Origin of the sequence: Bacillus sp. PDNC022, from assembly GCF_016919285.1 — a bacterium.
GTDB classification, from domain to species: Bacteria; Bacillota; Bacilli; order Bacillales; family Bacillaceae; genus Bacillus; species Bacillus safensis.
In genome coordinates this window covers 2,415,750-2,646,435 of the sequence record NZ_CP070345.1, presented here as the reverse complement: position 1 = coordinate 2,646,435, position 230,686 = coordinate 2,415,750, and the positions used below count along the sequence as shown (strand labels likewise).

The following is a 230,686-nucleotide window of genomic DNA, read 5'->3' as shown; positions in this document are numbered from 1 at the left end:
CTTTATAATAATTGTTTTGTTATTTATTTCAGCTTTAATAGAATGGTATATAACACCAAGAATTTTTTGAGGTGAACATATGAAGAATCGTTTATTAACCATACTAACAAATATACTGCTTGTTTTAGCTGTCATTTTATTGTTGAGTTTAGAAAAAAAAGTGATTGGGATCATACCATTACTAATAGCAATCTTCATTTTTTCTTTTCAATTTTTATTAACTATTAAAAATAAAATGATAAGAATAGCTTTTATTTCGTTTCAAAGCATACTCTTAGTAATACTAATTTATTTTGTAGTTAAACAAATGTTATAGGAGTAATAACTATGAATTTAACAAAAAAAACTGTGGTATATTTACTAGGTATAATGATAAGTTATGTTTTGTTTTATTCCAGCGTTTTTCATAATCTTGATAATATTCTAAATTCAATTTTAGAAACACAGGGAGTTTCCAGTGGAATTGTGATAGCTGTAGGTGTTTTTAATTTATTTACAATTTATATTGGGATTCTTATTTATTCACTTATTGGTTATGTATTCGGTAGGATAAGTTATTTAGATTTAACTAAAAAAGAGTTTCTTTATATTTTTACTGTGACTATGTTTTTGAACACTTTAGTTCATGTACCGTTGGCTATCGCTAATTTCTTTTCAGAAGGAAGTACAATTATTCTCAGTAACCAAAATTATTGGTTCATTGTCTTCAATCCTTTTCTTCTCTTAGCTACAATCGCATTATTTAAAATGTTAAAGAAAAGAAAGGCATCTTTTTCGAAAGCGATAGGATTTTGTGGAGCCTATTGGATTATTCAAATTACAGGCGCTATTATTTCTAAAATGATGTTGAGTATTTAATAGTGTTTTTATTTAAAAATACGTATTTAGTACATTATCTCTAATGGATTAAATACGTATTTTTGTGATTTAGAACTTTCTAGAGTCTTAACTTAAAATTAAGAAAGGTTTGAAGGATTAAGCAAACGAATTCAAAATGTATAAGTTTGCTAGTGGACCTGTCACAAGAATATTTTTATATAAAAATAGAAGAATATCCCGTTAATAGTGTTTTCCTCAAAAAAACAATTGTTTTTTAAGGGTAGATTTATTATGATAATATACATCGAAAGATTGATGTTTCTCAATCAGAATGTAAATTCTGATTTTTATTTTTTATGTTGTTTGTTGATGAGGGGGAAGAAAAGTGGCTCAAAAGGAATTAAAGAGAGGGTTAAGTGCCCGCCATATTCAAATGATCGCTCTTGGCGGCACAATCGGTGTTGGCTTATTTATGGGGTCAGCGAAGGCCATTCAGTGGACAGGTCCATCGGTTCTTCTAGCGTACGCAGTGTGTGGTATTTTTATCTTTTTTATTATGCGTGCGATGGGAGAAATGTTATATCTTGAGCCGAGTACAGGGTCGTTTGCTACATTCGGGCATCAATATATTCATCCGCTTGCAGGGTATATGACGGCTTGGAGTAACTGGTTCCAGTGGGTCATTGTCGGAATGTCTGAAATTATTGCTGTTGGGGCTTATATGAAATATTGGTTCCCAGAGCTGCCTGCATGGATTCCAGGGTTAATTGCGATGATCATTTTAGGAGCAGCCAATTTGATTTCGGTTAAGTCGTTCGGTGAATTTGAATTTTGGTTTGCGATGATCAAAATTGTGACGATTATCTTGATGATTATTGCAGGTCTAGGCATTATTTTCTTTGGATTTGGAAATGGCGGGACGCCTATTGGTTTGTCTAATCTGTGGGCGCACGGCGGGTTCTTTACAGGTGGATTTACCGGGTTCTTGTTTGCATTGTCGCTCGTCATTGCTGCCTACCAGGGTGTTGAGCTGATTGGGATTACAGCAGGTGAAGCACAAAATCCAGAAAAGACGCTGACCAATGCCATCAAAAGTATCATCTGGCGTATTTTGATTTTCTATATCGGTGCGATCTTTGTCATTGTGACTGTGTATCCTTGGGATCAGCTGAATACCCTTGGCAGTCCATTTGTGGCGACGTTTGCGAAGATCGGGATTACAGCAGCGGCTGGTATTATTAACTTTGTTGTCATTACAGCAGCGATGTCCGGCTGTAATAGTGGTATTTTCAGTGCGGGCCGTATGCTTTATACATTAGGTGTGAATGGTCAGGCGCCTGCTTTCTTTACAAAAATTTCGAAAAATGGTGTACCGTATTTTGGGACATTCGCTGTGCTGATTGGTTTAGCGATAGGAGTGGTCCTGAATTATGTTTCACCGCCAAACATTTTCGTCTATGTGTATAGTGCGAGTGTCCTTCCTGGGATGGTGCCTTGGTTTGTCATTTTGATTAGTCATATTGGCTTCAGAAAGGCGAAGGGGGCAGCGCTTGATCAGCATCCGTTCAAGATGCCGCTAGCACCGTTTTCTAACTATCTTACAATCGGATTTTTATTAATGGTTCTTGTGTTTATGCTCATTAATCAGGATACGCGTATTTCTCTTATTGTAGCAATTGGGTTCTTGATTTTAGTGGCACTTAGCTTTTTTGTATTTGGAATTGGAAAACGAAAACCGATTGAAACAGCTTCTTCTGATCAAACGGTGAAATAATCAAAAGCCTTGCGGGATGGGGGACTGACCCCATAAAGCGAGACAAATAAAAACACCTTTAAGTTGAAAATCGGGTATAGCATACCTGAAAACAATTTGGAGGTGTTTTTGTATGGGAAAAAGAGTTAGTTATCCAATTAGCATAAAAGAAGAGGCCGTTCAAATGAGATTAGCAGGGATCCCGACAAAAGAAATCATGGACAAGCTAGGAATTAAGAATAGGACACAAGTAAAAACGTGGATGAAATGGTATCGTGAGGGTGAAAACCATCGGTTTCATCAACCAGTTGGGAAGCAGTATTCATACGGGAAAGGACCTGAATATCAAGATGAGCACGAGAAGTTAAAAACAGAAAATCGTTTTCTAAAACAACAAATTGACATATTAAAAAAGTATATAGAATGGGAAAGGAAGTGAAAAAAGAAGCGTTAGTGTCGATTTACGAGACCGTAAAAAATCAAGTAAGTATAAGCGCATTTTGTCAGATGTTTGAGCTTGCAAGATCCTCATTTTATCGATGGAAAAAACAAAACCATCAGCCAAAAAAACAGAAACTAATCGAGTTGATTTCATCACTTTGTGAATCATATCAATATACGTACGGTTATCGTAAAATCACAGCTCTCTTGCAGAAAGAAATGAAAATGAATCATAAGACGGTACAACGTATTATGCAAACCTACGGTTTACAGTGTCGTGTGAAAATGAAAAAGCGTAAACAGACCGGTCAACCCTATTACATTGCAGAAAATCACTTAAAACAAGATTTTTCTGCCACGAAGCCATTTGAAAAACTGGTGACAGATATAACGTATCTGCCATTTGGGCAAAAAACACTTTATCTATCCAGCATAAAAGATTTATATACTAGTGAGATTGTGGCTTATACGATTGGTGATAAACAGGATGTATCTCTTGTTTTAGAAACATTGAACCAGTTACAGACACTGCCTAAAGGCTGCGTACTTCATAGTGATCAAGGTTCAGTCTACACGTCATATGCTTATCAAAAGGCGATAAAAGAAAAAGGCATTACAATGAGCATGTCCCGTAAGGGAATGCCCGCTGATAATGCCCCCATCGAATCCTTCCACTCCAGTTTAAAATCAGAAGGATTCTATCTCCACCACCTGACAAAGACTACAACAGCCATTGTAGAAAAAACAGTCAGAGAGTATATTGATTATTATAACAATATCCGAATTCAATTGAAATTAAACAACCAGTCACCAAAAGAGTTTCGGCAACTGGCTGTTTCATAAAGGTGTTTTGATCCCTGTCTCAAAATCGGGGGTCAGTCCCATGGACCGCAAGGCTTTTTTTATTTAGAGTGAAGCTTTTACACGGTTAAAGACATCTGGATAGTTGGTGAAAAGACCGGTGACGCCGTATTGCAGAAGACGTGTCATGTCTGCTTCGCTGTTGACCGTATATGGATGAAGGAGGAGTCCGTGGCTTCTGACCTGCTGGACGTTTTCAGGTGTTAATGCTCTAAAATTCGGTCCGACCCCTACAGCGTACGTTTTGATGAAGTTGAGCTGATCGTCTGTGATCGATGCCATTTGTGCTCTGTCTAATAGTTGTACTTTTGGCAGGCGTGGAGCTAATTTCTGCAGCTTTAGCAGGCTGTCTTCACTAAAGGATTGAATGATGACCTGGCCTTTTCTTGTGTGTTTCCCAAGAAGGTGATGTTTCTTTAAGGCGGCCAATAGTTTTTCTTCCATTTGCGGATAAAGGTCTGGTTTTTTTGTTTCAATATAATAATTCTCTCGTTTGCCGAAATAGCGCAGCACCTCATCTAATGTAAGGACTCTCTGTCCGATATAGTTGGCATTTTGTCTGTCGGGATTTGCTTCGTTAAACCATGTACCAGCATCAAGCTGTTTGATTTCAGCAAGTGTGAGGTCTTTGACCCAGCCTGTTCCGTTAGTGGTTCGGTCAACGGTTTCATCATGCATCACGATGAGATGTCCATCCTTTGTCATTTGAAGGTCGAGTTCGAGGTAATCTGCATTCATCTTTGTGGCGAGCTTGTAGGAAGCCAGGGTATGCTCTGGTGCATACCCTGATGCTCCGCGGTGTGCAACGGTTAAGATGCGATCTGGAGATAAAAGATGTTCATGTGCCGATACGGTGGCCGGCATCCACGCAAAAGACAGTAAAGCAAAAGAGAGCAACACGAAAGCAAGTAATCTACTTTTCTTCATATTTTAACCTCCTTTTACGGTAACTGCCTCCATCATAAGAAATAGATGTAAAGAGCATGTTGGGCGGATATGAATCTTTTATGTGATTTTCATTAAGCTTGCTCTACGCGCTTTCCTGTATTCCATGTCATGGCGAGGAAAATAATCGCAAGCACACAAGAACCAACCAGTAAAATGAAGCCTCCTGTCCAGTCATAGTGATCTACGACGACACCCATCATGGCATTGGCAAAGGCAGAGCCGCCAATGTAGCCGAAGAAGCCTGTCAGTCCGGCAGCAGTGCCAGCCGCTTTTTTCGGAGCGAGATCAATGGCTTGAAGCCCAATGAGCATAACAGGTCCGTAAATCAAAAAGCCGATGCTGATAAGGGCAATGTTATCGACCATTGGATTGCCTGCAGGGTTTAGCCAGTAAACAAGAACGGCAATTAACACCCCGGCCATAAAGATGACGCCAGCTGGTGCGCGGCGGCTTCTAAAGAAGCGGTCACTGATCCAGCCGCACAATAATGTACCGGGAATGCCTGCATATTCATAAAGAAAATAAGACCAGCGTGAATGCTCTGGTGAAAAGCCCTTTGCTTCTGTTAAGTAGGTCGGCGCCCAGTCAACGACACCGTAACGAACAAAGTACACAAACACGTTGGCAATGGCGATATACCATAGGAATTTATTGTTGAGTACATATTTAAATAAAATCTCTTTCACTGTTAATTCTTTTTCTTGATCCTCATAGTTTTGTGCCGGATAGTCATTTCGATATTCCTCGATTGGCGGAAGACCAGTGGATTGTGGGGTATCCCGTACGAGAAGAATGATCACGAAGGAGACGATAATGGCAATGATGGCTGGGAAGAAAAAGATACTTTTCCACGTCGCAAACAGCACAATTCCTAATGTGATAAGCGGTGCAAGAATCCCTCCGCCGATATTGTGAGCGACGTTCCAAATGGACATTTTCGTACCACGTTCACTAACCGAAAACCAGTGCGCCATCGTACGTCCGCATGGCGGCCACCCCATTCCTTGAAACCAGCCGTTTAAGAACATGAATAAAAACATGATCCATACACTGGATGTCACCCATGGAAATGAGACAAATAGAATATTGATAAGAGCTGATAGAAAGAGTCCAGCGGCTAAAAAGTATCTTGGGTTACAGCGGTCTGAGATCATCCCCATAATGAATTTACTAAAGCCATAAGCGATTGAAACAGCCGCCAGTACAAAGCCTAATTCACTTTTTGTGAACCCCTCTTCCTGTAAATAAGGGATGGCAAATGCGAAATTTTTGCGCAGCAAATAGTAGCCCGCATACCCGATGAAGATGCCTAGAAAGACTTGCAGCCGCAGCCGCTTATACGTCTCATCTGTTTTGGCATCATCAAGCCTGTCGATATGTGGAGCAGGTTTAAACCATTTGAACATAAAGATCCTCCTTTTTTAGATGTCCGATTGACTGAAGCAAAAGTACGAGAATGGCTTTTGATCCTGTACCCTTTCAGAGACAAAAGAATTGTTAGCGCTTTCTTTTGTACTCCCATCATATCGGATGGAGGAGACGTTTATGATGAGGCTTTTGTCATAAATTTGGAAAAATGGTTCGTGGAGTAACAAAAAAATCCGCACAATGGCGGATTTTTCTTAGCTGCGGTTATAGAGACACATTAATTTTCGCAGATTTCTTTAGTTTTTCAATTTCTTTTTGTACTTCTTTCTGCTTTTCTTGAGATTCTAGCTGTTTTTTAATTTGTGATTTAACCTCTTTGTATTCTGGTACTTTTTGCTTTTGTTTTTTCATTTGGTCTGCGTATTGGTCATAGTACGCTTTGACATCTTTCTCAGAAACGGAGGCTGATTTAATTTCTTTGTCGACATATTGGCTGTATTTGATGCTGTCGGCAATGTCGCTTTTCAGCTGATCTAATGTGAGTCCGCTCTTTTTAAGTGCTTCTTCGAATTGAGCGTTGTCTTTAAACTGTTTCTTTTCTTCCTTTAGCTGCTTATCTACCTCTTTGTCAGAGGCTTTGAAGCCCTTCTTCTCGGCATCTTGCAGGATGAGCTCTTGGCCTACGAGCGCATCAATGGTTTGTTTCTTGACTGCTTTCTCGCCTTCTTTAGAAGTTGGGTCTTGTCCGGACTGCTGAAGCTGGCCTTGAATGGTAGATAAGGCGCTATTGTATTCACTGCCTGTGATTTTGTCTTTGTTGACGGTCGCAACGACCTTTTGATCATCGATTTTTTGTGCGTCTAATTTCTTTTGCATTTCTTCCATTTGCTTTTGCTGCTCTTTTTGATCAGCCTGTGTTGTTTCCTTGTTTTTGGCTGAATCGTTTTGCTTATCTTGTTTGGCATCGTTTGACGAGCAGGCTGCAAGTCCAACAGATAACAAACAAGCGATGAGTGTGTATGATACCTTTTTCATCATTTTCTCTCCCTTCGGTATGAGAACGTCTAGTGCGCATTCTAACCGTTTTTTAGGAAAAATAAAACCGTACAGACAATTTGTTAGCGGATTGACATGTTTTTTATCTGTTTGTCCTCATTTTGTCTTCTCATAGTCATCTTATGACAAACTCAATTGTGGAATAATTGTTCCATCGCTTCGTCGATATCGGTGATTGGCTGGCGGCAGCTGTAGTTTTCACAAATATACACGGTGGTTTTTCCATCAATTGTTTTGTAATCTTTTGTAAAGGGCGCGAGCTTCGCTAATTCTTCCCCTGTTTCGGCAGTCAATATGATATCAAATGGCACGAAGCGTTTTTGAAGCGCCTGTAAAAGCTGTTCTTTTTGAGGGTCGCCGTTTTTTCCGAGAATGATGATTTCTCTTTTCGTTGCATATTGACTTAAGAGCCCTTGCAGAAACGCTGTATGACCGCTTGGATAGGACGAGACATCGACATAAAAGGCTTGGAACATCTGATCTAATGTGTCTAGCCAATCCTGACGTCCGGTCAGTCTGCTTAGCATGAGAAGGTGCTTGAGTGCAGTGCTGTTGCCAGAAGGCATAGCACCGTCGTACACTTCTTTTTCTCGAACGAGGAGCGATTCCGCATCTGATCCCGAGAAGAAAAAGCCCCCTTTTTCCTTGTCCCAAAACAGCTCAAACATGTTCTCAGCAATGGCTGAGGCTTTTTCCAGCCAATCTAATTCAAAGGTCGCTTCGTATAAAGACATATAGGCTTTTAGCATATGTGCATAATCCTCGATAAAGCCGAGATGCTTCACGTCACCTTCTCTGTAGCGGACCATGAGCCGCTCATGTTGAACAAGATGTGTTTCTAGAAAAGACATCGCCTGCTTCGCCATATGGATCGCTTCCTCTGCATCAAAGACCTTTCCTGCTTTGGCGAGAGCTGCGATCATCAGCGCATTCCAAGATGTGAGCACCTTGTCATCGACAAGCGGCGCGGGTCGCTGCTGTCTGACTGATTGTAAAATATGCCGGGCTTCTTGCAGCTTGGACTGAAGGGTTTTATCGTCGATCGAAAAAGAGGCCTTGATGTCCTCAAAAGAGGTGGAAATGGTATGAGGAATGTTTTCCCCTTCAAAGTTCCCCTCTTCTGTGATGTGATAGACTTCGCAAAATAAAGCGCCAAGCTCCTCTCCTAAATGGGTGATGATCTCATCTTTTGCCCAGATGTAATATTGTCCTTCTTTCCCTTCAGAATCTGCATCTATCGCTGAATAAAAGAAGCCGCCTGGATTCATCATATCTTGTTTAATAAATTGGATCAGGCGTTGGACAAGTTTTTCATATTCAGGTTTTGAGGTGAGCTGATACGCTTCTGTGTAAGCTTCCATCAACAGGGCATTATCATACAGCATTTTTTCAAAATGCGGCACAAGCCATTTTTCATCCGTCGAATAACGAGAAAAGCCCGACCCAATATGGTCGTATATACCGCCATTTGCCATTCCATCTAACGTTTTCGTGACTGCATACAGCGCATTCTCCTGCCCAGTCCATTCGTAATAGCGCATCAGAAATGAGAGCATATGAGGTGCAGGAAATTTTGGCGCGGAACCGAATCCGCCATACAGCGTATCAAAGCTGCTCATGAGCTGATAATAGGCTTTGTGAACTGCCTCTTGAGACAGTGTGTTTTCTGTCTGCCCTGCTGCTTTAATCCGCAGATTATTTGTCGCTTTCTCAGCCAATGATTCAATATGATCTCGGTCGTTATGGTACGCATCCAGCAATTGTGTCAGTGCCTCGATGAAGCCAGGACGCCCGTATGCACTTCTTTTTGGAAAATATGTCCCCGCATAAAAAGGCTTTTGATCCGGCGTGACAAACACATTTAACGGCCAGCCGCCTTGCCCCGTCATCATCTGACAAACAGACATATACATCGAGTCTATGTCTGGACGCTCCTCACGATCGACTTTAATCGAAATAAAATGCTCATTTAAGATGTCAGCGACTTGTTGATCTTCAAAGCTTTCGTGTGCCATGACGTGGCACCAGTGGCAAGTTCCTTTGGCTAACCATACCCAATCGATACGAAAACAGGTTTGTTTTCGCGTTTCGCTTTTTTGAATGCTTCGTCTGACCATGTGTACCAGTTGACTGGGTTATAGGCGTGTTGGAGAAGGTATGGCGACTTTTCAGCGATTAATCGGTTGGGTTTATTGTTAGTGGGCATGGGATCACCTTCTTTCGATAAAGTTTCTTATCAGTATGGTCTTTCCAATATCTAATATACCAAATATCAAAAAAGAAGAGGTCTTTTAAGGTTAGCCTCTTCTTTTCTTTTTATAAGGTGATTCCAGACCTCAATTGGATAAAAGGCGACGTTCAACAATAGACATAAAAAAGTGAAGGATCATGCCTCCTAAACACACAGTTAAAATGGTTCCGATACCGATAGGACCTTTACATATATAAGCCAAAAATAAGAAAAAAGCATACAATACTGTTCTTGAAAATAGGAGGGTTCTTTTTGAAATATCTCGAATAATGAGTGTTAAATGATCGATAGGCGTTGATGCAAATTTTGTTTGAAGATAGATGGCTGTTCCAAGACCAATGAATACCAAACCAACTCCGAAACACGTCAGTTTGCTAAACCACATGCTTGTGTAGATGACATGTTTTATGAGGAACAACCACAGATCAATGCCTATTCCAGTCACGAATGCTGTAATCAAACCTAATAAAACAGGTTTTTTTCTTGTTAATATAGAGTTACAGAGTAAGATAATGACAGAGATAAGGACCTCCCAGCTTCCTACGGTAAGACCGACTTCTTTGGAAAGGCCAACCAAAAGGGCATCGAATGGGGAAGTACCTAGTCCTGATTGTATTGTTAAAGAAATGCCTAAACTTAATACGAATATACCTAGTCCGTAATAAACATACTTCTTTTTATTAGACATGATTTGTATTTCAAGATATTTCTTTTGTCATTAAGATGTGTGGAATTCCGTCTTCCATAAATTCATCTGAAGTAGTTTGATAGCCCAGTTTTTTATAAAAGCCTTCTGCATGTGTTTGCCCATGCAGCTTAATCTTAGAAATGCCTTTTTCTTGCATGATTTTTTCCAGCTCTCCAATGATGATTTTGCCTAAACCATACTTACGATAAGGTTTTAGGATACAGATTCTTTCCAGTTTACCTGTATGATCAACGATGCGCACACGGCCTGTGCCGACAGGCTGATTCTCATGATATACCAAGACATGCTGGCATTGTTCATTGAGTGTATCGAATTGATCGAACTCATCGAACTCATCGGATTCAGGTACTTGCTGTTCTTCAATGAATACCGATTTTCTAATATCTTGAGCAACATGTAAATCATTTTCATTTGTTATTCTTTTTATAATCATTATTTACCAATCCTTTTCTGATATTAGTCTGGACTCTATAGCACGCGTGTGTTCTTATAAAAGTAAGGTTAAATTATTTTCGTTGTAATTGCAACAAAAAATAGGTGTAATTGCAACAAAAAACATGTGAGGAGTTTTGGGTGTGAACGACATTTTACGAGAGATCGGCATGATAGCAAGAGCTTTAGATTCCATAAGCAATATTGAATTTAAAGATTTGGACTTAACGAGAGGGCAGTATCTCTATCTTGTACGTATATACGAAAACCCCGGTGTTATACAAGATAAATTGGCTGAAATGATAAAAGTTGACCGAACAACGGCTGCGCGGGCAATCAAGAAATTGGAAATACAGGGATTGATTGAAAAACAGCCGGACAGACAGAATAAAAAAATAAAAAAGCTGTTCACGACTGAGAAAGGGAAAAAAGTTTATCCTTTTTTAAAAAAAGAAGAAGAACATTCTACGAAAGTGGCCTGTTCTGATTTTTCACCTGAGGAAAAGGAAACCATTTTTAAACTTCTTCACAGAGTCAGGAAAAATGTAGAACGGGATTGGGAAAATGTGAAGAAGGGAAACAAAAGGGACTACTAAAGTACAAATTTAAACTTTAAAAGTTTTAGAGCACATTATGTGGTATAGTCCCTTCCATAAAAATATGTAATGGCATCAGGGGCAAGTGGCGTAACCAATGCTGACAAGCACTGGTTTATTTTCACGCTTGGCTTTGTCAAAGGCTTCTTGCCCCCACGGGTACCAGTGAACTGGGTTATGGGCGTGCTGAAGGAGATACGGTGATTTTTCATGGATGAGTGGGTTGGGTGTTTCGTTGTTTGGCATGGGTCACCTTCTTTCTAAAATGTTTTTTAAGTATTCTCTGTTCTCCATTTAATATATCAGATTGCTGAGGCCCATCATAATTTGTCTGTGAGGTATTCCCAAAATGAAAAAAATCAAGGGCTATAAACCCTTGATAGATTCATTATTTCATCTTTTAACTACATCAATCGTAATGTTTTAACAAGATGGCTGAATTATGTCCTCCAAAACCAAAAGAATTGGATAGCCCATATTTCAATGGAAGCTGTCTTGCTTCTAATACAACATCTAAATTGCAATCTGGATCTCGATTCTCTACATTAATAGTTGGCGGAATTACTCCTCGTCTCAAACTTTCCACTAAAGCAATGGCTTCTACTCCGCCGGCAGCACCAAACATGTGCCCCGTCATTGATTTGTTTGCTGTTGTTGGAATTTCACTTGAACGTTCACCAAATAATTTCTTAATAGCTAAAACTTCTGAACGATCACCTACTTGTGTACTTGTTGCATGAGCACTAATAACATCGATGTCATCTGTTGATATGTTTGCACTTTTCAATGCCTTTTTCATGGCTAAGTAGGCACCTTTACCTTCTGGGTGGGATGCTACCATATGATGAGCATCTGAACTAGCTCCGTATCCCACTACTTCACATAATATCGGTGCATCTCTAAGAATCGCGTTTTCTAATGATTCTAATACTAAGATACCTGCGCCTTCACTCATCACAAATCCATCTCTATCTGTATCGAATGGACGGCTGGCCCGGCTTGGGTCTTGGTTTCTAGTAGATAGTGCATGTGCATTTCCAAAACTAGCCAAGGATATCTGTGAGACGGCAGCTTCAGTTCCTCCGGCAAATATAATATCTGCATCATCATTTCGGATCGCATTGAAAGCTTCACCAATAGCGGTGTTCCCAATAGAACAAGCTGTGACTGGTGACAATGATGGTCCTTGTGCTCCTAATTTTATGCTGATTTGGGCCGCAGCTGCATTTGAAATCATCATGGGTACAAGGCTGGGGCTTACTCTTGAGGGACCTCGTTTATCTAATACATTCACATGATCGACAAGCGATTGGATGCCTCCGATTCCTGAACCAACATAAACGCCTAAACGTTCAAGATCAACTTGATCTAACTGTAATTGTGAATTTTCTAATGCTTGTTCGGCTGCTGCTAAGGCAAACTGACTAAAACGATCTAATCGTTTTGCTTCTTTTCTTCCTAATATTTTATCTGCATCGAAATCACGAACGATTCCCGCTATTTTTGTTTTATAATCAGTCGTATCAAAAGAATCAATGAGAGATATTCCCGATTGTCCTTTCATTAGCTGATTCCAAAAGCTATTTACATCATTTCCTAGTGGAGAAATAACTCCCATTCCAGTAATGACAACTCTTTTCATGATCATTCCCTCCTTGTTTTTATTAACTTTAGCCATTGTGTTATCCTATTACAAGTTGTTGTTTATCCTAGTATAATTAATACTCTTTTAAAGGGAGATCTGAATGAAACCTGAAACTAGACTTCAAGCATTATCAGAATTTCTAAAGAATCAACGTTCGAAAATTACGCCTCAAATGGTTGGTCTACCTGTAGGCACCCGCAGAAGAACACCAGGACTAAGAAGAGAAGAAGTGGCTCAACTAGCCGGTGTGAGTCTTACTTGGTATACATGGTTAGAGCAAGGAAGAGATATAAAGGTATCGACTTCGGTATTAGATGCGATTTCTCGTGCATTACAATTAAATAACGATGAAAGGAGATATTTGTACGCTTTAGCGTTAGAGGAAGGAGTAAAAAAATCCTTTATCATTGAGAATGAGAAGGAAATCAGTCCGGCTTTAGTGAAAATTTTGCAGGAACTTCGTTATTGCCCAACGATTGTATCTGACAGAAGAAGTCAGATTGTTGGGTGGAATCAAGCAGCAGCTAACGTATTTTTGGACTTTGAACAAATCATCCCGGCAGAAAGGAATATCATACGCTTGCTATTCGCAAGAAAGGAATTTAAAAGTTTAGCGGTGAATTGGGAGCATTTTGTTAGAGGATATATCGCCATATTTAGAACGTATTATGGACAGTATGTAGCTGATGACTGGTATGAGCAATTTATAGAAGAAATGGAGCAGGCATATCCTGAGTTTCGTAAAATTTGGAATGAAAATGAGATCAGCTATGCGCCTGAAGTATTAATTGAATTTCGTCATGCTAAGGCAGGTAAAATGTTGTTTAACCTAACTTCATTACAAGTGTATGGGGATACTGATTTAAGATGCAGCGTCTATACTCCAGTTGAGGATACTGAAACGGAGCTTAAGTTAAAACGTTTAATTGAAGGCTAGCTATTGTTTGGAGAGTAGAAATGATTTGAGGAATACTTTAGACTTTAAATAAAACATTGAGACAGATATCATCTATTAGGTTCAGTTGGCATCATATAAAGTAATTATGGTAGAAATTATCTTTATACGTTTTTAAACTTGCTCACGACATTAACTTCTTTAGGTATCACAGATTGAGACGTGACTTCTATTCGCTTATTTAATACAAAATAATAAGAATGGAGAGATAAAATGGATTATGTTTATCAGAAAAAGGAAAAGAAAAACGGTAATTGTGTTATATCCGTTAGAGATAGATGGGAGAATTCAATTATTGAATTTGAAAAAAAGCAACATCATATCGATATAGTGGTTAATTACCGTAATGATAAGACAACGAAATATTCAATACCAATAGAGATTTTTGAAAAAGTTTACGATGATCTGCAGAGAGGTAATTGAGGGGATTTTTTGGTTCCTTCAACTACCTCCGTGTTGTTAAATTTATATGCGCTTTTCTATTAATAACTTCAATTGATCTTTGCTTAACCAAGGTCTTCTTCTATGTAACATTCGATGGCAGTTTGAACAAACAATCGCAATATCCTCTACCTTAGTCGAATGTCCTTCATCCATTTCTGACAAAGGAATGGTGTGGTGCCCTTCTATAAAATCTTCCCCGATTTCACCGTATGTTTCATAAAAATCAAACCCGCAAATTTCACAAAACAAACGATTATCATGTTGTTTTTTAAATGTTTCCTTTGCCTGCTTGATGACTAATGGATTGCGTTCTCTTATAATATGCTGCCTTAATTTCTTTTTACCTTCAACAAATCCTATATCATCTTCAGTTAATTCAAGTTGATTTCTACTAGGTATAAATTGTCTTAAGCCCCAATATCCTTTTCCTTTTCCATCAATGGAATAAAACTTATCAGATAGATCATTAGGTGTTCCTTTGAAAATGTCTGTATCGCTCGAATGAAGGTAAATACGTTTCCTTACTTGAGCTTTCCAATCGGTATATTGAGTAAGATCTATGTTTTGACGATATTCAACTTCATCATAGATATCACTTAATGAGGCTTGTCCCCCTAAACTTTTCAACGCTTCAACAATTTCTAATAAAAAGGCATTTTGAAGTTCCATGTCGACTCTCCTCTATTTCTTCACCAACACATATTGTAAGTTTTCTAATTCAAACATATCAATCAGTTCATCGATCTCTTTAAAATCGATATGTTTTCCAAATCGTTTTTTGCTTAGGTCAATTTCTACATCCAATTGATCGTCCTTTTCTTTCGTTTCGAGTTCATCTAGACAAGAATAGATTTCGATGGTTTCTCCTTTTGACAGCTCTTTTTCAATGAATTTAAAAAGTGCACGAAGAGAATGAATGATGTCTAATTCATAAACGAAAGGATGCGTGAATTTGTTTCTTACCGCTTCATAGAAGGGATCTAGATAATCAATGTGAATGCCTTCGAAATCCTCTTCTGTTTCAAATACTTCTATCAAAAGTTCTTCTTTTTGATAGGTTTTTGGCTTTTTTTGTTTTTTATCAAACATGTTGATATTGAGTTCAGAGAATGGTTTATAGGTAGGATTTTGACCAATGGTACCAAGCGGCAGTTCTTTGTTTGATCCAATATAATGATGTAAAGTCATGGGCTGTCCTCTTTTCTTCAATGATTTCTCGTTCGTTGAATATTTTCTTTTTATCAATAAATGGTGGAATGTGCAATTATTTTCACATACGTTCTCTACAAAAGAGAAGGGCAAGTCGTTTGACTAAATACCTCTTAGGGTATACTATCTGTTCATAGAAAGAATAGAAAGGAGTGCTTGTGCATGGAATATAATCAACAGATGAAGAACCGTCTTCGCCGGATTGAGGGGCAGATTAAAGGGGTTCTTGCGATGATGGAGCAGGGAAAGGATTGCCGCGAGGTAGTAACGCAGCTGTCTGCATCACGCAATGCCATTGATCGGGCGATGGGTGTGATTGTGAGTACAAATCTTGAGCAATGTGTCCGTGAAAGTCTTGAACAAGGCAAGGATACGGAAGGTCTTGTGAAAGAAGCGGTTGAGCTATTGGTGAAAAGCCGGTAAGAAATTCTTCAGCCTTTGAAGGTTGACGGATTTTTTTACTTGTTATAATATACCCTTACCGGTATGTGTATATATTTTTTATTTTCTATATACCCCCATGGGTAATTGTGAAGGAGGAGCAAGATGGCAGAACAGAAAAAACGCACGACGATTGTGCTATTCAGTGGAGATTATGATAAAGCAATGGCGGCTTACATTATTGCCAATGGTGCAGCGGCCTATGATCATGAGGTGACGATTTTTCATACCTTTTGGGGGCTGAATGCCTTGCGCAAGGATGAAATGGTGCCAATGAAAAAAGGTTTTTTAGAAAAAATGTTTGGCAAGATGATGCCGCGCGGGGCTGATCGAATGGGCATTTCAAAGATGAATTTTGCTGGAATGGGCCCCAAAATGATTAAGCACGTGATCAAAAAGCACAATGCCATGACCTTGCCGCAGCTCATTGATATGGCGAAGGAACAGGAGATTAATCTCGTAGCATGTACAATGACGATGGACCTTTTAGGGCTGCAGGAGAAAGAATTATTAGATGACATTCAATATGCTGGTGTCGCCGCTTATTTAGCAGAGGCTGAAATCGGGAATGTGAATTTATTTATTTAGTGAGGTGATGAAATGATTCAAACGATTTTGTTCATCCTGGTGATTGGCTTACTCGTGAGCCGGTTCCTACCAGTACGAGGTGTAAACCAAATAGATGCAGCCGATATGAAGAAAAGGCTGAAAAACAAAGGTCAACAACTCATTGACGTACGATCAGCAGTAGAATTTCAAACAAACCATATAAAAGGATTTCGAAACATTCCTTTACCCCAGTTAAAAGAACGAGCTTCTCAGCTTGAGAAGAATGAAGAAATCTACGTGATATGCCAAAGCGGAATGAGAAGTATGCAGGCAGCGAAAATATTGAAGAAACAGGGATTTACTCATATTACAAACATCAAGGGTGGTATGAATGCTTGGCATTAAGCACGCATAAAAAGATACCCCCACCCCTATATAAAGGAGGACATCATATGCAGCAACCAACAGTCATTTTAGATGCAAAAGGATTGGCATGCCCGATGCCGATTGTGAAAACAAAAAAACAAATGAATGAGCTTTTGCCAGGAGATGTGCTTGAAGTGCAAGCTACCGATAAAGGATCAGCAGCGGATTTAGCGGCTTGGTCAAAAAGTGCCGGCCATGAGTTTTTAGGAACAAAAATAGAAGGACAGGTGCTTCATCATTTGATTCGTAAGGGCGGAGCGCAAGAGAAAGAAGGGGAGTCAATGATTTCAGAAATGCCTTTGAATACGTTCCAACAGAAGGTAAAAGAAGATCAATCTTTGTTTATTTTAGATGTACGGGAGCTAGATGAATACGAGGCGGGGCATATTCCAGGAGCTGTTCACTTCCCTCTTGGAGAAGTCGAACACCGTGCAGAAGAATTGAGCCAGGATACGCTCATTTACCTCATCTGTCATTCAGGCAGAAGAAGTGAATTAGCCGCGCAAAAGTTAAAAGAAAAAGGATTTCATCAATTAATCAATGTGGTGCCAGGCATGAATAGCTGGACAGGAGCCATTGAAAAATAGGAGCTGAATAAAACATGACGGTAAAAGCCATGACTGCAGAGCAGTTAACAAAAAAGATCGTGGGCAAAGAGCCGCTCTTTTTGCTAGATGTGCGAAATCAAGCAGATGTGCAGGACTGGAAGATTGAAGGGGAAGCAATCGTTGATATGAATGTGCCTTATTTTGATCTGCTTGACGGAGTAGAGGACCTTTTACAGCATATTCCTAGTGACCAAGAAGTGTTGGTGGTTTGTGCCAAGGAAGGTTCCTCTATCCTGGTGGCGGAGATGCTATCAGAGGCTGGCGTGCCTGTTCACTATTTGCAGGGAGGCATGAAGGCATGGAGTGAGCATCTAGAACCAGTGAAAATAGGTAATTTAAGCGGCGGCGGAGAGCTGTATCAATTTGTACGGATGGGCAAAGGGTGTCTGTCCTATATGATCATGTCCAATGGAGAAGCCGCGGTGGTGGATGCAGCTCGAATGACGGAGGTCTATATCGATTTTGCGAAAAAGCATGATGTCTCTGTGACGCATGTGATGGATACTCACCTTCATGCAGATCATATTTCTGGTGGGAAAAAGCTGGCTGAACTAACTGGTGCCACCTACTGGCTGCCGCCAAAAGATGCCGAAGAGGTAACCTTTGAATATGAACGTCTTGAAGAAGGACAGCGGATCTCGATTGGAACAGCTTCTATTGACATTCATCCCATTTATTCCCCGGGACATACGATCGGCTCAACATCTTTTATCGTAGATAATCAATATCTTCTTTCAGGTGATATTTTGTTCATTGATTCGATTGGAAGACCTGATCTTGCTGGAATGGCGAAGGACTGGGTAGATGATTTGAGAGAGACGCTTTATGAACGGTATATGGCGCTTTCAAAGGAATACATCGTCCTGCCTGCGCACTTCATGACTATAGTAGAAATGAATGAAGACGGCAGTGTTTGGAAGGAGCTCGGCTCACTTTTGAAAGAAAATCATGGGCTTCATATTGAAGATCAACATGTGTTTAGACAGATGGTGACGGAGGGATTACCTGCACAGCCGCATGCTTTTCAAGAGATTCGTCAAGCCAATATGGGGAAGCTGAACCCAGATGTGGAAGCGCAGCGTGAAATGGAAATTGGTCCAAACCGTTGTGCGATTCGATAATGTCCAATAAAATAAGAAAAGAGGAACGATTAAATGACATCTGATCAACTATTAGACGTAACAGGGCTCGCATGCCCAATGCCGATTATTCGAACGAAGAAAAAAATGAACGACTTGGCGGAAGGTCAAGTTTTAGAAATACATGCAACAGATAAAGGGGCTAAAGCTGACTTGACCGCATGGGCGAAGTCAAGCGGACATGAATTGATCATGCAGACAGAAGAAGGTCACGTGCTGAAGTTCTGGATGAGAAAAGGATCCTAAAGGATGTAGGGGTATCTGCTGAAGATCCCCTTTTCCTTTTGCAAAGGAGGAGACCAGCGTGGATTTTGCATTTTTGATTACTCTTTTTATCATCGGATGTATTGGTTCCTTCTTATCAGGAATGGTGGGGATCGGCGGATCTGTGATCAACTATCCCATGCTTCTTTATATCCCGCCTCTTTTCGGTGTGATGGCACTATCAGCACACGAGGTATCAGGGATTGGCGCCATTCAAGTGCTTTTTTCGACGCTGGGTGGAGTGCTCGCTTATCGGAAAAGCGGATATTTACATCGCTCGCTGATTTTATATATGGGAAGCAGTATATTGGCGGGCAGCTTATTAGGCAGTTATGTATCACATTTTATGCCGGAGAAAGGGATGAACCTCGTTTATGGATTACTCGCCATTGTGGCGGTTATTCTCATGCTGATTCCGAAAAAAGGACAGCGTGCAGACGAAGAGGGAGAAGTCACTTTTCATAAAGGACTGGCATCAGGTATTGCCTTTGTGATTGGCAGTGTTTCCGGGGTATTAGGTGCAGGCGGAGCCTTTATTTTAGTGCCTGTGATGCTGTCTATTTTAAAAATTCCTGTACGGATGACGATTGCGTCGTCACTTGCGATTACGTTTCTTTCTGCGATAGGCGCATCGACTGGAAAGGTATTGACGGGTCAGGTCATGCTTCTTCCTGCTGTTGTGCTGATGGCGGCTAGTTTAATGGCAGCTCCGATTGGTGCGAAGGTCGGTCAGAAAATCAACGCCGTCTACTTGCAATGGGCACTTGCTGTGATGATTACGGCGACAGCGGTCAAAATTTGGCTGGATATTTTATAAAGAAAAGACCAACAAAGCAAACGTGTTGGTCTTTTTTATTTGACGTCATCGTGCTCGATATACGTTTCTAGTGCTGGGTGGTACTCTTTTTGATAATGAAGGTTGGGACATGTTTTCACGACTTTGCCTTGCAGGGCATTGGACTTTGAGACTTCTAATGCTGATTTACATTTAGGACAGCGTTCGGCAAAGAATGAGGGCCAGCGTTTCATGTATCACCACTCCAGTTAAAGTCTTAAAAACCGATTATATTAATATGAATTATAGGGGATCGTGCAGATGAGGTCAATGGGTGTTTGGGTCTTTTTAACAAAAAAAGAAGCATCGTGAGAGATGCTTCTTTATCGTTCATATTCTTAATAGGCTTTCGCCCAGAACACCATATCAGATGCAGGCTTTCCGCAGCAGACACATGTGTCAGAAATGGTTTCCTGTTCGAATGGGATACAGCGTGAGGTCGCGCCTGTTCTTTCTTTAATGTCGTTTTCACAGGCTTCGTCACCGCACCACATGGCTTTAATCAATCGGTTTTCTTCCGCAAGAAGTTGCTCGATGTCTTCGATTGTGTGGGCGTGTGATGTTTTTTCATGTAATCGTTTCTTTGCCTTTTTGTACATGGTCCGTTGGATGTCTTCAAGCGTTGCTGTAATGGTTTGTTCAAGTGCATCTAACGTGACAGCTTGCTTTTCACCAGTGTCTCGTCTTGCAAGCATCACCTGTCCTTTTTCGATGTCCTTTGGTCCTACTTCTACACGTAGCGGAATACCCTGCATTTCACACTCGTTGAATTTCCAGCCTGGCTGTTTATCGCTTGCGTCGATGTCAGCACGTGCGATGCGGGCGAGTCGATCCTTCAATTCGTAGGCATGATCCAGCACACCTTCTTTATGAGAAGCGATTGGCACGATACGCACTTGGGTTGGCGCAATATTTGGCGGGAGGACGAGCCCTCTGTCATCGCCATGAACCATGATCATAGCGCCGATGATTCTTGTTGTGAAACCCCAAGAGGTTTGCTGGACATGCTCTAGTTTTCCTTCACGGTTTAAGAATTCGATGCCAAATGCTTTGGCAAATCCGTTCCCGAAGAAATGAGAAGTGGCAGTTTGAAGCGCTTTTCCATCATGCATCAAGCTTTCAACCGTATAGGTGAAGCGAGCGCCGGCGAATTTTTCCTTCTCTGTTTTTCTCCCTTTAATGACAGGAATGGCAAGGAGATCTTCGCAAAGAGAAGCGTAAGTGTGAAGCATTCTTTCTGTTTCTTCAATCGCTTCTTGCTCAGTCTCATGGCACGTGTGCCCTTCCTGCCATAGGAATTCAAGGGTTCTGAGGAAGGGACGTGTTGTCTTTTCCCAGCGGACGACATTGGCCCATTGGTTATATAGCTTCGGTAAATCACGGTAGGAATGAATAATGTTTTTGTAATGCTCAGCGAACAGCACTTCAGAGGTTGGTCTGACGCAGAGCCTTTCTTGTAATTCGGATTCACCGCCATGTGTCACCCACGCCACTTCAGGAGCAAAGCCTTCGATATGATCTTTTTCCTGCTGCAGCAGGCTTTCTGGGATAAAAAGCGGCATATAGACATTCTCATGACCCGTTTCTTTAATCTGGCGGTCAAGTTCGTCGCGAATATTCTCCCAAATTTTAAAGCCGTACGGCTGAATGATCATACTGCCTCTCACGCTTGAATAGTCGACGAGCCGCGCCTTTGTGACAACATCTGTATACCACTGGGCAAAGTCGTCTTCCATGCTTGTAATTTTCTCAACAAATTGTTTCTTTGACATTGCAGGTTCCTCCTTTTTTAAAACAAAAAAGCTGTACTTTAAGTTAGGGACCATTCCTGGTGGTACCACCCTAATTTAAAGCACAGCTTTACACTCAATCATGATAACGGTATGAACCGCTGTATGAAACAGAACTAAATCGGCAGGTTCACTTGAAGATGGCAGTAGGAACTTCTCAGCACCGTTCCCTCTCTGTTAAAGATCGATTCAAGCTACTATTCCAGATCTACGTTGATCCTTGTTCGTTGATTTTTCATCAGTTTACCTGTAAATGGGGGAGAAAGCAAGTTGTTCTGATTCCTTTTACGGAGCCTTTTGTGTAGGTAACGGAATGGCAGTATTTTTCTATTTTTACAGCTTGCGAGTTATGTAAGGCTATGCTAATATATTTGAAGAAAAAAATAGACTTGTATAACCTCAATAATATGGTTTGAGGGTTTCTACCAGGATCCGATAAATCCTGATTACAAAAGCGCGCTTTCCTTTTTTGTAATCAGGGTTTTTTTGTTTGTCTGCACCCTGTATCAAAAGTGAAAGCGATGATATACAGAAGGGATGTTAGACATGAACTGGAGAGTATATTTATTAGCCGTTTCTACTTTTGCGGTTGGATTAGTTGAGCTTGTGGTCGGTGGCATTCTGCCAAGTCTTGCAGAGGATTTGAATGTGTCTCTTGCAACAGCCGGACAACTCATTACGGTATTTGCGATTGTGTATGCCATTTCAGCACCCGTGCTGCTGACCGCTACAGCCAAAATCGAACGAAAGCGCCTTTATTTAATTGCGTTATTGGTGTTTACATTAGGAAATGTGTTCACTTATTTTAGTTCGACCTTTGCCCTTGTTATGATATCAAGGGTGTTGATTGCGATGAGTACAGCGCTTGTGGTGGTGTTATCTTTGACGATCACCGCCAAATTAGTGGAACCAGCGCATCGTGCAAAAGCATTAGGGCTGATTTTTATTGGTATTAGCTCCTCACTTGTTCTCGGTGTACCGATCGGTATTTTTATTACAGAGAGCTTTGGCTGGAGAGTGATGTTTTTAGGAATCAGTATTCTTTCTGCCATATCGATGGTGCTGATCTATTTTCTATTGGAAAAAATGCCTGTTGAAAAAGTGACGCCTCTTAGAGAGCAGATTCGTTCTTTAGGACATCCGAAAATTTTTAGTGCACACCTGATCAGTTTGTTTATGCTTGCTGGCCATTATATGCTTTATTCTTATTTCACTCCATTTCTGATGGAAGTTCTGCATATGACCCCGTTTTGGATTAGTATTTGTTATTTAATCTTTGGGCTTGCGTCGATAGGCGGGAATGGATTTGGCGGCTGGCTGAGTGACAAGCTAGGTTCAGGGAAAGCCATTTTGCTGGTGACAATCGCGTTTGCCGTTGTGATGTTTATCATTCCTTATACAGCGGGTGTGTTTGTTCTCTTTATGATCATGGTTGTCCTATGGGGAGCGCTTAGCTGGGCATTAACGCCTGCCTTGCAGAGTTATTTGATTCAAACCGATCCTGTCACGTCTGATATTCAGCAAAGCTTAAATACATCGGCCTTGCAAATTGGTATCTCGATTGGATCAGCGGTTGGTGGTGTCCTATTTACGATGACCGGTTCATCTGTTGATCTGGCGAAATTCGGTGCAGTGTTTGTGCTGATTGCCTTTAGCTGTGCGGTGATTTCGCTTAAGAGACCGCCGCTTTATATGGATCGTCAGCATCATGCTGAATAGCTGCCTAAAGATAGGCAGCTTTTTTATGTTCATTTCAAATTCACACGAAAAGTACTTTCTATTCAAAGACCGCCATTTCCCCGATTGGTTGAAAGCCGGCACGCTGGTAAATATTTTTGCCGTCCGCTGATGCTTGTAAGATGACACACTTTTGTTTATTCTCTGTCTGGGTCAGAAGATAATGGAACATTTCACTGCCAAGTCCCTTTCCGCGGTGCTCTGCCCTTGTCATGACATCATAAATACCGTAGCTGTCGTTTGCCTCGAATAATAAGCCTGTTGTGACCGGCTTTTGGTGTTCATACCCCACGAACATGCGAGCTTTTGAGTGCAATGCTTCAATCGAAAAACGCTGGAAATAGTCTTCTAAGGCGGCGGCCTCAGTCGACCCTTTGAATAGTTCAATAAAAATATTTTTGTAATCAAAGAGCCTCTGCTCATCAAGTACTTCCTTGATTGTAAGTGATGAGGATGTGACTGGATCAATGTCACCTGTATGCTCAAGCATCATGATGGTATTGCGTTCGACCTCTTGAAGCTGATATTCCTTTAATAAATCAGCCCAATCAGAATGGAGTAAACGGTGATCGACCCATGTGCTGAAGATGAGTTTCTGTGACCGCATATGTTCAATGGCTGCTTTCACTTTTTTCGGATATTGGATTTGAGCTGATGTTGGTAAGAGCAAATTGAACGTGTCAGTCGATATATGAGTATTTGATAGAACGAAATCGTCCGATGCAAGAAAGGTTCCGTTCACAGCAGAGGAAAACAGGTGTATCTTTTCTTCTAACTGGTGAATGGCCATTTGTTGTTCAGGTTTCATTTAGATCACCTTTTCATTATGATAAATTGGATGACATCCCCATGATTATAGCATGTGACAGGATGAGGGAAATCTAGTATAAAAGTGCATATGCGATTTTCAGGTCTGATGTCCTATTATTTTACTCACACCGACATTTCTTTTGACTCCATTCTTCATTATTAGTACCATTTTATTAACCAGTTAAGAGTGGAGGTTCAGATGGAAACAAAAGAGCAGATTGTATTAAAAGCGATTCAAGATCTGATTATGCATAGGGAAAAGAGACGGAATGATCCAACAGATCCACTGATTACCACGACTGATACACTCAAACAAGAATGGACACTCACACAGCTTCACATTTTATCGATGATTCAAGCCAATCCAAACGAATCAAATAATACATTTCTATCTCAACAACTAAAACTATCAAAGCCAGCTATTACAAAGGCTGTGAAAAAACTAATTGAAAAAGGCATGGTGGATTATTGCCACCGGCAAGGTGATAAGAAATCTGTCTATTATTCATTGACAGAGGAAGGCAGGCAACTGGCGGCGCTGCATGATGAGTTACATGAAAATGCCGTCACGTCCTATTTAGAATTTCTTCAGCAGTTTCACGAAGATGAATTACAAGTGATTGAGCGTTTCTTAAAGGCTTGGAAAGAAAAGATATAGATAAAAAATTGAAACCATCGTACAAAAGGAGATGATTTCGGTTTTTTTATGGTAAAATTAACATATATTGACGTTATTCATGACCATGATGAAAGGGAGGGAGCTCATTGGAGAAAGAAATGATAGAAAATTATAAAAAATACGTATTCATCATGCCATTCGTAGGTTTGTTTGTCAGCTTGCTATTATTTGTTTATTTTTTTGGTATTGCAGGAGCTGGAGAACCGATTTGGGCTGCTGCTTTGTATTGTGCTCTGCCCTTTTTGGTGAATACGATATGTTTCTTGCCTGTATGTATTTATTTTAAAGTCAGCAAAAAAAATGAGGAACATGCGTGATTGTCGTCAGTGCTTGTCTTGCTGGGTTGAAGGTTCGTTATAATGGCAGTCATCGATTAGATCAGCGAATTGAAGAGCTTGTTCGGGAGGGAAAAGCAGTCACAGTTTGTCCTGAGCTCCTTGGCGGCTTCTCCACGCCAAGACCTCCCGCAGAAATCATTGGCGGAGACGGACATGATGTATTACAGGGCCTCGCCTCCGTGATTGATGTACACGGAAATGATGTCACGGAGATGTATGTAAAAGGCGCGAAGGCCGCGCTGGAACAGGTTCAGTCTCTGAAAGCGACGGCAGTTGTGTTAAAAGAGTACAGCCCCTCCTGCGGCAGCCGGATGATTTATCGCGGAGATTTTAACGGCAGAACAAAAGCTGGAGATGGTGTGACATCCGCCTTGCTCAAACAGCACGGAATTCAGGTATTCTCTGAGGAGGATGATTGGACTTCGTTGTTTTTATAGGTGTGGTGTGAATAGTAGGAGGAGTTAGGTTGAAAAAGTGGATGATTGGTTTAGTTGTCATTATTTTATTAGGAATTGGTATTTATTTTATAATCAATGCAAAAACATACTCTTTTGATGAAGTGGCCTCAATTGATCAAAACAAGGTGACTTCGATTCAAATTGAGCATGATAATGAGCGTGTTATGGTGGAAAAGAAAGAGGATATTCAAAAGTTACTCAAGGAATTTTCGGGTATGAAATTAAAGAAAACGAATGAAACTAAAAAAACTTCAAAAGAGTCTTATTGGATCAGAGTGTATGAGAATGAGAAGGAAACTTATGGTCTGACTTTTTACGATCAAACATTTTTAGAAACATATGATTTTTCTAAAACAAAAGATCAAACCAGCGAATATCAAATCGTTGACACCAATCAAGTTGATATAGGAAAATATATCAAATAACTCAGCCAGAATGTCATGCATGATTAATAGAAAATTAGGGTATAGTGCTTGGTAGTTAAAAATGAAGCGGAGGTTTGTTTGGATGAGTGGATTAACAGATACAGTCACATTAGCAAACGGAGTAAAAATGCCGAAGCTAGGCTTTGGTGTATGGCAGGTAAAAGATGGGGATGAGGCGGTAAATGCAGTCAAAGACGCTCTTGAAGCGGGCTACCGCAGCATTGATACAGCCGCAGCCTATCAAAATGAAGAAGGGGTAGGCAAAGCCATTCAGCAATCAGGTATCTCTCGCGATGATCTATTCATTACGACAAAGGTCTGGAATAATGATCAAGGCTATGAATCAACACTCGAAGCCTTTGAAACAAGTATGAACAAGCTGGGGCTAGATGTATTAGACCTTTATTTAATTCATTGGCCAGTTGAAGGCAAATATAAAGAAACATGGAAAGCGCTAGAGAAACTATATAAGGATGGACGCGTTCGAGCGATCGGAGTGTGTAATTTCCATCAGCATCATTTAGAGGATTTATTGGAAGAGGCAGAAGTTGTGCCAATGGTGAATCAAATCGAGCTTCATCCGAAGCTGACGCAGGAGCCTTTACGAGACTACTGCAAGTCGAAAGGAATTCATGTAGAGGCGTGGTCGCCATTAGGCAGCGGGAAGCTTCTGAACCATCCTGTTCTCCAGGATATCGCGAAAAAACATGACAAGTCAGTAGCGCAAGTGATTCTTCGCTGGGACTTGCAGCATGGCATTATCACCATCCCAAAATCAGTGACGAAGAGCCGAATCATCGAAAACACACAAGTCTTCGATTTCGAGCTGTCCACACGTGAGATGGGTGTCATTGATCAGCTCAATGAAGATGAGCGCACAGGTCCAGATCCAGATAACTTTAATTTTTAATCGAAAGAAAAGCACAGGTGCGATGCCTGTGCTTTTTTTATTTAACAATTTTTTGAGGCTGATACGTTTTCAATGATTTGAATGGCGTCGACAATTTGCTCTATGGAATACTCTCCAATCAGGCAAAAGGTTTCGTCTGCTCGTGCAGCATGGCTTGCCACTGTTTTTGCGGCTTCTTCCAGCTGAGCTGTGATGCCAAGCTCACTCATATTTCTAGGTAATCCGAGTGTTTCATAAAGTTCAAGTAACTCTTCTACTTCACTCATTCGATTTTCCGCGGCAAGCTGGACAAGGATGCCATAAGCCACTTTTTGTCCATGTAACACATGATGCGTTTCTTCAATAAATGTCAATCCATTATGAACGGCATGGGCTCCTGCCATTCTTCCATAACGTCCCCCATAGCCTCCGACTGTTCCGGCTAACGTAATAATCGTATCTGTTACATCTGCAAATGCTTGTGAAAGCTGACCTGTTTTTAAGCTGTTAACCGCTTCTTCACTATGAGAAAGAAGAATGTCTCGAACATATACTGCCTGCTTTAATGCAGCATGCACCATGAGCGGCAAGGCGCCTTTTGTGTTACGAATAATCGCTTCCGCTTCATACCATTTTGCCAGCGTATCACCAATGCCGCTTTGAAGGTAGGAAAGAGGAGAGGAAAGCAAAAAAGTATGATCAATTACAGTGAGGTAGCTGGATCGTTTATGATAATCGACTCTCATGAAATTGCCCTTTTCATCATAAATGACGCTGAGTGGTGTAGAGGCAGCACAGGTGCCGGGAATCGTTGGTACCATGATAACTTCGATTTGAAGAGCGTCTGCAACTGATTTGGCGGCATCTAAAATCGTTCCGCCTCCGATGCCGATAATCACATCTGACCCGTTAAGCTCTTCTGCGATCCGTGTGACCGCATTGGGTGAACTGTATCCTTTGTGCTGAATGACAGGCCACTCAGTCGGCAGCTTTGTGTATTGTGAAAAAGCTTGGTATGAATCATATCCTGTCACCACAGCAGGTGACTGAAAAGCAGATACAAGGGAATCTAGTTCACGATATATTCCCTTTTGAGAAATAAATTGGTTAGGACCGCTTCTGACAATATCTTCTGGCTGGATCATGGATCATCATTGCTCCTTTACTACATCATATTATTCATAAATCATCTCATTTTACAGAAAGTTCTGTCAAATAAATATGAGAAGAAAGACCCTTCCGTTTTATGGAATTGAGCCGCCGACATTGCCTTTAGGTATGTATTTCCTGTATGATAAAGAACGGTATGTTTTGATTAAATTTAAGAGGTGTTTATATAGATGGAAAAACAATATCGCGTTTTACTTTACTATCAATATGTCCCCATTGAGGACCCAGAGACGTTTACAGCAGAGCATTTAGCATTCTGTAAGGAGCTTGGTTTGTTAGGCCGTATCCTCGTATCAGCAGAAGGCTTGAACGGAACTGTTTCTGGAACCATTGAGCAAACGGACAAGTACATGCAAGCGTTAAAAGAAGATCCACGCTTTGCGTCTATGCCAATTAAAATTGACGAAGCAGATGGTCATGCGTTTAAAAAAATGCACGTCCGTCATCGGAATGAACTAGTGAACCTTAGCCTTGAGGATGATGTGAATCCGTTAGAATTAACGGGGAAACATCTTAGCCCGGTTGAATTTTACGAGCAAATGCAATCACCTGATACGGTTGTGATTGATGCACGTAATGATTACGAGTTTGATGTTGGTCATTTCAGAGGGGCAGTCCGTCCTGATATTGAGACATTCCGTGAATTACCTGAGTGGATTCGTGACAATAAAGAGATTCTTGAAGGCAAAAAAATCCTGACGTATTGCACAGGCGGCGTACGCTGTGAGAAATTTTCAGGCTGGTTAAAGCGTGAAGGGTTTGAAGATGTCTCTCAGCTCGATGGCGGAATTGTCACTTACGGAAAAGACCCAGAAGTACAAGGGAAGCTTTGGGATGGTCAATGCTATGTGTTTGATAATCGCTTAACAGTACCAGTGAATCAAACAGAGCATGTGGTTGTCGGAAAAGATTTCTTCACGGGTGAACCTTGCGAGCGTTATGTGAACTGTGCGAACCCTGCATGTAATCGCAAGATGATTGCCACTGAAGAGAGTGAGCATAAGTATATGCGCAGCTGCAGTCATGAATGCCGCACAAGCGAACGTAACCTGTACGTGAAACAGCACAATTTATCTGAAGAAGAAGTTCAAGAAAGACTAGCTGTCATTGAAAAAGAACAAGCGATTTCACAAGGATAGAGGGAACCCCCTTTATCCTTTTTTTCTGTGCATGGCGCAGGTTAGAAGGGAGAGGAAGTCATTTCCTCTATCTTTCTTGTTTTGTTTTTTTCAAAATAAGGGTAAAGGTAGTTATTCAGTCTAATAGATTGAACAGGTGAAAAAGCGCTTTCTTTTGAAATAAGCATGTTCGACTATTTCAGAAAATGGAGAATTGAGAGATAATATAACAGGCGAAAAAATGAACAAGGGTAAAGGTTCATTAGAAGAAATATTTGCCAGTAAAATGAAAGTGAGCTGCATTGAAAGAAAGACGCTTGCTTGACACATGCTCTGTATTTTAATCGAAAGGTGTTATGAACATGAATCATTTGCATCGTAGGATGGGAACTTTCGCTTTAATGATGGTAGGTCTTGGCTCAATCATTGGTTCAGGATGGCTCTTCGGTGCTTGGCGTGCGGCTCAAATCGCCGGCCCTGCTGCTATTTTGTCCTGGTTGATTGGGATGGTTGTGATTTTATTTATCGCTTTGTCTTATAGTGAACTCGGATCGATGTTTCCAGAGGCAGGCGGAATGGTGAAATATACGCAATATTCACACGGATCTTTTATTGGGTTTATTGCAGCTTGGGCGAACTGGATCGCCATTGTTTCTGTCATTCCTGTTGAGGCGGTTGCTTCCGTCCAGTACATGAGCTCATGGCCTTGGGAGTGGGCAAAGTGGACAACCCATTTGGTCACAAAAGGAGTGTTGACGACAGAAGGTCTTATGGTCGCCAGTGTGCTGCTTGTGATTTACTTTCTGCTTAATTATTGGACAGTTGGGTTATTTTCAAAAGCGAATACATTCATTACTGTGTTTAAAATTGTCATTCCAGGATTAACAATTGGTGCGCTCTTATTCGTAGGTTTTCATAATGAGAATTTTACTTCTGGAACAAGTATTGCCCCTAACGGCTGGGCGAGTGTGCTGACAGCTGTTGCGACATCAGGGATTGTGTTTGCCTTTAATGGCTTTCAAAGCCCGATTAATATGGCCGGTGAGGCAAAGAATCCAGGCCGGTCGATTCCAATTGCCATTGTCGGATCGATTTTCATTGCGACTGTGATTTATGTTCTTTTACAAGTCGCCTTTATCGGTGCTGTTGATCCATCTATGATTGTGAATGGATGGAGCCATTTGAATTTTAATTCGCCATTTGCTGACCTTGCCATTGCGCTTGGGATTAACTGGCTTGTTCTGATTTTATATGCGGATGCGTTTGTGTCACCTTCTGGTACAGGAATTACGTATACCGCAACAACATCTCGTATGATTTATGGAATGGAAAAAAATAAATACATGCCAAGTGTGCTTGGCCGTCTGCACCCTATTTACGGCGTGCCTCGTCCAGCAATGTTTTTTAACTTAGCCGTATCGTTTATCTTTCTGTTTTTATTTAGAGGCTGGGGCGTACTTGCTGAAATTATCTCTGTTGCAACGCTCATTTCTTATTTGACTGGACCAGTGACCGTCATGACGCTGAGAAAGACAGGGACAGATTTATATCGACCACTTCGAATAAAAGGACTCAGCATCATTGCGCCTCTCGGCTTTGTCTTCGCCTCATTGACGCTGTATTGGGCGAGATGGCCGTTAACAGGTCAGGTGCTGTTCATTATTCTCATCGGTCTTCCTATCTATTTTTACTATCAAGCAAAAGCGAAGTGGAAAGGCTTCGGCCGCAACTTTAAAGCGGGTGCTTGGATGGTTGTGTACCTGCTTGTGATGATGACAATTTCCTGCCTTGGAAGTGACAAATTCGGTGGTTATAACATCATTCATTATGGCTGGGACATGGCACTTATTACAGTGGTTGCTCTGCTATTTTATATGTGGGCACTCAAAAGTGGATATGAAACAGAGTTTTTAGAGGATGCGAAAAAAATCAATAATGAGCTGCGTGCTTCTTCGCAAGAAGCCGCATCTTCTAAAGAATAAAGGAACGGCTGCCTGAACATTCCGGGCAGCCGTTTTTATTTGGATGAATGGTGCATCACATGCCGCTTCAGCCAAGTGGTGACGCCGCGCAAAATGGCCGCTGTGACAAGTGAAATGAGCACATATCTCCAAAGCTGACCTAAGCCTTGTCCACTCAGCCAGAACACGATGCCTAGAATGATGAGGGTGAACATGAGCAAGAATAAAAATGATGCAGAACAGAAAAAAGCCTTCACAGAAGGTCACCTCCTCGGAGTATTGTATGCAGGCAATTGAAGGATCAGACCAGCTATGAAAGGGTAGAATCATGGTGAAATCTATTGCAAAAGTCAGATAAAAACGCCAAGTGATTTGACAGTTGTGTTAAGATGAGAGCATATTTTGTAAAGTTGTTGGTCATAGACGGAGGTGTTTGGAAATGCAGATACAAAAGGTTCTAAACAATAATGTCATTAGTGTCATAGATGAACAAGGAAAAGAAATCGTCGTCATGGGGAGAGGCATTGCGTTCCAGCGGCGTCCGGGGGACCCGGTGGACGAAGCGTTAATTGATAAAGTCTTTCGCCTAGAGGATCATTCTGTTCACGAGCGGATGAAAATGCTGCTTCAAGAGGTTCCGTATGATGTGGTCAAGGTAACGGAGGAAATGATCCAATATGCACATACAAAGCTGAACCGAAGATTAAACGAAAGTCTGCATGTATCGCTCGCAGACCATATTCATTACGCCATCGAACGGTTGAAGAAAAATCATCTGATTGAGAATTCGCTTATTTGGGAGATTAAACGCTTATACAAAGATGAATTTCTTGTGGCAAAGGACTGTCTTGAGATGATTGAAGAGCGTCTTCATATTGAACTGCCGGAGGATGAAGCAGGCTTTATTGCCATGCATATCATTAACGCAGAGCTCAATGAGGATATGAATACGACGGTCAATATCACAAAGGAAGTCAATGCTATTCTCACCATTGTGAAATATCATCTCAACATGGAATTTGATGAAGACTCACTCAACTTTTATCGTTTTCTCACGCATTTGCGCTTTTTCGTCCAGCGTCTGATCAATGAAACACTGCTTGTCAGCGAAGATCAGGACTTATATCAGCTGATTAAAGTGAAATATCCGAAAGCATACGATTGCGCAAAGAAAATCGCAGAATATGTCTATCAAACCTATCACCGAGATCTCACATCAGAGGAGATGCTGTATCTATCAATTCACTTGAATCGACTGATCAAACGAGAAAAATAAAGATAGATTTTAAAAGAAAGCGTTGACATGAGAAAAGGTGAGTGGTACTATTTGCTCATAAACATAAAAGAATACGGTTTCACAATGATCGTCTTAGAGGATTGTGACTGTTCGGCAGGCAAAACCTAAACGTTCACTGAAAAAGCGCAACAGCAAGCTGCGACTATTTTTGGTGCCCGTTTAGGTTTTTATTTTGCCCAAAAACGTATTTTTTTGAAAAAAAGGGGGTTTTTGTATGAGTTATCGTCAATTAGCAGAAGACATTATCAAACACATTGGCACAGAGAAAAACGTTCATTCATTGGTTCATTGTGCCACAAGGCTTCGCTTCACATTAAATGACAGATCAAAAGCAGATAAAGCGGCCATTGAAAAATTAAATGGTGTCGTCACAGTTATGGAAAGCGGCGGCCAATTTCAAGTGGTCATTGGAAATACCGTACCAGAGGTTTATCGAGAAATTGGAGAGTTTACGAATCTATTAGAGGATTCCGCTGCTTCATCTGCAAAATCAGGTGATGAGAGCACAAGCCTTTTCGGGAAATTCGTCGACATTGTATCGGGGATTTTCACACCACTTCTTGGTGTCATGGCGGGTGCAGGTATTTTAAAAGGTCTATTAGGCATCTGTATCAACGCGAAATGGTTATCTCCTGAAGATACGTCGTATCAAATTCTATTTGCTGCGTCAGACAGCTTGTTCTACTTCCTGCCATTATTGCTCGCATTCACTTCTGCTAGGAAGTTTAAAGCGAATCCGTTTGTCGCTGTGACGATAGCGGGTGCACTGATTTACCCAACCATTCAAGAATTGTCAAAAGGCGGCGGAGATGTGACATTCTTCGGGATTCCAGTCGTCTTAATGTCTTATACATCTACGGTCATCCCAATCATTTTGGCAGTGTTTGTCATGGGATATATCGAACGTTTCTTTAACAAAGTCATTCATGAAAGTGTCAAAAATTTTATTACTCCACTGATTTTGCTTGTCACGGTTGTTCCGCTGACACTCATCGTATTTGGACCATTTGGTGTGTATGCAGGGAATGGCATTGCAGCTGTTTTGCTGAAAGTATTCTCCTTTAGTCCTACACTTGCAGGTGCTTTAATTGCGATGGCTTGGCAGATTCTTGTCATCTTCGGTATTCATTGGGGACTTGTGCCAGTGATTTTAAATAATATCGCAGTCCATGGGAAAGATCATATCAAGCCGGCCACTGCGCCAGCTGTATTCTCACAAGCCGGTGCTTCTATTGGTGTTATGCTGAAAACAAAGAATAAAAAACTGAAATCATTGGCTGGATCGACAGCAGTTTCTGCTGTGTTTGGGATCACAGAGCCAGCTGTATACGGGGTCACGCTTCGTTTGAAAAAACCATTCATTGCAGCCGTTATCTCTGCTGGAGTCGGCGGTGCGATCATCGGTTATTCACAAAGTATTGCGATTGCGTCAGGTCTTCCAAGTTTACTGACACTGCCGATTTTCTACGGTCAAGGATTTACAGGATTCATCATCGGAATCTCGGTGTCGTTCGTCCTTTCGATCATCTTAACCTATTTGATTGGATTTAAAGATCCAGTAGACGAAGATGAAACGCCGGCAGCCGCTTCTGCACCGGCAATTGAAAACGAACATGGGGTCAAAGCCGCTCATGTGAAAAGTCCTTTAAAGGGCGAGGTCATCAAGCTGGAGGAAGTGCAAGATAAGGCATTCTCATCAGGTGCACTAGGAAAGGGCGCAGCCATCATTCCATCAGAAGGAAAGCTGTTTGCACCAGTCTCAGGAGTTGTGACAACGGTGTTCCCAACTGGCCATGCGTATGGTCTAACCTCTGAAAGCGGAGCAGAAGTACTCATTCACATTGGACTGGATACCGTGCAATTAGGCGGAAAGCATTTTACCCCGAAGGTTGCTCAGGGGCAAACGATTACAGAAGGCGAACTGCTTGCTGAGTTTGATATTGAAGCTATCCAAGCAGCCGGCTTGTCCGTCACAACACCAGTGATTATTACCAATTCAGGTGAGTTTAGCGATATCATAGAAACAGAAGAGAAACAAATCACGCCAGGACAATCATTTTTACATCTAGTTTAATCAAGAGGAGGAAGAAATCATGAGATATTCAACACTAGCATCATTTCCAAAAGACTTTTTCTGGGGCGGATCTACTTCCGCCTATCAGGTAGAGGGTGCATGGAACGAGGATGGCAAGGGGCCTTCTGTCATTGACATGAGAGAAAGTTATCCTGAAGGGACAACGGATTTTAAAGTCGCAAGCGATCACTATCACCGCTATAAAGAGGATGTGAAGATGTTTGCGGAGATGGGTTTGAAGGCTTATCGCTTTTCCATTGCGTGGACACGGATCATTCCAGATGGAGATGGGGAGATCAATCAAAAGGGGATTGAATTTTATCATTCTCTCATCGATGAATTGCGCCGCTATGACATTGAACCTATCGTGACAATGTATCATTTTGACCTGCCTCATGCACTTCAAGTAAAGGGCGGGTGGTCTAACCGCGGGACAGTGGATGCGTTTGAGCGCTATGCTGAGGTTCTATTTCAGGAGTATGGTCAGAAGGTGAAATATTGGCTGACCATTAATGAACAAAACATGATGATCTTGCATGGATCAGCGCTCGGTACACTTGATCCAAACTTAGAAAATCCGAAAAAAGAACTGTATCAGCAAAATCATCATATGCTCGTTGCACAAGCAAAAGCCATGACGCTCTGTCATCAAATGCTGCCTGAAGCGAAAATTGGACCGGCGCCAAACATCGCGCTCATTTATCCGGCTTCTCCAAAGCCTGAAGATGTGCTTGCTGCGGCGAATTACAATGCGATCCGCAACTGGCTTTATCTTGATATGGCGGTGTTCGGCCGTTATAACAACCTTGCTTGGGCGTACATGAAAGAAAAAGACATTCTTCCTGTCATCGAAGAGGGAGATATGGATATTTTGAAAAGCGCAAAGCCAGATTTCATTGCCTTTAACTACTACACCTCACAAACGGTTGAAGCGAGTAAAGGAGATGGCAACGACGAATTTGCACGCGGTGGAGATCAGCATTTGAAATCAGGTGAAGATGGCGTCTACAAAGGCGGCAACAACCCATTCTTAAGTAAAAATGCGTTTGGCTGGGAGATTGACCCTGTCGGCTTCCGTTCAACGATGCGGGAGATTTATGACCGCTATCAGCTGCCGCTTATTATCACAGAAAACGGATTGGGTGCTTTCGACAAGTTAGAAGAAGATGGATCAATTCAGGATGACTATCGAATTGATTATTTAGAAAAACATATCGAACAAATCAAATGGGCGATCACAGACGGCGTTGAGGTATTCGGATACTGCCCGTGGTCAGCGATCGACTTAATCAGCACACACCAAGGATGCTCCAAGCGCTACGGGTTCATCTACGTCAATCGCGACGAATTTGACCTAAAAGACCTCAAAAGAATTCGCAAAAAGAGCTCTTACTGGTATGAAACTTTGATTCAGCAAAATGGAGACAACATCGGGAAGTAACATATGAAAAAGCCAATCACCTCATGAGCGGGTGGTTGGCTTTTTTTCGTTCACTTTATTGGCAAGATCATATTGTTCGAGTTGTTCTAAAATGATAGCTAGATTTTAACAGCCTAATAAACTGTTTTCTTTTATAATCCGAAGAATATCACAATCCATTTCGCTGTTTAGAATGCTACATCAGTTGGTAGACCCAGGCAGCTTGTATTTTTAGTTTGGGCTTCTTTAGATTGTGGTGGGAATATCTTGCCCCATTGTTTAGGATTATGCATTTCGGCTTGTGTCATTTGTCTACCACACAAATTTTCACCAAAACGAAGTTCTAAAAAATAGAAAAATGATTGCGGACACCGCAACCAAAAAAGGAATTTTCTTAAATCTATCTTAAATCCATTGATACACTCATTTTAATTTGATAACCTTTATTTTGGAATTTAATACAAAAGGAGGAAATATAAATAAAATGTTCAAAAAAACACTTTTAATCCTAATTACCCTAGCTCTTGTCTTGTCAATATGGACTCCATTTTCATCAGAAGCATCAGCAGAAACACACTTTATCAATTCACAAGAATTAGAAGCGTTAGTAACACCAACAGTTCTACAGAATGAACAAGCTACCAAAGAATTAGACGAACTTGAAATGAAAATGGGAGAATACATAGAAAACCTTCCATTTACAGAAAAAGAATTCGAAAACATGTCAGAGTCAGAACAAAATAAATTGATAGATCAATATTTCAACAATGAAGAATTTTTATCTTTAGAAAACCGAATGAAACAACTTGACTCCAAAAGTAATCAGAGTGAAATCACAACACAAGCACTACCAGTATTCTTCATACCTATCGCAATGACTGTTGGTCGAGTTGCTTTATGGGCTATTAGATCAAAAGGCGCAAAAGTTGCCGTAAAGTATTTGAAAAACAGAATAAAAGGTTTTGGTAAAAACTATGAAATTGGTTGGAACTACACAAATAAATATGGAAAAGTAACAAGCCTTGTTAAGGTATTCCATAAAAAGGGTAAAAAGAAAACACGAGTATTTGCAGTTGATAATGGAAAAGTCCCATTAAAACCGGGTTCAACCAAATGGTACTGGCATTTTCACGTAGCTCCAAACATCCATATACACCATGCACTTAGAGCATCAATACCAAGCAAACACAAAGCTAAAAAAGGTGAAACTATACTCCACTAGAAAAAAAGAAAAACCCTATTATAAGGGTTTTTCTTTTTTGGAATCGTATTCTTTAATAATATCAATTGGATCAATCGCATCATCATCTTGTGTGTATTCCTCTACATAAGGAGTAATCAATTTCTTAAACCGCTTTTCATCATCCACTAAAGCAATACAAGTTTCATAACCCTCAAAATCAGATGGATATAAATGTGCAACAGAACTACCAGTTTCTAAAGCCTTATCAATTGCATTTCTTAATTCTAACAAACCTTTTCGATTCCCCAAAATCAATGCTTCCATGTGATGAGTTTCTTGAGCATATATATTACACATCTCTAAAATATCATCATCATCCACTTGAATAGACATACAAAAAGCACCTCCAAAGTAAAATTTAGTCAATTATATAATTATTGATGCCAACATGCCAAGACCTCAAACGTCTCATTGGCTACTTTATCCTCATCTTCTTTAATCCTGATCAGATCTTCTTTATGGCTTCTAACAGCTTTTTATCTCTTTCAAGAAGGCTGCTTTGTAAGTATTCTTGCTGTTTTTCAACTTGCTGGAGTTTACAAATAACATCTAACTCTCTACTATCATTATACCCCGAATTTATTGAAATTTATAGACTGTTTCTTGCCGATAACTAGCCGTATACTGTTATACGCAAGTCAAAAACGATAAGGGGTGTGGCTGTATGAATGACAAGCAAAAGGTGTTAGATCCTGGGCCATTTTTTCATGGTACAAAAGCGGAGTTGAAGATTGGAGATCTGCTTGAACCGCTGCATTTATCCAATTATCAGGATAAAAAATCGAACCATATCTATTTCACCGGAACACTAAACGCGGCCAAATGGGGTGCTGAATTAGCTAGGTCTGATGCGAAAGAAAGAATTTATATTGTAGAACCGTTAGGCGAGTTTGAAAATGATCCAAATGTGACTGACAAAAGATTCCCTGGCAACCCAACACGTTCTTATCGATCGAAATCTCCGTTGAAAATAGTCGCAGAATTAGGCTCATGGGAAAGACATTCCGATGAAGAAATCAATCATATGCTGAGCTCCTTAAAAAAATTAAGTGAAGAAGGAAAAAATGTCATATACGATTGATGATACGTATATCTAAATAACACGATGGCCGCCTCATGAACTGGGCGGCCTTTTTTTGATCTTATTGAAACAACGCATCCATCAGCTCATTAAATGTTTTGGCTTGCTTGAGGGAGTGAATGCGGTCTGGATTGTCCAGTAAATCGACAGCCTTTTCAAAGAATTGGTTCATACAGGCAGCGTCATCCTTATGAATCGCTAATAAAAAGACAAGTGATACTTGGTCTCCCTGCCAGTCAATCGGCTGTTTTAAGCGTGCGATGGCTACAGAAGAGGTGCCTTCATTTGTGATGAGCGGGTGCGGCATTGCAATACCGCTGCCAAGATAGGTAGACGACATTTGCTCCCGCTCAAGCACCGAGGACCGAAAAGAAGACGATACTAGCTGATGCGCCTCTAAACGGCTGCATAATGTGTCTAATACCTCATCTTTGCTGCTTAGATCAGCATTCATTAAAGTCAACCGCTCTTGAAAAAACGCCATCAGTTCTTTTAAGGGTGCCCCGTGTCCATTTAATAAATGAATAACTTCATTCACACGCTGTATATCGTGTTGTTCAAAAAAGGCGCTGACCTGAATGACTGGTTTCCCCTTTGGTGTGAGTGGAACGGTTGTGATGATGACGTCACACGGCAAAGAGGTGCTCATGAGATAATCCTGATAGGAATAGAGCTCAACAATGTCAAGCTCGTGCTGAAAGGCTGACTTCAATTTAATTTCAAGGAGCCTTGCCGTCCCTAGTCCAGATCCGCACACGATAATGGCTTTCTTTTTTTGCGAGGTATCGAGCTGACTTCTTTCAAATGAAGCAGCGATATGCAAGGCAACATATGCGGCCTCGTCTTCATTTGGTGTACGCACCAGCTGTAAGGCATTTAGTCCGCTGACAGCCAAATCAAACGGGTAAGGATAGGACGCTTTGATTTCATGTAAAAGCGGATTTTGTAATGATACGCCATATTGAATTCGATTTAATAGCGGCTTCATATGAAGCATCAAATCTTGCTGCAGGATGTTGTCCTCAGCAAAACGATGGCCGCTTGTTTTCTCAATGTGCTGTAGAAAGACTGTAACCGCCTGCTGAACTTCTACTGTCGTCTGATGCTGGGCGGCTTCTTTCCACGTTTGATTCGCCAGCAGATGCATGACTAAGTAATCTGTTTCATCCTCTGATAAGGTCACATAAAAAGTGTCACTCACCTGATGGATGATTTTTTGGGCAATTCTCATCAAAACTGGTGATCTTTGTGTGCGGGCGGTACTGGCGGATATCCGCTGGTTTTTCCGTGTTTGCTGAATCGCAATGGCTAAGTGAATGACTAAATTTTTTAAGGCAATATCTTTAATGAGCAATGACTCTTGATGCAGGTTCGTCAGGACAATCGATCGAATGGTTTCAAGAGAAATATCAGGAAAATGGAGTTGCTCCCGCTCGGTGATATGAGAGAGTGCAGGCTCTTCCTCAAGGAGTAAGTCTGCATAGCACGTTCTTTTTTGCAGCTCATCCCCTTCAATCTTTAAGCCAAATCCAGGCTTTGATACAAGGGTCATACCGTAACGGGCTAACAGCTCTCGTCCTTTTTTTAAATCACTGCTGACCGTCATGCGGCTGATAAACAGTTCTTCAGCCAGCTGGTCAATTTTTAAGTAATCTGATTGAAGCAAAAGCTTTCTCATCATAAATCGTACACGCTCTTCTGGCATGATGGGGACAAGAGAGCGGGCAGGAAGCTTTTGCTGATGAAGCCAAAGTAAGAAAGCGTCTTGGTCACTCGTTAAAAGAGTATAACCCTTTCCTCGAATCGTTTTAATCATGGCTCCAGCTTCCTTTAAATACTCATTTGCCTCCTTGATTAAATTGCGAATAGAGCGGTCAGATAAGCGAAAAGAGGCAGTGAGCTCCTCCAGCTTTACGAACCCCTTTGTTTCAAATAGCCGCTGAATCAGCTGATAGGTTCGAGGATCTGCCGTCATCATCATTGCGCGGCTCCTTGCGCCTGTAAGGCATCAGTTCCAAGAGCAATGGCGCCCATTAAACCAGATAATCCATCAAAGGATGGTTTTGTGATAATTTCATGTAAAGGCTTTGGCAGCTGCAAATAGCCGTGAAGCCGTTTGTCTGTTTCATCAAGGATAAGCGGCAGCATAGCCGGCTGTTTCATCACACCGCCACCTAGAATGATGCGCTCTGGTGAAAGGGTGAGCAGCAGGTTAGCAGTCATTTGACCGAGATAATAAGCATGAAGTGACCAAGCAGGATGATCCTCTGGTAGCATTGGTGCCAATGTATGATATCGTCCTTCTATGGCAGGTCCAGATGCCAGTCCCTCTAAACAGTCATGATGTATAGGGCAGCAGCCTCCGTAGGTGTCATGAGGATGCCGCTGAACGGTGATATGACCCATTTCTGGATGCAGCAATCCGTGAATAAGGCGATGTTCAATATAGGCACCGCCGCCTATTCCAGTCCCAACGGTGATGTAGACCAGAGAAGCAGGCTTTTCTGCTTCAGTTGAAAAACGGGCTTCTCCGAGTGCTGCACAGTTTACATCGGTATCAAGCTTCATCGGGAGCCCGAGGGCTTGTTTTAAGGTAGAGAGGAAAGGGAATTGGCGCCAGGCTGTTTTTGGTGTATCTAAAATCGTCCCGTAGCTTGGGCTTTGCTCTTTCACATCGACAGGCCCGAATGCCCCAATTCCAATTGCGTCGACACGATGCTTTGTAAAGTAATCGATCACTTGCCGGCATGTTTCATCTGGATTCCCTGTTGCAAAGGAAGTCATGTGTTCAATCGTTCCGTCTGTTGTTCCGTAGCCGCAGACAAATTTCGTTCCGCCTGCTTCAATGCCTCCAATTCGCATGATCAATGCCCTCCATTAAAGAGGGGCGGAATCCATTGGATCCCGCCCCTACATGTTCATTTTTTCTTTACAATGTAGGTTTGTACCTGACAAGGTGTGAGCGGTTCAATGTGTAATGATCCATGTTGTGCTTTGAGTATATGGCCTTCAGGTGTTTCTCCTAAATTCGCTGTTTCTCCGTGTTGTAGAGATGAACTATTGATTGAAGCGGCTGTTTGACGCGTTAAATATGGATTGAAGAGACGAATGACAATGCCTGTTCCGTGCTCTTCTTTCTTTAGAGCGCTTAGAATGGCTCCGTCTGTCTCGATGTCAAGCAGGCTATAAGTAGATTGTAAGTCTTCTTTTTCATCTCGGAAAGAGAAAATTAAACGACCGTTTAAAAAGTCTGCCCGCTCGTAGCATTGAACAGGGGTGGTATACCGTTTGGCAAGCTGCGCTAAGTGTCCCTCGCTGACTGCGTCCTTGCTATAGTGCATTCCAAATGAGAATGACAGTGCACCTTGCAGCTGAGCGTCAGGTGTCTCCACAATTTTTTCACCAGATGCGCGGCCTGGACGGTAAAGAAGATTTTCTTTCCCCATTTTTCCGAAGCAGCGGAAAAGCGTATATGCAATCGTTGTATAGCCTTCTCCTGTGATCTGATATTCTCTCACGCAGTCGGTCAACAGAGCGGCACCATATGCTTCATCACGAAGTGCAGCAAAGGATTGCATCGGTTCAATGGTGATCGGTTTTTCTTCCCAATGTTCATTGTTCCACCATTCAAGCTCTTGCGTCAGCTCTGTTGGGCGTTCGATTGTGCCAAACTGCTGATCGCTCAGTGATACGTTTGATGCGATACCTGTATCAAAGAGAACGCGCAGGCGATGATCTAACGCATGGTTGTCCACATCTACATGAAAACGGATGACAGCATCGTCTTTGTTTAATGTCACCTTCGCTGTGATTGGAAGTGAAGTCGCAGCCGATTGCTGAGAGCGCTCCTCTAGGTCATAGGGGACAGTGAGCTGAAGCTGGATAGTCAGCTCTTGCTGCAGGTCGCTTTTAGCCACTGAGATGTTCGCTGATGAAAGATCTTTTGATGACACATACAGATCCTCACGCGGGGGTGAATAGTTGTAAGAATCCCCATCGTCTCCGTTGTCTTCAAAGATCATTTGCTCAGAGAATGTCCGGCCCGTTTGTTTGTCTGTGATGTCCAGTGATCCGTTGTCATTTGCCGCAATGCGGTAATACGTATTTTCAATCACGCGTCCTTCAGTTTGTTCCCATAGAGATTCGCTTGATTCATCGAAGACCATGCTGACCTGTGTATATCCAACTGACGGTAAACTGGTGGCTTCAATCAGCAGAACGGCTTTCCATACTTGCTTTGGCATATACACTTCTTTACTTGGGTTAAGAGAAATTTGCTGTGCCAGCACATAATCTGTGACATCGGTTTTGCTTTTCACTGTGTACTGAAGCGTTCGTCCATTTGCATCCTTTAGCGTAAATGGACGTTCCGTGATAAAGGTTTCGACTGCAATGACTTCAGAACGTTTTGAAGGCAGTGTATTGAACAACGTGAATGTGATTTCTTGCTCTGTTTGCAGTCGAATAGTGATGAGACGCATGTGCAAGTCCACAAGATTCTCAGCGATTTCCTTTGCCTGCTTGTAGCGGAAGAAGACATCTTGGTTTGTCGTGTCACTATTACAGCCGCCAATGCTGTCATGCGCTGCATTTTCAAACATGAGGTACCAAATATCACGAACCGTATCATGCGGATAGTCATGTCCAAGCGAATAGCTGATCGTTAGGATGGGCTCCATCACATTCACGAGATAGTTTTCAATTTGATTGTTTAAGATTTTTAAATCCGCTCGTGTTGAAAAGATCGATTTATGAATCCGCATATGCTTCGCATGAATGAGCTCTCCGTGTAATGTCTCGAAAGATGTCCGCTCTTTTTTCACTGCTGCAATATAATCTTCTAAACTGCTGATTTGATAGTGATGCTCGTCAAGTTCATTGGCTTTTTCTAATAAGTCAGGAAGGTTTTTGCGAATCGGTGCTTGGTCAAAACCGTTCGGGAAATAGACATTCTTTGTGGTTGCCTTTGCTTGCAGCGCACCAATTTTTTCAGTTAAAAAGGCTTGTAAGTCCTCATCCTTCTCAGGGATATTTCCACCGTAGTAGTAGCCAAATGGCAGATTCACAGCAAATACTTCACTGCCGTCAGCGCCGCGCCAATTGAATTCAGTATGATTCGTCATATGGTCAGAAACGCCGCGCCAAAATGCCGTATCGACAATGCCGAATCCACGATAAATTTGAGGCATTTGTGCGGATTGACCGAAGGAATCAGGGACATAGCCGACTTTCATCACGTGGCCGAACTGCTGACAGCGTTCAATTCCATATTGCAGGTTCCGCACAATCGATTCACCTGAAATGACGAGCTGGTCGGTTTGGGTATACCATGGGCCAATGATGAGACGTTTCGCTGTGACAAGCTTCTTGATTCGATTCTCATCCTCTGGACGCCATTTCAAATAATCATCTAATAAGGATGCCTGGGCATCGAGCATGAAGTAATGGAATCTTTCATCTGTTTCAAGGGTATCTAAGATGTCCATTACGCTTTTCATTAAGTAGATACGGGAGCGGGAGGTGGTGAAATACCATTCCCGGTCCCAGTGAGTATGTGGAATCACATGTACATTGACAGTCATTGATCAACGACACCTTTCTTCGTTCAAATTATCCTTCTAGCACAAGGTCAAAATCGTCTTCTTCTTTCTGCTTTTGATCATGTTCCGGCGTTTTTGGCTCTTTTTTCTCAGAGAAATTCACAAGCAGGTTGGCGCCAATACCGATGACGAGTGCGCCAGTAAGGGCTCCGATTAAATAAGCCCACCAGTTTCCGACTGAGAAGAAGCCGTATAGCCCGCCAATTGGCGGCATGATGTCATGAACTCCTAATAATGCAGCGACACCGCTTCCTACAGCACATGCGACAACATTGAGCGGAATCAATTTTAAAGGATTGACGAGAGTAAAAGGGATTGCCCCTTCCGTAATACCGATAATACCCATGACAAGTCCGCCTCGTCCGGCTTCTCTAAAGGTTGGGGAGAAGTTGCGTTTTCGAATCAATGTCGCAAGCCCGTATCCAAGCGGCGGAATGACAATGGCAATATTGACGAGAATGGCAGGGAGATAGACACCTGATAGGAAGAGTGCGTTACCAGCCATCCAAGCGGATTTATTCACCGGTCCGCCAAGATCGAAGCCAATCATCGCACCTAAAATCAGAGCGAGTGCGAGAGTGCTTGTTCCATCAGCGACCATGCCTTTGATCCATTCAATTAATGCCGTGTTCAAAGCGCCTAATGGTCCGCCCAGCAGAACTGACATAAGAAGCCCTGTTAAGCCAACGGTAATGAGCGGCAGGATGAGCAGAGGGACGAGCCCGGCTGCAGAGCCTTGAATTTGAATTTTTCGTTTTACAAAAAGAGCAACATATCCTGCGAAGAAGCCTGCGATGACGGCACCAATAAATCCGGCATTGGTTGAGCTGGCGAGAGCACCGCCGATAAAGCCGGCTGCAAGACCTGATTTATCCGCAATCGAATAGGCGATAAATCCAGCGAGCAGGACGTTCATTAAGCCAATACCTGTCCAGCCAACCTGCTCCATTAAATAAGCACCGTGCAGTATGCCGCCAGCATCTTTATAGGTGTTTAAATCTGAAACACCAAACCCTAATCCGACCAGTTTTGCTAAACCAACGATAAGTGAGGCGCCGATGATTACAGGAAGAATATAAGAAATACCGGTCATGAGATGGCCTTCAATGACTTTTAATTTTGCTTTCATTTTCTTTGCTCCTTTCTATATGGCATTGCTCATGTTTATTGAGATTCAGACTTTTTCTTTTCTACAAGTGCTACAGCTTTGGTGATGATTTGTTCGGCATTTTTTAAGGCTCGTCCGATTTCGACACGTACAGTGGGAATGCCTGAGAAGCGTTCCGCATCGTTAATATGCTGATTTGAGGCAAAGATGCAGAGGTCTGCCTGCTGTGCTTCCTCTGCTGTAATGCCGTTCACCTGTCCCATAATCCCTTGCTGTTCGATTTTGATCTCGTGTCCGAGCTGTTTACCTGCATTTTCTAACGCTTTGGCTGCCATTGGTGTGTGAGCTAACCCTGCTGGACATGAAGTGACACCGACAATTTTCATTGTGTAATCCCCTCTTTCAATTGTTGTTCAATGACTTCGTAATAGTAATCAGCTGTTTGACCTGGTTGAATCTTTTCGATAAAAGCAGGTTCCATTAGGCTGGTCGCAATACCTGACAGTAATTTCAGGTGTGTGATATTTGCTTCCTCTAGTGGAACGAGCAGTGTAAATAAATAGCTTGTTGGCAAATCGTCGAAGCTTCCCCATTCAATGGGTTGTTCAAGTTCTAAAAAAAGAAGTGAAGCCGTTTGTACAGCGGAGCTTTTTGTATGTGGAATGGCGAAGCCTTGCTGAAGTCCTGTTGAGACTTCGTCTTCGCGTGTCAACAAATCTGCTAATAGCCCCGCCTGATCGTTTGTAATCTGAAGGTCTTCAGCTTTCTCGGAAATGTATTGTAAAATCTCATTCTTTGATCGTCCGTTTACTTGTGTGAAAACATGATCTTTTTGGAACAAGCTGATCCCTTCTCTCTCGTTTGTTAAGCGCTTACAAGTTGATTGTAATGTACTTTTCGTCATGGTTAAATAGCATCATTTTCCGTTTGAAATGGCAAAAAGTTTATGAAGCTATCTGTCTTGCTGACTGAATATCTCAAATCCTAGCTTAAAACGAGTTTAATTATGTCATAAACAGATTCTACTAAATGTCTTTCTGTGATATTCTTCCAAGGTATCATAAAAGATAAGGGGGTCTTTTCATGTTCAAAAAGCAGGTCAAATCCTGTGTGGCCGTACTCATGGCCATCATTCTATGTATGGCAGCATTACCTGAATACGAGGCAGCAGCTGCCAGTCATGGAACAAGTGTCAATGAAGCCATTGGGTTAAAAAATGGAGAAGTCATCTCAGGTACATTACAGAATGAAAAGGAAGAGTCGTGGTATCAAATCACGCCATCTGCACAAGAGGTGGCAAAACATACACATATGCAAATTTCTGTAAAAAGTAAACAAGTGCTGTCCGTATCAGTCTATCCAAGTAAGGACAGAGCGATGAAGGATGACACATATTCAAGATATCGCGTGGACACATCTAGCGGAGAAACAGAGATCAACTTCCCGCATGCATGGTCAGGTCCCTATTATGTCAAAGTGCTCTATTTAGGGTCGGAGGAAGACAGCCGTGATGAGGAAGAGGATGCGGTATTCACAATTGGATATAAAGGAGCTAACCTCCCGCCTTCTGAACCCGTTTTCCCTGAAGACGATGAGCCTGAAATCATCATTATAGAGAAAAAGTACGGGCGTGAAATTCTTCAATCGATTCGTACAATCGAAGATAAACGATTCAATGAAACGGCAGAAGGTCGGAAGCTTTCGCGTCTGCTCCAAAAGACAAAGCCGTTTCTCAAATCGAAGCTCATTAAACATCAAAAAGAGCAGCAAAAGGTATACAACCATCTGCTCACATTAAAAACACTGCTAAGTGACGTAGAGAAAAATGGTGCATTTAGTGGTCATATCGTAACAGAAAAAGAACAACAGGCGATTAGGTCCCTTTTTGATATGCTCAAAGATGCAAGTCCGGCTTATTTAAAAAAGGAATTAGAAGCCGTCAGTCAAAAAATTGGCATCAATCAGCTTGAAGGAAAATCAGCCGGTTATGTATTAGAGAAACAAAAGCTTGTAAAAGAAGAGAAGGTTAAAACGAATAAGATCATTTTTAAATTAAAGGATGGTCAAACGCTTCAATCTGCGAAAAAGAAGATGAAAAGCTACGGCATCCAAGAAAACCGTGTGACATCACAGTCAGTCAGTCCTTTATTCAAAGGAATGTATGTCTATGATGTGCCAGCAGGGCAAGAATCAGCTGGAAAGACACTAAAAGCAGGCAAAGCGGTCATCAAAAGCACGGCAAGAAAGCTCTCCAGCATGCCGAATGTTGAATTTGCAGAGCCTGTTCAAACCTATCGTGCGCTAAGCCACGACGCGCAGTATGGTTATCAGTGGCCGCTAAAAAACAGTGCGCAAAACAGCGGAAAAAAAGGCGCGGACGTCAAATTTGAACAAATGAATACACTGATTGGCACAAGCAAAATGAAGCAAACATTAATTGCTGTTGTGGATACAGGTGTAGACAGCCGTTTGACAGATTTAAGCGGGACTGTTCGTACAGACTTAGGTGCGAATCTCATTGGACGAAACAAAGATGCGATTGATGACAATGGACACGGTACGCATGTGGCAGGCATCATTGCCGCAAAATCCGATAATCATTACTCAATGGCAGGTCTCAACCAACATGCGGGCATCATTCCAGTGAAGGTGCTGGATGCCTATGGATTTGGAGATACAGAGCATATTGCACTTGGAATCAAGCATGCAGTAGACAAAGGCGCAAAGGTCATTAACATGAGCCTTGGCGGCTATTACAGCAGAGTGATTGAATATGCAATGAATTACGCTGCTCAAAGAAATGTACTAGTCGTCGTGGCGAGTGGAAATGATGGCGTACCAGAAATGGGCTACCCTGCGACATCAAAATACGCAATGGCGGTTGGCGCAAGCAACCGTATGGATATTGCCGCTGAGTTCTCAAGCTATGGCAAAGGACTGAGCATGTCAGCACCAGGGTCGGATATTCCGAGCTTAATGCCTGATGGGAATGTCTCATACCTTAGCGGGACATCAATGGCGACACCATATGTGGCAGCAGCAGCAGGATTACTGCTTTCTAAAAATCCATCCTTGAAGCCAAATCAAGTGAGAAATCTTTTACAAAGTACATCAGATGACATCTCATTTAAATCTGTTGATGGAAAAGACGACGTTTTCTATGATGAAAATGAGGAGCCAATTGTCGATCCGAAAATCCCGGGTATCGATTGGATGACAGGACATGGGAGATTGAATGCATTTGCTGCATTAAGCGCTGTTGAACTGAATGCATCTGTGAGCAAAGTGGAGGATCAGCACCAAAAGGTGACAGGTAAAGCAAAAGCCGGCGCTGCAATTTCTGTGTATAGAGGCAAAACCCTGCTTGGAAAAGGCACAGCAGGCAAAAAAGGAACCTTTAGTGTGAAGATTAAGCATCAGAACAAAAACAAGGTCCTTCACATTAAAATTTCAAAAGGAAAGGCCGCTACGACGCTCAAAACCGTTGTGAAAAAAGGCAAAGCACCAGCTAAGCCGAAAGTGAGCAAAGTAACCGTCAAAAGTAAAGCGGTCAAAGGGACTGCGGGTGCAGGCTTGACCATTAAAGTGAAAAACAAATCAAAGAAAGTCATCAAAACAGTCAAGACCAATAGCAAGGGTGCATTTACTGCCCAAATAAAACCTCAGAAAGCCAAAACGGTTTTGTATGTGACCGCTTCAGATGTGAGAAAAAGAGAAAGCAAAGCGGTAAAAGTGGTTGTGAAAAAATAAAAAAAGACCTCCCTTTCTAATAAAGGGGAGGTTTTTTGTTTTTAACTGGAAAAATACCAATTCCTGTCGATAGTAATATAGTAGGAAAAAAAAGGAGGATATATCGATGAAAAAAATCATGTTTGCTTTCTTTCTATCATTGCTTCTCGTATTCCCAAGCTTTGCACATGCTGAAGAAACAGGTGCAGTACCAGCATCTGTACAAGTAACAAGTGTCACAGCAGCCGATAGTGGAATAGTGAATTACGGCTATGGCAGTAAATATCGCGTGGGTTCTTATTATCCAGCTACGTTTAAAGGAACACTAAAAGATGCAAGCGGAAATCTCATGCCTAATCAGCCGATCAAGCTTTATTTTGAAGCAGCGATCAAATCATATGCTCAAACAGCGACAGGCACAACAGACGAGTATGGGCAATTTTCACTGACGTTTCAAGTTCCTGCAGGTGCAGGCTACCAATCATACAATAATGCAGGCTGGTCAACACATTACTACGATATCGTTCCAGTGACGTTCACGTCAAACGACATCAAACTATCTTCAAATGTCACAAGTGTATACCATTTGGCGTATACATCACGTTACTAATCTCATAGAAAAAAGGATGTCACCAATCTGAAACTTCCCTTTCTAAAAAAAGGGGAGTTTTTTGTTTTTTACTGGAAAAATACCAATTTATGCCGATGGTAATATTGTAGGAAAAAAAGGAGGATATATCGATGAAAAAAATGTTGTTTGCTTTCTTTCTATCATTGCTTCTCGTATTCCCAGCCTTTGCACATGCAGAGGAAACTGGAGCAGTACCAGCATCTGTAGAAGTAACGAGTGTCACAGCAAAAGACGGAGGTATAGTCGATTACGGGTCTGGCAGTAAATATCGAGTAGGTTCGTATTATTCAGCTACGTTTAAAGGATCATTAGTGGATACAAGTGGAAAAGCGATGCCTAATTCGCCAATTCAGCTTTATTTTGAAGCAGCGATCAAACCATATGCTGAGAGAGCGACAGGCACAACAGACGAGAACGGACGATTTTCACTAACATTTCAAGTTCCTGCAGGTGCAGGCTATCGTACTTTTTATAATGCAGGCTGGTCTAAACATTATTACGATATCGTTCCAATCACGTTCACTTCAAACGACATCAAGCTATCTTCAAATGTCACAAGTGTGTACCATTTGGCGTATACACTACGTAACTAATCTACTGGAAGAGGCTGCTTGGCGAAAGCCATGTTGTTTTCATAGAAAAAGGATGTCATCATGTGACATCCTTTTCTTTTTGTTAGCAAACCTGCTGGGCGGCAACCGAAAGAGTCGATAAACAAACACTCATCAGCCGTTATTCCCAGATTCGATCGAGCGTTTAACTTTTAATCTTGAGCTTTGATGGATAAGAAATTTCACACTTGAACTTTGATCCTTGAACGTTCAGCTTTGAGCTTTTATCAAGGATCATCCTAAGATGATCATCAGATGAGGAGGGAATGACCTTTCCCTCGGAGGTGTTTAGTTCTATCGATTTTCGGCTCACTAACAAAATCAATTAATCAATCTGTATTTTCGTCAGTGTATTGCTTTCAGATAAGGAAAAATCAACTTCCATTTGAAAATCTTCAATTTCTTTCGAAAGCTGTTCAATTTTCACTCGAAGGCGAAGCGGATCGATGATCACCGCCTCATTTTCAGCTAGAAAAGACTTCACAATCTCTTGGTTAGCAGCCGCTTGTGTCTTTCCATCTTTTCCAAACAAGGTCTCTAAATGCTGATCAAGTCTCTTTTTCACATCTTCATTCGTTTGTTCAGCTTTGTCGACCAGCTCTTTGTACACCTGTTTCATTTTCCGTAAATAACGAATATCGTAGTCTATCGACGTCTTACGTTCAATCGCTTCTGCCACCGTCATACGGACACCCGCCACATCAATCATTGTGGTCGCATTCGATACAACGATGGCCGATTTGATGGCATTTCGGCGTTTGATTAAAGCTTGAATCGATTGGTCATCAGCCTTCGCCTTTTTTTCAACTTCTTCTTGATTCTGAAATCCATGCTGTATATGTTTCCCGATCATCAATCCACCAAGTACGGCTTCATCAACAGTTCGGTTGATTCTCTTATCTAACATTTTCAGTTCACTTAATGCTCTTGTAATGGTCATTTCCATATTCACGACAACTCCCTTGGTTCATCCTGAAAATCATAGATTCCTATCATATACCAAAGTGTGCTTCTTTTACTAGTGATATCCTTTTTTGTCAGACTATTTTCATAGAAAAAACCTGGCGTTATACACCATGTTTTTCTCGTTTTTTCTGAATCCAAGCTGTCACGTAATAGGCAGCATAGCAGAGCGCAATGAAAGGAATGCCGCAGATGAGGGCAATCCGCTGATTTGGATCAAAGGCAATGCCGATGACAGATGCAAGACATAGAAGGAAGGCTGCAATCGGAACTACTGGATAGAGCGGTGTTCGAAAGGATAAATCATGAAGCTGTCCGCCTTCCTGTAAAAATCTTTTCCGAAACATAAACTGTGAGGCAGCAATCCCCATCCATACGACCACAACGGCCAGTCCAGAGATTGACACAAGGACAAGGTATACCGTTTCTGGTGCGATCACACTCGATAGCAAAGAAAGAATACCACCGATCATACTTAAAATGAGTGCATTCAAAGGAATTCCTTTTGACGTCAGCTTCGCTAGTTTTTTAGGAAGTGTTCGTTCCTCAGAAAGTGACCAAAGCATACGAGATGATGCGTATAATCCTGAGTTTGCGGCAGATAAGATCGCGGTCAGGATGACAAAATTCATGAAATCTGCGGCATAAGGAATCCCGATACGATCAAATACCACGACAAATGGGCTTTTGATCACCCCGGCTTCTTCTACTGGAATCAAGCCAGCTAAAACAACGATCGTTCCAACGAAAAACAGGACGAGACGCAGGACGGTTGTGCGAATTGCTCTTGGAATGGTCTCGTCAGGATTGACGCTTTCACCCGCAGCAATCCCAATCAACTCCGTACCTGAAAAAGCAAAATTGACCGCAAGCATCGTCATTAAAATCGGTAAAAAACCGTTTGGTAAAAGTCCGCCTTCACCAGTGAAATTAGAAAAGAACGGAGCGGCCTCACCGCCCTTTAATGGAATCAAACCAAACATTGCAGCTCCGCCAAGAATAATAAAGAGAATAATAGCCATTACTTTAATACTGGAAAACCAAAACTCTGATTCTGCAAAAAACTTGACTGTAAATGCGTTCAGTAAAAAGATGAGAAGAGCAAAAACACCACTCCACATCCAAACCGAAGTGTCTGGAAACCAGCGCTGCATTAATAGTCCTGCCGCTGTAAATTCCGAACCGAGTGCCACTGTCCACGTCAGCCAGTATAGCCAAGCGACCGTATAGCCTGTACCAGGTCCAATGTATTTTGTTGCATACGTATGAAAAGCCCCTGTGACCGGCATTGCGACAGACAGCTCACCTAAACAAAGCATCACGAGGTAGACAATTAATGCCCCCACAAGATAGGCAAGAATGGTTCCCGCAGGTCCGGCCTGATTGATGGTATAGCCAGAGCTTAAAAAGAGCCCTGTTCCAATGACGCCGCCTAGAGAAAGCATGAACAGGTGCCGGCTCGTCATTTTTCGTTGGTATTGTTGTGACTGATCTTTTGCTTGTTCCATGTCTTCCCGCCCTTTTGCTTAGAAGTATGTGTGATGATTCATGATGCTATGATGTGGTTCGTTTTAAGATGTCATTAATATCTTCTGGGGTCGTCCGGCAGCAGCCGCCGATGATATGAGCGCCGTCTTTGTACCATTGATACGCACATTCGCCAAAAGTAAGATGTGACGTATCTCCGCTCCATACCTTTTCTTCAGGATCATATACTTCACCTGAGTTTGGATACACCACAATCGGTTTGCTCGTTCCTTTTTTCATCTCTTGAATGAGAGAAGTGATAAATTGCGGCGGCGTGCAGTTCACGCCGACAGCAGCGATTTGTTCATAAGGCTCAAGTGCCTGTACACATTCTCGTATGAAATCACCTTCACTAATGTGCAGGCCATCCTTTGCGCTGAATGTAATCCAAGCTGATACCCCGCTGAATTCATCCTGCAGCAGCTTTGCAATGGCAGTTGCTTCAATCAGACAAGGAATCGTTTCGCAAGCAAGAATATCTGCACCCGCTTCTACTAATGCCTGAATTCTTGGTCTGTGAAAATCAATGAGAGCCTGCTCAGTAAGTCCGTAATTTCCCTTATATTCAGAACCGTCAGACAAATAAGCCCCGAATGGCCCCACAGATCCAGCGACAAATGGTTTTGTCCGCCCTTCACGACGCGCTTCATCCTGCCAAAAAAGATCGCGTGCTTCTTTCGCTAAAGAGACAGAGCGTTTCATGAGGTCAATCGCTTCTTCTTTTGTATAGCCTTTTTCAGCAAAGCCTTCAATCGTTGTTTGGTAGCTGGCGGTTGTTGCGCAGTCAGCACCTGCTAGGAAGTAGTCCAAGTGTACTTGCTGAATCAATTGTGGCTGTTCAATGAGTATTTTGGCTGACCATAAACGATCGTTTAAGTTACAGCCCTTTCGTTCAAGCTCTGTTGCTAATGCACCGTCTAAAATCAAAGGTGCGTGAGCCTGTAAACGACTTTGAATAGGATTCATCGGAATCAAACAGCCTCCTTTTTAGATCGGATTTGATGGGTATGATATGAGGCAGTAGTTTAAATGACTAAAGCGTTTTTGTCAAGGAGAGGAAAAAGCATATTAGGGCGCGAAAACCCTGAAAACATGCGGGTTTTGATGCATAAAAATGCAGTCAAAATAATAGAAAACCAAGTCATTGACAGCCTCTAAAAAGAGATATATATTATGGAAAGATTGATTTCAGAAAGCTTCATCAAAAGGCGCCGTCTTTTGATTTTTATGTTGTCCAACGACTGTCTTCTTTCGTGCAGAAAGAGGGTTTTTTATATGCTTAAAAAAGGAGGAAAGAAGAAATTGAAAAAATGTGTAAAAGATATAGCGATGATTCTGGTTGGTTCTTTTTTATTTGCCGCAGCAGTGAATATGTTTGTCATTCCGCTTGAATTTGGTGAAGGCGGCGTAACGGGGCTGTCCATCATTTTTTATTATTTGTTTGAAATAGCACCGTGGCTGACGAACCTCGTGTTCAATGCCATCTTACTGCTTGTCGGGTATAAGTACTTAGACAAGAAAACCACAATTTACACCGTGGTTGCCGTCGCAAGTAACTCCCTATTTTTACATCTGACCACAACATGGGTCGTGAATGTACATGAAATGATTATTGGAGCAATTTTCGCAGGAATCATCATCGGAATTGGGATTGGTCTTGTGCTCAGAGCCGGTGGAACAACGGCGGGTTCTGCCATTCTCGGAAGAATTGCCAACAAGTATTTAGACTGGAACGTGAGCTATGCCATCTTGTTCTTTGATTTGATCGTTGTATTTGCTTCCTACTTTATTATTGGTGCGGAAAAATTAATGTTTACCATTGTGATGCTGTACGTGGGGACAAAGGTGATGGACTTCGTGATAGAAGGACTTAACACGAAAAAAGCAGTGACGATTATTTCTTCGTGCAAAGATGATATTGCCGAAGAAATCAATCACACCTTAGATCGAGGCGTCACGATTTTAAACGGACGCGGTCATTATTCAAAGGAATCGAAGGAAATTCTTTACGCAGTCATTCAAAAGCAAGAGCTCATGCGTCTCAAGAAAATTATTAAGAAAATTGATCGAGACGCATTCGTGGTTGTCCATGACGTACGCGATGTGTTCGGAGAAGGATTTGTGAATATATAAAAATGAAAAGAAGACAAAGAGCTAAAAGACCCTAAAATGGGTCTTTTTTTATTCTCTATACCTCTTGTCACACAATACTATGTAATGTATAGTATAAAGAGTTAGGAGTTGTAAACATGAATGCACAATTAAAAAAAGGGTTACTGGAATTTTGTGTACTGGCGGTATTAAAGAAAGGCGATTCCTATGGTTATCAAATCATTAAAGATATGTCCCATTGTATTGAGATTTCAGAATCGACATTATATCCAATTTTAAAGCGTTTAGAGCAAAACAATTATGTGGAGACCTATTCCCAGGAACATAACAGTCGATTAAGAAAATACTACCGCATGACAGAAAGCGGGCGGGAGCATATGGCGCAGTTTTTAGAGGAATGGGATCAGGTGATGGCGATTTACGACTTTATTTCTGGAGGACAGGGCAATGAATAAAAAAGAATTTTTGAGCAGCCTAAAGAAGCATCTGCATCTTCTAGGCGAAAAAGACAGTGATCGGTTTATCGAATACTACGATGAAATGATTGAGGATTATCAGGAAGATGGCTACAGTGAACAGGAAGCGGTTCATCAAGTCGGTCAGCCTGCTATGATCGCTGAAGGGATTTTGAAGGAACAAGGAATAAAAACCGTTCAGGTGCCGACGTTTGGAGAAAAAGCCACAAGACTCTCCATTCTCATTTTAGGCTTTCCGTTATGGGGCAGTATTCTAGCAACAGTCTTCCTGCTGATTCTTTCTGTATATATGGTGATTTGGTGCATTCCGCTCGTGACAGGAACAGTGACGCTGGTTGGTCTGCTCGGCGGTTTTTGGAGCATCATAGGTTCTCCATTTATTTTTCAGGACGGTTTGCATGTGGTGGTGACGCAGATTGGCGTTGGTATTCTTCTATTAGGTATCGGATTATTAAGCGGCATAGCCACGGCGTATTTGACTAAGCTATTTGTGCAAATGACTATTCAAACCACTAAGGCATTCATAGGAATGTTTAAAAAGAAGGTCGTGAGAGTATGAACGTGAATGATTTAAAAAAGCAATGTATCAAATGGGGGATCATCTTCACCGTTGCCGGAGGAATTGTCATGGCAATTGGTTTTGGAATATCAGGCTTTGATTTAGATGCATATCACAACAATGACCAGAGCAACGTGTTCCGCACCATCAATTGGAGCAAGCCATAATAAATGAAAAACCCGCTTATGCGGGTCTTTTTTTCGCTCGGGCCACAAAGAAGAAATAGCAGCAAAGTGCGCCTAGATCACAAAGCATAATGATCAGACCCATTGGAAAGGCTGTTTGGCTTCCGGCAAGTCCGACAAGAGGTGTCATGCAAGCGCCTAGCAGCATTTGCGCAACACCGATCAGTGCAGCTGCACTTCCTGCATGCGCTCCGTGCTGCTGCATCGCAAGAGACGGCGCAGAGGTGCCGACAATTCCAACACTTGAGACAACAAAAAACAGCGGAATCAGAATACCGTACAATCCTGCATCAATCGAGATCATGAAAAATAAAGTGACTCCGCCTAATGCAGCTGTCAGCAATCCAATGCGAAGGACTTTCTCTTCACCGATTTTCGCAGCGACTCGAGCAAATACTTGTCCAGCCGTGATGATTCCAAGACTATTTATCGCAAAGGCCGCACTAAATCCTTGTGGAGAAAGGTTGAAAATATCTTGAAGCACAAACGGTGAACCAGAAATATAGGCAAACATCGCTGCAAATACAAGACCTTGCGAAAGGGCATACCCAACAAAGAGACGATCACTGGCTAAAATTTTCATTGCACCTGCAATCTGTTGAAAGCCCCCGGTCTGTCTACGCTCCGCGGGTAAGCTTTCTTGCAGTGAAAAAATCGATCTCAGCAGCATCAATGCCCCGAGGATTCCTAGTAGTACAAATACACCCTGCCATGTTGTGAATCGTAAAATCTGTCCGCCTGCAATAGGTGCTGCTGCCGGTGCAACCCCGTTGACTAACATCAGCAGTGCAAAAAATTTCGTCATTTCTGATCCTTCATAATGATCTCGGACAATGGCTCGTGCAATGACAATGCCTGCTGAACCAGCAAGTCCTTGAATCAATCTAAGAAGAATGAACGTCCAAATCGATGTGACCACTGTACAAAGAAGTGATGCCGCAATAAAGATGGTCAAGCCAATCATCAGCGGTTTTCTTCTGCCAATCGTATCGCTGATCGGACCTGCAATCAGCTGGCCGAGCGCCAGTCCAATGAGACAAGCCATCAGACTTAATTGGGACAACGCCGTGCTTGCCTCAAAATCACGAGCAATATGAGGCAAAGCAGGTAAATACATATCCATTGCCAGCGGAGCAAGAGCTGTTAAAGATCCGAGCAATGCGGCAAGGAGAAATCGATTTTTTTTCGATTCTTGGGGATAAGATAAAGAACTCATATGATGACAACACTCCTCGTATACTTCCTCAACACAGCATAATGAATCAAGCGTTCCTTTTCAATGAAAAATTTTCAAAGATGATTCCGTGCAAAATGATTGATCTTTCGCATGAGACTCTTTACATTGAATGAGTAGAGAAAAGAGTAAAGGCTATTGCATGCAGTGATTGCATGATATGTATACCCACTAATAGAGAGCAGGAGGTGCTGACATGAAGCAGCAAGAGCTAATCATTCGTCAAGCAGTCAAAGAAGATCATGAGGCCATCACGCACGTGCTGATCAAATCCTATGCACAGTATGAGCCTCAATTTACAGAGGAAGGCTGGCAAAATTATTCTGCCGCGCTTGCAGCAGCTGTAGATAATCCGAACATGGAGCTTATGCTTGTGGCGGAACTTGACGGCAAGGTCGTGGGGACGCTCCAAATGTTCCGTTCATCAGAGCAAGCATATGACAAACCCGAAATGGGCATTACATCAGCCATCGTCCGGTTTTTAGGAGTAGATCCCGATGTGAGGGGAAAAGGCATTGCAGAGTCATTGCTGCGTAAAAGTATTGAACTGACGCAATCATGGGGCGAAAATGTTCTGTATCTTCATACATCTGATAAAATGCAGGCCGCCATTCGCCTATATGAAAGAATGGGCTTTGAGCGTGCGCTTGATAAAGAATTTGTGAACCAAAATGGGACGCATGTCAAGAGCTATCAATATGTGATCAAGAAAGAACAGCCGGCAGGTTCATAATATAACGTGCAGCAAAAGGAAGAGCTTACCTCCATGGACAGCTCTTCCTTTTTTCAATTTACGCCCACAGTACCAGCGCCCAATATGATACCCCCCACGAGATGAAACCGAACATGACAAAGAATTTTAACATGCGCTCATAAGGAGACAGCTTTCGTTCTCTCTTCGTTTTCACCAGCTGCCAATAAAGGACATAGCCGCAAATCATGAGGATGATTTGTCCAAGCTGTGTAAAGTTTTCAAGAATCGTGATTCCGTTCATTTATTTCACCTCATCATAGGTCTTCCATAAGTAAATGAGGCAATCCTTTATTTCTTCAAAAAAAACCGGTGTATACTGGAAAGAAACGAGATGTTTAGAGGGAGTTGTGACATGTTATTTTCGCTGCATGCGGATCGTTGGGATGAAGTCATCGAGAGAAAAATCAAATACGATCAGAAAGTTGTGGAACATATCTGTCAGCTGTTAGACGCACAGGGACAGCAGGCTGTGCTGTTTCACAAGATTGAAGAACCGTTTACGATGAGGGCAGGTGAGGGTGCTCTAACCATTCCAAAAGGGAGCTATACGACCGCTTATTATTGGAAGGATCGTCCTTATAACATATATTTCTGGAGAGATGATCAAGGAAAGGAACTAGGATCTTATTTTAATATTGTGGGAGATACACAGTTCAACGGGCAGCTGGTCATGTTTGAAGACCTCATTGTTGATCTTCTCGTTCTTCCAAATGGTGATTTCTTTGTATTGGATGAAGATGAGTTGCCAGAGAGTTTAGCGGATTTTGAACAAGGTTCGGTGCGCCGAGCATTAGAGGGTGTGATGGCTTCGTTAGAAAGCATACTGGATCAAGTGAGGGCAGATGCCGAAGGGAAATATCATCACAGCTTGTTTGAGCCGATGTTGAGATAGAAAAAAACGATTCCTCGCTGAAAGGAATCGTTTTTTCTGTTAAACCTTAATACGGTTTAAACGTTTTTGTAAATTGGTTTTTGTTTTGGAGGCTTTTAGCTGTTTGACAGCGCTTTGAGCTACTGCTTTTGTTTTCTTTGTTCGTTTGGCTTCCGCTTTTTTGACCTTTTGTTTAGCGTCTGTCACTTTCTTTTGATAAGCGACTTGTTTTTTGACTTTGTCGAGCCGGTTTTGCAGGCTTGTTTTTTCTTTGCCTTTGTTTAGTTTTTTGATGGCCGTTTGAGCACTTTTAATAGCGCCCTGTGTTTTGTTCTTTTCGGCTGTTTTGACCTTTGCACGTGCCGAGCGGATATCAATGGCTGCTTGGACTTTCTTCACCCGTTCTGTGAGTGCTGTTTTTTGCTTGCTTGCAGTGAGCCGGCCAATTCTCGTTTTGGCTTGATTGACATCTGCCTGCTTTTTAGATGTTTCGGCTGTTTTGATAGCACTGGCCGCAGCCTTTAAAAAGGTGGATTGCGGCACATATTGCACACGGCCATAGCCGAATTGTGGATCCTTCCCTTTTGCACCAAGATCCACAGTATAGCTGCGCAATAAAGTGCGAAGCTGTGCATTTGTTTTCTTCGGATGAAGCTGCTTTAACAGTGCCAGCATTCCTGTGACATGCGGTGCAGCTTGTGATGTACCCGTTGCATACCAATACTCATTTTTCAAATAGGTACTGATGACGTTCTCGCCAGGAGCAGAAAATTCAATCCCTTTCCCTGTATTCGAGATAGACGAAAGTTTGTCTTTGTCAGTCGTTGCAGAAACGGCAATGACGCTATTGTAGGCGGCTGGGTAGCTAATATGATTCTTTTTCCCATCATTTCCGCTTGCAGCAACCACGAGCAGTCCTTTTTTATATGCTTCATCCACTGCTGAACGCAAGATTGGGATATTGTCTTCAAAGCCTAAACTTAAATTAATAATGTCCATCTTATTGCTAATCGCCCAATCGATGCCTCGAAGCAGACTATATAGGTCGCCTTCTCCCTTTTTATCTAACACTTTCACAGCATACAGCTTCACACCAGAAGCGACGCCAACTGTTCCATAATCGTTATTAAGCGCACCAATCGTGCCGGCGACATGTGTGCCATGTCCTTCATCATCTTTATAAGAGGATGTGTAGTTCACGAATGATTTACCGCCGGATACCTTTAAATCCTCGTGTGGGAAAATACCAGTATCTAATACGGCTACTTTTACATTTTTACCAGTCACGCCTTCTTTTATTGCTTGCTTTATATTTAGTTTTTGTAGATTGTAAGATTTTTGTACCAATACATCCTGATTAGTTGCAGCGGCTGTTTTCTTCACAGTTGAAGCCGCGAGTTTGACCTTTACGTTTTTTGAGACGTAAGCGATGTTTGGGTCTTTTTTGAGTGAGGTGACCGCTTGTTCATCTGCTGTCACAGCGACAGCGGGAAGATGTATGTACTGTGCGTTCACTTTCTCACTTTCCTCAATAGCTGTTTGTTTTCCTTTTTGATTTTTATAGACGATGATGACATCTGTTTCTTTTGGCGGTGCAGCTGCCTGCGAATGGAAAGGCAAAGCAGTTGTCAACGCAAGAAGAAACGCAATGACGATAAGTAATTTCTTTTTCAATGCGTGGCTCCCCTCATCCGATGACCTCGGTCTTTTTTTCTCTATTATATCGGAGAAAGCAGATGGATGGGATAGTAGAATTGTCGTCTTGTTCAGAAAGTTATTTTTACAAGTAACCTGAAATTGAAATTCATAGAATTCTAGTAGACAATAGAGACATCATGATAAGAGAAAGAAGGACATGCTGATGAACGTAAAAGAGTATATGACGTATGATGCGACTGGCTTAGCAGCACTTGTGCGGAATAAGCAGGTAACGCCTGAGGAGCTTATGCAGGCGGCATTTGATAGATTGAATGAGGTCAATCCAGAACTAAACGCTGTGATACGGACGAGACAAGATCAAGTTTTAAAAGACATCAAGGAGTTACATGAGTATCAGCCATTTGCGGGCGTTCCGTTTGTGCTAAAAAATATATCGCAAGGGATTAAAAATGAACCGCTGACAGCAGGAGCGTTGCTGTTAAAGGATGTAAAAGCAAATTCGGATTCGCACTTTGTTGATCGGTTGAAGCAGGCTGGTTTTCTCATGATTGGACATACAAATACACCGGAATTCGGTTTAAGAAATGTGACGGAACCTGCTTTACATGGTCCAACGAGAAATCCTTGGAATACGGACTATTCTTCGGGTGGCTCAAGCGGCGGGACAGCAGCAGCTGTTGCGAGCGGTATTGTACCTGCTGGCGGAGCAAGTGATGGCGGTGGTTCTATTCGCATTCCAGCATCCTTTACCGGTTTGTTCGGTCTTAAGCCCACGAGGGGAAGAACGCCGGTAGGCCCAGGCGCAGGAAGGCAGTGGCAAGGGGCTTCCATCGACTTTACACTCACAAAAACAGTCCGGGACAGTGCAGCCCTTCTGGATCTTCTTCAAGTCATTCAGCCTGAAGCTGCTTTCCAAACCCCATTATACGATGGCAGTTATCAAGAGGATCTGGTGAAACGTACATCTTCTATGCGAATTGCTTACAGCGTAGAATCTCCAGTTGGCACGAAGGTCAGTGAGGAGGCGAAGCAGGCGGTTCAGCAAACAGTGAAATGGCTCAGTGAGCAAGGCCATCAAGTAGAAGAAACCAAGCCGGAAATTGATGGGGTTCATCTCATGCAGCAATATTACGTGATGAACAGCGGAGAAATGTCTGCGTTATTCACTTCCTTGGCTCGTTCGTTAGGGCGTCCAGTAAAGCCGGAGGAAACCGACATCGTGGCATGGGTGCTGGCGGAGGCTGGCAAGAATGTGACCGCTGCTGCTTATACAGAAAGTCTTGATGCGTGGGATCGGGCTGCTGCACAAATGGCGTCATTTCATCAAACCTACGATCTCTATGTGACACCAGCTACTGCCTATTCAGCTCCAAAGGTTGGTGAACTTATGCATTCAGATCAGGAAACAGCCGCACTTTTACGTGTGTCATCTCTTTCCATGCAAGCACAGCAGGATCTTATTTATGACATGTTTCTCAAGAGCCTGACCTACACCCCATTTACACAGCTTGCCAACTTAACAGGTCAGCCATCAATGAGTGTTCCTCTTCATCTCACTAGCGCGGGTATGCCTTTAGGGGTACAGGTGACAGCGCCTAAAGGAAAAGAGGACTGGCTGCTCAGGCTTGCGGCGGAAATGGAGACATCCTCGATTTGGAAAGGAACTAGTCAATTAAATCGATAACGCATGATAAGAGACTTTGGTCTATGGAGGGAAAAGAGTGTCACACGTGAGTACGAAGGACAAAATCATTCAAACGGCAGCACTTCTTTTACGTAAACAGGGATACCATGCGACAGGATTGAATCAAATTATCAGAGAGAGCGGCACACCTAAAGGCTCTCTTTATTATTACTTTCCAAATGGAAAAGAAGAGCTGGCCATTGCATCTGTTGAATACATTAGTCAAAAGGTCATCAATCAAATTGAAGAAGGCTTTGCCTATTCGGATGACCCATATATCGCCATCGATCGTTTTATGACAAAGATCATTCGAGGATTTATGGAGAAAGAAAGTGAAAGAGGGATTCCAATTGTCTTGCTTGCGGCAGAGTCCAAACCCGAAAACACACAGCTCCATGCTGCATGCAAACATGAAATGATCCGCTGGCAGGAGCTTGTAAAAGAAAAGCTAATGAACAGCGGGTATGAAGAAAACAAAGCGGATGAGCTGGCTTCTCTCCTACACTCAATGGTGATCGGGGGGCTATCGATGACCACTGCACTCAAGCAAACGACCCCTTTAGAACACGTAAAAAGTTACCTTAGACACTTATTTATGCGAGAAGAGTAAAATCTCTCGCATATTGTCTATCTATTATATCAATTGGTCTATATAATATAGATAGTTAATTAGTCATGAGGAGTGATGGGATGTCGGAGCAACCGCAATCGATCAAGCAATCCGAAGGTACCCCTTTTTATACCGTGTCTGGTTCCGGAAAGCTGTATGGGCTGGAGAATCAGCTTGTTCATATGCTGGCAGAAGCAAATCAAACGAATCAGCTGTTTGAGCTGGCCTTAATCACAGGTGGGAAAGGAGCTTATTTTCCTCTGCACTGTCATGAGCACTTATTTGAAACCATTTTTGTGCTGGAAGGAAAGCTTGAAGTGATGCTGGACGGTAAAAAATATATGGTAACAGCCTTTGATTATATTCATATCCCGCCCAAAACGATTCATGGCTACAGAATGCATAGTCACAAAACTAGGTTTATTTCATATACGTTGGGCGGACAAATGACAGATGTCTATCAGCAAATTGGAAAGAGACTTTTTCAAAATGAATATTCTTTGATGAATCATGCTTTCGATGCAGCCAGTTTTCAGCAGGCTGAAAAAGAAAGCGATATCATCCTGATGCATGGAATTAGAGAACTGTCCAATACAACGAGGCCCTCCGTTTTATTTCATAGTCAGCTTCCTCACGAGGTACAGCCTTATGTATTAGAGGCTGGTGAAGGGAAGCAATACATCATTGATGGTCAGATTCATGAGCTGATTGCAACAGTAGAAACAACAGGAGGCGGATTCAGTCATTTTGTGGTTGAAGGAGCGAAAGAGAAATATTTCCCGCCGCATTATCATCAAGTTCATACTGAAGCACTCTATTGTGTTGAAGGGAAAATGAACCTTCATTTGAACGGAGAGGATATTTGCTTGATGCCGGGTGACTTTGCCTATATCCCGCCGGATACGATTCACTCTTATGAATTTGTGTCTCATTCAAATAAAATTTTGGTTTTGCTGCTTCCAGGAGAAATTGAGCAGGTGTATGAGCAGTTTGAAGAATCTCCAAGCCCAAGTATCTGTCCTTATTTTATTCAAGAAGGGAATTTGATGTTCAATCGGGAGACTTCAACTCAATATGATTTGTTTTTTGTTGAAAAGGAATAATTGTGTAACGCGTTACACGACATCATGAGTCTGTCGAAACAATCGACGGGCTTTTTTGTTTTTTGCCTCCTCCACATAATTTTCTCATTTGATGAATGAACCATTCATTCAAGGTGAAGCTATGTAAAGATGACCTGAGCTAAAGGAGGAAATGCATGTGAGAGCTGTTACTTATCAAGGGAAAAATAGCATTGCAGTGAAGAAGGTAGATGCACCGTCTATTCAAGATCGGGAAGATGTGATTATACGGATTACATCAACATCAATTTGTGGATCAGATTTACATTTGTATCAGGGGAATTTCCCGCTTCCAATCGGCTATGTGATTGGGCATGAACCAATGGGGATTGTGGAGGAAGTTGGCCCGGATGTCACAGCTGTAAAAAAGGGAGACCGTGTCGTCATTCCATTTACGGTTGCATGTGGTAAATGCCAATATTGCGATCATCACTTAGAAAGCCAATGTGACAACTCAAACCCGCACTACGATTCGGGTGGACTGTTTGGCTATAGTGAGAAATATGGGAATTATCCGGGAGGACAGGCAGAGTATTTACGCGTACCTTTTGGCAACTACACCCCGTTTAAGATCCCAGATGATTGCGAACTGGAGGATGAACAATTGCTGTTCTTATCAGATGTCCTGCCAACCGCCTATTGGAGCGTAGAGCACGCAGGTGTGAAAAAAGGTGATACGGTCATCGTGCTAGGCTGCGGACCTGTTGGGTTAATGGCACAGCAATTTGCTTGGCAAAAAGGGGCAGAACGTGTGATTGCCGTCGATTACATTGATTACCGCCTGCGGCATGCAAAACGGATGAACGGCGTGGAAGTCTTTGATTTTACAGAAGATCCCGACATGGGAGAAACGTTAAAGGAGCTCACTAAGGGTGGAGCCGATGTTGTGATTGATTGTGTGGGAATGGACGGGAAGAAGTCCCCGCTTGAAAAAATTGAGCAAAAGCTCAAGCTCCAAGGCGGAACGATCGGACCCATTCAAATTGCCACAAAAGCCGTTCGCAAATGTGGAACAGTGCAGATGACGGGTGTGTACGGCGGCCTATACAACATGTTCCCATTAGGTGCTTTTTTTGCAAGAAACGTCACCCTGAAAATGGGCCAAGCTCCGGCGAGAGGATACATGTCAAAGCTTTATCAAAAAGTGACAAGCGGTGAAGTTGATCCTAGAGCGATTATCACACACAAATTGCCATTAGATGAAGCCGCTCATGCGTACCACATCTTCAATGATAAACAGGATGATTGTATAAAGGTCGTTTTAAAGCCATAAAAAAAGAGGCTTAGGAGTATTCCTAAGCCTCAGCGTGTAGACAAACCCTCGCATTCGGTGTCAGGTCTGCGTGCCGGTGCTCACGAATGCCCAATTCGCTCCGCTCCGGTACTCGTCCTTCATAGACTGCAAAGGTTTTCTATCACGCTGAAAAGAAGACAAAGAGCATTTAGCCCTTTGTCGAAAATTTAAGGGCTTAGGAGTAATTCCTAAGCCTTTAATGTGTGCTCGTCCATCATTTTTTCGATTAATTCAAAAAAGGTCTTTTTATCTTCCTCTGAAAGGTGGTTGAATAATTGATTCACAAGCAGCTGGCGATTGTCGATCATTTGTTTAGCAATTTGTTCGCCCGATTCAGAGAGTTCAATCCACACAGTACGGCGGTCATTATTATTTCGAGAGCGGATAATCAGCCCTTCGTCTTCTAAGTGATTGAGAGCGGTTGTTGTTGCAGAGGGAGATAATGAAACTTCCTGCAGAATATTTTTCACAGTACATGATTGATGGCGGTAGATGATACGTAAAATAAACCCTTTGACATTCGTCACGTTTTTCGGAATATTTTCTTCATCTATTTGTTTCGTCGCCTTTAAATACTTCGTCAGTGCATGGTCTAACAAACTTGCCTCTAGCTCGAAATGTTGCATTCTCCATACCTCTTTTCCTATTGCATTCGCATTTTCCGATCAATTACTAGGTCTATCTTATCATAATAATCATCATGATTTAAACCAAAATGGAAGACGGCTATAAAATTACCTATATTATCAATTAATAAAAAGAACAATTCCAAATTGAAATGATTTTACTTTCAGCTGTTTTTATTTTAGAATGTGAATGAGATAAAATCTGCCAATCCAATTCACTGGAAATTGGCTATTGGAAATCAAACGTTTGGAGATGAAGATATTGAATACTCTACAGGCATTACTAAACGACAGAATGGAACGCTCTTCACAAATTGAAGCGGTAACTGGCGGAGGTGTGTCTTATACATTTGAAGAATATGCAAAACGCATCGACCAGCTTGCTCATTACTTACATCAAAAAGGAATTCGAAAAGGTGACCGCGTTTGCTTTATTTGTCAAAACCATCATCACTTTTCAACAATTATGCTGGCAGCCATTAAAGCAGGTGCAGTCGCAGTTCCGCTTAGCTGGCAGCTTACTTCTTTTGAGCTGGAAGGTATTTTGAAAAAAGCAGAGCCAAAGGCTTTATTTTTTGACCGAGAATTCCGTGATGTGATTGCTGCGGTGAATGTGTCTTTAGACAACTGCCTCATGGTGGAATCTGGTATGAATGCGAAAACAACGCAGCTGTTTGAAGACATATTGGCTTCAAACGATGGCAGCGATCTTGCGGAAGAGGTATCAGAAGAGGATCTAGCGATGATCTTATTTACCTCTGGGACAACGGGGAATCCAAAAGGCTGTATGGTCGGACATGGACGAATCTATGAATTTTTAACAAGACGTGGGAATCGAGGATTTGACTTGAAAGGAAAGCGGTACTTGGCGAGTCACCCTCTGTATCATATGAGTTCAATTAATCACCTGATTGCCGCTGCGATTGAAGGGTATACGCTTGTTTTCTTACATGATGCAACACCGAAGCGCATTTTAGAAACAATTGAAAAAGAAAGAATTACGTTCATGATGGCTTTCCCATCAGCTTATACGTACATGCTGGAAGAAATGAAACGCGGTTCGTATGATCTTTCATCCTTTGAAATTGCGATTTCTGGCGGTACGAAGGTGCCGGTCCGTTTGATTAAGGATTATAAAGAAGCAGGCATTCAGATGATGCATGGCTACGGAAGCACGGAAGCATGGGTTGTCAGTGCTTGGCATCCTGCGATGGGCGAGGATAAAATGGGCTCTGCTGGTAAAGTGGATCCAGATGTAGAAGTGAAAATCGTTCATCCTGAGACAGAGGAAACACTGCCAGCTGGAGAAATTGGCGAAGTCGTCATGAGAAGCCCATTTTATTTCTTAGGCTATTATCACCAGCCTGACGCTACTGCGAAGGTGCTCAAAGACGGCTGGTTCCATATGGGAGATGCAGGCTATCTAGACGAAGACGGTTTTCTATTTATCACAGGCAGATACAAAGATGTCATTTTATACGGCGGAGACAATATCTATCCTGACCAAGTAGAAGAAGTCATTGAACAAATTCCAGGTGTGATTGAATCAGCTGTCATCGGTGTTCCGGACAAATTATATGGTGAAGTGCCAAGTGCGTATATCGTAAAGGACGAATCCGCCGATTTCTGCGAAGAAGATGTGGTGAACTATTGTCAGGAACGTTTGGCAGATTACAAAGTGCCATCCATTCATTTCATCAGTGATCTGCCAAAAAACAAGCTTGGTAAAATTATGAAGAAAGATTTACGTGAATTGGTTGTGAATGCTTAGTACCTATTCTGCTATAATGAAATTTGAATGATTTTTTGTTTTTCTAACGTTTTGGAGGGAAAGGGTTTGCGACATATTCTTCGTAAGAAACACGTTCACGATTTGTTGGAACAGAGCAGACAGCAAAAGGTAAAGAAAACGCTGGGCGGGCTCGATCTCACGCTTCTTGGTATAGGGGCAGTGATTGGCACAGGGGTTATGGTGTTAACTGGTATTACAGCGGCTAAGGATGCAGGACCGGCTGTCATTTTCTCCTTTGCGATTGCAGCCATTGTGTGCAGCTTGGCAGCACTTTGTTATGCAGAAATGGCTTCAGCGCTTCCTGTATTCGGTAGTGCGTACATTTATTCATATACGACCATGGGCGAGCTTGTAGGTCATTTAATGGGATGGACCTTATTATCCGTCTATATGCTGACTGCTTCGGCTGTTGCCAGTGGCTGGTCGAGTTATTTCAACAGCTTGCTTGAGGGATTTGGAATTTCTATTCCGCATCAATTCTTAGCGGGGCCGGAGCAAGGCGGATATATGAATCTGCCGGCGATTATCATTGCTCTACTGATTGCGTGGATCTTATCTAGAGGAACGAAGGAAAGTAAAAAATTTAATAATATCATGGTGTTTGTGAAACTCGGTATTATTGTTCTTTTCATTGTAGTAGGCGGCTTTTATGTACAGCCAGCCAATTGGCAGCCGTTTATGCCGTTTGGCGCAGAAGGCGTCATTGCCGGTGCTGCTGCTGTATTTTTTGCCTTTTTAGGGTTTGATGCAATTTCTGCTTCAGCAGAAGAGGTGAAAAATCCGCAGCGGAACCTGCCAATTGGGATCATAGGTTCATTACTTATTTGTACGATCATTTACATTGTCGTTTGTTTGGTCATGACAGGCATGGTGCACTATACACAGCTGAATGTCACAGAGGCTATGTCCTATGTCCTGCAAAGTGTACATCAAAATAGCGTGGCTGGTATTATTTCTGTTGGTGCGGTCATTGGATTGATGGCTGTGATTTTCGCCAATAATTATGCAGCAACTCGAATTGCCTATGCGATGGGCCGAGACGGACTTTTGCCTAAAGTGTTTTCAAAAACAAACAAAAGCGATACGCCTGTTGCTAGCATATGGATGATTGGCGGAATGACAGCTGTTATTTCAGGCTTTATTGATTTGAAGGATCTGTCCAACTTAGCGAATATCGGTGCGTTATTAACGTTTGCAATGGTCAGTTTATCTGTGCTTATTCTGAGAAAAACACATCAGCAGCTTGAGAGGGGCTTCAGGGTTCCTTTTGTGCCGGTTTTGCCGATTATATCAATGGGCTGCTGCTTGTTCCTAATGCTCAACTTACCAGGCCGGACATGGCTTTACTTTGGGGTTTGGCTGTTAATTGGTGTCGTCATGTACGCAGCGTATTCAAACAAACATAGTGAATTAGCGAAATCTTCATGAGAAAAAGGTGCAAATCCGTTGACGATTTGTGCCTTTTTTCATACGATTTGGGATAAGCTATAAAAGAGATGATGGACGGAACAAGAGGAGGATGAGGGATATGATTAGTGTTAGTCCTTATATTGTTGTAGAAGATGTGAAAGAATCTCTTCAATATTATCAAGGGATTTTTGGTGGGGATATTCAGATCTTAAATGAACATCAAGACCGTGTCCTGCATGCTGAATTGCATCTTGGGGAATCACTGCTTCATTTTTCAGATACGTTTGGACGCACACCAAAGCCAGAGAATCTTAGATTGATCATGCAGTTTGACAATGAAGAAGAACTAAAGGCTGTCTATGAAGCGCTGGAAGCTGATGGAGATGTACTGGTCGAATTACAGGATACCTTCTTTGGCGCACTTCACGGACAAGTACAGGACCGGAAAAATGGGTTGATCTGGGTTCTGAATTATATGAAATAGAGTAAGACCTTCACCATAGTGAAGGTTTCAGCGTGTAGACAAACCCTCGCATTCTTTGTCAGCCCTGCGCGCTGGTGCTCACGAATGTCAAATTCGCTCCGCGCCAGTGCTCGTCCTTCCTAGACTGCAAAGGTTTTCTATCACGCTGAAAAGAAGACAAAGAGCTAAAATAAAGATCATTTTAGCCCTTTGTCAACAATCTGAGACCTTCACCATAGTGAAGGTTTTTTTGTGAGTGTTTTTATTTTCTGAAAAATGGAAAATATGCTATGTTGGAAGAATAAAACGACAAGGAGAAGGGTGGCAAAGGAATGGAACAAATTGAGTTTCAATCAATCCAAACAAATGGTGTAACACTTCATACAGCAATGGCTGGACCGGAAAATGGCCCGCTGCTTGTGCTGCTTCACGGGTTTCCTGAGTTTTGGTATGGCTGGAAAAATCAAATCATCCCCTTGGCTGAGGCAGGCTATCGTGTTGTTGTTCCTGATCAAAGAGGCTACCACCTAAGTGACAAACCAGAAGGAGTCGAATCCTACGTATTAGATCAACTGAGAGATGATATTGTGGGTTTGATCAAGACGCTGAGCCCGAACCAAAAGGCGATTGTCGGCGGACATGACTGGGGCGGAGCTGTTGCTTGGCATTTGGCTTCAACCCGTTCTCAATATGTCGAGAAATTAATCATTGTTAATATGCCGCATCCGCGGGTGATGATGAAGGTTCTTCCTTTTTATCCGCCGCAGTGGAAGAAAAGCTCCTATATCGCTTTTTTTCAGCTTCCGAATGCTCCAGAGGCAGCACTTCAAGAAAATCACTTTCAAAAGCTGGATGAAGCCATCGGGCTGACGGCAAGGCCACATTTGTTCACGAAGGAAGATGTCTCAAGCTACAAGCTCGCTTGGACGCAGCCAGGCGCCTTGACCTCAATGCTGAATTGGTACCGAGCCATCAAAAAAGGCGGCTTTGAAAAGCCGATTTCCAAACGAATTCTCGTTCCTGTTCGCATGATCTGGGGGATGGAGGACAAGTATTTAAGCAGAAAGCTGGCGAAGGAAACGATGAAGATTTGCCCAAATGGACAACTAATTTTTGTCGATGATGCTTCTCATTGGATCAATCATGAAAATCCAGAAGTAGTAAACAAACTCATACTTGAATTTTTGACATAAAGAAAAAAGCTCTGATCAGTTGACCAGAGCTTTTTTGATTTATCCGATTTGGTTCTTTTTCAATGCAGCAGGTTCGTCGTTCCAGCATTCAATTTTCTCATTGTTTGGAACGGCATTTTTATAGAAAACAGGATCTTTGCCTTCTTTTTTCTGTCTCGTGTAATCCTTCAGTGCTGCGAAGGCGACCTTAGACAGCATGGTAATGGCGATGAGGTTGACGATGACCATGAGTCCCATGAAGAGATCGGCTAGACCCCAAACGAGAGGAACAGTGGCAACCGAACCGAACAGAACCATTCCAATAACGGCAATTCGATAGATGTTTAGCCAAATTTTGTTCGCTCCTAGGAATTCAATGTTCGTTTCCCCATAGTAATAGTTACCGATCAATGTACTGAACGCGAATAGGAAAATCATGATGGCAAGGAAGCTAGAGGCCCATGGTCCAATATGCTGACTAAGAGAAGCCTGTGTTAATTCAATTCCTTGCAGGTTTGTTGTTTTATACGCATCAGAAAACAGAACAAGGAAGGCTGTGCTTGTACAAATAATTAACGTATCTGTTAACACGCCGAATGCTTGGATTAATCCTTGTTTAACAGGGTGGCTTGTGACAGCCGTTGCTGCTGCGTTAGGTGCACTACCCATACCGGCTTCATTCGAGAAAAGACCGCGTTTAATCCCTTGTAATAAAGCACCGCCTAGCGTACCGCCAGCGAACTGTTCAAACCCGAAGGCGTGTTTCACAATCGTGCTGATGACACCAGGAAGTTCCGTGATATTTGTGACAATGACAAAGAACGCAATTCCGATATAAGCAACTGCAAGCACAACGACAATGTATTCAGAAGCCTTTGCGATCGCTTGGATGCCTTTGAAAATGATTGCTGCAATAATGACAGCCATCACAATACCGACGGTTAAACGGTCTAAACCAAAGGAGTTTTTAAAAGCGACAGAGATCGTATTTGATTGAACTGCGTTAAAGACGATTCCAAAAGAAATCGTAATCAGGATCGCAAATAAAATCCCCATCCAGCGCTTGTTTAACCCTTTTTCCATGTAATAAGCAGGTCCTCCGCGGAAGCCTGTTTTGTCTTTTACTTTATATACTTGAGCTAGTGTACTTTCAACGAAACTTGAAGCAGAACCGATAATGGCTACGATCCACATCCAAAAGATGGCGCCAGGGCCGCCAATGGCAATAGCGATAGCAATCCCTGTGATATTCCCTGTCCCTACACGTGCTGCCATACTGATGGCAAATGCTTGGAACGGTGATATTCCCTCTTTTTCTTTTCTTCCTTCTTTCAGGACACGCAGCATTTCTTTCATCATTCTCACTTGCATGAAGCGTGTTCTATATGTGAAGTAGAGTCCAACTCCAAGTAACAGAGCAATCACAATATAAGTCCAAATAAAATCATTTGTATGTGTTAAATAAGATAGCAAAGCTTTTTCGTTCATAACATCACCTCTTCGAATTCATCACTGTTCTTTTTAAAAAATACTGAGATCCCACTCTTTAGCAAGCTTTTTCAGCATCATGACACCAGTAACACTATTTCCGCAATCGTCAATGGCAGGACCGTAAATGCCAATTCCACAGCCTGTCTGAAACGGGAACTCTCTTCTTGCGCTTGGCGGAACGCAAGCCATAATTCCTCCAGACACGCCACTTTTGGCTGGAACGCCTACGAAAGCAGCAAAATTCCCAGACGCATTATACATGCCGCATGTCAGCATCAATGCCTTTGTTAGTCTGGCGATATCCTTTGGGATGACTTGGACTTGTTTAAAAGGATGGTAGCCATCACTTGATATAATCAGTCCAATCAAGGCGATGTCCTCTGTTGTGACCTCGATGGAACATTGCTTTAAATACACTTCTAATGTGTCCTCGACATCCGATTCTAAATAATTGGTTTCTTTTAAATAATAAGCAAGTGCCCGGTTGCGGTGCGCAGTTGCCCATTCTGATTGATAAACCTCTTCATTAACAGAAGGACGCTTACCTATTAAGTTTTCGATTAAATCGAAAATATATGCTAGCTTTTCTGTAGAAGTCTTTCCGGGAAGGATGGAGGATACGGTAATAGCTCCAGCATTAATCATTGGATTAAAGGGCTTCCCTGGTTTATGCATCTCAAGACGGTAGATGGAATTAAATGCATCACCAGTTGGCTCTACATCTACCCGATCCAAGACGTAAGGTACGCCTCTTCCTAAACAGGCAGCTATAAAGCTGATGACTTTTGAGATACTTTGCAGGGTAAAGGGAACGTCCCAATCACCATATCGTACAGATGATCCATCTGGGCCTATCACGCTGATACCAAGTTGAGAGGAATTCACTTTTCCAAGTGCTGGAATGTAGCCAGCATTCTGTCCGTTTATGTGATACGGACGTATTTCTTCTGCCCATTGATCAACAGAAGACTGGCATGCGTGTTGTGTATTATTAGAAATTGTTGTTTTCATACGATTCCTCCAATCAAAAATCAAAAAGTACCCTATTGAATTGGCGGATGACAAAAAATGCGATCAACTAGGCACGAAAACATGTTACACATCTTCAAAGAACTTGTCATGCGCTGCTTGCACCACTCCTTTACACCTAAATATATGTACAAATGAAGGCATTGTCGGCGGAAAAACAAAAAGGGTTTTTAGTGAAAATTAAGAAAACGCTTACATATAGTTTCACTAAAATTATTCATTCAATTTATCTTGGAAACTACACAATCTGACGTAAATCTACAGAAAAACTTACAAATAAAAATCTGTCTGTCGACTATTGTCTAAACAATTCCTATTATTGTCGTCAATGATCAAAACACTGAATAGCTGAAAGGTCACCTTGCTGCCCCGGAGAATAGTCATAGAAAAGGATTTTGGAGATAAAAAGAGCGGTGAAAATTATTTTTTTGCACATTGTGAAGAAAAGAGTCTCCTTGTATACTGTGGCTATGCAAACAGGGGAAGGGATGTCAGTCATTTGAGTTTAAATCAGCTTGTCAAAAAGGACGCATTCATTTTAATTTTTATGATGGTCATTGTGCCGCTTGCAGGAGAGCTGAAGTTTTATCCTGTGAATGAGACGTTTCGCATCAGCTTTGGCGCACCTGCGTTTTTCTTTTGTTTATTACTCTTAAGAAAATCTAGACCGCTTTTGCCGGGGTTTTTAACAGGCGCAGCAATTGTGCTTTTTCGGGTTGGCTTAGATTTGATTCAGCAGAATGCTGATCTGGCTTCATCATTTTATCAGCAATTCCCAAGCTTCTTTTTCTATTTCACTTATGCTTTCCTGTTTTTTGCCGTCCGTACGGGACGCTTTAAACAGCGCTCTATTTTCATTGGGATCATCGGTCTAATGATCGAATTAGTTGCTGATTTTGTCGAGCTGTTTGTACAATTTTTAGTGTTTGATACAACGATGACCATATCAAAGCTGAGCGATATGTTCCTCATTGCGTTTGCTCACAGCTTTGTGGTGATCAGTTTTTTTAATATGATGAAGCTGTATGAGGCTCAATCAAGAGAGAAGCAGATCATGAAACAAAATGAGCATATGATGATGGTCATTTCGAATTTATATGAAGAAACGGTGCACTTAAAGAAAACGTTAAAACATACAGAGCATATTACGCAGGAATCATACCGGCTTTATCGTCTGCTGCATGAACACGAAGCAGGGAAAAAAGTGAGTCAGGAGCTGTTAAAGCTCGCAGGAGAAATTCATGAAGTGAAAAAGGACAATCAGCGTATTTATGCTGGGCTTTCAAAGCTGATTTCGAAGGAAAATATGCAAGATTACATGAAGGCGGAAGAGCTCGTTCAAATTGTCATCCGGATACAAGAGAAGTATGCTTTATCTCTTGGGAAAAATATCTCCTTTACATCTGATATAAAGGGCATTCATCTGCATGATTATCATGTGTTTATTTTCTTATCGCTGATTAATAATTTAATGGCTAATGCAGTCGAAGCAATAAAAGATACCGGGATGATCTCACTCGAATTGAAAGGAAGTCATGATAAAATAGAGATTCGGATTGAAGATGACGGACCGGGGATTCCTAAAAAAATGAGAGAGATTGTGTTTGATCCAGGTTACACCTCCAAATTTGATGCATTTGGAACGCCGTCTACTGGGATCGGCTTATCCTATGTGAGAGAGCTGGTACAAGAGCTTGGCGGTCATATTCAAATCGAACAAAAAGAAACAAAAGGTACAGCTTTTCTGCTTGTCCTTCCTATACAAAATTTAATACAGAGAGGGTGAGTGTATGCGATTCTTCATTGCAGATGATGATCGTGCAATACGCTCGATTTTAGGTCAAATTATAGAGGATGAGGATTTGGGAGAGGTCGTAGATGAAGCGGGTGACGGAGTTGGACTAGAGGCACACTCACTGAACCTAAAGAAAGTAGACATCCTTTTAATTGATCTTTTAATGCCTGCTAGAGATGGCATTCAAACCATTCGCCATATTCACCCTGAATTCAAAGGCAAGGTCATTATGATTTCCCAAGTAGAGGCGAAAGAGATGATGGCAGAAGCCTATGAATTAGGGATTGAATATTATATCCATAAGCCTGTCAATCGCATTGAAATCGTCAGTGTGATTCGAAAAGTCATGGAGCGTATCAAGCTGGAAAAATCGATTTACGATATACAAGCCTCCCTTCGCCACGTGCTGCCATTAGAGCCTGTGATTTCTCGAGGTGCGGGCGCTGGGGCGAAGAGAAGAACGATGAAAGAGGCTGGGGAATTCCTCTTATCCGAGCTGGGTATTGTCGGTGAGAGCGGCTCTAAGGATTTACTGGAGATACTCACGTACTTACATGAAACACAGTCAGCCAATTCTCATGAGGTCAATTTTCCGCCGCTAAAGCAGCTGTTTATCAAAACAGCCGAAAGAAAGCTGGATCATGGGGCAACCGATGTAGAAGTGATGCGGGAAGTGAAAGCGGCGGAGCAGCGGATTAGACGAGCTATTCACCATTCTTTGAATCATTTTGCCTCACTAGGATTAACAGATTTCTCAAATCCTAAGTTTGAGCACTACGCGTCGAAGTTTTTTGATTTTACCGATGTCAGCCAAAGAATGAAAGAAATGCAGAAGACATCTTCACCTTCGGGATCAACGGGCAGAGTCAATACGAAGAAATTCGTTCAAATCTTTTATTTTGAAGCAAAGCAGTTATTCGAAGGAATGAGCTGAGGAAAATTTGTTGGTATGATTGGAGAAAATAAACAGACAAAGTCTGTCTTTCCTATGATCTATCGTGATCTTAAGATGTTTTTATAATTTAACTGATCATTCTGATTTTTCTTTTTTCTTGAAAATAAAACCCTCCTGTGCAATCGTTTGTTAAAATAGTGAGGTTAGACTAGAATGTCGGAGGTTTTATTTTGGGAAAAATTAAACGAAATGCGCTCTGCCCATGCGGAAGCGGAAAAAAATATAAACATTGCTGTGGTCAAAAATCAGGCGGAGAACAAACGTCTGAGCTTGTGTTTAAGGAAGCTGTACAAGTTCAAAAGGATTTAATGAATTATGCTTTTTCTAAACATCAGAGAGCAATCAATCAATTCATTAATGAGTTTTCTTTCCTTGCAGATATGGATAAAGAAACGCAACAAATCTCAGTTTTTCATTTGAGTGTATGGGGCATCTTCTTCCGCCCATTAACTGATAAGAAGGAAACCATTTTTCAAGAATTCCTGACAAAGAAAGCAGAGGATATTACCCGTCCGAAAACAAGACAAGTAGTCCAGTCCTGGACAGACATGGAACCATCTTTGCTTTTATTAAATGAAAAAACGGACGAGTCTCTTTACTTTGAGAATATGGTAACAGCGGAGAAGGTTGAAGTAGATGTAAAACCTGATCAAACGGTACTGCCTGAGAAGGGAAGTCTCGTGCTTGGTTTTCCTGTTCAATTTGAAGAAAAAGCAGAGTTTTTCATTCAATATACGATGTTTGCGAAAGAGTTTACAGATTCTCTTCTTCTTCAGGTCCGCCAGCTTGTTGATGCATATGAAGCAAATGGAGGAGCGCGCAGCACATTTATGAGAGAGTCATTCCCTGATGTGCTGAAGTGTATGTTTGCGAAGCAAGAAGTAGAAGAGTCAGAAACACCTGCTCAAACAGAAGGCGATGCAGGTCTATCAGCAGATCGTATGGACTGGGCTAGTGACGTTCAGCTGGAAACAGCTAAGCTGATTGAAGACGGAATGAAGGAGCACGGTGACCAGAGCCTGACAGATGGTGCTTTAACGGTTTGGAAAGCCTACTGTGATCAAAAATCACCTGTGATCCGTAAAGCAGCGTCATTTGCTGCGGGAATCGAATACTATATTCATTCACTTGCAAGCGATGCCCCGCTTTCTCAAGCACAAGTAGCGAAAAAGTATGGCATTAGTGCGTCTACTGTATCGAGCCGTTTTAAAGATATCGAAAAAGCGGTGAAAGAAGAGCAAGAGGCGACAGTATAATTTAAAAAAGACGCGGCACCTTCAGAGGCCAGCGTCTTTTTTTAGATTATCTTGTTTTAATAAAACCACTCATGTACTGCTCTGTATTATAATCATTGAGGTCTATTTTCCATTGACCATCCCCATTACGTTTCATTTTCACTTCATATTCAGCTGGGCTGGAGACGGGAGGAAGCTTTTCGAATTCAGATGCGTACATGTTTAAGCTTTTTTTATACAATTCTTCTTTAGAACGGATTTTCCCGTTGTAAAACTCGTCTCTTTGCTTGTCTAGCTTGTCTTTTAAGTTAGAAGCATCAATGCCTGTTACTTGAGCGACAACCTTTGCTTCGTCATCAGAGATAGTTTTCACACTTGTTTCTACCTTTGCTTTATCTTTCATGGTGTTTTGAATACGTTTATACATAGACAGAATATCACGGTCACTCACTTCATTTCCGTATATTCCTGCACTTCTTTTGAAGTCTTTTACAAACATCTCATGGTATTTATTGACGACATCCGATTGGTTGTCACCCGTTAAATCTGCGAATTCATCGTTCTTTTTATCAAAAACAATAATATCAGTATAAGCGGATAACGCTTTTGCTGGGTTATCCAGCTTTTTTGCTGAATCGAGTATTTTGTTTCCATCTAGGTCGATTTGGATGGAATCACTGTTTTTCTTGATGCTGTCCTGATAGACGAACTGATATTTTTTCCCTTTGTCTACTAGGAAATAAAGAGCTCCTGAAAGTGACTTGCCTTTGTTCAATGAACCAAGGTCAAGACGGTCTTTGCTGCCGTAGAATTTTAAATCAGATACTTTGGCATCGTCCTGATAAAGGGAGAAGTCAGAGTTATATAATGAAAGGGCTTTGTCACCTTTGTTTGTGATCGTCAGGTTGACTTTTAGCACCAATTCATTGTCTCTCAAGGTAGTTGTTGAGTCTTCTGGTAACGTATATTCGTAGCTGTTGACTTTTACCTCTGCTGTTTTCGTTGACTTTTGATCAGCGTCGGTTGATTTGGCTGAGCTCTGGCAGGCTGCAGAGATGATCATCACGAATGAAATCATGAGGAGTGCACTTATTTTTTTAAGATTCACAGTTGAAGCTCCTTTGCTTTTCTTTCGTCATTTCATTCCCGCTATCTGACTAAGAAAAAAGAAACAGATAGATTGGTATATTCGGGTGTTAGAGGGGAAAATATCCTAATGACGATTTGCACTATTCATTCTATCGAAATTCATTCATGATGAGGAATAGGTTTTAGTCCCTATTTTTGATAGTTTTTAACACAATCACCTATAAAATAAGGAATTAAATAAGCACAATATACTAGTTAATAAGTATCAATTCATAGATTTATTTTGGGTTTTAAATGTTTTTTGTATAAAATTCTTGAAATGAAGGTAGTTTTTATTTCACGAGGCGGTGCCGGATGGCGAAGACGACAGCCTGTGTGCGGTCTTGTGCATTGAGCTTTTGTAAAATACGGTGCACATGCGTTTTTACCGTACTTTTGCTGATAAATAATTGATCAGCAATATCTTCATTTTTTAAGCCATAGGCCATTTGCTGTAATACATCGCGTTCACGTTCTGTGAATGATTCGTGAAGCAGATGCGTGTGATGTGTATCATTTGCCTGCTGAAGAGCTCGTACCATCATGTGCTCAGATGCTGCCGTTCGAAATACAGATTCACCAGCAAAGGCGGTGCGGATGGCCTCAATTAATTCCTCAGGCATTGTATCCTTCAGCAAATAACCGACTGCCCCTGCACGAATTCCGTCAAAGACGTATTCTTCCGTATCAAAGGTCGTGAGAATCACAACTTTTACATCTGGATACTTTTTTAAAATGCGCTCTGTTGCCGTGATGCCATCCATTCCAGGCATTTGTACATCCATGAGCAGTACGTCTGGTGTGTTGATCGAGCAAAGCTCAACTGCCTCCTGACCGTCTGACGCCTCCCATATGACGTCAATATCCTCTTGAGCGCTTGCAATATAACGAAATCCTTGGCGGATCAGCGGCTGATCATCAATAATGCCAATCTTAATAGGGTTTGTCATGTCTCGGAGTCCTCCTTGATAGGAATTTGAATATGAATACAAAAGCCGTGCGGTTCGCGTATGGACGTCTTGAGGGAACCGCCTGCTGCGTCACACCGTGCCTTCATGCCTGACAGCCCAAAGCCAAATGAGATATCTTTTTCGCTGGTCAAATATCCATCGTCTTCAATGTTCATCATCAGCTCATGCTGATGGTTATATAGTGTAATGGTCATCGTAGTGGCCTTGGCATGGCGAATTGTATTGGTGATGGCTTCTTGTAAAATGCGATAAAGCAGCTCAGATACGGAGAGCGGCCACTTTTTATACGTAAGCTGCTCTGTATGAAAGTGAATGTCAAGCTCTCCCGATATCTCTCCTTGCTTGATGAGACTGCGAAGCCCGGCAAGTCCGAGACCTGCATCGTCTGACGCCATATGATGAACCACAGAACGAACCTCGGTGAGACAATTTTTAGAAATATTGATGAGCTCCTGAAACGTCTGCGCCATCTGCTCTGGTTCTTCCTGCTTTAAACGGTAGGGCAAAGACTGCAGCTGAACAATCATTGAGGTTAATTGGTGACCGATGCTGTCATGCAGATCGCGTGCAATTCTGCTTCGCTCCTCCAGCACTGCAAATTGGAGTGACTGAACGGTCGCTTCTTCAAGCTCGATATGCGCCTGCTTCAATTGTTCATGGGCTTCTGATAATTCCTTGTGAACCAATTGCAGTTCTCCGAAGTGTTCTTCCTTTAATTCCTGTTCACGCCGCCGCATTCTAGAAATCAAGACAAGTGTATACACAAGCAGCTGGAATAGCGGGAGAGTGATTACCATGTTCCAAGAAAAATCGTTTATATAATAGCTGACCCCACTGGTGAAAAAGATGAAAGCAAATAGATAGGGATGATGCGCCTCTGAAAAACGAAAAGCGATAAAGCCAATCATAAAAAAGGTCAGCCCAATACTGTCTTGAATCTGACCTGTCACCAGCCATAAGAGATGTGTCAGCACCCACATCAAGAGGAGTATGGAAAATTGCTTTTTAGGTGACAGCTTGCTTTTTGGAAAAAGACATAGGAGAAACACCAAATAGACGAAGGTGCGAAACACCAATTCGCCTATTGAAAGGGGCTCATACATTTGAATATACATATAGGTCAATACAAGGCCTAATACGAATTTTCGCCTCATTTGACCTAAAAGCTTGAGTGGCTGCTGAAGGTTCATATCAAAAACTCCTGTCTGTCAGTTAATAGCAGCAGATACCTTGATGCCCATATATCTCTTTAAAAGAATAAACCGCAATCCGATCATACTGCCGATTGGAAGGAATGTCAGGCCATTTGCGAAAATGATCAGGGAATGACCGCCATCCTGTACAATTGAACCTACTGTCATCCGGATAAGGATGATTCCGATGAAAAAAAGTGTTCCATAAAGTGAGCTGGCAGCATAAATACGTCCCGAGTGTTGATCAAATGTTACTTTGTATAGTTTACCTCTCCATAGCCCGATTGCAAAACCTACGAGTGCAAATAAAGTCATGACAAGCAGGCTTATCGCCGTGATTTCAATATGCTGAGTAATGGAATATGAGAGAAAGCCTAATAAAATGAGCGGCCCTATGAGAAATCTGACGGGGCGGATTTCCTTTTCTTTGCCTGTTCTCAAAAGCATAATAATAATGATGACAATTTGAATGGTCATGAGAAGATCTCCTTTTCGTTTTAGTCTATCTTCATCATACGCATCTTCTATTTTCGCGGCGTCCACCCGCAGGTTGATTTTTAGAGAGCGGTATACTTGAATGTTGGAAATGATTCGTGGGAAAATAAGGATGATTATGTAGATAAGGGAGATGAGCTTTTGAAAAAGGTAACGCTTGGACGAACTGATTTGCAGGTAAATCCGATAGGGCTTGGTACGAATGCAGTAGGTGGACATAATTTATTCCCGAATCTTAGTGAGGATGCTGGACGGGAGCTTGTGGAGACGGCTCTTGATCAAGGTGTCAATTTCTTAGATTCTGCTTTTATTTATGGGCTGGGCCGTTCAGAGGAATTAATCGGTGAAATCATTGCCAAAAGAGGCGGCAGAGAAAAGCTTGTCCTTGCGACAAAAGGAGCTCATAAGGAAGTAAACGGGCAAATTGAACTTGATAACAGCCGTAATTTCTTAAGAGAGCAGGTTGAAAATAGCCTGAAACGACTGCAAACAGATTATATTGATTTGTACTATATGCATTTCCCAGATGGACGTACGCCGCTCGAAGAAGTAGCAGGCACATTAAAGGAATTGAAGGACGAGGGGAAAATCAGGGCAATCGGTGCATCAAACCTTGATTTTGAACAGCTTCAAGCCTTTAACCGAGATGGTTACTTAGACGTGCTTCAATCAGAGTATTCTCTACTGAAACGTCAGGCAGAGCAGGATCTTCTTCCATACTGCGTCGAGCATGGTATTTCCTTTATTCCTTATTTCCCATTGGCATCAGGCTTGTTGACTGGGAAATTTACAAAAGATGCGACATTTGATGATATTCGAGCAAAGGACCCGCTTTTCCAAGGCGATGCATTCCTTTCAAATCTCGAAAAAGTAGACAAGCTGAAAGCCATTGCTCAATCAAAGAATGCAGAAACAGCACACGTCGCACTCGCTTGGCTCTTAGCGCAGGATGGCATTGATGCTATTATTCCAGGGGCAAAACGAGCAGACCAAGTGCTGCAAAATCTAAAAACAAACGATGTTCAATTAACAGAAGAGGAAATCAATCAAATCGATAAGATTTTCTCTTAACACTAAAAAAAGGTGCAGCTATGCACCTTTTTTTTATGACATGGTGAGAGGGATTTTGATGACGAGCCGTAAATTTGGAGAACGGTAAGTGAAATCAAGTGTACCGTCTGCCTTTTCTACAAGCTGTTGAATGATATACGTCCCCATTCCTTGATGATCGCCGCCTTTTGTCGAACGGCCAAAAGTTTTGAACAAATGATCTAGCACGTGTTTTTCCATACCTTTTGTGCTGTTTTCACAATGGATTAAAAATAGTCCGCTCCGAATAGAGGTCGTGACCGAAATGCTGCCCTCTTTTCCGGCTTGCTTCGCTTCAATCGCTGCATCTAGGGCATTATCAAGCAGGTTGCCAGTAAAACTAACCTGATCCGCCTTTGAAAAAGGAAGCGATGAAAAGGGAGCTTGAAGGTCTAGTGAAAGTGCAATGTTCTCTTTCTCAGCCCGTTGGAAAAAGGGGTGCAAGGTTGAGGCCAAATAAGCATTTTCTCCTTTAATCCATGGGAAATGTTTGACGTATTGTTGAATCAAATCTTTGATCTCATGCTCGTCGTTCGACGCGGAAAAGGCATTTAAATGTCTGGCTGTTTCATGATGTTTACTGCGCAGTTCAAGAAGTAATTCATTGGTTCTTGATTCTGCGTTTATGAGCTCTTGAAGCCGCCCATTTAACTGTTTCTCTGTCTGCATCACCTTCAATGAGAGGATATCGACTGTCACCATGATGATGAGCGCCACAAGATAGGTCAGCTCATTCGGTTCCGTTAGAAACAGCAAAAGGCCTGTGCAGGTAATGAGAATAAAAGCACCTAATATCACATCACCACTCGTATGAGGCAAAAATCTTTTGTACATAAAGAATGTATAAACACACATCGCGCAAAAGGTAAGAAGCCACAACACAGTTGATGATAGCGGCAGAAAAGCTTCAGCAGCTGCATGAAACGCAAGACCCAGCCATATGAAAGCATAAATGCGAAATCCAAGATAGAATGCGTTCACGTTTGTTCTCCTTAAAAATAGTATTTCTTAAAAAATTCTAATTGCTGCTTGGTCATCATGGCTTTTTTATCTGTCCCTTCAAAAGACACGATATACGAATTTTTAGCATACGCCGAGAAATTCTTAATGTAATGAATATTAATAATAAACGATCGGTGGGAGCGGATAAAATCCTTTTCAGCCAGATCGCCCTTTAACTCGTTTAATGTCTGATAGGTCTGAATATCTCCTGTTGTTGTCACGATAGTTGTTGACCGGCCCGTTCGTTCAACAAAAATGACATCCTTTTTCTGCAGCACATGAATATCTGACTGCTGTTTAATGAGAAGCCGTCCATGAATGCTTTTCTCCTGCTTGGTGGACATATAACGCTCTAAGCATTTTGCAATTCGATCAGCTTGGTAGGGCTTCATAATATAATCATGTACATTCAAATCAAACGCATGGACTGCATAACCACTGTTTCCTGTCACAAAGACCACATCGACATTCAGTGCGTGAGAGTGAATAAGGTCCGCTAATTCATAGCCGGACATTCCGGGCATTTCAATGTCAGCGAACAACAGATCAATGTCTCCTTGTTTGACCTTCTCATATGCATCCTCTGCTGACTGCGTGACAAAGACAATGTCCACAGCCTCCATCCTGCCTACAATGGCGTGCAGCTTTTCTAAATCTACTCGGTAATCGTCGACGAGACCTACTTTTATCATAAAAATCACCTATGACTATTCTTATTATTTGTCTATTTTACCATTTGTTTTTTTGAAATAGATCATTTCAAGACAGAAAAAGGACGTTTCGCGACATTTTTGTATCAGGCAAGCGTTATTTTTTCTATCATAGACTTAGAAAGTTGAAAGGGGCGAACCACATGATTACTCTCAGCGATTGCAGCTGCTGGTTTAAAGATAAGAAAAAGGTCGTAAAAGCGATGAAACATATGACGTTCTCCGTGAAGGAAGGGGAAGTCGTTGGCATCCTAGGAGAAAATGGTGCAGGAAAAACGACATTGTTGCGCGCCGTAGCCACATTATTAGAGCCTACGCACGGATCAGTCACTGTCGCAGGCTTTGATACGGTGAAAGAATCAACAGAAGTGAAAAAGCGAATTGGTGTCTTGTTTGGCGGTGAGACGGGGCTTTACGATCGTTTGACGGCACGAGAAAACCTTGAATACTTTGGCAAATTGTATGGCTTAGATCAGCATGAAATCAAAGCAAGAATAGAGGATTTGGCAAAGCGTTTTGGGATGAGACAATACATGGATCGCAAGGTGAAAGGATTCTCAAGAGGAATGAAACAAAAGGTGGCGATTGCCAGAACCTTGATTCATGATCCTGACATTATTTTATTTGATGAGCCGACAACAGGCTTAGATATCACGTCGAGTAATATTTTCAGAGATTTTATCCATCAGCTCAAGCAGCAAAATAAAACCATCCTCTTCTCAAGCCACATCATGGAAGAAGTCAGCCAGCTTTGTGACAGTGTCATGATGATTCATCAGGGAGAGCTTGTGTATAAAGGCACACTTCCAGAATTATATGCACAGGAACAAAGTGAAGACTTGAACTATATCTTTATGTCGAAGCTCGCTAGGGGGATTTCATAATGTGGAAAACCGTCTTTTTAAAAGAAATGACAGATGCGCTGAGGGATCGAAAAACGCTGCTCTTAACCGTGCTGATTCCTCTTTTGACGATGCTTGGACTGGTGTTCTTTTATGAAAGCATGATTGCAGATCCAGGGGATAAAGCCTATACAGTCGCCATCAATGAACAGCTTCCAGCCGAAATGAACCAAATGATCAAAGAGGTGAAAAACCTACACCTTGAAACATTTGATGATCCGCAGCAAGCTGTCAAGGATGGGGAGGCAAATGCTTACCTGGAAATGCCGAAAGAGGCTGGCGATATGCTCAATCATCAAAAGCCATTCGCCATTAAAATTCATGGATATACGACAGATGATGATTCGGTGATCACGGTTCAAATGCTGCAATCATTGCTGGAGCAGTATCAAAATCAGGTGGTCGAGAAGCGTTTAGCAGCGGATCAAATCGATACGTCCGTTATTCATCCGTTTGAAGTGCAGTCCGTGGATGTAGAAGAAGGGGATGAAGGGGAAAACGGAGTGACCGCTATGCTGTTGTCAATTCTCCTTCCAATGATTTTGGTGACCTCCGTCATCTCAGGAGCTTTGCCGGCTGCGCTTGATATTGTAGCAGGTGAAAAAGACCGAAAATCCATTGAAGCCTTATTCCTGACACCGGCCAGCAGACTCCAGATTCTCATTGGGAAATGGCTCGCTGTCTCCATGTTCGGTATTTTAAGTGGGATTGTGGCGATCGGCATGCTGCTTCTATCCACTTTGCTCTTTACAGAAAAGCTGAAGCAAGCTCTGAACTTTGGTGATCAAATGTGGAGCATTATCGGTGTCATGTTTGCGGCGTTAATTATCTTCTCCTTCATGGTATCGATGATTGAACTGCTGCTCAGTGTCGTTTCAAGCTCAGTGAAAGAAGCGCAATCGTACATGTCCATGATCATTACGCTAGGTGTGCTCCCAATGTTCTTTACCATGAGAGCAGGTGCAACGCAGCTAGATACGTATTACTTTGCGGTCCCATTCCTTAATATTCATGCGCTTTGTAAGCAATTGATGTTTGGTATCATCGATCCAATGTCAATCACTCTGACACTCGGCTCCTCAGCACTGGCAGTCGTTATCCTGTTTGTTATCGTCAGAAGCTTGTTTATGAAAGAGAAATGGATGCTTGCGAAATAAAGAAACGCCCTCTATGATAGAGGGCGTTTTCAAGTGAATGCCGATCACCGTATTTTTCAGTTTAAGAAACCGAATTCGTCCAAGTTCTCTAAATAAAATTGAAAATACTCGTCATGAATACCATCAGGATATTCTTCTAACCCATTTTCAATAAGTGCACCTACAATTAAAGCATTTATATACCTATTAAGCTTTTCGCAACTATCTCTTACGGTAAATTCTGAAACATATAATCCATCTTTACTTTCTAAAATGATATCAATTCTTCTACCTTCTTGTTCATCAAGCAATAAGTGATTATACTCCCATTCTTTTACTCTTTTAGGGTTTAACGGATGAAGACGATTATGAAGTACTTGTTCACGATGCTCCTTTTTTTCCTCATCTGAAAACAATTGAATCAATAGACTCGGATCATCAATGACAAAACATTTATATATCTTAGTATATTCAAAGTGATCATCATTCACTAAATCTAAAATCTTTGTTTTTGAAAATTCTCTGGCTTTAAATTTAGATGTTATCATCTCAGCAACTCGTTCTTTAGTAAAAATCAATTGATCTTTTTTATATAAATACTGTTTATATAGCTTTTCGTAATTATACATTATTCACCTCTATTAACTATTTAACAGGACCTCCGTAGAATGAATGAGCCTTTGGAGTTCTTTTATAGGGATGCCAGTGATAATAATAACCTTTCTTCGGCTTACCTCTGTATCTATCTACTTCTTTAAATGGTTTACCTTTTGTATTAGCTCCAGCTGCAACAACTTCTGCCTGACTAGAAGAAATAGACCAAATATCCTTTTTTGACTTCATTCTAGCGATTGCTTGCGATTTACTTAGTCCTTTTCCAACATATACTCCGCCTCGGATAACAGCTTCATAATGATTATATTTTTTTTTGCTTTTAGACCTGTGCTTGTTGGCTTCTGTAGCAATTACATAACCAGCTCCTGCAACAACAATCACTGCACCAGTATGAAATAAAGCAGTCATAACTGCAGGTGTTATTGCTATTCCCACCGGTATTAAAAAGGCGAATGAAGCTGTACCTTCCTCTGAATTATAGGTGAAAATTTCCTCTGTTTCAACATCTTCAAAAGTCGCTTCAAACTCATCGTTTTTAAATTGGTTAATTTTTATTTCATATTCCTTTGATATTTCTTCACCGACTTCATTGAATTCTCTTGTAGTTAAATTAAAACTATCTGCACCAGGTTCTACATTGAGAGTAGCTTCAACCTTATTTCCTTCCGCGTCATTCATTGAAGTATCTAAAACCAATTCATCATTTGATATTTCAAAATTATCAACAGAAATATTTTCTTCAGATAAACTATCTTCTAACATCTCTGAAACAACTTCTTCATCAACAATCATATTATTATCAATTTCTTCTGCCTTGGTATGATTGTTTGGAAATAGACTAGCAACTAAGAAAAACACCAGTAATATTATAATTTTACTTTTAACTTTTAACCACATATAACAATTCCTCCGTTATTTTTTAAAATTGAAACCCTGAATAATCTTACTTTTATTATCCAGCATTTCCGTAGATGAACTCTCCAGATAGGTATAAACCTGTGAAAAGCTCTTTTCATCTTTATTAATTTTCTCTTTATAAAGATAATCGGCAATTACGCCCGTTATGTAAGCTACCGAATAAGAAGATCCTGTATAAACAGAATTTCCTCCTTTATTATTTAACGATAAAACATTAACACCGGGTGCAAAAAAATCAACTTTTCCTAAAGCAGAGAATTGTGGTACTTTATTCTTTGAATCAATTGCCCCGACAGAAATAACATTATCGTATCGAGCTGGAAATTGACTATTTAAACCATAAGTATTACCACTAGCAGCAACAATAATAATTCCTTTTTTTACAGCATCGTCCACTAACTCCCTTAATTCGGGGAAATCCTTTTGAAAACCTAAACTTAAATTAATAATATCTACATTTTGAGATATAGCCCACTTAAAACCATCTATAAAACCCTGTCTTTCAATCTTTCCATCATTTTTGATCACTTTAACAGAATATAGTTCGACATTTTGTGTAACCCCAGTAACTTCACTGTTAGTATTGTTTGCTGTAATTATTCCTGCGATTGATGTACCATGACTTAATTTATTTTCAGACTCAATGGATGAATCTATCGGATTAAATTCTTTTACAATCTTACCTTTTAAATCTTTATGATTCTTATTTATTCCACTATCTAAAACCGCGACTTTAATTTTTTCATTTAATTCTCTCGTACTAATAGTTTCATTTTTAAAATTATCTTTTAGCAAAAAACTAAACACTCCAAAGTATAAAATCACCATTATAAAAACAAATAAAATCAACCATTTCTTTAACTTTAGAATTTTATCAATCATATTTTCTCACTCTTTCAATAATCATTTCCTCCTAGCCTTTTTTATTTAAGTTAAGCTTCTTTTTTTTAATAATAATCGATCGTACCCCCAATAAGTCTTGGTATGTTTCTGAATTTTCATGAAAGATATCACTAATGTATCTCTAAATAAGATCTTTTCGACAACATCAGATAACTCTTTTTGTAAATCGAGTATTTGATAACATAACTTTTTTTTCTTTTGTCAACTAACTTATAGTAGGTCTAATAATATTCATCTTTGAGATTTGAATTGTTGGATAAACAATATTATTTAGTTCACATTAGTATCTATACATTCGAAGGTTTCAGAAGCTAAGACATTTTATTAGACAAGATGATTTTCCATGGTAAATTTTCTCTTTGATGTGGTTACTAATTCTAGCATAATAATAATGTTAAAAAGTTTAAAATTACCTTAAAATGAGCATAAAGAACCTTTTTTTAAAATATATTATAAAAATGGAATTATTTATATTTCAAAGAGTTTTATTAAGGAATAACTTAAAAAAAAGAGTGGGTGAATGAAAATGATGGTTTACTTTTATAATGAGTTAGGAAAGAAGCTAGATTTATAATATAGTTCAATTACAAATAGAGAATGAGGAGTACATTTTTTTACTTCAAGGTTACATTTCATCTTTAACACAAATAAGCAGAAAAGAATCTTAAGTGCAAAAAAGAATAATCAGGATTGAATAACTCATAGTGATCAAGCTAAAGAAATGTTGTCAAGGGTAAGATAACTTGACTATATTCTGGTTTTTGATGATAGATGGGGTTCACGATCACCAAACCAGATGATAAATCATAACAAAAAAACCCCCGGGATCGGGGGTTTTTCTTTAGTTCTTGATGAATTTCTCAACTAATGAGCTTGTTTTGTAGTCGTTCAAATCAAGTTTCCATTGGTCGATATCATTTTTCTTCATGTTCACTTCTACTGTTTCTTCAGAAGATGATGGTCCTAATTTTTTAAATTCATCTGGATAGATAGAAAGTAGATATTTCTGTGCATCATCATAAGATGCTGAACGGTTTTTGCTGTAGAACTCAGTCGCTTTCTCTTTCAAACGATCGACAAGCGGGCTTGCATCAATTGGTGTAAGAGTCACAGTCACGACAGCTTTATCACCACTGATTGCTTTTGTTTTTGTTGATACTTTTGATTTTTCAGCTAATGTTTCTTTTACTGCTTTTAAAAGCTTATCAAGGTTTTCGTCCTTCGCTGAGCTAGAAGAAATACCTGATGAAGTAATGTAACCTTGCTTGAATGATTTATCAAATTCGTTCACAACAGTTGATTTGTTATCACCTGTTAGTTTTTCGAAATCGTCGTTTTTCTTACCAAAAATCATCACATCAATATAAGAAGAAAGAGCTTTTGCAGATGCTTGTAGTGTATCTGCTTTTTTCATTAAGTCTTTTCCTTTAATATCGAATTCTAATGTTTTGTCATCTTTTTTCGATCCGCTTCCTGGCTCTGTGTAAACAAGCTGATAGTCCTTGTCTTTGTCAACAACAAAGAAAAGACCGCCTTTTGTTACTTTGTCTGCATTTAAAGAGCTTGAAGATAATACTTCGTTGTAGTCATCTGGAGAGATCGTAGATACCTGTGCGTCATCTTGGTAAAGCGTGAAGTTGCTTTTATCAACATTGAGAGGCTCTTTGCTGATATTTTTTACAGATACATTCACTTTTAGTACATACTGATCATCCTGTACAGATGTATCGTATTGAGGTGGTAATGTGTACTCAGCACTTTCTACCTTTACTTCTGCTGCATCGAGAGATTTTTTTGTATCGTTTTCTTTCGCAGCTGTTTTGTCTTTTCCACCACTACAAGCAGCAGCGACAACAGTTACACACAAGATCAGAAGAAACAGGGATAATTTCTTTTTAAACATGGCGTGTTTTCCTCCTCGGGTTTATGGTGAATTTCATTGAAAAGCTGTAGTTCATATCATTCTTTTTGCACAAAAAGAAAAATACTGTATGTTTTTTACTGTAGAATGAAGCGAAAGTACTGTCAATACCTCAGTGCGTTTCCGAGGTTGATTGGCTTCAAGTAGTAAAAATGACACTAAGTTGAGAGGAGAGACTTGTAATTTATTATTTGATATCTCCTGTAGAAACTCAACATTTTATATTTTAAGGTTTTGAGTCGGATTATTGAATAGGTTCAAATGACTGTTTTTGAAGATGATGTCGCAATTAGAAGGATTTTTATGACTTGTAAATGAGTATATAGTAATGAATATTTCTTCCTGTTATGTGTATGGTTACTTGGTTTGAGTGTTGTTGGCAGCAAGACACATGTCCAGCAAATTTAGACAGGCTGCCGACACTGAACGTGCTTTTTCATGTCAAAATGGCAGTCATCTACACAGAAACGCTACATAAAATAAAAGAGAAACGAACTGGAGGTGGATGTATGGCAGTGGTAAGAGCGACAAGCTCTGATATTGATTTAATGGCCAGACTGCTGAGAGCGGAGGCAGAAGGTGAAGGGAGGCGAGGGATGCTGCTCGTAGGAAACGTAGGCATCAATCGTTTGCGTGCCAACTGCTCTGACTTTAAAGGGCTGCGTACGATTCCACAAATGATTTATCAGGAGCATGCATTCGAAGCGGTCACGCATGGTTACTTTTATCAACGAGCACGAGAAACCGAAAAAACACTTGCGCGGAGAAATATTAACGGAGAACGTTTTTGGCCGGCAAAATTCAGCCTTTGGTATTTTAAACCGCCTGGCGATTGTCCAGCGACTTGGTACAATCAGCCGTTTGTGGCAAGGTATAAGTCGCATTGTTTTTATCAACCAACCGCCGAAACGTGTGAAAATGTTTATAACACCTTTTAGCTTGATGAAACGCACAATCCTCTTAGAGTACGAATGCAGAGGGTTGTGTTTTTGTTTTTTCCAAAATGGGTAATCATTGTGTATCAACAAGATGAAGCACGTGAATGGAGGAAATAAAAATGTATCAAGATTTAAAAGGGAAAACAGCCATTGTCACAGGCTCTTCAAAAGGAATTGGACAAGCGATCGCATTGCGGTTTGGACAAGAGGAAATGAATGTGGTTGTAAACTATAAAGGCGATGAAGATGGAGCTGAAGAGACCGTACAAGCCATTCAGCAGCACGGAGGTAGGGCGGTGAAAGTGCACGCAGACGTCTCAAAAGAGGAAGGTATCCAAGCTATCATGGATACAGCACTGGAGCATTTCGGTACAGTAGATGTATTCGTCAATAATTCAGGCTTCAACGGCGAAGAAGCGCTGCCTCATGAGATGACGCTTGAGCAATGGCAAAACGTCATCGATGTGAACATAACAGGTGCATTTTTAGGCGCAAAGGCTGCGCTCGCCTATATGATGGAGCATGACATCAAAGGGTCCATTTTAAATATTTCCAGTGTCCATCAGGAAATTCCGCGCCCGTTCAACGTTCATTATTCCACTTCAAAGGGCGGAATGAATATGATGACGAAGACGCTGGCTCTTGATTATGCCGAAGCAGGTATTCGAATCAACGCGATTGCGCCGGGTACCATGGCAACCGAATCGAATGATGATTTGCAGGACGAACAGAAAAAACAAAAGCAGCTTGAGAAAATTCCGATGAGAACCTTTGGTGAACCGAAGGAGATTGGAGCCGCTGCTGCATTCCTCGTTTCTAAGGAAGCGGCGTATATCACAGGCACCACCTTATTTGTGGATGGTGGAATGACACTTTATCCTTCTCAAATCAATGATTAATCCAAAAAACATCCGCCTGTTCAGCCGGCGGATGTTTTTTGTTCGTAGCGTTGTGCGGCTTTGGCCGGTTTGCCGAGCAGCATCGGGTACTTGCTCAGGAAGGAGATACATGGCACCATGAGCAGCAATGTGCCAATCGTATAAAAAAGAGTCCAAGAGAGCTGCGCTGTATCAGCAATATTGATACCAAGTCCATAAAAAACAAATGCTTTCATAATATCGATACCGGCAAACTGCAAGACAAGAATAACAATAGAATTTCGTCCTAGGTACGTCAAAATAGGGGATGTTTTCAATTTAAAGCTTAAATAAATCACGGCAGCTGAACCGAGCAGAGCACATGCATAGAAAATAAAGAGATCACCGTAGTCGTTGACACGCATATCGATCCGTGAATTAAAGCTCTGCATGTAAGCCGTCAGCACAAGCAGACCTGTACATAAAAGAAGAGTTGGATCTGTTTTTAATTCCACAAACCACTGCTTTGCTAAAAATCCAATCGAATAAAACACAACAGCCGTCAAGGCAACATTGGCATTCCAAGGAAGACTTTGATCTAAAAGCAAGGTAGTAGCATATCCAGCACCGCCGCAAAAAACAGTCAGCAAGATCACGGCAGAGGGTTTTCCTTTTGTCAGTCGATGCATAAAGAAAAATAAAATCTCCACTAAAAAGAGCGTCGTTAAAAACCAAATCGCTGGGTTATGTGTGAGTCTTGCTTCATCTGCATTGGATATGAAAATACCTGTAAACGGAACGAAAGGGTCAATATCCGTTTGTCCCTTGAATGCGAAAAAACGGGTAACGGAGAACCAAAATACATACGTAATGATGGAGAAATAAAGATAGGGTAAGAGTAAGCTTTTGGCTTTTTTCTGAATAAATGACAGAGCAGGGGATGAGGATGATCGAAACATCATACCTGATAGTAAAAAGAAAAGCGGCATATGAAAAGAGTAAATGAACTGCTTGAGCGAATCTGGAATGGGCACATGCGCCATGACCACGAGCAGAATGCCGATTCCTTTCGCTGCATCTACCCAATCGAGTCTCTTTTTCATGTCCTGTCATCTCCTTCTTTCTCAGCGTTGTAAACCGTCCTTTGAATATGTACCTCTACTATATAAAAGGTACACCTCTTATGCGTTTACAGTTCGCTAACGATTAGAAGACACATTTGCGATCAGATGACAGACGGAAGGATTTTGACATCTTGATGTTACATTTCCCATTTTTTATGACAATGTAAAAAAGAAGCCTAGAAAGCTGGCTTCAAAATAATTCTGCTATTCGCTTGAAGGAACGCTGTTTTTCGATTGGATCAAAGGAATTGTTGAGAATCATGATGTCATCCGTTTGATAGCGGTCCATCAAGGTCTGTAATTGCTCTTTCACCGTTTCCTTCGAGCCAACAATCATCCGCTGGCGGTTTTGCAGCACTTTTTCCTTCTCCTGCGTGGTGTAGTGATAGGCATTTGCTTCTTCTATAGAAGGAACACGGCTGTCCAGTCCTTTTTCAACACGCAGCAGCCATAAATCTGTACTGCTGGCGATCCGGTCTGCTTCTTCATCTGTTTCACCGCAGATGACAAAGACGGCAAACATAGATTGTGGCTGGCTGGAAAAGACAGATGGAGAAAAGTGTGATCGATACGTCTCAAATGCTTGCTTGCCGCGTGCAGGATGGATAAAGTGGCCAAAAATATAGTTGATTCCAAGCTCCGCCGCCTGCACGGCACTGTTTTCTCCCAGTCCAAGCAGCCAAACCGGCGGATGAGCATCAACAAGCGGAGCAGCTTTCACGCCTGCGTGCGGATGACCAGAAGGCAGGCTGTCTGATAAGTAAAAAAGAAGGTCCTTCAGCTGGCGGTCAAACTGAGACAGGTCTTTATGCCCGCCGTCTGTCAAAGCGAGTCTCGTCCTTTCAATCCCACCCGGAGATTTGCCGACTCCGATCTCAATCCGTCCAGGATAAAGGGCTTCAAGCTGCCGCGTGACCTCTGCTACTTTAAACGGACTGTATTGAGGAAGTAAAATGCCGCCAGATCCGGTACGCAAGGTCGATGTATGAGACGCAATATGGGCCATTAATATTTCAGGCGCTGTACTAGCGAGCCCTCTTGTGCTGTGGTGTTCAGCGAACCAATAGCGCTCATACCCAAGTGTTTCAGCCAGCTGAGCCAGCTGCGTTGTGTGATTCAATGTCTCCTGTGCTGTCTGACCTTTAGGAATGGCGACTTGATCTAATATATGAAGTGATGGCATCATCAACATCCTTTCATCAACATGCTGAATATAAGTATAAAGAAATCCATGGATGGAAGGAAACGAAAGGGTTTAGCCTTTGATCACATGCTTTTATCTTTTCTATATCAACATATGAAACCACATCAATACGGTCCTTTTCAGCAAGAGCTGCTCATCGGGAACTTTCGACAATGTTTCACATGAAACAATTCATTTACGACATGAACCATTTTTAATATGCATCTTTCGTTAAAAAAATATAAAGTGTTTGAAACCTATCTTGAACATAGATCGTATATACTAGTAAATAGAAAAAAGAGTAAGAGGCTCCAATGTCATTTCATGAATTTTGTCGAATTTTCATGTATGATGATTTTAATAGGGTCCATCGCTTAATAAATAGATTTTTATTATGCTGGAGGAGTGATTGATTTGGCGATTACATTAGAAAAAGGTCAACGTATTGATTTAACAAAAGGGAAAACAGGGCTAACGAATATTCTTGTTGGACTTGGCTGGGACCCTGTATCACAAGGCGGCGGATTTTTAGGAAAGCTGTTTGGCGGCGGAGGCGGCGCTGATGTTGATTGTGATGCTTCAGTGCTTATGCTGAAAAATGATAAGTTTACGGAAAATAAAGATTTGATTTATTTTGGCAACCTAAAAAGTAAATGCGGCAGTGTTGAGCATACAGGTGACAACCTGACTGGTGAAGGAGACGGAGATGATGAACAAGTCCTCGTCAACTTGAGCAAGGTGCCGGGTAATGTGAATAAATTGGTGTTTGTCGTGAACATTTATGATGCCCTTAGAAGAAACCAACACTTTGGTATGATTCAAAATGCTTACATTCGCATTGTTGATCGTTCAAACAATCAAGAATTAGTGAAATATAATTTAAAAGATGATTATGCAGGAAAAACATCATTAATCGTCGGAGAGCTTTATCGTCACGAGAATGAGTGGAAATTTGCGGCTCTTGGAAATGGTACAAATGATGCAAAGCTTGCTGATATTACGAGAAACTATATTTAAACAGAAGGGAGAGGTTCCTAGTGGGAATTTCTTTAGCGAAAGGTCAAAAAATTGATTTAACAAAAACGAATCCGGGTTTAACAAAAGTAGTCGTCGGTCTTGGCTGGGACGTCAATAAGTATGACGGCGGACATGACTTTGATCTAGACGCAAGTGTATTCCTTTTAGATGCGGCAGGTAAAGCAAGCTCTCCATCTGACTTTGTCTTTTACAACCAAACAACTGGCGGAGGCGGAAGTGTCGTACATACAGGCGATAACCGCACTGGCGAAGGGGACGGAGATGACGAGCAGGTCAATGTTGATCTTGCAGCTGTACCAGCAAGTATTGAGAAGATTTCATTTGTCATTACGATTCATGATGCAGAAGCGCGCAGTCAAAATTTCGGACAAGTGTCTAACGCATATGTACGTATTTTAAATGCTGCATCAAATGAAGAACTCATTCGCTACGATTTGGCAGAGGATTTCTCAATTGAGACAGCCATTATTGTAGGTGAATTATACCGTCATGGCGGGGAATGGAAATTCTCAGCTGTCGGGTCAGGCTATCAAGGCGGCCTTGCACGCATTGCAACGGACTTTGGCTTAGATATCGGATAACGATCATTCCCTATTTTCAAAGACAGGAGAGATAAGAATATGGCGATTCAGCTTTCAAAAGGACAACGTGTCGATTTAACCAAAACCAATCCAGGGCTGACGAAAGTGATGATCGGTCTTGGCTGGGATACGAATAAATATTCTGGCGGAGCCGAATTTGATTTGGACGCTTCGGCTTTCTTGGTGGATGCAAACAATCGTTGTCAGCAAGATACAGATTTCGTGTTCTACAATAACCTTCAGCATCCGAGCGGCAGTGTCACTCATACAGGTGATAACCGGACGGGTGAAGGAGATGGAGATGACGAGCAAATTCTCGTTGATTTCTCGAAAATTCCTGCTAACATTGATCGTATCGGAATTACAGTTACGATCCATGATGCAGAGACGCGCAGCCAGAATTTTGGACAAGTCTCTAATGCATTTGTTCGTGTTGTAAATGAAGAGGGCGGGGAAGAATTGATTCGCTTCGATTTAGGGGAAGACTTCTCGATTGAAACAGCTGTTGTGGTATGTGAATTGTACCGACACGGAAGTGATTGGAAGTTTAACGCGATCGGAAGCGGATTCTCTGGCGGCCTTGCAGCTCTTTGTCAAAATTATGGGTTAGAAGTGTAAATAAGAGAAATAAATCAATTCAAGAGGTGCTGTCAAAAACTCATATGAGGGTCTTTTCCAAAGTGAGAAAGAAACAGCGATCAAGAATAACAGCAGGCGAAAGCCTGCTGATGCTTCTACACTTATAGGAGGAAAACCAAGTTGGAGATTTTGAAACATATGTTGGATACGTACGCCTCGTTTTTTGATTGGCATATGTGGGCAGAGGTATTAACAGACCCTGTCTCTTGGGGGCTTATTGGGACGCTTGTCGTGCTTGAAGGATTGTTATCTGCAGATAACGCACTTGTATTAGCTGTTATGGTGAAACATTTACCTGAAAAGCAGCGTAAAAAGGCATTAACCTACGGATTAATTGGCGCTTATTTCTTCCGTTTTCTATTCATTGGCGTAGGGATGCTGCTTATTAAGTTCTGGTGGATTAAGGTTCTCGGAGCTGCTTACTTAGCATGGCTTGTTATTAAGCACTTCTGGTTAGGTGACGGCGATGATGAAGCGAAGGAACTGAAAAAAGAAGGCTGGATGATTCGTGTATTTGGTGTGTTCTGGGCAACCGTTATTTCTGTAGAAATTATGGACCTTGCCTTCTCGGTGGACAGTATTCTTGCGGCATTCGCAGTATCTGAGCAAGTATGGATTCTGCTATTAGGCGGAATGCTTGGAATTCTCATGATGCGTACAGTGGCACAGTTATTCCTTGTCCTCATTGACCGTATTCCAGAGCTTGAGAATACCGCGTTTATTCTCATCGGGATTATTGCAATCAAAATGGGTTTAAGTGCTGCAGATATTGAAATTCCGCATCTTGCATTCTTTGCGATTATTATTCTAGCGTTTATCGGAACATTTATTGTTCATAAAATCAATAAGAAGAAACATCAAGATGTGACAAACGAAGCTGCGGCTTCAAAAGAAGAATAGGACGATCAAAAAGGAATGGAGTTGATTAGCGGCTCCATCCTTTTTTGAATCATCAAGTCATTTGTTCGATTTTCTCTCAACAACAGGAGGTGGCACAGCATGCGGTATTTTCAGTTTTTATCAGAGGCGAGGCAGCACGATATTTTTTTCAAACGGCCGGTGGCGATGCATTTGATGACGCCAAGGCACGTACTTGCGCATGCATTAGGTGCTACTTTGTATATGCCTGCGACAAGACAGGATATAGCAGACATGCTGCTGTCGCAGAAATATGAAGCGCTTTGCTCTGTTGTATTTTGTTTAGAGGATGCCATCGGTGATCAAGAAGTGGAAATGGCTGAACAGAATCTAGTGGTACAACTCGCCAAACTGTCGGACAAATTAACGCATACACCTGAAATGGCTGAACAAATGCCGCTTTTATTTATTCGGGTTCGTTCGCCGAAGCAGCTGCTCAAAATGGCAGATTTGCTTGGTCCATCTCTTCGTTTATTGACGGGTTTTGTATTTCCGAAGTGTTCTATTCATAATGCGAAGGATTATTTGGACAGCTTGAAACAGGCGTCAGCACAAACGAAGACAACGCTGTACGGTATGCCCATTTTGGAAACACCCGATTTATTAGAAAAAGAAACAAGATATACGGTGCTGTCTAAGTTAAAGCAGATCATGCTGAATGATGAAGAATATATTTTGAATATTCGTATTGGGGCAACCGATCTTTGCGGCTTATATGGCATTCGCCGTGATCGCGACACCACCATCTATGAAATCAGATTGATTGCGGATTTGATCACAGATATTATTAATTATTTTGGCCGTTCCTTTGTTGTTTCAGGTGCTGTATGGGAGCATTTTGGCCCTGCTCGAAAGGAACAAAAACCATTTATCCGTGCGCTTTCTAAGGGCGGTGAGCTGTCCTTATCTGAATTCGATGACGTACAAGGTTTACTCAAAGAGACAAGACTCGATGTAGCCAACGGCATTCTTGGAAAGACAGTAATTCATCCAACACATCTCAAGCCAGTCCAAAGCATGTACGTTGTGACAAAGGAAGAGTACTTGGATGCATTAAGCATTTTGGAACATGCCGACGGCACAGTTGGCGTGATGAAGAGTGCCTTTTCTAATAAGATGAATGAAACGAAGCCCCATTACCGGTGGGCAGAGCACATATTAATTAAGTCAGACATTTACGGGGTGTTTCATGAAAATAGAAGCTATATCGACATACTCACAGAATCAGAAGCGGCATACGCTGAACATCTTGGAACATATGGAGGTTGAGCTTGACCTCAAAGAAGGTGCGCTCCAGCTGGAAAAAGAGCATCTTTTTGAGATGGCGGCAAGGGTGAACAAAAAAAGAGCCTTTTTATTCGTTAGTAAGGTGCTTGGAAAGCATATTCCCGTTCATCCAGTAAAACCGCTCCTTGTCTCGGGTCTTTTAGCGATGGCATATGCCAAAGAGCAAACGGGAAAGACGCCCCCGCACCAAGATCTTATCGTAGAGGCACTCAAGACGGATGATCATGCGGCGTTAACGGCAGCCTATGAAACTCTTAAAAAAGAGAAGTTATCAGCAGGTAATGAGCCTGTCGTCATCGGCTTTGCGGAAACGGCAACAGCCCTTGGTCATGGGGTGTATGATGTGATAGAAGGCGCATCATACATTCATACGACACGTGAACAGCTGCTGGATCTTGACCCATCGTTGGTATTTGAAGAAGAACATTCACATGCAACAGATCAGCTTTGTTATGCAGACGAAGCATTACTTCGCACAGACCGCCCCATCGTGTTAGTAGATGATGAAGTCACAACAGGTCGTACCAATATCAACATCATTCGTGACCTTCATGCAAAGTACCCAAGGCATTCTTATACCATTCTTTCCATTTTGGACTGGCGGACGGAGGAGCATGAGAAAGCCATGAGCCAGCTTGAAGAGGAGCTTGGCATTCACATTACATCTTTGTCTTTATTAAAAGGGCAGATGGTCTTTCGAGGCAAAACGCTCGATGAGCCAGCTTATTCGTATGAGATTGCGGAGCAAGAGAAGCAGCCAAGTCTCTCTTTTCACTCTCTTCAACCTTTCTTTAAGCAAGTGCCATATTCACTTTCTCATGCAGCAAATTCGGCAGGTCATTCGCCATATATACATGAAACGGGCCGTTTTGGTTTAAATGCGACAGATACGGAAGCGCTCGACCAAGCAGCTGCTGAAGCGGGATTGAGGCTGCGGCAGGAACGCAAAGGAAAACAAACACTCTGCTTAGGGACAGGTGAGCTGATGTATGTGCCGATGAGACTGTCTGCACATATGGGGGAAGGCGTTCTCTTTCATTCAACGACGAGAAGCCCCATTCACCCAGTCGAAAAGGATGGATACGCTGTCCAAAATGGATTTACCTTTATGAATCCAGAGGATGCCCGAATTCAGCACTACGTGTACAACATTCCAAAAGGTGAATATGATGATGTATTTCTCTTTTTTGAGAAAAAGGTCTCTCAGGAGGCATTGCTTCCGCTTGTTCATTTATTTGCTGAGCGGCATGTGAAGCATGTGCATATTGTGACTTTATCAGACGAGGTGAAGGTGAATGGCTAATGTGTATACAAAGATGGGGAGCTATCCAGAGCAGGATGTAACCTTCTTACTCAAAGATTTATCCTCTATAGAGATGGAGAAAAGTACAGAAGAGCGGGAGCGTTCGATTCAGAGCGGTGCGCATTATTCAGAAATGCTGCCAATTGAGTACAAACCAACGGCATCTTATATGACTTTATTCTATCAATCTCTTGAAGAAAGTAAGGAAAAGGTAGCAGAAGCAGTAGCTATTGTAGCAGAACAGATTGTGAAAAAGCGAGGCTTCCAAACCGTACTTTGCAGCTTAGCGCGTGCAGGGACACCGATCGGGGTGCTGATTAAACGATATATTCGAAAGACGTATGGTGTCGATCTGCCCCATTACAGCATCTCTATTATTCGCGACCGCGGAATAGACGAGAATGCCCTGCATTATATGCTGAAAGAACATCCAGGTTTTGAAATTGCTTTTATCGATGGATGGACTGGAAAAGGGGCGATTTCAAAAGAACTCCAAAAAGCTGTTCTTGATTTTGAAAAAAAGTATGGTGTGCGTCTCTCTAGTGAGTTGGCTGTACTGGCTGACCCTGGCTATTGTACACATGTATACGGAACGAGAGAGGACTTTCTTATTCCAAGTGCCTGCTTGAATTCAACGGTGTCTGGACTGGTCAGCCGTACGGTACTAAACAACCGCTGGATCAATGCCGATGATTTCCATGGGGCCAAGTATTATAAAGAGCTGCTTGATGAGGATGTGTCCAATCTGTATGTGGATACAATTGAAGAAGCATTTTCCAGCCTCGGACCAAATGTACAAGAGAAAGCAGAAACCATACTTACGCAAGGGGCGCCGGCAGATTGGCGGGGGATGGCTTCCATTGAAGCAATCGGCCGGGAGTTTCAAATTGAAAATACCCATTTGATTAAGCCGGGTGTTGGTGAGACGACCCGTGTGCTGCTTAGAAGAATCCCTTGGAAAATCTTGATTCAGCCTGGATCTCAAGAAAAGCTGAAGCATATTTTACTTTTGGCTGAGGACAGAGGTGTTCCTGTCATTGAATATGCCAATATGTCCTACACATGTTGTGGGTTAATTCGCCCGCTGGAGCAAACGTCATGAAGACATATGCATTTGCCAGTGATTTAGACCGGACGCTGATTTACTCACATCGAGTGCTTGACCAGTATGCGTATGAAGGAGAGTATGATTTAGTTGAGGTGCTGGACGAACGCCCGCTTTCCTATATGTCTATTGAAACGAAAAAATCCTTGCAGACGATTCATCAATCAGGCTGGTTCATTCCAGTGACGACAAGAACAACCGCACAGTATGAACGAATCACCTTCTTTGAGCAAGAGCTTAAACCGGAGTATGCTGTCACAACAAACGGGGGCTGTATTCTTCACCATGGCAAGCCGCTTGAGGATTGGCAGGCCATTGTAGATGAGAGACTTAGAGAGTGTATGCCAGTCAGAGAGATGCTGAGGGCGATCTCCGAGCTTCCAGTTGCGGCATGGGTGAAGCGTACCCGTACAGCAGAGGGGAGATTTCTTTATTTAATTATGAAAGATGAGTATCTATCTCACATTCCGCTTGCTGAATTGAAGTTGTGGGGCGAGGAGAGAGGCTGGCAGGTTTCTCTTCAGGGTCGGAAGCTTTACTTTATTCCACAGCCGCTTAATAAGTGGGATGCTGTTGCTTTTCTAAAGGACAGGCTGCAGATTAAATACGTCTATGGTGCGGGTGATTCCCTGTTAGATGCAGGGCTCATTCGTCAATCAGATATGGGCTTTGCCCCAAAGCATGGAGAAGTTCTCGACTTTGACCCATCACTTGAGCCGACATCGGCATCTGGCATGGCCGCAGCGGATGAAATCACCGCTTGTGTCATCGAGCAGATGATGAACGTAAAAAAGCCTTCGATTCGATAGCAGAAGTAGAAGGCTGAATGATATGATAGTAGTAGCTTTCGAGAAAATATAGGAGAAAGGAAGGAGCGGCGTGAGTTATAAAGAAATCAATGTCACCCATACACGGGCGGAGCAGGAAGCCTGGAAAAACGTGCTGAAAAAGCCGCTCCCTGAAAGAGACGGTTATGTAAAGGACGAGCATACGTTGTCCTTGCCGCGTCTCGCCGCCCGGGTCCTTGGAACTCCGCATGATGCAACCGATTATTTTATTTATTTACATGAATTATACGAAACAGACGGCATGCATATTTTAAGTGAAACACTCAATCGTCATATTGAGCCGGAGCATTTTCAGGCGTTGCAGCGTATTCATTTGATTAACCAACAAGAAAAGGGATTGTCCGTGAATCGCTTTGTGGCTTTTTTAGATGGTGAACAGCTGATTGTACGCCATCCAAACCCTGTGATGAACCGGCATATCCGACTTTCATTGATCAAGGTGTTTGAGCATTTCAAGCAGCTGCATGAAGGTGGATTTCAGCATCCCGATTTCCGCCGGGTTCTGCTGGATGTCGTGAAGTTTTCAAATAATCATCTAGGTCCATGGCTGAAGGAAGTCAATATAGAAGAAAAAATGCCGGCTGTCATTTGGTATGGAGAGGCGAATAAAAGTCAGCTTTATTTTCTTTACTATGTCATGCTGATTGGCTGTGATGTTGTGCTATTTCATCCAGAAGGCGAGGATTCGTTCCGCGAATTAGATCCAGAAGAAAAGCTGACTTTTATTGATCAGTACCCGGGAACTTCAAAGCTTGAGCCGTTCCCTACTGAAAAGCCTGAGAGGAAATCAACGGTGGCGTACCGCTCGACAAGAGAGCTTGAAGAGGTGCTTCACACGGAAGATTCAATGCTGTATAAGCCGTGGCAATTCAGAGATCATACTCCTCATTCCATTACGCTCAAGACAACGTATGATGAGCTGTTTTTAATTGCAAAGGAACGATCCTTTATCCGCCCGAATTTCAAAGCAGACCGGGACACGATACAGATTCCGAATCTTTTTGCAAAAATGATGGGTGTCACACGAGACAAACGTGAATACTGGGATCGTATCCACACGTTAATGGAAGGGAAAGAAACGAAGACCATTCGCCATTTTCCTTTTACGAAAGAAGTGACATCGAATTATCAATTTCATTATCAGCATGCACTTTCTTCTACTGGAGAGATTGATCCTGAATTATTAATGAAAAGCAATGTGTGGCAGTTTTCTCATCTATATGAGGGCGCGCAGCGTGCGATAGCAGAGGCGATATCTCGAATCTGTCAGCATCCGAAGCTATTAAAAGAAGGCAATGAGACAGAATTAGATGTCCGCATTTATTTATTCAAACAGGTTCTGCATATGAGTCAGGACCTCGTTGAACTGATTCAAACCTTTGATTATGCACAAACCGTACCGAAAGTGATTTTATACCATACGGAATATAATGGTGAGCTGACTCGCTCTGATGCGGCCGCCCTGATTTTCCTAAATGAAATGGGTGTGGATCTCTTCGTATATCATCCGGCGGGATATCAGTGTATCGAACGGTATATCGATGACCAATTATTTGATACCCATTGGCTTGATGAGATGGTCATGAACCAGGAGTTTAAAGAGCCGTCCATCGTTAGAAAGTTATTTCAATCCATTAAAAACCGATAAGGAGATCAAAGCTTATGACAAATACAAACGGAAATGACATCATTTCAATTGATAAAGAGGAAATCACGATTGAGAAGGCAGACGATATTCGCGTTCAGCTTCGAAATGAGCCAGAAGTGCAAAATATTGCGAGACAGATCGATGCGAAAAATCAGCTGGAATTGCTTGAATACGGAAAACAGCCGGCCGTTGAAATCTCTAAGTTCTCTGATCGTATCCTTTCAATGATGCGTTCAACAAGTGTCACTGACTCAGGAACAATGCTGACGCAGCTTGGCAAGATTATGGATCGCTTTGATAAAAATGATTTTGACGAACCGAAGGGTGGTTTGCTGTCAAAAATCTTTAAGCGCGGCGGCAGCATGATCGAAAAGATTTTTAGTAAATATCAAACCCTTGGTGCAGAAATTGAAAAAATTAATGTAGAAATTAGTAAATATAAAGATGAAATGACCAAATCGACTGTGACGCTTGAAGAAATGTATGAGCATAACATTCAATACTACATGGAGCTTGAAAAGTATGTCGTAGCTGGTCAAATGAAAATCGAAGAATTAAAGCAATTGGTTCCTTCATATGAAGAAAAAGCAGCTAGTGGAAACCAGCTGGCACAAATGGAGCTTGATACGCTTCGTAATGGCATTCAAGCGCTTGAAGAGCGTGTATATGATCTTGATATGGCGCGAATGGTGGCGCTTCAAACAGCACCGCAAATCCGTCTGCTTCAGCGTGGGAATACGAAATTAATCGGTAAAATCAACTCTGCCTTCATCATCACGATTCCAATTTTCAAAAATGGGATCATTCAAGCTGTTACAGCGAAGAGACAAAAGCTTGTGGCTGATTCTATGAGTGAGCTGGATAGAAGAACAAATGAAATGCTGAAACGAAATGCTGAAAATATTTCAAGTCAAAGTGTGGAGATTGCCAAATTATCTGGACGTCCAAGCATCGACATTGAAACGATCGAATCTTCCTTTAATACAATTGTACAAGGGATGAAAGAGACGAAGCAGATCGAAGAAGAGAACAAGCGATTACGCGAAGATGGAACAAAACGTATGCTTGAGCTTCAAGATAATATTAAGCGGGCTGCCCTGGAATCCTAAAAAACAAGCTGTCTGTAACTAAAGTTGCAGGCAGTTTTTTTATGAATTTAATTTAAATTTGAGAAAAAAGGTTTTTATGTGACCTTTTTCGGGTAAATCCTGTTCAGGGGAATGGTTCGCCCATGATTCAAAAAATCTGCTATGACGAGGATTCGGCTTATTTTTTAGCACAATTAGGAATTTCCAGTAAAATATTGTCTGATGAGAGGAAATACCCCGTAAAATATGTAGTTTATGAAGCATTCTATAGGATTTACGAGTAATACGGCGTATAAACTCTAATGACCAGACCTCTATATGGAATTCATACATATTGTGGGGAAATAAGCGAATTCTAAAGATTGTTCGCATCATAACGCTTATGTTACGGTTATAAAGATGCTAATTTGGAGGGAAAATATGAATTCTGAAGAGAGAAATATCAAAATCAAGATAAATAATGTATCTAAAATTTTCGGTAAAAATGCTAAAAAAGCATCTCAAATGCTTGAAAAAGGGAAAACAAAAAGAGAAATCCTAAAAGAGACCGGCGCAACTGTTGGTGTCAATCGAGCAAATTTTGATGTATATGACGGCGAGATATTTGTCATCATGGGGCTATCAGGGAGCGGAAAGTCCACACTTGTGCGGCTGCTAAACAGGTTAATCGAACCAACCTCCGGTGAAATATATATTGATGGGGATATGATAACAAATATGTCAAAGGATCAATTGCGTGAAGTCAGACGGAAAAAAATCAGCATGGTTTTCCAAAACTTCGCATTGTTCCCGCACCGTACAATTCTTGAGAACACAGAGTATGGTCTTGAATTGCAAGGTGTAGATAAAGAAGAGCGCAGATCAAAAGCGCTTGAATCTTTAAAGCTTGTTGGACTTGAAGGCTTTGAAGAGCAATACCCAAATCAATTAAGTGGTGGTATGCAGCAGCGTGTTGGATTGGCACGTGCGTTAGCGAATGACCCTGACATTTTATTAATGGATGAAGCATTCAGCGCACTAGATCCATTAATTCGTAAAGATATGCAGGATGAATTGCTTGAGCTTCATACATCTGTAGGAAAAACGATCATTTTCATTACCCATGATTTAGATGAGGCGCTTCGTATTGGTGACCGCATTGTACTCATGAAGGACGGAAATATCGTTCAAATCGGAACACCAGAAGAAATTCTGATGAACCCATCGAATGAATATGTTGAACGTTTCGTTGAAGATGTTGACCTTTCTAAAGTATTAACCGCTGGTCATATTATGAAACGTGCCGAAACAGTTCAGATCGATAAAGGGGCACGTGTTGCACTTACGCTCATGAAAAACCTTGGGATTTCGTCTATTTATGCAGTAGATAAGAAAAAGCATTTATTAGGTGTCATTTCTGCCCAAGCAGCGAAAAAGGCAGCAGAAACGGGAGCGTCACTTGAAACTGTTCTTGATAAAGAATTTACGACAGTGTTGGAATCTACGTATTTGACAGAGATCTTTGATGCGGTATCTGATGCGAACATTCCGATTGCCGTTGTCGATGAGAAAAACAGAATGAAGGGCATTGTGGTCAGAGGTGCATTGATTGGTGCATTATCAGGAAATGATGAGTATATCAACATGTCTTCTAACAAGCTAGAGGAAATTAAAGCACAAGAGCCTTCTGCACAGGAGGTAGAATAAGATGTTTAGTATGAGTGATTTACCTAGAATTCCGTTCGCGGAATATATCGATCAATTTGTTGACTGGTTAACATTAACGTTTGGTGGTTTCTTTGATGGCATCACAAATGGATTATCAGGAACAGTAAATGGGATTGTGGCAGCACTTGGCGTCATTCCATCCATTATTTTAACCCTTATCTTTGCCGGCATTGCTTGGTGGATCAGTACAAGAGGAGTTGCTCTTTTCACACTTATTGGATTTTTACTGATCGACTATTTAGGCTACTGGCATCCAATGCTTCAAACACTTGCGCTCGTTTTGACCGCTGTGGTCATTTCCATCGTGATCGGGGTTCCGATCGGTATTTGGGCATCACAGAAGGAAACAGTGCGTAAAATTGTGACACCTATTTTAGATTTAATGCAGACAATGCCTGCATTCGTTTATCTATTACCAGCGATCTTCTTCTTTAACATTGGGGTTGTTCCTGGGGTTGTGGCATCGGTTATTTTCTCCATGCCGCCAACGATTCGTATGACCATTCTAGGTATTAAACAAGTACCAGCTGATTTAATTGAAGCAACCGAAGCATTTGGTTCAACGACATTCCAGCGTTTATTCAAAGTTCAGCTTCCGCTCGCAACAAAAACCATCTTAGCTGGTATTAACCAAAGTATCATGCTGGCTCTATCAATGGTCGTGATTGCGGCAATGGTAGGTGCACCAGGACTTGGTTCAGAAGTATATAGTGCGGTAACGCAGCTGAAAACAGGTATTGGTTTTGAAGCAGGTATTGCCATTGTTATTGTGGCGATTACACTTGACCGTATTACCCAAAACATTAAAACGAAAAAATCCAGGGGGAATGCTTAATGTGGAAAAAGTCTCTCTACATTGGGATGACCGCCCTGCTTGTCTTTTTACTAGCCGCTTGCGGTGCTCAGACAGATTCTAATGCGAGTGCAGCACAGCAGGTGAATAAAACCATTATCGGAATCGATCCTGGTTCAGGGATTATGGCACTGACAGATCAAGCGAAAAAGGATTACGGCTTAGAGGATTGGACGGTTGTGTCTGCATCAAGTGCAGCGATGACGGCAACACTTAAAAAATCTTACGACCGTAAAAAGCCAATCATCATCACTGGCTGGAATCCACACTGGATGTTTTCCCGCTATGATTTAAAATATTTAGAGGATCCAAAAAAATCTTATGGTGAAGCGGAGGAAATTCATACCATTTCACGTAAAGGATTTGCGAAGGATCAGCCGGAAGCAGCCAAAATGCTTAGTCAGTTTAAATGGTCTCAAGATGACATGGGCGAAGTCATGATTGATATCCAAGATGGCGTGAAACCACAGGATGCCGCCATAAAATATGTGAAAAAACATAAAGACCAAGTGGCGAAATGGACAAAAGGCGTGAAAAAGTCGAATGGTGACAAAGTCAATCTTGCCTACGTTGCCTGGGATAGTGAGATTGCAAGTACCAATGTCGCAGCAGAAGTATTGCGTGAACTCGGGTTTAAAGTGACGTTGACTCAGGTTGAAGCAGGTCCAATGTGGACAGCAATTGCAACCGGAAGTGCGGATGCATCATTATCCGCTTGGCTGCCAAATACGCATAAAACGTATGCAGCGAAGTTTAAAGGAAAATATGATGACCTTGGTACAAGTATGAAAGGTCTTCGAATGGGTCTCGTTGTTCCGACTTATATGAAAAACGTCAACTCGATCGAAGATTTGAAAAAATAGCCAATTGTATAACAGTTCCCTTATAATAGAAGGGAGCATATGGAAAAAGCAGTCTGCTCAATAAGCGGCTGCTTTTTCTTATACATAAGGATGGTGGATGAGTTGTCGATGGTGGAAAAACCGATGATGATTTTCCTGCACGGCGGAGGCGTAAGCAGTTGGATGTGGCAGGAGCATATGGAAACTTTCAAGGAAACGTACGAATGCTATTCTCCTGATTTTATTGGTCACGGGACAAGAGCAAAAGAAACGTCGTTTTCCATGCGAGAAAGTGCCCTTGAAGTGATTTCATGGATGAAGGAGCATGCACATGGCCGAACGGTTATTCTGATTGGTTTCTCTCTAGGGGCACAGGTAGCCGTTGATGTGTTAGCGAGAGAGCCAGACATCGCAGACATCGCCGTCATCAATAGCGCCCTTGTGTTGCCATTACCATATCTCTATTTGATGGTAAGGCCCATTTTACCTCTTACATATCCGTTATTAAAGAAAGATTGGTTTATCCAGCTGCAAGCAGAAAAGATGGGACTTCCTAACGATGTACTGGGTCATTATGCGTCAGATTCGAAACAATTGCAAAAGAAGACTCTGCTTACGATGTTTCAAGAAAACCTTCATTACAAGCTCCCTGACACATTTCAACAAGCAAAGGCACGCATTCTTGTCACAGTGGGAGAAAAAGAAAAAGGCATCATGAAACGGTCAGCAAAAAAAATAACAAATTCACATCCGAAGGCAGCAGGTGTCGTCGTTCCCGGTATTGGACATACATTTACTTTTGAGAAAAAAGAACTTTTTACAGAGATGATCAAAAGCTTTATAGAGGCACGTGCATTACCAGTGGAATTAAAGGAAATCCAGTAGCCGCGCTAATTAATATTTGAAGATGAGCATAAAAGGGGCGGTGGTCTCTTAGAATCTGTATGATATAGGTATAAAACGCTTTCAGTTTGTGTGCCATAGAAGGAGGAGCTATGAGTAAAAACTATATCATATTCGGTGCAAGTCAAGGATTAGGAGATGCTTTTGTAAAGGGTCTTCCTTCAAGTGGAGATACAGTTTGGATTGTGTCGCGAAGTGAACCAAGCAGCTTGAACATAGATGACGGTGTACATAGAATTTGGCTGAAAATCGACTTATCTAGCCAAACGCATATCCCTTATATGCTCGAAGCACTGGAGAACAAGACGATTGATGTACTCATCTATAACGTCGGTTTATGGGAAAAACGAGGCTTTGAAGACGATTATTCCTTTGATCACGATCAGCCAGAGGATATTGCACATCTAATCAATGTGAATATCACCTCAACCATTACGTACATCCAGGCACTGCTTCCGCACGTAAGGAAATCGGAGAATGGAAAAATCATCGTCATTGGCTCAACGGCGGGACTCGATCATACAAACCTGCCGCAGGTCTCGTTTGTTGCATCTAAATTTGGCCTGCGCGGAATTGTGAATGCGCTGAGAGAGCATGTGAGGAAAGATAAAATATCTGTCACCTGTATCAATCCAGGAGAGCTGGCGGCGGAGGTCCCGTATGAAGATGGAGCCGAAAAGGCCATCACTCTATATGATGAAACGAGAATCCCTGTCCAGGATATTGTGGAGCTTGCGAGATGTGTGATTCATTTATCTAGGGTATCTTGCGTGAAAGAAATCAATGTTCCAGCTATGACAGATCTGAATGCATAATATAAAGCAGACCACCCGCCATGAAGAGAAGGCGGGTGGCTTTTTATTTTATGATGAATGCTGCTGGAGTGTTTGATAGACAGCCTCAGTCAAAATTTCAATGCCAGTAAAGATTGCAGAACGGTCGAAGGTCATATACGGATGATGAAGACCGGGCTTTAAATCACAGCCTAATCCGAGCATCGTGGATTTGATATGCGGAAGCTTTGCCGCATAAAAGTGAAAGTCCTCTCCACCTGTTGTGACGATCGGGGGATCAAGCTGCTCTTTGCCTAAAACCTGCTCAATCGCATGAGACATGAACTGGACAGCTTCCTCATTTAAGGTGGCGGCAGGCAGACGATGGTCTGTTGAAAGTGTAATGGAAGCGCCAAAGGCATCCGCTACAGAATGAACGGCTCTTTCAATTTCTTTTTCTAGTTCATCCATCACTTCGTTTGTTTGCGCCCGTACATCTAATGTAAAAGAAGCTTTGCCTGGGATGATGTTTGAGCTGCCCCCGCCAGCATGTAGATTGGTCATTTTGACAGAATGCGCGACTCTTGGATCGACATGGATATGCGCGAGTCTCTGCACAAGGGTAGAAGCCACTTCTATTACGTTGACGCCAAGGTGTGGACGTGCACCGTGCGCTTCCTCGCCAATAATGGTGCCGACATAATGATTACTTGATCCGTGCAAAATAGCAGGAGCGCAGCGTCCGTTTAATGTTTCTTGAATTGGGCGCACATGTACGCCATATAAGTAATCGACATCTGCCAGCACACCTTTTTCAATCATTTTCAGCGCACCGCCGCCTCTTTCCTCGGCAGGCTGAAAGATGAAACGGATCGTGCCATTCGGGCGTTCTTTTTCCTTTAATGCCATGAAGGTGCCAAGAGCCATTGTCATGTGTGCATCGTGGCCACATGAATGATTGGCTTGAAACTCACCATCTACTTCCTGCCAAAGTGCATCAATATCGGCTCTCACAGCGACCACTGGTGCGCCTTCTCCAATTTCACCGATCACCCCTGTACAGTCGTCAAATGTTTGAGTTTTGCAGCCCAATTTTTTCAATCTATTTTCAATATAAGCGGTCGTTTCTGTTTCTTCCCAGCTTATTTCTGGGTGGGCATGCAAGTGTTCAAAGATGTCTGTCACGGTTTGTTTCATTTCGTTTGTCAAAGTTGTCATGAGAAGCCTCCTTGCTGACAGATAATCTGCCAAAACGTTATTTTAGTGAAATAATATTGCTCTTAAATATCAACAGTGTTTATAATATAACACATCATTTGATTATTCTGAAAATTAAGTGAAATTCCGATCGGGACAAAGGGGTTTTGACACATGAAAACTGCGACAGTATCAGCACCAGAGAAACAAAAACGAAAACTTCAAATGCCGGATGCGTATGTTCTCTTATTTATGATTGCACTGATTTGTACGATAGCAACGTATTTTGTACCAGCGGGTGAGTTTGACCGAAAGACATCTGGGGAGATCACAACAGCCGTTCCTGGCAGCTATCACCGTATTGATCAATCACCGGTGAGTCCAGTTGGCTTTTTTACAGCGATACAAGAAGGAATGGTAGGGTCCTCTTCTATTATTTTTCTGATTCTATTTACGGGCGGAACCATTGCCATTTTAGAGAAGACAGGTGCTATTAACGGGATGATTCACCATGTCATCAGCCGATTTCAAACGAAGCAATTATTGTTTATTTGTATTGTTGGGGGATTATTTTCAGTCCTTGGAACGACCGGAATTGTCGTGAACTCTGTCATTGGGTTTATTCCAATCGGCATCATTGTAGCACGATCCTTGAAATGGGATGCTGTAGCAGGAGCGGCTGTCATATACATCGGCTGTTATGCAGGGTTTAACGCAACGATTTTATCTCCATCTCCATTAGGTTTATCACAAACGATTGCAGAGCTGCCGATCTTTTCTGGCATTGGCCTGCGTGTCATTATTTATCTTTGTTTTCTTATTTCTAGTATTGTGTACATCTATTTATATACAAGACGTCTGAAGAATAAAGAAAAGGGAAGCATTCTAGGCGATCAATGGTTTCCTGCTAAGGGGCTTGGCGGAGCCGATGCGGAATCTGTGGACAAGCCTGCATTTACTGGCAGACATAAGCTGATTTTAGCGGTGTGCGGATTGTCACTTGGAGGTTTCTTATATGGCGCACTTCAGCTAGGCTGGACCGATAAGGAAATGGCGGGTGTGTTCATTTTTATGGCTATCGCTGCTGGACTGCTTGGAGGATTAGCAGCCAATGATATTGCGAAAACGTTTATTATTGGGTGCCAAAGCCTTGTATACGGCGCACTTATTGTTGGGATGGCACGCTGTATTTCGGTCATTTTAGAAAACGGAAAGCTGCTTGATACAGTGGTTAATGGCTTGGCAAGTATGCTGACAGGCTTTAGTCCAATCGCTGGTGCGATCGGGATGTATATTGCGAGTGCGCTTCTTCACTTTTTGATTTCATCAGGGTCAGGTGAAGCCGTTGTCTTTATCCCAATTCTTGCGCCGCTGGCTGATTTAATGGGCATCACAAGACAGATAGCTGTAGAAGCGGTAATGCTTGGCGAAGGGGTGGTCAACTGTATCAATCCGACTTCTGGTGTGTTGATGGCTGTGCTTGCTGCAAGTGGTATTCCTTATGTAAAGTGGCTGCGTTTTATGGTGCCGCTTGCCCTCATTTGGTTTGTCATCGGTCTTGTGTTTATTTGTATCGGGGTCATGATCAACTGGGGACCTTATTAATCATGTATGAAGCTGCCGAAGAGCGTTTGGCAGCTTTTTTCTTGTGGAAATATGTATGAAGCCAGCGCTTTGAAAGCACAATAAATGTGTTCACAAATTCGCTACATATATTTTTTGAGCAACCCCCTTGCAAAAGTTTGTGAAGTGTTGCACAATATGTATGTGAAATACTTCACATAAGAAAAGCAGCCTAGTTTTACTCAGGAGGATGAGATAAATGACAAACGAAAAAGTAAACAAAGTAGCCCTTATTGGAGCAGGTTTCGTCGGCAGCAGTTATGCCTTTACATTAATAAATCAAGCGATCACAGATGAATTGGTTGTCATCGATTTGAATCAAGACAAAGCAATGGGTGACGTGATGGATTTAAACCACGGAAAAGCATTTGCCCCGCATCCTGTGAATACATGGTATGGAGATTATGAGGATTGTAAGGATGCAGATATCGTCTGTATCTGTGCTGGAGCAAATCAAAAGCCAGGTGAAACAAGACTTGACCTTGTTGAGAAAAATTTAAATATATTTAAAGGCATTGTAGAAAACGTAATGAAAAGTGGATTTGATGGCATTTTCTTAGTTGCTACAAACCCAGTGGATATTTTGACATATGCGACTTGGAAATTCAGTGGTCTTCCAAAAGAACGAGTGATTGGCAGTGGTACGACGCTTGATACGGCAAGATTTAGATACATGCTCAGTGAGTACTTTGAAGCAGCGGCACACAACGTGCATGCGTACATTATTGGAGAGCATGGAGATACAGAGCTTGCTGTTTGGAGTCATGCGAATATCGGAAGTGTACCAATTACAGAATTAATGAAGAGAAATGATCAATACAAACAAGAAGACTTAGATGAAATCATGGAAAATGTCCGTCATGCGGCTTACCAAATCATTGAGAAAAAAGGCGCCACTTATTACGGTGTAGCAATGAGTTTAGCCCGTATTACAAGAGCGATTCTGCACAATGAAAACAGCATTCTAACTGTCAGCACTTACTTAAATGGAGAGTACGGAGCAGAAGATGTCTACATTGGTGTACCTGCCCTTGTGAATCGAAATGGCGCAACAGAAGTGATGGAGCTTGCACTGAACGATACGGAGAAAGAAAAATTTGCACACAGTGTGAATGTGTTAAAAGAGATTTTGGCTCCTCATTTTTAATCAATTAAAAGCAACCTATCTGAGCAGAAAAGGATGAATCACTATGTGGCAGCAAATATATGATCCGTTTGGTAATGAATTCGTCAGTGCATTGGTGGCAATGCTCCCAATCTTGTTTTTCCTTCTTGCATTAACCGTTTTTAAGCTAAAAGGTGTTTTAGCCGCTTGTTTTACCTTAATCGTCAGTTTTGTAACAGCTGTTTTCTTCTTTCATATGCCAGTTGAAAAGGCATTATCTGCTGTGCTGCTCGGTATATCTAATGGGCTGTGGCCAATTGGATATATCGTCATCATGGCGGTATGGCTCTATAAAATTGCTGTGAAATCTGGTAAGTTCGATGTCATTCGTTCTAGTATTGCAGGAATCTCTCAAGATCAACGTCTTCAGCTCTTATTAATTGGTTTTAGCTTTAATGCATTTTTAGAGGGAGCTGCTGGGTTTGGTGTACCGATTGCGATCAGTGCCGCTCTCTTAACAGAGCTTGGGTTTAAACCTCTGAAAGCTGCGATGCTCTGCTTAATTGCCAATGCTGCATCTGGCGCATTTGGTGCTGTGGGCATCCCAGTGATTACAGGGGCGCAAATGGGCAATATGACGCCGCTTGCGTTATCTCAAACCCTTGTATATACGATCCCGTTTATTTCATTCTGTATTCCGTTTCTCCTTATTCTGATTGTAGATGGATTCAAAGGAATCAAAGAAACTCTGCCAGCCTTGCTTGTTGTGAGTGGAACCTATGCCATTTTGCAAGCTGTCACAATGGTGACGATGGGTCCTGAGCTTGCCAATATTATTTGTGCATTAGCAAGTATGGGGATTTTGGCTTTATTTCTTCGGAAATGGCAGCCAAAACACATTTATCGTGAAGAAGGAGCGCCAGATATTGAACAGAAACAAACGTATCGCGGTGTTGAAATACTGAAAGCATGGTCTCCGTTCTATATTTTAACTGCTGTTATTACAGTATGGAGTCTGCCAGCATTTAAAGCATTGTTTGCTGTAGGAGGACCGCTTAACTGGACGACCATTATAGTGAAAATGCCGTTTTTACATCAGCAAATTGTGAAATTACCACCAATTGCACAAACAGAAACACCTATTGATGCGATCTTTAAAATTGATGTCATTAGTGCAACGGGTACTGCCATTCTGATTGCGGTCATGCTGACAGGGCTGTTTAGCAGACATATTACATTAACAGAAGGCGCTGTCTGCTTAAAAGCAGCGGTGAAAGAGCTTTGGATTCCTGTTCTGACTATTTGTTTTGTCATGGGCTTTGCCAACCTGGCGAACTTTGCTGGACTAAGTTCAGCCATTGGACTTGCTCTTGCCAAAACAGGCGATTTGTTCCCGCTTGTCAGCCCGGTGCTTGGCTGGATCGGCGTGTTTATTACGGGGTCTGTTGTGAGTAACAACGCCTTATTCGGTAACCTTCAAGCGGTCACTGCTTCTCAAATCGGCTCACAGGCAGGTTTGTTAATTGGGGCGAATACGACCGGTGGTGTGATGGCGAAATTAATTTCTCCACAATCTATCGCTATCGCTACAGCAGCTGTTGGAGAAACAGGGAAAGAATCTGAGCTCTTCAAAAAGACCGTGAAGTACAGCTTCATTCTGCTCGGTATTGTATGTATATGGACATTTATTCTTGCTCAATTTGTATAGGTTGATAGATTAAAAAAGACTGAGAACTCTCTCAGTCTTTTTCTTTATGTAGATTCTCTTGTCACGAGCCGGGTAGGCAGCTGGATATGTTCGCGCTGTAATGGTTGTTGATCTTGCAGGAGTGCGATCATTTGCTGTACAGACCGCTGGCCAAGCTCTACGATCGGTATGTCAATCGTGGTGATTGTTGGAGCTGTCACCTCACATATGTCTTGGTTGTCATAGCCGATGACCGCTAGATCCTTGGGGATTTGATAGCCATATGAAATGGCCTGTTTAATGAGCCCTGCTGCGACTTGATCATTGCCGGTGAAAATGGCATCAGGCGCATTGTTCATGTGATGGATGACATCCATTAAGCGAAAGCCGTCTTCAATGGTAAAGGCCTCTCCAAACAGCCAATCATCTTGCAGCGGCAAACCGCGAGCAGAGAGTGCATCAAGATAGCCCTGTTTCCTTTGTTTCTGCGCTTCACTGCTTTCTGTATCAAAGCAAAACCCAATCGATTTTCGCCCCGACCGAATCAAGTAGTCGACCGCTTTATAGGCAGCTTCCCGTTCATCGTATCCGATAATCGGGATGTTTGCTGTTTGATGATATTCATTAGCCATGACAATGGGGCCGTTTGTTAAATATGGCTCGATCTTTTCCCACTGATTTTCTAATGCCCCCAATATGACCCCATCGACTTCTTTTCTTTTTAATAATTGAAGCCCTTCAAGCTCTAATGCTTGTTGATAAAACGTCTGAAGCACGATGGCTTTATATCCTTGATCCAGGGCTTCCTTTGAAATGCCTTTAATTAATTGTGCAAAAAAAGGATGGTCCACAGCTGGAACAGACACAGCAATGGTTTTTGTCTGATGTGACCTTAGTGTGCGGGCTGCTGAACTCGGTGTATATTCCATTTCTTTCATCACCTGTAAAATGAGCTGCCGTTTTTCTTCTGACACATATGGGTGATGGTTTAGCACTCTGGAAACGGTGGTGGTTGAAACCCCGCAGCGTTTGGCAATTTCATAAATTGTACACATATTAACAAATCCTTTACACAAAGTTATTGTTCTGAAACCGATAACATCATTTACAATGTGAAACAAGTTAAATATTAACAAAAGGAATTGATTAATTGGAGGGAATGGAATGCAAATATTGACGAAGATATCAGGTAAAAGCAAGGATTATCTTCCTTTGCTGGATATGATCAATCAAGGTGTTCAAGTAAAGGCTGATTCAGTTGAAAAGCATCTAGCAAATGAAAAGCTGGTGACGTTCCTTGAGCAAGATATAGAGCGCACAGGTTTGGAAAAAATTCTCTTCCATTATAAACAAAATAAGGAAAAAAAGATACCGTTTCTGCCAGTTGACAAACTGATTTCAGAGGATGAAATCGATGATATTATGCTGGTGCTGAAGGAAGTATTGAGCTCTGGCCGTTTTACTTCAGGGCCATATATTCCGACGTTTGAAAAGGCGATTGCTGAGTACTTAGGGAAAAAATATGTCATTGCCACGTCAAGTGGAACAGATGCATTGATGATCAGTCTCATATCAGCAGGCGTCCATCCAGGAGACGAGGTGATTTTGCCAGCCAATAGCTTTGCTGCAACAGAAAATGCAGTGCTTGCCATTGGGGCTGTTCCGGTTTATGCCGATATCGATCCAGAAACCTACTGCTTGGCACCGAGTGAAATTGAGAAGCATATCACAGATAAAACGGTAGCCATACTACCGGTTCATTTATATGGAAAGCAAGCAGATATGAAGGCGATTTCGGCGATTGCGAAACAGCATGGGTTGAAAATGATTGAAGATGGCTGTCAAGCGATTGGCAGCAGCGGACTTGGTGCTTATGGAGATGGACTTGTTCTCAGCTTTAATCCATACAAAAACCTTGGGGTCTGCGGAAAGGCAGGAGCCATCGCTACAAATGATGAGGCTCTAGCGGAAAAATGCATGGAGATCAGCTATCACGGATTTGAAGCTGGAAAGAAAAATGTCAAACGCAGTGACTACGGCTTTAATTCCAAAATTGATAATTTGCAGGCAGCGATCGGACTCGAACGAATGAAGTATCTAGGATTGCAAAACTTTAAACGTTTTTACTTAGCAAAGCGATACATTGATCAGCTGCAAACGCTTGAGGATGAAGGATATATGAAGCTTCCGAAGCTGACGGATGATCATGTATGGCATCTATTCCCGATCCGAGTACTGAAGGGAGACCGAGATGAACTGGCAGCGAAATTGTTGGAAATGGGCATAGAGACGGATGTCTATTACCCGATTCTATCGCATCAGCATCAAACAAATCTTGTTTCTCAAAAATATAGACAAACGACACTTCCACACACGGAAAAAGCAGCGCAGCAATTACTTCACTTGCCGCTTTATCCAGGAATGCCGCTGCAAGATCAGGAGAAGGTCATCGAGGGGGTTCAACATGTTATCAAGTCTTCCATTCAATAAAAAACTGCTGAATCAGCCAAAAAATCCACAGTGGATCGTCTTCTGTGACTTTGATGAAACCTATTATTCTCACGGAATGACAGAGGAGCAGAGAGAGGATATCAAGCGGCTGGAAGCCTTTGTAGCAGAAAAGAGTGAAGCGGGACAGCTCTTGCTGGGCTGGGTGACGGGAAGCAGTCTCGATTCTGTCACGAGCAAAATGAAAAAAGGCGGTTTTCATCAATTCCCGCATTTCATTGCGTCGAACTTAGGGACTGAGATTGTATATACGTCAGATGCTCATTTTGGACAGACAGATGCAGAGTGGATGAAGCGGCTGGATGCGCAGGGCTTTTCAGATGAAAAAATCGAAGACATCCTGGAAACCATCCGAGAAAAGGGAATTTCCCTTAGACCGCAAACGCAGCTGGGCAGCTCAGGGTATAAGAAGAATTTCTATTATCAGGAGCAGGATGAGCGGACGGATCTTCATCATCTATCATTTATCCAAACACTTGCTAAAGAGCGAGGCGTGGCAGTCAACATCAACAAATGCAACCCGCTTGCAGGAGATCCTGCGGATTGCTATGATGTCGATTTTTTACCAGTCGGAACAGGGAAGGATGAAATTGTCCGTTTTATGCTGAACCAATATGATTTATCGAAAGATCAAGGCTTTGCCTTTGGTGATAGCGGGAACGATTTGCGGATGCTTCAATCCGTCACGCACGGTTTCCTTGTCCAAAATGCGACAGCCGAAGCCAAACGGCACCATCACCAAATTTGTCATCATGGGTATGCAAAAGGAATCTATGAAACACTGAAAACAGTGATGTATAAACATGAGGAGGCACATTCATGAAGAAAATTGGAATTGTTGGAGCAGGGAATATTGCAAAAGCACATGCAAGAGCATTATCAACGATCAAAGGTGCAGAATTATCCGGTGTCTATGATTTGCACGAGTCCGTTGCACAGGGATTCATTAAACAGTACGGCGGACGTGTGTATTCAAGTATTGAGACACTGGCAGATGCATCTGATGGGTTGATCATTGCTTCTCCTAATTTTTGTCACAAGGACCATGCCCTTCAATCGCTAAGAGCAGGACAGCCGATTTTATGTGAAAAACCGATGGCTGTGTCGCTGAAGGAAGCGAAGGAAATGGTGGAGACAGCCAAACAGTTCCAAGTTCAAGCCAGTATGGGCTTTAACTATCGTTATTTATCCTTTGTGAATATATTGAAGAACTTGATTGCTAACGGTGAATTAGGCCGCATTTTAACCGTCAGAACTCATTTTAAGAAAAACAGTGCCCTTAGAAGAAAGACATTTTCATGGAGAGACAGCGGAGAAAGTCTGCGTACGAGCGGTGCATTAGGGGATCTTGGTATTCATTTGATTGATATGCTGTGGTACTTATTTGGCAGTGAAATGAAGAAAGAATCACTTAATACCAAGATGCTGACACACGTAAAGGAAAAAGAAGAGAAAAAGGTTCAGGTGGATGATCATACCGAAATTTTCGGACAGATGGAAAATCAAGTGTTCTTTCATTTGGTGACATCCAAAAGCACGCAGCCTGAGGAATGTGGATTTAGTGTAGAAGTCGTTGGTCATGACAAGGTATTCAAATACCATACGAACATGAAAAACGAATATGAGATCAGTGATGGATTGTGTGTGGAACGTCATCAAATGCCGCAAACCTTGCTGACAGATCCGCCAAATGAATTTTACGGATGGTCCGATACATTCCGCGATCAGCTGATGCATTGGGTGAATACAGATCCATACCCATCTCATATGAAGGTCGCTGATTTTGAAGATGGGTATCGCGCACAGGCTGCGCTCAATACATGCTTTGAGAGGGAAGAGGCAGTTGTCTCTGCCCAGGCATATTAAAGAGGTGGAGCGGAGGATGTGATGACTCCGCTCCTTTTTAGAGGAAGTGAAAAGATGAAAAAGGTATTTTATTTTGGCTGTGTCTTTTATTTTTTTATTGGGACCATTCATGTGTTTTTTGGCAGCTTAACGCCTTATTTGCTGTCGAGTTACGATAAGGGTCCCGGGGAATTATCATCTTTAATTTTTTTTCAGTTTATTGGTTTTTTGACAGGTGTTCTGTTATCCCCCATTCTAGTGAGAAAAAAAGGCTATGGCGCTGTGCTGACGATGGGTCTTTTGCTGATGATCGGCTCACTTCTGCTGGGGCTGTTGGTGCCGGGCTGGACAACGCTTGTGCTGGCAGGTTTTTTTCTTGGGAGCGGCGCTGGCAGTCTTGAGACAACAGCCGGTGCGTATGTCATTTCGATGGCTAATAGTGCAAAGCGAATCAGTATTATGGAGGTCTTTTTTGGATTAGGTGCGCTGTTATTTCCGCTAGTGATTCTGCTGACTGTCACAGAACAGACATGGCAGTATGTGTTTTTATTTCAGGTGGGTGCGCTGACATTTTTCCTCATGCTCTGGCTGGTTTTTATGAACAAGCTGCCTCATGGACAGATGGATGCTCCCTCCACAGGGGGGACGCGGAAACCGTCTTTACTTGTTGATCGAAACAATCGAATGATCGTGGTCATTATGATTTGCTTTGCCTTTTTCTACGCAGGAATTGAAACGAATTTTGCGAACTTTTTGCCGTCGATCATGCTGGAAAAAGGGGGAGAAAATTGGGGCCTCTTTGCGGTCTCTACTTTCTGGACAGCGATCGTCATCGGCAGAACCGTGATTGCGAGAAAAGCTGATCAGCTGCATCCGCTGCGTTTTTTAAAGCTAAGCGCATCACTTATGATTCTGCTGCTTGTGATATTCGCTCTGACAACCCACATCGCCGCGCAGCTGATCCTCATCTTTTTCATCGGCCTTTGCGCAGCTGGCATGTTCCCAATCGCACTGACAGCATCTGCCTTAATGATTGAAAATGCCATCGATGAGGCGACGAGTTATTTTATTGCAGCCGCGAGCTTAGGCGGAGCCTGCTTGTCCTTTTTGATTGGATTTAGTCTGGAATGGGCAGGAGCGGCAAGTGCCGTCTTTGTATTTGCCTTCTTAGCTGTTCTTCTGTTTGCAGCTGCGATTCAAATGAATCGTTCTAAGAAAAAAGAAACGGTACACGCGCAGCAGTCGGCACTGAAAGCAGACCGCTAAGCGAATGACCTTACGGCTAGTCCACCTGAAATGATGACAAAGGACTTGTACTAAAACGCAGAAAGTTTGAATAACATGTACAAGTCAGCATCAAAAGGAGGACGTCTATGTGGCGGTGTTTTTTGGTTATATCTTTTTAGGGTTGTCACTTTCAGCGCCTGTTGGGCCAGTCAATGCAGCCCAAATCGACAGAGGGATTAAAAGTGGATTTTGGCATGCGTGGATTTTTGGTGTGGGAGCTATGGCTGCGGATATTGTCTATATGCTCCTCATCTATTTTGGTGTCGCCCAGCTTTTGACTGCACCTCTTGTAAAAACCTTTTTGTGGCTGTTCGGCTTTTTCGTTCTGACCTATACCGGCATTGAAAGTCTGCGTAAAATCAATTTGCAGGAGAGTCCGAAAAAGGACAGCGAAAACACATCAATTGGCAAATCGTTCATGACTGGATTTTTTATTTCTTTATCTAATCCGCTCAGTATTTTGTTTTGGCTTGGCATTTATGGCAGCATCTTAGCCAATACGATCGAAAAGTATGGAGCTTCCCAAATGCTCATGTACAGTTTGGCTATTTTTATCGGCATGCTGATCTGGGATTTCAGCATGGCGCTGCTTGCTAGTTCGTTCAGGCGTTATTTAAGTGAACGTGTTTTACATGGCTTATCCGTTCTTGCAGGTTTATCTTTACTTGGTTTCGGCGCCTATTTTGGGTATCAAGGAATTATGGCTTTGATTGGGTAGAAAAACAGACTGACATATCAGTCTGTTTTTTGTAAGGATTGACAGACATAACACATTCTTGAATAAAGGTGGAATAGAAATTGGTTTGAAGGAGCTTCTGCTATGCGTATGTTTTTGCCAGTATTCAACTATGTGTGTATGTTGATTTTATCAGTCATCACAGCAACTTTCGTTTATACGTTTTTATTCATGCCGCTTGAAGTGGGCTTTAGTTATGTGGAGATGACCAGTCTGTTCATTTTGCTCGCTTATGTCATTTTTGCTGCACCGATTCAGCTTGTTTTACACCGGCATCCTAAAAGGTTTCGAAGCCGTGACTTATTGATTTATTTTGTTGCGGCATGGGTGGTTTGTTCGGCTTTGGCTTTATGGATTGATTATGGGCTTGTTGTGTTCATCAGCTATAAAGTCTATCTGTTTAGCTTCTGCGCAGCCCTTATTTATTGGGTGCTGGATTCCGTCTTTTTGATGAAGAATCGATCGTAGGTATGACGGAAAGGCTCTCTATTAATTTACACTAGTCTGATCATACATAATAGAATAAAAGAAACAAATACCTGCTCAATTTGAAGGGAAACCCCATCTTGTCATGCGCTAGGAAAGTCTTGGAAGGACAGTCACAACAGCTATTTGCACCTCATAGGCTATGGAGAAGACGCTAAAACGAGGTGTAAGGAAATGGCCCAGCTGTATGCAAAAAGTTGCCTTGATCAAAATCTACGATCACTAGAAGAATGGAAGCAGGATGCTTTCACACAATTTGGCGAGATGGTAGGAGATGAAGCAGATACATTCCCTTGTGTACCCGGAAGACAGGGATTTTTTCTCGATCATTTACGCTATGGGTTTGTCGGTGACCCTAGGAAAGAGGAAGCAGTTGATGAATTAGCCCAGCTGCTGAAAGAATATCAAGGCTGTGCGAAAGAAACCGGTCAATATGCTTCATTTATTTGTTTTTTTGAAACACCGCAGGATTTAAAGGAAAGCTCGCTTGAAGAGTTTGAGCAGCAGTTTTGGTCGCTGCTTCAACGGCTGCATCATAAAGATGAAGAACCATGGCCAGAGGAGATTCCGTTAGATACTCATCATCATGAGTGGGAGTATTGCTTCCATGGTGAAGCATATTTTATTTTGTGTTCTACACCTGCTCACAAGCTTAGAAAAAGCCGCCACTTCCCTTATCTCTTGATGGCATTTCAGCCTAGATGGGTGTTTGAGAAATTGAATGGGTCGACAAAGTTTGGACAAAAAATGAGCCAGCTCGTTCGCAAGCGGCTCAAAGCATATGATGAGGTCAGTGTTCATCCATCATTAAAATGGTACGGGGACCCGGCCAATCATGAATGGAAGCAATACTTTCTCCCAGATGAAGAGGCGGAGAAACCAGCCTCCGCCAAATGTCCATTTACTGCATTAAAAAACATGATGAAATTATGATGCGGTCTCGGTCTGATCCTGCTTCCACTTTTTCCTCATAAATAGCACCATGATGGCAATCACTGCAATGATTCCTAGACTGATAAAAAAGCCAGGTCGTCCGCTTGCCTCTGTTAATGTGCCTGAAACAGCGGCTCCAATTAAGAGCAGCGCAAGAATCATTTCGCACGTTTGGCGAGTGGATGGCTTGGATAGCTTTTTACTTGAGAACAGAATAAAGATCCATGTGTACAGCAGGGTAAGACCGGCTGCTGTTGTGAGATGCTCGTAGATGTGTTTGGACAAAAAGAGTGCAAGCAGAATCGAGACAATTAAGCCAGCAGCAGTTAAGATAATCGAAGACCATCTTACATGAGATGGATCTTTTTGTTTAAAGCAAGCAGGTGCATCTTGATGCTCTGACATCGTGCCGAGCAGTGTTGTGACCGCATAGAGAGAGGCAACCAATGTCGAAAAACCGGCAATGATGAAAATGCCATTAAAGATATGAAGAAAAATCGATAAATGAAACGGCTCTAATGAAGTAATAAATGGACTGCTGTTCTCATTAAAGGCTGTCACTGGGACAAGCAAGAGAGCAAGTCCGATCGAGACGATATAGATGACCGCTAGAATGATCAGCATGACACGTCCAGCCTTTGCCGCATCCTTCGGGTCCTTTAAATGAACCGCCATCAGACCCATGACTTCAATTCCCCCAAATGCATAAAACGCATAAATCAATCCATTCCAAAGACCAAGCGGACCAAGAGGCATCCATTCGTGATCTTTGTTAGGCAGATGCAGGGTCGGTTTATGTTCTGTCAAAATGCCGAATAACACAAGCACCGCAAGAATCATAAACAGAAAAATCGCCGCTGTCTTCAGTACCGCAAGAACATTTTCTGTCTTTTGAAAAGAAGAAAGCCCTATGATAATGACGAGCAGGGCAAGAGCGGAATAAATCGCAGAAAACACCCAAAGCGGGACAGAAGGAAACCAGTGGCGGGTAAATAGAGAAATGGCTGTTAACTGACTTCCGGTAATCAGCATTTCTGCAAACCAATACACCCAGCCATTGCTAAACCCTGCCCAGCGTCCGTATGCTTTACGAGCATAGGAACAAAACGACCCTTTATCAGGGTTATCGGCTGTCATCGCAGCTAAATGTTTAAAAACGAGATACGTTCCGACCGCAGCAAGCAAAAAGGAAATGCAGACGGAATAACCGGACTTTGTAATGGCGATGCTGGAGCCAAGGAAGAACCCAGTGCCAATTGTACAGCCGACTCCGATGAGAGAAAGCTGCCACCAAGATAAAGATTGTTCTTCTTTCAATGCAAGTGCAACACCTTTCTGTTTCAATGACATTAGCTTGTGACCGCCTCTTTTTTTTATACATGATCAAGGGGATATTTTGGGCATACTGTCATGGAAAGGAGTGCATGTGATGAACGGAGAATATGTCATTTTACCAAAGGGTAGACTCGGCTTTCGTTTAGGAAAAGGCCAATGTATGCGAGTGGTTGATGTCGAAGGCCAGCAAGTAGCAGATGTGATGGCCTATCATGAAAAGGATTTTTATGAAAAATTTGACCAAGGTGCGACGATGGACAGCCTGTTTTCATCCAAAGTGAAAAAAGGCGATAAGCTCTATTCTAATTTATATAAACCGATGTTTACGATCATTGAAGATACAGTGGAGTGCCATGATTTATACATGCCCGCCTGCCGGCAAGAGATGTATCAGCTTTTATACGGCCGGACGCACTTAGAGGTCATGCATACATGCTACGACAATTTGCGGACTGCTTTTGAGCCCTTTGGAATTCCAAAGGAGGATATGTACTATCCTTTTAATGCCTTTATGAATACAGTCATTGATGAAAAAGGAAAGCTGTCTGTGGAGCTGCCAAAATCGATGCCCGGTGACTACATTCGCCTGAGGGCTGAAATGGATCTCATTGTGGCCGTGTCTGCATGCCCTGCTGATATTGGGAAGTGTAATGGATCAAGCTGTACATCCATACGGGTAGAAATCGATTAAAAAAGAAAAGGACCAGTCCAAAAAGACGTGGTCTTTTTCACTTGTGAATGTTTGATCATCTAAGAAATAGGGGAACGTCTAACAAAATGCTCTTGATGAAAACATGGTATAATGAAGATTCAAAAAACGTTGTTAAATCAATGGATTGTGAGTAAAACCTGTTCTCTTCATGTAGAGGATGCTTAGGAGGAAAAGTGTATGAGTTTGCAGAAAAAGATCAGCCAAGAGTTGCATGTGCAGCCCTCAATTGACCCAAAGCAGGAGATCGAAAAACGGGTTGGATTTCTAAAGGAATACTTGAAAAAAACTGGGGCAAAAGGATTTGTTCTCGGCATTAGCGGCGGGCAGGATTCAACGCTTGCCGGACGTCTTGCACAGCTTGCTGTCAGTGAGCTTCGTCAGGAAGGAAAAGAGGATGCGGTCTTTATTGCGGTACGCCTTCCGCACGGTGTGCAGCAGGATGAAGATGATGCACAGCTCGCTCTATCATTTATTCAGCCAGACAAGTCGTGGAAGTATGATATTGCACCTGCCGTATCAGCATTCAGTGATCAATATCAAAAGGAAACGGGCGGACCATTGTCTGATTTTAATAAAGGGAATGTCAAAGCACGTATGAGAATGATCGCGCAATATGCTGTCGGTGGTGAGGAAGGATTGCTTGTCATCGGTACAGATCATGCAGCTGAAGCAGTAACCGGCTTCTTCACGAAGTATGGTGACGGCGGTGCAGATGTTCTTCCGCTCACAGGTCTGACAAAACGCCAAGGCCGGGCGCTACTCGAAGCGCTAGAAGCACCGGAACGCCTGTATTTAAAGAAACCAACAGCCGATCTGCTGGACGACAAACCTCAGCAAACGGATGAAACAGAACTCGGTATTACGTACAGTGAAATTGATGATTATTTAGAAGGAAAACCAGTGTCAGATCAAGCAGCAGAAGCGATTGAAAAGCGCTATGTTCAATCGGAGCATAAACGCCAAGTACCGGCTTCCATGTTTGATGACTGGTGGAAATAAAAAAAGACCTCTCCAGAAGATGGAGAGGTTTCAGGCTGTCGAGAAAATCTCGACAGCTTTATTTTTTTCCTTAAAGTTTCCATCTTCCAAATTTTATAATAGAGATAAGTCCACTAAAGAAGGTGTTTTTTCTTATGTTCCACACTAGAAATTCTTCTCAGCACGAAGCCGAATTTGTATTACTAGATCAACTAGTCGAAGAGGATCACCTGCTTCGTAAAATTGATCAGTACATTGATTTTTCATTTATCATAGACAAAGTCAAACCTTATTATAGTGAGAATAAAGGTCGTCCTTCTCTTGATCAACTTATTTTGTTTAAAATGATATTTATCGCATACCTGTACGGTATCCGTTCCATCTTGATCGATTGGATCACCAAATCACCCGATTTGATTTTCAAGTAGAAGCGGTTGCCCTTGATTCTGGTTATTTGACAACATCAATCTGTAAAGGATTTATCCGATCGCCGCATTTTTGGTGTCATCGCACATAGACGCTTTCATCGAACAAGAGGAAATTCCGGTATCATTTTGAACATGATCATTACATATGCCCAAATGTTGAAAAGCTATCATATACGACAACTGACCGAAAGGGTTATAGGTACTATAAATCAGACCCTAAAAAATGCGTTTCTTGTCCTTTCCTTGAAAGCTGTACAAGATCGAAAAATCATCAAAAAGTGATCTCAAGACATGTATGGGAGGAACAAATAGAAAAGATTAGACAAAATCGTCTGTATATCTCTGGAAAAAAGTTAAAAAGAGAAAAGAAAAAATAGAGCGAAGCTTTGAAGATTCAAAACAACTGCATGGGCTTCGCTACTGTTGGTTGAGGGGAAAACAGAATGTGAGTGAGCAAATTCTTCTCATAATTACGTTGAAAATAAAAAAGCAGGCTCCAGTAAGAGCCTGCTTTTTTTATTGTTGCTTAACAGTAATTTTTAAGGTATTTTTACAGTATATGCTAAATCAACAAACATAATATTTACGCCTACATCAACTTTCTTATATTTGTTTTTAACTGCCCATGCAACAGCACCAGAAGTTCCAGCAGTAATAGCCGCAGCGGCTCCAGCACCCCATGGTCCAGCAGTAGCAATTCGACTTGTGTACCAACCGATATATCCGGCTGCAAATCCACCTGCTACTATGGCATTCATGCTTCTAACTTTCGGTCCTAATTTGAGGTGTAAACCTACAAAACCTAATGTCTGCATGTCACCTTTTTTCTCATTCTCCTCAAAGCTAAATTCTTCTGATTTCATTGAAGTCATTAGTAGACTGTCGTGTTCTGAAATTCCCATTTCCATAAGGGTTTCTTTATCAGCTGTAAAATGAATATTTTCATCCTTATCTAATTCGAAGTAATTAGATAGTTTCTCTGCTAATTCCAATTGTTTTTTATCTACACTGACTGGAGGGGTCTCATTATTACCTTGACTGGCATGACTAATCATTGGAGAAGAGAAACCAAATGTAATAGTAAGCACACATAACACTACTAGAAATTTTTTAAACATACGTACCACTCCTATTTGTTTTTTGGGGTAACGCATACATGATAATTCCTTCTATTGGGGTGGAATACTTAGAGGTTAAGGAGATTAATAAAATGTATTTATTCTTATTTACTTTGATTTATTGTGTAATCACACAGATGTTGAGTTTTTCCTTTGAGATGTCTTTTGGTGTGTACTTGATAGGTTTAGCTTTAATCAAAGGACTTTCCAGTGGGGAAATTAAAGACATCTTTAATTTCAAAAAGACAAGGGACGTGTTCAAAGAAAACAGATTTATAGATTCTTTGATGGAATTGTTTTCTTTGGTAATAGTGTTTATTAATGCATACATAATTGATTATGAACCATTCTCTCCCTTTGAGTTTGTTTATACTTTTTTCTTGCTTGTAGTTCTGTACAGGTTCCTATTTTGGGGGATCATAAGAGAGTCTAAAAAATGGTTGCATAAAGAGTCATAAGAGACATGGGCTTATAAAAATCACTCACTTTCTTTGATATTTTCCATGCTACCATTTATTTCTTTGTAATTGGTAATAAGATGGAAAATCTATTTTTCAGTTGCGGTGTCCGCAATTAAGGTTCTTTTAATTGGGAGGAGAAATTTCGAATAGAGAAGAATTAGATTGTCAATTATCGCTAATGAACAGGCTGGAGAGCTTGTTTTTTTGTTTCTTAATATTATGTTTTTGTTGAAAAAATTCCATTAGAAAAAGCTTTGTTTTAGCTGGTCTTGCGATCATGATGTTGGTTGGTGGTTCATATCTGAATCATACCGAGACTGCTATGGAGTTGGCTATTCGATTAGGTACATGAAAAATGGCAGACCTTTTGGGTCTGTCTATTTGGAAATTCTTCTGGTACAACACCAATGCACTAACAGACACTCAGAAAAAATCCCTTCCAATTGGATAGGGATTTTTTGAATAAGCTGCGATCTAATTCAAAGTTGCATAACCCTAATCAACAACAAACAGTACGGCCGTTCCATCGTACTCATTTAGTTGATGGGACACCCAAGATCCCGCACCTCGATTGTCTGAAGGAGATATTTTTCTATATCGGCTCCTGCACCGCCTTCTTCATACATAGCCATAGGGAATTCATCTCGATCATATCCCCTTTTTGTTGGTATGTTTTTCAATGATTCTTCTCTATTTTTATCGGCACCTTCTTTATCAATCGTGCAGACGGCAGAAGCGCCCTTTTTTATAGCATTTTTTATGTGTCGTGCTGTTTCTGAATACTTATCAGTCGGAAACTTCAATTTCACATCATACTGAGACCTCTCCAGAAGAAGGAAAGGTCTTTTTATGTCGAATTGGGTTTGACAAAATAACCAAAAATTCATTAAATTAGTAGAACGATATACTTAAGTCCATTTAACTAAATATCGATTTTTTTGAACAAAAAAAGCAAACATAATTAGTTCGATTCACTTAATTTCACTTCTATTGACAGTATTTTCAGAAAAAATAATTGACGAATAAAAAGAATGCGCTTACAATGAAACCACATTCCGAAAAGTGAAATTAGATTCCACTGAATGGAATAAAGGGGTGGTTCACCTCCAAATAAGAAGCTAAAGGAATGATTCACACAATGAAAAATCGAAGTGCACTGGAAATTTACAAAGAGGGAGGCGCTTGGTGGGAGACTGAGATTAGTCATATTCAAAAAAATTCAATTGAAATTCGAGGGTATCCGATTGAAGAACTGATTGGTGAATTGTCGTATCCACAAATGCTCTATTTACTGCTTGTTGGTGAATTATTGGATGATTCTAAAGCAGCTCTTTTTGAAAGTGTTCTTGTCGCAGGTGCGGACCATGGACCAAGAGCACCATCTATTGCAGCAGCTAGAATGGCGGTGACTTGCGGCATTTCGTTTAATTCCTCTGTAGCAACAGGGGTGAATCTATTAGGTGACATTCATGGCGGAGCTGGAGAGAAGGCAATGTGTATGTTATACGAGGCCAAAGCGATCTACGATGATCAAAAGGATATACACTCTGCGGCAAAGCAAGTGTGTCAAACATGGTTAAATCGCAAGGAAAAAATCCCGGGAATCGGCCATCAGCTTCATGATGATGATCCGAGGGTGAGACGTCTATATGAGCTGAGTCACAAACATGTCCAGCAAGGTCTTATCAGCGGCACATATTTACGGTTAGCCGAAGCGATTAGACATGAGCTTGAACAACTGAAAGGGAAGAAAATCACGATGAATATAGATGGTGTATCTGCTGCCATCCAATGTGAATTAAACATTCCAGCAGAAGCAGCAAAAGGCGTTTTTTCCTTATCCAGAGGAATGGGTATCGTGGCGCATGCATATGAGGAGCTGACAAAGGGAGCCCTCGTGAAAGGACCTTGTCCGAATGAAGAAAGATTGGTTCGTTATGCAGGACCTGAAACGCGGCACTTGAAGGAGGGAGAGAAAATTTGAGTAGTTTGAGAGCGTTGTCATATATAAATGGCGAGTGGCTGGATACCGGTCGTGTGAAAACAGATATCATCAATCCTTATTCAGGAGAAAGGATCGGTACATCCTATCTCGCCTCATCAGAAGACATAGAACAAGCACTTTCTATTGCGCAGCATGCTAAAAAACAAATAGCGGGAATATCGGCAATCGAACGCTCAAAGCTTCTAACAAAAGCAGCCACCTTGCTTGAAGAACAAAAAGACCATTTTGCAAAACTTATTTCGCTAGAATTAGGCAAACCGCTTAAAAATACAAGAGATGAAGTCTCGCGATCAATCGAGACGCTGGCGCAATCGGCGGAAGAAGCGAATCGATTAATAGGTGAGACCATTCCTGGCAATGTATCATCGCGTGGACAGGGAGCAATGGCCATGACATTTAAAGTACCAGTCGGAGTTGTGCTGGCGATTACTCCTTTTAATGCACCGCTCAATTTAATTTGCCACAAAGTCGGTCCAGCCTTTGCGGGAGGGAATGTCATTATTTTGAAGCCTGCACCGCAAACATCAGCTGTTGCCACAGCGTTTGTCAAACTCCTTCTCGAAGCAGGATTTCCTGAGGCTGGTTTGCAGCTTGTAATTGGCGGAGTCGATGCTGGGAAGCAGTTAGTCACTGATGAAAGAACGAATCTCATCTCTTTTACCGGCGGGGCTGCCGGTGGAGAACATATTACAACCTCTGCGGGATTAAAAAAGGTACTGCTCGAACTCGGAGGGAATGGCGCGACGATTGTTCATCACGATGCAGATATTGAACAAGCCGCATCCCTTTGTGCCAAAACAGGCTTTAGTAATTCTGGTCAAAGCTGTATCTCTGTTCAAAGAATTTATGTCCACCAAGAAATGATGTCGTCGTTTACTGATGTATTAAAACAAAAAGTAGAGCAGCTTGTCGTTGGAAATCCGCTGTCCAGTGAGAGTGATATCGGCTGTATGGTCGATGTTCAGGCCGCGCAGCGTGTTGAGGCATGGATACAAGAGGCAGAGAGCATGGGGACCCAGCTTTTATGTGGGGGAAAAAGAAATGGAGCGAGCATCACACCGGCTATTTTGCTAAACCCTCCGAAACAGGCCAAGGTCGTCTGTGAGGAAGTGTTCGGCCCAGTTGTCAGCATTCTCCCTTATGAGGAACTGGAAGAGGCAATTAAAGAAGCAAATGATAGTCGATATGGTTTGCAGGCAGGGATCTTTACGAATCAGCTGGATGTGGCATTACACGCAGCAAAAGAGCTTGAAACTGGCGGGGTAGTTATCAATGGGACATCGAATTTTAGACTGGATCATTGGCCTTATGGTGGGATTAAGCGAAGTGGCCTTGGAAGAGAAGGTCCGCGTTTCGCCATCGAGGAGATGACCGAAACCAAAATGGTCGTGCTTCCACAGGGTCTGTGAAAGGGGCGTTTGGATGTGAATGCATTTCAGCAAAAGGTAAAAAGTGTGCAGACAGGTGGTCAGCCAATGATTTGTACGCCGCTCATCGGACAAACAAAGGAAGAATTGTTTCATGAGATTGAGGTGTTAACTGAGAAGAAGCCTGATGTGATAGAGTGGCGGGCGGATTTTTTTCATCACCTTCATGACAAGGAACAAGTGATAGAAACCCTTAAGGGAATGGTAGAAAAGGCAAAGGGCATCCCATTTTTATTCACCATTCGTTCTGAAAAGGAGGGCGGCGAAAGTACATCACTTTCGGAATCTGAGAAGGTTTCTTTGCTTGCCGAGCTTTGTTCCACACAGCTTGTGGACGCCGTTGATTATGAATTGATGCATGATGTGACACATATACAGCAAGTCAGTCAGGCGGCTAAAAGAAATGGGGTCACCTTGATTGTGTCGTATCACGATTTCCAGCGCACCCCTGAGGTAGGTCGTCTAGTGCAGCTATTCGGCAATGCAGAATCAGTCGGCGCCGACATCGCAAAGATCGCAGTGATGCCGCATTCCTATGACGATGCATTAACACTGCTCTCGGCGACCATCCATGCGAAAAAGCAGCTGTCAATTCCCGTTATTTCGATGGCAATGGCGGAATACGGGGCTTTTACAAGAATGATTGGCGGACTTTTTGGATCTGTCATGACCTTTGCTGTAGGGAAAGAAAGCTCAGCTCCCGGGCAAGTGGCCATACAGGATTTGAACAATGTTCTATCTATTGTGTTTTCAAAGAATAAGTGATTAGCAGATTCATAGCTGCACCGTGAGAGGAGAGAAACATGAAGAAGAATATTTCTACACAGGTTATCCAGTACTTAGAAAATCGGGGAGTCGAGCATATTTTCGGCCTCTGTGGTCATACGAATATTGCTTTTTTATCAGCGCTTGAAAAAAGCTCGATTCAATTTGTAAATGTCAGGCATGAACAGATAGCAGCACATGCAGCAGATGGTTATGCGCGGGCGAAGAAACAGACGGCTGTGGTTCTCAGTCATTTAGGTCCCGGACTCACCAATGCGGCAACAGGGGTAGCGAATGCAGCACTTGATTCCATTCCAATGGTTGTTATTGCAGGAGACGTCCCAAGTCATTACTACGGAAAGCACCCACATCAAGAGATCAATCTTCACTCCGATGCCTCTCAATACGAAATTTACCGGCCGTTTGTGAAAAGAGCATGGCGAGTCGATATTCCAGAATTATTTCCAGAGATTTTATCAAAAGCATTTCAGTTAGCTGAAAGCGGCCGTCCTGGCCCGGTGCTTATTTCTGTTCCAATGGATGTGTTCTCAAAAGACCTAGATGTAACCCTGTTTGAACAAATTAACCAGCATACACACACCATTGAAAAACCTTCTATTGATGATCAAACGGCCAATCGGATATTAGATCGATTGCTGCAGGCAGAAAGGCCGCTTTTATATGTAGGGGGAGGCATTTTACTAGCTGATGCAGCTGAAGAATTAAAGGCATTCTCTGATCATCTAAGTATCCCTGTTGCCCATTCTTTGATGGGGAAAGGAGCGATGCCGGACGATCACCCAATGACGCTTGGAATGACAGGATTTTGGGGGACAAAATTTATCAATAATCAGTGCAAAGAAGCGGATTATATATTGGCTTTAGGCACTCGTTTTGCTGAAGCTGATGCGAGCTCGTGGGAATCAGATTATACGTTCCGCTTCCCATCAACCAAGCTCATTCATATTGACATTGATCCGAATGAAATTGGACGTAACTATCCTGTTGAAATTGGAGCAGTTGCCGATCTTAAGCAAGCCTTGACTGTACTCAATCGAGTGGCGAGAGAAAGACTGCCAAAAGGGCTGAATCGACCTGAATTGAAGAAGGAAATTGCGGCATATCGTAAGGAATTTCAGGCGAGCAATTTGACGAATGTTCAAGATGAATCCTTCCCAATGAAGCCGCAGCGTATTTTGCAGGAAGTGCGGGAAGTATTGCCGCCAGATGCCTTTATTACAACGGATGTTGGCTGGAATAAAAATGGGGTAGGACAGCAATTTCCTGTGCTCACGCCAGGAACCATTTTAACGCCAGGGGGTTTTGCAACGATGGGGTTTGGAGCCCCTGCTGCACTTGGGGCAAAGATTGCCCAGCCTGACCGTGTCGTTGTGTCACTCGTTGGGGACGGCGGATTCGGTCAAAATCCATCCGTTCTCGCAACAGCCGTTGAAGAGAACATTCCTGTTGTGTGGATTGTGATGAATAACAGTGCCTTTGGCACAATAGCCGGCTTGCAAATGGCGCACTATGAAACGACGTACGGCACTGTTTTCAGAAAAGGTGGAGAAAGCTATTCACCGGATTTTGCTGCCATTGCGAGAGGTTATGGAATGAAAGGGATTAACATCACCTCTGCTTCTGAATTCAAAGAAGCTTTAGCTGAAGCGATTGCCTCTCAGGAGCCTTGCGTTATTGATGTAGCAATGAAAAATGATCCTGTTCCTACGGATGGACATTGGAATATTAATGATATTTATTCACCAAATTCAAAGCGCTCACATGTCAGCGTGAATTAAACATAACGAGGGAGGAATTAGCAATGAAAATTAAAGTATTGAATCCGTTTCAAGATGGGAAACCATTATGGTTAGGCTTAGATCGTCCAGAGGAGCAAATGATTCGTAAGGTATTTCAAACGATTACACCAGATACTGTTGGATCAGAGCATATGATGGCGGGTCTCACCATTTTTGAACCAGGGGAAGCAAGTTCAGTGCACAATCATCCAGGTTCAGAGGAATTTGATTTTGTGATTAAAGGATCTGGCGAAGTCATTTGTGATGGAGAAAGGCAGTCCTTTAAACAAAATGATTTCATGTTCATTCCAGACGGTGTCCCGCACCAGCATGTCAATACAGGAGATGAACCTTTATGGCTCATTTGGCTCTACACGCCGCAAGGGCAGCTTCCAAAGGATTAACAAACTGCACCGGTAAGCCCTCCTTTTGAATCAACAGGGCCTTCCGGGTCAATCAGAAAGATGAAAAGGGCTAAAATTAGGAATGATTTTAGCCCTTCATCACTTGAATGAAAGGGAGTCAAGCAATGAATATGAATACACCGCTCGAAGGAATAAAAATATTAGACGTCTCTACGATGATTGCTGCACCCTATGGCGCGGTGCTTCTAGGGGATTTTGGAGCAGAGGTCATCAAAGTCGAGATTCCTGGCAAAGGCGATACGCTGCGGCATGTTGGCCCATTTGCAGATGGGGAACCACTTAGATGGTCAGGTCTCTCACGGAATAAGAAATCCCTTACACTGGATCTGCACAAAGACGAAGCAAAAGACATTTTTAAAAAGCTTGCAGGTCAGGTCGATGTGCTGATTGAAAATTTCCGCCCTGGCACCCTCGAAAAATGGGGCGTTGGGTACGATGTGTTAAAAGAAATCAATCCTCGTTTAATCATGATTCGTGTATCAGGTTATGGACAAACGGGTCCATTTAAGGACAAGGCCGGATTTGGAACACCGGCAACGGCGTTTAGCGGCTTTACATATATTCAAGGGTTTCCAGACCGGCATCCAGTCAGCCCTTCCTTTTCTCTCACTGATTATATTGCTGGCATCTATGTGGCGTTTGCTACTGTGACAGCGATGTATTACAGGGATACACATCCAGAAGGAACTGGGCAAATGGTGGATTTGGCCCTCTATGAATCTGTGTTTCGTATGTTAGAGTTTTTGGTTGCAGAATATGACAAGCTTGGGAAGGTGCGTGAGCGTTCACCGGGGCTTAGCGGTCATTCAAGCCCTGCCGGTACCTATGAGACAAAGGATGGTCATTATTTGGTTCTTGTGACGAGTACAGATTCGACCTTCAATCGATTGGCAGAAGCGATGAATCGATTAGATTTACTAGAGAATGAAAAATTCGCGGTCAATGCATCCAGGCTGAAGCATAACAAAGAAATGGATGCGATCGTTTCGCAATGGATCACGTCGAAAACAAGGGATGACGTATTAGAAATTCTAGATACACATGGCGTCCCTGTGAGCCCAATTTTAAGTATTCGGGATATTTTTGAACATCCGCAATTTAAAGCACGAGAGAATATTGTCGAGGTGCATCACCCTCGTCTTGGAAAAGTGAAGGTGCCTGGGATCATTCCGAAGTTTGAAAAAACACCTGGAAATATCCGTCACATTGCACCTGATTTAGGCGAACATAATTATGAGATTTTAACAAATATGCTTGGCTTAACAGAAGAAGAGTGTAAGCAGTTAGAAGAAAAAGGGGTTATTTAATACGCTCAACCGAACCGCACGCTGCGGAAACAAAGGAGGATGGTTATGAAAGTGCATTCAGAACTGAAGGGGAATGAATTGCAGCCCGCATATGTGAAACCAACGAAAGCCCGTTTTGGCATATTGATTCTGTTGTTTTTTATTACCGCTATTAATTATATTGATCGAGCCAGTGTGTCCATTGTTGCTCCTGCGATTCAATCTTCATTGCAATTAAATCCAGCCTTATTAGGCCTGATTTTTTCGGCATTTAGCTGGACATATACAGCGATGCAAATACCAGGCGGTTTTATTCTCGATAAATTTGGCTCAAAGGTAACGTATGGGATATCTCTCGTTACTTGGTCTATTTTCACAGGCTTACAGGCGTTTGCGAACAGCTTTGCTTTTTTATTCGGCTGCCGTTTGTTTATTGGGATTACAGAATCTCCCGCATTTCCTGCAAATAACCGTATTGTCACCACATGGTTTCCGAGGCGGGAACGGGCTTTTGCAACAGGAGTATACACAGCTGGAGAGTATGTGGGTCTTGCATTTGCGACACCTCTTCTTTTTTGGATCATGACGACTTTCGATTGGAGAACCGTCTTTATTACGGCAGGTGCGCTCGGTATCATATTTGCTTTCTTTTGGTACAAGTATTATCACGAACCGAAAGAGCATCCGAAGATAAATGAAGATGAGTTAGAATTAATCCGGCAAGGCGAAGGGCTGACAGTCGCATCACAGGAGAAGCTGAAATGGGCAGACTTTGCCGCCCTTCTGAAATATCGTAAATTGATCGGGCTCTATATTGGCCAATTCTCTGTTGCGTCTACACTTTTTTTCTTTTTAACGTGGTTTCCGACCTATTTGGCAGAGGCGAAAAATATGGCGTTTCTCAAGGTAGGTTTTGCTGCTTCTCTTCCTTATATTGCTGCATTCTTTGGGGTCTTGTTTGGAGGTTATGTGTCTGATTGGCTGCTTAAAAAGGGCGTATCAGTGAATGTAGCGAGAAAGCTGCCGGTAGTGGTTGGCTTGCTGATGACGAGTACCATTGTTTTAGCGAACTTTACAACGAATCTCCCGCTTGTGCTGACCATTTTATCCATCGCTTCATTTGCGCAAGGACTGTCTAATATCTCTTGGACGATGCTATCTGAGGTGGCACCGCGGGAAATGGTTGGGCTGGCTGGCGGCGTATTTAACTTTTTTGCTAATTTAGCTGGGATCATCACTCCGCTGATTATCGGACTCATCGTGTCGGCGACAGGCTCTTACAATGGAGGAATTTTATTCGTCAGTTTAGTCGCATTAATCGGGGCATTGTCGTATATTTTTATCGTAGGTAAAATTGAACGTATTCAATTAAAACCATAGCGGGAAAGCAAAAGAGAACTCAGAGGTGAGTTCTCTTTTTTATGTATAAAAGATAACGGTGATGATCGCTGCACAGGCGATACCCATGCTGATATAAAGGCTGGCAAACCATATATTCCAGCGAGTGATACGGTAAGGATTGACCTTCATCAAATCAGCTAATAGGGAGACAGAAACATTAAAAGGACTAAACATGACAGTTGATGTGCCCGCAACGATCAGCATGATTGCAATGGGAAGAGCAGGCAGTTCAGGGATGACTGGTGCCATCATACTGACTAACAAAGCAAGTGAGACAAGCGGGTGAAAGCCGCAAAGGGCGGTAATCAGAAAATACAGCCCAATGACACAATAAACCCAAATCGCATGGTCTGATATACTGACAATAAATGCTTGAATCGGCTGCATACTGTTTGTGGCAAGGAGCATATCGACAAAGAAGCCAGCACTTAAAAATAGACACATATAGTTGGAGAGCTGACGGGTTCTTTCTTTCCAATGAGGGACAGAGACGGCGATATATTGTTTTCTTTTTTTAATGACAGAAGAGAATAATAGAGCAAATGGAATAATCGTCAGTACTACAGCGAATAAATAGCCTTTTCCAATCCATGCATCGACAAGAGAGACGACTGTCATAAAACCTAGCAGCATGAAAGCGAGCTGAAGGGTTTTTCGCTTAATTCGATGAGGATTGGCGTTTGTTTCTGAAGACTGAATGATGTTTGGCAATCGTTTGCTTTGACGAGAAAAAAGCATCCAATCTATCGCCAGCACGATCACCATTAAACCAAAAGTAATGGGTGCAATTTGATAATATTTTAGTTTGGTTGCATCAATGGTGACGCTTACCAGCACTTCAACAGGACTCCAGCTTAAACATAATGCATATGACCTTAAGAGGTTGCGTGTATAAAGATGTTGTTTCACTCGTTCTTTTAGGGATTCAAGCGACGGTTTGAGCGATGTATATAGTAAGGGAATCGTCGCGATATTTAAAAACATGCCGAGAATATGAGTGACAAATGAACTCTTGCGATAAAGCTGGTTTGAGCTCGTTGTACGCAGCGTGAGCAGTTTATTTAATTGTGTATCGAAATGTCCAACATGTATGAGAGAATGAATAAAAGGCAGCATGAAAAAGAGAGAAAGCAAGCCCAGCATGGAATGAAAGTGAAGAAAAAACGTGTGCAATGGCTGGCCGGATAAGAAGAATAAGAACAAACCAATGATGAGAAATACAGCACCTGTTTTCAAATAAAGCCCATTTGCTTTCTTAAAAGAAATGGTGAGTGAAGCAGCCGCCAGCAGACCAACAAAATAGGAGAGTATGGGAGCAGGAAATAGTTGATGAACAATATATAAGCTAATAAGAAGTGTAAAAACGAGCAGGTACATGCAAATATCTCCTCCATCAAATACCTTCAATTGGTTTTATTCCGACTGGTGGAATTTGTTTTCTTTTAGTGGAACGTTTAAAATGGATTATAGCAAAATCGATCGTTGATGTCGATAAGAAATCAAAGGGGAAAAGGAGAAAATGAACATGGCTGATAAGAAGTCAAAAGAAGAATCAGGACTGCGTACAGTTCAGCGCGCCTTGGATATTCTTTATTGTTTTAGTGAAGAACGTCAAGAGCTGACGCTAACGGATATTTCAAAAGAGATGAATTTAGCAATGTCTACGACAACGAGACTGCTCAAGGCACTTGAAATGAATCATTTTGTGGAAAAGAATCAAGAAACAATGAAATACCGATTGGGTCAAAGGCTTTATCTCCTCGGATACATTGCAGGGAAGTCCATTAAATTGAGGGAACTGGCTAAGCCACTCATGTACTCACTTCGTGATGAAACAAAGGAAACCGTCAACCTGTATGTACTGGATTCAACAAGCAGGGTTTGTATTGAACAAGCGGAAGGGCTGCAATCGATTCGGCATCTTGTCAAGATTGGTGAGAAGCTGCCATTGTACGCAGGTGCAGGCGGAAAGGTATTATTGGCATTTCAAAGTGAAGAATTTCAACAAAAAGTATTAGCGTCTGAGGCTGATCATGTGATGAAGGGTGACTGGGAAAAGGAACGTAAACATATTCTTGAGACGTATACTTCTTGCAGTATCGATGAACGAGAGGTAGGATCTGCGGCAGTAGCGGCACCAGTCTTTAACATTCATGGGGAAGTGAAGGCTTGTTTATCCATATCTGGTCCAACCCACCGGTTTACTGAAGAAATCATTCCCCAGCTGCAGCAAAAAGTGAAAGAACAGGCACAGAGGCTTTCTGAACAGCTCGGCTACGTCGTCAAACACAATTTTTAAGATTGCCTATCTTTTCGCGTTCCATTTATCATATAATAGAAACATTATGTAGCATTCCTTGTCGTAGGGAGGACGTGTCACGACCATGAAAAACAATAGAGAAATTCCTGTAAGACAGCGGAATATTGTCCTCATTGGCTTTATGGGTGTTGGGAAAACAACCATTGGGCAGCTGGTTGCCAAAAAGCTATATAGAGATTTTATTGATGTCGATCAGGAGATTGAGAAAAATTACAACATGACGATTCCAGAGATGTTTCAGCAAAAAGGAGAAGCATTCTTCAGGCAGGCTGAAAAGGATTATATCGTCGATTTATGTGAACATACACAGCTCAAGATCGTCTCCCTTGGAGGCGGTGCATTCAAACAGGAAGAAATCAAACGCGCCTGCTTGAAGCATTGTACCGTTCTTTTCCTTGATCTATCGTGGGAGAATTGGAAGCAGCGGCTTGATATTTTAATTGAAAACCGCCCTGTTCTTCACAACCGGACGCTTGATGAGATGAAAGAGCTGTTTGAAGAGCGCCGGGAGATTTATTCTCTTCATAACTCCAGAGTGGAAACAGATCATTTAGAGGCTGAGGAAGTCGCCAATTATATTGTGGACACACTCAAGCTTGGCTGGGATTTATATTCGAAATAAAAAAAGTCTACCGCTTAGGGTAGACTTTTTTCTATTGAATTCTTTTCCTTCGTACATATGATGATGCTTTGACAACCAAAATGTATTTATCCTTTTTTTGGTGTGCGGCCGTTTGGAAAAAGCGGTGATCCTACTTCAATCAGTTCATGATGATGAGGTTTTTGATATAGATCATTTTCTTTTTTGGAAAAATAAAATAGTATATAAATTTCAATAAGAGTTTTTTGAATTATTATAATATTTTAAAAAATAATGTTGACATCTTCCGTGAGAACATTTTATGATTGTTTACGTAAACGCTTACCGTAAACGTTTACTATAATCGAATGGGGAGGAATTTGTTGATGAAAAATAAAGAAAAATGGAGCGGTGTGTTCCCGGCTGTCTTAATTCCTTTTAAAGATGATTATTCAATTGATGAACCTGCATTTCGCAAGCTTGTTCGCTGGGTGGCGGAGCATGAAGGGATTAACGGGATCGTTGTCAATGGACATACTGGCGAGATTATGACCCTGCTGCCACATGAACGAGCTGAGGCTGTACGTATTGCAGCCGACGAATTAAAAGGGGAGGTACCTGTCATTTCTGGGGTTTCAGCTGAAGGGACAATTGAAGCGATCCAGCATGCAAAAGCAGTTCAAGAAGCTGGCGGAGAAGGTATCCTTCTCATGCCGCCGCATTCATGGCTGAGATTCGGTATGCAGCCTGAATCACCTGTCCAATTCTTTAAAGATGTTGCAGAAGCGATTGACATTTCAATCATCGTCCATCAATATCCAACTTGGACAAAAACCTCTTATACAACGAATCAATTACTAGAAATGTCGGAAATTGAGAATGTTGTCTCATTTAAAATTGGTCAAAGAGACATGGCACAATATGAAGTCGATGTGCGTGCATTGAAAAAGCATGCACCAGATGTATCGCTGCTCACATGTCACGATGAATATTTATTGCCAACATTAGTCCAAGGGATTGATGGGGCGCTTGTCGGTTTCGGCTGTTTTGTGCCCGATTTGATCGCTGAACTTGTGAAATGTGTGGAAGAACAAGACCTTTCAGCAGCTAATAAAGTGTACGATAGAATCTTTGAATTAAAGCATGCTGTGTATAAAATGGATGAACCTTCCTCTACCTCTCATCTACGAATGAAGGAAGCGATGTTCCAGCGAGGTTTGATCAGCAGTTCGCTTGCTAGGAAGCCGGTATTACCTTTAACTCAAAAGGAAAAAGAAGAGATTCGTCAGGGCCTTCAAAGTGTTGGTTTGCTTAAGGAAAACGTCAGTAGATAACAGACCATTGATTTCATGATGAAGGTGAGTCAGGTTATAATAAAGAAAAACAACAGACTCCCGGAGGTATGAAATGTGTCAGTAAGTATTAAAGATGTCGCATTGAAAGCTGGGGTATCTATAGCCTCTGTTTCCCGAGTATTAAGTGGTAAACCAGGAGTAGGTGCTCAAACGGCTGAAAGAATCAAACAAGTAATTGATGAGTTAGGCTACCGCCCTAATTTAGGAGCGAGAGGGCTCGTTAAAAGAAAGACTGGGAATATCGCTGTAGTGGTTCCTCGCGGTTCATATATTTTGAATAATCCATTTTTTTCGACGATTTTAGATGGTATAGCGAAGGAATTAGATGAAACCGAATTCAATATGCTGATGTCATTTACATCTGTACAGCAGCAGCGATTACTTGAGACGCAGGCTGTAGATGGTGCCATTTTATTTTCTCCAAGAAATGAAGAATTGAGCATGGATTGGTTAAAAAGTTTGGCTATTCCCATTATCGTTGTCGGAAGTTACTTAGAGGATTCTCCATTTCCATGTGTCAGGCCAAATGATGAAGAAGGTGTGTGTCAATCTGTAACCGCCTTATTTGATAAAGGTCATCGAACCATTGGGCTGGTGAATGGTCCAATGAGTTCGATGCATAGTGTGAGGTATTACAAAGGATACGAGCGCACATTGAAACGTTTAGGATTAACAATGAACAAAGAGCTTGTGTTTGAGTTAGATGAATTTGATGGGGGAAAAGTAGTAGAAGTGGTTTCTCAATTTCTCCAAGGAAACCAGCACATGACTGGAGTTGTTTGCTCTTCGGATTTTTTGGCGATGGGGGTCATGAAGGCTGCAGATATCGCAAATGTGTCAATACCTCATGATTTGTCTGTCGTTGGTGCCGATGATGTGCCCATTGCAAGTTTTTTAACCCCTTCTTTATCTTCTGTTCATGTTGATTTAGTTGGAATGGGAAGAAAAGCTGTTTCTTTACTAGCACAGCTATTGGAAGGAGAACAGTTAGAGGCGATGGAGCATATTTTCCCTATGTACTATATAGATCGGGGCACCACGGGAACGCCAAAAAAGCAATGATAGATGCTGAAAACTCGTAAGATCGCTTGAGAATTTCACTTGATTTAAAATGTAAGCGATTTCTTTAGCGCTCTTCGGCATGTACTTTTGCATCATTTCCTCCAATAAGGAGGAGATACCATGACGTTAGAACTCAGTGGAAATTCAAATTCTCATGATGAGCAAGTTGTTGATAGAGCTTCACAACTATTGACTAGGATGGAAAGTGTACCTTTTTCGAGATGGCATTTAAAACCTCGTATCATTATGGGATCTGCTACCTTTTTTGATGCTTTTGATGCTCTATCTTTAGCGTTTGTTCTCCCGGTCCTCATCGGCATGTGGAATTTATCACCTGCACAAATTGGTCTTCTTATTGGGTCTGGTTATATAGGACAAGCGATTGGTGCTATTTTCTTTGGGTGGTTAGCCGAAAGGCGCGGCCGTGTATTTAGTGCTAAGTGGACGGTATTTCTCATGTCTATTATGAGTATCGCATGTGTATTTTCAGGTAATTTTATGGCCCTTTTTATTTTCCGTTTTATACAAGGGATTGGAGTCGGAGGAGAGGTGCCAGTAGCAGCCTCATATATCAATGAGTTGTCCCGCGCCCAAGGAAGAGGTAGATTTTTTATGCTTTATGAGATGATTTTTCCATTAGGATTAATGATCTCAGCTCAAATTGGGGCATTTGTTGTACCTAGCTTTGGGTGGAAATGGATGTTCTTGATTGGGGGCATTGGAGGTTTAATTGTCTTTGTATTCTTTTTCATGCTGCGTGAATCTCCAAGGTGGCTTATTTCGAAAGGCAGGTTAGATGAAGCTGAAAGAATTATAGAAGAAATTGAAGCTAGTACTGACAAACGAATGCCTGTCGCAAAGCAAGTATCCAGCAGTACTGAAAAAGGCGACTGGAAAGAGCTATTTTCAACTTTTTACCGTAAAAGAACATTGATCGTATGGGGACTATGGTTTTCTGCCTACTTTGTATCGAATGGTTTAAATAACTGGTTACCGAGTCTATATAATACTGTTTACCATTTGCCAGTTGGAGATTCATTAAGGGCAGCATCTCTCACAAATATTTTACAGACCATAGGGGTATTCGCCTGTGCATTTTTAATTGATAAAGTAGGACGAAAGCGCTGGGCAACCATTGCATTTGTATTAACTGGTGTTTTATTAACGGCTTTATGGATCAGCGGAGCGAATTCTCCAGAAAGCGTCATCTATTTAGGGTCCGCAGCTTACGGAATGATGGGAACAATTACCGTTCTTCTGTATCTGTATACACCTGAAATTTATCCGACACGTATGAGGGTGATTGGAACAGCATTTGCTACAGCATGGCTTAGGCTGGCCTCAGCGATCGCTCCTATTATGATAGGTTTTATTTTAGAGGTAAGCGGTGTTTCAACTATTTTTATTCTGTTTGCAAGTGTGACTGTAGTGGGAGCAATTCTTGCTTTTAAAATGATAGAAACGCGCGAGAAAGTATTAGAGGATATTGCGCCGTAAGTTACGCGTGCAGTGAAGAACTTATTCCAAAGAGGGTAGGTTCTTTTTTTATTCAGAGGATCTAAAATGCCTCACCTATCTTCGTTCAATTATCATATAATAGAAACATGATCTAGTCGTGAGGAGAGACGTGTCACGAACATGAAAAGCTACCTGTGAAACAGTGAAGATTAAAAAAGTCTACCGGAGATGGTAGACTTTTTCTATAAGTTCAATTCTTGATTCCCTGAATCAGTGCAGCTTTTAAACAGAAGGAAATGGGCTGATGCTGTGCATCGAATTGAAGCTGAAACAGCTGCTTTGTGTCAGAGTCTGTGGCTTGAAGGTGGGAAACGATCTCCTTTTGAACATTCTCTGGTGTACGTCCGCGTATGATCCAGTCCTGATAATCAATATGCAGATCCCAGTAACGAATATCTTCTTTAGTCAAATGGTTGTCAGCGAAGAGCTGTTTCCACTCTGATAACGAGCTTTCCCGCACATGAGAAGGGTCTCTCAGTCTATTTAGATGATTAATAAATGAATCCTGTGCAGGGTTTTCGGGTGCATAATGATCAACGAGGAGAAATTTGCCGCCTTTCTTTAAAACTCGACTGATTTCCGACATGGCTGCCGGAAGGTTTGGAAAGTGGTGAGCAGCAAATCGGCACGTCACTAAATCAAATGATTCATCAGAGAAGGGCAATGCTTCTGCGGCTGCCTGCTCAAAAGTAATATGTTTTAGATGGCGTTCTTCCGCGAGTGCTGATGCAACCTCGATCATTTTTTGTGTGACATCAATGCCGACCCCTTTAGAGATAACGTCTGAAAAGGAAAAAACGGTATGTCCTGCCGCACAGCCAATATCAAGTAAATGCTCATGACCCTTCGCATTTGCTGTTGATTTCATCCATTCCAGCTCTTCTCCGGCTGCAAATATAGGTGAATCTCGATAGTTCTCGGCATTTTGTGAGAATTGGTTCTCGGCTTTAGCATATGGATTCATTTCTTTTCCCCCTTTGTGGTCTCTTTATCGTAGAATTCCTTCTGTTATTTGTCTAAGACATAAAAGATATGACATGAATAGTTAAAACCTATGAGGTGATGAAAGTGGATATACGAATGATGGAATATGTCATTGAAGTGTACCGGCAGCAAAGCTTTACAAAAGCAGCAGATCAACTTCATATTGCACAGCCTTCTTTAAGCCAGCAAATGAAGAAGCTGGAAGAGGAATTAGACACACCACTATTTATTCGAAAGTATGGACAAGTAACGCCCACACCTCAAGGGAGACGATTCATTAAAAGGGCTGAGAATATTTTGAAGGAAAGAGATGATTTGCTGCGTGAAATGGGAGAAGCAGCTTATGAAATCGGGAGAGAGCTGAACATTGGAGCGCCAGCAGTCACAGGAGGATATGTCTTGCCTGGCTTATTAAAAACCTTTTGTCAAACGTATCCTCATGTTCACGTTCAATTGATAGAAGATTCACCTCGTGAGCTCGAAAAACTTCTATTGGCTGGAAAACTGGATTTGGCTATTTTATCTATGCCTGTCGAGCATGAATCATTGAAAATGAAACCAATGCTGACAGAGCCGCTCCTTCTTGCAGTTCCACAAACTGCTCAGCCTTCGTTATCAGAGGAATTGAACGAGATCATTAAGCGAGCAGGGCAAAAAGAAATGGTTCCCTTTCAACTTCTTGAAGGTATCCCATTTATTATGCTGAAAGAGGGATACGGTTTTCGGCAAGTGGTCATGGAACTGTGCCGTCATCACGGTTTTCAGCCAAAAGTGGCTTTTGAAACAAGTCATATTCAAACAGCACAGGCATTGGTCAAAAACGAACTAGGTGTGACCGTTGTGCCGAAAATGGTGGCACAAGAGGATAGGAACGGGGTCATTTATTTAAACATTGATTCATGCCCAACCCGAACTCTTGTGTTTGCATATGTTGAAGAAAGGTATTTAACGAAAGCCGCTCAAGCCTTCATGGACCTTTATCAGAACCAAGGAAAAGCTTAAACAAACGTTTAATTAAACGCAAACAGCAGGGGAGCACCCTGCTTTAAGATTGGTGACAAAGGGCTAAAATGATCTTGATTTTAGCCCTTTGTCTTCTTTTCAGCGTGATAGAAAACCTTTGCAGCCCTAGGAAGGGCGAGCAGCGGAGCGGAGCGAATTTGACATTCGTGAGCACCGGAGCGCAGACCTGACACCGAATGCGAGGGTTTGTCTACACGCTGAAAGCAGGGGGGCACCCTGCTGTTTAATATAAGTCGAGACGCTGATCCGTCATAACCGGAATTTGCTGTCTGACTTCATCCACTAGCTGAAGATCAATTTCCGCATAATAAATGTCTTCGTCATCGCTTGTTTCAAGCAGGATGCGGCCGAGTGGATCAATCACCATAGAGTGTCCAGGGAATTCCGTGTCCCTGCTTGTGCCAGTTCTGTTCACAGCAATCATAAATGACTGGTTTTCAATCGCTCTTGCGATGAGCAGGCTGCGCCAATGGTCCACTCTTGCTGACGGCCATTGTGCCGTATTGACGAGCACCTTCGCTCCTTTGTTCACAAGTGTTCTGGAAAGCTGCGGGAAGCGGAGGTCATAGCAGATCATCGCACCAATTGTTACATCTTCACCATAGTCAAATAAACCAAGCTGATCACCAGCGGTTAAATAGTTGTGCTCATCCATTAGACGGAACAAATGAATTTTATCATAATCTAACAGAAGCTCACCTTGGCGGTTAAAAACATACATTGTGTTGGTGATGTTTTCATCTTCTGTCCGCTTATTTAACACACTGCCTGCGATGAGATACACTTGGTGCTTGCGGGCAAAGGAGGAGAAGAGCTGTTTGGTGCGTTCACCGTTTATATCCGCAAGCTGATCGGCTTGTTCAAGGGCGTAGCCGGTATTCCACATTTCGGGTAAAATGATCAGATCAGGCTGCTCGCGCACTGCTTCTTCTAAAAACGCTTCTGCTTTTTTAAAATTCACTTCAGGTTCTCCAATTTGTACGTCCATTTGGACAAGGGCGATTTTCATATGGGTTCCTCCTTTATTCGCTATATGTCATGTGAAAATCATGAATGTATGTAATGGTTTATTCTAGTCTTCAAGGCCAGTTTCTTTATCATAAAGGTTTCCATCACCTTTGCCAATAGAAATGTCAGAAGGTTTTGTTAAATGACTTTCTCAATCAAGAAATGAGTGGTATGATACTCATAACTAATAAAACAAAGGGGAATAGTATGATATGCAATTGTTCGATTTATCACTAGAAGAGCTAAAAAAATATAAACCAAAGAAAACTGCACGTCCTGATTTCTCAGACTTTTGGAAGAAATCGCTCGAAGAACTGCGCCAAGTGGAGGCAAAGCTAACACTTGAACCTTATGACTATCCAGTGAAAGGCGTCAAGGTGTACCGCCTGACGTATCAAAGCTTTGATCATTCTCGTATTGAAGGCTGGTACGCGGTACCAGATCAATCAGGTCCGCATCCAGCGCTCGTTCGTTATCATGGCTATAATGCCAGCTATGACGGCGGCATTCATGACATCGTCAACTGGGCGCTGCACGGCTATGCAACATTTGGTATGCTCGTCCGCGGTCAAGGCGGCAGTGAAGATCAGGCAGTGACACCAGGCGGTCACGCTTTAGGGTGGATGACAAAAGGTATTTTATCAAAGGAGACCTACTATTATCGCGGTGTTTATTTAGATGCGGTTCGTGCACTTGAAGTCATTCAGTCCTTCCCGGAAGTGGATGTATACCGGATCGGCGTGATTGGTGGGAGCCAGGGAGGCGCATTAGCGGTTGCAGCTGCAGCCCTTTCAGACATTCCGAAGGTCGTCGTAGCAGACTACCCTTATTTATCAAACTTCGAGCGTGCAGTAGACGTTGCATTGGAGCAGCCTTATTTAGAAATCAATTCATACTTTCGAAGAAACAGTGATCCGGAAGTGGAGAAAAAGGCATTTGAGACATTAAGCTATTTTGATTTAATCAATTTAGCTGGATGGGTGAAACAGCCAACATTGATGGCGATCGGTCTGATTGACAAAATAACCCCGCCATCTACTGTGTTTGCGGCATACAACCATTTAGAAGCAGATAAAGACCTTAAGGTATATCGCTATTTTGGACACGAGTTTATCCCGGCTTTTCAAACAGAGAAGCTCTCCTTCTTACAAAAGCATTTGCTCAAATAAAAGAACAAAGAGGCCGCTCTAGGAGGGCCTCTTTTTTAATAACTCGTATTTTGTCTCGTTTTTTCATCAGGCACTAACGCTGTGATAATAAGGGCAAGAGCTGTGATGATATGCAGGATGAATCCAAGTATCGGAATCCAGGCAAGGCACGATGTGATAATTCCAATGATGCTGCCAATCATTGGTCCTTGGTCTCGCTTCGATAAGACGAGTGTGATAATATGCAGAATAAGCATGACCATGAGCGGTGAATAGCCATTGCTAATAATAAATAGTCCTCCGATGACAGGGATGGCAAGACAGGCTTCAAAAATCCCGGTGATCCATTTCATGATGCGAGATAAAGACATGAGATCCAACTCCTTTTTCATATATGTCTTATTCGTATTTTACCAAAACGTGAAGAAGTCATGCAGAATTCTATAGAAAGAGTTGATGGATGATGAGAGAGAGGATCAAGGAAGAGTTGAAAATCATCGAAGAAACGTACGACGTAAAGATTTGCCTCGCGGTCGAATCAGGCAGCAGAGCATGGGGATTCCCCTCGACTGATAGTGATTACGATGTTCGTTTTTTATATGTTCCTCGAAAAGAATGGTATTGGGCGATGGAAGAACATCGTGATGTCATTGAACGGCCGATTGATGATGTGCTTGATATAAGCGGCTGGGAGCTTAGAAAGGCACTTCGCTTATTCAATAAATCGAATCCGTCCATCATGGAATGGCTGTCTTCTGACATCATTTATGCTGAATCTTTCTCTTTGGCAAAGCAGCTAAGAGAATTAAAGGATCGAGCGTTTTATCCCGCAGCATTGATGTATCATTACCTCAATATGGCGAAGCGGAATGAAAGCGGGTATTTACGAGGAGAGCAGGTGCGAATCAAGAAGTATTTCTATGTGCTTCGTCCGCTGCTTGCTTGTCAGTGGATTGAACGCTACCGAACGGTACCGCCGATGGACTTTCATGAACTGCTTGAGGAACTAGTGGAGGAAGGTCCGCTTTTAGCGGAAATCCATGAGCTGCTCAAACGTAAAATGGACGGAGAAGAAATGGATGTAGAGAAGCGCCTCGCTTATGTCCATCCATTTATCGACAAAGAGCTCGCGCGATTTGATGAATTGGTGAAAAGCTACAATCAGCCGAAAGACAACCTGATGCAAGAATTAAATGAGCTGCTGCAGTCTACCCTTGATGAGGTGTGGGCGTAAGCAGGGAAGAGCCAGCCGGATCGCGGCAGGCTCTTTTTTATCTCTTATTGTGATAAAACCACAAAAAAAGTCAGAATTTTTGTCATCTTCAAATATTGTAGCGGACAGCTTATGAGCATTACAATAAAGACATAGCTTACAAAGAGTGGGAGGTGCCCTTTATGGAGTCGGTCACAAGAAATTTCTTCTTGTTTTTGTCAAAGAGCAGTCTCTTGAACCATATTGCTCGTAATTGGGGAAGTGCTGTTGCATCTAAGAAAATCATCGGAGGGAAGGATTTTGAGAGTGCCATCCCTGTCATCAAACGATTAAATGAACAAGGAATGGCCGTGACAGTTGATCACCTTGGTGAGTTTGTCACAAAGGCAGAGATTGCAAATGAGCGGACGACTGAGTGTATACAAACAATTCAGCGGATTGCTGAGGCGGGACTCAATTCTCACGTGTCACTCAAAATGACATCACTTGGCCTGGATATTGACGATGACCTTGTGTATCGCAATATGAAACGTATTTTAGATACGGCAGAGAAGCATCGTATCATGGTGACAATCGATATGGAGGATGAACAGCGCTGTCAAAAAACGCTGGACATTTTTAAAGAGATGAAATCTCAATATGAGTATGTCAGTACGGTCTTGCAGGCGTATTTGTACAGAACAGAAAAGGATCTTGATGACCTAAATAAGCTGCAGCCATTTTTAAGACTTGTAAAGGGTGCCTATAAGGAATCCGCCGAAGTGGCGTATCCAAACAAAAAAGACGTCGATCAGAATTATCAAAAGCTGATTGAAAAGCAATTGCTCTCAGGAAACTATACAGCCATTGCGACACATGACGATCAAATGATCGAGTTCACAAAAAATATTGTGAAAAAACACAATATACAGACAAGTCAGTTCGAATTTCAAATGCTGTACGGCATGAGATCAGAAACGCAGCAGGCACTTGTGAAAGAAGGCTATCAAATGAGGGTCTATACTCCGTATGGACGAGAGTGGTATGGCTACTACATGAGACGTCTTGCAGAACGGCCGGCAAACATTGCCTTTGCTTTAAAAGGGATGACGAAAAAATAATTTGAAACGGGAGCGTGACAAAAATGACAACACCTTACAAGCATGAACCATTCACGGATTTTAGCCAGGAAGACAACCGCAAAGCGTTTGAACAAGCATTAGCTAAAGTAACAGAATCACTTGGTCAAACCTATCCGCTCGTGATTAATGGAGAGAGAATCGAAACGAAGGATAAGATTGTTTCGATCAACCCAGCGAAAAAGGATGAAGTGGTTGGAACTGTATCAAAGGCCGGGAAGGAAGAGGCAGAGCAGGCGGTTCAAGCAGCAGCGAAAGCATTCGAAACATGGCGCTACACGTCTCCAGAAGAAAGAGCTGGCGTATTATTCCGAGCTGCGGCAAGCATTCGCCGTAAAAAGCATGAGTATTCAGCCCTTCTTGTCAAAGAAGCAGGTAAGCCGTGGAATGAAGCGGATGCAGATACAGCAGAAGCGATTGACTTCCTAGAATATTATGCCCGTCAAATGCTGGAGCTGGCGAAAGGAAAACCAGTGAACAGCCGCGAAGGCGAACGCAATCAATATGTGTACACACCAACTGGCGTGACGCTCGTGATTCCGCCGTGGAACTTCTTGTTTGCAATCATGGCAGGAACAACAGTAGCGCCAATCGTCACTGGGAATACAGTTGTTTTAAAACCAGCGAGTGCGACGCCTGTCATTGCAGCCCGTTTTGTGGAGGAGCTTGAGCAAGCCGGTCTTCCAAAGGGTGTTGTCAACTTTGTACCAGGAAGCGGAGCAGAGGTTGGGGATTACTTAGTAGATCATCCGAAAACGAGTCTGATTACATTCACTGGATCAAGAGAAGTAGGGACACGTATCTTTGAACGTGCGGCAAAAGTGCAGCCAGGCCAGCAGCATTTAAAACGTGTCATCGCTGAAATGGGCGGTAAAGATACAGTGGTTGTTGATGAGGATGCAGATGTTGAATTAGCGGCTAATGCCATTTTCACATCAGCCTTCGGGTTTTCAGGTCAGAAATGTTCAGCTGGATCTCGGGCTGTCGTCCACGAGAAGCTGTATGACCAAGTGGTTGAGCGAGTGAAGGAAATCACAGAAACGAAAACAACAGCCAACCCGCTTTCTGCGGATGTTTACATGGGACCTGTCATTGATCAAGCGTCCTTTGACAAGATTACGGATTATATCGAGGTCGGCAAACAGGAAGGCCGCTTAGTCACGGGCGGAACGAGTGATGATTCGGAAGGCTACTTCATCCATCCGACCATTTTTGCAGACCTTGAGCCTACTTCCCGATTAATGCAAGAAGAAATCTTTGGACCAGTCTTGGCTTTCTCGAAAGTTTCTAGCTTTGATGAGGCACTTGAGGTAGCCAATAACACAGAATACGGTTTAACAGGTGCTGTCATTACGAATAATCGTGATCACATCAACCGTGCGAAGCAGGAGTTCCATGTAGGGAACCTTTACTTTAACCGTAACTGCACAGGTGCCATCGTTGGTTACCATCCATTCGGCGGCTTCAAAATGTCAGGAACGGATTCAAAAGCAGGCGGTCCAGATTACTTAGCTCTGCACATGCAGGCAAAAACGATTAGTGAAATGTTTTAATATGGAAAAGCATGAACCTGCATTGACGGGTTCATGCTTTTTTTGCGCCTGCCTGCGACTTGTTTCTATACAAATCTGACTGGAAAGAAGTATGATAAATGTATCACTTAATCAGGGAGCAATCGGGATGGAAGAGATATTAGAAAAGCTTCATACATTTTTTGATGTCGATAAATTAATTGCATTTATTAGCGGATATTTAAAAAAACCAGTCATTTTAGAAAGCACAGAGTGTCAGCTCCTTGCTTATAATTCTTACAGCATTCAGCAGTTTGACCCAGTCAATCAGCAAACGATTTTCTCAAAGGAATGTCCGGGGTCTGTAGTCGATTGGTTAAAGAAAACAGGGGTAATCGAGCGGCTTCACAAGGAGTCAAAGCCTTTTTATGTGAGCGGTCATGACGAGCTCGGTTTTAATCGGCGGGTGGCTGTGAGTGCCAAGCATAAACAAGAGGTAGTAGGCTTTATTTGGGTGCAGGACATTGAGGACTCGCTCTCTCAGGAGGAGCTGCAATTTTTACACGAAGCTTCCTTTCAGGTTGGAAAAGTGATTTATAAGAATAAGAAACAGCTTGAGAAAAAGGAAGGCAAGATTGAAGAGTTTTTCAAAAAGGTCATGGATGATCATTTTTATACAGAAGAAGAGCTGAAATGGGAGGCTGAGAACTTAAGCATTCCACTGCCAGCCGTATTTACCGTCATGGTCGTGCACGCTGCCGATAACAAAAGTGAGACTGCAGAAGATGTGAAGGATGTCATTCGAACGTATTTGCAGCTAGAGGATAAGGTGAATCACGTCTATTCGGTTCAAGCAGATATCGTCGTCATATTAGGCAGCCTGTCAGACCGGCACTCACCGAAAGCGACTGCCGCTGATGTCATCGCACATCTGCAATCGAAAACGAATGCACATCCTTCCCCTTTGTATATCGGGATGGGAAGAGAATATCGTGATGTCATGAAAATGAGTACAAGTCGATTTGAAGCGATAGAGGTCGTGAAGGCAGTGAAAATTGTCGGAGGACAAGAACTAATTCCATATGATTACGAGAATCTGGGGGTCTTCCGGTTTTTAGACTCCATTTACAGCCATCAAAAAAAGAAAAACGACTTCAATCCAGATTTGTTACGCTTGAAGGAAAAAGACCGCGAGAGTCAAACCTCGTTTTTAAAAACGCTGGAAGTCTACTTATTGAATAACTGCAAGCTAAAGCCAGCTGCGGAGCAGTTGTTTATTCATCAAAATACATTAAACTATCGAATGAAACAAATTTTTGACATGACCTCGATCGACTTAAGTCATTTTAGCCAGCGGTGTGAGTTGTTTATTGAATTGATGCTGATGAAAAAAGATCAATAATCATGATGGATTCCGCAGGTGCATAGGATCACCTGCGGGTTTTCATGTGAAATTTGAAAATGGCATACAACTGATGCATTTCGTTGTATGATAGATAAAGATTTTATGAGAAAAGTGAAAGGGGGGCCACCTTTGGGTTCAGTCAGCTTAGCCATTTTGATTTTCATCATGACCCTCGTCCTTGTCATTTGGCAGCCAGGACGTATCACCATAGGATGGTCAGCATGTGGAGGCGCCATTCTTGCACTTGCCTTTGGCGTCGTTCATCTGGGCGATGTGTGGGAAGTCACGCAAATTGTATGGAACGCCACCTTTGCCTTTATTGGCATTATTATCATTTCGTTAATTTTAGATGAGATCGGTTTTTTTGAATGGGCTGCACTGCATATGGCAAAAGCCGCAAGAGGCAACGGTGTCCGCATGTTTATTTATTTAACATTGCTCGGCGCTGTTGTGGCTGCTTTTTTTGCCAACGATGGAGCGGCACTGATTTTGACCCCAATCGTTTTATCTGTGGTGAGAGCGTTGAAGCTGGATGAGCGCATGGTGCTGCCTTTTGTGATGGCAAGCGGCTTTATTGCAGATACAACCTCCTTGCCATTTGTCATTAGTAACCTGGTCAATATCGTATCAGCCGACTATTTTCATATTGGTTTTCTAGAATATACAGCGAATATGTTCGTGCCAAACCTTGTGTCGCTTGGAGCGAGTATGCTGGTTCTGTATGTGTTTTACCGAAAGCTTATTCCAAAAACCTACGATCTGTCACAGGCGAAGGAGCCGGCATCAGCTATTCGAGATATTCGCATGTTCCGCTTGTCTTGGTATGTGCTCGGCTGTCTGCTTGTTGGTTATTTTGCGGGGGAGCTGATCGGTGTTCCAGTGTCCATCATCGTAGGCGGGATTGCCCTTGCTTTCTTGTGGCTGGCGAGAAGAAGTCCGCAAGTGGCGACAAAGCGAGTGATCAAAGAAGCGCCGTGGTCCATTGTGTTTTTCTCGATCGGCATGTATGTCGTCGTATACGGACTGAAAAATGTCGGTCTTACAGAAATATTGGCGGCATGGATCGAACAAGGGGCATCACATGGCTTGCTTGCAGGAACGATGTTTATGGGCGTGCTTGCCGCAGTGCTGTCTTCTGTAATGAACAATCTGCCAACCGTTTTAATTGATGCGATTGCCATTGGCCATACAGATACAGCAGGTGTCATGAGAGACGGACTGATTTATGCCAATGTCATCGGCTCCAACCTTGGACCGAAAATGACCCCAATCGGCTCATTGGCGACATTGCTGTGGCTTCATGTCTTAAAGAAAAAAGGCGTCCATATCTCTTGGGGGGCTTACATGAAAGCCGGAATCATCCTGACCATCCCAACCTTGATTCTCACTTTACTTGGGTTATATGTGTGGTTATGGTTCATTCATTAAAAAAGAGCAGATCTCATTGATCTGCTCTTTTTTTGCTACAGATATTTCGCATAGCGTTTTTCTAAAAAGTCCTGAAGCAATGAGACGACACTGCAAATGCCCCAGTAAATGAGTGCGACCAAAATATACATGGTCATATAATCGAATTCTCGTCCGCCTACAATTTTTGCTTGCTGGAAGAGCTCTGGTACAGTAATCATCGCTGCCAGTGAGGAAGCTTTGATTAAATCGAGCATGACATTGGTCAATGGCGGCAGGGCGATGCGGACGGATTGAGGCAAAATGACACCGCGCATCGTTTGCCAATAGCTGAGACCTAATGATTTAGCGGCTTCCACCTGTCCACTTGGAACAGAGGAGAGGGCTGCCCGGTTAATTTCTGCAATATAGGCAGCACTATTGAAGCTGAATCCAATAATGGCAGCAGTGACCGCTGTGAACTCAATGCCGATATAAGGGAACCCAAAATAAAGAATAAACAAAATCACCAGAATGGGCACGCCTCGCATGAATGAAATATACAGCCGTGCAGGCAGCCGAAGAATCCATGAATTCGCCATCCTGGCAAGAGCGATAAAAAAGCCAAGAATGGTACCAAAAAACATACTCACAAAGGAAATGAGCAGCGTCAGCCAGATGCCTTTCATGACAAACGGAAATGACGCCTTTGCCAGTGCAGGATTAAATATATATTCTAAATGAATATCTCCCACGATTGCGGCTCCTTATTTGGAAATGTCGACATCTTCGACATCAGCATCAATTTTCTTAGAGACGTCTGCATGGTTAAAGAATTTCTCAGAAATCTTTTTCATTGTTCCGTCTTTTTTCATGTCGCCTAATACACGATTCAATTCTTTTTGAAGCTCTTTGTTGTCCTTCTTCATGACAAAACCTTGTTCATTCGGCATATATTTCAAGTCAGGGTGAATCGTAATATTTAGTTTAGGAAATGCAGCAAGAGCCAGTGTCTGTAAGTAATAATCATTTAGAATGACATCTGTACGGCCGTTTGCAACATCTTTTAAGTATTGCTCGTTTGTCGCATTATCATAAATGACTTCCTTTGCACCGTACTTACGGGCGACATCCATGTAAATCGTCGTGGCAGCACCTGCTGCTTTCTTTCCTTTTAAATCCTTTAAAGTTTTAATGCCGGATAAATCATCTTTCCGTACAATAGCCGTTCCGTAGGAATATTTATAAGGGGTTGAAAAGGCGAACTTGTCTTTTCTGTCATCTGTGATGTCGATATCATTTGCAGCGGCATCCACTTGACCAGAATTAATGGCGCTCAGCATCCCATCATAGCCCATTTCTTTAAATTCTACTTTTACATCAAGACGTTTAAACGCTTCTTTGACGACTTCTACTTCATAGCCAGTTAATTGATCCTTGCCATTAGAAGTATCATGATAAGACGTTGGATAAAGGGTGCCTGAAGTAGCTACGACGATTTTCCCCTTCTTTTTAATCTGATCCCACTTTGTGTCTCCAGATTGAGATGAGCCTGATTGACTGCAAGCAGACATGATAAGTATGAAAGCAGATACAACAAGCATGATCCATATAGGTTTTTTATGATAAAAACGACTCATTTAAGAATCCTCCTCTATTTTTTATACAAAACAAAACATAGCACGCTTTTTCTGTTAGGACAACGTTTTCAGAAGAAAAGTGAAAAAGTAAGAATATTATAGGCAATTTGCGTGTTGAAATAATGTATAAAAAAGGAAAGTGAGCGCAAAATAAAGGCGAATAAAGGAGGGAACAACAATGATGAAAAAAATAAGTGGTTTGATCATCTTGTCGATGATGCTGTTATTTGGTTTTCATATAGAAACGGCTCATGGAGAAACACCTCAAATGGAAAAGCGCCCGGTGACACATCAAGTGAAATTAACAGCAGAACAACAAAAACAAATTGAAATCCTTGAGCAGCAAATTCTTTCTAAGCGAAAAGAAGTCATTAAGAAATATGTACAGTATGGCGTGTTAACAAAGGAACAAGGCACACACATCACGAAACGAATGGATGAGCATTACAATCACTTAAAGAATAACGGATTTGTTCCATTACTGAAAAAACCACAGCACCATCGCCCATAATAATGATGAAACCGGCAGCGACGTGCCGGTTTTTTTATTGTTGATCAAAAGGTGAGACTTTCTCCATCTTGAGGGACAAAAATGACTTGATCTGCATGATGCTCTTGAATGTAAGCTTCTAAAGCAGCTCTTGTTAACAAGCAATGATTCACAGCTTCAAGATGACAGGCGACAATTTGAGCTTTTGGCTGAGAACGGTGGATGTCTAAAATTTCTTCCTTGGTCATTGTGATCGGATCACCTTCTAAAAATTGAGCAGCTCCGCTATTGACCACAATGACGTCTGGCTTGCATGTATTCACAACCTCTTTCGGTTCATCACACCAAATGGTATCACCTGCAATATAAAGGGTGGGTTCATCAGGATGAGAGAAAACAAAACCGCTCACCTGTCCCATCCGTTTCGCTGTTTCTCCTGTTCCATGCTGTCCGCCTGTACGTTTAATATGAACGCCGTTAATGTCCATTTCATCTTCAATGCATGTGACATGATTAAATCCAGCTTCTTCAACTTCTTTTCGGTCCTTCTCAGATTGAGTATAAATTGGCCCATCTAGAGCTAATTTCTTTTTTGCCTCATCGTCAAAGTGATCCACATGTAAATGAGTGAGTAAGACAGCATCTGGGTGTAACAGTCTGTCTAAATCAATGTTTACAGGAAGCTCCACAATAGGGTTATTCAAATGTTGATTGGATGTATGAGGGAACGGTGGATATGTTCCTTTTGCTGCTAAAAAGGGATCGATTAAAAAAGTTGAATGACCATAGTGAAGATATAAAGTAGCATTGCGAATGAGTGTGATTTTCATAAAAAGGCCTCCTTTTTTTCTGATTAAGTTTACAGTATATTAAAAGAGTTCTATGTGACAGAGGATCATGAAAGTCTTTCATCGGAAGGGCTTGATTTTTGAAAGAGGTGAGCCAATGCTAGATCAAACAGATATGAATATTTTAAAAGAACTATCAAAGAACAGCCGATTAACCATGAAAGCTCTAGGTGAAAAAGTTCATTTAACCGGTCAAGCTGTTGCAAATCGGGTGTTAAAGCTAGAAGAAGAAGGCGTGATTGAAGCATATACCATTTCAATTGATTGGCGGACACAAAAGACGATCCAAACCTTTTTGCAGCTCTATACCCGTAGTCATCATCATGAACCACTTCTGTCGTTTCTTTATGAAAAGGAAGAAATCAAGAATTTGTTCAAAATAAGTGGCGAGGGCTGTTATATGGCTGAAGGACATTTCTCCAGCCATGATGAACTTGATCAGTTTTTAACGGAGCTGACAAATTACGCAAATTACAAACTGTCTATTGCGGTTAAACGTCTCATTCATCAGTAAATAGAAGAGACGCAGGAGGAAAAGGAACGATGCAAAAATTAATCGAAAATCAAGCTGAACCGATGACAAAGGAAAGAATCAAAGCAGACTTGGTTCAACTTGGAGTGAAAAAGGGCATGATTTTATGTGTTCACTCATCTTTATCATCTATCGGCTGGGTAAACGGAGGTGCTGTAGCCGTCATACAAGCATTGATGGAAACCTTAACAGAAGAGGGGACACTGATTATGCCGGCACAAACGTTAGAGCTTTCTGATCCCGCCGATTGGATCGATCCGCCTGTTCCTTATTCATGGTGGAAATCGATCAAAGAAACAATGCCCGCATTTGACCCAGCCTACACGACGCCAACAGCAATGGGAAAGGTGGCGGAAACATTTTGGAAATACCCAGGTGTTGCGAGAAGCAATCATCCTCATTTTTCATTCACAGCCTGGGGAAAAAGAAAACATGAAATTTTGAAACAACATGCGCTATCCTTTGGATTAGGAGAGGATTCGCCTCTTGGCCGCATGTATGATCTTCATGCTCAAGTGCTGCTGATCGGTGCATCATTTGAGAGCATGACAGCTTTTCATCTAGCTGAATACCGAATCCCTCAGCAGGACCTCATGACAAGAGGAGCTCCTATTTTAGAAAATGGGTGGAGGGTATGGAAAGAGTACCAAGATATCATCACAAGAGAAGAACTATTTGAACAGATTGGCTGTGATTTTCTGCAATCAGGAGGCATTCATCAACACAGTCACATCGGACTTGCCAATTCATATTTATTGCCCATGAGAGAATCGGTAGACTATGCGGAAAAGTGGCTTGATCTATACGATCAGTCGTAATCTACACCGTTTGGAAATTTACATAATAAACGTCTTGAGCAGGCTGCTGTGAGGTATAGCAGGTAAGCTGATAGTCTCCTTTTGGAATGGAGAAAGACAGCACATGGGCCATGACGCTTGTGATATAAACTTGATCACTTGTATGCGTAAAGGGCACTGTTATGGCTCTATCAACTGAGACTTGGGGCTCGTCGCTATTTAATGTCACAATAATAGACGCTTTTCCATTATTGACCCCTTCAAAGGAAACTCCTTGATCTCCAGTTGCATATCCTTGAAGAATGTCCTCATCTGTCCAATCAATGACAGGTGGTGTTTCGCTTCCGGTGTATACAGTGATTTGGTGGTAGGAGATAGATAGAGAATAAGCTTGGTTCAAGTGATTCATATAAAAAACTCCTTTATTTATGAATTTTTGTTGGAACGTGAATGATTGAAAGAGTGATTCTTGAGGAGAAGGTTAGGCAGCAAGACGATTGTCGCCGTCTTGCGCTATTTGTTGTGGGATCTAGATGTGAAATTGCGAGACCATTGCTTTTAAATCTCCTGCTAAATGGGCGAGCGCTTCTGATGAAGCTGTTACTTCTTCCATTGCAGCAAATTGTTCTTCTGTTAAACCGGCTACTTGCTGTGAATGTTCACTCGTTAGTTTAACGCCTTCTGTAATAGAGGCAAAAGACTGTTTCGCATCGTTTGTATAAGCTGCGATTTTTTGTGATGCACTTGATAAATGCTTAATGCCATCTGCCATTTCTCTCATTGACTGCTGGATATTATGAAATGATTCCTCTGTATGAGAGATAAGAACAGCCCCTTGAGCAGCTTCCTCTCTTACTCGTTTGATGGCATTCGTCGAATGAGTCATCTCTTTTTGTATTTCAGAAATGAGGTGGGAAATCATGTTTGATGATGCTTGGGATTCTTCAGCGAGCTTTCTCACTTCATCTGCGACTACAGCAAACCCTTTTCCATGCTCACCTGCCCGTGCTGCTTCAATTGCTGCATTAAGAGCAAGCAGGTTAGTTTGGCTGGCGATATCTGTAATGACTTTGGAAATATGATCAATTTCAGCTGAACGTGTTTCCAACGCTTGAATCGCTGTACCGTTTTCTTCAATTGATTTTGCAATAGACGTCATTTGTGAATGAACTTCACCGATATTGTGTACACCTTTTTGAGCCACTTCTTGTGCGGAGTGACTTCTTGAAGCCATTTGTCCTGCATTTTCAGTGATGTTTGCCAGCTCGTTTGATACTTGAATCATCGTGTGCTCACTGGCTGTCATTTGAGCTGATTGTTCTTCTGATGATTGTGCTACTTCTTGGATCGTGTGGGTGATCTTTTCTGATGCTGCACTCGTTTCTTCTGCGCTAGCTGACAGCTGCTCAGAGGATGTGGCCACTAATTCAGACGTGTTCATGACATTTAAAATGGTTTGATTTAGTTTTTCACGCATCTTATTGAAATGACCAGCCAGGTCAGACAATTCATCACCGGCAGTATCCGTCACATTGATGGTTAAATTACCTTCGCCTGCACTCTTAATGGCAGAAGCCATATGCTTGAGACGTACCTGAATCCGCTTAGTGAAAATAGAAATAATGAGGACCGAAACGATCAAACTTAATAAAAGGACGATGACAAATTTTATATAGAATGACTGGAGCATTTGTGAAATCATGCTTTGATTGGCGCCAGTATAAAAAATACCAATTGTTTCGCCTGCTTCATTTTTGATTGGCATATAAGCCGTTTGATAATCTTTCCCGGCAACATTTGCAGTGCCGTAATAGTTTTCTCCTTTATCTAAAACAGTGGTCTTCACTTCAGGAGAGACTTCTGTACCTACAGCTCGTTTCCCGTTTAACAAGACATTCGTGGCAACACGGGTATTTCCTTGGAAAATCGTGATGGTATCACCGGTATATTCGGCTAATTGGTCAACCAATGTGTCATGATCATTGATTTGCGTATTTCCTTTGAATAACTTGCCCTCTTTAATCTGCCACGAGCCTGCTACTTTTTCATTCAGGTAGGCGTAGCCTAGTTTTAAATCACCTTTTGCTTTTTCAGTTGCCATTTGCTTGATGTTTTCTGTCATTTCGCGATTCACCACATAACCAACAACCGCGGAAAAGATGATGAGGACACTTAAAAAGATCAGCAAAATTTTGGCACCAAGCCTCATTTTTCCCTTTTTCTTCATGCTTTTTGACTCCTTTAGGTATAAGGTAGGATATCCCTCCTTAAGGATTATCGGCATGAAAAAAGTGTTTAAAATACCTGCATGCAGTCATGTGAAAATTTTTTTAATATAGAAAAGGGAAAGGCTGCTAATCGATGATAAATTGAATTCTTGTGCCGTCAGGATCATCTGATAGTTGATGACTTACCCACGAGCCTGCGCCTCTATTATCTGAAGGGCTTACATATTTGACAGAAGCTCCTGTGCCCCCTTCTTTACACATCGCCATTGGCCATTCGTCCCGATCATACCCGCGCTTTGTTGGAACGCCATGTAATGATTGATCTCTCTGCTCATCGCTATGTTTACGATCAATTGTGCAAATGGACGAATGACCTTCATCAATGGCTTCTTCTATGTGCTTGGCTGTTTCGGGATAGCGATCTGATGGAAAGTGAATGGTTTTGTCATAAGATGAATTCGCTGTCTCTTGTTTCCCTTGCTCCAGCTTGATATAGCCTGTTGCTACACCAATGACAATTAATAAAAGCAAGAGAATGATTTTAAGAAGTTTCATAGATGCTAGCTCTCTTTCTTGTTTGCGTATTTTGTAAACAGAAGTATAGCAGAATTACTTACCAATTTCTCCTGGTTTTGAAAAAACGTCTTTTAAAATTCAAAAAACAGATTTTACACGATTTCTTGATTTTCATTTTTGTAGAAATTCATAAAAATTTTAATTTTGTGGATCATAAAACGAATATGTTCATTCAAAATGGCTTTATCACTGCTTTTTGAGCTAATTTCAAGAATTTAACACACAGAAATTTTAAAAAATTAAAATTGACTAGACCGATCTGCTTTAATAATATGGAGTCAAATATCAAAAAATGTCGTAATTTATCAAAATATGATTCTAATTACATTGTAGGAGGGAAGTACAAATGGCGGATGTCTCATACCGGCTCGGAATAGACATAGGCGGAACATTTACTGATTTATCGCTGATAAATGAGGCAACTGGGGAGTTAACTGAACTCAAGACGCCCACAGTGACAGATGACCCAGCCCAAGGAATTATCAATGGGCTAAATCTTCTAAAAAAAAGAGGTGTTGATTTATCCAAAATCCAATACCTTGTTCACGGAATGACAATCGGTCTTAATACATTATTGCAGCGAAAAGGAGCAGACTTAGCCCTTTTTGTGACGGAAGGCTTTCAAGATATATTGTCACTTCAACGTTTACGATTACCCATTCCTTATGACTTCAATTCTCGTTTGCCAGAACCATTGATACCACGAAAGCATGTATATCCAATCTCTGAAAGGTTGATACACGATGGCACGATCAAAAAACCTCTCCATCTGCAGCAATTAGATGATGCAGTCCAGCATGTTATGTCTAAAAAGTTAGCAGGTATCGTCATTTCTTTTTTACATAGTTATCAAAACCCAGTTCATGAATTACAGGCAAAAGCTTATATCAATCATCATTATCCACAGTTAGAAGTCCTTACCTCATCTGAATTATGGCCTCAAATGAGGGAATACGAGCGTACAGTGATGTCTGTTGTTAATTTGTACATTCAACCAAAGGTGAAACAGTATTTAAAAACATTGAAAAGCCGTTTGAAGGAAGAAGGTGTACCAATTTCTCCATACATTACCCAATCAAATGGTGGTTTAATGGATGCAGAAAGTGCGGCTGCCTCACCTGTTAAGACTCTCTTTTCTGGTCCGGCAGCTGGTGTCATCGGTGCGGCAAGAATTGCAGCATCAGCGAGTGAACCTAATTTGATCACTTTTGATGTCGGGGGAACGAGTGCAGATATCTCGATTATTCAAAATGGACAGCCTACAATGGCTCAATCGAATCAGCTTTCAGGTTTCCCTATCATTCTTCCATCTGTTGCGATGTATTCAATAGGAGCAGGGGGAGGTTCGGTAGCATGGATTGATCAGGGCGGGCTTCTCAAAGCAGGACCGGAATCAGTTGGCTCAAACCCGGGACCAGCTTCGTATGGGAAGGGAGAAAAGGCGGCTTTAACCGATGCGTTTCTCATATGTGGTTATCTCAATCAAGAACGTTTTGCCGGAGGACATTTACAATTACAACTGTCTGCAGCGAAAAAGGCCTTTCAGCCAATTGCTGATCAGCTCAACAGAACGGTTGAAGAGGCGGCTGACCAGCTCATTCAAGTAGCCGTAGCCAATATGTACACAGAATTAAGCAATGTCATGGAGCAGCAAGGGTTTGACCCTAGAGATTTTAGTTTGCTGGCGTTTGGCGGAGCAGGACCGGTTGTGGCGAATTTCCTTGCGAGAGAAATTCATGCGAAAAATGTGGTTGTTCCTCCAAGTCCGGGTACATTATGTGCGTTAGGTGCTTTAACAGCTGATTTTATTCATGATGCGGTGCTGTCTAAGAAAATTTGCTTACAAGACTATTCGATCAACCAACTAAAACAAGATTATGAGATGCTGTCGCGAAAAGCGACTGATTGGGTCAGTCAGCAGAACATTCAGCATATCAATCAGACATCCATTCTATTATTAGCAGACGCACGTTATCAAGGACAGGCATTTGAGATTGAATTGCCATTATCGATTGATTGGCTAAAGCAGGAACAAGATATGCACCAACTCATTGAAGCCTTTCACAAATTGCATCAGCGTCAATATGGTCATAGGGATGATCAGGCAAAAATCGAATTTACGCATTTACGTGTTCGAGTCATAGGCGAGACGCCTCCGCTGCCTTTCTCACCTGTTCATGAAAGCATCGGTCAGTCTTTGAAACCATATGAATATAGACGAATTTTTATAGAAGAAAAAGAATACGAAGCATCGGTTTATAACCGGGATACGCTGTCAGTAGGTTCTATTGTAAATGGGCCTGCCATTATTGAGCAGGATGATACGACAACATTAATTTTGCCAAACTGGACAGGCAGCATTGATCTATCAGGTAACTTAGTGATTTCAAAGGAGGTGGCTTTACATGAGAACTGATCCAGCAAAGCTTGAGATGATGCGCAGTTATTTTAATGCGATTGCATCAGGCATGGGACATGTCATTGAACGAACGTCATTTACGACCTTCGTCAAAGAATCTGCTGACTTTGCGACAGCATTAGCCACGCCTTCTGGAGATTTCTTTGTTTATCCGAAGACAGTAGGTGTGACGATCTTTTTAGGGCTGAGTCTAAGAAAAGCGATTGAAGAATGCGGGCCGATGCAGCCAGGAGACATTATCATCACAAATGATCCTTATACGACAGATGGTTTGGCGACTCACCTGCCAGATGTCCATATCATTAAGCCGATTTTTGTAGATGGTGAAATTGTCAGCTATGCTTGGTCTTTTGTTCATGTCAGTGATGTGGGTGGACTTGTGCCTTCGAGTATTTCACCGACAGCGACGGATGTTCATCAAGAAGGATTAAGAATTCCGCCAGTAAAAATTTATGAAGGCGGGGAAGAAAATCAGGTCGTACGTACCTTTTTAAGAGCTAACAGCCGCGCGAGTCATTTAAATGATGGTGATATCAATGCGATGATTGCTGCAGTCAATACAGCAGAGATTCGGTTAAAAGAAATGATTGAGAAATTTGGAAAAAACGAAGTGAAACAAGGCATGATAGACTTGCTGAAGCAAGCCGAGGATCGTGCTGGAAAGGTCATTGAAGCTATACCGGATGGGATGAGTGAATTTGCTGATTATTTAGATGATGATATGATTTCGGACGTCCCTATTCGGTTGAAAATCAAGCTAACGATCAAAGGGAAACGGCTGACGCTCGATTTTTCTGAGTGTGATCCGCAAGTAAAAACAGCCTTTAACCTGGTCACCAATGGTCAGAAGCATTCCTTTCTTTATCAAGGGTTGATTAATTACATCATTAGTAAGGATCCTTTTATACCGATTAATGGTGGAATAACGTATCCAATTGACGTGGTCTCTCCTAAAGGAACGCTGGTGCACCCAGAATACCCTGCCTCTGTCGGAATTCGGCATTCGATTACAATGAGGCTGTACAATGTCGTGCTAGGCGCCATTGGTAAGCTGTTACCTGAAGCAGTGCCGGCAGCAGGTGCAGGCCAATCTGCCATTGTGGTTCTCTCTGTACCTGATGATCAAACGGGTGGCAGGAAAATGTCCGTTGTTGAACCATTAGGCGGAGGAGGCGGTGCTCAAAATGGTACTGATGGAGTGGACGGTATTGATCATTCATCTGGCTTTTTGAAGAATACCCCAATTGAGAGCTTGGAACAGCATATTGATATTCATGTTCATCGATATGAGCTTCTGCCGGATACAGGTGGAGCTGGTGAAAATCGAGGCGGACATGCGATTGGTTTGGAATTTGAAATGATGAAGCCTGAATCGATGGTGACAGCACGAGGAATGGAACGGATGAAGTTTCAGCCTTGGGGGTTAATGGGCGGCCGAGCAGGAGCAGTTGGTGAGGTCAAGCTGAACACAGCTAATGGTGAGAAACAAGAGCAGCCCAAAATAGATGTTCTGCGACTTGAAAAAGGTGATATCGTTCAATTGGTTTCACCAAGTGGAGGCGGCTGGGGGAATCCATTTGCTAGAAAGAAAGAAAAAGTCCTTCAGGAAGTGGAAGCAGGTCTATTAAGTGAAGAAAGAGCGCTGCAGCAATATGGTGTGAAAGTGTATATAGACCAAAATGAATGGAAGATTGATGAAGTGCAGACGAGCAGGGTACGTGAAAAGGTTGATGATTCTGCATCTGCTGATATGTGGGATTTTGGAGAACAAAGAGAAGCATATGAGAAAGTATGGACGGATGAAGCGAGCAGTGAGTTAGCCGTTCAGCTGCGTTCCTATCCGGCTAATGAACGTACACACTATAAACATGCAGTTCATCAACATTTCAGTCAAAGAAATGAGCCATTAACAAAGGAAAATATTACTCAAGCACTTCGTCAAATGAATGGACAAAAAGGGGGAAATGAATCATGAAAAGAAGATTAATCGCTATTTTTGCAGGCATTCTATCAATCGTTTTACTGCTGACCGCTTGTGGTGGAAATGGAAAGGATCAAGGCAAACAGCAGCAGACCGTGATTGTTGGTGTATATGGAGGCGATTGGGAAAAGAATATCAAACCAATCCTTGAAAAGTTCGAAAAAGATACGGGAATTAAAGTGCAAACCGTCTCTGGGGCGGATTCTGAATGGTTTACAAAATTAAAAGCGTCAAATGGTAAAAATCCACCGTATGACTTACTTATTTTACAGCCTGATACCATTCAAAGAGGTATCGCAGCAAACGTTCTTGCGCCTATCGATGAAGATCAAGCACCGAACGTCAAAAAACTTTACCGTTCTGTCCAAAAGAAGCTCACTGTTGATGGAAAACAATATGCAGCAGGCTTTAGTATGGGGCAGCTTGGGATTGCTTATAGAAAAGACCTCGTAAAGCAGGAGCCAAACAGCTGGACTGACCTATGGAGCAGTCAGCTGAAAGGGAAGGTAGCCATTTCATCTCCGACTTATTCAGCCGGTTTGCAATTTTTCTCTGCACTTGTTCATGCTCAAGGAGGGGCAGAATCAAATCCTAAGGATATTGATAAAGCATTTAAAAGTCTCGCGCAATTAAAAGGTCATGTAGCTGCTTTTCCAGATAACCCAGGATCGATTCAAACCTTGTTAGAACGTGGCGACGTCGCGGCTGTTCCATATTGGGACGGGCGAGTATTTGCACTTGAAGAAGAAGGAATGGATATTGGTTTCTCATATCCGAAAGAAGGCGCTGTTGCTGCTGTTGCGAGCTGGGCTTTAACGAAGGGAAGTCAGCATGAAGAAGCGGCATACAAACTATTAAACTACTTAAGTGGAAAAGAAGCTCAGGAGGCTTTCTCTGAAAAATCTTATTATGGCATGTCGAATTCTGATGTGAAATACGGTGACAAGATTAAGGGGAAGGTGAAAGTCGGAGAAAACTATTACAGCAAGCTGACTTGGGTAGATTATGAAACAGCGACCTCGGAGCTTGGCAATTGGACTAATCGATGGAACGAAGTATTAGGCGGAGGAAAATAGGTGATCGCATGAGTGGAATTCATTTAGAACACATCAGTCAGCACTTCGGTGAGCAGATTGCTCTCAACGATGTCAGTCTTACGGTGAATGAGGGAGAGTTTTTCTCCCTTCTTGGTCCCAGCGGTTGCGGAAAATCAACGTTATTAAACATCATTGGCGGTTTTTTAGAACCAACAAAAGGCGTCGTCTATATTGGTGATCAGGATGTGACAGCTTTGCCGCCTTACCAAAGAAAAACAGGTATGGTCTTTCAAAGCTATGCACTCTTTCCGCATCTGACTGTATTTGATAATGTAGCGTACGGACTAAAAGTTCAAAAGAAAAAGAAGGCGGAAATCAAAGAGAAGGTGATGGAAAGCTTGTCTCTTGTTCAATTAGAGGCATTTGCGAAACGGATGCCCCACCAATTAAGCGGTGGTCAGCAGCAGCGGGTAGCGATTGCAAGAGCGCTGGCCATTCAGCCGTCTGTTCTCCTTCTTGATGAACCGCTCAGCAACTTAGATGCCAAACTAAGAAAAAACATGCAGACAGAGCTTCGAAATATTCAAAGAAATGTCGGGATTACAACCATTCTTGTGACACATGATCAAGAGGAGGCCTTAAGCCTTTCTGATCGGGTTGGAATTTTAGGAGAGGGAAGAATTCAGCAGATTGGGACGCCTTTAGAGGTGTACCGCCAGCCAAACAATCGATTTGTAGCTGAATTCATCGGACAGGTGAACATCTTTGAGGCCGTGTACAATGAAGCTGATGCTGCATTTACGGTTCCGCATGTAACCCATTCAAACGGTCAGCATCTTCAGCTGGAGGCTGCGGCACATCAAGAGAAGAGGGAAAAGCAATTACTTATGCTGCGTCCTGAAAGAATCAGCATCTCTTCTGAACGGGAGGAAGTAAAGCCGAACCATGTATCAGGCGTGCTGTCAGATGTGAGTTATATCGGGCATTCATTACGTTTGGTTGTGGGGCTTGATAATGGTGAAATCATTGTCCATGCTTCTGATGCCGAATTTCCTGAGCTTCCTAAAGTTGGAGAAATCGTTCATATCCATTGGCAGCCTGAAGATATTGTTTTCTTGGATTCGAAGGTGCATACGTGATGCGAATCAAGAAAAAGAATCAACGATTTCATTGGTTTATGCTGCTGCCAGCCTGTTTGTTTCTTGTTGTATTTCTACTAGCTCCGCTTGTGATGATGCTCGTTCTCAGTTTTCGCGATGTCGATTCGATGATGAATACATTACAAACGTATAGTTTTTCTCAATATATTCATGTGTTCACGACAGATGCATATGTAAAGGCGATTGGAAGTACTGTGTGGGTGGCTTTGCAGACAACGGTGATTTGTTTATTGATGGCATACCCCGCAGCATACTTGCTCGTCAAAGCACCTAATCCGCGTCTGCGGGCATTTTTCTATATCTTACTTGTATCGCCGCTTTTGACAAGTGTTGTGATTCGGACGTTTGCATGGATTGTTCTTCTTTCGCAAAATGGTCTGATTAATGGCATGTTACTAGATTTACATGTGGTTGAGAAGCCGCTCTCGATGCTGTGGAATATGAATGCGGTCATTATAGCCTATGTCCAAGTCATGCTGCCATTTGCAGTACTGCCGATCGCAACAAGTTTAACCGATATGGATCGTCACTTAAGACCGGCTTCTATGAGTCTTGGAGCTGGCCGTATTCGAACCTTTTTTCATGTCACCTTACCACTGACCATTCCAGGCATGGTGACTGGCGCGATCATCGTCTTCTCACTGGCAGCAGGAAGTTATATCACCCCGCTGTTAGTCGGCGGACGGATGCAGCCTCTGCTGCCGCTGTCAATTTATCAGCAGGTGATGCAGGTTTATAATCTGCCTCTTGCTGCAGCTATGTCCTTTACATTATTGGTTTGTGTGCTTGTGGTGGTCAGTCTATTAAGCTATTTATTGAAGCGTTGGGAGGCGAGGATGCATGCGTAAAAAGTCAATAGGGGACCGCTTGCTTTCCATCCTGATTTGGACTGCTGGATCATTGGTTTATCTTTTTTTAACCATACCTGTTCTTGTGATCGTCCTATCTGCTTTTAGTCCAAATGCTTTTCCTGAATTTCCACCGACTTCGTTCTCTGTTCGTTGGTTTCATGAGGTCGTGTCAAATCCAGAATGGATGGAATCTCTTCGGATCAGTGTGATTCTGCTATTCATCGTGACGCCTCTCACGGTTCTTTTAGGGACAATGGCTTCGTATGCTTTAGCAAGGCTTTCCTTTAAGGGAAAGGAGGCTGTCCAAGCTTTCATTCTGTCACCTCTCATGATTCCTCAGGTGGTATTAGGGATTGCTATGCTTTACTTGTTTACGGCTATGGGCTTTACAGGATCTTTGTGGGCGCTCGTTATTGGTCACGTCATCATTGGTTTTCCCTATGTGGTTCGAACGGTAGGCGTAAGTGTTTCGAATTTAGATCCGCGGCTTGAGCTGGCTTCAATGAATCTTGGCGCAGGACCCATTCGTACGTTTTTTCGAGTCACACTGCCTTTGATTAAGCCGGGAATCATTGCAGGCGGAGTGTTTTCAGCGGTGACGTCATTTGGGGAAATATCGATCAGTTTGTTTGTTTCTTCTCCTCAAACCATCACTATTCCCGTCAGGACCTTTAATTACATTGAGCAGACCTTTGATCCGAGTGTCAATGCGATATCTGTCATATTTATTATCATTTCTATCATTGCGCTGCTCATTATTGAGAAAACGATTGGTCTGTCTAAGGTGATGTAAATATAATGAAGAAACAAGGAGTTGTCATTAGAAATGGCAGCTCTTTTTTTTGTTGTTTTTACAGTAAAAAAATCATTTTTTTAGGGAATGTAGTTCTTAAGATTTAAGAATTTGAGAGGGACGAAAGGAGACCTCTATCCTACATTTTCGGTCATATTTACAAAATTTAAGGGAAAATATGAAATTTTTGCGGTATTTAGTCGATTATTTTCGGTTGAACGCAACTATTATTAGTTATTTTCGGTAAATATCGTCAATTAACAGGTGATCCCTTCGGTATGACGCATGAATCTTTACACCCATTTTTCGGTGAAAAAAACAATATTTTCATATAAAGTGGACGTAAATAGAAAATATCTAGAAGAAAAGAAGAAAAAGGCAAATCTATGGAAACATAGAGACGCAAAGCCATGTCCTAAGGTAAATGATTCTTTTTTTGCTATGGTCGGCAGGCTACCGAATGAAAATGGGAGTCCCTCCGTTTTATTCGGGGTGGGCTCCTTTTCTGTTAAACCGTCTATTTTAATGAAATAGACTTGGTTCTTTTGATATAGAGGGTGCAGGGTGAAATTGGTGGAGAAAACATAGAAGAGGCGGAGGATGAGAATGAATACAGTTTATTACCCCTTAACACATGCGCAAAAGCGAGTATTCTACACGGAAAGATTTTATCCAGGTACAAGTATTTCTAATTTGGGTGGTTTCGCCAGATTGAGATCAGTATCAGGTCTCGAGCCTTCTTTGGTCGTTGATGTGCTTCAAGCATACCTTCGACAAACTGACTCTCTTCGGCTGAGGCTCGTGTATCGAGATGAAGAGGAGGAGCCCGTTCAATATATCAAAACTTATGAAAAACAGCCGATTCGTATGGAGAAGGGCTGGAGTGAAGAGGAAGTAAGGGCTTGGGCAAACGAGCAAATTCGTGAGCCGATGCCATTGATTGACAGCCCCTTGATTGAATTTACGGTGTTTCAAATCAGTGATCAAGAATGCTGGCTGTTCTGTAAAGCACATCATATTGTGGCGGATGGTATTTCCATCATTCTAATGGGAAATCGCATTATTGATTTATATCATGACATGCTGCAAGGAGTAGACATCTCGCCAGTTGAGGAAATTTCCTTCGTTGATCACATCATGAGTGAGCAGACCTATGAATCTTCTAAACGTTTTCAAAAAGACCAAGCTTTTTGGAATGAGCAGTTTGCTCATATTCCAGACTTCGCATCTTTAAAACCGCATAAGGGATACGAGATGAGTTTACATGCGGAGCGATTTTCAGGGGATGTTCCAGATTCTTTAAAGGAGAAGCTTCGTGCCTTTTGTGAAGAGCAGAAAGTCAGCATGCTTTCAATGTTTATGTCCACTGTCTATATTTACTTACATCGGTTTAGCGGTATGGAAGATGTCGTTCTTGGAACCTTTATGGGCAACCGGACGAATGCCAAAGAAAAAAAGATGATTGGAATGTTTGTATCCACGATTCCAATGCGTGCATCTGTTCAAGGGTCGCAAACGTTTCTTGATTTCGTAAAACAGGTCATGGCGGATCAAATGAAGATCTTACGTCACCAAAAGTACCCTTACAATCTGCTCATGAATGATTTGCGGGAAAGAGAAGGGTTTACAGGACGCCTTTTTGACATTTCTTTAGAATACCAGGTCATGCAGTGGCAGAAAAAAGAGAACCTGTCGTTCATTACTGAACCGATTTTTAGCGGGAGCGGAATGAATGATATTTCAATACATGTGAAAGACCGCTGGGATACTGATACATTGACCATTGATTTGGATTACCGTACAGATGTATTCACAGAAGAAGAAATGAGTAAGATGTTTGATCGATTCTTGATATTACTAGAAGCGGCCGTCTCTCAGCCTGATCAGCTGATTGGGACACTGCCTTTACTTTCAGCAGGGGAACAAAAGGAGCTGCTGCAATTATCTGAGGGAGAATCATTTGAAAGACCAGCAGCAAAACCGGTTCATCACATATTTGATGAGACAGCAAACAAGTATGCAGATCGGGCTGCTGTTGTAGCGGAAAATGGAATATTTACTTATGGAGAGCTGCATCGACAGGCAGAAAAGCTGGCACGGTTTTTACAAATGAAAGGTATCTCACGTGATGTGCCTGTTGCTGTATTGATGGATCGGAAGACAGATGCCATGGTGGCGGTCTTCGGCATATTAAAGGCTGGCGGGGCATATGTACCAATTGATCCGGCATTACCTGAGGAGCGTATTCAATTTATTGTGGAAGATTCAGGTGCTTCTTTTGTGTTAACAGAGGAATCGTTCATTCAAGAGTACCCAGCCCTCTCGGAAAAATTGATCGTGCAGCAGCAAATATTATTAGGTGATGCACAGCTGCCTGAGCTCGTAGATCAGACGGCGCTGGAGGATTTAGCCTACATGATTTATACATCGGGTACGACTGGAAAGCCAAAGGGTGTCATGATTGAGCATCTTCAGCTTCATCATTTGGTCCATGCTTTGCATCATGAGATTTATCAAGGGACGAATGAGCTTCAAATGGCGCTTCTAGCCCCATTCCATTTCGATGCATCGGTGAAACAAATTTTTGCTGCCCTTTTATTTGGACATACGCTTCATATCATCCCGCGAGAAACAACGAGAAATGGGATGCAGCTAGCGGCTTATTACAGAAAACATCAAATTGAAGCGGCAGATGGAACACCGGCGCATGTGCAGCTTTTACTTGCTGCGGATTTGGACGGGCTGTCATTGACGCACATGTTGATTGGGGGAGAAGCGCTTCCTGCGAAAGCAGCACGTTCACTCATCGAAGCGGTTCGTATGAGTCAGCCTCATTTTACTCTGTGGAATGTGTATGGTCCAACTGAGACGTGTGTGGATGCGGCGGTTCATCGTCTAGATCTCAGTGAGCTGAGCGTATTAACTGAACAGCGCTATGTTTCGATTGGAAAACCGCTTGGTCATCATCGAATTTATATTTTAAATGAACATGATCAATTACAGGTGCATGGGGCTGCAGGAGAGCTTTGCATTGCCGGTATAGGTGTTGGGCGAGGCTATGTGAATCAGCCTGAATTGACAGAGAAGGTATTCACGGCAGACCCGTTTTCTCCGCATGAGCGGATGTATCGAACGGGCGATCTAGTCAGGTGGCTTCCAGATGGCACGATTGATTATCTTGGCAGAATGGATGATCAAGTGAAAATAAGGGGTTATCGCATAGAAACAGGCGAGATTGAAGCGGTGATGGAGCAGGTAGATGGAGTTGATAAGGCTGTCGTGCTAGTGGTTGATGAAGCGGATGGAGAAAAGGCGTTAAGTGCTTACTATCAAGCTCGTCAAGAAGGTGTGTCTGTTGACATGCTGCAAGCGGCTATCAAACATCAGCTTCCAGCCTACATGATGCCTCTTTATTTCAAAGAGCTCGATGCTTTTCCACTCACAGTCAGCGGCAAAGTCGACCGTCGTGCACTTGCTGCGTTAAAAGGTGATAGAGCGGTTCATGCCATTTATACGGCACCTAGAAACGATATAGAAACGAAGCTTGTTCATTTGTGGGAAGACATTCTTGATCAAGAGAAGATCGGTGTATATGATTCTTTCTTCGATCGAGGCGGGCATTCGCTCAAAGCGATGACTGTACTTACACAGGTTCAGCGAGACTTTCAAGTAGAAGTGCCGCTGTCGGTTTTATTTGAACAGCAAACGATTGCTGCTTTGGCTGCTTATATTGAGCAAGCGGATAGGTCTTCTGAAACGGTGATACCAAAAGCGCCGGCTGCAGATCATTATCCATTGTCACCTCCACAGCAGCGCGTCTATATGGTGAGTCAACTGGAACAAAGCACTGCATATCATATGCCTGCTGTTGTGAGGTTAAAAGGAACTCTGCAGCTTGAGAAGCTGACTGAAGCCTTTGAAAGGCTGATTTCACGACATGATATGCTGCGTACTTCTTTTCATACGATAAAAGGTGTTCCTCGTCAGCGGATCGCTTCATCAGTGTCCTTTCAAATAGAACAGCTGACAGGCGGTACGATAGAAGAAAACATGCAGCAATTTGTCAGACCTTTTGATCTTGAGTGTGCACCACTTCTACGAATTGGTTTGCAGTCATTGCATGATCAGGAGCATTTGCTCTTTTTCGATATGCATCATCTGATTTCAGATGGTCTTTCGATCGATTTAATGCTGCGTGAGTTGTCAGATGCTTACGAGGGATCGGTCAGAGCACCATTGAAGCTTCAATACCAAGATTATGCTGTTTGGCAACAGCACCAAGGCTTTCAAAAAGAAGAGGCATTCTGGCTGCAAGAATTTTCGGGCGATATTCCGGCTTTACAGCTGCTGACCGATTATCAGCGTCCAGCTGTCCAGTCTTTCGCAGGTGATCGTGTCATCAAAGAAATAGATGAAACGTTAAAGAATCAATTACAGCAGCTTGCAGCGAATCACCACACGACACTGTATACGGTGCTGCTTTCTGCCTACTATACATTGCTTGCGAAATATACGGGTCAAAAGGAATTTGTAGTCGGAACACCGGCGGCAGGGCGTGTGCATACAGATTTGAATGACATGATCGGTATGTTTGTCCAGACACTTGCTTTGCGGTCGGAGGTAGATCCGAATGGAACCATGTCTCAGTTGATTGAGCAAGTAAAGAAAAAGACAATGCAGGCATTTGAGCATCAGCAATATCCATTTGAACGGCTGCTTGAAAAGCTGAATGTGCCAAGAGATTTTAGCCGTCATCCATTGTTTGATACCGTCTTTACACTGACGCCGGATCATGGAGCAGCCCAGCATATTGGAGACATGCTGGTCGAGGTTGAAGAAACCAATTTCCATATTGCGAAATTTGATTTAACACTGCAAGCCATGGAGTCAGATCAAGGTTTATCCTTTGTACTTGATTACAGTACGGCTCTATTTAAGCGAAGTACAGCAGAGCAGATGCTTAAGCATTATGTGTATCTGCTGGAACAGATGGTTCAAACACCGCAGGAAGCTATCCATTCCTATCGATTACTGTCTGAACAAGAAGCAGAAGCTCAGCTAAATAGGTGGAATCCGTTACCTTCGCCTTATCCAGCAGAAGAAACCATTGTGACGCAGTTTGAAAAACAGGTGCAGCAGCATGGAGATCAGCCTGCATTGCAATGTGAAGATGTGGTTCTTTCTTATCAAGAGCTGAATGACCGAGTGAATCAGCTGGCTCATTATTTGAGTGAAAATGGTTTTGAAAAAGGGATGAAAGCGGCCTTATTCTTTGAACGGTCTAATGACATGGTGCTCTCTGTTTTGGCTGTGCTTAAGGCGGGCGGTGTCTATGTACCAATTGACCCCGATTTCCCAGATGAGCGCGTGAAGCACTTTTTAACAGACAGCGGTGCACAATTTTTACTGACACATCAAGTGCTGCGCCATCGCTCAGTGCTCACTGCATTTGAGGGAACCATCATAGAAACAGAAGATCAAGCGATTGTTCAGCAGTCAGACAGCCCTATAGATGCTCATATTTTCCCTGAGGACTTGGCGAATTTGACCTATACATCAGGTACAACCGGTAAGCCTAAAGGAAATATGGTGACACACCGGAACATTTTGAGAACGGTGAAGCAATCGAATTATCTCACGGTTCATCATGAGGACACGGTGATGAGCATTTCAAACTATGTATTTGATGCCTTTATGTTTGATGTGTTCGGTGCTTTATTAAACGGAGCGAAACTCATTGTTCTGCCAAAGGACCAAATCTTAAACATGAATGAGCTCTCTGGAGCGATTGAGAAGGAAAAAGTCAGTATTTTAATGATCACGACAGCTCTTTTTCACTTACTCATCGATATGAAAAAAGACAGCCTGAAAAACGTAAGAAAAGTGCTGTTTGGCGGAGAACGTGCTTCTGTGCCTCATGTAGTGACTGCACTTGAGACAGTTGGGGAAGACAGGCTTGTTCATATGTACGGACCTTCTGAGAGCACAATTTTCACCACCTATTATCCTGTGAATCACATTGAGAAGCAGGCGTTATCTATCCCAATCGGAAAGCCAGTGAGTCAAACGGCTGTTTATATTGTAGATGAGTTTGGACATGTTCAGCCGCCGGGCGTGGCGGGAGAGCTATGTGTCGCTGGTGATGGACTGGTGAAAGGATATTATAAGCAGCCAGAACTAACAAACGAAAAGTTTGTCAAAAATCCTTTCCGCCCTGAAGAAACCATGTATAAAACGGGCGATCTTGCACGCTGGCTGTCAAATGGAGATATTGAATTCATTGGACGGATCGATCATCAAGTGAAGATTCGCGGACAGCGTATCGAGCTTGGAGAAATTGAACACCAGCTGCTGCGGCATCCTCAGGTGAAGGAAGCTGTCGTCATTGCAGCTCCGAATGACACGTTATGTGCGTATTTCACAGCAGAAGGATCTGTCTCGTTAACTGATTTACGTGAGCAAGCAGGACGTGAACTGCCTGTGTATATGATGCCGGCATTTTTCATGCAATTAGACGAGCTTCCTTTGACGAATAACGGCAAGGTCGATAGGCGGGCGCTGCCGGCGCCTGATCTCAGTGAGCAGGGGGGAAATGAATACACCTCTCTTCAAACAGAAACAGAGCGTCTGCTGGCGAACATTTGGGAGGAAGTTCTTGAAGTACCGCGAATCGGCAGGCATGATCATTTCTTTGAATGCGGGGGCCATTCGCTGCGCGGCATGAAAATGCTGAACAGGCTGTATGAAGAGATGCAGGTGGAGCTCACTTTGAAGTCCTTATTTGAATCCCCAACATTAGAGGCGTTCGCCCTTGTGGTGGATCAAGCGGATCAAACGGAGATCAAGCGAGTAGAAATCGCCAAAGAGGCGGCCTATTATCCAGTGACATCTGCTCAGAAAAGACTGTTTGTTTTGGAGAAAATGACTGAGGCGGAGCAAAGCTACCATATGCCGGCTGCCTTAAAGCTAGAAGGCGTCTTTGATGAAAAACGATTTGAAAAGGCAATTGATCAGCTAGTCCAACGTCATGAAGCTTTCCGAACAAGCTTTGATTTTGTTCAGAATGAACCTGTTCAACGGATTGAAACAAATGTCTCTATAGACATTGAAAAAATTGAACAGAACGGCCGAGACATACAGGAATTAATGAATGACTTTATCAGGCCATTTGATGTAGAAAAAGCGCCTTTACTCAGAATAGGGCTGGTTTCCGTCTCCGTAAATGTCCATTATTTACTGATTGATATGCATCATATCATTTCAGATGGTGCGTCTGTTGGCATTTTAATTGAGGAACTTTCGGCCCTGTATCGAGGAGACAAACTAGAGGAATTGCCTGTTCAATATAAGGATTATGCAGTTTGGTCAAAAAGTGAGGCATCTGCTGCGCAAAAAGCAGCTGAAGAGGCATTCTGGCTGGATCAATTACAAGGGGATCTGTCTGTACTGGCACTGCCGGAAGATCTGCCAAGGCCAAAAGTGCAAACATTCGCAGGAGATCGTGTCTCATTTACAATCGAAGGTTCGCTTAAAGCGAAATTGGACGAACTCGTTAGAGCGCTCAACAGTACGACCTATACAGTTCTGCTTGCTGGCTACAGTATTCTTTTAAGCAAGCTTTCAAGACAAGAGGATATCATCATTGGTTCTCCGGTTGTGGGCAGAACCCATCCTGATATTCAATCTGTGATCGGCATGTTTGTGAACACGCTGGCACTTAGAACAAGACCAGCAGGACATCAGACAGCTGCTGAATTTGCGTCAAATGTTCATCAGCTTGTGTTAGAGGCAAACGAGCATCAGCTGTACCCATTTGAAGAATTGGTAGATCAAGTGCAAACGGTTCGAGACACAAGCCGTCATCCAATTTTTGATGTGGTCTTCTCAATGGAGAATGCGGATATTCGTGATTTATCTATGGATGGGCTTCACGTTGTTCCACAGCCATTCGAGGAGAATATCGCCAAATTTGATTTGACCTTAACTGGAAACGAATCCGCAGATCAAATTGAGCTCGTGTTTGATTTTAATTGTTCTATCTTTCAAAAGACGTCAATTGAAAAGTGGAAAGAATATTTCCTTCATTTGCTGGAACAAATGGTGTCAGCTCCAGATCAATTGTTAGATCAAATGCAATTATTGTCACCGCAGCAGCAGCAAAAACTGCTGATTGAATGGTCAGGGCCTGTCCTAGACGTTCCGTCAGATCAAACTGTTCATGCGCTAATTGAGTCTAAGGCACATGAAGCACCGCACCAAAAAGCGGCAACCTTCTGCGGAAGGGACTGGACGTATAAAGAGCTGAACAGCCGGGCGAATGTAGTCGCTTCAAGACTCATCGCAAGCGGCACAAAACCAGGAGACCGCGTCGGTATTCTTACCCGTCCATCCCTTGATATGACAGCTGCTGTCCTTGGCGTTCTCAAGGCAGGTGCGGCATTCGTTCCGATTGATCCAGATTATCCGGCGCAGCGTATTGCGTACATGCTGGAAGACTGCGGGGCAGAAGTGCTTCTGATGCAAAAAGGACTCACTGCGCCATCTTCATTCACAGGTCATGTCCTGTTCATAGAAGATGCGGTAGAGGGAGAAGCCCACGAGATTCAGGTTCATATCAAACCAACGGATCTTGCCTACATGATTTATACCTCTGGGACGACGGGGCAGCCGAAGGGTGTCATGGTCGAGCACCAGTCCCTTGTAAATCTTGCATTCTGGCACAATGATGCGTTCCAAGTGACGAAAGACGATCGAACTGCGAAATATGCCGGCTTTGGCTTTGATGCCTCCATTTGGGAGATGTTCCCGACGTGGATCGCCGGCGCAGAGCTGCACATCATCGACGAAGCGATTCGTCTCGATATGATCAAGCTCAATGCGTATTTCAATAAAGAAGACATCACCATTGCCTTCCTGCCAACGCAGTTATGCGAGCAGTTTATGTCAATGGACAACCATTCTCTGCGCTACTTACTGACAGGCGGAGACAAGCTGAAACAAGTGAAGCCTGTTCCATACAAACTCGTCAATAACTACGGTCCAACTGAAAATACAGTTGTAGCGACAAGCGGGATGATCGATCCAGAACAAGGCACGCTTCCGATTGGAACGGCGATTGCCAATACACGTTTCTACATCATGGGTTCGTTATATGACCTGTCGCCGCCAGGCGTACCGGGTGAGCTCGTCATTGCAGGAAAAGGACTGGCGAGGGGCTACTGGAATCTTCCAGAAGAAACCGATAAACGATTTGTCCCAGATCCATTTTATCCAGGCGAGCGCATGTACCGTACAGGCGATTTAGTGAAATGGACAGACGATGGTGAGCTGATCTATCTCGGCAGAATAGACCATCAGGTCAACATCCGCGGCTTCCGTATTGAGCTGTCAGAAATTGAAGCCCAGCTTCTGACGCTGGATTCGGTCAAAGAAGCTGTCGTGACCACGGTCAAAGATGCAAGTGATCAGGACGCCCTTGCCGCTTACGTGATTACGGAGACCGATACAGAGGACTTAAAAGAAAGCCTAAAACGCACGTTACCAGAATACATGGTGCCATCATGGATCGTAAAACTAAACCAATTTCCAATGACGGCAAATGGAAAGGTCGATCTGAAAGCATTGCCAGCTCCTGATATCGAAGCGAACCAAACGGTATACGAAGCACCAAGAGATGAAGTGGAAACACTGCTTTGCGGCATTTGGGAAGAAGTCCTTGGCGTCAGCCAAGTCGGTATCCACGATCACTTCTTCTTCCTTGGCGGAGATTCGATTAAAGGCATCCAAATGGCAAGCAAACTCACGCAAGCGGGCTGGAAGCTCGATATGAAACTTCTATTCCAGTACCCAACAATTGCGGAGCTGCGCCCATATATCGAGGAAGCCGATCTTCTCACAGCTGACCAATCACCTGTCGAAGGAGAAGTCATTTTAACACCGATTCAGCGTTGGTTTTTTGAACGAAACTTTACGAATCAGCACCATTGGAACCAATCGGTTATGCTCCAAGCACCAAATGGTTTGGATGAACAAATCGTTCAGCAAGTGCTAGAGCAGCTCATGATTCATCATGATGCATTGCGAATGGTGTATCCGCTCGAAGAAGGGCGCGTCATCCAGCGTCATCGAGGCATCGAGGAAAACAATGTGGCAATTGATGTGGTGGAAGTAAAAGGAGAGCTGTCGCAGCAGATCCAGCAGGTAGAAAAGCTGGCAAATGAAGTGCAGGCGAGTATGTCGCTAGCGGAGGGACCACTAGTGAAACCTGCCATTTTCCGAACGGACCAAGGGGATCATTTATTGCTCGCTGTACATCACCTTGTCATTGATGGTGTGTCATGGCGTATTTTCCTTGAAGATTTCATGGCTCTTTATGAACAGTCGAAGAGCGGGGAAACTCTAACCCTTCCTGAAAAAACACACTCCTTCCAAGAATATGCACAAAAGTTGACTGAATACGCTGTGTCAGATGAGGTGCTATCGGAAAGAGATTATTGGAAAAAGGTACTTGCGCATTCCGTTCGTCCGCTTCAAAAGGATCATGTCACGGAGGATCAACGAATGCTTCATACAGAGACCGTTCGTTTTACATTGTCTGAGGAGGAAACACACAGTCTGCTGACGGATGTACATGAAGCCTACCAAACGGAAATCAATGATATTTTGCTGACGGCATTAGGGTTGTCCATGAAAGAGTGGACAGGTGAAGACAAATACTTTATTCATCTTGAAGGGCACGGGAGAGAGGATATTCTCCCTGCGGTCAATGTATCACGGACCATTGGCTGGTTTACTAGCATGTATCCAGTATTACTGGATATGTCGCATGCAGACGATCTTTCTTATCAGATCAAGCATTTAAAAGAGGAACTCAGGCACATTCCGAACAAGGGGATCGGCTATGGCGTTTTAAAATACTTAACGCCTGACAGGATGAAGGACGATATCGATTTTCAAGTCACACCAGATATCAGCTTTAACTATCTTGGTCAGTTTGATGAACAGATCGGCGGCGGTGAACTGAGACGCTCTGCATGGCATGCGGGACAATCGCTGAGCCCTGAATCCGAGAAACCTCATGCGCTGGATATTGTTGGTTTCGTAGAACAAGCCATGCTCCATGTGACGATATCCTATCATCACTTTGAATTCGAAGAACGTACGATGGAACAGTTCAAGGAACTCCTAGAAAAGAATGTGAAGGCATTAATCTCACATTGTCGATCACAGGATGAGAGTCAGATCACACCTAGTGATGTGGGGGATGAGGATCTCACCATGGATGAACTTGAAAAGCTAATGGACCTATTTTAAGCAAAACGAAGAGGTGGACTTATGAGCAAGCAGAAAATTCAAAAGGTATATCCTTTAACACCAATGCAAGAGGGCATGCTGTACCATGCCATGCTAGACCCTAATTCCTCCTCTTATTTCACACAGCTTGAGCTTGGAATAAGCGGAGATTTTGATCTCGATCTTTTTGAAAAGAGTCTCAATGAACTCGTACGGACATATGACATTCTGCGTACAGCCTTTGTCTATCAGCAATTACAAAAGCCTCGTCAGGTTGTACTGGCTGAACGTCATTTAGATGTGTATAGAGAGGATCTATCTCATCTGAATCATCAAGAGCAGAAAAAGGTATTGGATCAATATAAAAAGCAAGTGAGAAAGCAAGGATTTCACTTAACGAATGATCTGTTGTTGAAAGTCGCTGTTTTTCAACTAAATGAAACAAACTGGCATCTGATTTGGAGCAACCATCACATCATTATGGATGGTTGGTCCATGGGTGTGTTGATGAAAAAACTGTTTCATTACTATGAATCTTATCGGAACGGCCGAACGCCGGATCGCTCACAAGGTAAGCCTTATGCGGACTATATCCAGTGGCTTGGAAAGCAAAACAAACAAGAAGCGGAAGACTATTGGACGGAGCGGCTGGATGGTGCTGTACAGCACCAAGGGCTGCTGCAGCAAAAAGAAGCGAACGGACAATATGACCATCAGGAATGGACGTTTACATGGGACGCTCAAACGGTACAAGCCATTCAAGATGCGGCAAGACAATGCCAAGTGACAGCACCGAACCTTTTTCAGGCTGTCTGGTCCGTTCTTTTAGGCACCTATCATGCAGCAGATGATGTCACATTCGGAACAGTCGTATCAGGCAGACCCCCAAGTGTGTCTGGGATTGAGCGCATGGCAGGGCTGTTTATCAATACGATACCTGTTCGGGTGACATTGGATCAGGAGCAGACCTTTAAACAGCTGTTTCAAAAGGTTCAGCAGCATGCACTGGAAGCCGAAAACTATGATTTTATGCCGCTTTATGACATTCAGCAGAAAACAGCTGCTGGAGGAAAGCTCTTTGATCATTTGGTTGGGTTTGAAAACTATCCTTTAGATCAGGAGCTGTCTGGTGACACCATGTCTGCACGTCTCGGTTTTGCCATTGATGTAAAGGACGGATTTGAACAAACGAATTTCGATCTCAATGTTCTTGTCTATCCTGGTGAAACGTGGACATTGAAATTCAAATACAATGCGATGGCTTTTGAAGAAAAGGTCATTGAAAACATATCAAAACATCTGACCAATCTCATGAAGCAAATCATTCACAATCCTGACGTACGTCTTCATGAAGTGACATGTATTACAGAAGAAGAAAAGCAGCTGATTGAAGCGTGGAACCAAACGGAGCGAGATTATCCGAAGCACCTGTCCATTCCTGAGCTGCTCAATGAACGTATCAAGGCGCATCCTGACCATCCGGCATTAGTCGAAGGCGAGCGAACATTCACATACGAAGAGCTTGGACAGGAAATCCGTCGTTTAGCCAGCAGTCTTGTTGAAAACGGCGTTCAGCCGGGGGATGCTGTCGCGGTGTATATGAACCGATCAGCAGATGCAGTGATCTCCATTTTGGCTATTTTACATGCAGGGGCTGCTTATGTACCGATTGATCCAGTTCAGCCTGATGAGAGAATCCGTTGGATGCTTGAAGACAGCGGCGTATCCATTTTGCTCTATGCTGACAGCCAGCCGCCAGTTGATGAAAGTATCAAAGCTGTTCATGTGACCGGCATGTCTCATCACTCACAAGCGGAGTTATCGGTCGAGACGTCTCCATCTCAATTGGCATATATCATGTTCACATCGGGCTCAACTGGACGGCCAAAAGGAGTTCAAATTGAGCATCAACATATTGTGAGGTTAGCATGTTCTCAGGAAAAAATAGGGTTGAACACGTCGGATCGTATGGCGCATACAGGAGCTGTCAGCTTTGATGCGATTACCCTTGAAATCTTCACTACACTTCTGAATGGGGCGACGCTTTATCCTGTTGACCGTGATACTTTATTGGATATTCACCGATTTGAACAATTTATCCAAACACATCAGATTACAGCGCTCTTTTTAACGACTGGTTTATTTAATCAGCTCGCTCAGCAGCGGCCTCAAATGTTTAAAGGGTTAAAAACATTATTCACGGGTGGTGATGTGATCAATGTGAAAAGTGCGGAGCTTGTGAAAAAGCATCATCCAGCACTTACCTTACTGAATGTCTACGGCCCAACAGAAAATACAACCATCTCGACCTTTTACGAAGTAAGAGGAGATGAAACGGGTCCGATCCCAATTGGTCAGCCAATCAATCACTCGTCAGCTTATATTTTAGATGACTATCAAAGACTTCAGCCAATAGGAGCGCCAGGAGAGCTTTATGTGGGCGGAGATGGTGTTTCAAGAGGGTATATCAAACGTCCAGATTTGACTGATCAAGTATTCATGGCAGATCCTTTTAAGCTGTCAGGACGGATGTATCGAACAGGGGACTTGGCTAGATATGGTGCGGATGGTCAGATTGAATTCCTCGGCCGTGCCGATGAACAGGTGAAAATTCGTGGTTTCCGTATTGAGCTTGGTGAAATTGAATCAGTGCTTCACCAAGAAGCGGGCATAGATGAAGCAGTTGTACTTGTTCAGCAGCTTTCTTTAGATGAAAAGGAAATCATCGCATACTTTACAGGGACGCACACAGAAGAAGAGATGCGAGATGTATTTAATCAAAAACTGCCAGCTTATATGGTGCCGCACCATGTGATGAAGCTGGATACCTTTGCGCTGACATCGAACGGGAAGGTAGATCGAAAAGCTTTACCTAAGCCTGACGAAGTGCATCGCGAGGAAATCAAAATCATTCTGCCTGAGACTGAGACAGAAAAGGCACTCGCTGACATTTGGGAGGAGCTTCTTGGGAAAACGGTTGGGGTAGACGAGCATTTCTTTATGGCTGGCGGGCACTCGCTCAAAGCGATGATGATGTCTGCGAAGGTTCAAGAAGTGCTTCAAAAGGAAGTGCCGATTCAAGTGATTTTCGAGAAGCCGACGATTCGTTCATTAGCGGCTTACATCGATCAGGATGGTCAAGAAGAAACCGGACATCCTATTTTACCAGCAGAGCAGGCGGAAGAATATCCGGTATCACCAGCTCAGCGCCGTTTATACATTTTGCAGACACTTGAACCTGACAGCACGAATTATCATATTCCGATCGTCTTAACGCTTGAGGGAACACTCGAATATCAGCGGCTCAAATCAGCATTTAATCAGTTAATCCAAACGCATGAAATCTTAAGAACGAGTTTTCATATGAACGGAGAAGACATTGTCCAAAGGGTGCATGAATGGACTGCGTTTGACCTTCCTGTTCATGACATCAAGGAAGAAGAGGCGGAGGCATTTCTTACTGAACGTCAATCGCCATTTGATTTAACAGCGGCACCCCTTTTGCGAGCTCAGCTGCTGAAAGTCAGTGAGAACCGTCACCTTCTCGTCTTGGAAGCACATCATCTCATTACAGATGGCAGCTCGATGAAGACGTTCATTCAAGATTTGGCGAAGGCTTATGATGGAGAAGCTCTTGCTGAACGAGCCATTCATTATAAAGATTACGCTGTCTGGCAGCTAAGTGAAGAAGAAACGGAGAAACAGAAGGAACATGAAGCGTATTGGCTGAAGCAATTCGAAGGAGATTTACCGGTTTTAGAGCTGCCAACTGATTATCCGCGTCCAGCAGAACGTGATTTTTCTGGAGAACGATTCATGTTTGGCTGTGATCAAGCAACGACTCAGCGGATTCATGAGCTGCTTCAGAAAACCGATACGACCATGTATATGTTCTTGTTATCCGCCTTTCAAGTGCTGCTTGCCTCCTATAGCGGGCAGGAAGATATCATTGTGGGTTCGCCTGTTGCTGGACGGACACACCCTGATATTCAGGACATGCCGGGGATGTTTATCAACACCATTGCGATGCGCGGAAAACCAGAACAAAGCAAAACATTTTTACAGCTGCTTGAAGAAATAAAAGAAACAAGTGTTGACGCTTTTGCACATCAAAGCTATCCACTCGAAGAGTTAATTGCACATCTTCCATTAGACCGTGATACAACTCGGAGTCCGCTTTTTAGCGTCTCATTTAACATGCAGAACATGGAGGTTCCGGCGCTGAAGCTCGGCGATCTGCACATTTCGCCTTATGCCATTCAGCATTACTCGGTCAAATTTGATCTATCTCTAGAAGCATTTGAACGCGAGGGAGCATTAAAGCTGAGCTTTGACTATGCAGCGGCATTATTTAAAGAAGAGACCGTCCGCCGGTTCGGAACTCATCTCCTGGCGATTATTCGTGAGGCAGTTCGTCATCCGGAGGAACAGATCGGCTTGCTCCATATACTGGATCAGCAAGAACAAATAGAGCGTCTGGAGAAAAAAGCCGAAGGGCAAACGAATCGTCATGAGCCATTCCATGTTCAATTTTCACGTCAGGCTAAGGAAACACCGGATGCTATCGCCGTTATGGATGATCAAAGAAAACTCACCTACCGCGAGCTTGAGGATATGTCATATGCACTTAGCTGTGAACTTAAAAAACGAGGCGTCGAGAAAGAACAAACTGTGGCACTGATCCTTGACCGCTCTGTCTATGTCATCGTCTCCATGCTCGGTGTGATGAAAGCAGGAGGAACGTTTGTCCCGATTGATCCAGCTTTTCCGGCTGAACGAATCCGCTACACATTAGAGGATTCAGATGCACAAGTCATCGTGACAAATGAGTCTCTTGCAGATTCCTATCAGAATCACAAGTTGATTCAAGTGGTGCAGGTTGAACAAGCAGTGCATCAAAGCCACTCACTAGAACTGCCGGAAGTATCGGTTGATCAGCTCGCTTATGTCATTTACACATCTGGTACCACAGGGCAGCCGAAGGGTGTACAGCTCACGCATCGTAATCTATCACACTATGTCAACTGGCTGACAAATGAGGTGACATTGCAAGAATGTGATCGGACGGCACTGCTTTCTTCTTATGCATATGATCTTGGTTACACAAGCATTTTCCCTGTTTTAAAAGCAGGGGGGACACTCTATGTTCCTCATGAAGACGTGTATACAGACCCTGTACGTCTGATGCGGATGATTGATGAACAAGAGCTGACTTATATCAAAATGACACCATCTCTATTTCATATGATGGCAGATTCTAAGGAACATTCGTTTAACGCTTTACGCCTGGTGGTCCTTGGAGGAGAACCGATGATCCCTGAGGATGTTGAGACATTTATGATGCAGCATCCATGCGTGGCAGTAATGAACCATTACGGTCCGACTGAGACAACCATTGGTACAGTGACCAAGCTGATCACACCGCAAGAGCTGGACGCTTTGAAGGAACGATCTTTGATCGGGCAGCCAATTGCTCACACAAGAGCGCTCGTATGCAATCAGCAGCAGCGGCTTGTCCCGTATGGCGCGCTGGGAGAGCTTTATATATCTGGAGAAGGCGTGTCGAGAGGATATTTGAATCAGCCTGAATTAACAGCGGAACGTTTTCTTGAAAATCCATATGATCCTCAAGAGAGAATGTATCGCACAGGGGATTTGGTCAGACAGCATGCAAATGGAGATATTGAGTTTCTTGGAAGAGTCGATGACCAAGTGAAAATCCGCGGTTATCGCATTGAGAAACAGGAAATTGAGCATGCAGCACGTGCTCTGGCATCTATTCAAGAAGTCTATGTGAAAGTCCTGCACCTGTCCCGTTTACCGGAGCTTGCACTCTATTACACAGCGCCTGAACACATTGGAACACTGACGTTTAGAGAAAATCTTGCGGAGACACTGCCGGATTATATGATTCCTACGTACTTTGTGAAAGTCGATCACATTCCACTTACCCAAAACGGAAAGGTGGATGCGAAGTCTCTGCCGCTTCCGCATGAGGTGCATATGAACCATGCGGCGCATGTGGCACCAGAAACGGAACTTGAGCGGGCACTGTGTGACATTTGGTCAGAAGTTCTTGGAGTTGAACAAATGGGGGTTCTTGACCACTTCTTTGAATTGGGAGGTCATTCCCTCAAGGGCATGGTGCTCATTTCGAAGGTGCAGGCGAAGCTGAACAAGCATGTGCCGCTCAAAGTCCTTTTTGAAAAACCAACTATTCGGGCAATGGCAGCCTACTTGGAAGAAGCGGATTCTTCGGTGGTGACATCCATTCAGCCGGCGGAAAAGCAAGATTTCTATCCCGTCTCTTCTGCTCAAAAGCGGATGTATGTACTGCAGCAGCTGCATCCAGAAGCAGTCACTTATCATATGCCAGCCGTTTTAATGATGGAAGGCAGCCTTGATGTGAAGCAGCTGGAAGCAGCGCTTCAAGCCTTGATCGACAGACATGAATCATTGCGGACAGCCTTTGTCGAAATTGACGGCGTACCCGTTCAAAAAGTCTATCGCCAAGTACCGTTTACATTAGAGGTTGTTGAAATAGAGGGCGGTCAGGAGCAGTCTGTCGTCGAGTCATTCATTACACCATTCTCATTACATCAAGTACCATTAATGAGGGCAAAAGTGGCGAAGCTTTCTGATGAGAAATATGTATTCATGATGGATATGCACCATATCATTGCAGATGGTGTCACACGCATCCTGCTTATTCAAGAACTCGCAGAGCTGTATGAGAAAAAGACGTTACCGCCAGTTCAGCTGCATTACAAGGATTTTGCAGTATGGCAGCAGGAAGAAAAGCAGCAGGCGCTGCTTGAAAAACAGCGGCAGTATTGGCTGGAGCAATATGCACAGCCGCCGGAAGACTTAGCATTGCCCCTTGATTTTCCGCGTCCTCAAGTTCAGTCATTTGAAGGAGGGCGAGTCGATAGATGGTTGTCTGCTGAAAAGGTGCAATCCATCAAAACGCTCATGGCGGAAAAAGGTGTGAGCTTGAACATGGTGATGCAAACGGCATTTGCCATTTTCCTTTCGAAATTAACTGGGCAGACAGATATCGTCATAGGCGCTGTAACGGCAGGACGTACGCATGCTTCAATCGAACGGGTTCCAGGCATGTTTGTCAATACGCTGGCTCTTCGAAACGAAGTGCAGCCAGAAGAAACGACAGCACAGCTGCTTGAAAAAATGAAAGATCGCAGCCTATCAGCCTATGAACATCAAGAATTCCCGTTTGAGGAATTGGTGGCTCAGTTAGATCTTCCGAAAGACACGAGCCGCAATCCGTTGTTTAGTGTCATGCTGACAACAGATGACCGTGACCTGACGTTACCGGATTTGAATGGACTCAAGCTGTCGCAAAAGCAGCAAGATACCGTTCATGCAAAATTTGATATAACGCTCGGTGTATTTGAAGAAAAGGACCAAGTAGGTTTGCGCTTTGAGTATGCAGCGGCCCTGTTTAAAAAGAGCACCATTCAGCGCTGGAGCCGATATATTGAAAAAATCATAGACGATATGCTGGCTAAGCTGAATCAGCCGATTTCAGCGCTGTCTCTCATAACTGAAGAGGAAAAACGAGAGCTGATCAATGAATGGTCAGGGCCAGACCTTGACGTTCCGTCAGATCAAACCGTTCACGCCCTGATTGAGGCGAAGGCACAAGAAGCACCGCACCAAAAAGCAGCGACCTTCTGCGGAACAAGCTGGACGTATGAAGAGCTAAACAGCCGGGCCAATGTAGTCGCTTCAAGACTCATCGCAAGCGGCACAAAATCAGGAGACCGCGTCGGTATTCTTACCCGCCCATCCCTTGACATGACAGCTGCTGTCCTTGGCGTTCTCAAGGCAGGTGCGGCATTCGTTCCGATTGATCCAGATTATCCGGCGCAGCGTATTGCGTACATGCTGGAAGACTGCGGGGCAGAAGTACTTCTGATGCAAAAAGGACTCACTGCGCCATCTTCATTCACAGGTCATGTCCTGTTCATAGAAGATGCGGTAGAGGGAGAAGCCCGCGAGATTCAGGTTCATATCAAACCAAATGATCTTGCCTATATGATTTACACGTCTGGGACGACGGGGCAGCCGAAGGGTGTCATGGTCGAGCACCAGTCCCTTGTGAATCTTGCATTTTGGCACAATGATGCCTTCCAAGTGACGAAAGACGATCGAACTGCGAAATATGCCGGCTTTGGCTTTGATGCTTCCATTTGGGAAATGTTCCCGACGTGGATCGCCGGCGCAGAGCTGCACATCATCGACGAAGCGATTCGTCTCGATATGATCAAGCTCAATGCGTATTTCAATAAAGAAGACATCACCATTGCCTTCCTGCCAACTCAGTTATGCGAGCAGTTTATGTCAATGGACAACCATTCTCTGCGCTACTTACTGACAGGCGGAGACAAGTTGAAACAAGTGAAGCCTGCTCCATACAAACTCGTCAATAACTACGGTCCGACTGAAAATACAGTTGTAGCGACTAGCGGGATGATCGATCCAGATCGAGGCACGCTTCCGATTGGAACAGCGATTGCCAATACTCGTTTCTACATCATGGGTTCGTTATATGACCTGTCGCCGCCAGGCGTACCGGGCGAGCTCGTCATTTCAGGAAAAGGACTGGCGAGAGGCTACTGGAATCTTCCAGAAGAAACCGACAAACGATTTGTCCCAGATCCATTTTATCCAAGCGAGCGCATGTACCGCACAGGCGATTTAGTGAAATGGACAGACGATGGTGAGCTGATCTATCTCGGCAGAATAGACCATCAGGTCAACATCCGCGGCTTCCGTATTGAGCTGTCAGAAATTGAAGCCCAGCTCCTGACGCTGGATTCGGTCAAAGAAGCTGTCGTGACCACGGTCAAAGATGCAAGTGATCAGGACGCGCTTGCCGCTTACGTGATCACGAAGAACGATACAGATACAGAGGACTTAAAAGAAAGCCTAAAACGCACGTTACCAGAATACATGGTGCCATCATGGATCGTAAAACTAAACCAATTTCCAATGACGGCAAATGGAAAGGTCGATCTGAAAGCATTGCCAGCTCCTGATATCGAAGCGAACCAAACGGTATACGAAGCACCAAGAGATGAAGTGGAAACACTGCTTTGCGGCATTTGGGAAGAAGTCCTTGGCGTCAGCCAAGTCGGTATCCACGATCACTTCTTCTTCCTTGGCGGAGATTCGATTAAAGGAATCCAAATGGCAAGCAAACTCACGCAAGCGGGCTGGAAGCTCGATATGAAACTTCTATTCCAGTACCCAACAATTGCGGAGCTGCGCCCATATATCGAGGAAGCCGATCTTCTCACAGCTGACCAATCACCTGTTGAAGGAGAAGTCATTTTAACACCAATTCAGCGCTGGTTCTTTGAACGAGCATTCAGCGATCAGCACCATTGGAATCTCTCGATGATGCTTCATGCGCCAAATGGATTTGACCTTTCCATTACAGAACAAGTCATGCAAAAACTGCTTTCACATCATGATGCACTGCGTATGGTATACAAGCAGGAACATGGCGGCATCCTGCAATACAACCAGCGGGAGCTCGCGGAACCGATGGAGATTATTTCTCATGATGTCTCAAAAGAGCACGACGTGAAAAAGGCTATTTCCACATATGCCAATGAGTATCAGCGTCAGCTGAATATCGAAACAGGTCCGCTAATGAAAGTGATTTGTTTCCATGCAGAAGATGGCGATCATTTACTCATCGTGACACACCATTTAGTCATTGACGGTGTCTCATGCCGGATTTTACTAGAGGACTTTATGTCTCTATATCAGCAGGCAGCTCAGGGGCAAACGCTTGTCCTGCCGCTGAAAACTCATTCCTTTAAAGAATGGGCAGAGGCCATTGAACGTTATGCACAGTCACAGCCTTTAAAAAGTCAGCAGGAGTATTGGGCAGAGATTGAAAGCAAACCATTAACCACATTACCTGTTGATCATGAAGTGACGAAAAGAAAAGTTGCCGAAACCAAAACGGTTCAAATGCAGCTGACAGAAACAGAAACTGAGCATCTTTTAACCGATATTCATCTGCCGTATACAACGGAAATGAACGATATTCTTTTATGTGCTCTCGGCCTTGCTGTTCAAGAGTGGACAGGTGAGTCCCATGTACATGTGCAGCTTGAAGGTCATGGAAGAGAGGATATTTTATCAGGGCTGGATGTCTCTCGCACGATTGGCTGGTTTACGAGCATGTATCCAGTTGTTCTTGAAGCGAAGCCGGATCAGACCATAGCTGATGCTATTAAAGGAACAAAAGAAATGCTGCGCCGTGTGCCAAATAAAGGAATTGGCTACGGGATTTTAAAATACATGACAGCCACTGAACTGTCAGGACAGCACGTACATCCTGAAATCAGCTTGAACTATCTTGGTCAGATTGATCAGGAAGTGACGACAGAACTCTTTAGGCCGTCGACTTATGATATGGGACGACAAGCAAGCCCTGATTCCGAAGCTGTTTATAAGCTGAACCTTAGTGGTCTTGTTCAACACAATCGATTCATTTTGTCTTGTTCCTATTGTGCAAGTGAATATGAAGAACAGACGATACAGCAGTTCATGGCATTGTTGAAGGAAAAAATCCAATCCATCATCACTCATTGCTTAGCGCAGCACGAACGGGAATTTACGCCAAGTGACTTCTCTGCGGCTGACCTTGAAATGGATGAAATGGACGACATTTTTGACATGCTTGAGGAGAAATTGACTTAACAACACGAGATCAGTCATAAAAAAAGGAAGGGAGGATGAAATAGATGAGTCAATTTAAAAGGGACCAAGTTCAAGACATGTATTATCTGTCACCGATGCAAGAAGGAATGCTGTTTCATACCCTCCATCATCAAGAAAAGGGCTTTTATATAGAGCAGATGGATATGAACGTTAAGGGTACACTGCATCATGACTTACTTGAGAAAAGCATGAATATCATTGTGGAGCGGTACGATATTTTTCGTACCGTGTTTCTCCACGAAAAAGTAAAGCGCCCTGTCCAAGTTGTACTAAAGGAACGTCCTTTTACACTTGATGTTGTGGACGTGCAAGACCTTTCTGAAGACGAACAGCTTGAACGTATAAAGAAATTCAAACAACAGGATCAGCTGAGAGGATTTGACCTCTCAAAGGATTCTCTTATGCGGGCATCTGTTTTCCAAACGGGCTCTGCCAGCTATCGCTGGATATGGAGCTATCATCATATCCTTCTTGATGGCTGGTGCTTTGGGCTTGTGGTGCAGGAGTTATTTGCGATTTACCATGCACTTTTACATGACGTTCCTTACAAGCTAGAACCGGTCAAACCATATAAAGAATATATAAAGTGGCTGGAAAAACAAGATAAACAAGCATCACTTCAATATTGGCAGCAATCATTAGCAGGGTTTGATGGACAATCGACCTTTAAAGAACAGCGAAAACAAACGAATGAACATGAATTAGGCGAAATTGAATGGTCCATGAGCAAAGAAGAAACGGCCGCTTTATCAGAGTTAGCGCTGCAGCAAAATGCGACGTTAAGCAGTGCGCTTCAATCCGTTTGGTCGATTCTGCTGAGCAGGTATCAGCGGTCAAATGATGTGCTGTTTGGAACGGTTGTGTCAGGACGGCCTGCTGACTTGGCTGGTGTTGACAGGATGGTTGGATTGTTCATCAATGTCATCCCAAGAAGAATTCAGCTGACAGATCACATGACATTTCGTGCGCTCCTGTCAGAAACACAGCAGCAGTCTCTTGCAGCCGAGCCGCACCAATATATTCCGATTTATGATATTCAGGCAAAGACAGGTCAGCAGCAGCTCATTGATCATATTGTTGTGTTTGAAAATGTGCCAGCCGCAAAGAAAGACGAGCAAGAGGCGCGGTTAGGGTTCACGGTAGAAGACATGAATGTCTATGAAAAATCAAACTATGATCTCAATCTGCTCGCATCGCCTGGAGAAGAATTACTATTGAAGCTGGCCTTTAACAAAAGAGCGTTTGATCCTCAATTTGTTCACAAGTTAAAGGAACAGCTCAGTCTATTGATAAATGAGGCGGTCAATCATCCCGATCAATCGGTTCATACAATCCCATTCGTCACGAAACAGGAAAAACAGCTGATTCTTGAGGAATGGAATGCACCTGAGCTTGAGCATGACCAGTTGTATTTGTCGAAATGGTTTGAGCATAATGTCCGCAAACAGCCAAATGCAGTGGCACTATCAGCAGAAGAGCAAACGATGACATATGCCGAGCTGAATGAACAGGCCAACCGATTGGCAAGGCATTTGCAAAAAAATGGGGCCGAACATCAAACGGTCATCGCCATTTTAGCTGATCGAACACCTGAACTCATTGTCAGTCTGCTTGCTGTCTTAAAAGCAGGCGCAGCCTATGTGCCAATTGATCCTGATTATCCAGAAAGCCGCATTCAATACATGCTTAAAGACAGCGGAGCGACGCATCTTCTGACTCACTCATCCTTTATTGGTCAGGCGAAGGGACTTGGGTTTGCTGGCACGTATCTGTTTGCAGATGATCAGGAAATTTCACTGATGAGCTCAGAGAATCTGCCGCTGGAAGCAGGTTTACACGATACGGCTTATATCATGTATACATCTGGCACAACGGGTCAGCCAAAAGGCATCATGACAACCCATTCCAATATTGCCCGGGTGGTCAAAAATACGAACTACTTAACCATTTCAGAAACAGATACACTGCTGTCGCTATCCAACAGCGTATTTGATGGCTTTACCTTTGATGTATATGGTGCGCTTTTAAACGGAGCAAAGCTTGTCCTGCCGAAAAAAGACACCATTTTAGATATGCACGAGCTAACGGAGCTGATTAAAAGAGAAAGCATTTCTGTCATGTTTATCCCAACTGCTTTATTTAATCTTCTCGTTGATGAAGAAACCGATTGGATGCGCAGTGTGCGCAAGGTGCTGTTCGGAGGGGAGCGTGCATCTGTACAGCATGTGAGAAAAGCCTTTGGTGTCATGGGAAAAGGCAGACTAATCAATGTCTACGGCCCAACCGAATCAACGGTTTTCGCCACCTATTATCCTGTAGATGAAGCTCCGCCGATCGAAGCGCATTCTATTCCAATCGGAAAGCCGATTAACCAAACGGGTGCTTATATATTGAGCCAGCAAGGACAGCTTCAGCCGATTGGAATGGTCGGAGAACTTTGTCTCAGCGGCAAAGGACTTGCGAAGGGGTATTTGAATCGTCCTGATCTGACAAAAGAAGCCTTTATTACACATCCATTTGCTGCGGGAGAAAGGCTGTATCGTACGGGTGATTTGGCTTATTTTCGAGCAGACGGTCTGATTGAGTATGCAGGCAGAGTGGACGATCAGGTGAAAATTCGCGGCCATCGAATTGAGTTGACAGAAATTGAAGCCCATCTTCTCATGCATCCAGGCGTAAAGCAAGCTGCCCTCATAACGGATCAGCATGGCTCGCAGCATACAAGGCTGCTCGCCTATATGACGTGTGAGGAGGAGTGGAAGGACAAAGTTGATGTGATCAAGTCAGGGTTGAAGGAGAAACTTCCGGCTTACATGCAGCCTCATGAACTGATCAGACTTGAGAAAATGCCGCTGACACCAAACGGAAAGGTTGATAAACGTCAGCTGCCAAAGCCAGAGGCGCCTCAAGGAAACCGCCATGTGAAGCTTCCGGCAAATGAGGTAGAACAAAAGCTGCTTGTCATGTGGCGTGAAGTGCTTGAACGAGAGGATATCAGTACAGATGACCATTTCTTTGAGCTTGGCGGACATTCTTTAAAAGCGATGTCGCTTTTATCAAAGGTGTCAAAGGAATTCGATGTTCAAGTGCCTATTCACTTGCTGTTTGAGACGCCGACAATTGAAGCAATCAGCCGTTATATTCAACAGCAGGATCATGAAGCGGCTGGCTATCTTGCATTCAATGAATCTCAAACTCCAACAGTCTTTGCTCTTCCGCCATTACCGGGTTACGGCTTTATCTATCAGGAAGCCGCCAAAACGCTTGATAGCGTTCGTTTGATCGCCTTTGACTTTATTGAAGCTGATCACCGCATGATGCAATACGTTCAGCATATTCAGCACCTTCAGCCTGAAGGGCCGCTGACTTTGATGGGCTACTCTGGTGGGTGCTATCTGGCCTTTGAGCTCATTCAATCGCTTGAACAAGCAGGGCGGACGGTGGAAAAGGTCATCATGATCGATTCCTATAAAAAAATTGGAGAAAGTGATTTAGAAGGACGATCCATTGATGACGATATCGAAGCGATTGTCCATCAATCGAAGCAAAGTGAACTTGCCCAAGAAGAGCTCGTTCAAGAAGCGCTTGCTCAAAAAACGCGGGCCTATTATGAAACATTTGTGAAGGGGGTGAATCAAGGAAAGATACAAGCAGATATTGATTTCATCCAATCAGAAGAGCAAATTGAGATTCCAGACTGGATGGGTCATTGGGAAGAAGCGACGACCGGTGCTTATCGCCATTATCAAGGCTATGGTCAACATGCTGACATGTTCAAAAACAAAGAATGTGCAGCTCAAAATGCCCAGTTGATCCAAAAGATCGTGAATCAAAAAAATAGAGAAGCTGTTTTGTAAACTTTAGATCAGGCAGGGGTTGCACATTGGCAGCTCTGCCTGTCCAAAAAGGAAAGGAACTCATATGAAACCATCAATTTTGAACCAATCAAATGTACATGAATCAATGGATACGATTTTACAAGATGTACAGAGAACCATTTTACAAACCAACGAAATCGAACGCTTCGCTGTTTTTTCTCGTGAAAAAACCATTCGACCGCGGCCATATCACCTCTCTCATTTATTTCTCGACAATCACATGGAGCAGGAGGCCGCAGTTGAATCGATACAGATGCAAACGGCTTCCCCTGCTTTAGCGGACATGCCGCCTGCCCTTTCCTATGGAGGGGATCTAGATGTTAAGGAAGGAGCCCAAACCTTGCAGGACGCCTTAACAGAGGCGGCAAAAACGACAAATGGGCTGACTTATATCGTCAATAGTGAAAATGAACTCACGCAATCCTACGCACAGTTAAAGGAGGACGCTGAGCGGGTTTTGACAGGTTTGAGGGCGCTCGGACTTGAACCAGGTGATCCTGTGTTCTTTCAGTTTTCATCCAATCATGCGATGGTAACAGCCTTTTGGGCGTGTGTGTTAGGGGGATTTGTTCCAACACTAGTGTCCGCTGCACCGACCTATCGTGAAATGAATGCCTCCGTGAAGAAGCTTCATCATGCGTGGAACCTGCTGGAGCATCCGCTCATTTTAACAGATGACTCGCTGATTGAAGAGGTGCAAGGCTTAGCTTTATTGTGGCATACAGACAAGTTACGAGTCGAAGCTGTTGAGCCGATGCTTTCTTTAGAAAGAGATATAGAGGCTTATCCAGCGTCACCGGATGATTCAGTCTTTTTTATCTTAACGTCTGGAAGTACAGGGATGCCCAAATGCGTAGAGCATTCTCATCGAAGCGTGCTGGCGAATGTCAAAGGAACAGTGGCAGCCAATGGGTTTACACAAGAGGATGTGTCGCTAGACTGGATGCCTTTAGATCATATTGGCGGCATTGTGATGTTTCACCTTGTCAATGTGTACACGGGCTGTGAGCAGGTTCGGGCAAGAACAGATGATTTTATCGCTCAGCCGCTGCGCTGGCTTGACTGGATGGACCGCTACCGTGCAACGAAGACATGGGCGCCTAACTTCGCATTTGCGATGATCAATGATTATGAGAAAGACATTTCGTCAGGATCTTGGGATCTTTCTGCTATGACTTGTATGATCAATGGGGCAGAAGCGGTCGTACCGAAGACGATTCACCGATTTTTACACTTGCTGGCTCCGCACGGCTTAAAGGGAGACGTCATTAGACCGGCTTTCGGCATGTCTGAAATCTCTTCAGCTGTTGTCTTCTCTTTTGCGATAGAGCGGGGAGATGAAAGCAGCGGGGTTCTAACCTTTGAGGAAACATCACTCACAGAGCAGCTAAGACCAGCGGAGGCACGCGAGACAGGAACCGTCAGCTTTACAGAGCTGGGAAGACCAATTCCGGGTATCACGATTCGTATCGTTAATCATCAGCATGAGCTTCTTCCCGAAGATCATATTGGCAGTGTTCAAATTAAAGGGCCGACGACAATGAAGGGCTATTACAAGAATGACGAAGCGAATCAAGAAGTCTTTCAAACAGACGGCTGGTTCCACACAGGGGATTTAGGTTTTCTGCACGAAGGAAGGCTGACATTAACCGGAAGAGAAAAAGACATGATCATCATCAACGGGAAAAATTATCACAACTATGAAATAGAAGTCATTGCAGAGGAAGTACCCGGCGTCGAAACGAGCTTTGTAGCCGCCTGTTCCGCTCGGATGGAAGCATCTGCATCCGACGAGCTGATTCTCTTTTTTACACCGAAGCTGTATGAACCTTCTTATATCATGAGGGCAAGTCAGACTATTAAATCCCATATTGCAACAAAAATGGGGCTGTCAGCATCGCGCGTGATTCCTGTCCAGAAGCATGCCTTTCCGAAAACAAGCTCTGGAAAAATAGAAAGGGCACAGCTCAAGAAGCGATGGCAGGAAGGCGAATTTGATGAAATCATCAAGGAGCTGGACATTAGACTTGAAAATGAACACACCTTGCCTGATTGGAGTTTACAAAAGAAGTGGACACCTGCTCCGCTTTATAAAGCTGAAAAACAAACAGCAGGGGACACGGTGATCTTTGCAGACACATTAGGGCTGGAAGATCAATTGAGATCCCTTTCAAGCAATGAACAAACTTATATTACGGTTGAACCGGGTCAAGCATTCACACAACTCACACAAACACACTTCATCATCCACCCGAATCGGCCGTCTGACTACGAACAACTCTTTGAGACGCTCCGTTCGTATGGCGTTTCGGTGAAACAAATCATTCACCTTTGGAACTACACAACTCAAGAAGACACACTTCATGCGGCGTTGGCGAAAGAAGCACAGGAAGCTGGCAGCATGAGTGCATTATATGTAACAAAAGCGATCGCTGCCTATGAGGAGCCGGTAGAGATCACCTTTGTCTCTGCTCATGCGATGAATTTGCCAGAAGATCAAACACATGATGTGGAGAAAGCAACGACAGCAGGACTGATGACAGCTGTTCAGCATGAATGGCCGTTTATCAAGGTGCGGTGTCTTGATTTTTCTCTGGCAGAACCGGACGCTGGCCGTTCTCATGCATCATCAATCATGACAGAGCTCACACATGACACAAGCCATCATATCGCCGCTTATCGCGAAGGTGTTCGTTATACTCCTCTTTTAACACCGCTTCATCTGGAAAAAGAACAAAGGATGAAGAAACCGCCATTTGAATCATCCGGGCTTTATGTGATGACAGGCGGGCTTGGCGGCATTGGACGAATGCTGAGTGAGCACCTGCTGACATCCTATCAAGCGCAACTTGTGCTGGTTGGAAGAAAGGCGAGAGAGGCTTTATCTATGGAGCAGCAAGACGTATTGATTTCACTTGAGAAACTAGCGGAAAAGCGCGGAGGCACAGTTCTTTATGAAAAAGTAGACATCACTGACGCAAAAGCCATTGAAGAACTGATCTCAAGACAGGAGACGGCTTTAGGCAAAAGGCTTCATGGCGTTATTCATTTCGCTGGCATCATTCAAGAAGAGCTGCTTCGTGATATGACGTCTGTGTCATTACATGCGATGTACGAAGCGAAGGTATATGGCACGATTGCGCTTCATGAAGCAGCCTCTAAACGGCACAATGTCTTATTCCTTTCTAGCTCGTCAGCGCGAACGTTAAAGGGCGGGATGACCGTTGGGGCTTATTGTGCAGCCAATGAGTTCGTTGAACAATTTGCTCATTATCAGAGGCTGACATCTTCAGTGAAGCCGTATTGCTTTAGCTTTAGCATGTGGGATGAGACCGGAATGAGTGAAGGCTCAATGATCAAAGGCATGCTAAAAGAAAGGGGCTATCTCCCGATTTCAAAACGGTCGGGCATTCAAACAATGCTAGCATGTTTGATGACAGAGGCTCCTCTCATTTATATCGGGCTGGATCGATCGAAGCAGGAAATTCAAGAAATGATACAAGGGGAGATACAAACAGAGCAGGCCGTATATGTCTTTTTCAAGACCGATCAAACAAAGGCTGTTGAAGAAAGGCTGTATCAGTCCATTTATACGTGTATACAGTCTCGTCTCTCTGGTGAATGTTCCGTCCATCTATATCCTGAAGAATACTGGAAAGAAACAGAGGATGGGATGCCGGACGAAGTGTATTTCAATGAATTAATAGAGGAAAGTGGACATGCTTCAGAGGACAGAGCACCTCAAACCGAGACGGAGAAACTCTTGGCACACATTTGGTCCGAGCTGCTTGATGTCTCAAACATCAGCTGTGGTGATCATTTCTTTTTACTCGGAGGTCATTCGCTCAAGGCAACGCAAATGCTGTCTGCTGTTAGACAAAAAACGGGATTTGACGTACCGCTCGCTGTTCTTTTTGAGCATACGAGACTTGGAGAGTTAGCGGACTGGATGGATTCACATGCCAAAGCCGATGAAGCAATTCCGATACGGAAAATAGAAAAGGGTCAGGAGCTTCCGATGTCCTATGCCCAGCAAAGACAATGGTTTCTCTATCAATTACAGCCCGATCTGCCATTATACAATAATACGATTTCCTTTCGGATGAATGGACCTTTAGATGTAAATGTGCTTCAGCGCAGTCTGCAGCAAATGGTGCAAAGGCATGAATCACTCAGAACATCCTTTGCGATGAACGGCGATGAACCGGTACAGATCATACATGAGCATATGATTCTTCCAGCGCTTGAGGTGGTTGATGTATCAGATTTGGCATCACAGGAAGAAAAAGAACAAAAAGCGGCTGAGTGGGCGAAAAAAGAAGCGGGCACACCTTTCCGCTTAGAGCATGATGCACTTAATCGCGCGAAACTGATTCGACTGTCAGAAACAGATCATTTGCTGCTGATGTCCATTCACCACATCGTGTCAGATGGCTGGTCGATTGGCATTGCCGCAAGGGAGCTGTCCGAATGGTATACAGCGATGATCGAGGGGAGGGAGCCTGATCTCTCACCGCTGCCGATTCAATATGCAGATTACGCACTTTGGCAGAAGGAGTATTTGACGGGAGAAACACTGAATAAACAGCTCTCCTATTGGAAGGAGCAATTTGCGGTACCTGTGGAAGAGTTGCTGCTGCCGTATGATTATACGCGGCCGGCCGTTCAATCTTACAGAGGAAAGACGAAAAAATACCGCCTGTCGAAGCCGCTGTCTGAGCAGCTGGCTGCTCTTTCTAAAAATACAGACAGCACCCTTTATATGACATTACTTTCGGCTTTCTCTATCTTGCTGCATCGATTGTCTTCACAGGATGAGTTTGTCATTGGATCCGTCATTGCCGGGAGAAATCGAGCAGAGATGGAGCAGCTCATCGGATTTTTCGTGAATACACTGGCACTTCGGATCGATCATAGCGGGAATCCGGCTTTCACAGAGCTATTAGAGCGAGTGAAGGAAACAACAATGGGCGCCTATGCGCATCAGGATGTGCCGTTTGAGATGGTCGTAGATGAGCTGAATATTGTACGTGAGGCTGGCAAGCAGCCGCTGTTTCAGGTCATGTTCGTTCTGCAAAACCTGCCCCTTGAAGCTTCTCCAATGGGTGAGGCGACATCCGTTTTAGCCATTGAGGATAACGATACGGCTAAATTTGATCTATCTCTGTTTGTTTTTGAAGGGGCGGAGGGTCTTCAATTAAAACTGGAGTATGATGCAGATTTATTTTCTGACGACACGATGGATCGGTTCCTTTGTTACTACGAGCAGCTGCTTGCATGTATTTGTGAAAATCCAGCACATCCGATCAGACAAATGAATTATCTGCCAGAGAAAGAGAGGCAGCAGCTGCTCTATGAATGGAGCGGCAAAACAGAACAACCAGCAGGCCCGCTTCTCATCACAGAACGGTTTGAAGCGCAGGTGAAAAAGACACCTCATGCGATCGCCCTCGAATCGGGGGAATACCAGTGGACGTATCAGGAGTTGCAAGAGAAAGTCGATCGGCTTGCTGCTTATTTGCAGCAGCGAGGAGTGAAGCCGCATGAACCAGTAGGGCTTCTGATCGACAGGTCGCCTGAAATGATTTTTGGGGTGCTGGCGATTGTAAAAGCAGGCGGGGCCTATGTCCCAATTGATCCTGAATATCCAGAAGCACGCATTGATTATATGCTCAGGGATACAGGTATTCAGCTGTTACTAACAAAAAATGAATGGCTGAAACAAGTCTCGATCAGTCAAACCGAGCTCTTTTGTCTTGATCAGGGGTATGAAGAGTTTTTATCAGAGGCAGAATTCAAACCTGCTGCTTTAAAACCTGATGGACTCGCTTATATCAATTACACATCAGGATCAACCGGTCAGCCAAAAGGGGTTTTAATTCCACATCAAGCGGTCATCCGGCTTGTATGTGAAACAGATTATGTCACCCTTGATGAACATACGCGCATTTTACAAATCGCGAGCTTTTCCTTTGATGCCTTTACGTATGAAATATGGGGAGCCCTGCTCAACGGAGGAAGACTGATACTGACCGATCGAAATACGATTTTATCAATGGATACGCTGGCTGACACGCTGACATCTTACAAGATCACAACAGGATTTCTGACAGTGCCGCTGTTTAACCGGTTAACAGAGGAACATCCAGAAGCTTTATGTGGATTCGAAGCATTATTGGTCGGTGGTGATGCTTTATCAGCTGCTCATATCCGTAAAGCGCTGCCGTATTTACCTGAAGGCCTTTTAAATGGCTATGGACCAACTGAGAATACGACGTTCTCCTGTGTGCATCACATTCGGGCACTGGATGACGGGCAGACCACGGTTCCTATCGGTCAGCCAATTGCGTATTCACAAGCCTATGTACTAGACGACCAGCTGCAGCCGGTTCCGCAAGGTGTTATTGGAGAGATCTATGTAGGCGGTACAGGGCTTGCACTCGGATACCTTGGAGATGAAGAAAAAACATCGCAATCATTTATCCCGCATCCTTTCCAAGAAGGAGCGCGTTTATATAAAACAGGCGATATGGGCCGCTGGCTGCCAAACGGCATCATCGACTGCCTTGGAAGAATCGATCATCAAGTGAAAATTCGCGGACACCGCGTCGAATGCGGAGAAATTGAAGCCGCTATGCTGCGCTTTGAAGACATCATAGAATGTGCGGTCATTCCGCATCAGCATGAGAGTGGTCATAAGCGTTTGATCGGTTATTTTGTCCAAAAGGGCAGCATGACCACGCAAGACATTCGCCATCAATTAAAAGAAATACTGCCAGATTATATGGTGCCAAGCCTTTTAATAGAGCTGGAGGAACTCCCGCTCACGGCAAATGGCAAGGTAGACCAAAAACGTCTCCCGCCGCCAGAGTGGAAACAGGAAGAAGTGGATAAACCGGCTGACAGGGCACTCAGTGAGGAAGAGCGTGTACTGGAAAAAGTGTGGACTCAGCTGCTCGGTACGCCTTCGATTGGCGTACATGATAACTACTTTGAGCTTGGCGGAGATTCGATCATTGTCATACAAATGGTGGCGCGCTTAGCACAGGAAGGCTACGTCATTCAGCCGAGAGATGTATTTGAAAAACAGACGATTTCACAGCTGGCACTCGCAATGAAAAGGGCAGATGTTTCTGTAACCTATGATCAGTCGCCTGTCACAGGAGCTGTTCGCCTGCTTCCGATCCAATCATGGTTCTTTGAGCAATCATTGACAAACCAAGATTATTGGAATTTATCAGCGCATATGGAATTCAAGAAATCCATACAGCTAAAGCAGCTGACACAGGTTCTCTCAAAAATTGTCGATCATCACGATATGCTGAGAGCGGTATATACAAAAGCAGCAGATGGCTCGTGGATTCAAACCATTCGTTCGTCTGGCATCACCCCTTGTGTCACCTTCTTTGATTTGACGGGTGTTTCTCAGGAAGAAGCGCTGGAACAAATCCGCATGGAGACCGCTGCTTGTCAAGGAACGTTGTCATTAGAGCGAGGAGAAGTGATCAAAGCCATTCTTTTTCACACAAGTGATGGTACGTCTGAACTCTTTATCGCTGCCCACCATCTTGTGATGGATGGAATCTCATGGCGTATCATACAGGAAGACCTATTAAATGGACTGAAGCAGCTTGCGGCAGGGCAGGAAATCGAGCTTGCAAAGAAAACGGCGTCCTATCAGCAGTGGGCAGATGCTCTTTATGAATATGCACAAACCGATCAATTACAAGAGCAGGTTCCTTTTTGGAAAAAGATCACGAGCCAAGAGGAAGAGGGTTCCCCTTTTCAAACACCTGCGCTTTTCAATATAGAAGAACATGCAGAGATCCTGTCTATTCAATTGACGAAGGATCAAACAGATATTTTATTAAGACAGGCATCACAAGCGTACCGAACAGAGGTAAACGATTTACTCTTATCAGGACTCACGCAAGCCGTTGGAAAGCCAATACTCATTACGTTAGAAGGGCACGGACGCGAGGATTTATTTGAACAAATGGATTTGTCACGAACAGTCGGATGGTTTACAAGCTCTTATCCTATTTTTATTCCTTTTATTCAAACCGATGTTGAGAGACAAATCAAAGATGTCAAAGAAACCTTAAGAGCTGTGCCGCAAAAAGGAATCGGCTATGGCTTGCTTCAATACATGACAGCATCTCGTTTACTCAAAAAAGCAGCGCCGCAGATGAGCTTTAATTATCTTGGACAGTTAGATCAAATAGACGGTGAAGCACATCTTTATTTAGCAGATGAACGAAATGGACATGTACATGATCCAAAAGCAGAAAGACAGCATTTGATCGATGTATACGGATATGTTGTGAACGGTCAGCTTCAGATGAATTTTATGATCCATCGTGAACTGCTTCAGTATGAAGAGGTGCGCTTGTTACCTGAACGGTTCAAAGAAAAAATGGAGGATATTCTGACGCATTGTATAGAGACAAAAGGCGGTTTTACACCATCTGATTTTCCAATGGTTCAGCTGACGCAAAAGCAAATCGATGAGCTTCCAGACAATGTAGTGGATGTGTATCCACTATCTCCAATGCAGCAAGGGATGCTGTTTCATGCACTATTAGATCAAGCATCACAGGCGTATTTTGGTCAAGTGCATATGACGCTCGAAGGCTTAACGGACGGCGCAGCCTATGAAAAAGCCTGGAATCTGCTTGTAGAGCGTCATTCGATTTTGCGGACAACATTTGCTTGGGAAGGGCTAAAGGAGCCTGTTCAGTTGATTCAATCAGAAGGAAGCATTCATCTCACTCAGCTCGATGTGCGCCACCTGAGTGAAGCGGATCAGAAGGAAGCCATCAAGCAATATTTGCAAACAGATCGTTTAAAGGATTTCAAACTAGAAGATATGAATGAACCGCTGATTCGTATTGCTTTATTCCAACGAGATGAAAACACATGCACGTTTGTTTTTAGCTTTCATCATATTTTAATTGATGGCTGGAGCTTGTTCAGCTTTATTGAAGAATCCTTTTCTTTGTATCGCTCTCTTGTGGATGAACGGGAGATGGATCTTCCTGCTGTACGTCCATATAAAGATTTTATCGAGTGGCTGCAAAAGCAGGATCAAGAGAAGGCGCTAGAGTTCTGGAAACGTTATATGTCAGGAGTAGAGGAGGCTACCCCGCTTCCAGGAGACGGCGGGCATGCTTCGGATGAAGAAGCAGGTGTTGATCAGCTAAGTATCAAACTAACGCCCGAGATGCAGCAGAAACTCGAAGAGATGACAGGCAAGAAGAAGGTGACAATGAGCACCTTGATTCAGACAGCATGGGGGCTGCTTTTGCATCTTCATTCAGGATCAGAGGATGTCGTATTCGGAGTGACAGTATCAGGACGGCCGGCGGACTTACCACAGGTTGAAAGCATGACAGGGCTCTTTATTAACACATTGCCGCTCCGTTTGCCGATCACGCCAGAGTGGACCATTTCCAAGCTGCTGGCACATACACAAGAAACAGTATTTCAGATGCGGGAATTCGAATATACCGTACTGCCAGATATTCAGCAGCTGACCCACATTCCGACTGGAGATTCATTGTTTAACAGCATTGTCGTGTTTGAAAACTATCCGATTGAATCTATCGAGCCATACGGAGTACGCATTTTAGATATTGCGAGTCATGAAGAAACGAACTATGACCTGACCCTTGTGGCAGTTCCGGGAGATACACTTGAGCTGCGGGTCACATACCGCTTCAATCAATATACAGAAAAGCAAATACAATCGCTGATGCAGCAGCTGATTCACACACTTGAAGCCATGACAGAACAAATGGAGATACCTCTCTCTTCCTTCACGATCGTCACGAATGAAGAAAAAGAGCGGATGATCACCGATTGGGCGAAAAACGCACAAGTCAGCGTGCTGTACCCAGATCAAGAAGAGGTCTATTCAGGTGTACATGATCCTTCCTGTGAGACGGAAATATACGTCCTGAGCGAAGAGCATCAGCTTATGCCGGTAGGATTTTCTGGAGATATTTTTATCGGCGCAAAGGATATTAAAGCACTTTGCGGGGAGCTTGCCGATTGGATGGAGACGCATAAAATTCCGCATCCATTCAAACATCAAACTGGCGAATACCTCTATCCGACAGGGGATGTCGGCGTTTGGACTGAAGAAAACAAGATTCAGATTTTGGATTGGATGTAGGAGGAGAAGAAACGATGTTAGTGAGTAGACGAAAAGGACATGCAGCAAATCATATCGTCAGAATCAACGGAAAACGGATGGATCTTAAAGCATTAGAGCAAGTCATGATGCTTCATTTTCCACTAAAGGAATGTGCAATCATTCCAAAGAAAAATCAAGAAGGCATTCTATCGCTTGTGCTATTTGCACAGGCGAAGGACCCTTCGCTGACAAGGGAGGATCTGATGAAAGGTCCGCTTCATCCTCATGAAGTGCCAGCCGCTCTCGTCTTATTACCTTCTTTGCCAAAGACAGAAAGTGGAGCAGTCGACACAGAGGCACTGCTTTCAATTGAAATCATAGATCAAGAGGAATTAAGAAAGATAGAACAGCGCACCAAAGCTATAGATGGAGTAGAGGAAGCGGCCGCTTTCATTGAAAGTCAGTCAGAAAAACGCACGCCCTATCACTTAGATGACCTGTTTCCTGATCGACAGCGTACTCAAGGGAACGGACCGATTTCGAAAAGTGAAGCGGGCAAAACAAAACAATCATCTGTCCATGAGAAGCCGCCCGCACTTGTGTATGGCGGAGATGTGATCAAAAAACCAGGCACACCTGTCACGCTGACAGAGGTGCTGATTCGATCAGCCTTTATGTCACCAGACCGCGGGGTGACTTATATAAAAGAAGGCGGGCGTACGTTGACCCAAACCTATCCTGAATTATTAACAAGCGCTGAACGGGTTCTGTCCGGTTTAAGGGCAGCAGGACTGACAAACGGCGATCAAGTGTTACTTCAATTGAAAGATCATCAAGATTTTATCACGGTGTTCTGGGGCTGTATTCTCGGAGGAATCATTCCGACCCCGGTCTCTGTGCCGCCTGTTTATGATGAAATGAATCAAGGTGTGAATAAGCTGAAGGGCGTGTTTCAGCTGCAAAATGAACCTTTCATTATTACGAATGAAGCAAGTGTTGAGGACATTGCTGGGCTGCGTGAGACATTTGAAGCAAAGGTCATACCTATCTTAACAATTGAAGCATTGCTGGCATATGAACCAGATGAACAGCATTATGAGCCGGAGCCGGATGAGCCTGTGCTGCAGCTGCTGTCTTCAGGAAGTACGGGTGTACCAAAGTGTATCCGTCATCATCATCAAAGCATTTTATCTAGAATTGTGGCCTTTGAGCAGGTAAACGGCTTTACACATGAGGATGTGTCACTTAACTGGATGCCGCTTGATCATGTTGGTGGAATTGTCATGTTTCATGTACATGACGTCTACCTCGGCTGCCAGCAGATTAGTCCCTCCATCGATCAATTTATCGAGCGGCCGATGGTGTGGCTGGATTGGGTAGAAACATACGGTGTCACAAGGACATGGGCGCCAAACTTTGCCTTTGCCATGATGAATGAATATGAGGACGACATTCGTAAGGGGAGCTGGGATCTGTCCACTCTGACTTATATCATGAATGCAGCCGAAGCGGTTGTCCCGAAAGTCACACAGCGCTTCATGCACATGATGGGACAGCACGGATTAAGCCGTCATGCGATGGTACCTGCTTACGGCATGTCAGAAACATCCTCAGCCATTGTTCAGTCAAAAAAATTCATGCGGAACGGTGAACAGGATGGACAGCTGACGATTGATCAAACCTCGTTAACAAGTGAGATTGAATATGTGACGCACGATCATCCGAACAAGATGACGTTTACAGAAGTCGGCACGCCGATTCCATCTGTATGGATTCGAATTGTAGATGAGCATCACGAGGTGCTGCCAGAAGATCAAGTTGGGCGTTTGCAGGTGAAGAGTCCAACAATTATGATGGGCTACTATCAAAATGAGGAAGCCAATCAAGAAGTATTTGCGGAAAACGGCTGGTTTCACACGGGGGATTTAGGGTTTATTCACGAAGGGCGTCTCGTTCTGACCGGTCGAGAAAAAGACATCATTGTCATCAACGGCGCTAATTATTTGAATTACGAAATTGAAGCGGTTGTAGAAGAGGTGGACGGGGTGGAAGTCACCTTTGCCGCTGCGTACGGCATTTACAATCCCGACTCAAGCAACGACACGCTTGCCGTCTTTTTTGTCTCACAAAGGGATTCAATAGAGGAACAAATCACGATGATTCAACAGATAAGAGAAGCCATCATTCGAAAAATCGGAATAGAGCCTGATCACATCATTCCGGTGAAAAAAGATCAATTTCCGAAAACGGAGAGTGGGAAAATTCAGCGTGCCCAGTTAGGCGCAGCACTAAAAGAAGGAGCATTCCGTGACATTGAACAGGCACTGGATCTTGCTTCTGAAAATGAACAAACACTCCCAGATTGGTTTTTCAAACGCATTTGGGCTAAGGAGCATATCGGTCCAACTCAGCCTTTTTCTGACCATGTACTCGTTTTCGAGGATGAAAAAGGACTTTATCAATCGCTTTACGCCCAATTTGAACAAAAGAATCAGCCATATATTTCTGTGAGAAAAGGGCATGAATTTTTGCGTCTTTCCAAAGGGATGTACCAGATGAACCCGAGAATCAAGGGGGATTACGTCAGGCTCGTTGCAGCACTTGAAGCAGATGAACTAAAGACAAGGTGCATGCTCCATCTGTGGAATGTGTCAGACAAAGAAGACATCGTTGATCCTGCGCAGTTCAAAGAGCTGCATGCCAGCACCAATCAATCCATTTTGTACTTGTATCAAGCATTGAGACAAGCAAATAAAGAGCCCATCCGTCTTGTCGTTGTGACAAAAGGTGGTCAATTTGTGAAGTCTGAAGACGATCTTCATGTAGAGAAAACGCCGCTTGTAGGTCTGCTAAAAACCATTCCGCAAGAATGGGAAGGAGCAGAGGTGTCTCATCTTGATATTGAAGCGGAGAATGTAGAACAGGATGCCAAGCATATTGCGGAAGAATTGTCTGCGATTCATATAAAAGCGGAGGTATCTTACCGAAATGGAGACAGATTCGTACCAAAGCTGGAAAAAGTCGATATGATCGAAGCGCCTCAAACAGAAGGTTTTTTAGAATATGAAGGTCTTTATTTATTGACTGGAGGACTTGGCGGGATTGGATTTGAGCTGTCTAAGCAAATGCTCCAATTTGGCTTAAAGCTCGTATTGATCGGACGGACATCTCTGGAAGACAGCTTGGAAAAGAAAGAAGCCTTCTCACAGCTAAAAGATATTGGGGACGTCATTTATATCCAAGCGGATGTGACCAACTTACGTGACATCGAGCAGGCGATTTATAAAGCAGAAAAGCATTTTGGACAATCAATTCGGGGGGTGCTGCATTTAGCCGGTGCTGGTAATGTGTCTGAGCATTTTCAGCAGGTGGACAAGTATACATTAGCTCATACGTCAGAAGAGGATTTCACAAAAGAAATGTCAGGGAAAGCAGACGGAGCATGGGTCCTGCAGGAAGCCTTTAAGTATGATCCGACAGTACCGCTTGTCTTTTTTGGATCGGTCAATGGCTTTTTTGGCGGCACAACATTTGGGGCATACTCTGCGGCCAACAGCTTTTTAGATGGACTTGCGCATGCTCTCACCTTTCAAGAAGGAAGACGAGCGATCTCTTTGAACTTCAGTATGTGGGATAATCTTGGTTTGTCTAAGGGGCATACCGGAGCAGCTCTCACCGTTCGCAAGGGATTTCAATTGATTGGAAAGAAGCAAGGTCTCCATTCATTATGTCTAGGTGTCCGGCTGAATGAAGCGCATCTGTTTATTGGTCTGGACGGAGCAAATCCAGACATCGCCGGGTATCTTCAGCCAGCTCCAATACCGGTCTTTGAGAAAAAGCTTTTTTACACCGTTCAGCCTGGCAAAGAAGTGCATGTTGAAGAGATTTCGAGCGTCTCAGCAGGCAAATGGGACATTCAGCAAGTACAGGAAATACCGAAAAAACAAGATGGCTCTATTGATCTTGAAGCCCTCAAACTGAATCATGACAAAAATGCACAAAGCCTTGAAAAGCAATTGCCAGAAACGAAGACAGAGCAGCTTCTTGCCGCCATTTGGGAGGACATTTTAGATGTAGATCGTGTGTATAAAGAGGATCAATTCTTCGACCTTGGCGGACATTCACTAAAGGCGACTCAAACCATATCTCGGATCAATCATGAATTTTCAATTAAGGCGCCTTTAAAAATATTATTTGAAAGCAAACATCTGGCACATCTGGCGCAAATGGTTGATGACATCAAAGGAACGCCAGCCGTTCAGGAAGCGGAAATTCCAAAGCTTGAAAAGCAAACAAGCTATGAGCTGTCACATGCCCAGAAGCGTATTTGGTTCTTATCCACATTAGAAAAGAGCCATCATTACAATATATTAGGTGCTTGGAAGCTGACAGGACCATTACACATTCAAGCATTAACAAAAGCGATTGGTCTTTTAACAAAGCGGCATGAAGCACTTCGGGCAGTATTTAAATCACTTGGCGGCAAGCCGGTTCAACTCATTCGTGAAGACCTTCCGCCATCTGTGACAGTGGCAAATTTCTCGTTATTTAATGAAAAAACAAGAGCGAGAAGACTCAAGCAGCTCATTCAGCAAGAGGCAGAACGCGTCTATGATTTAGAAAGAGGACCTCTTGCGCAGTGGACGATAGTAGATATGGGCAAGGAGGAGTATTATCTCCTTTGCGCGCAGCATCACATCATTTCAGATGCATGGTCACTCAGCCTGCTCATTCAGGAGTTAGAAGTGGCATATGACGCACTGCTTGCAGATGAAACGCCGCAGCTCCCAGCCTTAGAAATCGAATGGACGGATTATGTACATTGGGAAAATGAACAATTAAAGCATCATCAAGAAGATCAAACCTATTGGCTCAATACGTTACAAGGTGAACTTCCAGTGCTGGAACTGCCGTTTGACCGTCCTCGTCCGCCGGTTCAAACATTTAACGGTGCTACAGAGCAAATCGTACTGGATGAACCGCTTATCCGCCGCTTGCTGGCTTTGTCCAAGCAGCAGGGCACGACGCTGTTCATGACGATGCTGTCCGCGTACTATGTCCTGCTTCACAAGCTGTCCGGACAGACAGATATCATCATTGGATCACCTATAGCAGGGCGGGATGCCAAGCAATCAGAGCAGCTTGTTGGGATGTTTGTGAATACACTTGCGCTGAGACAGGACGTCTCAACAGCAGAGACGTTCGCTGATCTCTTGGAAAATGTGAAAGAGATGACGTTAAAAGCCTTTGAGCATCAGCATTATCCATTTGACAAGCTTGTCGATGATCTTTCGTTAGATCGAGACTTAAGCCGGTCACCTATTTTTCAGGCGGCCATGGGGTATGTCACCGATTCGCTCGATGTAAATCTCAAAGGGCTGACAAGTGAACATGTGATGGTCCATCATACAGTATCTAAATTTGATCTCACCCTGCATATATTTGAACAGGAAGAGCAGCTGTCGATTCATGTGGAATACAATACGGATTTATTTGACCAAGAGACCATCCAACGTTATATGAACTATTATCTACATTTGTTAGATGGCATGACGGCTCAGCCTGAGCGTACATTTGCTGATTATTGCTTAATGGACAAAGCGGAACAGGCGGCCATGATTATAGGGAAAAATCAAACAGATACGCCATATCCAAAGCGTACGCTTCAAGAATTGTTTGAAGAGCAGGTGCAGCGTCATCCGCATCGTATTGCCTTGTCCTATATGGATGCACACATGACATATGAAGACTTGGATGAAAAGGCGACAAAGCTTGCTGCTTACTTGCAGTCAAAAGGAATTGGACCAGGATCCCTTGTACCGATGCTATTTGATCGCTCCTTTGACATGATTGTGTCGGTCCTAGGAATCGTCAAATCTGGTGCTGCGTATGTTCCGATGTCACCTGAATATCCTGATGCACGCATCCGTCTCATCGTTCGTGATACGCAAAGCGATGTGATCATCACCCAGTCTCATCTTGCAGATCGTCTCGTAGACTTTACAGGTACAAAGATTGTCATGGACAAGCCAATACTAGAAACAAATGCAATGTATCAAAGAGAAGCATCGATCATAGGGGAAGACCAAATAGCCTATGTCAACTACACATCAGGCTCAACAGGTACACCAAAAGGCGTGATGCTCCCTCATGCAGGAGTTGTCCGCTTGGTTAGAGAAACAAATTATATCAAGCTCGGTCCAGATGATAAAATGCTTCAGCTCTCAAACTATGCTTTTGATGCCTTTACATTTGAATTATGGGGAATGCTGCTGAATGGTGGTCAGCTGATTCTGCTCCCAAAATATGCAGCACTGAATATGGACGAATTAACGCAGTTCATCAAAACGCATCAAGTCACAGCCAACTGTCTGCCAACCGCTTTATTTAATCGATTGGTGGAGCATGATCCAAAAAGTGTGGCAGGCTACCGCACATTACTCGTTGGCGGGGAAGCCATGTCAAGTGAGCATGCACGAAAGGCATTGATGCATATGGAGGGTGTGCTCGTCAATGCTTACGGTCCAACAGAAAACACGACATTAGCCACAACACATCAAGTCACACATGTGCCAGCAGGCGCAAAATCAGTTCCTATTGGTGTGCCGGTGTCGAACTCAACTGTCGTCATACTGGACGATGCGCTCAATCCAGTACCAGCAGGCGTCAAAGGAGAAATTTATATCGGCGGAACTGGCCTTGCGAAAGGCTACCTTCATGATCCAGAGCAGACAAAGGAGCGGTTTATTGATAATCCTTTCCATGAACTAAAGGGAGACAAACTGTATCGTTCAGGCGACCTTGGTACATGGCGGTCAGATGGCACTATTGAATATCTTGGCCGAAAAGATCATCTGGTGAAAATTAGAGGCTACCGAATTGAATGCGGAGAAATTGAGACAGCCCTGCTCAAGCATCCACAAGTCAAAGAATGTACAGTCATCGCCAAAACGTATGGCAGCTCAAAGCGGCTGGCGGCCTACCTTGTAACAAACGGAGAAAATCCTGTTCCGGGCTGGAAAGCCTTTTTGCAGGAAAGCCTGCCAGGCTATATGATTCCAAGTTACTTTGTCGTACTGGATGAAATGCCGGTGACAACGAACGGGAAGGTTGATCAAAAAGCACTGCCAGAGCCAACAGAAACAATTTCCCTTTCCGATGATGACGATAAACCGGTCACTGAAACGGAGGAGCGGATTGTCGCAGCTTTCAAGGAAGTACTTGGTGTGAAACAAGTAGGTATGCATGACTCCTTCTTTGATCTGGGCGGCGATTCCATCATGAGTATTCAGGCTGTCGCCAAATTAAAAGAAAAAGGTGTTCGTGTTGATCCAAAATGGATTTTCATGCACCCGGCGCCTGCCCAGTTAGCCGCACATTTAGAATCAGTGCCAGAAGCCGCTGAGAACATCGAAAGGTCTCCGAAGGACTATGTGATTGAGCTGAAAAAGGGCGACCCAGCCGAACCGAGAATATTCTTTGCACCGCCAGCTGGTGGAACGGTGATGGGCTATATCGATGTTGCTAAGCTTATGACACATCAAGGCGCTGTGTACGCCTTGCAGTCTCCTGGCCTATATGAGGATGAAGAGCCGCAATTCCTCCATTATACGGAGCTTGTGACCCTTTTTATTGAAGCCATTGAAACGTTCTACCGTCCGGGCATTGACTATCTCGCAGGGCATTCAATGGGCGGGCATCTTGCCTACGGAATGAATCAGCGGCTCTGCCATGCAGGAAAAGCACCGAAAGGACTCATCATTTTAGATACGGTCCCAGTGCTAAGAGATGAGGCAGATCAGGCACTTCATGCCGATATGAACGAAGAAGAAGTAAAAATGCTCGCACTTGTCCTTGGAATGGGGAATCTGGTCGGCATTCAGCCAGAAGCTTTACAAGGATTGAGCTTCCAAGAAGTGAAGCAGAAAATACTCAAAGAGGCAGAAAAGGATGAAGTTGTTCATCAATTCATGAATGATCAATATTTAGATAAATATTTACAAATGCAAACGCATAATACGATCATGTCACAAGCCATTGAATTAGAAAAAGAACCATTCCCTGTGCCATTTTATATTGTCCAAAGCAGTGATCACGCAAGCGATTTCCAGAAGAAGTTCGCAGACTGGGAGGCTTATACGAAAGAGTCGTGCTCGTATTACCACATCAAAGGCGACCATGTCACCATGATGAAAAGACCGCAGGCAGATGAACTGGCACGGATTCTTCAAACGATTATAAAGGGGTAAAGACGTATGAATCAGTTATTGAAAACCTTTGAAAAAAAATCAGATCTCATTCAGCTTATTTGTTTTCCTTTTGCCGGCGGATATTCCGCCTCATACCGTCCGCTCTTTGAACAGCTAAAAGACGTGGCCGAAGTCACAGCAGCAGAGCCCCCAGGGCACGGCACCAATCTCATGCCGCTTGAATCAAGCATTGACCGGCTGGCAGAGCTGTATAAAGAAGGACTCACGGACAAATTTAACCGCCCATTTATTCTGTTCGGACATTCAATGGGAGGACTTGTGGTATACAGACTAACCCAGCTGCTAGAAAAGGAAGGAATTTATCCCGCAGCAGTGGTGATCTCAGCCATTCAGCCTCCGCAAACAAAACGGCAGATGCTGACCCATTTATCCAATGAAGCATTTGTACAGCATATTGCCGAAATGGGCGGGATTCCAAAGGAATTATTAGAGAACAAACCAATGATGGATTACTTTACACCGTCATTGCGTGCAGACTACCGGGCACTGGAAACTTTTCAGCACACAGATCAATCGATCATCGATACACCTGTTTATTTATTCAATGGAAAGCAAGATGAGAAATGCATACAGGATGCAAGCGGCTGGCTAAAATGGGTTAAAACCATCGAACGCACCAATTTCGATGGAGGCCACATGTACATCAACACACACCTTGAGCAATTTGCAGAGCAGATGAGACATGTCATTGAGCTTGCAGCCAAGCAGCAATTGATTAGACATTAAAAAGAAAGCGGCTCTCTATAAAGAGGCCGCTTTTTCTTATGAATGCTGTTTCTTCACGACATTCCCGCCAATTACTCCGCCAATGACCAGCACCCCTCCGATGAGATGATACCAATCAATCGTTTCGTGTAAAATGAGAACCCCGGCGGCGACCGTGATAAATGCGGATAAATTGTTAAAGATGCTGACCTTTGCCGCTTCAAGCTGAGAGAGTGCATAGTTTGATAAATACGCCGTGAGAAGCGATGAAAGAATGCCTAAAAAGAGCATCGACCATACAAAGGATGCTTCTGTAAATGGACTGAAAAACTCCGGCAATGTGCCATTGATCGAATGCCGGATAAGCGCGGCGGCATTGAAAAAGACAAAGCCAAAGAAGGTCATCACAAAGGTGAGTTCGATCACATGGAAGCGTTTTGTAATCACTCTGGCAAACACACTATATGCACTGGATGACAAGGCTGAAAGTAAAATCAGCAAATAGCCGATGAAGTGAGAATGCTTGACATCAATTCCCTTCATGACAAAGAGAAGCATCACCCCGCACACAGAAAGAAAGGTAAACAGCACTTGTATCCATGTCGCACGTTCCTTTAAAAACCAGGCTGCCAGCAGCATCGTCAGAATGGGAATCGTCGCTTGAATGATGCCAGCCTCTGAAGAAGATGTATACATCAATCCCCACACTTGAAAAGCAAAGAACAAAACAGGATAAAGCAAGGAAAACGGTACGATATAAATAAGATCACGCCATTGAATGGATATGCGATACTTTTTTCGTAGAAACGGGTACAGCAATAGAGCGGCTGCAAAAGAAATGGTAAAGCGGTGTGCCAATAAATCTATTGGGTTTGCTGATTCTAATGCTATTTTGACAAACAAAAAGGAAAAGCCAATGATAGAGGCGTATGCGATCGCGGCAGCATACGCTTTTTGTTTTGACATATTCATAACGTGACTCCTTACATGAGCATGCATGCTTCAAATGAATTGACCGGTTCTGTTCTTCTATCGTAATCGGATCATCTAACGTGTACAATAAGAGAACATGATATCTGTACCGGTACAAGGAGGGAAAAGGTGTGAGGAAATATGATCAGCTTGTCTTGAGTTTAAAAAGAAAAATGGATTCTGGTGAGTACAGTGCTGGGATGAAAATTCCATCCATTCGCCACTTAGCGGCTCAATATGCAGTGAGTAAAAGCACTGTCATCAAGGCGCTTGATACATTGGAGCGTGAACACTTGCTGTATTCTGTAGAAAGAAGCGGCTATTATGTTGTGAAAACGAAGCAGCCAGCAGGCAAGCAGGACGGCGCATGGATTGATTTTGCTTCATCTGCACCTGATCCCGTTGTGTTTCCATATGTCGATTTCCAGCACTGCATCAACCAAGCGATCGATTTGTATCAAAATGACTTATTTATTTACGGCACAGCCAACGGTTTACCATCACTGCTGCCAGTCATCTCAAAGCGATTAATGGATTATCAAGTGTTTGCTCATCCAGAACAGATCGTCATGACTTCTGGTATTCAGCTCGCTTTATCCATTTTAAGCACCATCCCTTTTCCGAATGGAAGACAAACCATTCTAGTCGAACAGCCGGGTTATCACTTATATCTCCAATATTTAGAGAAGAATCAATTACCTGTGCGCGGAATTCAGCGGACGGAAAAAGGGATTGATCTTATCGAATTAGAGCGCATCTTTCGAGAAGAGGAGATTCGTTTTTTCTATACGATGCCAAGATTTCAAAACCCGCTTGGAACGAGTTTATCAAAGCGAGAAAAAAGAGCGATTGCATCCCTTGCCGAGAAATATGATGTCTACATTGTTGAGGATGATTATATAGCAGATTTAGAATTCGATACAAAAAGAGACCCGATCTATTCATATGATCAGGCAGGAAAGGTCATTTATTTGAAAAGCTTTTCGAAAATCATTTTTCCGGGGCTTCGAACAGGAGCGGTCGTCTTACCTGAAGAACTGATTAGACCTTTTAGCGAACACAAACGACTGATTGATATCGACAGCTCGATGCTGTCCCAGGCAGCCTTAGAAATATATTTAAAAAGCGGGATGTTTGAGAGGCATAGAGACAGAATGCGGGAGACCTATCGAAACCGCTCCAAGCAGCTCGTAGCAAGTTTAAAAAATGATCAGAGCACTTATCAGCTGGGAGAACAGGAGCCGGCTACCCATACACATGTACGTGTCGACCGGTCGATTCCCATGAACCAGCTCATTCAGCAGCTGAAAAAGGCATCTGTTTCCATTCAGCCAATTGACCGTTATTACCTGTCGGCCTATCAAAAGGAACCCATTCTTCAGCTGAACATCTGGCAGGTGAAAGAAGAGCAGATCACACGCGGAGTCGATCTATTAAAGACGGTATTTCAGCAAAGCACGCGTTATTAAAGGCGGGACAGCACATCGCTGCAAGTGAGTCTCTCAACGCTTTCAGCCGCAGCATACTTTCGTGTGCATACCGCCATTTGGTAGGCAGGGTCAAGTGAATATGTTTGAACAAAGCAAGGCGCTTCATGATCAGGTAATGTTAACTCAGCCTGTCCATCCTCTGACAGACGGGCTGTAAAGGACGAAAGCCCATAGGATAAGCCTTTTCCAGTCAGCTTGATAAAGGCCTCCTTCATTGACCATAGATGAAAGAAATAGGCTTCCTGCCGTTCTGCCGGCTGTGAGAGTAAATCCTGATACTCATCCGCTGAAAAAAATCGTTTGGCAATCGCCAAATCAATTGGTTTGATTTCCTCAATATCAATCCCAACAGGTGCATCATCTACTGCACAAACGACCCAATTGCCAGAATGAGAAAGATTAAAATGAAAAGAAGGAAGATGCCGGACAACAGGCTTGCCATTGCCCTCAGTTTCAAAAACGATCTGATCCATAGGCAGATCGTACATATCATGGATCGTTTGACGAACCAGCACCTCACCTAACAAGGTTCTTCTTGCATCGATCAAAAAACGAAAGCGTTCAGCGGCAGCTCGCTTTTCAGATGACACAAAGGGTTTCAGACGCTCTATTTGTTGTCGTGCATCAATTTCATCTAAGTGTTGTAATTGGATAGCAAATATCTTCATAACGAACCTCTAATTTTTTACATTGATTGTACCATTGGAGAGTGCCGCGTAAAAGGGAAAGAGACCCCTGTTCAATAAAAGCACAAAATGACAGGAAGGAGCGGGATGATCTCGATATAGTGAAGAAGGAAGGAGAGACAGATATGATTCACTTGATGATGGATAGTATTAATTATATAGAGGAGAGGCTCGATCAGCCTTTGCTCATCGAAGAAGTGGCAGAGGCCGCCTGCATGTCTAAATTTCATTATCAGCGCTTGTTTCATATGCTGACGGGAATTTCTGTCGCAGAATATATTCGAAAAAGGCGATTCACCCTTGCTGCGGAAGAGCTCATGACCAAGCAAGTGAAAGTCATTGATGTAGCGGTTAAATACGGCTATGAAACCCCAGAGTCGTTTACGAAAGCATTCAAACGACATCATGGATACACACCAGCAGCAATCAAAACAAGCCAGTATTCCGTGAAAGCATATCCCCGTCTCTCCTTTGAACTTCAAATAAAAGGAGTGGAACCGATGCATTATCGAATTGTAGAAAAAGACTCATTTTCTATCATGGGCAGAAGGCTCAAGACAACAACAAAACAAGGCCAAAACACACAAGACATCCCAGCCTTTTGGGAACGTGTCAACAGAGAAGGTTGGACGGACTCATTGGCTCATCTTGCAGGGGAACTTGGGTATGTCGGTGTATGTGCCCACTTTAATGAAACGCTTGAAACCTTTGATTATATCATTGGAATTGAGCAAGGCATGGAAGAACCAGACCCAGCGATGACAGTTGAACAGATTCCAGCAAACACATGGGCTGTGTTTCAGGCAAAGGGACCGGTCGAAACGGCTGTTCATTCAACATGGGCACGTATTTTTACAGAATGGTTCCCTGCCTCAGGGTATGAACACGCTGGCGGAATGGAAATGGAGACGTATCCCGTAGCTGGAGATATTCATTCGCCAGATCATATGACGCTCATCTGGATCCCCATTCGTCCATTAAAGTAAAAAGGCAGCGAGCCTCGCTGCTTTTACGTCTGATTCACGATGTGAACACCATTCGGATCAGTTGTATCAACTCCATCATCATCTGTCATGACCGCGTTAAGCAGGGAAAGCCGTTCTCCTTTTTGCCAGTGAATGGTCTGCTTCATTGAAGATAGCAGCTGATCAACTTTAGGTGTCTGTGACAAATCAGGAACAGCAATTGTCAGAGCATGCAGCGCATCGTTTCCCTTTTCGATGACATCTGTACGGCGCTGTAATTCAAGCCTTAAACGAAGAGGTGTCGAAAGAAACGTTCTCCGTTCCCCAGCTTGGATTGGCCAGTTTAGTTCTTTTGCTTGTGCAAGCAATTGATCATATTCTTCGTCTGAGACAAGAAAGCCGATGTGATCAAACAAGACTTTTTTACTATATCCGAATGTGATATTAATCTGACCTTTTCTCATTTCGATGATTCGAAAGGTCGGCTGCTTATCTCTAAAATCATCCCATGTGAACGGGGGATGAAAGGAATCATCCTTTGTGAAACGTCCTTTTACCTCAAAGCCCAGCGAACGATACGTTTGTTCTGTCTCTTCAACAAATGGTGTCCAGTAATGATAGTGGAAAAGCTGCATGAGGTCTCCAACTCCTATGTGTGAATATTCTGTTTATTAATTTTAACACAAGAAAAGCCATTCTATGATAAGAATGGCTTACTTTCATCTTGTAAGGGTTTGAACAGGTTTCTCTGCTGTTTTTGTAATGAGCAGCTGCAGGAGCCGTGTCGATTGCGGCAAGGAAAAACGAAGGACAAGACCTGTGAAGATAGCAGTCAAAATCGTTCCAATGCCGATCGGTCCACCGAGCATCCATGCAAACAAAAGCACTGTTAACTCAATGCCATTTCGAACCCACTGAACGTTCAGCCCTGTTTTCGCTGAGATGAGAAGCATTAATGAATCCCGTGGCCCAGCGCCAAGATTGGCTGAAACATAAATGCCAACGCCATATCCAGAAACTACAACACCCGTAATAAATACATATAAAGCCGGTAAATACCCATGTGGCGCAGGTAATATCACATTAAAGAAATCAATAAACACGCCAATCAGCACCATATTCAGTAAAGCGCCGATCTTTGGAAATGATTTCGTAAAAACAGAAGTCAGTGTCACAATGAGTGCACCAATAATAATGGACCATTGTCCAATTGTGAGTCCAAAATGCTGAAACAGTCCGTAGTGGAAAGCGTCCCAAGGACCAATCCCAAGGATCTTCCCTTTCACTGTCAGCGATAGTCCAAAAGCTAGTACGATCAACCCAACAAAATAAAAAAACCATCGTAAAAGATGTTCCCGCTTCAAAAGCATTCCCTTCTTTCTTAAACACTCGATTTCCATCGTAACATACTCTCACACCCCTTTAAATGGCTTTGCTCAATTGTAATCGCTTACTTAAGAAAAGAATTTTTTCGAATCGTAAAGGTCAAAACATCAAAACAAGCAGCAAGACTTTTGGATTGTTTTTTTTGACAAAGCGATCCAATCATTCCCTTTTTTTGAGAGAAAAAGAAAAAAAACCAATATGTGCTGACAAAAAATCATCATTATCCAATTAAAGATTATTTATCTTTTAATAGAAAGGATTGTATGTAATACACATCATAAGACCTGTTTGAGAAGATAGATAGATGAGGAAATATGAGATGAAAAAAGGTTATTTTATTGGAAGAACATAAGTAAATCACTCATTTGGAGATATGTAGTTCGAAATGTCTATTTTTGTCGAAAATAGTTATTTAGTCCTGTTGAGGCTTTTGAAATTTTATTGATATTCTTTACCAAAGTGTGGGAGGTGAACTGGTACATACCATTATGATTTAAAGCAAGTAAAAGGGGATGTCAAAAAATGAACATATTTAAAAGAACGAGTCAATTATTTCTTATATTGGTGCTGATTGCTGGAAATTTATTAACCGTCTCACCACCTGTTACGAAAGCCGCTGGGACGGTGGTTGTCAATAACGCAGATTCCTACATGATTGGAAATGGGAAGCTAGTTCTTTATCAGCTTGATGGGCAAAATCCAACAAACGTAAAGGCTAGTGTACAGGTGAAGGGAATTAATTCGACTGTAGTGAACGGTGTTGCTGTGAATGATCAAGAAAACACTGTGTATGCAACTACGACAGCAAGTGGAGAGCCAGTTCTTTATAAAATAAATGCGACCACTGGACAAGCAGAGCGTGTAGGTGTTTTAGGCGGAAGAGCGCCTAATGCCGTTGTTTATAACGGTAAATATATTCATTCGTATGTGGTTGGTGGAGAACCCTACCTTGCAACGTACGACTTAGCAACTGGTCAAAAAACGGCCAAGAAAATTGTCGGTTATGACGTTGGCCCTGGCATTAGCGGAGACATTGGCGGAGACCTTGTCGTCGATAAGGATGGCTATCTTTGGTTCGCATCTAATACCAGTGGGTCCATTGCGCAAATGAATCCTGAAACAGCTGAAGTCATTCGAGTGATTCCAATCACAAATGCAGATGGTAAACCTATTGAGGGAGGAGTACGAGGAATTAGCTTTTTGCCAAATGGACAAATGCTATTACAATCAGGAAAAGATGACTCTATTGGTCATTCTACTCTTTTTACACTTGATGCGAAAACATTAAGTACAACATATATGGGCACTGCAGGTGATTCATTATCTTACGACTTAGCTTCAAGGGTAAAGCCTGAATTCGATCCATATCCTCCTAACCTTGAATCAGAAAAATCGGTTGCTTTACAGAAAAAAGCAGAAGGCAACACAGATGAAAAGAATCCAGAAGTAGGCGACACTTTGCTTTATACAATTAGAGCAAAAAATACGGTGCAATACGGCGTTCTTAAGAATCTGACCATATCAGATAATCTTCCGAGTGGTTTAACCTATGTTTCTGGATCTCTTAAGGTAGACGGTACAAGCGTAACTGATGCCAAAGATCAAGACAAAGGTGATTATACAAACGGCACTGTTACAGGTCAAATAGGTGATGTGAAAGACACTGATTGGCACACCGTGACATTTGAAGCGAAAGTAGCAAAAGGTCAAGCTGGCAAGGATATTCAAAATACAGCGAATGTCGAAGGGGATAATACACCACCAGACAAACCAACAACAGAAATAGAAATTTATCCGCGTGATCCAAAGCTTGAATCAGAAAAATCAGCGGTCTTACAGAAAAAAGCAGAAGGTAATACAGATGAGAAACATCCAGAAGTAGGCGACACATTACTGTATACCATTCAAGCCCGTAACGCTATTGAAGATAGCGTGATTGAAGATCTTGTGATTTCTGACAAGTTACCTCAAGGATTATCTTATGTACCAAATTCACTTCAAGTAGATGGAAATCCAGTCACAGATGTAAAAGATGACGACAACGGTGATATGACAGATGGAACTGTCACTGGAACGTTCGGTGAAGTGAAAGATGTGAAATGGCATACCTTGACGTTTGAAGTCATAGTTGAAAAAGGTCAGGCAGGCAAAGACATTCAAAATACAGCCAATGTCACAACCGGCAACACACCGCCAGACAAGCCGACAACGAATATAGAAATCTATCCTCGTGACCCGAAGCTGACTTCTGAAAAATCAGCCGTCTTGCAGAAAAAAGCAGATGGTAATACAGATGAGAAGCATCCAGAGGTCGGTGACACCCTTCTTTATACAATTAAAACAAAAAATACGATAGAAGACAGTCTCGTTGAAAACTTAGTGATTTCGGATGAACTGCCAGAAGGATTAGCATATGTGCCGAATTCACTTAAGGTAGATGGACAAGCGGTGACAGATGAGCAAGATCAAGACAATGGTGATGTCACAAACAGAACCATTTCAGGACAATTCGGTGACATTAAGGATATCGATTGGCATACCGTGACGTTTGAGGTCACGATTGAAAAAGGACAGTCTGGTAAAGACATTCAAAATACAGCGAGTGTCACAGGCGAAAACACGCCGCCAGACAAACCAACAACAGAAATAGAAATTTATCCGCGTGATCCAAAGCTTGAATCAGAAAAATCAGCGGTCTTACAGAAAAAAGCAGAAGGTAACACAGATGAGAAGCACCCAGAAGTAGGGGACACCCTTCTTTATACGATTAAAACAAAGAACACGATAGAAGACAGTCTTGTTGAAAATCTAGTGATCTCAGATCAATTACCAAAAGGGCTGGAGTATGTCGCTGGTTCTCTTGAGATTGATGGAGAATCCGTCACAGATGTGAAAGATGACGATAACGGTGACTACACAGATGGAAAGGTCACGGGTTATTTTGGCGATGTGAAGGACACGGACTGGCACACTGTGACGTTTGAAGTGACAGTTGAAAAGGGACAGGCTGGTCAAGACATTCAAAATACAGCTGAAGTAACAGGTGAAAACACACCGCCAGATGAGCCAACAACAAAAACAGAAATTTACCCTCGTGAGCCAAAACTAACATCAGAAAAGGCAGCGAGCATTCAGAAAAAAGCAGAAGGTAACACAGATAAAAAGACACCACAGGTAGGCGATACCCTTCTTTACACCATCAAAACAAAAAATAGTGTAGAAGACAGCATCGTCAAAAATTTAGTCATTGTCGATCAACTGCCAGAAGGTCTTGAATATGTCGAAGGATCATTAAAAGTAGATGATCAAGCTGTCACAGATGCAAAAGATGACGACAACGGAGACTACACAAAAGGCACAGTAACCGGTCAATTTGGCGATATCAAAGATACGGACTGGCATACGATTACTTTTGAAGCGAAGATCGCTAAAGGTCAAGCGGATAAGAGTATTCAAAACACAGCGAAAGTAACAGGCGAAAACACACCGCCAGATGAGCCGACAACCGAAACAAACATTGATCCAAGAGATCCAAAACTTGAATCAGAAAAAACATCTGAGATTGCTCAAAAAGCAGAGGGCAATACAAATGAAAAACAAGTCCAAGTAGGCGACACCCTTCTTTACACTATCAAAACAAAAAATAGTGTAGAAGACAGCATCGTCAAAAATTTAGTCATTGTCGATCAACTGCCAGAAGGTCTTGAATACGTCGAAGGTTCAATAAAAGTAGATGATCAAGCTGTCACAGATGCAAAAGATGACGACAACGGAGACTACACAAAAGGCACAGTAACCGGTCAGTTTGGTGATATCAAAGATACGGACTGGCATACGATTACTTTTGAAGCGAAGATCGCTAAAGGTCAAGCGGATAAGAGTATTCAAAACACAGCGAAAGTAACAGGCGAAAACACACCGCCAGATGAGCCGACAACCGAAACAAACATTGATCCAAGAGATCCAAAACTTGAATCAGAAAAAACATCTGAGATTGCTCAAAAAGCAGAGGGCAATACAAATGAAAAACAAGTCCAAGTAGGCGACACCCTTCTTTACACCATCAAAACAAAAAATAGTGTAGAAGACAGCATCGTCAAAGATCTAGTCATTGTCGATCAACTGCCAGAAGGTCTTGAATATGTCGAAGGATCATTAAAAGTAGATGATCAAGCTGTCACAGATGCAAAAGATGACGACAACGGAGACTACACAAAAGGCACAGTAACCGGTCAGTTTGGTGATATCAAAGATACGGACTGGCATACAGTGACGTTTGAAGCGAAAGTTGCTAAAGGATCTGAAGGTAAAACCATTCAAAATATCGCAGTTGTGAAGGGTGAGAATGTGGATGAACCAGACAAACCTGAAAACTCAACAACGGTAGAACCGCCGCATGTGCCAGAGGTGCCAGGGAATCCAGAACAGCCTTCTCATTCAGAACCAGATACACCTGGTCATCATCTTCCGAACACTGCAACAGCGATGTACAACATTTTACTAGTCGGATTTGCACTCGTATTAATAGGTGCGGCCCTTATTGTATGGAAAAGAAGAAAAAGAAACGGGTAATCGTCCATGGTTCAAAAAATCATCTCGGCGACACTGATCACAGCAGGTATTTGTCTTGTGATGATAGGATATATGACGATCGTTGATGGGCAAAGGCAAGTAGATCAATCTTTCCAGTCTGCGCAAGCAGCCATCCAGCAAAAGGGGGCGACGGATTCCCCTTTTGTGCCAAAGGCTGGTGAAATCATTGGGCTCTTGCACATTCCAAAGTTAAATGCTGAGTTACCAATTGTAGAAGGAACGGATGCGGAGGATTTGGCAAAGGGTGTTGGTCATTACCACGAGAGCTATTTACCTAATGAACAAGGACAAATCGTTTTATCTGGGCATCGTGATACTGTGTTTAGACGAACAGGAGAACTAGTGAAAGGGGATCAACTCGTCATTGAGCTTTCATACGGTCAATTTACCTATGAAATTGAGAAAACAAAGATTGTGAAAAAAGATGATCAAAGTATTATTACACTTCAACAGGAAAAGGAAGAACTTGTTCTCACCACATGTTATCCTTTTTCTTTCATTGGTCCTGCACCAAATAGGTATATCATATATGGGAAGCGTGTTTAGCACTGGATCAGACTGCAACTTATCCTTTCCATAACCGATTGAAGCGCTTTATTCCTTGATAAAGAGGGAATTGCTTATATCTAGAGATGCAGGAGGGGGTCAATTTGTTAAATCAAGGCTATGTAAGATATATAGATAACGTCGGAAGAATTGTTCTGCCGACAGATATAAGAAAACGGTTGAAAATTCATCCGCGCGATTTTATGGAAATTTATCGAGAAGAAGACCAAATTGTCATAAAGCCATATTGGCAGGACAAACCCTGTATCGTCACAGGGGAAGTGACAAACTCCAACAAAGTGCTATCCGGCGGGGTGGTCATCAGTCCAGAGGGAGCGAGACTGCTCCTTCAAGACTTACTGGCACTTCGCCTTCAAAAAGAGATATAAAAAAAGGCTGTCCTCACCACGTGAGAACAGCCTTTTTTCATCATACTGGATTCAAAATCCGGTTTAAGAATTGTTTTGTTCGTTCTTCCTTTGGTCGTTTGAAGATTTCTTCTGGAGGACCTTGTTCGACGATGACGCCGCCATCAATAAAAATCACTTCGTCTGCTACTTCCTGAGCAAACTTGATTTCATGTGTGACAACTGCCATGGTCCAGCCTTCCTTCGCTAGATCCTTCATGACCTTTAAGACTTCCCCGACAAGCTCAGGGTCAAGCGCAGAGGTAGGTTCATCAAAAAGCATAAGCTCTGGCTGAATGGCAAGTGCACGGGCAATCCCGACACGCTGCTTTTGACCGCCTGACAGCTGGAATGGATACAGGTCTTTTTTATCTTCAAGACCGACCTTTTGCAAGAGCTGAATGGCTTCTTTTCGAACCACTTCCTTTGGACGGCGCTGCACCTGAACAGGACCTTCCATCACATTTTCAAGCACTGTGCGGTGAGGAAACAGGTGATAATCTTGAAACACCATTCCTGATTTCCGGCGAAGCTTCAGCAGATCAGCTGATTTATTTTTTTTCGAAAAATCGATCGAGAAATCATCGAAGGTAAAGGAGCCGCCATTTGGTATTTCAAGTGCATTTAAACAGCGAAGCATCGTTGTTTTCCCTGAACCAGATGGACCAAGAATCGCCACAACCTGCCCTTTGTTGATCGAAAAATCAATCGACTTTAAAATCTCATTTTCCCCAAAGGATTTCTTTAAGCCTTTGACTGTTAGCATGTCGTTCCCTCCTTACCTTGCGACATATCGATCAAGTCGTTTTTCAATTTGATGCTGAACGAGCGATAGAATGAAGCAGAATACCCAATAGATCAGGGCTGCTTCCATATAAATGAACAATATTTGATCCAAGTTCGCCGCAGCAATTTCCTGAGATTTACGGAACATCTCTGCCACGAGAATTTGGGAGGCAAGGGATGTATCCTTCACCAAACTAATGAATGAATTAGACAATGGCGGAATTGATACACGCACAGCCTGCGGTAAAATCACGCGGACGAGCGTTTTGCGATGCGTCATTCCAATTGAATAACCAGCTTCCCATTGTCCTTTTGGAACAGAAAGGACGGATGCACGGATAATTTCCGACGCATACGCACCTACGTTTAATGAAAAAGCAATAATGGCACTTGGATATGGATCCAGTGTGATATTAAATGTCGGAAAGAAATAGAAAATAATAAACAATTGCACAAAAAGCGGCGTTCCGCGAACGGCCGACACATAGATGGAGAAGATCCATCTGAGGGGTTTCATTTTAGACATTCTAGCAAGAGCTGTCACAAGCGCGATAAAAATACCAATAATAAAGGCAATGATGGCGAGGGGAATTGTATAATAAATCCCCTGCATCACCATTGGCCAAAAAGATTGCTGAAGAAGATCCCAAGGAATGACGACTCCTAGGATATTATTTTGTAACATCTTCACCAAACCATTTCTTAGAAATCTTAGCAAGTGTACCGTCTTTCTTCATTTCTTTTAATGCGCCATTCACTTTGTCAACGACTTCGCCGCTGCCTTTTCTGAATGCGAAATACGTTTCTTGAGGATCTCCTGTTTCAAATGCAACTTTTAGGTTTTTGTTACCGCTTGTTTTCAAGTAATTCAATACAGCCAATTTGTCATTGAACGTTAGATCAGCACGTCCTTGCTGAATCAATTGAATAGATTGTGCAAGACCTTCAACGCCTTCAATCTTAGCGCCAGCATCTGTTGCTAGTTTATTGTAGTTACTTGTTAACGATTGTGCTGCTTTTTTGCCTTTGACATCAGATAGTTTCTTGATGTCGTTGTTATCTGATTTTGTCACAACAATAGCTTGAGATGTCGTGTATTTATCAGAGAAATCATATTGGTTTTCACGTCCAGTTTTCCCAACTTGGTTCGCTACCACGTCAAAACGTTTTGCATTCAGTCCAGCAAACATACTGTCCCATTGTGTTTCTTTGAATTCAGGTTTTAAGTCAAGGCGTTTTGCTACTTCTGTGATGACTTCTACATCATAGCCAGTTAATTTATCTGTCTTTTTGTCATGGAAGGTGAAAGGAGCATAAGTTCCCTCTGTTCCGATGGTTAATACACCTTTATCCTGAATGGATTTCCAAAGGTCGCCTGATTCCTTAGACCCAGATTGTTTATTCGCGTTGTCGCTTGCACCAGATCCACATGCAGTGATCAATGCAACACAAACGCCTAAAATAATGGCAAAGAACATTTTTCTCATTTTATTCCCCACTTTTCTTGTTGGTATTTACAACATATGATCTTACAGAGAAGCAACCTAAAAGTAAAGCATTTGAAACTAGCTTGAGCGAATCTCACCAACTTTATGCCCTCAAACGGTCGAACGGACAAACGATAGAACTATACCCAAGTTAAAAGGTGAATAAAACAAAACGCAAGTTCAAATGTTGATTAAGATGGTTTGATTGGTGTGAACGTTAGATAGATGATTTAATGGTAAAATATGCTATGATCATCACAACGAAATTTTCCAATCGATTCAATTGACTTCTAAGTAACAAAAGGGAAGTGTGAACATTTGCATACATCGAAACAAAAACCTGTCATGATCTTAATACACGAAATATACGGAATAAATGATCATATGAAGAGTATGATCCATTATTTCGACAAAGCTGGTTTTGAGGTTTATTGTCCTCATTTATTGGGACAGGCTAAGTACTTCCCTTATGTCAGTGAAAATGAGGCTTACGGCTACTTTATGAATAAAGTTGGTTTTGATGAGCCGGTAAAGAGTGTGCTGAATCTGGCAAAAGAGCTAAAAACGAAGAATGCCGCGATAGATATATTTCTGCTAGGTTTTAGTGTGGGGGCAACAATTGCCTGGCGATGCAGCCAAAATGATCAGCTGTTTACCGGAATCATTGGATTTTATGGTTCGAGGATCAGAGATGACGTCGATCTTGTGCCTGCCTGCAAAACGCTGTTATTTTTCCCGGAGATCGAAGCATCCTTTCATCCCAAGGAGATTGCGAGTGTTTTGGAGAAAAAGGAAAAGCTTTGCGTGACAATAGTAGAGGGTGAGCATGGGTTCGCCAATCCATATTCTGCGGCCTTTCACGCTGAATCTAAAAAGCGCTGCTTTCAGAAAATAGATGAATTTATCAAAGTGTGTTTGTTAAAAGCAGAATGACTTGTGACTAAAGTGATCATAAGAACTGTCTAAAATGAGACTCGAAAAGAATGAAACGAAACCAGTGTGCAACGATAAAGTTTCATGCTGGTTTTTTTGTGCAATATTTTAGATATATGGCATCCTATCAAATGACATCCACCACATAGTTGTGCGAACATTACTAAAATAAAGACTTTGAGACAGTGACCATAGATGGAAGCATATTTATTATAAAAGATGTATAATTAATAGGTTGTTTTGAAAATGGAATGAATCACATGGAGACATGATTTGATAAAAGAGCATCTTAGAAGAAGGAGGGCATCATTGTGGATGTTGGACAAAATCAGCCTGAACAATTGAAAAGGGCGATGACCTCCCGCCATTTATTTATGATTTCACTTGGCGGTGTCATTGGGACAGGCTTTTTCTTAGGAACGGGCTATACGATTGGACAAGCAGGGCCGGTCGGAGCCGTTCTTTCATATATTGTGGGCGGATTGATCATGTATTTAACCATGCTGTGTCTTGGGGAGCTGTCTGTTGCACTTCCTGTGTCGGGGTCGTTTCATACGTATGCGACGAAATTTGTCAGCCCGGCAGCGGGTTTTGCTGTTGGCTGGATTTATTGGCTCGGCTGGGCAGCAACGGTCGCCCTTGAGTTCTTATCGGCAGGACAGCTGATGAGGCGCTGGCTCCCGCAAGTGGATGTGTGGATTTGGTGTCTCATATTCGGACTCTGTCTTTTCTTATTAAATGCCCGGTCGGCGAAAGCGTTCGGGGAGTCGGAGTTTTTCTTTTCCACCATTAAGATTATTGCGATTTTACTCTTTATTGGCGTAGGCGGAGCGGCGATGTTTGGGTTTATTGATACAACGAGCGGTGAACCCGCCCCTTACTTCAGCCATTTTGTGAATGACGGGCTGTTTCCAAATGGACTGCTTGCCGTTGTGGTCACGATGATCACGGTGAATTTTTCGTTTCAAGGAACAGAGCTGATCGGGATTGCGGCAGGAGAAAGTGAAAACCCTGAGAAAACCGTTCCCCGTTCGATCCATCAAACCGTATGGCGTACACTTGTCTTTTTCGTCTTATCTATTTTCGTTTTAGCGGGTATGGTGCCATGGAAGGAAGCCAGTGTGCTGCAAAGCCCATTTGTTACTGTGTTTGAGAGAACGGGCATTCCTTTTGCGGCAGACATCATGAACTTTGTCATTATCATTGCTTTATTATCTGTTGCGAACTCTGGCTTGTATGCATCGACGAGAATGCTGTATTCCTTATCGAAAGAAGGAATGGCAGGAAAAGCATTTAGACGCGTCA

Annotated in this window: 184 protein-coding genes, 3 pseudogenes and 2 riboswitches (2 of these 189 only partly in view); of the genes and pseudogenes, 121 read left to right on the top strand and 66 right to left on the bottom strand. The window is 42.8% G+C overall.

Annotated features, from left to right (window positions below):
- From JVX94_RS13465 to JVX94_RS13450, 4 genes are all read left to right on the top strand, one after another.
- Window positions 1–70 carry the 3' portion of a stage II sporulation protein M gene (locus JVX94_RS13465; RefSeq protein WP_144472713.1) on the top strand. It extends 464 nt beyond the left edge of the window, so 70 of the gene's 534 nt are visible here — the last part of the coding sequence; the start codon falls outside the window, past its left edge; its stop codon occupies window positions 68–70.
- A gap of 257 nt (window positions 71–327) precedes the next feature.
- Window positions 328–858: a hypothetical protein gene (locus tag JVX94_RS13460; RefSeq protein ID WP_144472715.1), complete on the top strand. Its 531-nt coding sequence runs from the start codon at window positions 328–330 to the stop codon at window positions 856–858.
- A 346-nt stretch (window positions 859–1,204) separates the two neighbouring features.
- Window positions 1,205–2,593, top strand: a complete 1,389-nt coding sequence (locus tag JVX94_RS13455; RefSeq protein ID WP_024424432.1) for an amino acid permease — start codon at window positions 1,205–1,207, stop codon at window positions 2,591–2,593.
- Window positions 2,594–2,705: 112 nt separating this feature from the next.
- A protein-coding gene (locus tag JVX94_RS13450; RefSeq protein WP_205183496.1) for an IS3 family transposase occupies window positions 2,706–3,856 on the top strand; the annotation gives its coding sequence in 2 pieces (ribosomal slippage) (window positions 2,706–2,979 and window positions 2,979–3,856; 1,152 coding nt in all).
- A 63-nt stretch (window positions 3,857–3,919) separates the two neighbouring features.
- On the opposite strand, the gene JVX94_RS13445 is transcribed toward JVX94_RS13450, so the two are convergent.
- From JVX94_RS13445 to JVX94_RS13415, 7 genes are all read right to left on the bottom strand, one after another.
- The gene (locus JVX94_RS13445) at window positions 3,920–4,801 is read right to left on the bottom strand and encodes a glycerophosphodiester phosphodiesterase (RefSeq protein WP_203129174.1); all 882 of its coding nucleotides are present in this window, start codon (window positions 4,799–4,801) and stop codon (window positions 3,920–3,922) included.
- 92 nt (window positions 4,802–4,893) lie between these two features.
- Window positions 4,894–6,228, bottom strand: a complete 1,335-nt coding sequence (gene glpT, locus JVX94_RS13440; protein WP_095407588.1) for a glycerol-3-phosphate transporter — start codon at window positions 6,226–6,228, stop codon at window positions 4,894–4,896.
- Window positions 6,229–6,454: 226 nt separating this feature from the next.
- A complete protein-coding gene (locus tag JVX94_RS13435) occupies window positions 6,455–7,225 on the bottom strand; it encodes a SurA N-terminal domain-containing protein (protein ID WP_095407589.1) in 771 nt (256 codons plus the stop codon).
- 152 nt (window positions 7,226–7,377) lie between these two features.
- Entirely contained in the window at window positions 7,378–9,261 is a 1,884-nt protein-coding gene (locus tag JVX94_RS19710) for a thioredoxin domain-containing protein (RefSeq protein ID WP_275891451.1), read from the bottom strand.
- 29 nt (window positions 9,262–9,290) lie between these two features.
- A complete protein-coding gene (locus JVX94_RS19705) occupies window positions 9,291–9,452 on the bottom strand; it encodes a DUF255 domain-containing protein (protein WP_205183491.1) in 162 nt (53 codons plus the stop codon).
- Between the two features lie 130 nt (window positions 9,453–9,582).
- Entirely contained in the window at window positions 9,583–10,185 is a 603-nt protein-coding gene (locus JVX94_RS13420) for a YczE/YyaS/YitT family protein (protein WP_144486026.1), read from the bottom strand.
- Between the two features lie 10 nt (window positions 10,186–10,195).
- The gene (locus JVX94_RS13415; RefSeq protein WP_205183489.1) at window positions 10,196–10,639 is read right to left on the bottom strand and encodes a GNAT family N-acetyltransferase; all 444 of its coding nucleotides are present in this window, start codon (window positions 10,637–10,639) and stop codon (window positions 10,196–10,198) included.
- 142 nt (window positions 10,640–10,781) lie between these two features.
- Between JVX94_RS13415 and JVX94_RS13410 the strand changes: the two genes are divergently transcribed.
- Window positions 10,782–11,234, top strand: coding sequence for a MarR family winged helix-turn-helix transcriptional regulator (locus tag JVX94_RS13410; RefSeq protein WP_060698015.1), 453 nt, complete (start codon window positions 10,782–10,784; stop codon window positions 11,232–11,234).
- A gap of 81 nt (window positions 11,235–11,315) precedes the next feature.
- Here JVX94_RS13410 and JVX94_RS13405 read toward each other — a convergent pair.
- Window positions 11,316–11,480, bottom strand: a pseudogene (locus tag JVX94_RS13405) (DUF255 domain-containing protein); the annotation flags it as partial.
- A 163-nt stretch (window positions 11,481–11,643) separates the two neighbouring features.
- Window positions 11,644–12,876 carry a beta-ketoacyl-ACP synthase II gene (fabF, locus tag JVX94_RS13400; RefSeq protein WP_205185567.1) on the bottom strand — a complete coding sequence of 411 codons (1,233 nt, stop codon included), beginning with the start codon at window positions 12,874–12,876 and terminating at the stop codon, window positions 11,644–11,646.
- Window positions 12,877–12,979: 103 nt separating this feature from the next.
- On the opposite strand from fabF, the gene JVX94_RS13395 reads away from it, so the two are divergent.
- Both JVX94_RS13395 and JVX94_RS13390 read left to right on the top strand, forming a co-directional pair.
- Entirely contained in the window at window positions 12,980–13,816 is an 837-nt protein-coding gene (locus JVX94_RS13395) for a helix-turn-helix transcriptional regulator (protein WP_205183487.1), read from the top strand.
- A 231-nt stretch (window positions 13,817–14,047) separates the two neighbouring features.
- Window positions 14,048–14,257, top strand: a complete 210-nt coding sequence (locus tag JVX94_RS13390; protein ID WP_050943391.1) for a hypothetical protein — start codon at window positions 14,048–14,050, stop codon at window positions 14,255–14,257.
- A 42-nt stretch (window positions 14,258–14,299) separates the two neighbouring features.
- Here JVX94_RS13390 and JVX94_RS13385 read toward each other — a convergent pair whose 3' ends face one another.
- Window positions 14,300–14,947, bottom strand: coding sequence for an HNH endonuclease (locus tag JVX94_RS13385; protein WP_205183486.1), 648 nt, complete (start codon window positions 14,945–14,947; stop codon window positions 14,300–14,302).
- 12 nt (window positions 14,948–14,959) lie between these two features.
- Complete coding sequence (locus JVX94_RS13380; RefSeq protein ID WP_197198012.1) at window positions 14,960–15,466, bottom strand: hypothetical protein; 507 nt, start codon at window positions 15,464–15,466, stop codon at window positions 14,960–14,962.
- Window positions 15,467–15,649: 183 nt separating this feature from the next.
- Here JVX94_RS13380 and JVX94_RS13375 point away from each other — a divergent pair, with 183 nt between their 5' ends.
- From JVX94_RS13375 to JVX94_RS13345, 7 genes are all read left to right on the top strand, one after another.
- Complete coding sequence (locus JVX94_RS13375; RefSeq protein ID WP_003217059.1) at window positions 15,650–15,910, top strand: metal-sensitive transcriptional regulator; 261 nt, start codon at window positions 15,650–15,652, stop codon at window positions 15,908–15,910.
- A 123-nt stretch (window positions 15,911–16,033) separates the two neighbouring features.
- The gene (locus JVX94_RS13370; RefSeq protein WP_034283069.1) at window positions 16,034–16,516 is read left to right on the top strand and encodes a DsrE/DsrF/DrsH-like family protein; all 483 of its coding nucleotides are present in this window, start codon (window positions 16,034–16,036) and stop codon (window positions 16,514–16,516) included.
- A 12-nt stretch (window positions 16,517–16,528) separates the two neighbouring features.
- Entirely contained in the window at window positions 16,529–16,882 is a 354-nt protein-coding gene (locus tag JVX94_RS13365; RefSeq protein ID WP_205183484.1) for a rhodanese-like domain-containing protein, read from the top strand.
- Window positions 16,883–16,929: 47 nt separating this feature from the next.
- Entirely contained in the window at window positions 16,930–17,490 is a 561-nt protein-coding gene (locus JVX94_RS13360; protein WP_095407601.1) for a sulfurtransferase TusA family protein, read from the top strand.
- A 14-nt stretch (window positions 17,491–17,504) separates the two neighbouring features.
- Window positions 17,505–18,632, top strand: a complete 1,128-nt coding sequence (locus JVX94_RS13355) for an MBL fold metallo-hydrolase (protein WP_205183482.1) — start codon at window positions 17,505–17,507, stop codon at window positions 18,630–18,632.
- A gap of 33 nt (window positions 18,633–18,665) precedes the next feature.
- The gene (locus JVX94_RS13350; protein ID WP_095407603.1) at window positions 18,666–18,896 is read left to right on the top strand and encodes a sulfurtransferase TusA family protein; all 231 of its coding nucleotides are present in this window, start codon (window positions 18,666–18,668) and stop codon (window positions 18,894–18,896) included.
- A gap of 58 nt (window positions 18,897–18,954) precedes the next feature.
- The gene (locus tag JVX94_RS13345; protein ID WP_205183480.1) at window positions 18,955–19,731 is read left to right on the top strand and encodes a sulfite exporter TauE/SafE family protein; all 777 of its coding nucleotides are present in this window, start codon (window positions 18,955–18,957) and stop codon (window positions 19,729–19,731) included.
- Window positions 19,732–19,766: 35 nt separating this feature from the next.
- Here JVX94_RS13345 and JVX94_RS13340 read toward each other — a convergent pair whose 3' ends face one another.
- Window positions 19,767–19,943, bottom strand: coding sequence for a hypothetical protein (locus JVX94_RS13340; RefSeq protein ID WP_165585036.1), 177 nt, complete (start codon window positions 19,941–19,943; stop codon window positions 19,767–19,769).
- A 144-nt stretch (window positions 19,944–20,087) separates the two neighbouring features.
- A complete protein-coding gene (gene proS, locus JVX94_RS13335; RefSeq protein WP_205183478.1) occupies window positions 20,088–21,521 on the bottom strand; it encodes a proline--tRNA ligase in 1,434 nt (477 codons plus the stop codon).
- 387 nt (window positions 21,522–21,908) lie between these two features.
- Window positions 21,909–22,008: riboswitch (purine riboswitch) on the top strand.
- Window positions 22,009–22,085: 77 nt separating this feature from the next.
- On the opposite strand from proS, the gene JVX94_RS13330 reads away from it, so the two are divergent.
- Window positions 22,086–23,258: an MFS transporter gene (locus JVX94_RS13330; protein WP_205183475.1), complete on the top strand. Its 1,173-nt coding sequence runs from the start codon at window positions 22,086–22,088 to the stop codon at window positions 23,256–23,258.
- A gap of 58 nt (window positions 23,259–23,316) precedes the next feature.
- On the opposite strand, the gene JVX94_RS13325 is transcribed toward JVX94_RS13330, so the two are convergent.
- Window positions 23,317–24,084 (bottom strand): GNAT family N-acetyltransferase, encoded by a 768-nt coding sequence (locus JVX94_RS13325; RefSeq protein WP_095407606.1) that lies wholly within the window; start codon window positions 24,082–24,084, stop codon window positions 23,317–23,319.
- A 201-nt stretch (window positions 24,085–24,285) separates the two neighbouring features.
- On the opposite strand from JVX94_RS13325, the gene JVX94_RS13320 reads away from it, so the two are divergent.
- The 5 genes from JVX94_RS13320 to JVX94_RS13300 all read left to right on the top strand — a co-directional run bounded on the left by JVX94_RS13320 (window position 24,286) and on the right by JVX94_RS13300 (window position 26,896).
- The gene (locus JVX94_RS13320; RefSeq protein WP_095407607.1) at window positions 24,286–24,744 is read left to right on the top strand and encodes a MarR family transcriptional regulator; all 459 of its coding nucleotides are present in this window, start codon (window positions 24,286–24,288) and stop codon (window positions 24,742–24,744) included.
- 107 nt (window positions 24,745–24,851) lie between these two features.
- Window positions 24,852–25,082, top strand: a complete 231-nt coding sequence (locus JVX94_RS13315; protein WP_095407608.1) for a hypothetical protein — start codon at window positions 24,852–24,854, stop codon at window positions 25,080–25,082.
- The gene (locus tag JVX94_RS13310; RefSeq protein WP_095407609.1) at window positions 25,079–25,540 is read left to right on the top strand and encodes a 2-thiouracil desulfurase family protein; all 462 of its coding nucleotides are present in this window, start codon (window positions 25,079–25,081) and stop codon (window positions 25,538–25,540) included. The genes JVX94_RS13315 and JVX94_RS13310 overlap by 4 nt, the downstream gene beginning before the upstream one ends.
- A gap of 29 nt (window positions 25,541–25,569) precedes the next feature.
- Complete coding sequence (locus JVX94_RS13305) at window positions 25,570–25,986, top strand: DUF5301 domain-containing protein (RefSeq protein WP_205183472.1); 417 nt, start codon at window positions 25,570–25,572, stop codon at window positions 25,984–25,986.
- A gap of 82 nt (window positions 25,987–26,068) precedes the next feature.
- Window positions 26,069–26,896: an aldo/keto reductase gene (locus JVX94_RS13300; RefSeq protein WP_095407611.1), complete on the top strand. Its 828-nt coding sequence runs from the start codon at window positions 26,069–26,071 to the stop codon at window positions 26,894–26,896.
- A gap of 41 nt (window positions 26,897–26,937) precedes the next feature.
- On the opposite strand, the gene JVX94_RS13295 is transcribed toward JVX94_RS13300, so the two are convergent.
- Entirely contained in the window at window positions 26,938–28,017 is a 1,080-nt protein-coding gene (locus JVX94_RS13295; protein ID WP_205185565.1) for an iron-containing alcohol dehydrogenase family protein, read from the bottom strand.
- 198 nt (window positions 28,018–28,215) lie between these two features.
- Between JVX94_RS13295 and trhO the strand changes: the two genes are divergently transcribed.
- Both trhO and JVX94_RS13285 read left to right on the top strand, forming a co-directional pair.
- A complete protein-coding gene (trhO, locus tag JVX94_RS13290) occupies window positions 28,216–29,184 on the top strand; it encodes an oxygen-dependent tRNA uridine(34) hydroxylase TrhO (RefSeq protein WP_039176148.1) in 969 nt (322 codons plus the stop codon).
- A 341-nt stretch (window positions 29,185–29,525) separates the two neighbouring features.
- Entirely contained in the window at window positions 29,526–31,145 is a 1,620-nt protein-coding gene (locus JVX94_RS13285) for a glutamate/serine transporter AimA (protein ID WP_205183469.1), read from the top strand.
- 35 nt (window positions 31,146–31,180) lie between these two features.
- Here the strand turns inward: JVX94_RS13285 and JVX94_RS13280 are convergent, their stop codons facing one another.
- On the bottom strand, window positions 31,181–31,381 hold the full coding sequence (locus JVX94_RS13280) for a hypothetical protein (RefSeq protein WP_095407614.1): 201 nt from the start codon (window positions 31,379–31,381) through the stop codon (window positions 31,181–31,183).
- Between the two features lie 182 nt (window positions 31,382–31,563).
- Between JVX94_RS13280 and licT the strand changes: the two genes are divergently transcribed.
- The 4 genes from licT to JVX94_RS13260 all read left to right on the top strand — a co-directional run bounded on the left by licT (window position 31,564) and on the right by JVX94_RS13260 (window position 37,137).
- A complete protein-coding gene (gene licT, locus JVX94_RS13275) occupies window positions 31,564–32,400 on the top strand; it encodes a BglG family transcription antiterminator LicT (protein WP_041088833.1) in 837 nt (278 codons plus the stop codon).
- 235 nt (window positions 32,401–32,635) lie between these two features.
- A complete protein-coding gene (locus JVX94_RS13270) occupies window positions 32,636–34,495 on the top strand; it encodes a beta-glucoside-specific PTS transporter subunit IIABC (protein ID WP_144486002.1) in 1,860 nt (619 codons plus the stop codon).
- A gap of 19 nt (window positions 34,496–34,514) precedes the next feature.
- Window positions 34,515–35,936, top strand: coding sequence for a glycoside hydrolase family 1 protein (locus JVX94_RS13265; RefSeq protein WP_205183466.1), 1,422 nt, complete (start codon window positions 34,515–34,517; stop codon window positions 35,934–35,936).
- A 463-nt stretch (window positions 35,937–36,399) separates the two neighbouring features.
- Window positions 36,400–37,137, top strand: a complete 738-nt coding sequence (locus tag JVX94_RS13260; RefSeq protein ID WP_205183463.1) for a hypothetical protein — start codon at window positions 36,400–36,402, stop codon at window positions 37,135–37,137.
- An 18-nt stretch (window positions 37,138–37,155) separates the two neighbouring features.
- Here the strand turns inward: JVX94_RS13260 and JVX94_RS13255 are convergent, their stop codons facing one another.
- Window positions 37,156–37,491, bottom strand: coding sequence for a hypothetical protein (locus tag JVX94_RS13255; protein WP_144485995.1), 336 nt, complete (start codon window positions 37,489–37,491; stop codon window positions 37,156–37,158).
- Window positions 37,492–37,822: 331 nt separating this feature from the next.
- Here JVX94_RS13255 and arr point away from each other — a divergent pair, with 331 nt between their 5' ends.
- The gene (arr, locus tag JVX94_RS13250; RefSeq protein ID WP_024424404.1) at window positions 37,823–38,239 is read left to right on the top strand and encodes an NAD(+)--rifampin ADP-ribosyltransferase; all 417 of its coding nucleotides are present in this window, start codon (window positions 37,823–37,825) and stop codon (window positions 38,237–38,239) included.
- A 61-nt stretch (window positions 38,240–38,300) separates the two neighbouring features.
- On the opposite strand, the gene JVX94_RS13245 is transcribed toward arr, so the two are convergent.
- Genes JVX94_RS13245 through JVX94_RS13220 form a run of 6 tightly spaced genes read right to left on the bottom strand, consistent with a single transcriptional unit; the run spans window position 38,301 to window position 45,851 of the window.
- Window positions 38,301–40,220, bottom strand: coding sequence for a BglG family transcription antiterminator (locus JVX94_RS13245; RefSeq protein WP_095407618.1), 1,920 nt, complete (start codon window positions 40,218–40,220; stop codon window positions 38,301–38,303).
- Window positions 40,217–41,101, bottom strand: coding sequence for an ROK family protein (locus tag JVX94_RS13240; protein WP_076840648.1), 885 nt, complete (start codon window positions 41,099–41,101; stop codon window positions 40,217–40,219). The genes JVX94_RS13245 and JVX94_RS13240 overlap by 4 nt, the downstream gene beginning before the upstream one ends.
- A 56-nt stretch (window positions 41,102–41,157) precedes the next feature.
- Window positions 41,158–43,821 (bottom strand): mannosylglycerate hydrolase, encoded by a 2,664-nt coding sequence (gene mngB / locus JVX94_RS13235; RefSeq protein WP_205183461.1) that lies wholly within the window; start codon window positions 43,819–43,821, stop codon window positions 41,158–41,160.
- Between the two features lie 28 nt (window positions 43,822–43,849).
- Window positions 43,850–44,968 carry a PTS fructose transporter subunit IIC gene (locus JVX94_RS13230; protein WP_024424401.1) on the bottom strand — a complete coding sequence of 373 codons (1,119 nt, stop codon included), beginning with the start codon at window positions 44,966–44,968 and terminating at the stop codon, window positions 43,850–43,852.
- Between the two features lie 35 nt (window positions 44,969–45,003).
- Entirely contained in the window at window positions 45,004–45,333 is a 330-nt protein-coding gene (locus tag JVX94_RS13225) for a PTS fructose transporter subunit IIB (RefSeq protein WP_205183459.1), read from the bottom strand.
- On the bottom strand, window positions 45,330–45,851 hold the full coding sequence (locus JVX94_RS13220; RefSeq protein ID WP_223250924.1) for a PTS sugar transporter subunit IIA: 522 nt from the start codon (window positions 45,849–45,851) through the stop codon (window positions 45,330–45,332). Before JVX94_RS13220 ends, JVX94_RS13225 begins: the two co-directional genes overlap by 4 nt.
- 179 nt (window positions 45,852–46,030) lie before the next feature.
- Here JVX94_RS13220 and JVX94_RS13215 point away from each other — a divergent pair, with 179 nt between their 5' ends.
- The 3 genes from JVX94_RS13215 to JVX94_RS13205 all read left to right on the top strand — a co-directional run bounded on the left by JVX94_RS13215 (window position 46,031) and on the right by JVX94_RS13205 (window position 49,900).
- Window positions 46,031–48,697: a S8 family peptidase gene (locus tag JVX94_RS13215; RefSeq protein WP_205183457.1), complete on the top strand. Its 2,667-nt coding sequence runs from the start codon at window positions 46,031–46,033 to the stop codon at window positions 48,695–48,697.
- 106 nt (window positions 48,698–48,803) lie between these two features.
- The gene (locus tag JVX94_RS13210; RefSeq protein ID WP_144472760.1) at window positions 48,804–49,286 is read left to right on the top strand and encodes a hypothetical protein; all 483 of its coding nucleotides are present in this window, start codon (window positions 48,804–48,806) and stop codon (window positions 49,284–49,286) included.
- Window positions 49,287–49,417: 131 nt separating this feature from the next.
- Entirely contained in the window at window positions 49,418–49,900 is a 483-nt protein-coding gene (locus JVX94_RS13205) for a hypothetical protein (RefSeq protein ID WP_205183455.1), read from the top strand.
- Window positions 49,901–50,243: 343 nt separating this feature from the next.
- Here JVX94_RS13205 and JVX94_RS13200 read toward each other — a convergent pair whose 3' ends face one another.
- From JVX94_RS13200 to mmuM, 3 genes are all read right to left on the bottom strand, one after another.
- A complete protein-coding gene (locus JVX94_RS13200) occupies window positions 50,244–50,864 on the bottom strand; it encodes a hypothetical protein (protein ID WP_048238197.1) in 621 nt (206 codons plus the stop codon).
- Between the two features lie 121 nt (window positions 50,865–50,985).
- Window positions 50,986–52,389, bottom strand: a complete 1,404-nt coding sequence (mmuP, locus tag JVX94_RS13195) for an S-methylmethionine permease (protein WP_205183453.1) — start codon at window positions 52,387–52,389, stop codon at window positions 50,986–50,988.
- A 46-nt stretch (window positions 52,390–52,435) separates the two neighbouring features.
- Window positions 52,436–53,374 carry a homocysteine S-methyltransferase gene (gene mmuM / locus JVX94_RS13190; RefSeq protein WP_205183451.1) on the bottom strand — a complete coding sequence of 313 codons (939 nt, stop codon included), beginning with the start codon at window positions 53,372–53,374 and terminating at the stop codon, window positions 52,436–52,438.
- Window positions 53,375–53,710: 336 nt separating this feature from the next.
- On the opposite strand from mmuM, the gene JVX94_RS13185 reads away from it, so the two are divergent.
- The 4 genes from JVX94_RS13185 to JVX94_RS13170 all read left to right on the top strand — a co-directional run bounded on the left by JVX94_RS13185 (window position 53,711) and on the right by JVX94_RS13170 (window position 55,722).
- On the top strand, window positions 53,711–54,541 hold the full coding sequence (locus tag JVX94_RS13185; protein ID WP_223250925.1) for a YitT family protein: 831 nt from the start codon (window positions 53,711–53,713) through the stop codon (window positions 54,539–54,541).
- Between the two features lie 116 nt (window positions 54,542–54,657).
- Entirely contained in the window at window positions 54,658–54,975 is a 318-nt protein-coding gene (locus JVX94_RS13180) for a PadR family transcriptional regulator (RefSeq protein ID WP_024424392.1), read from the top strand.
- Window positions 54,968–55,555 carry a DUF1700 domain-containing protein gene (locus JVX94_RS13175; RefSeq protein WP_095407629.1) on the top strand — a complete coding sequence of 196 codons (588 nt, stop codon included), beginning with the start codon at window positions 54,968–54,970 and terminating at the stop codon, window positions 55,553–55,555. The genes JVX94_RS13180 and JVX94_RS13175 overlap by 8 nt, the downstream gene beginning before the upstream one ends.
- The gene (locus tag JVX94_RS13170) at window positions 55,552–55,722 is read left to right on the top strand and encodes a hypothetical protein (RefSeq protein WP_186318707.1); all 171 of its coding nucleotides are present in this window, start codon (window positions 55,552–55,554) and stop codon (window positions 55,720–55,722) included. Before JVX94_RS13175 ends, JVX94_RS13170 begins: the two co-directional genes overlap by 4 nt.
- Before the next feature lie 16 nt (window positions 55,723–55,738).
- On the opposite strand, the gene JVX94_RS13165 is transcribed toward JVX94_RS13170, so the two are convergent.
- Window positions 55,739–56,956 carry a multidrug effflux MFS transporter gene (locus JVX94_RS13165; protein WP_205183448.1) on the bottom strand — a complete coding sequence of 406 codons (1,218 nt, stop codon included), beginning with the start codon at window positions 56,954–56,956 and terminating at the stop codon, window positions 55,739–55,741.
- A gap of 214 nt (window positions 56,957–57,170) precedes the next feature.
- Between JVX94_RS13165 and JVX94_RS13160 the strand changes: the two genes are divergently transcribed.
- Window positions 57,171–57,707 (top strand): GNAT family N-acetyltransferase, encoded by a 537-nt coding sequence (locus tag JVX94_RS13160; protein ID WP_095407631.1) that lies wholly within the window; start codon window positions 57,171–57,173, stop codon window positions 57,705–57,707.
- Window positions 57,708–57,765: 58 nt separating this feature from the next.
- Here JVX94_RS13160 and JVX94_RS13155 read toward each other — a convergent pair whose 3' ends face one another.
- Window positions 57,766–57,969 carry a hypothetical protein gene (locus JVX94_RS13155; RefSeq protein ID WP_205183445.1) on the bottom strand — a complete coding sequence of 68 codons (204 nt, stop codon included), beginning with the start codon at window positions 57,967–57,969 and terminating at the stop codon, window positions 57,766–57,768.
- A 111-nt stretch (window positions 57,970–58,080) separates the two neighbouring features.
- Between JVX94_RS13155 and JVX94_RS13150 the strand changes: the two genes are divergently transcribed.
- Entirely contained in the window at window positions 58,081–58,620 is a 540-nt protein-coding gene (locus JVX94_RS13150) for a ribonuclease FAU-1 family protein (protein WP_205183443.1), read from the top strand.
- Between the two features lie 39 nt (window positions 58,621–58,659).
- Here JVX94_RS13150 and JVX94_RS13145 read toward each other — a convergent pair whose 3' ends face one another.
- A complete protein-coding gene (locus JVX94_RS13145) occupies window positions 58,660–60,273 on the bottom strand; it encodes a S8 family peptidase (protein ID WP_240193765.1) in 1,614 nt (537 codons plus the stop codon).
- 187 nt (window positions 60,274–60,460) lie between these two features.
- On the opposite strand from JVX94_RS13145, the gene JVX94_RS13140 reads away from it, so the two are divergent.
- The 4 genes from JVX94_RS13140 to JVX94_RS13125 all read left to right on the top strand — a co-directional run bounded on the left by JVX94_RS13140 (window position 60,461) and on the right by JVX94_RS13125 (window position 64,946).
- On the top strand, window positions 60,461–61,942 hold the full coding sequence (locus JVX94_RS13140) for an amidase (RefSeq protein ID WP_205183441.1): 1,482 nt from the start codon (window positions 60,461–60,463) through the stop codon (window positions 61,940–61,942).
- Between the two features lie 37 nt (window positions 61,943–61,979).
- Window positions 61,980–62,552: a TetR/AcrR family transcriptional regulator gene (locus JVX94_RS13135; protein ID WP_238409427.1), complete on the top strand. Its 573-nt coding sequence runs from the start codon at window positions 61,980–61,982 to the stop codon at window positions 62,550–62,552.
- A gap of 80 nt (window positions 62,553–62,632) precedes the next feature.
- Window positions 62,633–63,655, top strand: a complete 1,023-nt coding sequence (locus JVX94_RS13130) for a quercetin 2,3-dioxygenase (RefSeq protein ID WP_144485977.1) — start codon at window positions 62,633–62,635, stop codon at window positions 63,653–63,655.
- A gap of 157 nt (window positions 63,656–63,812) precedes the next feature.
- Window positions 63,813–64,946, top strand: coding sequence for a zinc-dependent alcohol dehydrogenase (locus JVX94_RS13125; RefSeq protein ID WP_095407636.1), 1,134 nt, complete (start codon window positions 63,813–63,815; stop codon window positions 64,944–64,946).
- Window positions 64,947–65,155: 209 nt separating this feature from the next.
- Here the strand turns inward: JVX94_RS13125 and JVX94_RS13120 are convergent, their stop codons facing one another.
- Window positions 65,156–65,593: a MarR family winged helix-turn-helix transcriptional regulator gene (locus JVX94_RS13120; protein ID WP_012008812.1), complete on the bottom strand. Its 438-nt coding sequence runs from the start codon at window positions 65,591–65,593 to the stop codon at window positions 65,156–65,158.
- Between the two features lie 262 nt (window positions 65,594–65,855).
- On the opposite strand from JVX94_RS13120, the gene JVX94_RS13115 reads away from it, so the two are divergent.
- The 4 genes from JVX94_RS13115 (at window position 65,856) to JVX94_RS13100 (ending at window position 70,451) form a co-directional block, all read left to right on the top strand.
- On the top strand, window positions 65,856–67,364 hold the full coding sequence (locus JVX94_RS13115; protein ID WP_205183439.1) for a class I adenylate-forming enzyme family protein: 1,509 nt from the start codon (window positions 65,856–65,858) through the stop codon (window positions 67,362–67,364).
- Between the two features lie 66 nt (window positions 67,365–67,430).
- Entirely contained in the window at window positions 67,431–68,813 is a 1,383-nt protein-coding gene (locus JVX94_RS13110) for an amino acid permease (RefSeq protein ID WP_073203643.1), read from the top strand.
- Window positions 68,814–68,913: 100 nt separating this feature from the next.
- Entirely contained in the window at window positions 68,914–69,279 is a 366-nt protein-coding gene (locus JVX94_RS13105) for a VOC family protein (protein ID WP_025092526.1), read from the top strand.
- Between the two features lie 311 nt (window positions 69,280–69,590).
- Window positions 69,591–70,451, top strand: a complete 861-nt coding sequence (locus tag JVX94_RS13100) for an alpha/beta fold hydrolase (protein WP_205183437.1) — start codon at window positions 69,591–69,593, stop codon at window positions 70,449–70,451.
- Between the two features lie 39 nt (window positions 70,452–70,490).
- Here the strand turns inward: JVX94_RS13100 and JVX94_RS13095 are convergent, their stop codons facing one another.
- Together JVX94_RS13095 and JVX94_RS13090 are read right to left on the bottom strand one after the other, a co-directional pair.
- On the bottom strand, window positions 70,491–71,918 hold the full coding sequence (locus JVX94_RS13095; protein WP_205183435.1) for an alanine/glycine:cation symporter family protein: 1,428 nt from the start codon (window positions 71,916–71,918) through the stop codon (window positions 70,491–70,493).
- Window positions 71,919–71,951: 33 nt separating this feature from the next.
- Complete coding sequence (locus JVX94_RS13090; RefSeq protein ID WP_095407642.1) at window positions 71,952–72,932, bottom strand: glutaminase; 981 nt, start codon at window positions 72,930–72,932, stop codon at window positions 71,952–71,954.
- 517 nt (window positions 72,933–73,449) lie between these two features.
- On the opposite strand from JVX94_RS13090, the gene JVX94_RS13085 reads away from it, so the two are divergent.
- The 3 genes from JVX94_RS13085 to JVX94_RS13075 all read left to right on the top strand — a co-directional run bounded on the left by JVX94_RS13085 (window position 73,450) and on the right by JVX94_RS13075 (window position 76,956).
- The gene (locus JVX94_RS13085; RefSeq protein ID WP_095407643.1) at window positions 73,450–74,736 is read left to right on the top strand and encodes an ATP-binding protein; all 1,287 of its coding nucleotides are present in this window, start codon (window positions 73,450–73,452) and stop codon (window positions 74,734–74,736) included.
- Between the two features lie 4 nt (window positions 74,737–74,740).
- Window positions 74,741–75,679, top strand: coding sequence for a response regulator (locus JVX94_RS13080; RefSeq protein WP_095407644.1), 939 nt, complete (start codon window positions 74,741–74,743; stop codon window positions 75,677–75,679).
- 191 nt (window positions 75,680–75,870) lie between these two features.
- A complete protein-coding gene (locus JVX94_RS13075; RefSeq protein WP_095407645.1) occupies window positions 75,871–76,956 on the top strand; it encodes an SEC-C metal-binding domain-containing protein in 1,086 nt (361 codons plus the stop codon).
- 46 nt (window positions 76,957–77,002) lie between these two features.
- Here the strand turns inward: JVX94_RS13075 and JVX94_RS13070 are convergent, their stop codons facing one another.
- The 4 genes from JVX94_RS13070 to JVX94_RS13055 form a co-directional block, all read right to left on the bottom strand.
- Complete coding sequence (locus JVX94_RS13070) at window positions 77,003–78,043, bottom strand: DUF4352 domain-containing protein (RefSeq protein WP_056764972.1); 1,041 nt, start codon at window positions 78,041–78,043, stop codon at window positions 77,003–77,005.
- Window positions 78,044–78,356: 313 nt separating this feature from the next.
- Window positions 78,357–79,013, bottom strand: a complete 657-nt coding sequence (locus JVX94_RS13065) for a response regulator (RefSeq protein ID WP_205183434.1) — start codon at window positions 79,011–79,013, stop codon at window positions 78,357–78,359.
- On the bottom strand, window positions 79,010–80,224 hold the full coding sequence (locus JVX94_RS13060; protein WP_095407647.1) for a sensor histidine kinase: 1,215 nt from the start codon (window positions 80,222–80,224) through the stop codon (window positions 79,010–79,012). Before JVX94_RS13060 ends, JVX94_RS13065 begins: the two co-directional genes overlap by 4 nt.
- An 18-nt stretch (window positions 80,225–80,242) precedes the next feature.
- On the bottom strand, window positions 80,243–80,704 hold the full coding sequence (locus tag JVX94_RS13055; protein ID WP_240193764.1) for a DUF1453 domain-containing protein: 462 nt from the start codon (window positions 80,702–80,704) through the stop codon (window positions 80,243–80,245).
- Between the two features lie 159 nt (window positions 80,705–80,863).
- Between JVX94_RS13055 and JVX94_RS13050 the strand changes: the two genes are divergently transcribed.
- Entirely contained in the window at window positions 80,864–81,793 is a 930-nt protein-coding gene (locus JVX94_RS13050; RefSeq protein WP_205183432.1) for an aldo/keto reductase, read from the top strand.
- Between the two features lie 33 nt (window positions 81,794–81,826).
- Here JVX94_RS13050 and JVX94_RS13045 read toward each other — a convergent pair whose 3' ends face one another.
- Both JVX94_RS13045 and JVX94_RS13040 read right to left on the bottom strand, forming a co-directional pair.
- Entirely contained in the window at window positions 81,827–82,792 is a 966-nt protein-coding gene (locus JVX94_RS13045; protein ID WP_205183429.1) for a sensor histidine kinase, read from the bottom strand.
- An 11-nt stretch (window positions 82,793–82,803) separates the two neighbouring features.
- Window positions 82,804–83,505: a LytR/AlgR family response regulator transcription factor gene (locus JVX94_RS13040; RefSeq protein ID WP_095407650.1), complete on the bottom strand. Its 702-nt coding sequence runs from the start codon at window positions 83,503–83,505 to the stop codon at window positions 82,804–82,806.
- A 161-nt stretch (window positions 83,506–83,666) separates the two neighbouring features.
- Here JVX94_RS13040 and JVX94_RS13035 point away from each other — a divergent pair, with 161 nt between their 5' ends.
- Window positions 83,667–84,407 carry an ATP-binding cassette domain-containing protein gene (locus JVX94_RS13035; protein ID WP_205183427.1) on the top strand — a complete coding sequence of 247 codons (741 nt, stop codon included), beginning with the start codon at window positions 83,667–83,669 and terminating at the stop codon, window positions 84,405–84,407.
- A complete protein-coding gene (locus tag JVX94_RS13030) occupies window positions 84,407–85,582 on the top strand; it encodes an ABC transporter permease (RefSeq protein ID WP_095407651.1) in 1,176 nt (391 codons plus the stop codon). Before JVX94_RS13035 ends, JVX94_RS13030 begins: the two co-directional genes overlap by 1 nt.
- A 56-nt stretch (window positions 85,583–85,638) precedes the next feature.
- On the opposite strand, the gene JVX94_RS13025 is transcribed toward JVX94_RS13030, so the two are convergent.
- The 4 genes from JVX94_RS13025 to JVX94_RS13010 form a co-directional block, all read right to left on the bottom strand.
- Entirely contained in the window at window positions 85,639–86,190 is a 552-nt protein-coding gene (locus JVX94_RS13025; RefSeq protein ID WP_205183425.1) for a hypothetical protein, read from the bottom strand.
- 16 nt (window positions 86,191–86,206) lie between these two features.
- Entirely contained in the window at window positions 86,207–87,073 is an 867-nt protein-coding gene (locus tag JVX94_RS13020) for an SAR2788 family putative toxin (RefSeq protein WP_205183423.1), read from the bottom strand.
- 15 nt (window positions 87,074–87,088) lie between these two features.
- A complete protein-coding gene (locus JVX94_RS13015; protein WP_205183421.1) occupies window positions 87,089–87,976 on the bottom strand; it encodes a S8 family peptidase in 888 nt (295 codons plus the stop codon).
- 862 nt (window positions 87,977–88,838) lie between these two features.
- Window positions 88,839–89,900 (bottom strand): DUF4352 domain-containing protein, encoded by a 1,062-nt coding sequence (locus tag JVX94_RS13010; RefSeq protein WP_039176247.1) that lies wholly within the window; start codon window positions 89,898–89,900, stop codon window positions 88,839–88,841.
- A gap of 527 nt (window positions 89,901–90,427) precedes the next feature.
- Between JVX94_RS13010 and JVX94_RS13005 the strand changes: the two genes are divergently transcribed.
- Together JVX94_RS13005 and JVX94_RS13000 are read left to right on the top strand one after the other, a co-directional pair.
- Window positions 90,428–90,856: a cell wall hydrolase gene (locus tag JVX94_RS13005; protein WP_024424361.1), complete on the top strand. Its 429-nt coding sequence runs from the start codon at window positions 90,428–90,430 to the stop codon at window positions 90,854–90,856.
- Between the two features lie 119 nt (window positions 90,857–90,975).
- Window positions 90,976–91,755: a glucose 1-dehydrogenase gene (locus JVX94_RS13000; protein ID WP_095407654.1), complete on the top strand. Its 780-nt coding sequence runs from the start codon at window positions 90,976–90,978 to the stop codon at window positions 91,753–91,755.
- Window positions 91,756–91,775: 20 nt separating this feature from the next.
- Here the strand turns inward: JVX94_RS13000 and JVX94_RS12995 are convergent, their stop codons facing one another.
- Both JVX94_RS12995 and JVX94_RS12990 read right to left on the bottom strand, forming a co-directional pair.
- Window positions 91,776–92,816 (bottom strand): acyltransferase family protein, encoded by a 1,041-nt coding sequence (locus JVX94_RS12995; protein ID WP_144485963.1) that lies wholly within the window; start codon window positions 92,814–92,816, stop codon window positions 91,776–91,778.
- Between the two features lie 211 nt (window positions 92,817–93,027).
- Window positions 93,028–94,020 (bottom strand): LLM class flavin-dependent oxidoreductase, encoded by a 993-nt coding sequence (locus tag JVX94_RS12990; RefSeq protein WP_203129224.1) that lies wholly within the window; start codon window positions 94,018–94,020, stop codon window positions 93,028–93,030.
- A 414-nt stretch (window positions 94,021–94,434) separates the two neighbouring features.
- Between JVX94_RS12990 and JVX94_RS12985 the strand changes: the two genes are divergently transcribed.
- From JVX94_RS12985 to JVX94_RS12915, 15 genes are all read left to right on the top strand, one after another.
- On the top strand, window positions 94,435–95,037 hold the full coding sequence (locus tag JVX94_RS12985; RefSeq protein WP_024427228.1) for a TerD family protein: 603 nt from the start codon (window positions 94,435–94,437) through the stop codon (window positions 95,035–95,037).
- 20 nt (window positions 95,038–95,057) lie between these two features.
- Window positions 95,058–95,639 carry a TerD family protein gene (locus tag JVX94_RS12980; RefSeq protein WP_039176267.1) on the top strand — a complete coding sequence of 194 codons (582 nt, stop codon included), beginning with the start codon at window positions 95,058–95,060 and terminating at the stop codon, window positions 95,637–95,639.
- A gap of 39 nt (window positions 95,640–95,678) precedes the next feature.
- Complete coding sequence (locus JVX94_RS12975) at window positions 95,679–96,257, top strand: TerD family protein (protein WP_034664245.1); 579 nt, start codon at window positions 95,679–95,681, stop codon at window positions 96,255–96,257.
- A gap of 159 nt (window positions 96,258–96,416) precedes the next feature.
- Window positions 96,417–97,178 carry a TerC family protein gene (locus tag JVX94_RS12970; protein ID WP_394336082.1) on the top strand — a complete coding sequence of 254 codons (762 nt, stop codon included), beginning with the start codon at window positions 96,417–96,419 and terminating at the stop codon, window positions 97,176–97,178.
- A gap of 99 nt (window positions 97,179–97,277) precedes the next feature.
- Window positions 97,278–98,465 (top strand): HpcH/HpaI aldolase/citrate lyase family protein, encoded by a 1,188-nt coding sequence (locus JVX94_RS12965; protein ID WP_111292797.1) that lies wholly within the window; start codon window positions 97,278–97,280, stop codon window positions 98,463–98,465.
- On the top strand, window positions 98,455–99,786 hold the full coding sequence (locus tag JVX94_RS12960; RefSeq protein ID WP_205185560.1) for a phosphoribosyltransferase family protein: 1,332 nt from the start codon (window positions 98,455–98,457) through the stop codon (window positions 99,784–99,786). The genes JVX94_RS12965 and JVX94_RS12960 overlap by 11 nt, the downstream gene beginning before the upstream one ends.
- Window positions 99,779–100,888, top strand: coding sequence for a cysteine protease StiP family protein (locus JVX94_RS12955; protein WP_205183419.1), 1,110 nt, complete (start codon window positions 99,779–99,781; stop codon window positions 100,886–100,888). Before JVX94_RS12960 ends, JVX94_RS12955 begins: the two co-directional genes overlap by 8 nt.
- Complete coding sequence (locus JVX94_RS12950; RefSeq protein WP_205183416.1) at window positions 100,885–101,700, top strand: HAD family hydrolase; 816 nt, start codon at window positions 100,885–100,887, stop codon at window positions 101,698–101,700. Before JVX94_RS12955 ends, JVX94_RS12950 begins: the two co-directional genes overlap by 4 nt.
- Window positions 101,701–101,770: 70 nt before the next feature.
- Window positions 101,771–103,387: a YceG family protein gene (locus JVX94_RS12945; protein WP_205183414.1), complete on the top strand. Its 1,617-nt coding sequence runs from the start codon at window positions 101,771–101,773 to the stop codon at window positions 103,385–103,387.
- Between the two features lie 14 nt (window positions 103,388–103,401).
- On the top strand, window positions 103,402–104,496 hold the full coding sequence (locus tag JVX94_RS12940; RefSeq protein ID WP_034283225.1) for a toxic anion resistance protein: 1,095 nt from the start codon (window positions 103,402–103,404) through the stop codon (window positions 104,494–104,496).
- 399 nt (window positions 104,497–104,895) lie between these two features.
- Entirely contained in the window at window positions 104,896–106,161 is a 1,266-nt protein-coding gene (opuAA, locus tag JVX94_RS12935) for a glycine/proline betaine ABC transporter ATP-binding protein OpuAA (protein ID WP_205183412.1), read from the top strand.
- Window positions 106,162–106,171: 10 nt separating this feature from the next.
- Entirely contained in the window at window positions 106,172–107,017 is an 846-nt protein-coding gene (gene opuAB, locus JVX94_RS12930; protein ID WP_056766792.1) for a glycine/proline betaine ABC transporter permease subunit OpuAB, read from the top strand.
- Window positions 107,017–107,898 carry a glycine betaine ABC transporter substrate-binding protein gene (locus tag JVX94_RS12925; protein ID WP_144472804.1) on the top strand — a complete coding sequence of 294 codons (882 nt, stop codon included), beginning with the start codon at window positions 107,017–107,019 and terminating at the stop codon, window positions 107,896–107,898. The genes opuAB and JVX94_RS12925 overlap by 1 nt, the downstream gene beginning before the upstream one ends.
- A gap of 39 nt (window positions 107,899–107,937) precedes the next feature.
- Window positions 107,938–108,762 carry an alpha/beta fold hydrolase gene (locus JVX94_RS12920; protein ID WP_197197994.1) on the top strand — a complete coding sequence of 275 codons (825 nt, stop codon included), beginning with the start codon at window positions 107,938–107,940 and terminating at the stop codon, window positions 108,760–108,762.
- A 110-nt stretch (window positions 108,763–108,872) separates the two neighbouring features.
- Window positions 108,873–109,595 (top strand): SDR family oxidoreductase, encoded by a 723-nt coding sequence (locus JVX94_RS12915; protein WP_205183411.1) that lies wholly within the window; start codon window positions 108,873–108,875, stop codon window positions 109,593–109,595.
- 48 nt (window positions 109,596–109,643) lie between these two features.
- Here the strand turns inward: JVX94_RS12915 and JVX94_RS12910 are convergent, their stop codons facing one another.
- On the bottom strand, window positions 109,644–110,771 hold the full coding sequence (locus JVX94_RS12910; RefSeq protein WP_197197993.1) for a M20 peptidase aminoacylase family protein: 1,128 nt from the start codon (window positions 110,769–110,771) through the stop codon (window positions 109,644–109,646).
- A gap of 153 nt (window positions 110,772–110,924) precedes the next feature.
- On the opposite strand from JVX94_RS12910, the gene JVX94_RS12905 reads away from it, so the two are divergent.
- The 3 genes from JVX94_RS12905 (at window position 110,925) to JVX94_RS12895 (ending at window position 115,186) form a co-directional block, all read left to right on the top strand.
- A complete protein-coding gene (locus tag JVX94_RS12905) occupies window positions 110,925–112,355 on the top strand; it encodes a YfcC family protein (protein WP_205183409.1) in 1,431 nt (476 codons plus the stop codon).
- A 217-nt stretch (window positions 112,356–112,572) separates the two neighbouring features.
- Window positions 112,573–113,520 carry an L-lactate dehydrogenase gene (locus JVX94_RS12900; protein ID WP_205183407.1) on the top strand — a complete coding sequence of 316 codons (948 nt, stop codon included), beginning with the start codon at window positions 112,573–112,575 and terminating at the stop codon, window positions 113,518–113,520.
- A 43-nt stretch (window positions 113,521–113,563) separates the two neighbouring features.
- Window positions 113,564–115,186, top strand: coding sequence for an L-lactate permease (locus JVX94_RS12895; protein WP_205183405.1), 1,623 nt, complete (start codon window positions 113,564–113,566; stop codon window positions 115,184–115,186).
- 44 nt (window positions 115,187–115,230) lie between these two features.
- Here the strand turns inward: JVX94_RS12895 and JVX94_RS12890 are convergent, their stop codons facing one another.
- Window positions 115,231–116,220, bottom strand: coding sequence for a LacI family DNA-binding transcriptional regulator (locus tag JVX94_RS12890; RefSeq protein ID WP_205183402.1), 990 nt, complete (start codon window positions 116,218–116,220; stop codon window positions 115,231–115,233).
- 109 nt (window positions 116,221–116,329) lie between these two features.
- Here JVX94_RS12890 and JVX94_RS12885 point away from each other — a divergent pair, with 109 nt between their 5' ends.
- From JVX94_RS12885 to JVX94_RS12855, 7 genes are all read left to right on the top strand, one after another.
- Window positions 116,330–117,655: a DegT/DnrJ/EryC1/StrS family aminotransferase gene (locus JVX94_RS12885; protein ID WP_205183399.1), complete on the top strand. Its 1,326-nt coding sequence runs from the start codon at window positions 116,330–116,332 to the stop codon at window positions 117,653–117,655.
- Complete coding sequence (locus JVX94_RS12880) at window positions 117,630–118,496, top strand: HAD-IIB family hydrolase (RefSeq protein ID WP_144485944.1); 867 nt, start codon at window positions 117,630–117,632, stop codon at window positions 118,494–118,496. The genes JVX94_RS12885 and JVX94_RS12880 overlap by 26 nt, the downstream gene beginning before the upstream one ends.
- On the top strand, window positions 118,493–119,539 hold the full coding sequence (locus JVX94_RS12875) for a Gfo/Idh/MocA family protein (protein WP_024424339.1): 1,047 nt from the start codon (window positions 118,493–118,495) through the stop codon (window positions 119,537–119,539). The genes JVX94_RS12880 and JVX94_RS12875 overlap by 4 nt, the downstream gene beginning before the upstream one ends.
- Before the next feature lie 54 nt (window positions 119,540–119,593).
- A complete protein-coding gene (locus JVX94_RS12870; protein WP_144485939.1) occupies window positions 119,594–120,784 on the top strand; it encodes an MFS transporter in 1,191 nt (396 codons plus the stop codon).
- 109 nt (window positions 120,785–120,893) lie between these two features.
- Window positions 120,894–121,523 (top strand): LysE family translocator, encoded by a 630-nt coding sequence (locus JVX94_RS12865; protein ID WP_144472820.1) that lies wholly within the window; start codon window positions 120,894–120,896, stop codon window positions 121,521–121,523.
- Between the two features lie 102 nt (window positions 121,524–121,625).
- Entirely contained in the window at window positions 121,626–122,009 is a 384-nt protein-coding gene (locus JVX94_RS12860) for a UPF0715 family protein (protein WP_144472822.1), read from the top strand.
- 192 nt (window positions 122,010–122,201) lie between these two features.
- Entirely contained in the window at window positions 122,202–122,960 is a 759-nt protein-coding gene (locus JVX94_RS12855) for a YqcI/YcgG family protein (protein ID WP_144472824.1), read from the top strand.
- On the opposite strand, the gene JVX94_RS12850 is transcribed toward JVX94_RS12855, so the two are convergent.
- Window positions 122,955–124,310, bottom strand: a complete 1,356-nt coding sequence (locus JVX94_RS12850) for an amino acid permease (RefSeq protein WP_205183396.1) — start codon at window positions 124,308–124,310, stop codon at window positions 122,955–122,957. The genes JVX94_RS12855 and JVX94_RS12850 overlap by 6 nt on opposite strands.
- Before the next feature lie 79 nt (window positions 124,311–124,389).
- Between JVX94_RS12850 and JVX94_RS12845 the strand changes: the two genes are divergently transcribed.
- From JVX94_RS12845 to JVX94_RS12835, 3 genes and pseudogenes are all read left to right on the top strand, one after another.
- Window positions 124,390–124,986: a DUF1989 domain-containing protein gene (locus tag JVX94_RS12845; RefSeq protein ID WP_144472826.1), complete on the top strand. Its 597-nt coding sequence runs from the start codon at window positions 124,390–124,392 to the stop codon at window positions 124,984–124,986.
- Window positions 124,987–125,184: 198 nt separating this feature from the next.
- Window positions 125,185–126,006 carry an NAD(+) synthase gene (gene nadE / locus JVX94_RS12840; protein ID WP_024427249.1) on the top strand — a complete coding sequence of 274 codons (822 nt, stop codon included), beginning with the start codon at window positions 125,185–125,187 and terminating at the stop codon, window positions 126,004–126,006.
- A 134-nt stretch (window positions 126,007–126,140) separates the two neighbouring features.
- A pseudogene (locus JVX94_RS12835) lies at window positions 126,141–126,909 on the top strand (transposase); the annotation flags it as partial.
- Between the two features lie 43 nt (window positions 126,910–126,952).
- On the opposite strand, the gene JVX94_RS12830 reads toward JVX94_RS12835, so the two are convergent.
- Both JVX94_RS12830 and JVX94_RS12825 read right to left on the bottom strand, forming a co-directional pair.
- Entirely contained in the window at window positions 126,953–127,531 is a 579-nt protein-coding gene (locus JVX94_RS12830; protein ID WP_205183393.1) for a hypothetical protein, read from the bottom strand.
- A 956-nt stretch (window positions 127,532–128,487) separates the two neighbouring features.
- A pseudogene (locus tag JVX94_RS12825) lies at window positions 128,488–128,789 on the bottom strand (sporulation protein); the annotation flags it as partial.
- Window positions 128,790–129,118: 329 nt separating this feature from the next.
- Here JVX94_RS12825 and JVX94_RS12820 point away from each other — a divergent pair.
- From JVX94_RS12820 to JVX94_RS12790, 7 genes are all read left to right on the top strand, one after another.
- Complete coding sequence (locus JVX94_RS12820; RefSeq protein WP_205183390.1) at window positions 129,119–129,976, top strand: citryl-CoA lyase; 858 nt, start codon at window positions 129,119–129,121, stop codon at window positions 129,974–129,976.
- Entirely contained in the window at window positions 129,973–131,406 is a 1,434-nt protein-coding gene (locus tag JVX94_RS12815; protein ID WP_205183387.1) for an aldehyde dehydrogenase family protein, read from the top strand. The genes JVX94_RS12820 and JVX94_RS12815 overlap by 4 nt, the downstream gene beginning before the upstream one ends.
- A gap of 9 nt (window positions 131,407–131,415) precedes the next feature.
- The gene (gene aroD, locus JVX94_RS12810; protein WP_205183384.1) at window positions 131,416–132,189 is read left to right on the top strand and encodes a type I 3-dehydroquinate dehydratase; all 774 of its coding nucleotides are present in this window, start codon (window positions 131,416–131,418) and stop codon (window positions 132,187–132,189) included.
- Between the two features lie 38 nt (window positions 132,190–132,227).
- Window positions 132,228–133,988, top strand: coding sequence for a thiamine pyrophosphate-binding protein (locus JVX94_RS12805; protein ID WP_205183382.1), 1,761 nt, complete (start codon window positions 132,228–132,230; stop codon window positions 133,986–133,988).
- Between the two features lie 23 nt (window positions 133,989–134,011).
- Window positions 134,012–134,392 carry a cupin domain-containing protein gene (locus tag JVX94_RS12800; RefSeq protein WP_205183381.1) on the top strand — a complete coding sequence of 127 codons (381 nt, stop codon included), beginning with the start codon at window positions 134,012–134,014 and terminating at the stop codon, window positions 134,390–134,392.
- A 125-nt stretch (window positions 134,393–134,517) separates the two neighbouring features.
- Complete coding sequence (locus JVX94_RS12795) at window positions 134,518–135,720, top strand: CaiB/BaiF CoA transferase family protein (RefSeq protein ID WP_205183379.1); 1,203 nt, start codon at window positions 134,518–134,520, stop codon at window positions 135,718–135,720.
- A gap of 45 nt (window positions 135,721–135,765) precedes the next feature.
- The gene (locus JVX94_RS12790) at window positions 135,766–137,079 is read left to right on the top strand and encodes an MFS transporter (protein WP_205183377.1); all 1,314 of its coding nucleotides are present in this window, start codon (window positions 135,766–135,768) and stop codon (window positions 137,077–137,079) included.
- Window positions 137,080–137,118: 39 nt separating this feature from the next.
- On the opposite strand, the gene JVX94_RS12785 is transcribed toward JVX94_RS12790, so the two are convergent.
- Window positions 137,119–138,477 (bottom strand): hypothetical protein, encoded by a 1,359-nt coding sequence (locus JVX94_RS12785; RefSeq protein ID WP_205183375.1) that lies wholly within the window; start codon window positions 138,475–138,477, stop codon window positions 137,119–137,121.
- 148 nt (window positions 138,478–138,625) lie between these two features.
- On the opposite strand from JVX94_RS12785, the gene JVX94_RS12780 reads away from it, so the two are divergent.
- The 5 genes from JVX94_RS12780 to JVX94_RS12760 all read left to right on the top strand — a co-directional run bounded on the left by JVX94_RS12780 (window position 138,626) and on the right by JVX94_RS12760 (window position 143,914).
- Window positions 138,626–139,399: an IclR family transcriptional regulator gene (locus tag JVX94_RS12780; protein ID WP_197197986.1), complete on the top strand. Its 774-nt coding sequence runs from the start codon at window positions 138,626–138,628 to the stop codon at window positions 139,397–139,399.
- An 85-nt stretch (window positions 139,400–139,484) separates the two neighbouring features.
- Window positions 139,485–140,042, top strand: coding sequence for a shikimate kinase (locus JVX94_RS12775; protein ID WP_048238141.1), 558 nt, complete (start codon window positions 139,485–139,487; stop codon window positions 140,040–140,042).
- A 344-nt stretch (window positions 140,043–140,386) separates the two neighbouring features.
- Window positions 140,387–141,334 carry a dihydrodipicolinate synthase family protein gene (locus JVX94_RS12770; RefSeq protein ID WP_205183373.1) on the top strand — a complete coding sequence of 316 codons (948 nt, stop codon included), beginning with the start codon at window positions 140,387–140,389 and terminating at the stop codon, window positions 141,332–141,334.
- 75 nt (window positions 141,335–141,409) lie between these two features.
- Window positions 141,410–142,417, top strand: a complete 1,008-nt coding sequence (locus JVX94_RS12765) for a LacI family DNA-binding transcriptional regulator (protein ID WP_205183371.1) — start codon at window positions 141,410–141,412, stop codon at window positions 142,415–142,417.
- A 120-nt stretch (window positions 142,418–142,537) separates the two neighbouring features.
- Entirely contained in the window at window positions 142,538–143,914 is a 1,377-nt protein-coding gene (locus JVX94_RS12760) for an MFS transporter (protein WP_095407686.1), read from the top strand.
- A 211-nt stretch (window positions 143,915–144,125) separates the two neighbouring features.
- On the opposite strand, the gene JVX94_RS12755 is transcribed toward JVX94_RS12760, so the two are convergent.
- Window positions 144,126–144,899 (bottom strand): class I SAM-dependent methyltransferase, encoded by a 774-nt coding sequence (locus tag JVX94_RS12755; protein ID WP_144485920.1) that lies wholly within the window; start codon window positions 144,897–144,899, stop codon window positions 144,126–144,128.
- A 116-nt stretch (window positions 144,900–145,015) separates the two neighbouring features.
- On the opposite strand from JVX94_RS12755, the gene JVX94_RS12750 reads away from it, so the two are divergent.
- Complete coding sequence (locus JVX94_RS12750) at window positions 145,016–145,921, top strand: LysR family transcriptional regulator (RefSeq protein ID WP_144486082.1); 906 nt, start codon at window positions 145,016–145,018, stop codon at window positions 145,919–145,921.
- A gap of 244 nt (window positions 145,922–146,165) precedes the next feature.
- On the opposite strand, the gene JVX94_RS12745 is transcribed toward JVX94_RS12750, so the two are convergent.
- On the bottom strand, window positions 146,166–146,951 hold the full coding sequence (locus JVX94_RS12745; RefSeq protein WP_144472847.1) for a carbon-nitrogen family hydrolase: 786 nt from the start codon (window positions 146,949–146,951) through the stop codon (window positions 146,166–146,168).
- Window positions 146,952–147,162: 211 nt separating this feature from the next.
- On the opposite strand from JVX94_RS12745, the gene JVX94_RS12740 reads away from it, so the two are divergent.
- A complete protein-coding gene (locus tag JVX94_RS12740) occupies window positions 147,163–148,119 on the top strand; it encodes an acetylxylan esterase (protein ID WP_144485919.1) in 957 nt (318 codons plus the stop codon).
- A gap of 35 nt (window positions 148,120–148,154) precedes the next feature.
- Here JVX94_RS12740 and JVX94_RS12735 read toward each other — a convergent pair whose 3' ends face one another.
- Window positions 148,155–148,469: a hypothetical protein gene (locus JVX94_RS12735; RefSeq protein ID WP_095407691.1), complete on the bottom strand. Its 315-nt coding sequence runs from the start codon at window positions 148,467–148,469 to the stop codon at window positions 148,155–148,157.
- Window positions 148,470–148,561: 92 nt separating this feature from the next.
- On the opposite strand from JVX94_RS12735, the gene JVX94_RS12730 reads away from it, so the two are divergent.
- The 5 genes from JVX94_RS12730 to JVX94_RS12710 all read left to right on the top strand — a co-directional run bounded on the left by JVX94_RS12730 (window position 148,562) and on the right by JVX94_RS12710 (window position 154,773).
- Window positions 148,562–149,332 carry a nucleotidyltransferase domain-containing protein gene (locus JVX94_RS12730; RefSeq protein WP_205183369.1) on the top strand — a complete coding sequence of 257 codons (771 nt, stop codon included), beginning with the start codon at window positions 148,562–148,564 and terminating at the stop codon, window positions 149,330–149,332.
- A gap of 161 nt (window positions 149,333–149,493) precedes the next feature.
- Window positions 149,494–150,411, top strand: a complete 918-nt coding sequence (locus JVX94_RS12725; RefSeq protein WP_144472853.1) for a proline dehydrogenase family protein — start codon at window positions 149,494–149,496, stop codon at window positions 150,409–150,411.
- A 23-nt stretch (window positions 150,412–150,434) separates the two neighbouring features.
- On the top strand, window positions 150,435–151,982 hold the full coding sequence (pruA, locus tag JVX94_RS12720; protein WP_144472855.1) for an L-glutamate gamma-semialdehyde dehydrogenase: 1,548 nt from the start codon (window positions 150,435–150,437) through the stop codon (window positions 151,980–151,982).
- A gap of 127 nt (window positions 151,983–152,109) precedes the next feature.
- Window positions 152,110–153,342, top strand: coding sequence for a PucR family transcriptional regulator (locus JVX94_RS12715; RefSeq protein WP_024424315.1), 1,233 nt, complete (start codon window positions 152,110–152,112; stop codon window positions 153,340–153,342).
- Window positions 153,343–153,474: 132 nt separating this feature from the next.
- Entirely contained in the window at window positions 153,475–154,773 is a 1,299-nt protein-coding gene (locus JVX94_RS12710) for an arsenic transporter (RefSeq protein WP_275891450.1), read from the top strand.
- Between the two features lie 35 nt (window positions 154,774–154,808).
- Here JVX94_RS12710 and JVX94_RS12705 read toward each other — a convergent pair whose 3' ends face one another.
- Entirely contained in the window at window positions 154,809–155,486 is a 678-nt protein-coding gene (locus tag JVX94_RS12705) for an amino acid ABC transporter permease (protein WP_034283291.1), read from the bottom strand.
- 12 nt (window positions 155,487–155,498) lie between these two features.
- Window positions 155,499–156,371 (bottom strand): transporter substrate-binding domain-containing protein, encoded by an 873-nt coding sequence (locus JVX94_RS12700; protein ID WP_142946723.1) that lies wholly within the window; start codon window positions 156,369–156,371, stop codon window positions 155,499–155,501.
- A gap of 181 nt (window positions 156,372–156,552) precedes the next feature.
- On the opposite strand from JVX94_RS12700, the gene JVX94_RS12695 reads away from it, so the two are divergent.
- Window positions 156,553–156,882, top strand: a complete 330-nt coding sequence (locus JVX94_RS12695; RefSeq protein WP_197198033.1) for a YckD family protein — start codon at window positions 156,553–156,555, stop codon at window positions 156,880–156,882.
- A gap of 44 nt (window positions 156,883–156,926) precedes the next feature.
- Here the strand turns inward: JVX94_RS12695 and JVX94_RS12690 are convergent, their stop codons facing one another.
- Complete coding sequence (locus tag JVX94_RS12690; protein WP_205183363.1) at window positions 156,927–157,691, bottom strand: MBL fold metallo-hydrolase; 765 nt, start codon at window positions 157,689–157,691, stop codon at window positions 156,927–156,929.
- Between the two features lie 115 nt (window positions 157,692–157,806).
- On the opposite strand from JVX94_RS12690, the gene JVX94_RS12685 reads away from it, so the two are divergent.
- Both JVX94_RS12685 and JVX94_RS12680 read left to right on the top strand, forming a co-directional pair.
- Window positions 157,807–158,223: an Lrp/AsnC family transcriptional regulator gene (locus JVX94_RS12685; protein WP_048238129.1), complete on the top strand. Its 417-nt coding sequence runs from the start codon at window positions 157,807–157,809 to the stop codon at window positions 158,221–158,223.
- A gap of 29 nt (window positions 158,224–158,252) precedes the next feature.
- Complete coding sequence (locus tag JVX94_RS12680; protein WP_205183361.1) at window positions 158,253–159,059, top strand: AAC(3) family N-acetyltransferase; 807 nt, start codon at window positions 158,253–158,255, stop codon at window positions 159,057–159,059.
- 1 nt (window position 159,060) lies between these two features.
- Here the strand turns inward: JVX94_RS12680 and JVX94_RS12675 are convergent, their stop codons facing one another.
- From JVX94_RS12675 to JVX94_RS12665, 3 genes are all read right to left on the bottom strand, one after another.
- Complete coding sequence (locus JVX94_RS12675) at window positions 159,061–159,447, bottom strand: competence protein ComJ (protein WP_205183358.1); 387 nt, start codon at window positions 159,445–159,447, stop codon at window positions 159,061–159,063.
- Window positions 159,448–159,567: 120 nt separating this feature from the next.
- On the bottom strand, window positions 159,568–161,265 hold the full coding sequence (locus tag JVX94_RS12670; protein ID WP_205183355.1) for a methyl-accepting chemotaxis protein: 1,698 nt from the start codon (window positions 161,263–161,265) through the stop codon (window positions 159,568–159,570).
- A gap of 127 nt (window positions 161,266–161,392) precedes the next feature.
- Entirely contained in the window at window positions 161,393–161,821 is a 429-nt protein-coding gene (locus JVX94_RS12665) for a NucA/NucB deoxyribonuclease domain-containing protein (protein WP_144472865.1), read from the bottom strand.
- A gap of 367 nt (window positions 161,822–162,188) precedes the next feature.
- Here JVX94_RS12665 and JVX94_RS12660 point away from each other — a divergent pair, with 367 nt between their 5' ends.
- The 12 genes from JVX94_RS12660 (at window position 162,189) to JVX94_RS12605 (ending at window position 215,151) form a co-directional block, all read left to right on the top strand.
- Window positions 162,189–164,258 (top strand): hydantoinase/oxoprolinase family protein, encoded by a 2,070-nt coding sequence (locus tag JVX94_RS12660; protein WP_205183353.1) that lies wholly within the window; start codon window positions 162,189–162,191, stop codon window positions 164,256–164,258.
- Window positions 164,248–166,236, top strand: a complete 1,989-nt coding sequence (locus JVX94_RS12655; RefSeq protein WP_205183351.1) for a hydantoinase B/oxoprolinase family protein — start codon at window positions 164,248–164,250, stop codon at window positions 166,234–166,236. Before JVX94_RS12660 ends, JVX94_RS12655 begins: the two co-directional genes overlap by 11 nt.
- Window positions 166,233–167,318: an ABC transporter substrate-binding protein gene (locus JVX94_RS12650; RefSeq protein WP_095407704.1), complete on the top strand. Its 1,086-nt coding sequence runs from the start codon at window positions 166,233–166,235 to the stop codon at window positions 167,316–167,318. Before JVX94_RS12655 ends, JVX94_RS12650 begins: the two co-directional genes overlap by 4 nt.
- Before the next feature lie 8 nt (window positions 167,319–167,326).
- Entirely contained in the window at window positions 167,327–168,418 is a 1,092-nt protein-coding gene (locus JVX94_RS12645; RefSeq protein WP_197197977.1) for an ABC transporter ATP-binding protein, read from the top strand.
- Window positions 168,418–169,287, top strand: coding sequence for an ABC transporter permease (locus tag JVX94_RS12640; RefSeq protein WP_095407706.1), 870 nt, complete (start codon window positions 168,418–168,420; stop codon window positions 169,285–169,287). The genes JVX94_RS12645 and JVX94_RS12640 overlap by 1 nt, the downstream gene beginning before the upstream one ends.
- Window positions 169,280–170,083, top strand: coding sequence for an ABC transporter permease (locus tag JVX94_RS12635; protein WP_024424298.1), 804 nt, complete (start codon window positions 169,280–169,282; stop codon window positions 170,081–170,083). The genes JVX94_RS12640 and JVX94_RS12635 overlap by 8 nt, the downstream gene beginning before the upstream one ends.
- Window positions 170,084–170,450: 367 nt before the next feature.
- A riboswitch (cyclic di-GMP riboswitch) is annotated at window positions 170,451–170,544 on the top strand.
- Between the two features lie 145 nt (window positions 170,545–170,689).
- On the top strand, window positions 170,690–181,396 hold the full coding sequence (locus tag JVX94_RS12630) for a non-ribosomal peptide synthetase (RefSeq protein ID WP_205183348.1): 10,707 nt from the start codon (window positions 170,690–170,692) through the stop codon (window positions 181,394–181,396).
- 21 nt (window positions 181,397–181,417) lie between these two features.
- The gene (locus tag JVX94_RS12625; RefSeq protein WP_205183345.1) at window positions 181,418–192,118 is read left to right on the top strand and encodes a non-ribosomal peptide synthetase; all 10,701 of its coding nucleotides are present in this window, start codon (window positions 181,418–181,420) and stop codon (window positions 192,116–192,118) included.
- Between the two features lie 44 nt (window positions 192,119–192,162).
- Window positions 192,163–195,996, top strand: coding sequence for a non-ribosomal peptide synthetase (locus JVX94_RS12620; RefSeq protein ID WP_205183342.1), 3,834 nt, complete (start codon window positions 192,163–192,165; stop codon window positions 195,994–195,996).
- A 64-nt stretch (window positions 195,997–196,060) separates the two neighbouring features.
- Entirely contained in the window at window positions 196,061–206,194 is a 10,134-nt protein-coding gene (locus JVX94_RS12615; protein ID WP_205183340.1) for a non-ribosomal peptide synthetase, read from the top strand.
- A 14-nt stretch (window positions 206,195–206,208) separates the two neighbouring features.
- A complete protein-coding gene (locus JVX94_RS12610) occupies window positions 206,209–214,404 on the top strand; it encodes a non-ribosomal peptide synthetase (RefSeq protein ID WP_205183338.1) in 8,196 nt (2,731 codons plus the stop codon).
- A 6-nt stretch (window positions 214,405–214,410) separates the two neighbouring features.
- A complete protein-coding gene (locus JVX94_RS12605) occupies window positions 214,411–215,151 on the top strand; it encodes a thioesterase II family protein (RefSeq protein WP_205183336.1) in 741 nt (246 codons plus the stop codon).
- A 36-nt stretch (window positions 215,152–215,187) separates the two neighbouring features.
- Here JVX94_RS12605 and JVX94_RS12600 read toward each other — a convergent pair whose 3' ends face one another.
- Window positions 215,188–216,102, bottom strand: a complete 915-nt coding sequence (locus JVX94_RS12600; RefSeq protein WP_205183334.1) for a DMT family transporter — start codon at window positions 216,100–216,102, stop codon at window positions 215,188–215,190.
- 131 nt (window positions 216,103–216,233) lie between these two features.
- On the opposite strand from JVX94_RS12600, the gene JVX94_RS12595 reads away from it, so the two are divergent.
- The gene (locus JVX94_RS12595; RefSeq protein ID WP_203129268.1) at window positions 216,234–217,571 is read left to right on the top strand and encodes an aminotransferase-like domain-containing protein; all 1,338 of its coding nucleotides are present in this window, start codon (window positions 216,234–216,236) and stop codon (window positions 217,569–217,571) included.
- Here the strand turns inward: JVX94_RS12595 and JVX94_RS12590 are convergent.
- Window positions 217,568–218,260, bottom strand: coding sequence for a 4'-phosphopantetheinyl transferase family protein (locus JVX94_RS12590; RefSeq protein ID WP_205183332.1), 693 nt, complete (start codon window positions 218,258–218,260; stop codon window positions 217,568–217,570). The genes JVX94_RS12595 and JVX94_RS12590 overlap by 4 nt on opposite strands.
- A gap of 143 nt (window positions 218,261–218,403) precedes the next feature.
- On the opposite strand from JVX94_RS12590, the gene JVX94_RS12585 reads away from it, so the two are divergent.
- Window positions 218,404–219,264: an AraC family transcriptional regulator gene (locus JVX94_RS12585; protein WP_203129270.1), complete on the top strand. Its 861-nt coding sequence runs from the start codon at window positions 218,404–218,406 to the stop codon at window positions 219,262–219,264.
- 23 nt (window positions 219,265–219,287) lie between these two features.
- Here JVX94_RS12585 and JVX94_RS12580 read toward each other — a convergent pair whose 3' ends face one another.
- Both JVX94_RS12580 and JVX94_RS12575 read right to left on the bottom strand, forming a co-directional pair.
- A complete protein-coding gene (locus JVX94_RS12580) occupies window positions 219,288–219,878 on the bottom strand; it encodes a hypothetical protein (protein ID WP_205183330.1) in 591 nt (196 codons plus the stop codon).
- Between the two features lie 84 nt (window positions 219,879–219,962).
- Window positions 219,963–220,607 (bottom strand): YczE/YyaS/YitT family protein, encoded by a 645-nt coding sequence (locus JVX94_RS12575; protein WP_095407726.1) that lies wholly within the window; start codon window positions 220,605–220,607, stop codon window positions 219,963–219,965.
- 544 nt (window positions 220,608–221,151) lie between these two features.
- On the opposite strand from JVX94_RS12575, the gene JVX94_RS12570 reads away from it, so the two are divergent.
- The 3 genes from JVX94_RS12570 to JVX94_RS12560 all read left to right on the top strand — a co-directional run bounded on the left by JVX94_RS12570 (window position 221,152) and on the right by JVX94_RS12560 (window position 226,157).
- Window positions 221,152–225,201: an isopeptide-forming domain-containing fimbrial protein gene (locus JVX94_RS12570; RefSeq protein ID WP_205183328.1), complete on the top strand. Its 4,050-nt coding sequence runs from the start codon at window positions 221,152–221,154 to the stop codon at window positions 225,199–225,201.
- A gap of 6 nt (window positions 225,202–225,207) precedes the next feature.
- On the top strand, window positions 225,208–225,768 hold the full coding sequence (locus tag JVX94_RS12565) for a class D sortase (protein WP_025093656.1): 561 nt from the start codon (window positions 225,208–225,210) through the stop codon (window positions 225,766–225,768).
- A gap of 104 nt (window positions 225,769–225,872) precedes the next feature.
- A complete protein-coding gene (locus JVX94_RS12560) occupies window positions 225,873–226,157 on the top strand; it encodes an AbrB/MazE/SpoVT family DNA-binding domain-containing protein (protein ID WP_111289658.1) in 285 nt (94 codons plus the stop codon).
- Between the two features lie 40 nt (window positions 226,158–226,197).
- Here JVX94_RS12560 and JVX94_RS12555 read toward each other — a convergent pair whose 3' ends face one another.
- From JVX94_RS12555 to tcyA, 3 genes are read right to left on the bottom strand one after another with little or no spacing between them, the layout of a single operon-like run.
- Entirely contained in the window at window positions 226,198–226,941 is a 744-nt protein-coding gene (locus tag JVX94_RS12555) for an amino acid ABC transporter ATP-binding protein (RefSeq protein ID WP_025093654.1), read from the bottom strand.
- 12 nt (window positions 226,942–226,953) lie between these two features.
- Window positions 226,954–227,646 (bottom strand): amino acid ABC transporter permease, encoded by a 693-nt coding sequence (locus JVX94_RS12550; RefSeq protein ID WP_205185558.1) that lies wholly within the window; start codon window positions 227,644–227,646, stop codon window positions 226,954–226,956.
- Window positions 227,633–228,448: a cystine ABC transporter substrate-binding lipoprotein TcyA gene (gene tcyA, locus JVX94_RS12545; protein WP_095407730.1), complete on the bottom strand. Its 816-nt coding sequence runs from the start codon at window positions 228,446–228,448 to the stop codon at window positions 227,633–227,635. Before tcyA ends, JVX94_RS12550 begins: the two co-directional genes overlap by 14 nt.
- Window positions 228,449–228,766: 318 nt before the next feature.
- On the opposite strand from tcyA, the gene JVX94_RS12540 reads away from it, so the two are divergent.
- Together JVX94_RS12540 and JVX94_RS12535 are read left to right on the top strand one after the other, a co-directional pair.
- Window positions 228,767–229,381, top strand: coding sequence for a dienelactone hydrolase family protein (locus tag JVX94_RS12540; RefSeq protein ID WP_095407731.1), 615 nt, complete (start codon window positions 228,767–228,769; stop codon window positions 229,379–229,381).
- Window positions 229,382–229,692: 311 nt separating this feature from the next.
- On the top strand, window positions 229,693–230,686 hold the 5' portion of the coding sequence (locus JVX94_RS12535; RefSeq protein ID WP_039176475.1) for an amino acid permease. It continues 440 nt past the right edge of the window; 994 of the gene's 1,434 nt are visible here — the first part of the coding sequence; the start codon lies at window positions 229,693–229,695; the stop codon falls past the right edge of the window.

Bases quoted from the DNA above. Each gene is read 5' to 3' on its own strand.
- JVX94_RS12735 (WP_095407691.1), bottom strand. From the start codon at position 148,469: ATGTCTTTATCTCGCATCATGAAATGGATCACCGGGATTTTTGAAGCC.
- trhO (WP_039176148.1), top strand. From the start codon at position 28,216: ATGGAAAAACAATATCGCGTTTTACTTTACTATCAATATGTCCCCATT.
- JVX94_RS13420 (WP_144486026.1), bottom strand. From the start codon at position 10,185: ATGTCTAATAAAAAGAAGTATGTTTATTACGGACTAGGTATATTCGTA.
- JVX94_RS13325 (WP_095407606.1), bottom strand. From the start codon at position 24,084: ATGAAACCTGAACAACAAATGGCCATTCACCAGTTAGAAGAAAAGATA.
- JVX94_RS13180 (WP_024424392.1), top strand. From the start codon at position 54,658: ATGAATGCACAATTAAAAAAAGGGTTACTGGAATTTTGTGTACTGGCG.
- JVX94_RS12785 (WP_205183375.1), bottom strand. From the start codon at position 138,477: ATGTACCTGCTCGTTTTTACACTTCTTATTAGCTTATATATTGTTCAT.
- JVX94_RS12555 (WP_025093654.1), bottom strand. From the start codon at position 226,941: ATGCTAACAGTCAAAGGCTTAAAGAAATCCTTTGGGGAAAATGAGATT.
- JVX94_RS12605 (WP_205183336.1), top strand. From the start codon at position 214,411: ATGAATCAGTTATTGAAAACCTTTGAAAAAAAATCAGATCTCATTCAG.
- JVX94_RS19705 (WP_205183491.1), bottom strand. From the start codon at position 9,452: ATGCCCACTAACAATAAACCCAACCGATTAATCGCTGAAAAGTCGCCA.
- JVX94_RS12880 (WP_144485944.1), top strand. From the start codon at position 117,630: ATGTTATCAAGTCTTCCATTCAATAAAAAACTGCTGAATCAGCCAAAA.
- licT (WP_041088833.1), top strand. From the start codon at position 31,564: ATGCAGATACAAAAGGTTCTAAACAATAATGTCATTAGTGTCATAGAT.
- JVX94_RS13340 (WP_165585036.1), bottom strand. From the start codon at position 19,943: ATGAAACGCTGGCCCTCATTCTTTGCCGAACGCTGTCCTAAATGTAAA.
- JVX94_RS12905 (WP_205183409.1), top strand. From the start codon at position 110,925: ATGAAAACTGCGACAGTATCAGCACCAGAGAAACAAAAACGAAAACTT.
- JVX94_RS12715 (WP_024424315.1), top strand. From the start codon at position 152,110: ATGGAAGAGATATTAGAAAAGCTTCATACATTTTTTGATGTCGATAAA.
- glpT (WP_095407588.1), bottom strand. From the start codon at position 6,228: ATGTTCAAATGGTTTAAACCTGCTCCACATATCGACAGGCTTGATGAT.
- JVX94_RS12925 (WP_144472804.1), top strand. From the start codon at position 107,017: ATGTGGAAAAAGTCTCTCTACATTGGGATGACCGCCCTGCTTGTCTTT.
- JVX94_RS13320 (WP_095407607.1), top strand. From the start codon at position 24,286: ATGGAAACAAAAGAGCAGATTGTATTAAAAGCGATTCAAGATCTGATT.
- JVX94_RS12625 (WP_205183345.1), top strand. From the start codon at position 181,418: ATGAGCAAGCAGAAAATTCAAAAGGTATATCCTTTAACACCAATGCAA.
- JVX94_RS13260 (WP_205183463.1), top strand. From the start codon at position 36,400: ATGTTCAAAAAAACACTTTTAATCCTAATTACCCTAGCTCTTGTCTTG.
- JVX94_RS12685 (WP_048238129.1), top strand. From the start codon at position 157,807: ATGCTAGATCAAACAGATATGAATATTTTAAAAGAACTATCAAAGAAC.
- arr (WP_024424404.1), top strand. From the start codon at position 37,823: ATGAATGACAAGCAAAAGGTGTTAGATCCTGGGCCATTTTTTCATGGT.
- JVX94_RS13040 (WP_095407650.1), bottom strand. From the start codon at position 83,505: ATGATAAAAGTAGGTCTCGTCGACGATTACCGAGTAGATTTAGAAAAG.
- JVX94_RS12620 (WP_205183342.1), top strand. From the start codon at position 192,163: ATGAGTCAATTTAAAAGGGACCAAGTTCAAGACATGTATTATCTGTCA.
- JVX94_RS12580 (WP_205183330.1), bottom strand. From the start codon at position 219,878: ATGCAGCTTTTCCACTATCATTACTGGACACCATTTGTTGAAGAGACA.
- JVX94_RS12760 (WP_095407686.1), top strand. From the start codon at position 142,538: ATGACGTTAGAACTCAGTGGAAATTCAAATTCTCATGATGAGCAAGTT.
- JVX94_RS13330 (WP_205183475.1), top strand. From the start codon at position 22,086: ATGAACTGGAGAGTATATTTATTAGCCGTTTCTACTTTTGCGGTTGGA.
- JVX94_RS12680 (WP_205183361.1), top strand. From the start codon at position 158,253: ATGCAAAAATTAATCGAAAATCAAGCTGAACCGATGACAAAGGAAAGA.
- JVX94_RS13165 (WP_205183448.1), bottom strand. From the start codon at position 56,956: ATGAGTTCTTTATCTTATCCCCAAGAATCGAAAAAAAATCGATTTCTC.
- JVX94_RS12910 (WP_197197993.1), bottom strand. From the start codon at position 110,771: ATGACAACTTTGACAAACGAAATGAAACAAACCGTGACAGACATCTTT.
- JVX94_RS13205 (WP_205183455.1), top strand. From the start codon at position 49,418: ATGAAAAAAATGTTGTTTGCTTTCTTTCTATCATTGCTTCTCGTATTC.
- JVX94_RS12970 (WP_394336082.1), top strand. From the start codon at position 96,417: ATGTTGGATACGTACGCCTCGTTTTTTGATTGGCATATGTGGGCAGAG.
- opuAB (WP_056766792.1), top strand. From the start codon at position 106,172: ATGAGTGATTTACCTAGAATTCCGTTCGCGGAATATATCGATCAATTT.
- fabF (WP_205185567.1), bottom strand. From the start codon at position 12,876: ATGAAAAGAGTTGTCATTACTGGAATGGGAGTTATTTCTCCACTAGGA.
- JVX94_RS12875 (WP_024424339.1), top strand. From the start codon at position 118,493: ATGAAGAAAATTGGAATTGTTGGAGCAGGGAATATTGCAAAAGCACAT.
- JVX94_RS13215 (WP_205183457.1), top strand. From the start codon at position 46,031: ATGTTCAAAAAGCAGGTCAAATCCTGTGTGGCCGTACTCATGGCCATC.
- JVX94_RS13025 (WP_205183425.1), bottom strand. From the start codon at position 86,190: ATGTATAATTACGAAAAGCTATATAAACAGTATTTATATAAAAAAGAT.
- JVX94_RS12885 (WP_205183399.1), top strand. From the start codon at position 116,330: ATGCAAATATTGACGAAGATATCAGGTAAAAGCAAGGATTATCTTCCT.
- JVX94_RS12995 (WP_144485963.1), bottom strand. From the start codon at position 92,816: ATGAAAAAGAGACTCGATTGGGTAGATGCAGCGAAAGGAATCGGCATT.
- JVX94_RS13160 (WP_095407631.1), top strand. From the start codon at position 57,171: ATGAAGCAGCAAGAGCTAATCATTCGTCAAGCAGTCAAAGAAGATCAT.
- JVX94_RS13020 (WP_205183423.1), bottom strand. From the start codon at position 87,073: ATGTGGTTAAAAGTTAAAAGTAAAATTATAATATTACTGGTGTTTTTC.
- JVX94_RS13170 (WP_186318707.1), top strand. From the start codon at position 55,552: ATGAACGTGAATGATTTAAAAAAGCAATGTATCAAATGGGGGATCATC.
- JVX94_RS13015 (WP_205183421.1), bottom strand. From the start codon at position 87,976: ATGATTGATAAAATTCTAAAGTTAAAGAAATGGTTGATTTTATTTGTT.
- JVX94_RS12665 (WP_144472865.1), bottom strand. From the start codon at position 161,821: ATGAAACTTCTTAAAATCATTCTCTTGCTTTTATTAATTGTCATTGGT.
- JVX94_RS12895 (WP_205183405.1), top strand. From the start codon at position 113,564: ATGTGGCAGCAAATATATGATCCGTTTGGTAATGAATTCGTCAGTGCA.
- JVX94_RS13360 (WP_095407601.1), top strand. From the start codon at position 16,930: ATGCAGCAACCAACAGTCATTTTAGATGCAAAAGGATTGGCATGCCCG.
- JVX94_RS13390 (WP_050943391.1), top strand. From the start codon at position 14,048: ATGGATTATGTTTATCAGAAAAAGGAAAAGAAAAACGGTAATTGTGTT.
- mngB (WP_205183461.1), bottom strand. From the start codon at position 43,821: ATGACTGTCAATGTACATGTGATTCCACATACTCACTGGGACCGGGAA.
- JVX94_RS13030 (WP_095407651.1), top strand. From the start codon at position 84,407: ATGTGGAAAACCGTCTTTTTAAAAGAAATGACAGATGCGCTGAGGGAT.
- JVX94_RS12565 (WP_025093656.1), top strand. From the start codon at position 225,208: ATGGTTCAAAAAATCATCTCGGCGACACTGATCACAGCAGGTATTTGT.
- JVX94_RS13060 (WP_095407647.1), bottom strand. From the start codon at position 80,224: ATGAACCTTCAGCAGCCACTCAAGCTTTTAGGTCAAATGAGGCGAAAA.
- JVX94_RS13140 (WP_205183441.1), top strand. From the start codon at position 60,461: ATGAACGTAAAAGAGTATATGACGTATGATGCGACTGGCTTAGCAGCA.
- JVX94_RS12820 (WP_205183390.1), top strand. From the start codon at position 129,119: ATGATTCACACAATGAAAAATCGAAGTGCACTGGAAATTTACAAAGAG.
- JVX94_RS12630 (WP_205183348.1), top strand. From the start codon at position 170,690: ATGAATACAGTTTATTACCCCTTAACACATGCGCAAAAGCGAGTATTC.
- JVX94_RS12890 (WP_205183402.1), bottom strand. From the start codon at position 116,220: ATGTGTACAATTTATGAAATTGCCAAACGCTGCGGGGTTTCAACCACC.
- JVX94_RS13365 (WP_205183484.1), top strand. From the start codon at position 16,529: ATGATTCAAACGATTTTGTTCATCCTGGTGATTGGCTTACTCGTGAGC.
- JVX94_RS12950 (WP_205183416.1), top strand. From the start codon at position 100,885: ATGAAGACATATGCATTTGCCAGTGATTTAGACCGGACGCTGATTTAC.
- JVX94_RS12640 (WP_095407706.1), top strand. From the start codon at position 168,418: ATGCGAATCAAGAAAAAGAATCAACGATTTCATTGGTTTATGCTGCTG.
- JVX94_RS13245 (WP_095407618.1), bottom strand. From the start codon at position 40,220: ATGATGATGACGGCAGATCCTCGAACCTATCAGCTGATTCAGCGGCTA.
- JVX94_RS13380 (WP_197198012.1), bottom strand. From the start codon at position 15,466: ATGACTTTACATCATTATATTGGATCAAACAAAGAACTGCCGCTTGGT.
- JVX94_RS12770 (WP_205183373.1), top strand. From the start codon at position 140,387: ATGAAAAATAAAGAAAAATGGAGCGGTGTGTTCCCGGCTGTCTTAATT.
- JVX94_RS13150 (WP_205183443.1), top strand. From the start codon at position 58,081: ATGTTATTTTCGCTGCATGCGGATCGTTGGGATGAAGTCATCGAGAGA.
- JVX94_RS12975 (WP_034664245.1), top strand. From the start codon at position 95,679: ATGGCGATTCAGCTTTCAAAAGGACAACGTGTCGATTTAACCAAAACC.
- JVX94_RS13225 (WP_205183459.1), bottom strand. From the start codon at position 45,333: ATGAAAATTGTCGGTGTCACTTCATGTCCAGCAGGGTTAGCTCACACA.
- JVX94_RS12965 (WP_111292797.1), top strand. From the start codon at position 97,278: ATGCGGTATTTTCAGTTTTTATCAGAGGCGAGGCAGCACGATATTTTT.
- JVX94_RS13460 (WP_144472715.1), top strand. From the start codon at position 328: ATGAATTTAACAAAAAAAACTGTGGTATATTTACTAGGTATAATGATA.
- JVX94_RS12695 (WP_197198033.1), top strand. From the start codon at position 156,553: ATGAAAAAAATAAGTGGTTTGATCATCTTGTCGATGATGCTGTTATTT.
- JVX94_RS13230 (WP_024424401.1), bottom strand. From the start codon at position 44,968: ATGAAAGCAAAATTAAAAGTCATTGAAGGCCATCTCATGACCGGTATT.
- pruA (WP_144472855.1), top strand. From the start codon at position 150,435: ATGACAACACCTTACAAGCATGAACCATTCACGGATTTTAGCCAGGAA.
- JVX94_RS13255 (WP_144485995.1), bottom strand. From the start codon at position 37,491: ATGTCTATTCAAGTGGATGATGATGATATTTTAGAGATGTGTAATATA.
- JVX94_RS12800 (WP_205183381.1), top strand. From the start codon at position 134,012: ATGAAAATTAAAGTATTGAATCCGTTTCAAGATGGGAAACCATTATGG.
- JVX94_RS12600 (WP_205183334.1), bottom strand. From the start codon at position 216,102: ATGAATATGTCAAAACAAAAAGCGTATGCTGCCGCGATCGCATACGCC.
- JVX94_RS12725 (WP_144472853.1), top strand. From the start codon at position 149,494: ATGGAGTCGGTCACAAGAAATTTCTTCTTGTTTTTGTCAAAGAGCAGT.
- JVX94_RS13375 (WP_003217059.1), top strand. From the start codon at position 15,650: ATGGAATATAATCAACAGATGAAGAACCGTCTTCGCCGGATTGAGGGG.
- JVX94_RS12830 (WP_205183393.1), bottom strand. From the start codon at position 127,531: ATGTTTAAAAAATTTCTAGTAGTGTTATGTGTGCTTACTATTACATTT.
- JVX94_RS12990 (WP_203129224.1), bottom strand. From the start codon at position 94,020: ATGCCATCACTTCATATATTAGATCAAGTCGCCATTCCTAAAGGTCAG.
- JVX94_RS12775 (WP_048238141.1), top strand. From the start codon at position 139,485: ATGAAAAACAATAGAGAAATTCCTGTAAGACAGCGGAATATTGTCCTC.
- opuAA (WP_205183412.1), top strand. From the start codon at position 104,896: ATGAATTCTGAAGAGAGAAATATCAAAATCAAGATAAATAATGTATCT.
- JVX94_RS12750 (WP_144486082.1), top strand. From the start codon at position 145,016: ATGATGGAATATGTCATTGAAGTGTACCGGCAGCAAAGCTTTACAAAA.
- JVX94_RS12645 (WP_197197977.1), top strand. From the start codon at position 167,327: ATGAGTGGAATTCATTTAGAACACATCAGTCAGCACTTCGGTGAGCAG.
- JVX94_RS12585 (WP_203129270.1), top strand. From the start codon at position 218,404: ATGATTCACTTGATGATGGATAGTATTAATTATATAGAGGAGAGGCTC.
- JVX94_RS12780 (WP_197197986.1), top strand. From the start codon at position 138,626: ATGGCTGATAAGAAGTCAAAAGAAGAATCAGGACTGCGTACAGTTCAG.
- JVX94_RS13445 (WP_203129174.1), bottom strand. From the start codon at position 4,801: ATGAAGAAAAGTAGATTACTTGCTTTCGTGTTGCTCTCTTTTGCTTTA.
- JVX94_RS12805 (WP_205183382.1), top strand. From the start codon at position 132,228: ATGAAGAAGAATATTTCTACACAGGTTATCCAGTACTTAGAAAATCGG.
- nadE (WP_024427249.1), top strand. From the start codon at position 125,185: ATGAGTTTGCAGAAAAAGATCAGCCAAGAGTTGCATGTGCAGCCCTCA.
- JVX94_RS13265 (WP_205183466.1), top strand. From the start codon at position 34,515: ATGAGATATTCAACACTAGCATCATTTCCAAAAGACTTTTTCTGGGGC.
- JVX94_RS13385 (WP_205183486.1), bottom strand. From the start codon at position 14,947: ATGGAACTTCAAAATGCCTTTTTATTAGAAATTGTTGAAGCGTTGAAA.
- proS (WP_205183478.1), bottom strand. From the start codon at position 21,521: ATGTCAAAGAAACAATTTGTTGAGAAAATTACAAGCATGGAAGACGAC.
- JVX94_RS13200 (WP_048238197.1), bottom strand. From the start codon at position 50,864: ATGGAAATGACCATTACAAGAGCATTAAGTGAACTGAAAATGTTAGAT.
- mmuP (WP_205183453.1), bottom strand. From the start codon at position 52,389: ATGGAACAAGCAAAAGATCAGTCACAACAATACCAACGAAAAATGACG.
- JVX94_RS13300 (WP_095407611.1), top strand. From the start codon at position 26,069: ATGAGTGGATTAACAGATACAGTCACATTAGCAAACGGAGTAAAAATG.
- JVX94_RS12920 (WP_197197994.1), top strand. From the start codon at position 107,938: ATGGAAAAAGCAGTCTGCTCAATAAGCGGCTGCTTTTTCTTATACATA.
- JVX94_RS12740 (WP_144485919.1), top strand. From the start codon at position 147,163: ATGCAATTGTTCGATTTATCACTAGAAGAGCTAAAAAAATATAAACCA.
- mmuM (WP_205183451.1), bottom strand. From the start codon at position 53,374: ATGAATCCTATTCAAAGTCGTTTACAGGCTCACGCACCTTTGATTTTA.
- JVX94_RS12590 (WP_205183332.1), bottom strand. From the start codon at position 218,260: ATGAAGATATTTGCTATCCAATTACAACACTTAGATGAAATTGATGCA.
- JVX94_RS12660 (WP_205183353.1), top strand. From the start codon at position 162,189: ATGGCGGATGTCTCATACCGGCTCGGAATAGACATAGGCGGAACATTT.
- JVX94_RS13080 (WP_095407644.1), top strand. From the start codon at position 74,741: ATGCGATTCTTCATTGCAGATGATGATCGTGCAATACGCTCGATTTTA.
- JVX94_RS13155 (WP_205183445.1), bottom strand. From the start codon at position 57,969: ATGAACGGAATCACGATTCTTGAAAACTTTACACAGCTTGGACAAATC.
- JVX94_RS12655 (WP_205183351.1), top strand. From the start codon at position 164,248: ATGAGAACTGATCCAGCAAAGCTTGAGATGATGCGCAGTTATTTTAAT.
- JVX94_RS12845 (WP_144472826.1), top strand. From the start codon at position 124,390: ATGAACGGAGAATATGTCATTTTACCAAAGGGTAGACTCGGCTTTCGT.
- JVX94_RS12855 (WP_144472824.1), top strand. From the start codon at position 122,202: ATGGCCCAGCTGTATGCAAAAAGTTGCCTTGATCAAAATCTACGATCA.
- JVX94_RS13010 (WP_039176247.1), bottom strand. From the start codon at position 89,900: ATGTTTAAAAAGAAATTATCCCTGTTTCTTCTGATCTTGTGTGTAACT.
- JVX94_RS13120 (WP_012008812.1), bottom strand. From the start codon at position 65,593: ATGCAACATTTCGAGCTAGAGGCAAGTTTGTTAGACCATGCACTGACG.
- JVX94_RS12615 (WP_205183340.1), top strand. From the start codon at position 196,061: ATGAAACCATCAATTTTGAACCAATCAAATGTACATGAATCAATGGAT.
- JVX94_RS12690 (WP_205183363.1), bottom strand. From the start codon at position 157,691: ATGAAAATCACACTCATTCGCAATGCTACTTTATATCTTCACTATGGT.
- JVX94_RS12860 (WP_144472822.1), top strand. From the start codon at position 121,626: ATGCGTATGTTTTTGCCAGTATTCAACTATGTGTGTATGTTGATTTTA.
- JVX94_RS13285 (WP_205183469.1), top strand. From the start codon at position 29,526: ATGAATCATTTGCATCGTAGGATGGGAACTTTCGCTTTAATGATGGTA.
- JVX94_RS12745 (WP_144472847.1), bottom strand. From the start codon at position 146,951: ATGAAAATCGCCCTTGTCCAAATGGACGTACAAATTGGAGAACCTGAA.
- JVX94_RS12650 (WP_095407704.1), top strand. From the start codon at position 166,233: ATGAAAAGAAGATTAATCGCTATTTTTGCAGGCATTCTATCAATCGTT.
- JVX94_RS12755 (WP_144485920.1), bottom strand. From the start codon at position 144,899: ATGAATCCATATGCTAAAGCCGAGAACCAATTCTCACAAAATGCCGAG.
- JVX94_RS13370 (WP_034283069.1), top strand. From the start codon at position 16,034: ATGGCAGAACAGAAAAAACGCACGACGATTGTGCTATTCAGTGGAGAT.
- JVX94_RS12675 (WP_205183358.1), bottom strand. From the start codon at position 159,447: ATGAATCACTTGAACCAAGCTTATTCTCTATCTATCTCCTACCACCAA.
- JVX94_RS12670 (WP_205183355.1), bottom strand. From the start codon at position 161,265: ATGAAGAAAAAGGGAAAAATGAGGCTTGGTGCCAAAATTTTGCTGATC.
- JVX94_RS13005 (WP_024424361.1), top strand. From the start codon at position 90,428: ATGGCAGTGGTAAGAGCGACAAGCTCTGATATTGATTTAATGGCCAGA.
- JVX94_RS12790 (WP_205183377.1), top strand. From the start codon at position 135,766: ATGAAAGTGCATTCAGAACTGAAGGGGAATGAATTGCAGCCCGCATAT.
- JVX94_RS12635 (WP_024424298.1), top strand. From the start codon at position 169,280: ATGCGTAAAAAGTCAATAGGGGACCGCTTGCTTTCCATCCTGATTTGG.
- JVX94_RS12940 (WP_034283225.1), top strand. From the start codon at position 103,402: ATGACAAATACAAACGGAAATGACATCATTTCAATTGATAAAGAGGAA.
- JVX94_RS13210 (WP_144472760.1), top strand. From the start codon at position 48,804: ATGAAAAAAATCATGTTTGCTTTCTTTCTATCATTGCTTCTCGTATTC.
- JVX94_RS12795 (WP_205183379.1), top strand. From the start codon at position 134,518: ATGAATATGAATACACCGCTCGAAGGAATAAAAATATTAGACGTCTCT.
- JVX94_RS12550 (WP_205185558.1), bottom strand. From the start codon at position 227,646: ATGTTACAAAATAATATCCTAGGAGTCGTCATTCCTTGGGATCTTCTT.
- JVX94_RS12870 (WP_144485939.1), top strand. From the start codon at position 119,594: ATGAAAAAGGTATTTTATTTTGGCTGTGTCTTTTATTTTTTTATTGGG.
- JVX94_RS13100 (WP_205183437.1), top strand. From the start codon at position 69,591: ATGGAACAAATTGAGTTTCAATCAATCCAAACAAATGGTGTAACACTT.
- JVX94_RS19710 (WP_275891451.1), bottom strand. From the start codon at position 9,261: ATGGCACACGAAAGCTTTGAAGATCAACAAGTCGCTGACATCTTAAAT.
- JVX94_RS12960 (WP_205185560.1), top strand. From the start codon at position 98,455: ATGGAGGTTGAGCTTGACCTCAAAGAAGGTGCGCTCCAGCTGGAAAAA.
- JVX94_RS12700 (WP_142946723.1), bottom strand. From the start codon at position 156,371: ATGAGTCGTTTTTATCATAAAAAACCTATATGGATCATGCTTGTTGTA.
- JVX94_RS13350 (WP_095407603.1), top strand. From the start codon at position 18,666: ATGACATCTGATCAACTATTAGACGTAACAGGGCTCGCATGCCCAATG.
- JVX94_RS13000 (WP_095407654.1), top strand. From the start codon at position 90,976: ATGTATCAAGATTTAAAAGGGAAAACAGCCATTGTCACAGGCTCTTCA.
- JVX94_RS13175 (WP_095407629.1), top strand. From the start codon at position 54,968: ATGAATAAAAAAGAATTTTTGAGCAGCCTAAAGAAGCATCTGCATCTT.
- JVX94_RS12900 (WP_205183407.1), top strand. From the start codon at position 112,573: ATGACAAACGAAAAAGTAAACAAAGTAGCCCTTATTGGAGCAGGTTTC.
- JVX94_RS13095 (WP_205183435.1), bottom strand. From the start codon at position 71,918: ATGAACGAAAAAGCTTTGCTATCTTATTTAACACATACAAATGATTTT.
- JVX94_RS12850 (WP_205183396.1), bottom strand. From the start codon at position 124,310: ATGTCATTGAAACAGAAAGGTGTTGCACTTGCATTGAAAGAAGAACAA.
- JVX94_RS13435 (WP_095407589.1), bottom strand. From the start codon at position 7,225: ATGAAAAAGGTATCATACACACTCATCGCTTGTTTGTTATCTGTTGGA.
- JVX94_RS12915 (WP_205183411.1), top strand. From the start codon at position 108,873: ATGAGTAAAAACTATATCATATTCGGTGCAAGTCAAGGATTAGGAGAT.
- JVX94_RS13415 (WP_205183489.1), bottom strand. From the start codon at position 10,639: ATGATTATAAAAAGAATAACAAATGAAAATGATTTACATGTTGCTCAA.
- JVX94_RS13090 (WP_095407642.1), bottom strand. From the start codon at position 72,932: ATGAAAACAACAATTTCTAATAATACACAACACGCATGCCAGTCTTCT.
- JVX94_RS12570 (WP_205183328.1), top strand. From the start codon at position 221,152: ATGAACATATTTAAAAGAACGAGTCAATTATTTCTTATATTGGTGCTG.
- JVX94_RS13395 (WP_205183487.1), top strand. From the start codon at position 12,980: ATGAAACCTGAAACTAGACTTCAAGCATTATCAGAATTTCTAAAGAAT.
- JVX94_RS13270 (WP_144486002.1), top strand. From the start codon at position 32,636: ATGAGTTATCGTCAATTAGCAGAAGACATTATCAAACACATTGGCACA.
- JVX94_RS13240 (WP_076840648.1), bottom strand. From the start codon at position 41,101: ATGCGAATTGGAGGCATTGAAGCAGGCGGAACGAAATTTGTCTGCGGC.
- JVX94_RS13055 (WP_240193764.1), bottom strand. From the start codon at position 80,704: ATGACCATTCAAATTGTCATCATTATTATTATGCTTTTGAGAACAGGC.
- JVX94_RS13355 (WP_205183482.1), top strand. From the start codon at position 17,505: ATGACGGTAAAAGCCATGACTGCAGAGCAGTTAACAAAAAAGATCGTG.
- JVX94_RS12610 (WP_205183338.1), top strand. From the start codon at position 206,209: ATGTTAGTGAGTAGACGAAAAGGACATGCAGCAAATCATATCGTCAGA.
- JVX94_RS13105 (WP_025092526.1), top strand. From the start codon at position 68,914: ATGATTAGTGTTAGTCCTTATATTGTTGTAGAAGATGTGAAAGAATCT.
- JVX94_RS13130 (WP_144485977.1), top strand. From the start codon at position 62,633: ATGTCGGAGCAACCGCAATCGATCAAGCAATCCGAAGGTACCCCTTTT.
- JVX94_RS13220 (WP_223250924.1), bottom strand. From the start codon at position 45,851: ATGACGAAAAGTACATTACAATCAACTTGTAAGCGCTTAACAAACGAG.
- JVX94_RS12730 (WP_205183369.1), top strand. From the start codon at position 148,562: ATGAGAGAGAGGATCAAGGAAGAGTTGAAAATCATCGAAGAAACGTAC.
- JVX94_RS13035 (WP_205183427.1), top strand. From the start codon at position 83,667: ATGATTACTCTCAGCGATTGCAGCTGCTGGTTTAAAGATAAGAAAAAG.
- JVX94_RS12955 (WP_205183419.1), top strand. From the start codon at position 99,779: ATGGCTAATGTGTATACAAAGATGGGGAGCTATCCAGAGCAGGATGTA.
- tcyA (WP_095407730.1), bottom strand. From the start codon at position 228,448: ATGAGAAAAATGTTCTTTGCCATTATTTTAGGCGTTTGTGTTGCATTG.
- JVX94_RS13065 (WP_205183434.1), bottom strand. From the start codon at position 79,013: ATGACAAACCCTATTAAGATTGGCATTATTGATGATCAGCCGCTGATC.